General features: G+C 40.6%; 163 protein-coding genes, 2 tRNA genes, 2 rRNA genes and 1 pseudogene (2 of these 168 only partly in view). 66 read left to right on the top strand and 102 right to left on the bottom strand.

The window, feature by feature from the left end:
• The 3 genes from E2H97_RS17630 to E2H97_RS17620 form a co-directional block, all read left to right on the top strand.
• Positions 1-2,328, top strand: a 23S ribosomal RNA gene (locus E2H97_RS17630); it begins 564 nt to the left of the window's first position.
• Between the two features lie 134 nt (positions 2,329-2,462).
• Positions 2,463-2,578 (top strand): 5S ribosomal RNA (gene rrf / locus E2H97_RS17625).
• A 44-nt stretch (positions 2,579-2,622) separates the two neighbouring features.
• Positions 2,623-2,699, top strand: a tRNA-Asp gene (locus E2H97_RS17620).
• A 234-nt stretch (positions 2,700-2,933) separates the two neighbouring features.
• Here E2H97_RS17620 and E2H97_RS17615 read toward each other — a convergent pair.
• Positions 2,934-3,332: a hypothetical protein gene (locus tag E2H97_RS17615; RefSeq protein ID WP_133408347.1), complete on the bottom strand. Its 399-nt coding sequence runs from the start codon at positions 3,330-3,332 to the stop codon at positions 2,934-2,936.
• 192 nt (positions 3,333-3,524) lie between these two features.
• Between E2H97_RS17615 and E2H97_RS17610 the strand changes: the two genes are divergently transcribed.
• Positions 3,525-3,806 (top strand): HU family DNA-binding protein, encoded by a 282-nt coding sequence (locus tag E2H97_RS17610; RefSeq protein WP_133408346.1) that lies wholly within the window; start codon positions 3,525-3,527, stop codon positions 3,804-3,806.
• On the opposite strand, the gene mutT is transcribed toward E2H97_RS17610, so the two are convergent.
• The 9 genes from mutT to E2H97_RS19080 form a co-directional block, all read right to left on the bottom strand.
• Positions 3,790-4,182 (bottom strand): 8-oxo-dGTP diphosphatase MutT, encoded by a 393-nt coding sequence (gene mutT, locus E2H97_RS17605; RefSeq protein WP_133408345.1) that lies wholly within the window; start codon positions 4,180-4,182, stop codon positions 3,790-3,792. The genes E2H97_RS17610 and mutT overlap by 17 nt on opposite strands.
• Positions 4,182-4,394: a DNA gyrase inhibitor YacG gene (gene yacG, locus E2H97_RS17600; RefSeq protein WP_133408344.1), complete on the bottom strand. Its 213-nt coding sequence runs from the start codon at positions 4,392-4,394 to the stop codon at positions 4,182-4,184. Before yacG ends, mutT begins: the two co-directional genes overlap by 1 nt.
• A gap of 73 nt (positions 4,395-4,467) precedes the next feature.
• On the bottom strand, positions 4,468-5,199 hold the full coding sequence (gene zapD, locus E2H97_RS17595; protein WP_133408343.1) for a cell division protein ZapD: 732 nt from the start codon (positions 5,197-5,199) through the stop codon (positions 4,468-4,470).
• Between the two features lie 9 nt (positions 5,200-5,208).
• A complete protein-coding gene (gene coaE / locus E2H97_RS17590) occupies positions 5,209-5,814 on the bottom strand; it encodes a dephospho-CoA kinase (RefSeq protein WP_133408342.1) in 606 nt (201 codons plus the stop codon).
• Complete coding sequence (locus tag E2H97_RS17585; RefSeq protein WP_133408341.1) at positions 5,811-6,728, bottom strand: prepilin peptidase; 918 nt, start codon at positions 6,726-6,728, stop codon at positions 5,811-5,813. Before E2H97_RS17585 ends, coaE begins: the two co-directional genes overlap by 4 nt.
• Positions 6,729-6,831: 103 nt before the next feature.
• Positions 6,832-8,100 carry a type II secretion system F family protein gene (locus tag E2H97_RS17580; RefSeq protein WP_133408340.1) on the bottom strand — a complete coding sequence of 423 codons (1,269 nt, stop codon included), beginning with the start codon at positions 8,098-8,100 and terminating at the stop codon, positions 6,832-6,834.
• A 126-nt stretch (positions 8,101-8,226) separates the two neighbouring features.
• Complete coding sequence (locus tag E2H97_RS17575; protein WP_133408339.1) at positions 8,227-8,514, bottom strand: GIY-YIG nuclease family protein; 288 nt, start codon at positions 8,512-8,514, stop codon at positions 8,227-8,229.
• A gap of 101 nt (positions 8,515-8,615) precedes the next feature.
• Positions 8,616-10,322 (bottom strand): type IV-A pilus assembly ATPase PilB, encoded by a 1,707-nt coding sequence (gene pilB, locus E2H97_RS17570; protein ID WP_133408338.1) that lies wholly within the window; start codon positions 10,320-10,322, stop codon positions 8,616-8,618.
• Positions 10,323-10,451: 129 nt separating this feature from the next.
• Positions 10,452-10,871 (bottom strand): pilin, encoded by a 420-nt coding sequence (locus tag E2H97_RS19080; protein ID WP_178074608.1) that lies wholly within the window; start codon positions 10,869-10,871, stop codon positions 10,452-10,454.
• Between the two features lie 865 nt (positions 10,872-11,736).
• On the opposite strand from E2H97_RS19080, the gene E2H97_RS17560 reads away from it, so the two are divergent.
• Positions 11,737-13,167, top strand: a complete 1,431-nt coding sequence (locus E2H97_RS17560) for an ankyrin repeat domain-containing protein (RefSeq protein WP_133408336.1) — start codon at positions 11,737-11,739, stop codon at positions 13,165-13,167.
• A gap of 90 nt (positions 13,168-13,257) precedes the next feature.
• On the opposite strand, the gene nadC is transcribed toward E2H97_RS17560, so the two are convergent.
• Positions 13,258-14,151, bottom strand: a complete 894-nt coding sequence (nadC, locus tag E2H97_RS17555) for a carboxylating nicotinate-nucleotide diphosphorylase (protein WP_133408701.1) — start codon at positions 14,149-14,151, stop codon at positions 13,258-13,260.
• A 275-nt stretch (positions 14,152-14,426) separates the two neighbouring features.
• Here nadC and E2H97_RS17550 point away from each other — a divergent pair, with 275 nt between their 5' ends.
• The gene (locus E2H97_RS17550; RefSeq protein WP_133408335.1) at positions 14,427-15,539 is read left to right on the top strand and encodes a hypothetical protein; all 1,113 of its coding nucleotides are present in this window, start codon (positions 14,427-14,429) and stop codon (positions 15,537-15,539) included.
• Here E2H97_RS17550 and ampE read toward each other — a convergent pair.
• From ampE to E2H97_RS17530, 4 genes are all read right to left on the bottom strand, one after another.
• Entirely contained in the window at positions 15,514-16,365 is an 852-nt protein-coding gene (gene ampE / locus E2H97_RS17545) for a beta-lactamase regulator AmpE (RefSeq protein WP_133408334.1), read from the bottom strand. The genes E2H97_RS17550 and ampE overlap by 26 nt on opposite strands.
• Before the next feature lie 205 nt (positions 16,366-16,570).
• On the bottom strand, positions 16,571-17,116 hold the full coding sequence (gene ampD / locus E2H97_RS17540; RefSeq protein ID WP_133408333.1) for a 1,6-anhydro-N-acetylmuramyl-L-alanine amidase AmpD: 546 nt from the start codon (positions 17,114-17,116) through the stop codon (positions 16,571-16,573).
• Between the two features lie 142 nt (positions 17,117-17,258).
• Positions 17,259-17,861: a hypothetical protein gene (locus E2H97_RS17535; protein WP_133408332.1), complete on the bottom strand. Its 603-nt coding sequence runs from the start codon at positions 17,859-17,861 to the stop codon at positions 17,259-17,261.
• 10 nt (positions 17,862-17,871) lie between these two features.
• Positions 17,872-18,471: a hypothetical protein gene (locus E2H97_RS17530; protein WP_133408331.1), complete on the bottom strand. Its 600-nt coding sequence runs from the start codon at positions 18,469-18,471 to the stop codon at positions 17,872-17,874.
• Between the two features lie 309 nt (positions 18,472-18,780).
• Here E2H97_RS17530 and pdhR point away from each other — a divergent pair, with 309 nt between their 5' ends.
• The 4 genes from pdhR (at position 18,781) to lpdA (ending at position 25,479) form a co-directional block, all read left to right on the top strand.
• The gene (gene pdhR / locus E2H97_RS17525) at positions 18,781-19,533 is read left to right on the top strand and encodes a pyruvate dehydrogenase complex transcriptional repressor PdhR (RefSeq protein WP_133408330.1); all 753 of its coding nucleotides are present in this window, start codon (positions 18,781-18,783) and stop codon (positions 19,531-19,533) included.
• 46 nt (positions 19,534-19,579) lie between these two features.
• Positions 19,580-22,243 (top strand): pyruvate dehydrogenase (acetyl-transferring), homodimeric type, encoded by a 2,664-nt coding sequence (aceE, locus tag E2H97_RS17520; protein WP_133408329.1) that lies wholly within the window; start codon positions 19,580-19,582, stop codon positions 22,241-22,243.
• A gap of 13 nt (positions 22,244-22,256) precedes the next feature.
• Positions 22,257-23,918 carry a pyruvate dehydrogenase complex dihydrolipoyllysine-residue acetyltransferase gene (gene aceF / locus E2H97_RS17515; protein ID WP_133408328.1) on the top strand — a complete coding sequence of 554 codons (1,662 nt, stop codon included), beginning with the start codon at positions 22,257-22,259 and terminating at the stop codon, positions 23,916-23,918.
• 139 nt (positions 23,919-24,057) lie between these two features.
• Positions 24,058-25,479, top strand: a complete 1,422-nt coding sequence (lpdA, locus tag E2H97_RS17510; RefSeq protein WP_133408327.1) for a dihydrolipoyl dehydrogenase — start codon at positions 24,058-24,060, stop codon at positions 25,477-25,479.
• Positions 25,480-25,588: 109 nt separating this feature from the next.
• Here lpdA and E2H97_RS17505 read toward each other — a convergent pair whose 3' ends face one another.
• The 4 genes from E2H97_RS17505 to E2H97_RS17490 all read right to left on the bottom strand — a co-directional run bounded on the left by E2H97_RS17505 (position 25,589) and on the right by E2H97_RS17490 (position 33,178).
• The gene (locus tag E2H97_RS17505) at positions 25,589-28,153 is read right to left on the bottom strand and encodes an ankyrin repeat domain-containing protein (RefSeq protein WP_133408326.1); all 2,565 of its coding nucleotides are present in this window, start codon (positions 28,151-28,153) and stop codon (positions 25,589-25,591) included.
• Positions 28,154-28,300: 147 nt separating this feature from the next.
• Positions 28,301-29,404, bottom strand: a complete 1,104-nt coding sequence (gene degS / locus E2H97_RS17500) for an outer membrane-stress sensor serine endopeptidase DegS (protein WP_133408325.1) — start codon at positions 29,402-29,404, stop codon at positions 28,301-28,303.
• Between the two features lie 136 nt (positions 29,405-29,540).
• Positions 29,541-30,899 carry a DegQ family serine endoprotease gene (locus tag E2H97_RS17495; protein ID WP_133408324.1) on the bottom strand — a complete coding sequence of 453 codons (1,359 nt, stop codon included), beginning with the start codon at positions 30,897-30,899 and terminating at the stop codon, positions 29,541-29,543.
• Positions 30,900-31,111: 212 nt separating this feature from the next.
• Complete coding sequence (locus E2H97_RS17490; RefSeq protein WP_133408323.1) at positions 31,112-33,178, bottom strand: hypothetical protein; 2,067 nt, start codon at positions 33,176-33,178, stop codon at positions 31,112-31,114.
• Positions 33,179-33,408: 230 nt separating this feature from the next.
• On the opposite strand from E2H97_RS17490, the gene zapE reads away from it, so the two are divergent.
• From zapE to rpsI, 3 genes are all read left to right on the top strand, one after another.
• Positions 33,409-34,518, top strand: a complete 1,110-nt coding sequence (gene zapE, locus E2H97_RS17485) for a cell division protein ZapE (RefSeq protein WP_133408322.1) — start codon at positions 33,409-33,411, stop codon at positions 34,516-34,518.
• A gap of 205 nt (positions 34,519-34,723) precedes the next feature.
• Positions 34,724-35,152 carry a 50S ribosomal protein L13 gene (rplM, locus tag E2H97_RS17480; RefSeq protein WP_121840073.1) on the top strand — a complete coding sequence of 143 codons (429 nt, stop codon included), beginning with the start codon at positions 34,724-34,726 and terminating at the stop codon, positions 35,150-35,152.
• A gap of 14 nt (positions 35,153-35,166) precedes the next feature.
• A complete protein-coding gene (rpsI, locus tag E2H97_RS17475; RefSeq protein WP_121840074.1) occupies positions 35,167-35,559 on the top strand; it encodes a 30S ribosomal protein S9 in 393 nt (130 codons plus the stop codon).
• Between the two features lie 415 nt (positions 35,560-35,974).
• Here rpsI and acnB read toward each other — a convergent pair whose 3' ends face one another.
• Positions 35,975-38,572: a bifunctional aconitate hydratase 2/2-methylisocitrate dehydratase gene (acnB, locus tag E2H97_RS17470; RefSeq protein WP_133408321.1), complete on the bottom strand. Its 2,598-nt coding sequence runs from the start codon at positions 38,570-38,572 to the stop codon at positions 35,975-35,977.
• A 486-nt stretch (positions 38,573-39,058) separates the two neighbouring features.
• Between acnB and hxpB the strand changes: the two genes are divergently transcribed.
• A complete protein-coding gene (gene hxpB / locus E2H97_RS17465; protein ID WP_133408320.1) occupies positions 39,059-39,712 on the top strand; it encodes a hexitol phosphatase HxpB in 654 nt (217 codons plus the stop codon).
• Positions 39,713-39,814: 102 nt separating this feature from the next.
• Positions 39,815-40,942 carry a hypothetical protein gene (locus tag E2H97_RS17460; RefSeq protein WP_133408319.1) on the top strand — a complete coding sequence of 376 codons (1,128 nt, stop codon included), beginning with the start codon at positions 39,815-39,817 and terminating at the stop codon, positions 40,940-40,942.
• Positions 40,943-40,988: 46 nt separating this feature from the next.
• Here E2H97_RS17460 and E2H97_RS17455 read toward each other — a convergent pair whose 3' ends face one another.
• The 4 genes from E2H97_RS17455 to E2H97_RS17440 form a co-directional block, all read right to left on the bottom strand.
• Positions 40,989-41,963 carry a hypothetical protein gene (locus E2H97_RS17455; RefSeq protein WP_133408318.1) on the bottom strand — a complete coding sequence of 325 codons (975 nt, stop codon included), beginning with the start codon at positions 41,961-41,963 and terminating at the stop codon, positions 40,989-40,991.
• Between the two features lie 113 nt (positions 41,964-42,076).
• Entirely contained in the window at positions 42,077-44,146 is a 2,070-nt protein-coding gene (locus E2H97_RS17450; RefSeq protein ID WP_133408317.1) for a M13 family metallopeptidase, read from the bottom strand.
• A gap of 259 nt (positions 44,147-44,405) precedes the next feature.
• Complete coding sequence (locus E2H97_RS17445) at positions 44,406-45,701, bottom strand: adenylosuccinate synthase (protein ID WP_133408316.1); 1,296 nt, start codon at positions 45,699-45,701, stop codon at positions 44,406-44,408.
• A 74-nt stretch (positions 45,702-45,775) separates the two neighbouring features.
• Positions 45,776-45,964, bottom strand: a complete 189-nt coding sequence (locus tag E2H97_RS17440; RefSeq protein WP_133408315.1) for a DUF2065 domain-containing protein — start codon at positions 45,962-45,964, stop codon at positions 45,776-45,778.
• Between the two features lie 100 nt (positions 45,965-46,064).
• Here E2H97_RS17440 and E2H97_RS17435 point away from each other — a divergent pair, with 100 nt between their 5' ends.
• The 3 genes from E2H97_RS17435 to E2H97_RS17425 all read left to right on the top strand — a co-directional run bounded on the left by E2H97_RS17435 (position 46,065) and on the right by E2H97_RS17425 (position 49,118).
• Entirely contained in the window at positions 46,065-47,591 is a 1,527-nt protein-coding gene (locus tag E2H97_RS17435) for a hypothetical protein (protein ID WP_133408314.1), read from the top strand.
• Positions 47,592-47,728: 137 nt separating this feature from the next.
• Positions 47,729-47,805, top strand: a tRNA-Pro gene (locus E2H97_RS17430).
• 371 nt (positions 47,806-48,176) lie between these two features.
• Complete coding sequence (locus tag E2H97_RS17425) at positions 48,177-49,118, top strand: HNH endonuclease (protein ID WP_133408313.1); 942 nt, start codon at positions 48,177-48,179, stop codon at positions 49,116-49,118.
• Positions 49,119-49,406: 288 nt separating this feature from the next.
• Here the strand turns inward: E2H97_RS17425 and E2H97_RS17420 are convergent, their stop codons facing one another.
• The 3 genes from E2H97_RS17420 to E2H97_RS17410 are packed head-to-tail and all read right to left on the bottom strand — an operon-like array spanning position 49,407 to position 53,475.
• Positions 49,407-50,591: a site-specific integrase gene (locus E2H97_RS17420; RefSeq protein ID WP_133408312.1), complete on the bottom strand. Its 1,185-nt coding sequence runs from the start codon at positions 50,589-50,591 to the stop codon at positions 49,407-49,409.
• A complete protein-coding gene (locus tag E2H97_RS17415) occupies positions 50,591-50,800 on the bottom strand; it encodes a hypothetical protein (protein WP_121839211.1) in 210 nt (69 codons plus the stop codon). Before E2H97_RS17415 ends, E2H97_RS17420 begins: the two co-directional genes overlap by 1 nt.
• Positions 50,797-53,475 (bottom strand): toprim domain-containing protein, encoded by a 2,679-nt coding sequence (locus E2H97_RS17410; protein ID WP_133408311.1) that lies wholly within the window; start codon positions 53,473-53,475, stop codon positions 50,797-50,799. The genes E2H97_RS17415 and E2H97_RS17410 overlap by 4 nt, the downstream gene beginning before the upstream one ends.
• A gap of 541 nt (positions 53,476-54,016) precedes the next feature.
• Between E2H97_RS17410 and E2H97_RS19025 the strand changes: the two are divergent.
• The 4 genes and pseudogenes from E2H97_RS19025 to E2H97_RS17385 all read left to right on the top strand — a co-directional run.
• A pseudogene (locus E2H97_RS19025) lies at positions 54,017-55,261 on the top strand (MFS transporter); the annotation flags it as partial.
• Positions 55,262-55,327: 66 nt separating this feature from the next.
• The gene (locus E2H97_RS17395) at positions 55,328-56,254 is read left to right on the top strand and encodes a LysR family transcriptional regulator (protein WP_133408308.1); all 927 of its coding nucleotides are present in this window, start codon (positions 55,328-55,330) and stop codon (positions 56,252-56,254) included.
• Between the two features lie 8 nt (positions 56,255-56,262).
• On the top strand, positions 56,263-56,952 hold the full coding sequence (locus tag E2H97_RS17390) for an SAM-dependent methyltransferase (RefSeq protein ID WP_133408307.1): 690 nt from the start codon (positions 56,263-56,265) through the stop codon (positions 56,950-56,952).
• A gap of 5 nt (positions 56,953-56,957) precedes the next feature.
• Complete coding sequence (locus E2H97_RS17385; protein ID WP_133408306.1) at positions 56,958-57,746, top strand: alpha/beta fold hydrolase; 789 nt, start codon at positions 56,958-56,960, stop codon at positions 57,744-57,746.
• Positions 57,747-57,753: 7 nt separating this feature from the next.
• Here the strand turns inward: E2H97_RS17385 and E2H97_RS17380 are convergent, their stop codons facing one another.
• Positions 57,754-58,983, bottom strand: coding sequence for a PD-(D/E)XK nuclease family protein (locus E2H97_RS17380; protein ID WP_133408305.1), 1,230 nt, complete (start codon positions 58,981-58,983; stop codon positions 57,754-57,756).
• Between the two features lie 273 nt (positions 58,984-59,256).
• On the bottom strand, positions 59,257-60,531 hold the full coding sequence (locus tag E2H97_RS17375) for an MFS transporter (RefSeq protein WP_133408304.1): 1,275 nt from the start codon (positions 60,529-60,531) through the stop codon (positions 59,257-59,259).
• 302 nt (positions 60,532-60,833) lie between these two features.
• Between E2H97_RS17375 and E2H97_RS17370 the strand changes: the two genes are divergently transcribed.
• Together E2H97_RS17370 and E2H97_RS17365 are read left to right on the top strand one after the other, a co-directional pair.
• Positions 60,834-61,352, top strand: a complete 519-nt coding sequence (locus tag E2H97_RS17370; RefSeq protein WP_133408303.1) for a hypothetical protein — start codon at positions 60,834-60,836, stop codon at positions 61,350-61,352.
• Positions 61,353-61,421: 69 nt separating this feature from the next.
• Positions 61,422-62,360, top strand: coding sequence for a tetratricopeptide repeat protein (locus tag E2H97_RS17365; RefSeq protein ID WP_133408302.1), 939 nt, complete (start codon positions 61,422-61,424; stop codon positions 62,358-62,360).
• 89 nt (positions 62,361-62,449) lie between these two features.
• Here the strand turns inward: E2H97_RS17365 and E2H97_RS17360 are convergent, their stop codons facing one another.
• Positions 62,450-63,085, bottom strand: a complete 636-nt coding sequence (locus tag E2H97_RS17360) for a LexA family protein (RefSeq protein WP_170308353.1) — start codon at positions 63,083-63,085, stop codon at positions 62,450-62,452.
• Between the two features lie 457 nt (positions 63,086-63,542).
• Between E2H97_RS17360 and mobC the strand changes: the two genes are divergently transcribed.
• The 4 genes from mobC to E2H97_RS18895 all read left to right on the top strand — a co-directional run bounded on the left by mobC (position 63,543) and on the right by E2H97_RS18895 (position 65,828).
• On the top strand, positions 63,543-64,118 hold the full coding sequence (mobC, locus tag E2H97_RS17355; protein ID WP_170308352.1) for a plasmid mobilization relaxosome protein MobC: 576 nt from the start codon (positions 63,543-63,545) through the stop codon (positions 64,116-64,118).
• Positions 64,119-64,129: 11 nt separating this feature from the next.
• Positions 64,130-64,465, top strand: coding sequence for a phosphotyrosine protein phosphatase (locus tag E2H97_RS17350; protein WP_133408299.1), 336 nt, complete (start codon positions 64,130-64,132; stop codon positions 64,463-64,465).
• A 93-nt stretch (positions 64,466-64,558) separates the two neighbouring features.
• Positions 64,559-65,209, top strand: coding sequence for a relaxase/mobilization nuclease domain-containing protein (locus E2H97_RS17345; RefSeq protein WP_133408298.1), 651 nt, complete (start codon positions 64,559-64,561; stop codon positions 65,207-65,209).
• Positions 65,210-65,681: 472 nt separating this feature from the next.
• Positions 65,682-65,828 (top strand): hypothetical protein, encoded by a 147-nt coding sequence (locus E2H97_RS18895; protein WP_170308351.1) that lies wholly within the window; start codon positions 65,682-65,684, stop codon positions 65,826-65,828.
• Positions 65,829-66,347: 519 nt separating this feature from the next.
• Here E2H97_RS18895 and E2H97_RS17335 read toward each other — a convergent pair.
• The 16 genes from E2H97_RS17335 to E2H97_RS17265 all read right to left on the bottom strand — a co-directional run bounded on the left by E2H97_RS17335 (position 66,348) and on the right by E2H97_RS17265 (position 78,163).
• Positions 66,348-67,058: an NYN domain-containing protein gene (locus tag E2H97_RS17335; protein WP_133408297.1), complete on the bottom strand. Its 711-nt coding sequence runs from the start codon at positions 67,056-67,058 to the stop codon at positions 66,348-66,350.
• Positions 67,059-67,109: 51 nt separating this feature from the next.
• Positions 67,110-68,702 carry a hypothetical protein gene (locus E2H97_RS17330; RefSeq protein ID WP_133408296.1) on the bottom strand — a complete coding sequence of 531 codons (1,593 nt, stop codon included), beginning with the start codon at positions 68,700-68,702 and terminating at the stop codon, positions 67,110-67,112.
• A 19-nt stretch (positions 68,703-68,721) separates the two neighbouring features.
• Positions 68,722-69,330 (bottom strand): hypothetical protein, encoded by a 609-nt coding sequence (locus E2H97_RS17325; RefSeq protein WP_133408295.1) that lies wholly within the window; start codon positions 69,328-69,330, stop codon positions 68,722-68,724.
• Positions 69,331-69,520: 190 nt separating this feature from the next.
• Positions 69,521-69,955, bottom strand: a complete 435-nt coding sequence (locus E2H97_RS17320; protein WP_133408294.1) for a hypothetical protein — start codon at positions 69,953-69,955, stop codon at positions 69,521-69,523.
• An 11-nt stretch (positions 69,956-69,966) separates the two neighbouring features.
• Positions 69,967-70,413: a hypothetical protein gene (locus E2H97_RS17315; RefSeq protein ID WP_133408293.1), complete on the bottom strand. Its 447-nt coding sequence runs from the start codon at positions 70,411-70,413 to the stop codon at positions 69,967-69,969.
• Positions 70,406-71,755 (bottom strand): hypothetical protein, encoded by a 1,350-nt coding sequence (locus E2H97_RS17310; RefSeq protein ID WP_133408292.1) that lies wholly within the window; start codon positions 71,753-71,755, stop codon positions 70,406-70,408. The genes E2H97_RS17315 and E2H97_RS17310 overlap by 8 nt, the downstream gene beginning before the upstream one ends.
• A 19-nt stretch (positions 71,756-71,774) precedes the next feature.
• Complete coding sequence (locus tag E2H97_RS17305; protein ID WP_133408291.1) at positions 71,775-72,425, bottom strand: LPP20 family lipoprotein; 651 nt, start codon at positions 72,423-72,425, stop codon at positions 71,775-71,777.
• 153 nt (positions 72,426-72,578) lie between these two features.
• On the bottom strand, positions 72,579-72,974 hold the full coding sequence (locus E2H97_RS17300) for a hypothetical protein (RefSeq protein ID WP_133408290.1): 396 nt from the start codon (positions 72,972-72,974) through the stop codon (positions 72,579-72,581).
• A gap of 45 nt (positions 72,975-73,019) precedes the next feature.
• Positions 73,020-73,382, bottom strand: coding sequence for a hypothetical protein (locus tag E2H97_RS17295; protein ID WP_133408289.1), 363 nt, complete (start codon positions 73,380-73,382; stop codon positions 73,020-73,022).
• Positions 73,383-73,427: 45 nt separating this feature from the next.
• The gene (locus tag E2H97_RS18910; RefSeq protein WP_178074606.1) at positions 73,428-73,916 is read right to left on the bottom strand and encodes a hypothetical protein; all 489 of its coding nucleotides are present in this window, start codon (positions 73,914-73,916) and stop codon (positions 73,428-73,430) included.
• 102 nt (positions 73,917-74,018) lie between these two features.
• Positions 74,019-74,612, bottom strand: coding sequence for a hypothetical protein (locus tag E2H97_RS17285; RefSeq protein WP_133408288.1), 594 nt, complete (start codon positions 74,610-74,612; stop codon positions 74,019-74,021).
• Entirely contained in the window at positions 74,599-74,799 is a 201-nt protein-coding gene (locus tag E2H97_RS17280; protein WP_133408287.1) for a hypothetical protein, read from the bottom strand. The genes E2H97_RS17285 and E2H97_RS17280 overlap by 14 nt, the downstream gene beginning before the upstream one ends.
• Before the next feature lie 320 nt (positions 74,800-75,119).
• A complete protein-coding gene (locus tag E2H97_RS17275) occupies positions 75,120-76,436 on the bottom strand; it encodes a type II toxin-antitoxin system HipA family toxin (protein WP_133408286.1) in 1,317 nt (438 codons plus the stop codon).
• Positions 76,437-76,471: 35 nt separating this feature from the next.
• Entirely contained in the window at positions 76,472-76,849 is a 378-nt protein-coding gene (locus E2H97_RS18750) for a hypothetical protein (protein WP_148669342.1), read from the bottom strand.
• An 87-nt stretch (positions 76,850-76,936) separates the two neighbouring features.
• Positions 76,937-77,626 (bottom strand): hypothetical protein, encoded by a 690-nt coding sequence (locus tag E2H97_RS17270; RefSeq protein WP_133408285.1) that lies wholly within the window; start codon positions 77,624-77,626, stop codon positions 76,937-76,939.
• Positions 77,627-77,686: 60 nt separating this feature from the next.
• Positions 77,687-78,163, bottom strand: coding sequence for a hypothetical protein (locus E2H97_RS17265; RefSeq protein ID WP_133408284.1), 477 nt, complete (start codon positions 78,161-78,163; stop codon positions 77,687-77,689).
• A 202-nt stretch (positions 78,164-78,365) separates the two neighbouring features.
• Here E2H97_RS17265 and E2H97_RS17260 point away from each other — a divergent pair, with 202 nt between their 5' ends.
• A complete protein-coding gene (locus E2H97_RS17260; RefSeq protein ID WP_133408283.1) occupies positions 78,366-79,502 on the top strand; it encodes a helix-turn-helix domain-containing protein in 1,137 nt (378 codons plus the stop codon).
• Between the two features lie 89 nt (positions 79,503-79,591).
• Here E2H97_RS17260 and E2H97_RS17255 read toward each other — a convergent pair whose 3' ends face one another.
• Positions 79,592-79,870: a hypothetical protein gene (locus E2H97_RS17255; RefSeq protein ID WP_133408282.1), complete on the bottom strand. Its 279-nt coding sequence runs from the start codon at positions 79,868-79,870 to the stop codon at positions 79,592-79,594.
• Between the two features lie 247 nt (positions 79,871-80,117).
• Between E2H97_RS17255 and E2H97_RS17250 the strand changes: the two genes are divergently transcribed.
• Positions 80,118-80,495, top strand: a complete 378-nt coding sequence (locus E2H97_RS17250; RefSeq protein WP_133408281.1) for a DUF2384 domain-containing protein — start codon at positions 80,118-80,120, stop codon at positions 80,493-80,495.
• Here the strand turns inward: E2H97_RS17250 and E2H97_RS17245 are convergent.
• Positions 80,492-80,875, bottom strand: coding sequence for a hypothetical protein (locus E2H97_RS17245; protein WP_133408280.1), 384 nt, complete (start codon positions 80,873-80,875; stop codon positions 80,492-80,494). The genes E2H97_RS17250 and E2H97_RS17245 overlap by 4 nt on opposite strands.
• A 152-nt stretch (positions 80,876-81,027) precedes the next feature.
• Positions 81,028-81,591 (bottom strand): hypothetical protein, encoded by a 564-nt coding sequence (locus tag E2H97_RS17240; RefSeq protein WP_133408279.1) that lies wholly within the window; start codon positions 81,589-81,591, stop codon positions 81,028-81,030.
• Between the two features lie 295 nt (positions 81,592-81,886).
• On the opposite strand from E2H97_RS17240, the gene E2H97_RS17230 reads away from it, so the two are divergent.
• Positions 81,887-83,926: a DNA phosphorothioation-associated putative methyltransferase gene (locus tag E2H97_RS17230; RefSeq protein WP_133408277.1), complete on the top strand. Its 2,040-nt coding sequence runs from the start codon at positions 81,887-81,889 to the stop codon at positions 83,924-83,926.
• Positions 83,927-83,993: 67 nt separating this feature from the next.
• Here the strand turns inward: E2H97_RS17230 and E2H97_RS17225 are convergent, their stop codons facing one another.
• The 5 genes from E2H97_RS17225 to E2H97_RS17205 form a co-directional block, all read right to left on the bottom strand.
• A complete protein-coding gene (locus tag E2H97_RS17225) occupies positions 83,994-86,126 on the bottom strand; it encodes a DUF262 domain-containing protein (protein WP_133408276.1) in 2,133 nt (710 codons plus the stop codon).
• A 10-nt stretch (positions 86,127-86,136) separates the two neighbouring features.
• On the bottom strand, positions 86,137-87,081 hold the full coding sequence (locus E2H97_RS17220) for a phospholipase D family protein (protein WP_170308350.1): 945 nt from the start codon (positions 87,079-87,081) through the stop codon (positions 86,137-86,139).
• Between the two features lies 1 nt (position 87,082).
• Positions 87,083-87,463: a hypothetical protein gene (locus tag E2H97_RS17215; protein ID WP_133408274.1), complete on the bottom strand. Its 381-nt coding sequence runs from the start codon at positions 87,461-87,463 to the stop codon at positions 87,083-87,085.
• Between the two features lie 78 nt (positions 87,464-87,541).
• Positions 87,542-89,344, bottom strand: coding sequence for an ATP-binding protein (locus tag E2H97_RS17210; protein WP_133408273.1), 1,803 nt, complete (start codon positions 89,342-89,344; stop codon positions 87,542-87,544).
• Positions 89,345-89,346: 2 nt separating this feature from the next.
• Complete coding sequence (locus E2H97_RS17205) at positions 89,347-90,924, bottom strand: DEAD/DEAH box helicase (RefSeq protein WP_170308349.1); 1,578 nt, start codon at positions 90,922-90,924, stop codon at positions 89,347-89,349.
• 352 nt (positions 90,925-91,276) lie between these two features.
• Between E2H97_RS17205 and E2H97_RS17200 the strand changes: the two genes are divergently transcribed.
• The 3 genes from E2H97_RS17200 to E2H97_RS17190 are packed head-to-tail and all read left to right on the top strand — an operon-like array spanning position 91,277 to position 96,552.
• Positions 91,277-92,218: a DUF4007 family protein gene (locus tag E2H97_RS17200; protein ID WP_133408271.1), complete on the top strand. Its 942-nt coding sequence runs from the start codon at positions 91,277-91,279 to the stop codon at positions 92,216-92,218.
• Positions 92,208-95,669, top strand: coding sequence for an ATP-binding protein (locus E2H97_RS17195; protein ID WP_246029023.1), 3,462 nt, complete (start codon positions 92,208-92,210; stop codon positions 95,667-95,669). Before E2H97_RS17200 ends, E2H97_RS17195 begins: the two co-directional genes overlap by 11 nt.
• The gene (locus tag E2H97_RS17190) at positions 95,659-96,552 is read left to right on the top strand and encodes a phosphoadenosine phosphosulfate reductase family protein (RefSeq protein ID WP_133408270.1); all 894 of its coding nucleotides are present in this window, start codon (positions 95,659-95,661) and stop codon (positions 96,550-96,552) included. The genes E2H97_RS17195 and E2H97_RS17190 overlap by 11 nt, the downstream gene beginning before the upstream one ends.
• A gap of 31 nt (positions 96,553-96,583) precedes the next feature.
• Here the strand turns inward: E2H97_RS17190 and E2H97_RS17185 are convergent, their stop codons facing one another.
• Positions 96,584-97,744 (bottom strand): cysteine desulfurase family protein, encoded by a 1,161-nt coding sequence (locus E2H97_RS17185; RefSeq protein WP_246029022.1) that lies wholly within the window; start codon positions 97,742-97,744, stop codon positions 96,584-96,586.
• Positions 97,745-97,888: 144 nt separating this feature from the next.
• Positions 97,889-98,104, bottom strand: coding sequence for a DUF952 domain-containing protein (locus E2H97_RS18890; RefSeq protein ID WP_170308348.1), 216 nt, complete (start codon positions 98,102-98,104; stop codon positions 97,889-97,891).
• 306 nt (positions 98,105-98,410) lie between these two features.
• Here E2H97_RS18890 and E2H97_RS17175 point away from each other — a divergent pair, with 306 nt between their 5' ends.
• The 5 genes from E2H97_RS17175 to E2H97_RS18945 all read left to right on the top strand — a co-directional run bounded on the left by E2H97_RS17175 (position 98,411) and on the right by E2H97_RS18945 (position 101,092).
• Positions 98,411-99,085, top strand: a complete 675-nt coding sequence (locus tag E2H97_RS17175; protein ID WP_133408268.1) for a hypothetical protein — start codon at positions 98,411-98,413, stop codon at positions 99,083-99,085.
• On the top strand, positions 99,057-99,395 hold the full coding sequence (locus E2H97_RS17170) for a hypothetical protein (protein WP_218938226.1): 339 nt from the start codon (positions 99,057-99,059) through the stop codon (positions 99,393-99,395). The genes E2H97_RS17175 and E2H97_RS17170 overlap by 29 nt, the downstream gene beginning before the upstream one ends.
• Position 99,396: 1 nt before the next feature.
• Entirely contained in the window at positions 99,397-100,065 is a 669-nt protein-coding gene (locus E2H97_RS17165; protein WP_133408267.1) for a hypothetical protein, read from the top strand.
• 134 nt (positions 100,066-100,199) lie between these two features.
• Positions 100,200-100,343, top strand: a complete 144-nt coding sequence (locus E2H97_RS18885; protein ID WP_170308347.1) for a hypothetical protein — start codon at positions 100,200-100,202, stop codon at positions 100,341-100,343.
• The gene (locus E2H97_RS18945) at positions 100,343-101,092 is read left to right on the top strand and encodes a hypothetical protein (RefSeq protein WP_218938225.1); all 750 of its coding nucleotides are present in this window, start codon (positions 100,343-100,345) and stop codon (positions 101,090-101,092) included. The genes E2H97_RS18885 and E2H97_RS18945 overlap by 1 nt, the downstream gene beginning before the upstream one ends.
• A 51-nt stretch (positions 101,093-101,143) precedes the next feature.
• Here E2H97_RS18945 and E2H97_RS17155 read toward each other — a convergent pair whose 3' ends face one another.
• The 14 genes from E2H97_RS17155 to E2H97_RS17090 form a co-directional block, all read right to left on the bottom strand.
• Positions 101,144-102,136, bottom strand: a complete 993-nt coding sequence (locus E2H97_RS17155) for an ArdC family protein (RefSeq protein WP_133408266.1) — start codon at positions 102,134-102,136, stop codon at positions 101,144-101,146.
• 3 nt (positions 102,137-102,139) lie between these two features.
• Positions 102,140-102,313 (bottom strand): conjugal transfer protein TraD, encoded by a 174-nt coding sequence (locus E2H97_RS17150; protein WP_133408265.1) that lies wholly within the window; start codon positions 102,311-102,313, stop codon positions 102,140-102,142.
• Positions 102,291-104,168, bottom strand: a complete 1,878-nt coding sequence (locus E2H97_RS17145) for an LPD7 domain-containing protein (protein WP_133408264.1) — start codon at positions 104,166-104,168, stop codon at positions 102,291-102,293. The genes E2H97_RS17150 and E2H97_RS17145 overlap by 23 nt, the downstream gene beginning before the upstream one ends.
• Positions 104,161-106,014, bottom strand: coding sequence for a type IV secretory system conjugative DNA transfer family protein (locus tag E2H97_RS17140; RefSeq protein ID WP_133408263.1), 1,854 nt, complete (start codon positions 106,012-106,014; stop codon positions 104,161-104,163). The genes E2H97_RS17145 and E2H97_RS17140 overlap by 8 nt, the downstream gene beginning before the upstream one ends.
• Positions 106,011-107,072, bottom strand: coding sequence for a P-type DNA transfer ATPase VirB11 (gene virB11 / locus E2H97_RS17135; RefSeq protein ID WP_133408262.1), 1,062 nt, complete (start codon positions 107,070-107,072; stop codon positions 106,011-106,013). The genes E2H97_RS17140 and virB11 overlap by 4 nt, the downstream gene beginning before the upstream one ends.
• Positions 107,050-108,189 (bottom strand): type IV secretion system protein VirB10, encoded by a 1,140-nt coding sequence (gene virB10, locus E2H97_RS17130; protein ID WP_246029021.1) that lies wholly within the window; start codon positions 108,187-108,189, stop codon positions 107,050-107,052. The genes virB11 and virB10 overlap by 23 nt, the downstream gene beginning before the upstream one ends.
• On the bottom strand, positions 108,182-109,024 hold the full coding sequence (gene virB9, locus E2H97_RS17125) for a P-type conjugative transfer protein VirB9 (protein ID WP_170308345.1): 843 nt from the start codon (positions 109,022-109,024) through the stop codon (positions 108,182-108,184). The genes virB10 and virB9 overlap by 8 nt, the downstream gene beginning before the upstream one ends.
• Before the next feature lies 1 nt (position 109,025).
• Positions 109,026-109,760 (bottom strand): VirB8 family type IV secretion system protein, encoded by a 735-nt coding sequence (locus tag E2H97_RS17120; RefSeq protein WP_133408260.1) that lies wholly within the window; start codon positions 109,758-109,760, stop codon positions 109,026-109,028.
• Positions 109,761-109,901: 141 nt separating this feature from the next.
• Positions 109,902-110,918: a TrbL/VirB6 family protein gene (locus E2H97_RS17115; RefSeq protein ID WP_133408259.1), complete on the bottom strand. Its 1,017-nt coding sequence runs from the start codon at positions 110,916-110,918 to the stop codon at positions 109,902-109,904.
• Between the two features lie 5 nt (positions 110,919-110,923).
• Positions 110,924-111,202: an EexN family lipoprotein gene (locus E2H97_RS17110; protein ID WP_133408258.1), complete on the bottom strand. Its 279-nt coding sequence runs from the start codon at positions 111,200-111,202 to the stop codon at positions 110,924-110,926.
• 46 nt (positions 111,203-111,248) lie between these two features.
• A complete protein-coding gene (locus E2H97_RS17105; RefSeq protein WP_133408257.1) occupies positions 111,249-111,884 on the bottom strand; it encodes a type IV secretion system protein in 636 nt (211 codons plus the stop codon).
• Positions 111,881-114,373, bottom strand: coding sequence for a VirB4 family type IV secretion/conjugal transfer ATPase (locus E2H97_RS17100; protein WP_133408256.1), 2,493 nt, complete (start codon positions 114,371-114,373; stop codon positions 111,881-111,883). Before E2H97_RS17100 ends, E2H97_RS17105 begins: the two co-directional genes overlap by 4 nt.
• The gene (locus tag E2H97_RS17095; RefSeq protein WP_133408255.1) at positions 114,370-114,690 is read right to left on the bottom strand and encodes a VirB3 family type IV secretion system protein; all 321 of its coding nucleotides are present in this window, start codon (positions 114,688-114,690) and stop codon (positions 114,370-114,372) included. Before E2H97_RS17095 ends, E2H97_RS17100 begins: the two co-directional genes overlap by 4 nt.
• Before the next feature lie 12 nt (positions 114,691-114,702).
• Complete coding sequence (locus tag E2H97_RS17090) at positions 114,703-115,035, bottom strand: TrbC/VirB2 family protein (protein WP_133408254.1); 333 nt, start codon at positions 115,033-115,035, stop codon at positions 114,703-114,705.
• A 508-nt stretch (positions 115,036-115,543) separates the two neighbouring features.
• Here E2H97_RS17090 and E2H97_RS17085 point away from each other — a divergent pair.
• Entirely contained in the window at positions 115,544-116,029 is a 486-nt protein-coding gene (locus E2H97_RS17085; protein ID WP_133408253.1) for a hypothetical protein, read from the top strand.
• A 375-nt stretch (positions 116,030-116,404) separates the two neighbouring features.
• Positions 116,405-116,782: a hypothetical protein gene (locus tag E2H97_RS17080; RefSeq protein ID WP_133408252.1), complete on the top strand. Its 378-nt coding sequence runs from the start codon at positions 116,405-116,407 to the stop codon at positions 116,780-116,782.
• Between the two features lie 692 nt (positions 116,783-117,474).
• Here the strand turns inward: E2H97_RS17080 and E2H97_RS17075 are convergent.
• Positions 117,475-117,777 (bottom strand): type II toxin-antitoxin system RelE/ParE family toxin, encoded by a 303-nt coding sequence (locus E2H97_RS17075; RefSeq protein WP_133408251.1) that lies wholly within the window; start codon positions 117,775-117,777, stop codon positions 117,475-117,477.
• A gap of 6 nt (positions 117,778-117,783) precedes the next feature.
• The gene (locus E2H97_RS17070) at positions 117,784-118,026 is read right to left on the bottom strand and encodes a type II toxin-antitoxin system Phd/YefM family antitoxin (RefSeq protein ID WP_133408250.1); all 243 of its coding nucleotides are present in this window, start codon (positions 118,024-118,026) and stop codon (positions 117,784-117,786) included.
• 139 nt (positions 118,027-118,165) lie between these two features.
• Between E2H97_RS17070 and nadS the strand changes: the two genes are divergently transcribed.
• Complete coding sequence (nadS, locus tag E2H97_RS17065; protein ID WP_218938224.1) at positions 118,166-118,456, top strand: NadS family protein; 291 nt, start codon at positions 118,166-118,168, stop codon at positions 118,454-118,456.
• Between the two features lie 357 nt (positions 118,457-118,813).
• Here nadS and E2H97_RS17055 read toward each other — a convergent pair whose 3' ends face one another.
• A complete protein-coding gene (locus E2H97_RS17055; protein WP_133408249.1) occupies positions 118,814-120,724 on the bottom strand; it encodes a hypothetical protein in 1,911 nt (636 codons plus the stop codon).
• A 186-nt stretch (positions 120,725-120,910) separates the two neighbouring features.
• On the opposite strand from E2H97_RS17055, the gene E2H97_RS17050 reads away from it, so the two are divergent.
• The gene (locus E2H97_RS17050) at positions 120,911-121,162 is read left to right on the top strand and encodes a YkgJ family cysteine cluster protein (protein WP_133408248.1); all 252 of its coding nucleotides are present in this window, start codon (positions 120,911-120,913) and stop codon (positions 121,160-121,162) included.
• On the opposite strand, the gene E2H97_RS17045 is transcribed toward E2H97_RS17050, so the two are convergent.
• From E2H97_RS17045 to gpmM, 4 genes are all read right to left on the bottom strand, one after another.
• Positions 121,134-121,904: a divergent polysaccharide deacetylase family protein gene (locus tag E2H97_RS17045; RefSeq protein ID WP_133408247.1), complete on the bottom strand. Its 771-nt coding sequence runs from the start codon at positions 121,902-121,904 to the stop codon at positions 121,134-121,136. The genes E2H97_RS17050 and E2H97_RS17045 overlap by 29 nt on opposite strands.
• A gap of 8 nt (positions 121,905-121,912) precedes the next feature.
• Positions 121,913-123,097, bottom strand: coding sequence for a S41 family peptidase (locus tag E2H97_RS17040; protein WP_133408246.1), 1,185 nt, complete (start codon positions 123,095-123,097; stop codon positions 121,913-121,915).
• A 29-nt stretch (positions 123,098-123,126) separates the two neighbouring features.
• On the bottom strand, positions 123,127-124,239 hold the full coding sequence (locus tag E2H97_RS17035) for a murein hydrolase activator EnvC family protein (protein ID WP_133408693.1): 1,113 nt from the start codon (positions 124,237-124,239) through the stop codon (positions 123,127-123,129).
• Positions 124,240-124,350: 111 nt separating this feature from the next.
• Entirely contained in the window at positions 124,351-125,895 is a 1,545-nt protein-coding gene (gpmM, locus tag E2H97_RS17030) for a 2,3-bisphosphoglycerate-independent phosphoglycerate mutase (protein WP_133408245.1), read from the bottom strand.
• Between the two features lie 236 nt (positions 125,896-126,131).
• Between gpmM and E2H97_RS17025 the strand changes: the two genes are divergently transcribed.
• The 7 genes from E2H97_RS17025 (at position 126,132) to rlmF (ending at position 131,395) form a co-directional block, all read left to right on the top strand.
• Positions 126,132-126,566: a rhodanese-like domain-containing protein gene (locus E2H97_RS17025; protein ID WP_133408244.1), complete on the top strand. Its 435-nt coding sequence runs from the start codon at positions 126,132-126,134 to the stop codon at positions 126,564-126,566.
• Between the two features lie 207 nt (positions 126,567-126,773).
• Complete coding sequence (gene secB, locus E2H97_RS17020; protein WP_121839947.1) at positions 126,774-127,271, top strand: protein-export chaperone SecB; 498 nt, start codon at positions 126,774-126,776, stop codon at positions 127,269-127,271.
• 3 nt (positions 127,272-127,274) lie between these two features.
• On the top strand, positions 127,275-128,288 hold the full coding sequence (gpsA, locus tag E2H97_RS17015; protein ID WP_133408243.1) for an NAD(P)H-dependent glycerol-3-phosphate dehydrogenase: 1,014 nt from the start codon (positions 127,275-127,277) through the stop codon (positions 128,286-128,288).
• Between the two features lie 83 nt (positions 128,289-128,371).
• The gene (locus E2H97_RS17010) at positions 128,372-129,553 is read left to right on the top strand and encodes a BaiN/RdsA family NAD(P)/FAD-dependent oxidoreductase (protein WP_133408242.1); all 1,182 of its coding nucleotides are present in this window, start codon (positions 128,372-128,374) and stop codon (positions 129,551-129,553) included.
• Positions 129,554-129,609: 56 nt separating this feature from the next.
• Positions 129,610-129,843 carry a type II toxin-antitoxin system VapB family antitoxin gene (gene vapB / locus E2H97_RS17005; RefSeq protein ID WP_133408241.1) on the top strand — a complete coding sequence of 78 codons (234 nt, stop codon included), beginning with the start codon at positions 129,610-129,612 and terminating at the stop codon, positions 129,841-129,843.
• Positions 129,843-130,244 (top strand): type II toxin-antitoxin system tRNA(fMet)-specific endonuclease VapC, encoded by a 402-nt coding sequence (gene vapC / locus E2H97_RS17000; RefSeq protein ID WP_133408240.1) that lies wholly within the window; start codon positions 129,843-129,845, stop codon positions 130,242-130,244. The genes vapB and vapC overlap by 1 nt, the downstream gene beginning before the upstream one ends.
• A gap of 188 nt (positions 130,245-130,432) precedes the next feature.
• Positions 130,433-131,395 (top strand): 23S rRNA (adenine(1618)-N(6))-methyltransferase RlmF, encoded by a 963-nt coding sequence (rlmF, locus tag E2H97_RS16995; protein WP_133408239.1) that lies wholly within the window; start codon positions 130,433-130,435, stop codon positions 131,393-131,395.
• A 160-nt stretch (positions 131,396-131,555) separates the two neighbouring features.
• Here the strand turns inward: rlmF and E2H97_RS16990 are convergent, their stop codons facing one another.
• Positions 131,556-132,047 (bottom strand): hypothetical protein, encoded by a 492-nt coding sequence (locus E2H97_RS16990; protein WP_133408238.1) that lies wholly within the window; start codon positions 132,045-132,047, stop codon positions 131,556-131,558.
• A gap of 408 nt (positions 132,048-132,455) precedes the next feature.
• Here E2H97_RS16990 and E2H97_RS16985 point away from each other — a divergent pair, with 408 nt between their 5' ends.
• From E2H97_RS16985 to E2H97_RS16975, 3 genes are read left to right on the top strand one after another with little or no spacing between them, the layout of a single operon-like run.
• Positions 132,456-133,439, top strand: coding sequence for an HlyD family secretion protein (locus E2H97_RS16985; RefSeq protein WP_133408237.1), 984 nt, complete (start codon positions 132,456-132,458; stop codon positions 133,437-133,439).
• Positions 133,436-134,365 carry an ABC transporter ATP-binding protein gene (locus E2H97_RS16980; protein ID WP_133408236.1) on the top strand — a complete coding sequence of 310 codons (930 nt, stop codon included), beginning with the start codon at positions 133,436-133,438 and terminating at the stop codon, positions 134,363-134,365. The genes E2H97_RS16985 and E2H97_RS16980 overlap by 4 nt, the downstream gene beginning before the upstream one ends.
• Positions 134,362-135,462: an ABC transporter permease gene (locus tag E2H97_RS16975; protein WP_133408235.1), complete on the top strand. Its 1,101-nt coding sequence runs from the start codon at positions 134,362-134,364 to the stop codon at positions 135,460-135,462. Before E2H97_RS16980 ends, E2H97_RS16975 begins: the two co-directional genes overlap by 4 nt.
• A gap of 21 nt (positions 135,463-135,483) precedes the next feature.
• Here the strand turns inward: E2H97_RS16975 and E2H97_RS16970 are convergent, their stop codons facing one another.
• A complete protein-coding gene (locus E2H97_RS16970; RefSeq protein WP_133408234.1) occupies positions 135,484-136,308 on the bottom strand; it encodes a substrate-binding domain-containing protein in 825 nt (274 codons plus the stop codon).
• Positions 136,309-136,583: 275 nt separating this feature from the next.
• Between E2H97_RS16970 and E2H97_RS16965 the strand changes: the two genes are divergently transcribed.
• Both E2H97_RS16965 and E2H97_RS16960 read left to right on the top strand, forming a co-directional pair.
• On the top strand, positions 136,584-138,182 hold the full coding sequence (locus E2H97_RS16965) for a hypothetical protein (protein ID WP_133408233.1): 1,599 nt from the start codon (positions 136,584-136,586) through the stop codon (positions 138,180-138,182).
• An 89-nt stretch (positions 138,183-138,271) separates the two neighbouring features.
• Positions 138,272-139,525 (top strand): hypothetical protein, encoded by a 1,254-nt coding sequence (locus E2H97_RS16960; protein ID WP_133408232.1) that lies wholly within the window; start codon positions 138,272-138,274, stop codon positions 139,523-139,525.
• On the opposite strand, the gene trmH is transcribed toward E2H97_RS16960, so the two are convergent.
• From trmH to gmk, 5 genes are all read right to left on the bottom strand, one after another.
• A complete protein-coding gene (trmH, locus tag E2H97_RS16955; protein ID WP_133408231.1) occupies positions 139,515-140,219 on the bottom strand; it encodes a tRNA (guanosine(18)-2'-O)-methyltransferase TrmH in 705 nt (234 codons plus the stop codon). The genes E2H97_RS16960 and trmH overlap by 11 nt on opposite strands.
• An 87-nt stretch (positions 140,220-140,306) precedes the next feature.
• Positions 140,307-140,690, bottom strand: coding sequence for a RidA family protein (locus tag E2H97_RS16950; protein WP_133408230.1), 384 nt, complete (start codon positions 140,688-140,690; stop codon positions 140,307-140,309).
• A gap of 154 nt (positions 140,691-140,844) precedes the next feature.
• Positions 140,845-142,953, bottom strand: a complete 2,109-nt coding sequence (gene spoT, locus E2H97_RS16945; protein ID WP_133408229.1) for a bifunctional GTP diphosphokinase/guanosine-3',5'-bis pyrophosphate 3'-pyrophosphohydrolase — start codon at positions 142,951-142,953, stop codon at positions 140,845-140,847.
• Between the two features lie 79 nt (positions 142,954-143,032).
• Complete coding sequence (gene rpoZ / locus E2H97_RS16940; RefSeq protein WP_121839600.1) at positions 143,033-143,311, bottom strand: DNA-directed RNA polymerase subunit omega; 279 nt, start codon at positions 143,309-143,311, stop codon at positions 143,033-143,035.
• 55 nt (positions 143,312-143,366) lie between these two features.
• Positions 143,367-143,996, bottom strand: coding sequence for a guanylate kinase (gene gmk, locus E2H97_RS16935; protein WP_133408228.1), 630 nt, complete (start codon positions 143,994-143,996; stop codon positions 143,367-143,369).
• Between the two features lie 168 nt (positions 143,997-144,164).
• Here gmk and E2H97_RS16930 point away from each other — a divergent pair, with 168 nt between their 5' ends.
• Positions 144,165-145,208, top strand: a complete 1,044-nt coding sequence (locus E2H97_RS16930; RefSeq protein ID WP_133408227.1) for a hypothetical protein — start codon at positions 144,165-144,167, stop codon at positions 145,206-145,208.
• Positions 145,209-145,296: 88 nt separating this feature from the next.
• On the opposite strand, the gene E2H97_RS16925 is transcribed toward E2H97_RS16930, so the two are convergent.
• The 5 genes from E2H97_RS16925 to E2H97_RS16905 all read right to left on the bottom strand — a co-directional run bounded on the left by E2H97_RS16925 (position 145,297) and on the right by E2H97_RS16905 (position 153,376).
• A protein-coding gene (locus E2H97_RS16925; RefSeq protein ID WP_133406468.1) for an IS3 family transposase occupies positions 145,297-146,537 on the bottom strand; the annotation gives its coding sequence in 2 pieces (ribosomal slippage) (positions 145,297-146,177 and positions 146,177-146,537; 1,242 coding nt in all).
• Positions 146,538-146,633: 96 nt separating this feature from the next.
• Positions 146,634-149,063, bottom strand: a complete 2,430-nt coding sequence (locus E2H97_RS16920) for a hypothetical protein (RefSeq protein ID WP_133408226.1) — start codon at positions 149,061-149,063, stop codon at positions 146,634-146,636.
• A gap of 96 nt (positions 149,064-149,159) precedes the next feature.
• Positions 149,160-150,764: a ShlB/FhaC/HecB family hemolysin secretion/activation protein gene (locus E2H97_RS16915; protein WP_133408225.1), complete on the bottom strand. Its 1,605-nt coding sequence runs from the start codon at positions 150,762-150,764 to the stop codon at positions 149,160-149,162.
• Positions 150,765-151,028: 264 nt separating this feature from the next.
• Positions 151,029-152,249: a threonine/serine exporter family protein gene (locus tag E2H97_RS16910; RefSeq protein WP_133408224.1), complete on the bottom strand. Its 1,221-nt coding sequence runs from the start codon at positions 152,247-152,249 to the stop codon at positions 151,029-151,031.
• A gap of 182 nt (positions 152,250-152,431) precedes the next feature.
• The gene (locus E2H97_RS16905; protein WP_133408223.1) at positions 152,432-153,376 is read right to left on the bottom strand and encodes a hypothetical protein; all 945 of its coding nucleotides are present in this window, start codon (positions 153,374-153,376) and stop codon (positions 152,432-152,434) included.
• Between the two features lie 222 nt (positions 153,377-153,598).
• Here E2H97_RS16905 and E2H97_RS16900 point away from each other — a divergent pair, with 222 nt between their 5' ends.
• A complete protein-coding gene (locus E2H97_RS16900) occupies positions 153,599-154,018 on the top strand; it encodes a hypothetical protein (RefSeq protein WP_133408222.1) in 420 nt (139 codons plus the stop codon).
• 48 nt (positions 154,019-154,066) lie between these two features.
• On the opposite strand, the gene E2H97_RS16895 is transcribed toward E2H97_RS16900, so the two are convergent.
• Genes E2H97_RS16895 through E2H97_RS16885 form a run of 3 tightly spaced genes read right to left on the bottom strand, consistent with a single transcriptional unit; the run spans position 154,067 to position 157,461 of the window.
• The gene (locus E2H97_RS16895) at positions 154,067-155,200 is read right to left on the bottom strand and encodes an ABC transporter permease (RefSeq protein WP_425466812.1); all 1,134 of its coding nucleotides are present in this window, start codon (positions 155,198-155,200) and stop codon (positions 154,067-154,069) included.
• Entirely contained in the window at positions 155,200-155,934 is a 735-nt protein-coding gene (locus tag E2H97_RS16890) for an ABC transporter ATP-binding protein (RefSeq protein ID WP_133408220.1), read from the bottom strand. Before E2H97_RS16890 ends, E2H97_RS16895 begins: the two co-directional genes overlap by 1 nt.
• Positions 155,935-155,937: 3 nt before the next feature.
• Positions 155,938-157,461: an alpha/beta hydrolase gene (locus E2H97_RS16885; protein ID WP_133408219.1), complete on the bottom strand. Its 1,524-nt coding sequence runs from the start codon at positions 157,459-157,461 to the stop codon at positions 155,938-155,940.
• 499 nt (positions 157,462-157,960) lie between these two features.
• Here E2H97_RS16885 and E2H97_RS16880 point away from each other — a divergent pair, with 499 nt between their 5' ends.
• From E2H97_RS16880 to E2H97_RS16870, 3 genes are all read left to right on the top strand, one after another.
• Positions 157,961-159,748 carry an AMP-dependent synthetase/ligase gene (locus E2H97_RS16880; RefSeq protein WP_133408218.1) on the top strand — a complete coding sequence of 596 codons (1,788 nt, stop codon included), beginning with the start codon at positions 157,961-157,963 and terminating at the stop codon, positions 159,746-159,748.
• Positions 159,749-159,895: 147 nt separating this feature from the next.
• Positions 159,896-160,294, top strand: coding sequence for an acyl-CoA thioesterase (locus E2H97_RS16875; protein ID WP_133408217.1), 399 nt, complete (start codon positions 159,896-159,898; stop codon positions 160,292-160,294).
• Between the two features lie 92 nt (positions 160,295-160,386).
• Positions 160,387-161,295, top strand: coding sequence for a hypothetical protein (locus tag E2H97_RS16870; RefSeq protein WP_133408216.1), 909 nt, complete (start codon positions 160,387-160,389; stop codon positions 161,293-161,295).
• A 48-nt stretch (positions 161,296-161,343) separates the two neighbouring features.
• On the opposite strand, the gene mtnC is transcribed toward E2H97_RS16870, so the two are convergent.
• The 3 genes from mtnC to E2H97_RS16855 all read right to left on the bottom strand — a co-directional run bounded on the left by mtnC (position 161,344) and on the right by E2H97_RS16855 (position 163,562).
• Positions 161,344-162,018, bottom strand: a complete 675-nt coding sequence (gene mtnC, locus E2H97_RS16865) for an acireductone synthase (protein WP_133408692.1) — start codon at positions 162,016-162,018, stop codon at positions 161,344-161,346.
• A gap of 130 nt (positions 162,019-162,148) precedes the next feature.
• Complete coding sequence (gene yjjG / locus E2H97_RS16860; RefSeq protein WP_133408215.1) at positions 162,149-162,832, bottom strand: pyrimidine 5'-nucleotidase; 684 nt, start codon at positions 162,830-162,832, stop codon at positions 162,149-162,151.
• A 31-nt stretch (positions 162,833-162,863) separates the two neighbouring features.
• Positions 162,864-163,562, bottom strand: a complete 699-nt coding sequence (locus tag E2H97_RS16855) for an oxidative stress defense protein (protein WP_133408214.1) — start codon at positions 163,560-163,562, stop codon at positions 162,864-162,866.
• A gap of 219 nt (positions 163,563-163,781) precedes the next feature.
• Here E2H97_RS16855 and E2H97_RS16850 point away from each other — a divergent pair, with 219 nt between their 5' ends.
• Positions 163,782-165,791, top strand: a complete 2,010-nt coding sequence (locus E2H97_RS16850; RefSeq protein ID WP_133408213.1) for a hypothetical protein — start codon at positions 163,782-163,784, stop codon at positions 165,789-165,791.
• Positions 165,792-166,016: 225 nt separating this feature from the next.
• Positions 166,017-168,863 carry a DNA repair protein RecN gene (locus E2H97_RS16845; RefSeq protein WP_133408212.1) on the top strand — a complete coding sequence of 949 codons (2,847 nt, stop codon included), beginning with the start codon at positions 166,017-166,019 and terminating at the stop codon, positions 168,861-168,863.
• A gap of 52 nt (positions 168,864-168,915) precedes the next feature.
• Here the strand turns inward: E2H97_RS16845 and hutH are convergent, their stop codons facing one another.
• From hutH to hutC, 3 genes are all read right to left on the bottom strand, one after another.
• On the bottom strand, positions 168,916-170,448 hold the full coding sequence (hutH, locus tag E2H97_RS16840) for a histidine ammonia-lyase (RefSeq protein ID WP_133408211.1): 1,533 nt from the start codon (positions 170,446-170,448) through the stop codon (positions 168,916-168,918).
• 14 nt (positions 170,449-170,462) lie between these two features.
• Positions 170,463-172,130: a urocanate hydratase gene (hutU, locus tag E2H97_RS16835; protein ID WP_133408210.1), complete on the bottom strand. Its 1,668-nt coding sequence runs from the start codon at positions 172,128-172,130 to the stop codon at positions 170,463-170,465.
• 126 nt (positions 172,131-172,256) lie between these two features.
• Positions 172,257-172,958: a histidine utilization transcriptional repressor HutC gene (hutC, locus tag E2H97_RS16830; RefSeq protein WP_133408209.1), complete on the bottom strand. Its 702-nt coding sequence runs from the start codon at positions 172,956-172,958 to the stop codon at positions 172,257-172,259.
• 131 nt (positions 172,959-173,089) lie between these two features.
• On the opposite strand from hutC, the gene hutI reads away from it, so the two are divergent.
• On the top strand, positions 173,090-174,334 hold the full coding sequence (gene hutI / locus E2H97_RS16825) for an imidazolonepropionase (protein WP_133408208.1): 1,245 nt from the start codon (positions 173,090-173,092) through the stop codon (positions 174,332-174,334).
• On the opposite strand, the gene E2H97_RS16820 is transcribed toward hutI, so the two are convergent.
• Positions 174,331-177,387 carry a hypothetical protein gene (locus tag E2H97_RS16820; RefSeq protein WP_170308344.1) on the bottom strand — a complete coding sequence of 1,019 codons (3,057 nt, stop codon included), beginning with the start codon at positions 177,385-177,387 and terminating at the stop codon, positions 174,331-174,333. The two genes, hutI and E2H97_RS16820, sit on opposite strands and share 4 nt — an antisense overlap.
• 176 nt (positions 177,388-177,563) lie before the next feature.
• Between E2H97_RS16820 and E2H97_RS16815 the strand changes: the two genes are divergently transcribed.
• On the top strand, positions 177,564-178,751 hold the full coding sequence (locus E2H97_RS16815) for a tetratricopeptide repeat protein (protein ID WP_133408206.1): 1,188 nt from the start codon (positions 177,564-177,566) through the stop codon (positions 178,749-178,751).
• Positions 178,752-178,762: 11 nt separating this feature from the next.
• Here E2H97_RS16815 and E2H97_RS16810 read toward each other — a convergent pair whose 3' ends face one another.
• The 3 genes from E2H97_RS16810 to E2H97_RS16800 are packed head-to-tail and all read right to left on the bottom strand — an operon-like array spanning position 178,763 to position 182,962.
• Positions 178,763-179,959, bottom strand: a complete 1,197-nt coding sequence (locus E2H97_RS16810) for an MFS transporter (protein WP_170308343.1) — start codon at positions 179,957-179,959, stop codon at positions 178,763-178,765.
• Positions 179,960-179,964: 5 nt separating this feature from the next.
• Complete coding sequence (locus E2H97_RS16805; RefSeq protein WP_133408204.1) at positions 179,965-181,467, bottom strand: class I adenylate-forming enzyme family protein; 1,503 nt, start codon at positions 181,465-181,467, stop codon at positions 179,965-179,967.
• A 13-nt stretch (positions 181,468-181,480) separates the two neighbouring features.
• Positions 181,481-182,962 (bottom strand): citrate/2-methylcitrate synthase, encoded by a 1,482-nt coding sequence (locus E2H97_RS16800; RefSeq protein WP_133408203.1) that lies wholly within the window; start codon positions 182,960-182,962, stop codon positions 181,481-181,483.
• A 722-nt stretch (positions 182,963-183,684) separates the two neighbouring features.
• On the opposite strand from E2H97_RS16800, the gene E2H97_RS16795 reads away from it, so the two are divergent.
• Together E2H97_RS16795 and E2H97_RS16790 are read left to right on the top strand one after the other, a co-directional pair.
• Positions 183,685-184,467 carry a type IV toxin-antitoxin system AbiEi family antitoxin gene (locus E2H97_RS16795; protein WP_133408202.1) on the top strand — a complete coding sequence of 261 codons (783 nt, stop codon included), beginning with the start codon at positions 183,685-183,687 and terminating at the stop codon, positions 184,465-184,467.
• Positions 184,460-184,657, top strand: partial view of a nucleotidyl transferase AbiEii/AbiGii toxin family protein gene (locus E2H97_RS16790; RefSeq protein WP_133408201.1) — the 5' end (the start) only. It continues 726 nt past the right edge of the window; the window shows 198 of its 924 coding nt (coding positions 1-198); the start codon lies at positions 184,460-184,462; its stop codon lies off the right edge, out of view. The genes E2H97_RS16795 and E2H97_RS16790 overlap by 8 nt, the downstream gene beginning before the upstream one ends.

Below are 184,657 nucleotides of genomic sequence, written 5' to 3'. Positions count from 1 at the left end.
ATGGGTCAGCGACTTACATTTAGTAGCGAGGTTAAGCGAATAGCGGAGCCGTAGGGAAACCGAGTGTTAACTGCGCGAATAGTTGCTAGGTGTAGACCCGAAACCCGGTGATCTAGCCATGGGCAGGTTGAAGGTTGAGTAACATCAACTGGAGGACCGAACACACGTATGTTGAAAAATGCGGTGATGACTTGTGGCTGGGGGTGAAAGGCCAATCAAACCGGGAGATATCTGGTTCTCCTCGAAAGCTATTTAGGTAGCGCCTCGGACGAACACCTTTGGGGGTAGAGCACTGTTAAGGCTAGGGGGTCATCCCGACTTACCAACCCTTTGCAAACTCCGAATACCAAAGAGTGCTATCCGGGAGACACACGGCGGGTGCTAACGTCCGTCGTGGAAAGGGAAACAACCCAGACCGCCAGCTAAGGTCCCAAAGTGTATGTTAAGTGGGAAACGATGTGGGAAGGCTTAGACAGCTAGGAGGTTGGCTTAGAAGCAGCCACCCTTTAAAGAAAGCGTAATAGCTCACTAGTCGAGTCGGCCTGCGCGGAAGATGTAACGGGGCTAAACATACCACCGAAGCTGCGGGTTCAAGATTTATCTTGAGCGGTAGAGGAGCGTTCTGTAAGTGGAAGAAGCTGAAGGGGTAACCCACAGTGGACATATCAGAAGTGCGAATGCTGACATGAGTAACGATAAAGGGAGTGAAAAACTCCCTCGCCGAAAGACCAAGGGTTCCTGTCCAATGTTAATCAGGGCAGGGTGAGTCGACCCCTAAGGCGAGGCCGAAAGGCGTAGTCGATGGGAAACCGGTTAATATTCCGGTACTTCTTTTTACTGCGATGGAGGGACGGAGAAGGCTAGGCTATCCGGGCGTTGGTTGTCCCGGTTTAAGGCTGTAGGTTGGTGAATTAGGCAAATCCGGTTCGCTATAACTGAGAGCTGATGACGAGTGTCTACGGACATGAAGTAGTCGATGCCCTGCTTCCAGGAAAATCTTCTAAGCTTCAGGTAAAAAGGAATCGTACCCCAAACCGACACAGGTGGTTGGGTAGAGAATACCAAGGCGCTTGAGAGAACTCGGCTGAAGGAACTAGGCAAAATGGTACCGTAACTTCGGGAGAAGGTACGCTGCTGACGGTGATGGGACTTGCTCCCTAAGCTGTTGGCAGTCGCAGATACCAGGTGGCTGCAACTGTTTATCAAAAACACAGCACTGTGCAAAATCGCAAGATGACGTATACGGTGTGACGCCTGCCCGGTGCCGGAAGGTTAATTGATTGGGTTAGACTTAGGTCGAAGCTCATGATCGAAGCCCCGGTAAACGGCGGCCGTAACTATAACGGTCCTAAGGTAGCGAAATTCCTTGTCGGGTAAGTTCCGACCTGCACGAATGGCGTAATGATGGCCACGCTGTCTCCAGCCGAGACTCAGTGAAGTTGAAATTGCGGTGAAGATGCCGTATACCCGCGGCTAGACGGAAAGACCCCGTGAACCTTTACTATAGCTTGGCACTGAACATTGACCCTACATGTGTAGGATAGGTGGGAGGCTTTGAAGTGTTGTCGCCAGATAGCATGGAGCCATCCTTGAAATACCACCCTTGTAGTGTTGATGTTCTAACTCTGGCCCCTAATCGGGGTTGAGGACAGTGCCTGGTGGGTAGTTTGACTGGGGCGGTCTCCTCCCAAAGAGTAACGGAGGAGCACGAAGGTTAGCTAAACACGGTCGGACATCGTGTGGTTAGTGCAATGGCATAAGCTAGCTTAACTGCGAGACAGACACGTCGAGCAGGTACGAAAGTAGGTCATAGTGATCCGGTGGTTCTGAATGGAAGGGCCATCGCTCAACGGATAAAAGGTACTCCGGGGATAACAGGCTGATACCGCCCAAGAGTTCATATCGACGGCGGTGTTTGGCACCTCGATGTCGGCTCATCACATCCTGGGGCTGAAGTCGGTCCCAAGGGTATGGCTGTTCGCCATTTAAAGTGGTACGCGAGCTGGGTTCAGAACGTCGTGAGACAGTTCGGTCCCTATCTGCCGTGGGCGTTGGATGATTGAAGGGAGCTGCTCCTAGTACGAGAGGACCGGAGTGGACGAACCGCTGGTGTTCGGGTTGTATTGCCAAATGCATTGCCCGGTAGCTACGTTCGGAATCGATAACCGCTGAAAGCATCTAAGCGGGAAGCGAGCCCTGAGATGAGTCATCCCTAGACCTTAGAGGTCTCTAAAGAGCCGTCCGAGACCAGGACGTTGATAGGCAGGGTGTGTAAGCGTTGTGAGGCGTTGAGCTAACCTGTACTAATGACTCGTGAGGCTTAACCATACAACCCTAATGGGTTTTACTGAACTAAAAGTTCAGAGTAATTTGCTAAACCTTAGAAAGAATACAAAGCGCTTAATGAAGCGAGAACGTTGAGAAACACAAACAGCTTTCCGAATGTTAAATAACAGAATTTGTCTGGTGACAATAGAGCTGTGGTCCCACCTGAATCCATCCCGAACTCAGAAGTGAAACGCAGCCTCGCCGATGGTAGTGTGGGGTTTCCCCATGTGAGAGTAGGTCATTGCCAGACGCCAATTTTGAATACACTGCCAATGCGGTGATTCATAAAGAGTTGGAGCGGTAGTTCAGTTGGTTAGAATACCGGCCTGTCACGCCGGGGGTCGCGGGTTCGAGTCCCGTCCGCTCCGCCAACACAATGAAGCCTCGTCAGAAATGACGGGGCTTTTTTGTTTTTATACCATCCGTAACAATTAACTGTGCCCTAGATAAAGCCTTAGCTTTGCAACTACATCGTTGCAATTCCTCACCATAGCTAAGGCTATGATTCGTCATTGCGCCTTGTATTTCCTTCGCTAATGCTTCCCTATAACACAGTAAATTGATGTGAACGGTATAGGAAAGCTCAAATCAAACAGCCTAGCCAATTATTTCCAAGGAACACAATAGTTGCCATTACACTTTAAGCCCTGCATATGTTTGGATACATCCGAATAAATAATTTTCTGGCTTTGCAGATTAGTGACCGTAATTACCATTGAGTCTTTTGGAGTGGAATCATAAAAACCATAACTACTGTTTGGTGGAACTTTTACACCGTCTTCTCTTCCTTCTACGTGTGCAGCAAGTTTCACATTTTTATCAAAGTTAAATAATGGCATGCAGGCTTTTACCAATTTGTTCTGCTTCATTTCTATTTGGCAAAACTCTTTACCAGAATGAATTTGATTAAAATTAGAGTCACCATTGTGTGTTAACAGTGTCGCGGCTTGAGATGAAAAAATAGGACTGATAAAGGCGATTATCAACAATGCTTTTGTTTTCATTTATTCAATTCTCAGTGGTTTATAGATTCGGCTAACGTATTACTTCTAAGCGTTTTTACAAAGATTGTTATTTTCTAAACTATTCAGTTTTGTTTCTTTAGATACGAACGTTATTTTTTGTTTGGTATAACGCTAGCCATTGTGATAATTTCACGCCCTATTTTTATCAGGGCATGAAACTAGAGTTGCAGCATGAACAAATCAGAACTCGTAAAAGCTATGGCTGAACAGTCTCAGTCTTCTCAGAAAGTCTCGAAATTAGCTTTGGATGCCATTCTTTACCAATTAACCAAAGCGTTATCAGAAGGTGAAAAAGTGTATTTACCTCAGTTTGGTACTTTTGAGCTTCGTTATTGTTTACCGAAGCAAGGAAGAAATCCTAAGACGGGGGAAGTGATAGACATTGAGGGATACAATCAGCCGAGTTTAAAGTTCTCGGCTAATATGAAAAATCAAATCAACTCTGCTGAATAATCTTTTCTAGAATCGGTTGGTTGGCATCTGGAAACTGATAATCTATTAAATCACATTTGCTAACCCACTTTATCTCTTGTCCCTCTTGTCCCTTTGCTTCACCCTTGAACTCCGATACTTGGTGTATGTCTAGGAATACTTGCTTATCAGGGTAATCAAAACTGAGCTCCATGAAGGGAGTCGTGTTTTCTACATCAAGATCAACTTCTTCTTTAAGTTCTCTGATCAACGCTTCAGAGGTAGTTTCACCTTTTTCGACTTTACCACCAGGGAATTCCCACTTACCGCCTTGATGTAGATGCTTATGACGTTTAGCAATGAGGATTTGATTTTGTGAGTTAATGATAACACCCACGGCAACATGAATGCGTTTCATTAATCCTCCTTAAAGAAATTAGGTTCATCGTAACCAATTTCATCAAGAAGCTGGATATCTAAGTCAGGCTCAACAGGAATGGCGTGTTTTTCTGCTGCCCAGTCGCCGAGGTCGAGCATTTTACAGCGTTCGCTACAGAAAGGTTTGAATTGTTGTTGGGCACTCCATTCAACTTCTGTTTGGCAGGTAGGACATTGAACCTTTAACGGCATATTGAGCTCTTTCGCTATTAAATAAGGGCGATAGTAACCTAGAGAGAATGATCAGTTAAAGACTTTTTAAGCTTTAACGACAAGTGGCGAGTTCAAAGCTGACATTGCCATCAAAATGTTTTTGCAATCTGAAATCCATAAAGTGGATTGCAAAACGATTACGGTTACCGCTGATGGTTGGGTAGCTGCTAGGATTAGCCCCTAAACGAACTCTTACTAAGGATAAATTGTCGCCATTGCCTTGGTAAAATCCACTTTCGGCTGTGTGAGGCTCAAATTCGGTAGAGTTGCGGGTGAGTTCTAATAAAAGCTTAACGCCGTCAAGTAAAGGTAGGAAGTGAGCAATCCAAGCTTGATATTGTTGCTTCCTTTCTTTCCAAGGTTTAGATAGCCAAAAATGCAGTTGTGGTAAGTCGAAATTACAGCTCGCTCCCGGCATGCTGAATCTTTGTCTAATGGCTATCAGGAAGCGGTCGTGCTTCAAAGGCTCACATAATCTGAATAACTGCGAAATGTCGTGACGTTTTTCAGTGACTTGTTCAATAAGAGTGGAAATGTTTGTATTGTCGGCATCAGGTAAAGTTTGCCACTTTTGCAGTTGATTGAGGTGTCTATCGAGCTCTTTGATCACGTCGTTGCGATAATCACATCGTTCGCACAATTCCCAGAGAGAAAATAAAGGATAAAAACAAGCGTGTTGATGGTCGTGTTTAAGATTGAACTCAAGTTGCTCAGCTAAATACTCTAAGCGTAAGAAAGAGCGAATTTTTTCATTAAGTGGCTGTTCATATATGAGTTCATTCATAAGTCTGTATTAGCTTTTATCAGATAAAGTTAAGTATTTTCTGTGCAGAGCTATAACTGCTTGCTCTAGGTCGTCTTTCTCTCCCTGATTACTTATGACATCATCGGCTTTCGATAACCTGTCATCCCGTGACATTTGGCTGTTTATTATATTTTTAACTATTTCGGTATTGCTATGGTCTCTAGATGTTGTGCGCTTAATTTGTTGTTCTTCTGTAATATCAACCACTAAAGTGCGATTTACTAAACTATCCAAACCATTCTCAAATAGCAAGGGGACAACCAATAAAGTATATACACTAGAGGATTTTTTGACCAGATCTAACATACGCTGCCGGATCTTAGGATGCAGGCACTGGTTGAGCCACAGTCGCTGATCTGGATTGTTAAATATCTTTTCTCTTAATGCAGTGCGATTAAGCTCGCCATTGTCGAGTAGTACTTCTACACTGAAATGCTCGACAATTTCGGCTAAGCCTTCACTGCCTACGGCGACGACTTCTCTGGCAATGATATCGGCATCAATAATGTCGATACCTTGTGCGGCAAACAAATCCGCCACTGTCGATTTACCACTGCCGATACCGCCTGTCAGTCCTATTATGAACTGACTCATAGTGCGTTCACCAAATACCAATCCACAATTTTTTGTCCCCAAATTAAAGCAATCCATCCCGCTAAGGCAATGTAAGGGCCGAAAGGAATGGGGTTGTTAGCATGCAACTTTTTAGTGATGATCATGCTGATCCCAACAATGGCACCGACTGCAGAAGAAAGCAAAATTACCAAAGGTAACATTTGCCAGCCAAGCCAAGCGCCAAAAACGGCCATTAACTTAAAATCACCATAACCCATGCCTTCTTTACCTGTCAGAAGCTTAAACAGCCAAAATACTGACCATAGACTTAGATAACCAGCAGCAGCGCCAATTAACGCACTGTTTAAATCAATAAATACGTCATTCAGGTTTAATAAGAGTCCTAACCACAATAGAGGTAAAGTGATTTGATCAGGCAGTAGCATTTCATCTAGATCAATACCCGTTAATGCCACTAATCCTAAGGTAAGAATGGTAGCCATGACAAAATGTAGGCTAGGTCCAAAGTGCCATGCCAATGCTGTCACTAAGCTAGCAGTGACGAACTCTATGATGGGGTAACGAGCAGAGATAGACGTCTGACAACTGGCACATTTGCCTTTCAGTAATAACCAACCAATGATGGGCAGATTATGCCAAGGCTTTATTTTTCCATTGCATTTGGGGCATGCTGACGTGGGAACGATAAGGTTGTAGGTATCAGGATAGTTATCAATGGGCTTGTTGAGCGCCTTTTCACCCACCTGCTTTACAATATCAGGCTGATATTCATTGAGGTATTGATTACATTCTTGCTGCCATTCACGCTTCATTATCACGGGTAGTCGGTGGATCACCACATTTAAAAAGCTGCCTATGAGTGCTGCGAAAATAAAAGCCAGCCCGATAAATAAGGCTGGCTGTTGAGTGAATATTGTTATTAGTTCTTTCATTATTATTTAAATCCTGTAAGGAATACATTGCCCCTAAGTGACTGCTATTCAATTTCCTTAATTAAGTCACTGGATGCCTGCCTGTGCAGGCATGAAGGACTCTTTAACCTACTACTTGACCCATCTGGAAGATAGGTAAGTACATAGCCACAATTAAGGCGCCAACAATACCACCGATAACAACCATAAGGATAGGTTCAATCAAACTTGAAAGACCATCCACCGCATCGTCGACTTGCATTTCGTAGATATTAGCCAGTTTGTTTAGCATATCATCTAGCGCGCCAGATTCTTCACCAATCATCACCATTTGCACCAGCATATCAGGGAATAATTTTGTGGTTCGTAAGGCCATGTTCATTTGCATCCCTGTCATCACCTCTTGTCGCACTTGCAGTAACGCTTTGCGATAAACGGCATTGCCAGAGGCGCCAGCAGCGGATTCTAAACCTTCAATTAATGGCACGCCTGCCGCAAAGGTTGTCGCTAAAGTACGAGCAAAACGTGCCATAGCACCTTTATGTAAAATCTCGCCAATTAGCGGTATTCTTAGCAGAGCGGCATCGACTTGATCTCGAAAGTGTTGAGATTTCCTGTGAGTATTTACAAACCCGACAATCCCAACAATAATACCAATAACAAACACCCACCACCATTCTTGCAGCCAACGGGAGATGCCTAATACCATTTGGGTAAACGCAGGAAGTTCAGCACCGAACCCTCGGAAAATCTCTTCAAATTGTGGAACCACAAACAGCAGTAGACCTATGGTTACCGCAATGGCGACAAGGATCACCGCAATCGGGTAAAACATGGCCTTTTTAATTTTTGATTTTAAGGCTTCCGATTTTTCACGGTAGGTGGCAATGCGATCAAATACGGTATCGAGCGCACCTGAGTGTTCACCGGCAGCCACTAAGTCTACGTAGAGTTCGTCAAAATAACGAGTATGTGGGCGTAGGGCATCTGATAGAGGTACACCTGATTGGAGTTCATTTAAAATGGTGCCAAGTAAGGTACGCATTTTAGGTTTTTCATGGCCTTTGGCCAGCATTTCGATGGTGGTAACAAGGGGAACACCTGCCGACAGCATAGTGGCAATTTGGCGGGTGATCATGGCGATATCCATAGGTTTTATGGGCTTATCACCGCTGAATATGGATTTCGACTTTTTGCGAACGCCTTTTACCATCACCCCTTGAGTACGGAGCATCACCCGCACATCGGCAACACTGCTGGCTTGGATTTCACCTTGGGTTTTCTTACCGTCGCGATTGGTGCCTTTCCATTCAAAGGTAAACATCTTAGGCTCGGATTTGGATTTCGCCCGTTTCTTTTTTGCTCGCTTTGAAGCAACCGATGCTGTTGCCATAGTTATTGCCTCTCATATCGTCGCTCCTGCGTAGGCAGGAGCCTAGTGTCTTTTGTTTTACAGAGCTATGCATTTAAGTCACTGGATGCCTGCCTTCGCAGGCATGACGGTATAAACAATATTGAACTACAAGATTCCAGTGTACAAATCATTCCAATAAGGATTCTTTGATTCAATGAGGCTAATTTTCCAATCTCTTTTCCATTTTTTCATCTGCTTTTCTCTAGCTATTGCAGAATCCATATTTTCGTGAACTTCGTAATATACAAGGTTATGTACAGAGTATTGGTTTGAAAAGCCCTGAGTTATATCATTTTTGTGTTCCCAAATTCGCTTAATTAGATTACTGGTGACACCAATATAAAGTGTTCCATTTCTATCTGATGCCAGTATATAAACACACGGCAATTTCATTTTTCCAATCCTTGGATATAAAATCTTTAAAGTCACTAGATGACCGACATACACTTCTGTCGTTACTTAGTTTCCTGCCTTCGCAGGCATGACGTTTAGTTTTAAAAACTCGTTACTCGATTGATTTCGTTAATGCTGCTGATCCCTTGTACGACTTTACTTAAGCCTGATTGACGTAGAGTATCCATGCCTTCTTTTTTGGCGATTTCTAGAAGCTCAAGCGAATTTCCACCTTCCATAATGCATTTTGCCAGTTCTCCTGACATTTTCATCACTTCGTAAATACCGACTCGGCCTTTAAAGCCTGCGGTACATTTTTCGCAGCCGACGGGTTTGAAGACGGTAAATTTGCTGTCGATGTCTTTTTGACTGAACCCTAGGCGCTCTAATTCTGCAACGGGTACGTCTTCGGGGGCTTTGCATTTCTCACATAAGCGTCTGGCAAGACGCTGGGCGATGATTAAGGTAACCGAGCTGGCAATGTTATAGCCAGCAACGCCCATATTGGATAAACGGGTTAGAGTTTCAGCCGCTGAGTTGGTATGTAAGGTCGATAATACCAAGTGACCTGTTTGTGCCGCTTTAATGGCGATTTCAGCAGTTTCTAAATCACGGATCTCACCCACCATAACAATATCGGGATCTTGACGTAAGAAAGAGCGAAGTGCTGAAGCAAAAGTTAAGCCTGCTTTGGTATTAATATGAACTTGATTAACGCCTTCAAGGTTAATTTCCACAGGATCTTCGGCGGTGGAAATATTGCGCTCTTCGGTGTTAAGAATATTAAGACCCGTATACAAAGAAACGGTTTTACCTGAGCCTGTTGGGCCTGTCACCAAAATCATGCCTTGGGGCTGCGCTAAGGCATCGGTATACATTTTTTGCTGAGTTGGCTCATAGCCGAGTTTTTCGATACCCAGTTGCGCCGATTCTGAGTCCAAAATACGCATTACGATTTTTTCGCCCCAAATGGTGGGCAGGGTACTGACACGAAAGTCAGTAGACTTCTTACGGCTGACGCGTAATTTTATTCGACCATCTTGCGGCACACGACGCTCGGCAATGTCCAGTTTTGACATCACTTTTAAACGGGCGGCAATGCGGCTGGCGAGGGAAATCGGAGGCTCTGAAATTTGTTGGAGTACACCATCAATACGAAAACGAATACGGTAACGCTTTTCGTAAGGTTCAAAGTGTAAATCCGATGCGCCTTTTCTAATGGCATCGGTCAAAATTTTATTAATGTAGATAACAATTGGGGCATCATCTTTGCCGTCGTTATCATCATCGTCTTTACGTTCGGTTTCCGCGACTTCCACACCAGCAAGGGCTTCTTCATCCATATCGGATAAATCTAGGCTGGTTAAGTCATCCTCAAGCACTCTTTCTAAAACGTCACTGAGTTTATCGTCTTCCACCAATACCGCTTCGGTGTGCATGCCAAGGTTAAACTGAAAGTCCTCAAGAGCGCGGAAGTTGGTTGGGTCGGACGTCGCAATATAAAGACGGTTTTTCTTTTCAAACAGCGGCAAACATCGGTGTTGTTCAATCAGCTTTAAATTTAAAAAAGTTTCGGGAATACTGCTGATATCAAACTCAGCCAAGTCCATTTTAGGGGTATGGTATTCCTGATGCCCTAGCTCAACAATCTCTTTGGCGGTGAGCACTCCATCGTGAATTAAGGCTTGAATAAAGGTGAGTTTGTTTTTGTTAGCAAGCTTAATCAGCTGTTCGAGCTTTTTGTTATCAATCAGCTGTTGGCGTATCAGTAAGGTAGAAAAGGCAATATGAAGACCGGATTGAGGCATAGTAAACGCGGTCCTTTAAAAAAAAGTTGTAGTTATTATTATGGAGAAAATGGGCATTAAGTAAATCAGTCCTTTGATTGGTTTTTCTGTGAGTGTAGAAGAAAAGGCAGCAGAGCTGCCTTCAATAAACTATTTAGTAGGAGCTGCTGGAGCTTCGATTCCCGCACCTGCATAGCATTGAGATAATTCGCCATTACCTTCAGCTGTTACAGTATAAGAAATTGCACCAGCATTACTGAAATCGGCAACTAACTTACAATTATCGCCAGTATAAGTTAGCTTTTGTGCAGTATTTTGTTTTACATCAGCTGGAGCAAGTACAAGTTGGCTTACGTTTGCTACTTCAGTTTTAATCTCATCACAGCTGATACCAGTTTGAATACAAGTAGCTATTTTTTGAGAATAAGCACTGATAGATTTCATTGAAGCACTACCTTCAGCTTGCGTTACATAATCACGGTACTGTGGCAACGCCACTGCTGCCAAAATACCAATAATCGCCACTACGATCATTAATTCGATTAGGGTAAAACCCTTAGTACCTTTCATGGACTTCATACCTTTCATGGTTACTCTCCGTTTTGTCAATTTTGAGGTCCTAGGTGTCAGGTCCTAGATTCTAGAAAAGCAAAGTGCTGCTGTTCTCGAACCTGAAACCTAGGGCCTAGTGCCTGTCATTCATATTAGAGTTTAGAGCCTTAGCTCACTCTAAAGATTAATTTTTCACATTCTTGTTAATGTAATAGCTGCCGCTCGCATTCCAAATTGCGTTGTTCTTCCTTATTTGTAGCTAGGGCTTAGCGGTCAACCGTGAGTATACATAAACTTTTATGTTTCATCTATGTTACACCTATATTGCAAGATGTGGCGAGCTAAGTTAGCTGAGTAAAAAGTATTATAAATTCGGTTAAATTGAAACATTAATTTTTGAAAATTGTATGAAATTTGCCTGTTTGACGCTGTTTTTGATCAATGTACTGTTTTTAAAGATGAATTTATGCTGCGTTTTTTTGGCTTTTGTCGCAATCGCAACAAAAGATTGACGATTTAATGTTCGTGTCTGCATTTTTGACGTTGGTATAATGTTGTTATGCTTCCGAGAACTGAGTGCTCCCCAAAAAGTTCTTTTGACTGAATTTGCAGGAGAGATGGTAAGCAATAAGCTGAATGTCCGAGGCATGGATGCCGAGGTCAAGCGCCCATGGATGGGCTTGCAGCGTTTCAGCGTTTGCTTATCCTCGCTTTCCATCAAAAAATGGGGATTCGTCGGTGTCTTCACAGGTATTATGTTTTTTATCGAGTTTATATCCCACATTCGGATTAAGGAAGTTTCATCCGCGCATAGGGCTTTGCTTCATCTCTGCCATTTACACTTATAAACAGAATATTGTGTTTTTAGGCAAGAGAGGGAAGCATGGCTGAAGCTAAAGTTGCGATAGGAAGTGACGTTGTCTCTGTTTATGAGCAACTGGCTAAGCAAGTCACTGATCCAAAGGGGTTAGTTCGCATTGAATATAAAGGTGGATTTTTAGTTACCGTTAATCGAAAGTCGTTTTTGGTGTCACTGCACAAACGCTTCTTTGGCCCTCCTAGTGGTGATTTGAAAGTGCCGAAGTTCTGTCGTTTGGACTATACCGCTGAGCGTTGGACTGGAAACATCATGTCTGAACTCGATCCATACGATGATGTGGAGTGCCATGATATTGCAGGCTTTTTTAATCGACTCAATAAATATGCAGTCTGTGCTCAAAATGAAGATACTCAAGGCATTAAGGCGTATCTACAAATTGGCATACCTGTTGACTTTTCTGTACCGTTAATGCGTTCACCTTTTGAAATGGCGTTAACCCACAAGCCCAAAAAAGCTGAGGCTCTGGTCGCTGGTATGATTAAAGCCAATTTAACGCCAACACCTCGACATTTACATCATGCAATAAAAAGGAATCAAACGGGGGTGATCGATCAGTTAATTGTTGCTGGGGTTCTGCTTGATGAACCTTATCAAAACCAATTACCGTTATTATTCACTATCAAACAAGCAGAAAAGGTGGGTGTAGATCGTTTTCAAATAGAACAAACCGCATTGCACTTGATCGATAGAGGAGCTAGCACCAATTTTATAATAAGAAATGAAAAAAATACGTTATTACATTTAGCGATTACATACAGGATGTTTGAATTGGCGGCTAAGGCGCTTGAGACTTACCCTGACCATGTAAATGCCCAAAATAATGTTGGTGATACACCGCTGCATCTTGCTTTGTCAGACAGTAAGGTGAATTTAGCGTTTGTTCAACAACTGCTTGCACAGAGCGCTGATGTTAATCTACCTAATTTAAAGGGTGAGTTACCTATCGTGATAGCGGCCAAAAAAGGTCGTGCCGATATCGTTGAAGCTCTGCTTAATGCCAATGCAAAAGTGTTTGTTAATGATCAAACTGCAAAAGGTAAATCTGTTAAAGTTTATCAAACGTTACAAAGCATGTTTCCTAAGCGTAACTATAAAGGTTTGAATACTCTAATTGAGAAAAGACATCAAGAAGAGTTGAAGCAGGATCTACACGAGTTTCAAGAAATTGATGATTTCGATGATTTAGATTCAGGTTTTAAGTTACCATCTAGAAAAGAGGCTGAGGCGTTGATTAAACAGGTGAATGGTAAAAAAAGCTCAACGTCTAAACCGACTGCAACGTCGCAACCAGCTCAGCCGTCTCAACAGCCTAAGGCGAGTCAACAGGCTAAGCAGGCTCAGCAAACGAGAGCAGCTCAGCCAGTACCAGTGAAGTCTACTCAATTGACACCATCTCAAATGCAGCAGACAAACGATGAAATGTACGAGTTGTAAAACAACACCCAATAGGCACCTGCTTTCGCAGGTGCGACATGATGCGTTCTTATTTCATCTATAACTGAAGTGTGTTACCAGAAATAAGGGTTATTTCAACCTTAATGACAAATCTAAAGCTTTAACATGCTTGGTTAAGGCGCCAACGGAAATAAAGTCCACGCCCGTTTCGGCAAATTTACCAATGGTTTCTAAAGTCACATCACCTGATACTTCTAATTTTGCACCACGATCTTGTGCTAGATAGCCTTTGTTGATTTGTACGGCATCAAGCATCATGGTGACATCAAAGTTATCCAGCATGATGATATCTGCATTAGCGTCAAGGGCTTGTTTGAGCTCATCAAGCGATTCAACTTCGACTTCTACCGCTTTATCCTGATGATTACCACGCGCGGTTTCTACTGCTTGAGCAATGCCACCACAGGCTAAAATGTGGTTTTCCTTGATAAGAAAAGCATCAAACAACCCAATGCGGTGATTGTGACCACCGCCGCAAGTGACCGCATACTTTTGTGCAAGACGCATACCCGGTAAGGTTTTACGAGTATCAAGCAGTTTAGTGTTGGTTCCTGCCAGTTTATCGACATATAATTTCGTTAAAGTCGCAACGCCCGATAGCGTTTGGATAAAATTCATGGCGGTGCGCTCACCAGTAAGGATAACGTGGGCAGGACCTTCGAATTCACATAATTCTTGGTTGGCGATGACGAGATCACCGTCATCGACGTGCCAATGCAGTACGACTTCGCCACCCAATTGGTTAAAGACTTGTTCAGCCCACGCTTTACCACAAAAGACGCCATCTTCACGAGTGATCAAGTGACCTTTAGCCTGTTTATCTGTTGGGATAAGCGATGCGGTAATATCGGCTTCAAGTAACTGTTGCGCTCGCGAATGCACAGTATCATTTGCGGCTGGCGTTAAGCCAAGATCTTCGTTTAAAGCTGTGGTTACAGAAAGTCGAATGTCATTTTCGAGCATGAGTGGAAATCCTTGCAAAACCAAAGTCGTCAATGGGAATGGCATTGAACCTAAAAGCAGTTGGGCGCAAGGGTATCACATTGACGAGTTTGCATGAAGAAGGTTTAATTCGATAACCATGAAAACAAGTTTGATTGCAGAATAGCCATGAATACTGTGGAGTAGCACGATAATCATTGTTAAATAATGCTATTTTATAAATGAAAATTAACAGCGAGTTTTAGCTTACTCATTGATAATTAGTTAACCGATATATTTAGATCCGTTTTAACTGTATGACAGCAACTCTTGTTCCTATTTATGTTCCTGAACCTGAAAGGTGGGTGAGCCATGAGCTGAATCTGCCTGAACCCGCAAAAAGTAAAATCTATAATGCTGAATTTCAGCTTTATGCTAATTCGTCACTAGATAAGCACTCTGCCATTCGAGATGCCTTTAGTTGGTTGTTTCATAGTCATGATAGGCCGACTCAAGAATATTGGTTACGAGAAGTGAATCAGTCACTGTCCCCACATACTAAATCCATTTTGGCGTACTCAACGACCCAAGGAGATAACAAGGTGTGGTTAGTTCATTTGAGGCCACCAAATGGCGTTCCGTTGGCTGTGCTTGGCAGTGAGCCTTTGCCTATTACTGAGTTTGCGCCGATTGAAAAAAGTGCTCCACAGCCAACAAGAGCAGGCCACAAACGAATGGCGGAATCGAATGTTGATATAGAAGCCAAAGTACGCGCTCGTATGCCAAAAGGTTATTTAGAATCAGCATTAGCATGCCGAAATGCTCGTGCTCAGAAGAAAGCTGTTACTATGCGAGCGCAAGCGGAAAGAGGGCAATATTCGGTTGATTTATGTGATCTCCTTGTAAGTGTCGTCGCTAATGGTGACAACGGGGTAACGTATTGGCATCAGTCACTCTCTGCAAAAAGCGACTTCTATACAAGTAGCCCGCAAGAACAGATGCAGCATATTTCGGAAATACAACAAGCGATATGTGCTGAAATGAAAGAATTAGAGCAGTTAATGAAGACTGGTAAATACAGTAAATATCCGTTATTACAAACTAGAGCGTCAAAATTGACAGAATACCTTGCTGTAGCGGATAAGGTGGCAGGGTTTTATCAAACGAAGCCTCCGTTATCTAAAGATATGGATAACGAAGAGTCAAGCTTGAAACCTCAGCCTGATCAAGGTCCGTTGTGGGGGAAGTTCGAGCAAGTTTCAGATAAGCTCCGACTGTGGTATTTAACCAGAAAAGCTGACGATACTTTGATAAGTACGCCCAGAGGAGGCTTATACCCCGATACACCACCACCTTTGGATGCGAGAGCGGCCAAAGCGCTGGCAGAGTTTACAAGTGCTCAGGCTAATTCACCCAACCAAAAATCGTAAGTAGTGACAATATGGTCACCAGAAAAACAAAGGTGCGTTTAGTAAGGGCCAATAATGCGATAGTTGATTGGATACATACAGGAGCATCTGACTTTTCAGGGAGTACTTCTGCCGTTAATGCGGTTTCAGTCACTATGTCTCTAGCACAAGTAGCAGGGTTACTGGCGCGGGATAACCAAGTACTGAAGGCTGAAGAAAAATGACCGCTAAGCAGGTAACCAAAAGCAAAAATGCGGCTGGGTATCCAGTCTACAATGAAAAATAAGCTGGCTAAGATGGGCAGCTTTCTTTGTTCTTTTCTTGCTTTATCCGCATAAAAGCGAATAGTGCTGTAAAACACAATGCCAATGGGTCCGAGTAATACGAGATAAATAGCGATGGCACCATAATGGCGGTAATTGAGCCATGCGACACTTTGGCCGACTTTTTTACCTAATTCGTTTTCTCCAGTGGCATCCAGTTGTTGATGGCAGTCGAGCTGATCGGCAAAACGAAAACATCCTTGTACGTCACCGTTAATGGCTGCTTGCATAAATTGCTTGAATATATTGCGAAGCTCAGTGTGACTAAAACAAATGGAAGCGGTGATCACCCAAAGTAATAGGCTGAAACTTCCCCAAAATATACCCTGAACTAACCACAGCAATACGGCGGTGACAATGGTCGGCAAGGTCAAACCCAAGAGTAAAAATAACGGAGATCTAAGCGAGTTATCACCAATGAACAGTCGATGAAATCGTTCGAGAAGCGCATCAATTTGAAACGACGTTGATACCCATTTCATACGTTCTACAAAAATTGCTATTAATAGTGAAAATAACGCCATTTTTAATCCAACCTTAGTTCGTCCTTGGCCTCTTAGGGAATACCTATTTTGGATAGAACTTACACAAATATGCTAATTTTTGTCATACCTGTGAAGGCAGGTATCCAGTGCCTTTAAATTGGAGCATTGAAGTCACTAGACTCCTGCCTTTGCAGGAGTGACGATGAAATATAACGATAGAAAGATAGTTGTCGTTGTTTATTTTCTAGCTTAAATGAGATAAATAATAATTCCAATCAAAATAAGGACCTGGATCTGTTTTTCTGTGAGGTGCGATGTCACTATGGCCTGTAATTCTATTTGAGGTGATTTGGGGGTAGGCTTGCATGATGTCTTGGGTCAATGAAACTAAGCATTGGTATTGTTGCTCAGTAAATGGCTGGTGGTCACTGCCTTCGAGCTCAATACCAATCGCAAAGTCATTGCAGTTTTCACGGCCTTCAAACTCTGAAACTCCAGCATGCCATGCTCTGTCATTACAACTGACGTATTGGTGCAACGTTCCATCACGGAAAATGACGAAGTGAGCTGACACTCTTATACCTTTTAATTCGGAAAAACTGTTATGGGCTTTGCAATCTAAACAACCCATAAATAAATCATCAACATAAGGCGTTCCAAATTGCTCAGCAGGCAAACTGATATTGTGGATCACTAATAAGCTGACTTCGTTGTTAGGACGGTCATTAAAGTGAGTGGAATGCCGATGGGTGGCGTTCTGGTGCCAGCCTTCGCAAATAGAATGTATCATGGGAATTTAGATTACTGATTTTTAAATACTATAGCAAAGACCTTGATTTAATAAATAGCGCGCATTTTATGTATGTGCTGCCGCATTTGTTTCTGCTGAGTAATGTCAAAACAATATTGCGCTCACTTAGACAAGTTTTTAGTTAAGGAATTTCTGCACTTTCTACAATTTTATTTAAAAGCTGCATTGCCTTTTGGGTATCATCAAAAGCTTGCATTTCACGTTGACGTTGCTCAGCCATTTTCTGATGTACTTCTTGAGTACCTTCAAATAACTCATTTCTTACAGGAGCATCCTCTGCTAGCCCAGCTCCTCGCTCGACTTGTTGGTTAACTACCCATGACGCCTCTTCCACGAATCCTTGGTATCGCTCGTCAGACTGAACGGCTGCCCCAGTTAGTTGGTTTTTACCTTTTTGAATGAGGTTTGCGAAAGTGGTTGCTTGCACTTTGATGAAACCGATGATTTCTTGACGCTTCTCATTATGCAAACAAAGCATAATATTGGTTTCTATTCTTTTAAATTCAGCATCTTCTAGGTGATTAGGAGTGTTCAGTAAAGTGAGCTGTGTAAAGAATTGATTGACTTTAATTTCGGGAACCGCGCTAGCCAATGCCTCTGCGGCTTGCTGTAACACTGGACTTAGATCCTCGTAACGAGGGTGTGTTTGTACTCGTTGTAAATTATCTAGAGCTGCTTGTGGAATTTGTTGAGCTGCATGTGCTGCTGAGGGAGGAAAAGCCATGAGAGTACTCCTAATGGTTTGGTACAGAGTCAGTGGGTTGGGAATTCTCATCAGTGCAATTGGCATCACGTATTATGTCAGCCAGCAATTCAACAAAGTCGGTGAGTTGTTGATATAAGTTATTTGCAGATTGTTGTTGGACAGTGCTGATAGCTCCTACTATTTGTTCTAATTCATCAAATGCTTCATCTGTTTTAGGCTTTTTTTCGTATGTAGAGGTGCTTTTGTGCAGTTCGGTTATAAATTGGTCTTTGTTCAGTTCATGTGGTTGTTCAATACTGTTAGCAATGTAATGAAAATATGATGCTGATGAAGATAGACACCGAATAAAGGGAAGCATATCAGCACGTAATAACTTGATGATGTCTTGGCAAGTGTTTGACTTTACATCACTCGAGATTTCATTGGGTGTGTCCAATATAAGAAGTAAATCTAGTATTTCTGACGTTTTTCCTTCATTGGCAATCGAAACAAGAAATTCAGCGAGCAGTTGATATCTCTGAGAGAGTTGCTGGAATTGGGACATTTCTTGCAATTGCTCATGAACTTCAAGGCCATTATAAAGATAATCAGACCATGATAATTCAGATGGAGCAGGAGCGGCGGCCATAGCTATGTTCCCGTGATATCCCGAGGTGATATTCACATTGTATTTCTTTGAAATTAGAAACAAAGTTAATTTTGTTTCATTATCGGCTTTCTCATTGGTCAGACCCCTTACCTTAATTACCCTTAAACTGACAGTGCAAAGGGATTTGCGCTTTGGATCACATCTCGCTGTTTTTTCATTGTGTAGACTTTAACACTTCCATTTGCTAAAGTGCTGCAACTCAAAAAAATTGGTAAGACCAATTTACATATTAACAGCTATGCTTATATGTACTGGTTAAAAGCACATATAAACAACTAGGAAGAGAACGTGGCATACAGCAAGGTCAGCCAGCCGAAAATTTCTGATGTCATCATGGGTCAACTGGAACAAATGATCCTTGAAGGCAGTTTACAGCCGGGACAAAAACTTCCGCCAGAGCGTGAGCTTGCGGCGCAATTTGATGTGTCGCGTCCATCACTGCGTGAAGCGATTCAGAAATTAGAAGTCAAAGGCTTACTGACTCGTCGTCAAGGTGGAGGCACTTTTGTCAAAGCTCAGCTTTGGCAAAGTATGGCGGATCCTATTGTTGAGCTGATGCAAAGCGACTCCGAAAGTCAGTATGACCTTTTGGAGTTTCGTCATGCCACAGAAGGCATGATGGCTTACTTTGCCGCGCTTCGTGGTACTGATGCTGATTTGCAATCCATTAAACGTTGTATTGTAGAAGTAGAGCAAGCGACTGAAATTGAACAAAAAGCTACGGCAATTGTGAATTTTTATCGCTCGATTGCCGAAGCCTCCCATAACGTCGCCATGTTGCATCTCGTCCTGAGCTTAGAGCCCGTTTTACATAAAAACGTAGCTGAAAATTTAGTGTTACTGCATCGTCGTCCAGAAGCCGCGCAAATGGCTAATGACCACAGACGTGGTTTGCTGGCAGCGATTGTAGATAGAAACCCCCATGCGGCACGTGAAGCTTCCAATAAGCACCTTAGCTATATTGAAGAAGTCATGCTGTCGACACGGGAAGAAGACAGCAGATTGCAACGCAGTCTGCGCCGTTTAAAGAGCAATGACTAAGCGCGGGCTTTGTCGTCGTAATTAAAATAGAAAGAAGGACAGTGTCATGTCTGAAGATTTACTACAAGACGTAGATCCATTAGAAACTCAGGAATGGCTTGAAGCCATGCAAGCAGTATTGGAGCAAGAAGGTCCAGAACGTGCGCATTACTTACTAGAAAAAATGATCGACAAGGCGCGTCGTAACGGAACTTACTTGCCTTACAAGTCTACTACTGCTTACTTAAATACCATTCCTGCTGGTCAAGAGCCACAGATGCCGGGCAACCAAGAAATGGAACACCGCATTCGCGCCTTAGTCCGTTGGAATGCATTGGCCATGGTATTGCGTGGATCGGCAAAAGATTTAGAACTTGGTGGTCACATTTCAAGTTTCGCATCAAGTGCAACCATTTATGATGTGTGTTTTAACCACTTCTTCCGTGGTCCAAACGAAAAAGACGGCGGTGACTTAGTTTACTTCCAAGGTCACATTGCTCCGGGTATCTATTCTCGTTCTTTCCTTGAAGGTCGTTTAACTGAAGATCAATTAGGTAACTTCCGTCAAGAAGTGGATGGTGAAGGTCTATCTTCATATCCACACCCGAAATTAATGGGTGATTACTGGCAGTTCCCAACGGTATCTATGGGTCTTGGTCCTATCCAAGCGATTTACCAAGCACGTTTCCTAAAATACCTGACTGACCGTGGTATCAAAGATTGTTCAGAGCAAACCGTATACTGCTTCTTAGGTGACGGTGAGTGTGATGAACCAGAAGCATTAGGTGCAATTGGTCTTGCTGCTCGCGAAGAGCTAGATAACCTAGTGTTCATCATCAACTGTAACTTGCAGCGCTTAGACGGTCCTGTACGTGGTAACGGTAAGATCATTCAAGAGCTTGAAGGTACCTTTGCTGGCGCTGGCTGGGAAGTGGTTAAGCTGATTTGGGGTCGTTACTGGGATCCACTATTAGCATCAGACACCAGTGGTAAGCTATTACAATTGATGGAAGAAACCGTAGACGGTGAATACCAAAACTGTAAGGCCAAAGGTGGCGCGTATACTCGTGAACACTTCTTTGGTAAGTACCCAGAAACCGCAGCTATGGTTGCGAATATGTCTGATGATGACATCTGGCGTCTAAACCGTGGTGGTCATGATCCTGTTAAGATTTACGCTGCACTAGACAAAGCCAAGAAGACCAAAGGTCGCCCAACGGTAATTCTTGCGAAAACCGTAAAAGGTTATGGTCTAGGTGATGCGGGTGAAGGTAAAAACATCGCCCACAACGTGAAGAAGATGGCGGTAGATTCAATCCGTGAATTCCGTGATCGCTTCAATATTCCGGTACCGGATGACAAGCTAGAAGAAATCCCATTCTATCACCCAGGTATGGACTCACCTGAAGTGAAGTACATGCTTGAGCGTCGTCAAGCGTTGCACGGTTTTGTACCACAGCGTTTAGAGAAGTTCTCTGAAGAGATGCAAGTTCCAGCGTTAAGCACCTTTGACAATGTACTGAAAGGGTCAAACGGTCGTGAAATTTCATCGACCATGGCATTTGGTCGTATCCTGACGTCACTGCTTAAAGATAAGCAAATTGGTAAGAACATTGTTCCTATCATTCCTGATGAAGCGCGTACTTTCGGTATGGAAGGTCTATTCCGTCAAGTTGGTATCTACGCTCACGAAGGTCAAAAGTACGTTCCACAAGATAAAGATCAAGTGGCTTACTACCGTGAAGACAAGAAAGGTCAGGTACTGCAAGAAGGCATTAACGAGCTAGGTGCAATGTCATCTTGGGTTTCTGCGGCAACCAGTTACTCAGTGAACGACAAGCCAATGATCCCATTCTACATCTACTACTCAATGTTTGGTTTCCAACGTATTGGTGACTTAGCGTGGGCAGCAGGTGACATGAAAGCCCGTGGTTTCCTAGTGGGTGGTACCTCAGGTCGTACAACCCTTAACGGTGAAGGTCTACAACACCAAGATGGTCACAGCCACATTTTGGCGAACACTATCCCGAACTGTGTGACTTACGATCCAACTTACGGTTATGAGATTGCGGTCATCGTTCAAGATGGTATTCGTCGTATGTATGGTAACCAAGAAGATATCTTCTACTACATCACTACTATGAACGAAAACTACGTTCAGCCTGCAATGCCAGAAGGTGCGGAAGAAGGCATCAAGAAAGGTATCTACAAACTAGAAACCCTTGAAGGTTCTGGTAAAGGTAAAGTACAGCTAATGGGCTCAGGTACGATTCTTGAGCAAGTTCGCAACGCGGCTGAAGCCTTATCGAAAGATTTCGGTATCACCACTGACGTATTCTCAGTAACCAGCTTCAACGAGCTAACGCGTGATGGACAAGACGTTGAGCGTTACAACATGCTTAACCCAACGGCTATTCCGAAGAAGCCTTACATCAGCGAAGTGATCTCAGCAGACAGCCCTGCCATTGCCGCAACTGACTACATGAAGATTTACGGCGAGCAGCTGCGCAACTACATGCCAACCGACTACAAAGTATTAGGTACTGACGGTTTCGGTCGCTCTGACAGTCGTGCGAACCTACGTCACCACTTCGAAGTTGACGCTAAGTTCATCGTAGTAGCGGCACTTAAGAGCCTAGTTGACCGTGACGAGCTACCCGTAGATGTATTGACTGACACTATCAAGCAATACGGCATCGACACTGATAAAGTTAACCCACAACACGCGTAAGAGGGATTAAGACATGGCTGAATTAAAAGACGTTCTTGTTCCTGATATCGGTGGGGACGAAGTACAAGTTATCGAAATTTGTGCCGCAATCGGTGACAGCTTAGGTGAAGATGATGCGATCCTAACGGTTGAAAGCGATAAAGCGACCATGGACATTCCAGCGCCTTTCGCTGGTGTACTTAAAGAATTGACGGTTGCCGTTGGCGATAGTATTTCTGAAGGTGCTCTTATTGCTAAGCTTGAGTCTGGAGACGCTGCGGCGACTCCAGCGCCAGCAGCTGAAGCGCCAGCGCCTGTAGCTGAGGCACCAAAGGTTGAAGAAGCTCCAGCTCCTGTGGCTGAAGCGGCTCCAGTAGCACCTGCAGCATCTGAAGTGATCAACGTAACCGTACCAGACATTGGTGGCGATACTGACGTACCCGTGATTGAAATTCTGGTGAGCGTGGGTGACGAAATTGACGTTGATGCGGGTCTTGTGACTCTTGAAACGGACAAAGCCACCATGGACGTACCCTCGCCAAAAGCGGGTATCGTTAAGTCGGTTGAGCTTAAAGAAGGTGACAAGGTGTCGGAAGGTACTTTGGTTATCACCCTTGAGACACAAGGTGAAGCACCTGCTGCGGCTCCTGCTCCAAAACCAGTAGAAGCGCCAAAAGCAGTAGAAGCGCCAAAAGCAGCAGCGCCTGCACCAGCGGCGAAGCCACCTGTACCACATCACCCAAGTGCCAATGCGCCAGCGGTAAGCGGTAAAGTGGTTCATGCTTCACCAGCGGTTCGTCGTCTTGCTCGTGAGTTCGGTGTTGATCTGACTCAAGTGACAGGCTCTGGTCGTAAAGGTCGTATCGTTAAAGAAGACGTCCAAGCTTATGTGAAGTATGAGCTGTCTCGTCCTAAAGCAACCGCAGCACCAAGTGCTGGTGGCGAAGGTGGTTTACATGTGATTGCCGCGCCTAAGGTGGACTTTGCCAAGTTCGGTGAAGTGGAAGAAATTCCATTAAGCCGTATTCAGAAGATCTCTGGTCCAAACTTGCACCGCAACTGGGTAACTATCCCACACGTAACTCAATTTGATGAAGCTGACATCACTGAGCTAGAAGCTTTCCGTAAGCAGCAAAATGAGCTGTTAGCGAAGCAAAAGCTGGGCGTTAAGATCACCCCGCTTGTGTTTATGATGAAAGCGGCGGCGAATGCTCTGCTGCAATTCCCTGTGTTTAACTCTAGCTTAAGCCCAGATGGTGAGTCGCTTATTCAGAAGAAATACGTTCATATCGGTATCGCGGTAGATACGCCAAATGGTCTTGTGGTTCCGGTTATTCGTGACGTTGACCAAAAAGGCGTGATTGAGCTGTCTAAAGAGCTAACAGAAGTCTCTGTTAAAGCCCGTGAAGGCAAGCTAAAAGCGGCGGATATGCAAGGCAGCTGTTTCACTATTTCAAGCCTAGGTGGCATTGGTGGTACAGCGTTTACGCCAATCGTGAACTACCCTGATGTGGCGATCCTTGGTGTATCTAAATCTGAAATGAAGCCTAAGTGGAACGGTAAGGACTTTGAGCCTCGCCTGATGTTACCACTGTCATTGTCTTACGATCACCGTGTGATTGACGGTGCGATGGCAGCCCGCTTTGCGGTAACGCTATCGGGTGTATTGTCAGATATACGCAAGTTAGTTCTGTAATTGAAAAAAAGGCTACCAAAACGGTAGCCTTTTTATTGGTATAAATCACATTCCCACGTTAAAATGCGAACCATCTTGATGTTGCTGATGAAGAGTGGCATCGTCCCTACGGGAATGAATGATAATAATTGAGGAAGACATGAGCGAAATCAAAACTCAGGTTGTCGTATTAGGTGCTGGCCCTGCTGGTTATTCTGCGGCATTCCGCGCAGCGGATTTAGGTTTAGAAACCGTTATCGTTGAGCGTTATAGCACTCTTGGTGGTGTTTGTCTTAACGTAGGTTGTATCCCTTCAAAAGCGCTACTTCACGTTGCTAAAGTAATTGAAGAAGCTAAAACGGTAAGCAACCACGGTGTTGTATTTGGCGAGCCACAAATCGATCTTGATAAGCTACGTAGCTACAAAGAAGAAGTGATCGGTAAGCTAACTGGCGGTCTAGGCGGCATGTCTAAGATGCGTAAAGTTAAAGTGGTTAACGGTCTAGGCAAATTCACGGGACCTAACTCTATCGAAGTTGAAGGCGAAGACGGCAAAACTGTTGTTAACTTCGACAACGCTATTATCGCTGCGGGTTCTCGTCCAATTGAGCTTCCATTCATTCCTCATGAAGATCCACGTATTTGGGATTCGACTGATGCGCTAGAGCTTAAAGAAGTTCCAGGCAAGCTACTTGTTATGGGTGGCGGTATCATTGGTCTTGAAATGGGTACGGTTTACTCGTCACTAGGCAGTGAAATCGACGTGGTTGAAATGTTCGACCAAGTTATTCCAGCCGCTGATAAAGATGTGGCTAAGGTATTCACTAAGCAAATCAAGAAGAAATTCAACTTGATGCTTGAAACCAAAGTTACGGCTGTTGAAGCTAAAGAAGACGGCATTTATGTAACGATGGAAGGCAAGAAAGCACCGGCTGAGCCTACGCGTTACGATGCGGTATTAGTTGCTATTGGTCGTACACCAAACGGTAAGCTAATCGATGCTGACAAAGCGGGCGTGAACATCGACGAGCGTGGCTTCATCAATGTAGATAAGCAATTACGTACTAACGTGCCAAACATCTTCGCTATCGGTGACATCGTTGGTCAACCAATGTTGGCGCACAAAGGTGTGCATGAAGGTCACGTAGCCGCTGAAGTGATTTCTGGAATGAAGCATTACTTCGATCCTAAAGTGATCCCTTCAATCGCTTACACAGATCCAGAAGTCGCATGGGTTGGTCTAACTGAGAAAGAAGCCAAAGAGCAAGGCATTGCTTACGAGACGGCGACGTTCCCATGGGCAGCAAGCGGTCGTGCAATTGCTTCTGATTGTTCAGAAGGTATGACCAAGCTTATCTTTGATAAAGAGACTCACCGTGTAATTGGTGGCGCTATCGTAGGTGTTAATGGTGGTGAACTATTAGGTGAAATCGGTCTTGCGATTGAAATGGGTTGTGATGCAGAAGATATCGCACTAACTATCCATGCTCACCCAACACTGCATGAGTCTGTTGGTCTAGCGGCTGAAATCTACGAAGGTTCTATTACTGACTTGCCAAATCCAAAGGCAAAGAAAAAGTAAGTTGATGACTGCTTAGAAGAATTGAGAAAACCTCGGCAACTGTCGGGGTTTTTTGTTTTTAGTATTTGCTCGTTGTTAGAAAAATTTCTGTGATCATTATGGAAGGCTCTCAGATAATGGTAAAAGGCTCTATATTACCCATTGCCTCTTCAATTACTCTGGCTATCTCTGATAACTGTAAAGCGTTTGCCATTTCTAACGCTGTTTTTCTCTTCCAAAAATAATCGCCATTGGTTTCATTTAATCGCGATTTTGGCCATCTGGCTAAAACCGCTTTTACCGTCGCTAACGATTTGGATTTAACCGCTTGGTGCAGAATGTTGTCGCCGTTTTCATCGACCTCAAAGATATCAGAGTCAAACTTTAGTAAGCATGGAACGATAGGCGCATTACCTATACCGACGGCATAGTGAAGCGCTTTTTGGTTTTTTATCGGGAGCTTTGCTAGAACACGGCATTGAGTTAACAATTTCTGGCAAATTATCGGAGCATTGGGATTCCCAGAGTCAATTAGCGTATGGAGGATGTTTCGGCGAGCTGAACTTCTAAGTGTTGTGAGTGGTGGAAATAGGGTTCGATGCTTTTCTTGCAGAAGAACCTCTACGGCTTCGATGTTTCCTAATTGACAGGCTTTGAATAAGGCTTTGGCACGAGCTTGTTGAGATAATTGGCAATGCAAAATCGCTTTCATAGCGGGAGTATTCTGGGTATATATCGCTTCAATCAGCAATTTATCTCTAGCATAAACACCAATATGGCCGATGTTTCCAGCCGTAGCTTGGGTTAACCAGAATGAAGTAGGATCTGAACCGTGGGTTGGGGTTTTTTCTGCTTCTGAAATAATGGATAGCATTCGCTGTTGGTTAGGAATTTGATGATCTTGGCAAAAACGCTTTAATTTACAGCCAGTGAAGCTAGGTGGATTAAGCAAATTGGTAAATGGCAGGGACAATAAATATTCAAGTATTTTAGGTTGGTTGTTTTGGACGGCTAAAATCGCTAGTGAAACGGCATATAGGTGTTGCAGATTGACACCCTGAGTATTTTGCATGTCGACGCTATAGGTATTAAGCAAAAGTATGAGCGTTTCTAAACTTCCTGATGAAACTGCTGCCCTAAATGGATTACAAGCAGTTCTTTTTATCAACATGATTTCTTTATCGCAATCATCTGGGTACTGGGTGAATATTTTTTCTAGCACTTCGACTTTGTTGAGTTCACTGGCGAGTAAAATAGGATCCATGAGCGCTGGAGTTTCATTGGATTCAGAGCAAAAACAAAGTTGATAACACTTTAAAAAACGCTCCGTTGCTAAAAGTTTGTCGATAAGGGCATGTTGATTTTGCACGCATGCTTGATTGAACAAACTAATGAATTGCTCTGGTGTTAGGTGTCTGGATGAAAACAGGTTTGGTGGTAAATAAACGGCCACAAATTGATCACAAATTCTTTTGTCATCGTCGAGTCGTCTTAGTTGATGGCATTGAATTAAACACTCAGCTTGCAACTCTGGACAAAGGTGTGGGTATATGTTGTCCAGCTGCTGACAGTTAGCTTGATGTTTTATCCAATTTAAGATGTCGTCTTTATTTTCAGCTTTCTCCAAAACGCGTTTACATTGGCAAATGATCTCAAGGTAAATATTAGGTACTTCAATTCCGAAATGGGATAAAAATTTAATATGTTCAATACAATTACGAGCATTATTAAGACTTGCTCTATAAATCAATAACCTCAAAATTGGGTGGCAGTTATAAAGAGGTAGGTGGAGTAAATCAGCCAGCAAAATTGGATCGGGGATGGGGGCTAAACCTTCCAGGTGGAATGTAAGGTAGTTGGGGGTAGTAATGTGTAAAGGTGAAGCTTGGTTGCGTTGTGAAGGGACGGTTAATATCGTGATATCTGGATAAACCGCTTTTGGTAAGGCAAATACATGCTCTATGCCTTGTGGCCTTCCAGCTACAGATTCTTCATAAAGTTGCATTGCATGAAAGTATAATTCATGCCAAAACTTAACGAGAACAGATTCAAAAATGAGGGCTTCTGATTCGGTTTGTGTGATCCCCGTACTGTTAATATCTCGTTGACTGTGGGCACATACCGCTGCTAATAAATTTTGCTGGGTTGCCTCCCTAAATTGATGTCGCTTGCTAAAAGATTCGACTTGGGTTTTGAGTAGGCTTTGTAAATGATCCAAGGTTTGATTTTTGGCTGCTCTAAGTAAACATAAACTTGGATAGGCAAACAGTTCATTAGCCAGCTCTGGCGTCTGTATTTTCGATGAAGGTAGCCATTTTATGGCTGTGCGCTTGTGCGTTTCGTCAATATTTGGTTCGGCCAGCAATTGGGTTAATTCCATAAGCTGCTGTTTTACAGATCCAAAGAAGACTTCCCCGCCATTCGTAAAGGCACTTGAATGAAGCAGGCTATCAGCGAGTTGAGCAAAACCTAGGACATGAATACCAATTTCTAATTGTGATGATTCGGGGGAGGGAGCGCATCTAGGTTCATAATGCTCATGGCAAGATTTATAGCCAAGTTTTTCACACTGGGTTAAAAATGCCTCAACTTCATCAGCTGTGTGCTTGCTTGATACATTATAAGTCTGCAATTCAATTAGATCGCAGTTTTGATCAAATTCTGGAAGAGAAGATATTGAATTACCTTGGATCATTACCTTGAAGACGATAACGTATTATCCGCACAATATAGTGTAAATGAAGCAACGGTGGAAGTGCGTGTAAATTAATCTTTGATTAACATTTATTGTAAAGCAACACTATGTGAATACTTGGTTTCATATAGTGTTGATATGGGGTTACTACTTTTCTACGGGTTGTTGCTTTTCAACAATATCAGAGGTTATTGTGATGGTGCGGCCATTTCTGATCAAAGTGATATTGGCTTGAGTGCCTGGTTTACTCTCGGCAATCAAATCTTTAAGGCTCCAGACACCATTCATACTTGCAGGAATGTGGTGTCCATTAAATTGAGTGATGACATCGTACATTTGAAACCCTGCCCTTTCTGCGGGTGAGTTCGGAGCAACATGGGTGACAATCACGCCATCAAAGTTAGGTAATTTAAGAAGTTGCGCTGCACGTGGATTAACTGGCTCACCACTAAAGCCGATTGCCCCACGGATCACTCGGCCATACTGAATAAGCTTTTCCATAATACTGTGAGCTAACTTGATCGGAATGGCAAAATTGATCCCTCGGCCACTTTCACCACCTACTTGATAAGCGGCCGTATTAATGCCGATCAAATTGCCTTCAGTATCAATAAGTGCGCCACCAGAGTTGCCCGCATTAATAGCGGCATCGGTTTGTAAGAAATCTTGAAAATTAGAGCTTAACCCATTTCGTCCAGTAGCGCTGATAATGCCTTGAGTGATGGTTTGTCCAATATTGTATGGGTTACCAATGGCTAACGCGACATCTCCCACTTGTGCAATATGATGCAGATCCACAGAAGCGGTTGGTAGCTCTACCGCATTAATACGTAACACCGCCAAATCCGTTTCAGGATCCATACCGATGACTTCGGCATCAAATTGACGACCGTCTTGTAAGACAACATAGATTTCGTCGGCTTTTTTGATCACATGGTAATTGGTCAGTATGTAGCCCTTTTTGTTCATGATCACGCCAGAGCCTAGTCCTTGCAACGTTTGTCGCGAGGCTAAGGTGTTTTCGCCATTAGTGCGAGTGGGGACGAAATTATAGTTATAGATATTAACCACAGCAGGAGCGGCTTTTCTTACCGCAGGAGCAAATGAAAGGTGAGAAGCGGTGTTATTGCTCCACTGACTAAAATTCAATAGCTTCCCAGAATTGGAGTTCATCAATAAGAAAATTACCGCCATAAACAAGCCTAAAACAATGGCTTTGGCAACGTATAGAGCGATATTTTTAACAAGCATGATGAACCTAATGCAAAACTAACTGAACGAGGAATACTATCAAAGAAGTAGGCGGTTGCAAAATGGGCAACAAATTGATCTGGCAATAAAAAAGGGAAGCGAGGCTTCCCTTTAACAAGACAAGTTAATATTTTTCTTAGCGAAGCACTAAGAATAGGTAAGCATCACCACGGCGTACCTTTAATGCCACTGAGCCTTGGTTATTTTTTAGAGCTTTACGCAGTGCTTTTAGGCTGCGAACTTTCATGCGATTGATACCGACAATGACATCACCTTTTTCTAAATCAATCATTGCAGCTGGTGAGTTTGCCGCAACGTCAGTGACTTCTACTCCACCCTTAGTATCTTTAAGTGCAGCACCAGCCAACATTGGGTGCAATTCCGCTGCGCCTTTTTCTGCCACTTGGCTCGCTTCACCTAAGGTGACATTCAAGGTTTTTCTATCGCCATCACGGATGATCCCAAGCTTGATTTTCGCTCCTGCACCTAGGCTAGCAACGCGAGCGGCAAGCTCTGTGAATGAGCGAATATTTTTACCATTGATACTGACAATAATATCACCGGCTTTCATGCCTGCTTTGGCTGCAGCGCTATCAGGCGTAACTTCACGAACAAACCCACCGTGTTTGGTATTGAGTCCAAACCCTTTCGCAAGATCTGGTGTTAAGTCACCACCCGTTACGCCTAATACGCCACGTCGTACTTCACCGTGTTCAATGATTTGGTTAGCAAGGTTACGAACCATATTGATGGGGATCGCAAAGCCAATACCAACGTTACCGCCACTTGGGGCAACAATGGCGGTGTTGATACCAATCAGTTCACCCCGTAAGTTAACCAGTGCACCACCTGAGTTACCACTGTTAATCGCAGCATCAGTTTGAATGAAGTTTTCTAATTGCTCGATACCTAAACCGCTACGCCCTAACGCACTGACGATACCTGAGGTGACGGTTTGACCTAGACCGAATGGGTTACCAATAGCCACAGCATAATCACCAACATGGAGTTGATCAGAATCAGCGACTTTAATTTGAGTCAGGTTTTTCGCTTTGATTTGTAAAAGCGCAACATCGGCATTGGCATCACTGCCAATCAGTTTGGCTGGCACTTCACGGCCGTCAAGTAACCCAACCGTAATGTCATCAGCGTTATCAATGACATGATGGTTAGTGATGATGTAGCCTTTTTTAGCATCAATAATGACGCCTGATCCTAAACCTCTAAATGGACGTTTTTGCACTTGTTCTTGTGGTGCGTTAGGACCGAAGAAAAAACGAAACATGTCAGGCACACGTTGCTTTGATACTTGAACACCAGAAACATTCACCGAGACAACAGCTGGAGTGACCTTTTGCAACATTGGCGCTAAGCTCGGCATAGCTTGTCCATCTTGCACAACGGGTGCAGGGATCCCTGCTTGAGAGATAGCAGGAGTTAATGATAGAGCCGCACTTAATAGTGCAGCAGAAAGTACTGAATGTTTCATCTTCATCTATTTTGCTCCAAATACGTCAATGTTGATTGAATCAGATAATAATCCGACTGTCTTGATAGGCCAAAGTTCATCAAACGATTAAAATCACTATGTTTTTGATTGAATTTTCAGCTAAATATCAGTTGAATGATCAATAAATAGGTGTGGTTACTCAAAATATCAAGAAATCACATTAATTTATTTTGCTAGCAGGGTGTATTAAAATATTTTTAATACCGAGCAGGCCATAAATTAATGAGTAAGCATTCTCCCCTCATATAACATTTTGCAACTTTTCTGAGTTCGGGGAGGTGCTCCATCAAGTAGGTTTGGGTATTAGTTGAGATGTCTTTGATGTTTAGAGCAAACTCAATTTGAGTGACATTTTGAAATTCTGAACGCCTATCTTCTATTTTATCTATCCAATGTTTAATAATGACAAAAACCAGTTCAGGGGGAAGTGTAAAAGCTTGATCCCACTTTGTGCTAATTTCGCCATTGGGGGCTTCACTTTTATTGAGTACACTCGATTCTTTAAAATCTAAATATAAGATCGTTTGATCATCGTTGGTCATCAAAAGAGCGGGAGAGAATTGAATTGCACCTACCTGCATGGCTTGAGTTAAAAGGTCTTGGGCTAAGTGAAGATAATTCATTCTAACGAGTTCCCTAAATCCTACATAGAATGCAGAAATAAAGGGGGTTTTTAATTCTTTTAGTGATTGCCAAAAAGGTTCGAAATATTCTGATTTGTTCAAGTCTAAACATGACAAGGCTTTTAAGGCCGAACCAATGCAAATACCGTTTTTAGATAAGAGTAATTTGTCGACACTATTAAAAAGAGGCTTGAGATATTTAGAGTTTGAACTGGCTGCGGAACCAAGTGCTACAGTGCTGGAACATAGGAGGTAATTGTCAAGTTGTCCTGAGTCTTCGGAATAAAACTCTTCAGGAATTTTAGTTATGGTGGAGGGATACAAACGAGTTAAGGCCGTAACATAACAAGTAAAGGACGTTTTCACGGAAAGCTCATCAGGAAGAGCGGACATGAGCCTATCGATCAACATATCAGAGCGAATGATTATTTGTGCAGCTTGAGAACCTTTATCGAGTTGAAGGTCTGGATCATTGAGCCTTCGGCTAATTTTTTTGTCTGATTTGGGTGAAAAGTGATCCTCTATTGTACGGAGTACGATTTCTCTATCTCTTCCTCTGAAATGAAAGTGCACACGTTCCACATATTTTGCGAATAAAGTGATTAAAGAGGTGGCTGCATAGGAAACTTTATAGTCATCGGTCAGCCGAGTTTCCCAAAAGTTGATCAAATAAGGCAATATCTTAGGTTCATCGCGAAAAATTTCAGAGGCGCATTGGGTGGCGGATGGGAATACTCTTAAGAAACTATCACAGTCAAAATTTTCATAAATGACCGTGAGCAACTCCACCCATTGTTCTGAAACGCTCACTCTTTGCTCTGATGCGCATTTCAATAAGTCGAACATCATGTTGCATGCACCAATATCTTTCCATTCGGTATGGTTGAATAAATTCCAGCCTTTTATTGTCCAGAACGTATCATCAACTACGGCATCGCTATAGGTTTTTAGAGCAGCCGTACAAAGGGGGGCATCGACTTGAATGCCGAGCATTTGCAGTTCGATCAAAATAATGAGCACTAGGCGAGGGGATTGAGTTTTGTTTACACAAGCCGTCGCAGAACGAATGATTTCAATATGACGCTCACGGTTTGGGTAACAGTTATATACAACATCTGGAAAATTAATGCCTGAAGGGAGCTTATGCCAAGGAATTGGAGCGTTGGGGATCCAAGCCGTATAGGTATGATCATCCATAATGTCCTCTTTTGAAGCTTTAGAAGCAAACATTATGGGAACTTCAGAGTTAATGGCTTTTTGGATCGAAGAAACACAATAATTATAGGTGGCTAGATTGTTGATACCTTGAAGTTCATTGTGATATTTCGTTTGAATGGCTTGAATTTGCTCCTTGTCTGGTAGTCGTTTTATAGCGCTTAGGGATATTAACCCTGAACCTTGTGAGTGTGGGTGAGATCTTGAATGGGTTCGAGCTTTGGAGCGATGACGATATGGCCGCTCTGTACTTAGGCTTGAGCTAGAGGCCGATTGGTCATGATAATATTTGGGTACTTTACTGGGAGTTTCCTTTGTAGCGTAAGCTTTCCCTTCTCTGTTTGTCATCGTGCGTTTAAACGTAATTGGCTCTTTATTCTCTTGTATTTGCGGTGAACTGTGTATCGACGGTGGGGGAGTAGCCATTGCTCAGTTACCAAGACTATCGAATAGTTGAGAATATACTGTTTTGCAGAAATGATGCACAGAAAAAGTAGGCGGTTAGACAGTTTTTGTTAAGGGCTTATATACTGAAAAGTATAAAAAAATTGAGTGTGACCCTATGAGTAGTACTTTAGTCACATTGACGATGTTTTCACTTGCAAGAATCTACTTGATGAGTATCATGCATTTTTTCTATGGAAAGAGGTTCGCTTTTGTCTGCTCTAACTCCCCTACAACACTACCAACAAGACTTAACTCGTGAGGGTTTTTCACATGATCCTGCACAAGAGCAAGCGGTTAACGCTTTGCAACGTGTATATGATGATCTGTTGGCAGCAGAGCAACCCGCATCAGTCTGGCAGAATATAGGTAAATTGTTTGGGCGTTCAGCCAATTCGAAGGTGATGGGGCTTTATTTATGGGGCGGGGTCGGGCGAGGTAAAACTTATTTAATGGATACCTTCTTTGATGCCTTACCGTTTGAGCAAAAACTGAGAGCACATTTCCACCGCTTTATGCATCAAGTGCATCATGATTTAGAGCAACTTAAAGGTACCCAAGATCCTTTATTAGTGATTGCTGATCAAATGGCTCAGCAATACCGCGTTATCTGCTTTGATGAATTCTTTGTATCGGATATTACCGATGCCATGATTTTGGGTACCTTATTTCAAGCGCTATTTAAGCGTGGTGTGGTGCTGGTGGCGACCTCCAATATTATTCCTGATGATTTGTATAAAAACGGCTTACAAAGAGCACGTTTTTTACCGGCCATTGCCGAGCTTAACGCCAATTGCCAAGTGTTGAATGTAGACTCGGGGATTGACTATCGACTCAGAACATTAGAACAAGCTGAAATTTACCACTACCCGCTGGATGAGCAAGCGGAAACCAATTTAGCTCAATATTTCGCAAGCCTTAAACAAAACAGTGAAGTATCAACGGCTCCGATAGAGATTGAAGCTCGTGAAATTGCTATCCGTCAGCAAGCTAATGGTGTGTTATTGGCTGATTTTATTGCGCTATGCGACGGCCCACGAAGTCAACGCGATTATATGGAACTCGCTCGTTGCTATCACACCGTGATGATAAGTGGTGTTAAGCAAATGGGCGCGCAACAAACGGGTGATGATATTGCTCGTCGTTTCCTAGCCTTGGTGGATGAATTTTATGAGCGCCACGTTAAATTGATCATTTCTGCCGAAGTTGCATTGGAAGACATTTATACCGATGGTTTATTGAGCTTTGAATTCCGCCGTTGTCGCTCAAGATTGATAGAGATGCAATCAAAAGATTATTTAGCCTTAGAGCACCTACCTTAAACTGGGAGGTGGTAAGAAAAAACAGATGATTTTTAATTCAATTATCTGTATAATCTGCCGCCTGCCCACGTTACTTCGCACGTAAGGTGCGGATTTTGATAGCCATTTCGTTTGCTCGAAGGGGCAAGTGAAGGCAAAATTTACGTTACTTATCGCTTGATAGGTAATTTGTAAACAACGTAATTAACTTTGGGTTTTTGTAATAATGAAGACTTTTACTGCTAAGCCAGAAACTGTAACTCGTGACTGGTATGTTGTTGACGCTGAAGGTAAAACTTTAGGTCGCATCGCAACTGAAATCGCAGCTCGCCTACGTGGCAAGCACAAGCCAGAATACACTCCTCACGTTGACACTGGTGATTACATCATCGTAGTTAACGCTGAAAAAGTGACTGTAACTGGTAACAAAGCGAAAGGCAAAACATACTACTCGCATTCAGGCTTCCCAGGCGGAATTAAGCAAATCAGCTTTGAAAAGCTGCAAGCTTGTAAGCCAGAAATGATCATCGAGAAAGCGGTTAAGGGTATGTTACCAAAAGGTCCTTTGGGCCGCGCTATGTTCCGTAAACTTAAAGTTTACACAGGCGCAGAACATAACCACGCTGCACAACAACCTCAAGTTCTTGATATCTAAACGGGATTAAGCAAATGGCTGCAACTCAGTACTACGGCACTGGCCGTCGCAAAACTTCAACCGCTCGTGTATTCGCGAAAACTGGTAGCGGTAACATCGTAGTGAACAAGCGTCCATTGGACGAGTATTTCGGTCGTGAAACTGCTCGCATGGTAGTTCGTCAACCACTAGAATTGGTTGAGATGCTAGAAAAGCTAGACCTAAACATCACTGTTAAAGGTGGTGGTACTACTGGTCAAGCTGGTGCAATCCGTCACGGTATCACTCGTGCATTGATGCAACTTGATGAAGCTCTACGTCCTACTCTTCGTGCTGCTGGTTTCGTTACCCGTGATGCTCGTGAAGTTGAACGTAAGAAAGTTGGCTTCCGTAAAGCACGTCGTAAGAGACAATTCTCTAAGCGTTAATTTTCTGCTCGGTATCGAGAACAAGAAAAGCAACGTTACGAAGCTTTACCAAAAAACCCAGCCTTGGCTGGGTTTTTTTATGGGCGTTTGGAAATAGAAGTCTGACCGATAATAGAAAATGAAGATGAGTAAATGCTGAAACGATGCAAGTCCATCCATGGGGGCTTAGCCTATATATTTACTTGTTGGTTAGCGGGTATTTCTTGTGTGAATGAGTTTGGTAACATCTAAAGAGTAATAGTGTGAACACCAACAGAAGCGCACATCCATGTGCTGACGACCGTGACATCCTGTCACGGACGGTTGTTTTATCACACTATTACTCTTACCTCTTGATTTGTAAGATCAGGAACATTTTTAAAGCCAAAAAAAATCCTCCCGAAGGAGGATTTAATCAGAACAATCAGAGTTTAGATTAAACCGCTGATTGGAAAATCACTTCACCCGCTTTTTGAGTGTAACTTTCGATCTGGTCGAAGTTTAAGTAACGGTACGTATCGGCTGCGGTTGCATCAATTTCTTTGGCATACTCTTGATACTCAGCAGGCGATGGCAGGCGACCTAGGATAGCCGCTACAGCTGCAAGCTCAGCAGACGCTAGGTAAACATTTGCACCTGTACCTAGACGGTTCGGGAAGTTACGAGTAGAGGTTGAAACTACAGTAGACTTCTCTGCAACACGTGCTTGGTTACCCATACACAGTGAACACCCAGGAGTTTCGATACGTGCACCAACGCGACCAAAGATACCGTAGTAACCTTCTTCGGTAAGCTGATCACGATCCATCTTAGTTGGTGGAGCAACCCATAGGCGAGTTGGTAGTGCAGTCGCGAACTTGTCTAGCATCTTACCCGTTGCACGGAAGTGACCGATGTTGGTCATACAAGAACCAACGAACACTTCGTCGATTTTCGTTTCAGCAACTTCTGATAGCAATACTGCATCATCAGGATCGTTTGGCGCACAAAGAATTGGCTCTTTGATGTCGTTTAGATCGATTTCGATGATTTCAGCATATTCCGCATCGCTATCGGCTTCCATTAACTCAGGGTTCGCTAGCCACTCTTCCATCGCTTTAATACGACGCTCGATGGTACGACGGTCGCCGTAACCTTCAGAGATCATCCACTTAAGCATCACGATGTTTGAGTTCAAGTACTCGATGATTGGTTCTTTATCTAGCTTGATAGTACAACCCGCGGCACTACGCTCCGCTGATGCATCAGAAAGTTCGAACGCTTGCTCAACTTTAAGGTGCTCAAGACCTTCAATCTCTAATACGCGACCCGAGAAGGCATTGATCTTACCCGCTTTCTCAACAGTCAGTAGACCCATTTGGATGGCTTTGTGTGGAATCGCATGTACAAGATCACGTAGCGTGATACCTGGCTGCATTTCACCTTTAAAGCGAACCAAGATAGATTCAGGCATATCCAGTGGCATAACACCAGTCGCAGCTGCGAACGCAACCAGACCAGAACCTGCTGGGAATGAAATACCTAATGGGAAACGAGTATGCGAGTCACCACCTGTACCTACAGTATCAGGTAGAAGCATACGGTTTAACCACGAGTGAATAACACCGTCACCTGGACGTAGTGATACACCGCCACGGTTCATGATGAAATCAGGTAAAGTGTGGTGCGTGTTCACATCAACTGGCTTAGGATACGCCGAAGTGTGACAGAACGACTGCATGGTTAGGTCGGCACTGAAACCAAGACATGCTAAGTCTTTTAGCTCGTCACGAGTCATAGGACCTGTGGTGTCTTGAGAGCCTACAGAAGTCATCTTAGGCTCACAGTATTGGCCTGGGCGAACACCAGTCACGCCACACGCTTTACCTACCATCTTCTGGGCAAGAGTAAAGCCTTTGCCTGTGTCAGCCACGTCAGCAGGACGTACGAATACGTCAGACGCATCAAGACCTAAAGTTTCACGAGCGCGATCCGTTAGGCCACGACCGATGATTAATGGGATACGACCGCCAGCGCGAACTTCATCCATTAATACGTCAGTTTTCAGTGCGAACTCAGAGATCACTTCTTCTGAATCGTGACGACGAACTTTACCTTGGTATGGGTAAACGTCAATTACATCACCCATGTTCATTTGGCTTACGTCTAGTTCGATTGGTAGAGCGCCAGCATCTTCCATGGTGTTGAAGAAGATAGGTGCAATCTTACCGCCGAAGCAGAAACCGCCGGCACGCTTGTTTGGTACGTTCGGGATATCATCACCCATGAACCAAAGCACAGAGTTAGTTGCAGACTTACGAGAAGAACCGGTACCGACTACGTCACCAACGTAAACTAGTGGGAAGCCTTCTTCTTTCATGGCTTCAATCTTCTTGATTGGGCCAGTTACGCCAGCTTCATCAGGCTCAATACCTTCACGGGCGTTTTTCAGCATCGCGAGTGCGTGTAGTGGGATATCTGGACGAGACCATGCATCAGGAGCCGGAGATAAGTCATCAGTGTTGGTTTCGCCTAGTACTTTGAATACGCGTAGGCTGATTTTTTCATCCAGTTTTGGCTTAGAAGTGAACCATTCTGCGTTCGCCCATGATTCAACAACTTGCTTAGCGAAAGCGTTACCCGCTTCCATTTTCTCAACGACATCGTGGTATGCGTCAAACATCAATAGCGTGTGAGAAAGCGCAGTTACGGCTAGTGGTGCTAGCTCTTTATTATCTAACTGAGCGATCAAAGGTTCGATGTTGTAACCACCTTGCATGGTGCCAAGTAACTTAACAGCGTGAGCAGCAGAAATAAGCGGTGAGTTGGCTTCACCTTTGGCTACTGCATCTAAGAAACCAGCTTTAACGTAGGCTGCTTCATCGACGCCAGGTGGAATACGGTTTTCAAACAGATCAAGAATGAACTCATCTTCACCTGCTGGTGGGTTTTTCAGCAGCTCGATTAAATCAGCAACTTGTTGAGCGTCAAGGGGTTTTGGTACAACTCCCTCTGCGGCACGCTCTTCAACGTGTTTGCGGTAAGCTTCTAGCACGGCAACATTCCTCTATTGATTGCACCCAAAAGTGCTTGGACAACAGCATGGCTTTAATTACGTCTGCATAAACAACAGAGAATAAGCTCAAGTACTGCTTTTATTTTTTGGATTTTATCCTAGAAAAAGTAGTTGGAAATGGTTTTATACGCAGAAAAAATGGCAGGTAGCCAAGCTTGAATTGCAACGGGTAATGGTGTTTACCTGTTGTAATTCGTAACGAAGCTAACGGCGATTTTAGCCAGTATAAAACCGTTTTGTATTCGCCTGAAAAAGGCGAGATGTTCAACTTTACTTCTTAGGTATTTCTTATAGCAGTTTGATCAAATTTCAGTACGTCTTACTGCTTTTTGTAGGATTATACACCAGCTTTAAAAAAGTATGAATCAAGTCACACTCTTATCGACTCAACTTCAAGCAAATTTAACAATTTTTTGTCAACAAATCGTTATACTTGCAGAAATTTTATGTATTTAAGCAATTAATATGTCATTAAATGAAGTAAAAGCGGTCATCTTTGATATGGATGGCGTTTTGATCGATTCTGAACCTGTATGGCAAAGAGCGCAATTGGAAGTATTTCCTAAGTACGGTGTCCCTATTACTTATGAAGACACTTTGAAGACGACCGGAATGAGAGTCGATTTGTTGATTGAACATTGGTATCTACGTTATCCATGGGCGGATTATGATAATGCAAAGGTATGTCAGCAGATAGTATCGACAGTCATTGATTTTATTCATCGTGATGGCAAGCCGATGGTCGGAGTCATGGATGCACTTAAGTTTTGTCAGCAGCAAGAATTTAAAATTGGATTAGCGACGTCATCGCCAATGATTTTGGTGGATGCTGTGCTAGATACACTGAATATTCGCCACTATTTTGAAGCCATTGAGTCCGCTGAAACACTGCCTTATGGAAAGCCGCACCCAGAAGTGTATTTAAACTGCGCCAAAGCGTTAGGTATTGAGCCTAGCCGATGTTTAGCAATTGAGGATTCATTTAATGGGTTAATTGCAGCAAGAGCAGCGAGTATGCAAACGGTTGCGATCCCTGCTGAAGACCAACAACAGCAATCTCGCTGGGTTGTCGCTCATCATCAATTGTGTAATTTAACTGAGTTATCTTCGTTTATTTAAAATGGCTTGATTGTGCCTTCTTGCTGACTTGTTACTTTTGTTAAGAATTAATTCAACAACAGTTATGTAGAATGACCAAGGTGGCACTAAAAAAGTAATGAAATGGTTATAGCAACCCAAACACAGATTGATGTTAGAAGTAATGGGGATTTCCCTGAAGATGATGAAGAGTGTCTTGTTCAACTGACGACTGTAGCGACTGGAAAAGATACTTGTTATAACGTTGGTTCAGTAGATAGCCGAGTAGAGGTTAAGGGCGAAAGTACTCAAGACCAACAAACAAAAAGATTGGCTTCTTTTTTGGCAAGCTCATCTGCGGTAGTACCGTATTCTTCTTTCTATGCTAGCGATCAATCAGTTAGAAAAATGATACCAAAGGTTGTGAAAATTCAAGCTGCTTGGAGAGGAATAGCGGTTCGAAATAGACTCATTAAACCTCAATCTATAGAAATGGGCATAGAATCTAAAGTATTTGTTCAGTCCAACGAGCCTCAAATCGATAGTTTTAGTTTCATTGATACAAGATCATCATACATCTACCTATGTTGTGGGGGGGTAAGTATCTTAGAGCATTTAATGCAATGGATGCATACGGGGAAGCTCCCACTGGTGTTTATCGTGGATCACAATAGCAAAGTAAAATTATTTTGGGAGTGTCTTAAAGGGCTTTTCTATTGCAGTAACTCAATTGAACAAGTAGTAAAAGCATTAAAAAGTACTGGTCAGCAAGCACTCTATAAGCCTATACCAGCAGCAGAACAATGTGAGAAAGTGGGATTGCAACAGCAGTTTTACAATTTTAAATCCTTACCTTTATTTCTTTGGAAGATCACAGATAAAGGGGATGACAGTAAATTTCAATTTTTACGTACTATAGTCTTAGAAAGGGTGCAGTTTATTTTGCAAGCATGGGAAAATAGCCGGACTTTTCGCTTTATTCATGAGCTTGCTAGGATTGGAAATCGACGAGTCTGTGTATTTACCTCGAATATTCCAGAGTGCATGATTTCATTTCCACAGCGGGTTAGTTTGATCAGAGAAAACATTCGATTACTTTCCCCCGACTTGGAAATTGAAACAGATAATGCTCGTTATACGGGATATCCGAGCATGGTTTATATCAGGGAGAAAGGGAAACCAAACAGGTGGATTAATACTTCAAAGAGATTCTATAGTGAACGGCAATTGAAAAATCGTCAGCAAAATTTCACAGCGTTTTTTAATTTTTGAGCCAGATGTGCTGTTTTAGTAATCAACTCCTATGTGGTTTGATTATCTATGTATCAGGCATCGCGAATTGAGTAACGAAAGCCGCTTTATCACTTGCAAATATTTGGTCCAGTAAAGGCTCTGTATGAAATAGAGGATGATCAATATGCTCTATTAATGTGACTCGACCATCGTCATGAACCTTTAGTCCTCTGTGCATTGCCCCATCCTCTGTGGCTGAATCAGGCCAAATAACAAAATGACTCGCTTCGGGAGCATTAATGATCACACAACGAATGTTTGAATGATGTGCTGCCAGTGCTTGGTTAATAGTGATACTGGCTTGCACTGCTTGCTGATGAGTACAGTCTGTTTTTGATAATTGAGTCAACGCCTTATTCATTTCTGCCATTCGTTGGATTCGCTCATTTAGATGTTGCTCTGTTATTTGCTCAAAGGGTTGTTGATCTTCCGTCGCTTCAGGCAGTTCGTTAAGTAGCTGCTTTTTTTCTTGTTGATCTGCTAATGCTTGAAGCAATCTCTTGTTGTCTTGTTCAATTAACAGGAATGCTTGATATCTTTGATCAGAAAGTTGCTCATAATCATCCACAGGTTTCCATTTTGCTCGCCTAACCTCTTCCATAGTATCAGGATCACTTAGGTTAACGACTTCGAGTCTTCTCAGTGGAACTGAGTTAGAGCGTTTTTCTTCTGAATCGAAATAATAGGTATACGAACTAGTTTCAACGCCACACACATGATCAACTTTGATTGGGTTATGGTTAGGGCCACATAGTTCATTAAGTTGTTCCATTGCGTTATTGGTTTCAGATGGCTCTTCAGATTCGAACAGGGTCTTTAGTAGCTGAGCTGCTTGGCTTTTGTTGGTCTGACAAATCCAGTCCATCAGTTTGTTGAAGGTAGAGTTGTATTTTTTTTGTATTTGTTCAGGGGTAGAGTTTCGAATGTCCTCTAGCTCTGATGAAGAAAAACTGCGTGATAACTGAATGGCCCTTTGACCTTGAATTTCAATCCCTGGCATGGCTACAAGTGCTTAGTGAATAATACGTTAAGTGTAGACCAATCGATAAGATTGTAAGCACAAAAAAGCCGAGTAGAAGTTCCACTCGGCTATGTGTTAGATTCGAGCTAGGGTTACCAGATCTTCACACGCTTATCTTCAGGAAGGTACATCTTATCAGTGTCTTTAACCTCAAAGGCTTTATAAAACTCAGGGATGTTACGTGGCGTACCCATAGCACGGAAGTGGCTTGGTGAGTGGCTGTCTGTCAATAGACGTTTTGCTAGCTCTTCATCGCGATAGTTACGACGCCATACTTGTGACCAACCAATGAATACACGTTGTTCACCAGTAAAGCCATCAATTACAGGTGAAGGCTTACCATTTAGGCTCATTAGATAAGAGCGGTATGCTACCGTTAGACCACCTAAGTCACCGATGTTTTCACCTAGAGTTAAGTCACCGTTAACGAATTTACCCGGTAGCGCTTCGTACTTAGAGTATTGCTCAGACAGTGCTTTACCACGCTTTTGGAACTCTTCTTTATCTTTAGCCGTCCACCAGTCACGTAGGTTACCGTCACCGTCGTATTTAGCACCTTGGTCATCAAAGCCGTGGCTGATCTCATGACCAATAACCGCACCAATACCACCATAATTGACGGCATCATCCGCTTCCATATTAAAGAATGGAGGCTGCAAGATAGCGGCTGGGAATACGATTTCGTTCATTACTGGGTTGTAATAAGCGTTCACGGTTTGTGGTGTCATAAACCATTGAGTTTTATCGATAGGCTGACCAAGCTTGCCTAGCATATCTTTGTACTCAAACTGGGTGTAACGTAAGTAGTTACCTACTAAGTCGTCACCTTTGATGGTTAAATCCGTGTAGTCTTTCCACTTGTCTGGGTAACCAATCTTATAGGTGAACTTAGACAGTTTTTCTTGCGCCGCTTTCTTGGTTTCAGGCGTCATCCACTCAAGTTCATTGATGCTCACTTCAAAGCCTTTGATCAAGTTTTTAATCAAACCTTCCATACGCTCTTTCGCTTCAGGTTTGAAGTGCTCTTTAACGTATTGCTGACCAACCAGTTCACCGATCACGTTATTCGCGGCATCAACCGCTTGCTTCCAACGTGGCTTTTGCTCTTGAATACCTTGAAGGGCTTTATCGTGGAATTCAAAGCTTAAGTTAGCAAATTCAGGGGTAAGCAATTTCGCGTAGTTATCCACTAGGTGGAAGCTTAGGTAATCTTTCCAAGCGTCAACGGAGAATTTATTAAACTGCTTACCTAATGCTTCAAAGTATGATGGTTGACTGACAATCACTTCTTTAACATTGCTGCCAATGCCGACGTTTTTAGCGAAGGCTTCGAAATCAACATTGCCAAATAGACTGTTCAGTTGTTTGCGGTCCATCTTGTTGTAACGGGCGTTAGCGTCACGAGATTGAACTCGACTCCACTGATTCTTCGCAATGAAGGTTTCCATTTTCATTACGTTGTCAGCGGCTTTGCTAGCGCCTTTAACGCCTGCTTGCGTTAATAAATCAGTGATGTATTGCTGCATTTGCTTGCGGTTGTTAGCAAACTTTTCATCATCTTTTAGGTAGTAATCTCTATCAGGTAGCGTTAGACCTGATTGATAGAAGTACACCGCGTACTGATCGGATTTTTTAGCATCATTGTTAACGTAGAAGCCAAACGGAATACCACCACCGTTGATCATCAGCTTACCCATTACCGCAGCAATGTCTTTATGGGTTTTGGCCGATTTGATTTCAGATAATAGACCATTAAGTGGGGTAATGCCTAGCTCTTTGATTTTGTCGGTGTCCATGTAACTGGCATAAAAATCACCGACTTTTTGCGCACTTGAGCCATCCACTTTGTTCGGCTGTTTTGCGGTTTCTTCGATGATTTTCTTAAGCGCGTCTTGGCTTTTTTCATACAATACCGAGAAAGCACCGTAGTTTGACTTATCACCAGGAATTGGCGTGTTCTTTAACCAGTGACCATTTACGCTGTAGTAAAAGTCGTCTTGGAAACGAACGTGAGTATCAAAGTTTTCTTTTTCGATACCTGATTGAACTACAGGCTTAGGAGCTTCTGTTTTTACGGTTGCTTGTGGTGCTTCTTGTTTACCACAACCTGCAAGACCTAGGCTGATGGCAACACTAAGTGCCAGAGCGCTGACTTTTTTCATGTTAATTCCTTTCGTTCTCGTGACCCTCAAAGAGGGAAATGGTTCTTGAGTAGAACTGAAAAAACAACTGGAAATAGATGTTCAACATAGTGGGTTGTGACGCTTTCCAATGGCCTTTTCTTTATGATTTTGTTGTTATCGACCCAGCAACATAACAAAAGGGGAATCAAAGGAACAGTAGGAGATGTAACAAGATGTAAAAAAATACCGCTCATTATGAACGGTATTTTTTACAGTAAGCGTAGCTTGGTATGCTGGCTTAGTTAAATGGGTTAACTAAGATCATGGTTTCGTTACGATCAGGACCTGTAGAAATGATGTCTACTGGTGTCTCTAGTAACTCTTCAATACGCTTGATGTAATTGATCGCCGCTTGAGGTAGCTGCTCAATAGACGTCGCACCAAAGGTGGTTTCTTCCCAACCTGGCATGGTTTCAAGTACTGGAGTGACGTTTTCATAACCTTCAGCGGCAAGAGGCGTTTGGTGAGAAATGCTGCCATCTGGCATTTGATAACCCACACACAACTTCACTTCTTTAAGACCGTCTAATACGTCTAGTTTGGTTAAGCAGAAACCGCTGATAGAGTTAATTTGTACTGCGCGCTTCATCGCTACGATGTCTAACCAACCTGGACGACGTTTACGACCTGTGGTTGCACCAAATTCATGACCTTTCACCCCTAAGTGATCGCCAATTTCGCATTCAAGCTCAGTTGGGAAAGGACCTGCACCAACACGAGTGGTGTAAGCTTTGATGATACCTAGAACATAATCTAAGTGACGCGGACCAAAACCACTACCTGTAGCAACACCACCAGCAGTGGTATTTGAAGAGGTAACAAATGGGTAAGTACCGTGGTCGATATCAAGAAGGGTACCTTGAGCACCTTCAAATAGGATTGGTTGACCGTTCTTACGAGCTTGATCAAGCAGCTCAGTTACGTCAACGCACATCGACTTCAAGTAGTCAGCCAGTTCAAGCGCATCGGCTAAGGTCTTATCGAAATCAACCGCTTCAACCTTGTAGTATTCAGTCAGCATGAAGTTGTGGTAATCCATCACTTCTTTAAGCTTTTTAGCGAACAGTTCTTTATCGAATAAGTCACCCACGCGTAAACCACGGCGAGAAACCTTATCTTCGTAAGCTGGACCAATACCACGACCCGTTGTACCAATGGCGTTGTTGCCACGTGCTTTTTCACGTGCCATGTCTAGAGCACAGTGGATTGGCAAGATCAGTGGACACGCTTCTGAGATCATCAGACGCTCTTCTACTGGAATGCCACGCTCTTTAAGCATGTGGATTTCTTTCATTAGCGCATCAGGTGCGAGAACAACACCGTTACCGATAATGCATTTCACATTGTCGCGTAAGATACCTGATGGAATAAGATGAAGTACGGTTTTTTCACCGTCGATGACTAAGGTGTGACCAGCGTTATGTCCGCCTTGATAACGCACTACATAACTTGCCTGTTCTGTCAGAAGGTCGACAATTTTACCTTTTCCCTCGTCACCCCATTGAGTGCCGAGAACAACAACATTTTTACCCATTTTTCGCAGTCGGTTGTGGTTAAAACGGGATTTTAACAGATTTTCGCATTAAAACTAGCCACTTTACGTTTGCGTTACAGAAAAATGAATATTAAAACAATGCCTACTGTAACGAGAGCACCGCCAAGACGTTGCAATGATTGAGGTGTCTGTTCTGATATCGAGGCTAATACTTGTTTCCACTTGTTTGGGATAAGTAAAGGACCTAAGCCTTCAAACACTAATACAACCCCTAAAGCGAGCATAATGGTGGCGAATGTCATTGTTGTTTCTTGTTGGCTGTATGTTGATAAATTATTATTAATTTTACACTGACATGCAGGTTTGTGAGTATAACGAATTGATATAAATTGTAGTGTTCAGATGTCTCAAGAGAAATTATCCCCCTCCCTTTCTGTAATTAGCCCCTCACTGGATGCCCATTCATTACAATATCCAATTAAAACCTGCTTTAGTGGACATCAAGTGGGTCGAGTCGGCAAGAATTCAGAAACGATAGTTGTACATAAGACGACTTCTCCTTCTTGTTTTAAGTGTGGTTGGGGAATGACGTCAACCTCTAAAGTATATGATTTAACGCAGATCCCTTTAGAGCATTTGATATTAAAAAGCAGTGAACAAGCCATTACTAAAGATACGCAACAAGCATTGAAAGGATTTTTAGATCAAATGCTGAAAGAGACTCACTCTATAAAAGGGTCTCCACAATGGGACAGAACCTGTCATCGATATTTGACTTCAGGGTGTAAAATTCAGTCCATGTTTCCAACCTTATTTTCCATTGGTTTGGATCTTCATCAACAGATAAGTACAGAAGCTAAGCAACAATTGTTGGCTAAGCATAAAGCGTGTTCCATGGTGAATTATCATGATGCTCGATTTTGTGATGATAAATTCAGTGAGTGTGGTTCTCTCCCTGAGCCCATACGTCGACAACAAGTATTGACTGTACCAGATTTCACTGCTTGGGTTGGTTCTGAACCGATCGACAAGGGAAGAGTTCTTGATAAGATCATCGCTCAGCACCTGAAGAAAAAAGGGCTAACACTGGCTAATCCATTTGTGTTCAGAGGTTTTATTGCCCACGAATATGCTGAAAAAATTGCCAAGAGGACGATGTTTCAAGATGCATCGGACTCTCCAATTATTTTTCATGGGCCAAGAACGCATTGTTTACAAGTTTGTTCGTTGCTTGATCAAAAAGAGATGTCTACCAGTGACTTGAACTTAATTCTAATTTTTCGTGCTTGGATGTTCTTTTTTGATTCTCAGGAGGCAAAGATTCCTACTCACTATGAGCGTTCAAATCGGAGCTATTTTCATGGCTTACCACAACGTTTGACTAGTACGACACCAGGCGGGGTTCATCTCTTATTGTTACAAAAACAACTTTCTGGTTGTGTTAGTCGGGTACTATCTCAGGGGACGATGCTTCAAAAAAGGGAGTTATTGGCGTTATTTTCAATTCCAAGTGAGCATTCAACACACGATGTAGACAAAGATCTGGCGTTTATTCACGAAGTATTATGCGTATTCGAGGCATATATTATTGATTCATACTACAGAGGATTTTCAAAAGCAGGTTATAAGGATTTACCAATGGACTCTGTAGACAGTTATAAAATTAACAGTTTGGAAGCGTTAAATAGAAAGTGTGATTATGAAAAGATCTGTGCGCAACTTAAGAAAGGTTACACTGTCGCAGCCATTTTTCGTCGCACTCACTCTTCACAACCAGAGCATAGAGTGTTTGACAGTGTTGAAGACTACCAATCATTTTACCGCAAAATGAGAAGGTTTAATTCTTTTGGTTATATCACTGATAAACACCTTTCATCTGATGAAGGTGCGAGTCTAAAATCCTTGTTAGCCAGAATTCATGAATTATGATCAAATATCGCTAGCGATATCCAATTTTTACTCTCTGAGCATTTATTACGTGTGTTGATAATCTGCGCAACTATCTGGTTTTAACTATAAATTTACTTGAAGCTCAAGCAGTGAGTCGCTATAGTTCCAATCAGTGTCGGAATGTAGCGCAGCCCGGTAGCGCACTGTCATGGGGTGTCAGGGGTCGGAGGTTCGAATCCTCTCATTCCGACCATTTTTCTTCTTGTTTTATAAGCAAAAAATCCATCATGCCGTACTCGTGATTTTTAAAATGCGCGAGATTTGCGCGAGATTCGCGCGACGCCTCATCGAGTTTTAGCCCTTTTTTACTTACCTAAATATACTGATTTATCAAAGTCTACAGAAATTTATAGTTGTTCATTTTGATTATTTATTCTGTGATCAATAACAATCATCACTGTTGGATGTTGGCATTTTGGGTTTGTATCAATACCAATTAGCTGCGTCTCTTAACACCATTCCTAGAAAGTTATTAAGTTGAATTTTATAGCCTGCTAGATCCAAAGTACGTTTCTAATAACTTTAAGGTATATTGAGCAAGTACCTTGAATATTGGAATAAATAATGAATAGCTATTTTGCACTACATAAAGATTATGAGTATGGTCAGGAATTCAAAACCAGTATGGGTTACGGGTTTAAGCCTGAAAGCTCTCAAAATTGGTTTAAAGAAAGCCTAAAAGGTACAAGAGTTCATCCTACAGAGGGGAGCTTTGTGTACGTAATTCAGCGGGAAAAAGGATCTAAATTCTATCAGCTAGTAGGGAAATACCGGATTGTTAGGTTTAGTAAAAATGATGTTTCATGGGGCAATGAGAAGACTCATAGAGCCAAACTAGAAGAATTGATGGTTCCTAATGCACCAGTTTTTTTAAATGATGCTGCGCTGGAAGAAATTGGCAAGCAAGGTTATCAACTTTTTTATGATGATCTTGTCCAAGAATTAAGAAAACAAAACTCATCGTTTAGACAGCCATTAAAAAAGAACGTAGGCAACATGCTTGATTGGTTGTTAAAAATAGCCATTGATGAACCTCAAAATATGGAAGAACCCTTTGATGAAAGTTATCCAAACCCTGAAGATGCTTATAAGGTGGCGGAAATGAAAGTTCGCAAGGGGCAAGAACGGTTCCGTAAGAATGTGGAAAATGTATGGAAAGGTAAGAAATGTGCAGTCACAGGAATCAATTTTGAGCCGTTATTAATTGCGTCACATATAGTCAGGTTTAGTGACTGTAAAAATGGTGAGCACTGGGATGGTGCAAATGGAATGTTTTTGACTGCTCACATTGATGCTCTTTTCGACAAGCATTTGATTACTTTTGTTAAAAAAGCAGGGAAGTACCAGATAAAATTCTCGAAAAATGTTGAAAGGGAAGCTTTGAGTGCCCTAAAAGTAAATGAATGTGATGAACTGAAAATTGCCGATTTAGAATCTAAAGAATATTCGCGATTTGAAAAATACATGCTGGAACATAATAAAATCTTTGATACTAAAAATAGATAACTTAGAGTAAACAGATGGAAATATTTAATAAAATAAAGCAGATGCCTTATATTCGATACTAAGTTACTCAGGGTTGATAAAAATGACTGAACTAAATGCTCTAGTGACTCAACAGTACCAATCACCATACCACCATCGGAAAAAGGTAACCTTGGTTTCAGTAGTTTCAATTTAGCTTTAACTCATTGAGCTGACATCTAAAATCTCAAACACCAAAAAGTAACTTTTCAGGTAACCAATAAGGAACCAAGTTACTTTTTGTCTTCGCGTCCAGTACCAGTTAAAACATCACTTCACCTTGATTTCGGCAAATGGCACTTCAACCCATTGCACATGATTTTCGGTGTAGATTTTGGTGCTCTTGGCATCGGTGTGTGCCATACGTGATTGTGGATCGATACCTTGCTTATCAAACAAGTGTGCGGCTAATGCTCTGATCTCATGGAATGTTGGTCGTTGCGATAGCGTGAGGTGATCACAACAGCCAACTTGGTCACGTACTTTTGAAAAAGAGCGACTTATGTAGTCTGGGGCAACTTGGGTTAAATGGGAGACTTCTTTACTGAGTGTGTTACTGCAGCGCTCAGGTAAACGGTGAACAACGAAATTGCTGATCAAGCTGTCACGGCTACGGTCAATAATTTGCTTTAACGTATCACCAATGGGTATGGCGACATGTGCCGCTTCTTTATGTTGTACTTTTTGCCTGTGAATATAGAGCTTGCCATAGACCAAACCGCTGGCGGTTAGTTCTGGCTTTTTAAACCAATAGCAGCCGCAGGTTTTGCAGTCAGGTGTTTTCAGGTTGTAGCGTATGCGTGAGATCTCTAGTCTTGCATGAGTAGTTTGCAAGCTTAAATCCATGGCGGTCTGTAGCCATAAAGGTGCTGCAGCATGGATCTCGTGATACCAATCTAACTTTAACCGTTGGCGCTTTTTCTCATTGAGACGTTTACGTTTTTTAAATGAAGCGGGATTCACCGTCATTAAGCTTTCGTCAATGGCATAAGAAAACAGCTTTTTAAGCCATGCTACCTTGCGGTTCTGAACATTGGGACTGGCTTCAGGGTGATATTCAGCAAGGTAGTCGTTAACGTGTTGCAGGCTGATCTCAGACGCTGGCACATTGATGAAGAACTCTTTAACTCTAAGTGCATCTTTTTCCATGGTACGTTTAAAGTCATCAGATGGCTGTTCTTCTTTAAAAATCCGTTTTAGTAGTCCATCCACATGATGACCAAAGTAGCTTTCCGTTTCACTGTCAGCATTAAGCAATTTATCAACCGTGATGCCCACTTTAGGTCGAGCAATACGGTTGTATTCTTTAGCAACAGAAATGGCAACTTCTCTGTCTTTTCCTAACTGCTTGTAGCGACCGTCAACTAATTTAATGCGATAACTACCACGTCGAGCATCATAGTACACATGCTCTGGTAAATGTTTAGTTAGTTTACGTTTGCGAACATCAGCCATTACGCCCTCAACAATGCACTCACATCATCTGAAACTTTAGACATCATTCCGGCTCTTTCGTTGGCAAAGACGTAAGCTTTGCCATCAATAAAGCGCCCCTCAATAATGCCAGATTTTATCCAGCTACGGATAGTTTTTGCTGTTGGCATAGAGCCTTGGTCAAATTCTCGTTTTGCCCATGCAGAAGCACGCATAAGTTTATGGTTCATAGTAAATCTCCTCGTTGAAATACCCAACATTTCACACAGTTCGATTTTTTCATGGTTGGGAATGATTGATTTAAGCGATGGTTCACCGCACTGTTTACTGTTTTTTGCCCTACAAAGGAATGAATACGGCTTATTTTGAGTAGCCGTTTTAGCTCACTGAGCAGAGGGATATGTTGTTTTCTTGCCGCTGCGGCTTCGGCAAATTGGTTCAGATTAATGGCGATAAGCTGCGGATCTCTTGCGTGATTAACAGAGTTAACTTGCTCTGATTCTAAAAATTCATAAACGTCCCAAAACAATTGCAGTTGGGGGTGATCACGACTGGTCGCTTGCTGTCTTTCTTTGGCTATGGCTTCAAGTAACTGTTGAGTTTCTTCTACTTGCCATTGAGGGAGCTGAAATATGCTTGCCATGGCTTCCATTAGTGAGCAGAGTTGAGCATGATTTTTAGCGATGCGATTACTGCGAATATTGCACTCTTGTTTAAGCCGCTTTCGATGTAAAGGCATTCTTTCTTTAACAATAGAAAGAACCTGATCTTCATTCAAAATGGCTTTGAGCATAAATCCTGATACCTGCTCGATTTCAGCTGACTCTAACCACTCAGCTGCTTCAAGGCTTTCAGAAGTTTGGCTTTTGCCATCAACAGGTAGTTTTACAATCCGCTGCAATATGGCTTTGTCGGCTTGCACATCAAAGTTTTGCTCAATAAGAATGGCACCACGAAATTTAGGGTTACGAGTTTCATTGTCGTTACTTTTTATTCCACGAGTGCATGTAGGTCGCCCGTTGTACAACATCTTGAACTCTTCCCAATCAAAGCGAGCAAACTTGGAATCTTTACTGGGATCTCTTTCGGCTTCACTGATCACCAAAGGAAGATTCCCCACTTGTGCTAATGTCCTCGCTCTACCTGATGGTGTAGCATTATTGGGATCAAAGCCCTCATAGTCTGAGCGACCACAACACTTCCATAAAAACTCAATAAGAGTGGTTTTACCGCCACCGGGTTCACCCGATAACTCGAAAAAGCAGTAAGTTTTTTGTAGCTTGCGGATCTGCTCAGCAAATAGACTTCCAAACCAAAATACCAGAGTGACAAATGCCTTTGCTCCAAAGGCTTGCCATAGCTTGTTAAAACAGTCGGAATTGAACTGCTCAAGGTCGATATTAATATTTAGTTGTAGTGAGTAAATGGATTTAACGGTGAGTGGTGGAATGTCGAAGTATTCATCTTCATTGAGGTGATAAATCCGTCCTTTCTTAACGGCAATGTCATTAAAAATATAGGACTCGTGCTCAACGCTGTAGCCCATGTAATCCAGAGCTTGAACTTGCTTGATATCATAAAGCTGCTTTTCTACTAAGTGATCGAGCTGATGCGTATTCCCACGAAAAATCGCACCTGATGCTACTGTTAATAAGCGCCTTTTAAACTCATAGCTTGAGCTGAGTTGGCAGCCTGTAAACGTCGTTTTTATCGAGTAGTTTTGGTGAGGAAAGTCAATTCGAAAAGCATAGCGAACTTCTTTGGTATCATTAACTTGGTATGAGTAAAGTGCTTTTGGAAAGCACTTGGATAGCAGCTTTATTTTGCTGGACTCTCTCATTGCCTGAGCTTTAATTTCAGCTTGATTGCTTTTATTCAAATCATTTTCTGCAAGTTGTTCTTCTACCTTACGGCAGTTTTTCACATCAATGGTGAACCAGTACAAAGAGCAGTTAAAATCAAAAGTAAATTCGGTATAACCCTGCTTTTGATAGATCAATAAAGCCTTATCCATAGCTGATCTTGTGACCAGTAATTTGCCAAGGTGTCGGTAATGCTCAAGATGTTCAGCTGTCATCTTTTCCCTTAAAAGCAGTTCATTCCAATCCAGTTTTATTTTGGCTGTGTAGGGTTGAGCAGCTGTGGCTTGCCAACCCAGTTTTCTTGCTTTATCAACAAACTTTTGAGTAAAGGATTCGCCAGCATTACCCGTATCAAAGGCGAAGACTAAAGTAGGTTTGGGCTTACCAGCTAGTAACACCTCAAGGTGTTGGAGTGCTTTTTCAGGAAAGTTATTACAGCTCATGGTACTAACGGCAGTTACGCCAGAATGGATCAGGGCAATGGCATCAAATATTCCCTCAGTTAGCCATAACTCTTGAGGCAGGGTATCGACGCAAAAATTGGGAGCTTGCCACCACTCCCCTTGGTACTTGCCTTTGAATACCGCTTTTTTACTGCCAAAACACTCAGGTTTATCAATTAACCTTTCCCAAGTGGTGCCATTGGTTAACGTGAATTTGACCGTCGAACTACTAAAGCCAGTAGTTTTATCAGTATAAGAGCCCTGTTGATACCAATCTTTGATAAGGCTGAGTGTGAAACCTCGTCCGTATTTTAAGTAAGCATCAGCGGTATCGGTTGAACCCTGATTTTCATCATTGACAGGAAAGCGTTCGCTCCAAGAGTTAAATAGATCAGGGTAAAGTTGTTTGATATGCAGCTCATGTCCGCATTTGTTTAATCGTCCACAGCGAAGTAACCAAGGTTCATTTTTAGAAGTATAGAATTCTCTTTTACCGCAGTTAGGGCAAATGCCTTGTTGTAAAAAGTCGGTACTTTGCTTTTTGAAATCAAAGTCTCTCGGTAATCGGCGTAACACTTCTTGATATAACTCTGGATACATCTCAATACTCCACAGCTAACGATAAATGGAAATTACAATTTTGATTGTAAAAATAATTCGACTTTGCGGACATCGTATCTAACAAGTCCAATATACTTTCCCTCGGGGCGAGGAAACTTTCTGTGTCTTTTCCATCGCCAGAGCGTTGCTCTATGGATGCCAAAGTGATCACATAGCTGAGAATTAGTAAACCAAATTTGCCTGACGATAATTGTTGGTTTTGCTCTCATAAAAACACCTTTATACAATTTAAGTTGTATTTAATGGTTGGTATGAGTACATGATGACCAATTACTTGTAAAGTCCACTTTTACCTAAAACGACCTCATTTACCCCAAAGTGCGCTAACTACTTGATTTACCGTGTAGAGAATGAGTTTTAGACAGCTTCTATTAAGCTTGTAGAAATTAGCCTTAATACCATCAATGAACGGTAGGTAAGGTGTTAAAGCTATTAATCTTTTTGCGTTATATAGGCTAGGTGTTCGATTTAAACCTCACTTTGTCAGGGGCATAATTCGTTTTGTCTTGGCGGTGTTGCCATGACGACATTATCTAAGTTAAAACCGTCAGAGTTGAAGGTTGTAGGCATTGCTGCACTGGGTGGTGCATTAGAGTTTTACGACTTTATGATCTTTGTTTTTCTTGCCAATACCATCAGCCCACAATTCTTCCCAGCCACACAACACATCAACTCACTATTAGGGCTCTTTAGTGCCTTTACAGTTGGGTATCTTGCAAGACCAATAGGTGGCTTGGTATTCAGTCATTACGGAGATTTACGAGGTCGAAAAAAAGCATTTTATGTCTCCATTCTATTAATGGCTGTTCCGTCTTTACTGATAGCAACCCTACCTAGTTATCAACATATTGGATTCATAGCACCTGTCGTTCTTGTTTTACTGCGAATAATACAAGGGCTAGCTGTGGGCGGTGAAATTCCCGGAGCGATAACCTTTACGTTTGAGCATGTAGATGCAAGCAAACGAGGTCGAGCTATCGTTATTGTGTTCTTTGCTCTCAGCCTAGCGGTCTTGTTCGCTCAAAGTGTCACAGCTTTGCTGCATTCATTGTTAACCCAAGCGCAATTTTACCTTTGGGGCTGGCGCATAGCCTTTCTAATCGGTGCGATTTTGGGTGTTGTGGGTGGATATATGAGGAAGAACGTATCAGAAACACCTTTTTTAACTCAATCAAAAGTCAGCGAAAAGAAAGCTATATCCCTGCTTTACATCTAATCAAAAATCATTCCTCACAATTGTTACAGGGCTTGTCGATCTTATGCTTGGATGCTGTCAGCATGTTCATACTGTTCCTTTACATGCCCACCTATTTAGTGAATTTTAAAGTGCATCAGCCAATTGCGGCTGATGAGGTGCATCTAATAAACAGTATCAGCTTAGGTGTATTCTCAGTATTTATGCTGCTATTTGGCTACCTTTCAGATCATCTTGGCAGAAAAAAGCTGATCCTTATTGGCTCGATGCTGTTAATTCTTTTACCTTATCCAATGTTTAATATCTTGCTTAGTAGTTCGACTAAAGCGGTATTGGTTTCACTCATTATTTTTGGTGTTTCTTTTTCTTTAGTGGCATCAAGTTACGGTGCAATGTTAGCCGAACTCTTTCCTGCAAAAGTAAGATATACAGGCGTTGGTCTTGCTTACAATCTTGCTTTTGCTGCGTTTGGTGGAACTACGCCACTCATTGTCACTTACTTGATAAAAGTCACCAAGAACCCTTTAATGCCAGCATATTACTTGATGCTACTTGCAGTGCTAGGTTTGTTAGGAACATTAACGATAAAGCCAAACAAGCTTTATTGAACCATCTTTTTTGAGCCGTGGAGTCAACATGCTTCCAGTAAACGATATGATGCTGTTTGTCGATGTGGTTAAGTACAAAAGCTTCACCGCAGCGGCAGAGAAAAATGACAAAACGGCAGCAGCTGTCAGTAAACGCATCTCACAGTTAGAAGCTTCTCTAGGTGTTGAGCTGTTAAAGCGCACAACTCGAAATTTAGCACCGACAGAAGCAGGTGAAATTCTCTATCGGCAGTGTGCGAATATTCAGTTGGAACTTGGCTCTGTATGTGATCAAGTTATTGACGTTCATAACAACCCTAAAGGCAAGATCAAGATATCAGCGTTACAAAATTTTAGTAACCTAGTGCTATCAGACATACTGGAAAAGTTCTTAGCTAAGTACAGTGATGTTGAACTTGAAATCACACTCGATGGCGCACTCGGACCTCTACCACCCATAGGTGAATATGATATTGCCTTTAGATGTGGGCGCTTAGAAGATTCATCAGCGATATCAAGATTGGTGTTTACACACGGCTATACCGTTTGTGCCAGTAAGTCATACTTGCAGCGAAATGGCACACCGAAAACCCTCAATGAGCTTACAAAGCACAACTGCCTCGATTGTCATCATGGTATTCAACTGAAAGAAAGAGTTTGGACATTTTTTGATGGTGATGAAGCCTATAATATTCCAGTCAAAACCAATGTGTTCACCAATAATGCGCTCTTTGTAAAACACCTTGCTTTGAGTGGCGTGGCTTTGACTTATGCTCCGACCTTTATTGTTGCCGATGCCATTAATGCTGGCTTGTTAGTTCCATTACTGAGCCAGTATAAAACAATCACAAACTCAATTTATCTGATCCACCCTCATACCAACAAGAACTTACCCAAACGAATACGATGCTTTATTGATTTTGTATTCGAGAACTTATCAGTGCCATCAATACAGCTTGAACAACAAGGACGATAGAGAAGTTTATGCCTTTTTTACTGGATCATGTATTAATTTGGAGTCGCTCATTTAATGAGTACCAAAAGATATTTTCACTCACTAATGATGACTTAGGCAAAAAAATCTTAGGTTGTGCTGATGGCGCGGCGTCATTCAATGTTACAGCAACATCATTAGGATTTAATGTTACTTCTTGCGATCCCTTGTACGGCTTAGAGCCGAAAGAAGTAGCTAACAAAATCAAGACATCTTGCGAGTTAATCTATCCCAAAATTGTCAGCTGTGCCGATGATTTCAATTGGAACTACTTTAAAGATCCCCAAGAGTTAAAAGCCAGACGGCTATTGGCATCAAAGACCTTCTTAGATGATTTTTCGAAAAGTGGAGATAGTGGAAGATTCATTAATGCAAAGCTGCCAAGACTACCGTTCAAAGACAATAGCTTTGACCTAGCACTATGTGGCAATTTCTTATTTTTATACTCAGAGATTTTGTCGACAGACCTCCATATCAAATCAATACTTGAGTTGGTAAGAGTCGCAAAAGAAGTACGGATTTTTCCGTTGATTGGTAATGATAGAAAAACACCGATGCAGTTAAATCATGTTCTTAAAGCACTTGATAAGCTACCCGTTGAATATCGAATTGTTAAGGTCAATTATCACTTTACCAAAGGCGCAAATCAGATGTTGCAAATCAAGAAAAGACTAAGGTGATCCAAATGCCACAAGAAATGCTCGATGAAGGCACAGGCATTAATATTGTCTACCAACAAAATCAGAACGCCGTTGCTGATATGTGGTTGATACATGGCTTCACTGAATGCAGTGATAGCTTATTGGGAGTATTCGAAACATCAATCACTGAACAACTGAACATATTCATTCCCGATCTCCCTGGATTTGGTAAAAGCCGATTTGAAGAACAATATCGAGATTTAAGCAATGTGATAGCTTTACTTGAACAGCTAATATCAAGGCACTCAGCAGACAGACAACTCATCATTCTTGGTCACTCATTGGGAGCCACCTTAGCCACCATTCTCACATCTAAATTAGATAATGTAGTGTTATTTTTAAATGTTGAAGGGATGCTGGTCGAAGACAAAATTAACGCCCGTTCTCTAACTAAAGCTTGTGAGTTCGAACGCCCAAATGAATTTGTTGAATATATGTGTTCTCGATTAAAAATAGGTGCTGAGTTAGATAGGTTTATCAAACGTTATCTGGAAAATGTTAAAAAAGCTGATCCTGAGATTATTCATGCATGGGCAAAGTCCTCTACAGAGTTGTTAGCCGGAAATGTTGTTGATTTAATCTATCGAAATTTGAAGTGTGAAAAGCTATATGTTTATGGTGAACATAGCATGTCTAGGCTTGAGCTTGAACGTGTAGAAAAAGCTAAGTATGAGAGAGTTAGGATAAAAGAGGTAGGGCACTGGCCGATGCGGGAACAGCCTGATGAATTTTGGCTACTCATCAGTGAAGTTGTAGCCAATATTCTTAATTAAAAAAGATTTATAGAGCCTTTAGCTTGTCATTGATCTTATTAATACATTCCAAAATATTATTAGTTTCTTTCTCAATAACATCTTCGTTGACATTTGTAATTATTTTTTCTCTATTAGCTTTTGGAACACTGTAAGGATAATATCTGGTTTTATTTTTATCGCCACCAATGGATTTCCATAGTTCAGGACAGTAACTCTTATCACTCCGAATAACCCATACTTTCATATCTGATTTGATATTATAAATTCCAAAATATATTAGGGGCTTATCGTTATACTTTTTATGGCTTCTATTTAAGTGAAACTCTTTCCAGTTAAGAGTATCTAGTCTTCTATCTGACTGAGTGCCGTTATAATCAGTGAATTTTTCTAATTTTAATGTATTACAGTTTTCAATCTTAGAAAATAAATTTTCTTTGAATAATTGTAATCCAGATGGCTGATGGTCTATCAGTATTTGTAGAGCTTCACTATGATTCTTCCAAATTTTTTCACATAAGTCAGATAATTTCTCATTTGGCACAATGTTCTTCCTTACTAACATGTCAAGGTAATGTTCTAATATAAATTTCTCTTCACTTGTTAAGTTTGAGTCCGCTTCTTTTCTGTTTAAAATTTTTGCTATTGAATTTGAAACAGCTGAATAACTAGAAAGAAGATATTGTTTATTATTTTCTTCTCCACCTTTAAAGTCATTTGAAGGCCATGACTCATCTTTTGTCAAAAATATAAAATAGTTACTGTAACTTTTATATGTTCTGTCTACATATTTTCTATACTTTTTAAGCTGACCATTACTTTCTATATGATTAATTTTGTTTTCTATCGCAAATACGAACTTATTACTTTTATCTATAATCAATAAGTCAATATCATTTTTCTCTCTTAATATTTCTATGTCTCTATCTTGTTCAGGGAGATATATGTATTTTTGTAACTTTGTAATCAGGTTTTCATTTTCAAATGCATATCCATGTCTGCTATTATTTTTAGTTATATTTATTGTTTCTTTTAAAAAGCTTTCAAAAAAATATTTTGACAATACTTCATTTGAGTTATTAAATAACCATGACAATGTATTTGAATGTTTGGTTTCATAATGTGAAATCCCAACAATTTCAAAAACATTTGTATTTTTAACTGAATTTAGCAGTTCAGTTAGAGAGTCTTGAACTAAATCGTTGTAGATAAACTCTTCAACCTTAGCAAGTTTAGCATCCGTTTGAACATTGCTCATTTTTATTCTCAATCACAATTTATACAGAAGTAATAATTTGTTACTTGTTTTAATCAGGTGTTCAATAGTACTACACATCGCTGTTTTCTCAACCAAATAAAGTTTTCATAAAGACAATCCACGTCTTCACTCTAAAACTCACTTCGAGCTGTCTCACGTAAAAAAGGCTTTTTTGGCAAAATATTTTGAGCTATAACTTGGTGGAATATTGAGACGTTTGGAGTGGAGTTACTATTGAAAAAGGCAGATGTATTTTTACATTGGAGACTTATCTTAAGTAATCTTAATACAAGCCTTACAAGTATCCTTTTTACGCAAAACCCAAAACAAACCAAGGCAAACGACCTGAATTACAACGGGCAGCATAAAACTCACTTTATAGCTGTTAGCTAAAGAAAGGTACTGATTTGATAGAGTGACAATTAACCCAATCAGGAACTGGATTAGAAAAACCGAAGTAAACACTACAACATTCAATGCCGTATTTGCCCTGCCAGAATGTGTCTTTTGGAAATGTTTAGTCATTGCTGCATAGGACAAATTAAAAATTTGTGATACCAAACTTAACAACACCCACCATATCCACTCGTATTGACCATGAACAGTGATGATCATCAGCTCAATAACGATATAAATGATCACCAGACCAGCCAAAATATTCTCAAGTGGTTTTTCATAATAGCGTGCAATTTTAGCTATAAAGCCAGTCGATAATAGGCTAACAGTCATTGCTATGCCCATTAGCATTAGATAATCATCAATTGTGCTTTGTTTAGCATTTGAAACTGTCTGTAGCCAGTTCTCAACCCAAAGCCCATGAATCGCCATAAAGCTAGGTAAAACACCTGTGGTAATTATCGCAATCGTCCAAAAGTATTTAGATTTAAAAATTACGGCAATGCCTTTTAGTTGGCTAGCAACGCTGGATTTCTCAGTAGCGATTTTGCTCTCTGGCACAATGAGAATGATAAGTAAGGCAACACCGAACGCCAATAAACTAAAGCCGACGTTTAAAGCTTGCCATCCCAAATGCGTTACCAGATAATCAGTAGGAGTGGCTGATAAAAGGATGCCAACACCACCAAAAGTCATCATGATCCCATTCAGCATCGGGATCTTTTCACTTGGAAACCACTGCACGATCATTTTAAATGCTGCCATTAACCCACCTGACATTCCAATGCCTAGCAAAGCGTGACCGATAGCGATTATCTCAATGCGATTTGTGATCCCGGATATCAACAACCCAAGCCCTCCGATAACGAATAGGCAAGACTGAACTTTCTTAGAACCATAGTTATCAAGCAATGTTCCGAGTGGGATCTGAAATAGGGCGTAAGCAAGAAAATAGGTGGCATTTAATAACCCAAGTTCAGACGGAGTAGCTTTAGTTAATTGCAGTAGAGTAGGCACTAAAACCGCATTCATTGTTCGAAACAAGCAGCTGAGGATAAAGGCGAGAGCAAACGGTAAAAAAACGATAGCAAAGGCTTTTTTGAAAGTGATGTTTTTAGACTCGTAAGCAGCGTTTAACTTCAATGCTGTCATAACTATTACCTTGTTTTTGTTAAGAGTCTTATTCCGTCAATCACCTTAATCTTGATAACAAATTTAACTAACATAGTTTTCAATGGCTTATAAAATAGTTGGTTTCGTTAACTAAATTCATTCAACGAATTAATAGGTTATGAATTAAATCTAGCCATTGTTAGTGAAATTCAGTCAGCTTAAAAGTTAGCGTTCCTTTTAGTCAATGAGCTAGAAATTAATCTTTGGTTAACTTTGATTGTGAAGTGGTAAGAAAAGGGTTAACAGCAGAAACAGAATGGACTCACTATACGAGGTGGTCTATGACTCAAATAATCCAGTTAGTACCATCAACCTGCAGCGTTGATGAAATGCTAGAGCAATGGCGAACAACATATCCAAATCTATCGTCCACACTAACCCTATTTTTAATCGAATTCCCAGAAGCCAAAATCCCTCTAAAACTGTTTGCCTATTACCTTTCTGATGCTCTCAGAGTGTTCGATGAATCACTGTTTGGGATCTGTTTAGCACAAGCCATCAAAAGTGATGAGGGTTCAGAGCTGCAAGGCGATGAATGTGTGTGCGATAGATTTTTTGAAGCCTTAACCTACATAGCCGCAGATCTCTTACACAATATCAAAATAGAAGATCAGCAAGGCTCTGAATGGCGAATAGCTGATGGCATTTACTTCACCGATTGGTTTGTACTGAACCCAACAAGGTTAAAGCAGCAAGAATTAAAACAGCTGAGTATTGAACCTTTGTACTCAGAAAAACAGACCGTCAGGCGTGCTCAGCAGGTATTGAAAAGTAAGATGTATTTAGCGGCTTATCCTTAAAAGATTACATAAAGATAAAAATTCTTTATTATTAAGAAACTTAATTACTAGCATTTTTATGGACGAACAATGCTTAAAATTACACCGATATTAATCTTATTCTTTGTTTTTACTAATACCGTATTAGCAGATACTGTACAAAAATCATCTAAAGCGGACTTTAAAATAGGCTTAGAAAATTATAAATCACAAAACTATGAAATAGCCTTAGAGTGGTTTACCAAAGCTGCTAATAAGGGTGATGCAGATGCTCAACACAATTTAGGTATTATGAATGAAAGTGGGCAAGGTACGCCCAAAAATAATCTTGTTGCTTTTAAATGGTTTACTCGCGCCGCTAATCAAGGTCTTTCAGTTGCTCAATATAATCTAGGAGTGATGTATCAAAAAGGTAAAGGTATACCAATAAATGAAACTAAAGCTATCCATTGGTACACCAAAGCAGCGTATCAAGGTGATGTTTTAGCACAATTTAATCTTGGTGTAATATATGAGAACTCCGAACCTTTAATTGAAAATTATAAAATAGCGAGACGGTGGTATACCAAGGCCGCAAATCAAGGTTATTCTAATGCTCAACATAATCTAGCACTGATATATCAAAAGGGTATAGGTACACCTAAAAACTATAGAATTTCTCTTCAATGGTTCACCAAGGCGGCAAATCAAGGAAATTTAGCGTCTCAAAACAATTTAGGGTTGATGTACGAAAGAGGTCAAGGCACGCCGCAAAGCTACAAAATAGCATTAAAGTGGTATACCAAGTCTGCTAAACAAGGCTTTGCTATGGCTCAACATAATATAGGTGTGATGTATTACAAAGGTAAAGGTATGCCTAAGAATTACATTAAAGCTAAACAGTGGTTTATTCTTGCTATTGCTAATGGATATAGTGAGTCCGAAAAAGCAGTATTAAGTCTTGAAAGGAAGATGTCTCCTACTCAAATAGAGAAAAGCCAAGAACTGGCTAGTCAATGCTATGAATCTGATTATAAAAAATGCAATTAGAGTTGCAAGGTACAAACAATTAACTTTGAATTAGCATGTTCACGTAAAGTTAAAACCCATTAGGTTAATATAAATTAGCCTTCAGTAACTTAGTAATACTCATAAATAGCCTGCTTAACGACACCCAGCACTTGTCCATCTTCAAACTTGATCAATGGGTAGTTTGGATTAAAAGACTTCAAATAAGTGGCATCAGCTTCATCGACAATTTGCTTAAAACAAGCAGATGATGAAGTTGGTAGTTTAGCGATAACCAAGTCACCCGATTCGTATTCTGATGTGGACTCAACAATGAGAATACAGCCCTCAGAAATACAGCGATGTCCTTGACCTTCCATTCCGTCACCACGAACTTTAATCGCGTAGCCATCTTCACCGACATTTGTGCTGGATACTTCCCACCAAGCATCAATCATATCATCTGTGATTTCATCTCTGTTTCGTGGCCAATTAATCACTTGCTTGAGCGTTAATAATGGAACACGACGGATAACTGCATTGGTTTTGAGATCTCTTGAATAAGTATCACCAATGCCTTCCATCAACCATTTAGGACTAACGCTTAGTTCATTACATATAGGCAAGAAGTAACGAGAATTTTTAGTAATGCCAGTGAGCATACGACTGATTGCTTGTTGCCTGATCCCAATACGAGATGCAAGTTCAGACTGATTAATACCAGCCTCTTTCATGACAAAATCAAGCCGTTCTGCAAGTGTATTCATACTCAAACCTAAAATCATCTAAACAAGTGAAAGTGTAGAAAAATGGATAGCTACTCAAAAAATAGTAAAGATTAAACTTTTGTTTTCCCGAATCGAGATAAATTATCACAGAACGTGGTAATTCACACATTTAAGAGTCTTAATCTTGGTTTAAGAAAGCTCATCTCACTTACAGTTTTTACTTGCTGGTGGATTGTTTATGTTCTTCACCCTAAAAGAGATGAATACGGTAAAAGTGAAAAGTCCTCTCTAAAAACTAGTGCAGGATTCGCAAACTGATGGCGTTTGCCGTAGCTTCTGCCAGCAAATGCCGTAACCTTTGCCAGCATTTGCCGTACAAGTAAATTTAATCGTTTGAAAACCCTAAAAGACTGACTTTTAACTGTACAAATATCCATCATGGCGATAATCTCAGACTTACAATGTGCGGTTGTTCTTCACTATGTTGGAGGTCGTAATGGCGAGGGTTGAAATTCGTTTAACGGACGATGAAAAATCTAACTGGAAATCATACTGTAAAAGCCAAGGTGTTTCTGAATCTGGCATGATGCGACAACTCATCAAACACTCTGTTCCTGACATTGCTTATAATGAACCTTTCAAACAAGCCAAAACCAATAAAATCACCATTCGGCTATCCAGCCATGAATTTGTAAAGCTGGAATCCCAAGCCAAAGCTGAGGGCTATATAAATCCAACAAGTTGGGTAAAGGCTTCGGTTACTGCAAGTCTTCAGCGCAATCCAATCATCACTGACTCAGAAGTAAATGCACTCAGAGAATCAAACCGTCAACTGGCTGCTATTGGGCGTAACCTGAATCAAATCGCCAGAGTGCTCAATATCGAATTTAGGGAAAGCAACAAAGTCACCAAAGACATGATAGAAATGCTAACCAAACGTCTTAATGGCCACAGAACGAAAGTGAACAAGCTTATTCATCAAAGCTATCACCGTTGGCAACTTGAGAGCGAAGAAATATATACTATCAATGACTATCGAATAGCTAATAACGAGAGTGTTATAGCTGAATAACAAATGGACTTATGAAAAAAATACTCTTTCTTTGCACTGCGAACATACAAAGAAGTAAGACCGCTGAGGTTTACTTTACCGAAACAAAACCGAATAACACTTATAAGTCAGCAGGGTTAAGCTTTAAATTGTGTGAGAAGTACAATAGCCAAATTTGCAGTGAAGAAATGCTCGATTGGGCAGATATTGTGTTTGTGATGGAGCCTGAACATATCAAACGCATACAGCAATATACTAACGATAAATACCTGCATAAGATCATTAATCTAGAAATTGAAGATAAATATCAATTTATGTCGGATAGCTTAGTCGCTGAGCTGGATAGAAAAGTGAGTTGTTTTTTATAACCAGTGTGCATTGAGTTCGTACCGTAATTTGCTAACTATCAAAAAGAAAGCCGATACAGACAGCTATAATGTGCAGAAAGAGAGGTAACTGCAATGAGTAGCCTAACTAACGACACTATCTCAGGGCTATTATCAGGTGATGTTAGATACAAATCCAACCGCATCAAGTCACTTTCTCGATACAGCAAAAAGCCGCCAGAAGTCATGGTGAAAATAAGCGGTTATTGCTACACAGCAGCTCATACCCAAAGCCATTTTGATTACATCAGTCGTAATGGAAAGCTGGAAATTGAAGATGAATGTGGTCAGGTCTACCAAGATAAACAGTCACTCCATCTTTTAGCTAAAGACTGGGAAGAACCGCAGAGCGAAACCAAAAGACACACTCGTCATAGTACTCACATTGTTCTATCCATGCCTGATGGTACCGAACCCAAAGCCGTAAAAAAAGCCGTAAGAGAGTTCGCAAAAAAGACATTCGCCAACAATCACCAATACGTTATGGCGCTGCACACTGATACCGACAGTCCACACGTTCACCTAACCGTTAAGAATCTTGGGTTTGATGGTAAACGCTTACATGTTCGCAAAGGGTTGCCGCAGATATGGCGTGAACGTTTTGCTAAAGAAATGGAAAGGCAAGGCATAGCAGCTGAGGCTACGCCTAGTTTAAGAGCCGCAAAATTAATAAATACACCAATTAAAGCCCAAACCCACGATATGCAGGTTTTAGATTGCCATTAAGAGCCATCTCAATCAGCATTCGTTGATATGATTAACCAAGAGATATACCACGTCATTATAGTCAACACCTTTGATTACCATTCGGCAAAACTTTTTATTTATCCCTTTTCTGAGTTGAGTTAATGCACAAATTTCTCCACTATTTGGTGGAGTCTTATTCCCAATTTGATAGGCCAAATGGAAAAATATCCAGTTAGTTTAGGCGGGATTTTCCGCCTCTTGATAGTTATAAGTACGACAAATACTAGAGTTATAGATATGGCTCTGAGCCAACTTTGTATATCTAAAATATATTTAAAATCAAGTTGTTGTGCCGCCAGGTATATTCAGTATTCTGGTAGAAACAATGAATTATTGGAAGGATTATGAGCCATCAAAGCCATACGCTTTCTAGCGGTGTGGTTATTAAAGTCCGACTGTAATCCGTAATGTTCAAGAACTGGAATCTTTAACTGATTTATTGGCCGATATAATGTCTACTAAAGAAGATAATGTTCGTAACGGTCGTATCGTTGAATTGATTGCAAATACAATAAGTGCTTATGAAGATCAATTGCCTGAAATTATAGAATTCATCAATGACGTATCTGCTTCCGCAGAAAAACCTACTTCCGTTTAGATCTGTATACTCAAGGTAATAGGCTCATTGAATGTTCAAAAAAACTCATACAGCACAAAACTACAGGTTTAACTTATTGCATTTGAGATCACATCCCTGATAAACCCAGTGCAACAACTATAACCAACTCAAACTGACGTGGTTTAATGGATATGAAAAGAAGCAGATAATGAAAACGCATTAGCTCGTATCGAATATTTAATGACAGTTGCTGAGCCGGATACAAAAGAGGGTGAGGAATTAGAAGCTTTGCTTACGCTTGTTGAAGACTTTGAACAAAAAGCTTATCCAATTGAAGCTCCAGATCCTGTTTAAGCGATTAAATTTCGTATGGAGCAGCAAGGTCTACAGGTGTAGACCTTGTGCCATCTTTGGGACAGCGCAACGGTGCGACTGAAATCCTAAAATATCAAAGAGGCTTGATATTAAGATGCTCCACAAATTACACGAAGGGTTAAAGACCCCTCTTGAATGCCTGATTCATGGATGCCTTCTTGTCTGGATTAATACAGATTATTTTTAACATGATTTATTCTTTTCTCTCACCCAATAAGCTGTACCATTGGTTTTTTTCATTTCAAAAAGGTCAATAGCCATCAGTAAGTCGCTTAACTTTTTAAAGCCATAATTACGTTGATCGAATGAAGCATGATTTGATATGTGACTTCCAATTCCTCCAAGCTGTGCCCAGCCGTCTTCTTCCTCAACCGCTTCTATTGCTTGTCGCAATAAATTGATGAGCTTTGTTTCACGCTTTAAATCATCACCATTGAGTAATTTTACTTCTTCCTCTTGTTCAACTTCAGCATCAAGATACAAAAACCTTGAACAAGAATTCACAAAAGCTGGCGGTGCTTTGCGTTCACCAAAGCCGATGACAAATTTACCGTCAGCCAAAGCTCTGGTAACAAGTGGGGTAAAATCACAATCTGACGAAACTAGGCAAATAGTGTCTACGTTTTTGGTATACAGCACGTCCATTGCGTCTATTACAAGAGCAATGTCAGTGGCGTTTTTTCCTTTGGTTAAGTCAAACTGTTGAATTGGCTGAATGGCAAACTCATGTAGTACCTCTTCCCAGCCTTTAAGGTTCGCACTTTTCCAGTTGCCATAGGCTTTACGAATGTTCACAACGCCAAACTTGGCGAGTTCAGATAGCACTACATCAATTTTTTTGGCTGGCGCATTGTCTGCGTCGATAAAAAGCGCAATTTTTTCCTTGTCTTTCATTTTTCATCCTGAAACTGTTGATAAATTACTATTGATACTTTACTGCTAACACTACCTAATAATCTTAATATTTTCTTTCTTTATATTTAATACATAAGGCCTTCGGGGCTTACTTGAATTACTGATTACTTTAGCTTTACTGCTCTTATCACTTATTGGCTCTAAACAATCGATTAAAGTTTTTGGCATATTAATTTCCTTCAGGTATGCTTTAAACATAAATTTATCTTTACTCTCGCTTTGCCCCCCAAGTACTCCACCTTTTTCAGTATTACCAAATAGGATTTCAACTGCCTTAGGGCATAGATTATCAATTTCGCCTTTCAATTGATCACTAATTGATTTTTCATTTTTAGCAGCATCTAATTTTTCACCCGTGAAAAGGTAATATAAGTTTGTGGCCTTCAATTTGCCTAATTCAATATTGTCTTTGAGAAAAAATGGCTTTCCTACGTTATCAAGCCAAGTGTACAAATACATAGCAGACCTTAGATTTAACATTCCTTCGAATAGCTTTTTACTCTTTTCGTATATTTTAAATTGATATTTTGGCTTTAAGTCGCTTGCACCTTCGCTTACACCTTTGATAGCTCGGCAATAAAATTTGATTGATATATCGTCTTTTTTTAATTCACTATCAAATTTATTGCCTTTTTTTAATTTTATATCAAATGTATTGGATTCTTTTAAAACAGGTATTTGATTAAAGTCTCGCACCTGATTTGTATGGTTTAATTTTTTTGGTAATCGTTCATATTTTAAATATTCACCTGCAAAAAAGTTACTTTCTAGTTGTAAGCAGCCAATCATCAAAATAATTTCATCTAGTTCAGACTTTACTGGCTCTACAAGGTTATAGTCATGTAATTTTTTACAGCCTGCGTCAGCAAAATCACAAAAACTAGTTTTATATATTTCATTACCAAAATCAAATAAGGAGATACGATCGTGATAACGTGAATATCTTCCCATCAGTAGTTTTAAATTCGACTTGAACTCTTTATTTTTACGATGTAACCGCTTTGATTTAGACGTATTATCATTTACCGATTTATCGCAAGAAAAAGATAGGATAATAGAGTACTCATCATAAAACACAATATATTTATTAGGTTTCTCTTGTGATTTAATAGCCTTGTTAAAGAATGGCTCCTCCTCCATTAATAGGTGTGCACTTGCTGGATTTGAAAAGCGAGGGTTATTAGGGTACATTTTTGAGTTTATAATATGTTCTTTTTTAATATCGGTCACATCGAGGAGTTCACTACCCTTTTCAGCTTTAATCGAAAAATCAAAGAGATGCACATTTAGAACTTCATACAAATCCTTTTCTTGTACTTTCAAAGTATTACCTTTTACAAAATTGACATGTATAGAAGATGTATTTAAACATGAAAAAATATGACTAATATTTTCGTATTTTTTATATTGAGAAAAAATCTTAACCCATTTTTTTAAGTCTCTTATGAACTTATCTTCAGAAACACTACCTTCTAATAAAATAACAATTAGCTCAATATATTTAACATCATACCAATCACAATCATTTAATATTAAATGTTGGCAAACTTCATAAGCTTCATACCCTTTAGTAAAAGCATTGCAGATTAAAAGTTTCTTGGGTTGATATTCAGGGGCTAACATTTTAAATACATACTCCGTTTTAAGCAGCGACTAGCTCGCCTACTATTCTATTGTGATTCGTGTTTGTTCTATTCACTTTCAAAAGCGACAAAAGCGATAATGCGTCAACACCAAAAACTTCATTCGCTTTGGAATAAAAGCGAGTGTCTAATGTAGTACGCCCAAAACTAAGGTAGATGGCGGCGCTGCAACCATGTTCATTTTTTTGAAGAATCAACTCATCGATATCTTCTCTAGTGATGCCATCTGCACTTTTATATAGAAGCGAATCAATATAAGGTAGAACTCGCACATAGGCTTTTACGCCGTCCCTTTTGGCAATAAAGTCACCGTTAAATAGCGGCTTAATCGTATAACCTTTTTTCATGCTAGCCATTGCTGTTGCACATTCAATGGCTAGGTCCAGTTTGATGTCTTTTGCATAACTCATTCTATACGCAAGACGCTTTAGCTCTTCTATTGGATCTTCGCCAAACTCCCTTTGCAACTGGTTATCTGCTATTGATTTCTTGGTCAAGCAAATCAGTGGGTAAACGGCTTTCACATAGTCGCTCACTTCTGGTGCAGACGCTTCTTTTTGGTTACTAAACAGGTTTGAGATAGTTTCTATTGCTTTTAAAATTTTCATGGTTAAGTCCTCTATCTTTTGTGTATCTCGTTAAGTTGATAAAGAATATTAATGATAATTTTACCTTTTTATTTTTTTAGAATCTTCTGAAAGTTATATTTTTATACTGTAAATTCAGCAATGTAAATGTCAAAGTAATTCTTATGCGTTAAGTTGGATACTCAATTTCGTGTTAGTTTCGATTTTGGTTTTACAAATACTCTGCGCACAGTTTCATCATCGAAGAATGAGTGTATTTATATTCAAGTTTACATCCGCTTAACTTCCCTACAGGCACAAACCACACCTCAGTATTAGCTGCAACTACCTCACAGTGGCAATTGTTGTAATATATTCCAAAATGCAGCTCACTAGCAGATGCTGAAATGCTATACCCAAGCCATTCAAGTACGGTTGGCAATAATGGGAGGTAATAACATTCTTTAGGTGTATCATTGCCTTCCACAGAAGCCATTGCTTTTTCTAGTGGTTCAAAAAACTGTTGGGTTAATGACTCGACCTCGGCTTTTTCCGAAGGTGGCTCAATATTTTTAACTTCATTATTTGAGCTTGAGTTTTGCTTCTTTGCTTTTTGAGTATTACTAACTCTTCCAAATCGGAATATTTTTGAAAATAGATCTAACATTTTATTTGTCCTTAAATAAGAGCAATCTCAACACAGTAGTTGTTAACACCATTCAACCTATAAATGCCTTCGTTTAGCGTTCGGTTTTTGCCAATCTCACCTGCTGATTTATGGGTGATAATTGCTGAGTACTGCGCTTTGCTTCCTTTAATTTCCATTCCTTCGACGGCTGAAATTTCTTGCTTGCCGCCCAACTTTTTGAATAGATTTAATCTTGCACCATTTTTTGCCACTTCGATTGCATTCAATTTATCCTGATAGCCCTTTCCTCGGATTTCTGCACAAGACACACCTGTTGGATAAAGATGTGAATGTTCAGCGTTTAAAACCCAACTGGGAATTTCTGGTGTTGTATGGTTTTTCTTTGTTACAACACCTTTGTGTTCTATACCTTCTTTATTGGTCGCACAACCAGTAATTAAGCATGACAGGATTATTAATGATAAGAGCTTATCCATTGGTCTTAGTGAATACCTTTTTGCCACTTTTCACTTCCCTAATTTCAAATCTACTTTTTACATCAACATCTTCATCTATAGGAAATTCTAATTTAAAAGATGATTTATTTAGGTATTCATCAAAGGCAATTGCACTTCTATCTTCAATTGCAGACGAGTTAAAGCTGTAATTGAAACATAAGAACTTCCACTTTTTTCGAGAGCCTAGATTATCCGCATAAGAACATTGTTCGTTGTATGCCAAGTCTTCGTGATGCTCAACAGGAAGTAAAACTGGAATTTCGATTTTTTCATCGTTAACGTTGACGACATAAAAGATGGCGTACTTGAGGTGCAGTAGATCCTGCGCTTTTGAGCCTAACCACTTCGAATTAATTTTAACGTGAGTACTCCTCCACTTATATCTATTCCTAAATTTTTCATCAATTTTGCCACCATTGAATGGCATTTGAGCCATATTTTCAGGCACCTTCCAATAGGGAGAGATAGATACAGTAATGGTTTCTTCAGTTACATCTTCTGTAACCCAAACATAGATATCATGTTCGAATTTGCTAATGATTGATTTCAAAGTCTCGATGTAAGCAGGTTCCATTCTAAGAGCTTCTTGTTTTCTTTTTTCAAGCTTGCTCATTCTTTCTGAGCCACTATTAGTAAAATGCGTTTTGGCGAAAACCATGACCTTGTCGTCAAATAAACTCGCTGATGATGCAATTTGCTTTCGCTTTTCAGACAGTTTGATCTTCAAGCGGTTGATTTCTCGATCTCGGCTTCTTACTTTGGTATTGGCTTTGTGTATTTCACTCGCTTTGTCGTTTTGCAATTTCGTCAATTTAGCTACGAGATCATCACGTTCTTTGAGCTTGGCGCTCAGCCTTTTAAACTGAGCATTTATTCTCTTCAATTCGTTTTTTGTACGCTCATTATTCTGAAAACGTTTCATTGCTGATTTTAATTTTGCAGGTTCAGGAAAAGCCTTGATTGTTACCTGTACCACCAACTCATCATCTACCAGAATTTTTTTCTTGCTAATCACTTCGTATTTTAAGACCGAAGCACTAATACTTGCGTGATACTGCTTTAGGCTATTTGTTTTACTGTTAGTAATGCTAACGGTTTCAAAATACTCGCCCATTTTTTTAACGACTTTGGCCTTAGCGACTTTTTCCGCTATGACATAAGCTTCTTCTAGCGTGTGTTTTTCTCCAAGCACTTGTTCACCAGTGCTAATGACCGCTTTTATTTTTTGAGATTGTGTTTTTGTTGTACCTACAGCCTGAGCCTGCGCAGTAAAACTACAAGCCACAAAGATCAGTAGTAAATTTATAATTGTATTTTTCATATTAGTGTTCTTGTCTACTTTATTTATTTGTAGGGGTTTGATTAACTTGTGACTGAAGCTTCTTAGCTTGATGTACACGATTCATTAATTCGCGCTGTGCTTCTGCTGACGCTAAATCTAGATCTTTTGCAAAATCTAATTTTTGTTTTGCTCGTTGGATTTCTTTTACTGGTAGGTAGGCACGAACGTAAACAATAAATTCATTACCAATTTGCGCGATTACCTTTTTGTCGAATTCTGTTCCGGCAACATTTTGCTCTTGAATAAAGCTATCAATCGCAGATTGTAGAGTATCCCCTTCATCGACTGCGGTAGACTTATTAAACAACTTCTCTTGTGCAGAGATTAGCTGACTTATATTCCCTGCTAGGCTTGTTTGCGCTCTTAATTCAGCTTTTCTAATTGCAGAGTTTAAGGATTTTGCTTGGCCAGAAGCAACAGCATAGAAGCCATTTTCATCTGACTTTAAAGGTGTTAAAAACCAATCAGGGATGGTGTTAAGTGTTTGCTGCTGTAACTCAACCTCACGTTCGAATTGCTCTGCTTTTTGTTTTCTATAATCTTCACCAACGCCGCTCGTATTGCTGCACGCAGATAAAATAAATGGTGCTAAAACCAATAGTGCTTTCTTGATGTTTGTTAGGTTAATGTGTGAATTTTGAATTTTCATTTAACTACTCCTTATTAAGTTGGGAGCAAATTTAATGAAAAAAAAACGATTGTATTTTTTTAGAAGTTTCTAAAAATAGATGGGTAATTCTATATTTTCAGCATATAGCAAAGCTAGCTTTATCTGTTTTAAGGACAGTTACTTACAACCAACTCAATCCGAACCATCACTATTAGTGTCATTGCTACTACTATTTGATGAATATGAAATTCCTGAGCTATTTGAACTCATGTCTGATGTAATAGAGTTGATGTTGATGCCTTCTACAGAATTGAATTCATCTTGCATATGAAACATAATTTCAATTATGATTTTTTCATCAGATGTACAATCTGATTTAACCAACTCCCATAAAAGCCACTGATTGATGCTTAGATCATAGACCTCTCGCTGACCATTTTGTTTCCTAACTTTTGTATAAGCTGACTTGTTTGTAAGCTCGATTTCTTCACTTTGATCCTCACTATCTGGACTTCGCTTCAAATAAAATGTAGTGAGAAAACTTGCAGCTAATAAAATTAAACCAATGATAAATCCTTCAGCAGTCATTGTGATCCAACCATTAAATAATAAAATTTATAGTTAAGTGAATTACTAACAACCTGAATCATAGCTACTACCGCTTGATGAGTTCGACATTCCTGAGCTATTTGAACTCATGTCTGATGTAATAGAGTTGATGTTGATGCCTTCTACAGAATTGAATTCATCTTGCATATGAAACATAATTTCAATTATGATTTTTTCATCAGATGTACAATCTGATTTAACCAACTCCCATAAAAGCCACTGATTGATGCTTAGATCATAGACCTCTCGCTGACCATTTTGTTTCCTAACTTTTGTATAAACTGATTTGTTTTTAGCGAGGACATTTGTACTTCGACTCATATAATATGTAAAGAGAATACCCATAGCAGTAAAAATTAAACCAATAATAAATGCTTCAGCAGTCATTTTGATCCAACCATTAAATAATAAAGTCTATAGTTCAGTTACTTACTAATAACCACCTGAATCCGAACCACTATCACCTGAATCATAGCTGCTACTACCTGAATCATAGCTGCTACTACCTGAATCATAGCTGCTACTACCTGAATCATAACTACTACCTGTGTCATGACTACTGATGCTTGATGAGTCTGGCATTTCTGAGCTATTTGAACTCACATCTGGTGAAATAGAGTTGATATTGATGCCTTCTTCAGAATTGATGTCGTCTTCCATATTAAACATGTCTTCAATGATTGCTTTTTCATCTGGTTTACAATCAGGCATAGCCAACTTCCATAAGAGCCACTGATTGATGTTAGAGTCATAGACCTCACGATTACCTTTATGATCCCTAACTTTTGTATAAACTAATTTGTTTTTTTGCTTGATTTCCGAACATTGAGTCCGTGCCTTTGCACGTATATATAGTGCGTATAAATAGATACCCGTTGCAATAATTGCCATTAGAATGCAGAAAAGAAGCATATTAGTCATTTCAATCCCCACCATATAACGAATGATTTTTATTTAAACTTACCACTTATGGTTATTCAAAAGCAGTCAGGCTAGCCTACATGTGACTAAAAAATATATTTTTTAAAAGTCACCCTTCAACCAATTCAAAAACTTATTAGAAAAACGTTCTCTTCCCTTATCATCTCGAAATTGCTCCTTCTTTACCTCTGCGTCATCTATTTCCTTAAAATGCAAACGTAGAATATCTGTTCTAGCCTTGTTTCGGAGATTTAATAAGAATTTGATTAGAATTAAAAAAAGTAATTGTGAACACAATATAAATAACAAACTAATTTGAGCAAGGTGACGATTTTCTGTTATATAAATAATTGAGAGGGTTATTGCGACAGTAAACACCACTGAGCAATAGCAAATAAAAGCGTGTAGACTGGCTTCTAATCCGATCAATCTTCTTAGCTTTGATAGTTTTTCTTTTGAATAGTAAGACCAACATCTTTTAGCTTCTGACACATGATTGTTGCTATAGCTCATGGCTGTAATGCAAGAAGAAATACCTGCTAAAAAGAAGACAAGACCACCGATAGAGTAAAGTTCATCAGCATTGTTGGAATAAATGCCAATTAATTGAATACCTATAAACCCCACAAGCAGAGCGATAGTAATTGTCAGTAGCAAAGCAAATATGCTGGTGTCATGACTTTTAAACTTTATCATTTTTAATCTCCACTTCTTTAGACTTTTCTTCTAATGCAGTTATTCTTTTTTCTAACTCTCTCATTTTGGCTAATTGTTCTTCTTTTCCTTTACAGTCGTTCTCTTTCTGCTGCGTTCCTCTTTTGACCATCCACAAACTTCCGCCCACCAAGACTGCCATGGGTAACAAAAATACCAAGAATCCCATTTAAATAACCTTATCAACTCTAATAATTAAAATTTTAACTTAAATGAACAGTGATTTTTATTTTCAGAAACTTCTTAAATAGCTATCACCGCGCATAGTTAGAGGAACAGAAATAGTTATTAAATCAAATGCTATTTATTTTTCTTTAATATCCAAATCAGTCCAATCGTCATGATTAAGGCAGGAATAACCCAGAGTATTTTTTCGTTCATTGTTTACCTTATTTTTAGCTATAAGAGACTCTGATTATAACGAAGTATCTGCCGATTGTTTTTTACGGAAGTTTCTGAAAATATGTGGTTTTAGACTGTCATTAAGTTTTAAATATATAGACGAAGATTACTGTTAATTTCAGCTGTTAATTCATTCGGCACTTCCCACTCTTTAGCGAGTTGACGCCAGCACGATACATGCTCAATCGTTTCATCAATAATGCAATCGATTTTTGTTTTATCAAATACTGGAATGAGCTTTTCAATGGAGTAAAAATCAGCCCGATTAAAGCGGTCTCTTTTGCCATTTAAGCTCATCCAATGGCTATTAACCCATATACTGTTGGGCTTATAGCTATAAGCTAAATCATAGGCGGGTGCTAATGCCCATTTGTTATTGTTCAACATAAAGGCAAAGTTTTTAGAATGATCGTCATGGTTACGGGCGACGATATTAAAGATCATTCGTCTTAATAATTGTTCGAGTTCAACATAAGAAAGCTCTAGCTTCTTGGCTATATCGAATAATTCATTGTAAGAAAATGATCCTGGTTTTTTGTAATCCACATGTGCAATAGCATTGAGGCTTTGAACGTGTATTTTATGATTATGGTCACGGTCAAAGCGTTGAGTGATAAAGTGCCTTCGACTGCCCTCTTCAAATAGTGAACATGGCATCATGTCTATCCCACATCTTGTGGCCATTAAATGATAAACGTACTCCATAGCACCAAAGCCAAGAGGATCACCATAGGTTTCTTGATTTTTATTGTGCTCAGTAACACCATCAAATTTCATTAAGTAATGAGTAAACCCATCTGGAATGTCTGCGTGACCAGAACAAACTTGGGTCAAATCATTATTGAAAGCGACGATAGCTTTAGGTCTTGCGCCACCTGCGCTGATACCAACAGAGAGTAATGATGCTATGGCCTCTTGTTTCACTTTGCGCTGAGGGTTTAGATCTATTTCAAATAAAGCAGTTGAATTCAATACTTGTTGTGTGGCTGAAATTAGCGATGAGAAATCTATGTGTTCTATTGAATTGTCGCTTGCCAGCTTTAATTCAGGCGTGTATTCCAAAGCGCCCATGCCTATGGTTCCAATATATTTCAGTCTTTGTATTGGAGTAATATCTTGTAAAGACAGATTTTGGGTTAGTAGCCATGAGTTGAGTACCTTGTTACCAAAATCGTCAGGGAAAGAGTCAGACAGCAAGCCCGGTAATCCTTTATAGGTATCAAAATTTAACCTAGAGAAGCTATAATGGCGCTCAGATAATGGCATTTCAATTGGTGAAAGTTCAATTCCTGCTCCTATAAAGTCATGGTCATACTCAAAGGTGCTGGCATATTTATCAGTATCAAAACTTATAGTGCCGACATCAGTATTTTGATATTTAACGGTAACAACTTCCTTCACCATTCTGATTTATCCTTTTTAAGTTTGTTTGGGATACATCAATGAATATTCCAAAAATCTCTAGCTTGGTTTTTGATCTCATATAGCGAGCCATGAAAAGCATGCCAGCATGAATTTGGGCATACGTCGTACTCCGGTATATTTCTGTCGTAAATGCTTGTGCACTGAAACCAGATCTTAAAAATAAAACAAGACACATCATGCTTTTCATATTCCGCTACAGGAACACAATCTTCAATTTCTCCAACTCTATTAATTTCACCAATTAACATACTTTGCTCCGGGTTATTCTGATTATCAATGAAGAATTGTATTTGAAGATCACAAATACAGTCAGGACAGCCAATAGAATTATCAATCGAATATAGCTCTTTAATTAAGAGTCTAATCAACTCTAAATTTTTTATCTTATACATTGGAGCATTACCTGAATGAAAGAATAAGCACTTTTATATCAATGGAACAAAAGTGTCTTATAGAAAATCATATGGTTTTTTTTATCTTTAAAAAAAGCTGATTAAAAATTCCCACCAATGTATATGAGCTTTAGTCCAATAAAATGTACGGTAGTTTGCTTGATAATGGCTCGCTAATATCATTGTTGGTATAAAAGCTAACCATAAGACTAAAAATAAATAAGTAAAAGGTTTGATAAGTAATCTAATTAAGCAATGAACAATAAAACCTATTAATCCAAAGATAACGTAGATGCCGAATTCTTCCCATCCTAGTGCATATTTGATTTTTGTAATCAAAGTAGAACCTAGAAACCCGAAAACAACCATAATGATTAAAAAAAGAACATAGTACCAATACTTAAGTAGCCATGGATCCATATTGTTATGCGTAGGTGCCCCCATTATTCCCAAGGTTGCAGAGAGAAGAAAGACGACATAAGTAACAATTATGCCAACAAACAAAGTTACGCCAGTATTTTCTGAAGTGAAAAAACCTATAAGCAGCCCTGCGAAAAAGTATGATAGAGCTAAGCCAGACAGATGAATATAAAAATCGAAATAAACACCTTTTATTCCACTTGATAATTGGGTTATGTCAAACCATTTTTCAAGATATAGTTCAGCATATAGTGAACAAAGCCCTGAAAACCCATAGCCTATGAATAAAAGAATGATTATTGAGATACCGAAAGTATTTAAACCGCTTTTATCATCATTTACTTCATTACTTCCCATGATTAAACCCTTAATTGTTTTTTATTTGTATTTTTGATTTTGTAGCTAATGCAGTGCTGTTTAGGCTGCAAGTTCGTTACCATAAAAAATAACGTCCTTACTTCTTTCTTTGCATGGTTTCACTTGCCTTATGATGGAATTTAATTGATCATTTGGTTTACACATTTCTATTTTTTTCACTATTTTTTCGGCACTTTTAAAATAATCACTTAATTCTGAAGTTACATGAGATGGAAAGGTTTCATTTACACTGTCAGCGTAAAAGCTGAGCACAAATGCTAACTCTTTAGGCATATTAATCGTTTGTGAAACTACTTTAGCGTAAAACTTGGTTCTACCTTCTGCTCGTATAACTTTAGCTTTTAACTCAAGCTCTAATCGACTGATATCTCTTTCTGTGGTTTTACGACTTACATAAAAACCATTAGATTCGCATTTAGATTGAATTTCAGTGACTGAAAGTCCTTTTGATTTCTCACTAGGTAGAATAGATTCAATAAACTCAATACGTGCAGTTTTATCAGTAATTAATGCCATCTTTATTCCCTTTAAAAAACGTTAAAGCAAGGTGGATGCTGTGTTCCTGTTGATGAGCGCAAATATACTTACTGTTATTCTCATTATCAATATTTGGTCATAATTATGCGTAATATGATAATTCGGATTGATCGTTTGGCAGTGTTAGTTTTATTATGCGTGAATTGATAGTCTTTATGCTTAATATGAAAGGATTTAAAGTATGTCGTTAGCATCCTGGATCTACAACCTTATAGATAAAAATAAAAAGAATGTAGAGCATCAGTTACCTCATAGTGTTGAAAGCTTATCTAAAATGTCAGGTGTGTCAGTAGCGACTCTCTACCGCTTACTTTCAGAAGACAATACAGCACTTCCGAGACAATCAACCATTGAAAAGCTTGAGAAAGCATTTAAAGTTAAATACATGTCTAGTAAAGACAAATTGGTGAATGAATCACTTGCATTCTCATATCTATCTTCTGATCCAGATTCTGAAATACCTCAGGATTATTCAGAGCAATCGGCACGGAATATTGCTTCTGGTGGCAGTTGTCAAATATGTTTAAGTAAACAACCGAACACATCATTCCATATCAATCCTCATGTATCGAAACTGTACATCGAGAGTCCTACATATGATCTTAATAGCTTCTCTCAGATATATACCTGCGATGATTGCTGTGATGCCGTAGTGAGTGCGTTGAAAAAGTCCTATCCAGTGATGATTACAACACTGCTTCATAAAGATGATTGTCAATTACATCTCACAAAATTAGTTAGAGAAGCGGAAGTTGGAACTCCAATCACAAATCAGTCCTTATTAGCCTTAGAACTTGGTGTCGAACAATCCACTATATCCAGAATAAAGAATGAAAAAATTGAATACATTCAACAAGAGCTTGCTCATCAGTTACATTGCCTTTGCGCTAGGAAGTTACTGCAAAATCAATTTACTCTACCCGCATTTGTAGAGAAAAAAGACGCTATTAATGAATTATTGAATCTACTATCCAATGAACTGGATTACTCACCAACTTTTATTAAAGAAGATGTGCAACTGCAAATTACCTCGGAGCAAAATATCAGCTGTGACATTATGGTTTACGATGTTACAGGTGACCCTCTTATCGCTTGCTTTGTCATGGGTAAAGACACTGATAGCCAAAAGGCACGTCACAAATACACTGGTCTTGGATTAGCACTTGGAGCTAAATTTGTCCTATTAACAGAAACAGATTTGGGCGTGCAGGAAAGCATTCGTTGTCAAGTCGCCTATGCGCTTTATGAAAGCAGCAATGATATTTCTATTAGAGGAATTCCATTAGAGCAATTACCTGTTTTCGAACCCAATTTCTGATATTGCTTTTACCTTGCCAAGAACAATTAATGTTAAATAAGGCATTCAATTTTCTTGGTAAGCCAGCATTTGCTTTAGAATCGCCAAAGTTAATATGATTCTCTTTCGTTTTTTTTACGTACTCGATCTGCCAAGAACAAAGATACAAGGAAAGGTGTTGCATAGAAGAACATGAAATATACGAACTCACCAAGTAGGAATGTGACTAAGGCAGTAGAGAATGTCCACAGCACCCAGTTACGTTCCAAGTGATTGCTTCTTGTCGCGACTAATATCAAACAGACAATTGGAATTGGTGCAAACAATATAGCCAGTGTCTCAGCCAGCCATTCACCAACACCATCAGCAGAACTATAACCTAGAAACATCTTTACCTCTCACTTCAATTCGAATCTCATTTGCACAAATTAATGTGCTTAATTAGGGGGAAAATCCGTATTTTGAACAGCGCCTCTGTTTGTTGACGAGCATAATAGGGGAGGGAGTAGACATCATATGTCTCATTGAGGAATTATTTTGAAAAAGACAAAAAAGTCTTCAGTAATAAAGGCTGATTATTGATTCAAATGTGAACCAGTGATTAGCCTAAATGCTCTGATAAGTAAGGGAGATGTTATGGCGGGAAAAGACTATGTTGCAATCAAGGTCTGCTCAAATATTTTAAAAAGGTGGGGCTGCTCGAATAGTGGAATACAAACGATAATCGGTATAAGTGAACCAACTGATACCTTATTGCATAGCCAGCCCGAAGCTATTGTGCTTTCTAGCGAGCAGCTGGTTAGAGTCAGCTACATACTCAATATTCATGCTTTACTAAGAAGCACATTTGAAAACCCAGAAAACATCAAAGGGTTTATGACCTTTAAAAATCATAGTGCTTTCTTTGCTGGTAGGGCGCCTATTGAGTTGATTCGCTCTGGTAGGGTGGTGGACTTGAAGACGGTTTTTGAAGTGTTGAAAAATCACTTTTCGCTGAAGGAAGCGGCCGTTTAAGCCGCTTTTTGTAAAACTTGATTGTCCAGTTGTTGAGGCTGTTTTGAATTTTTTGTTAGATCGATGATATCGGAATACTCACCGCCGTACAGACGAATAATTTTTTGTTGAATCTCTCTTTGAGCTGGGCGTAATTTCTTGTTGATCACACATGCAATTTTTTTGATTTTATCCCAGTCTGCTTTACTTTTCGCTTTTTCATCACTGATGATTTTTTCACGAAATTCGATCTCACTTTTTATTGCATCAAGCGTTGCTTTAAGTTTATCTAGCTCGTTACTGCTTTCTTCCAGCTCGTTACCTTTCTTGAGTTCTACGCGTTGAAGGTGTAGTTGCAAACTCGCTATCAATAAAGCCAAAACGCCAATGATTGTTCCCATTATGTTCCTCTTAGGACATCCAATAAAATGTTCATGAAGATGGCTTGCTAAGCCACCTTGTTTCGATGAGAGAAATAATAAGGTAGAGGACAGACACTAGATGTCTAATAGATGAAAATATTTAAGAAATTAATTAAGCAAAGAAATGGAATTTAACAAACGCTTGTTTTCAGCACCCATTTCTTTTTGTTATTGTGCGCTCTGACAATAAGCCCTTTTCTAATGAACTCATTTAAAACTCTGTTGAAGTCAGGTTTTTCGAACTGCACCATAGCCCTAACGGATTCTGCTAACCTTGGTCTTTTGAAATAATTAAGAATTTTTGCATCAGAACCAGTTGCTTTTTCGATCACAACTGAGATTTTTGTTATTTCTTTTGAAGGTAAAGTAACGAAACAGGTAGCTTTGTGAAGCCTGCATTGGAACTTAAAAGCCATGACCAACGCGTTATCTTGGCTCCATAATACAAATTCGCAGCTTTGCTTTTGAGTTGTATCTAATGATGCCAATACTCCGACGAGATTTCCTATGATATGAAAATCAGCTTGATTGGATCCAGTAGGGTAACAAGAAAAGACTTGAAATAACTTACGTTCACATAATTCAATCACAGACTCATGTTTACTAAAAACAAACACTTTATCTGTTAACGTAGCTTCAATCTCAGAAACTTTTTGCAGACCAATGTTCTCTGCATCAACAAAAATAAACTTCAAATGACGATCCTTGTATACGTTCATTTTTTACGAATTGAGGTTTTATCATATCAGACGTAATATTTGAAACTACATTCAAAGTGCAATTTGGCTGAAATTTATACTTAAATTTATATGGATAAAACAACTACTCAGAGTGAAACTCAGTGGCTTACAAGCAAAGAGGCCAAGTCCGTGTTAAAGGTGAGTGATTGTCAGTTGATGCATTTGAGAGAATCTGGCAAATTAACTTTCAAGAAAGTTGGTAGGGCTTATTACTACTTACTCAATAAAAATTTTAAAAAGTAACAACAAAATGGACGCAGCTACCTTTAAGCAACTTACTTCATTAGTTAAAGCTGGAAAGCATTTACCCGATGCCATATACATCCATAAAGATGCATTTTCAGCTATTCCTAAGCAATTACAAGACTTTATTCCTGCAGTTGCAAAAGCGTTATCTGTTCATGAAGAGCAATGGGACTTAGTAAAGCTCTTTAAGAAAGAATTCCGGGTCTCTCTGCTCTCTTATCCGACTTTCTATACAGACTCCTATCCTTCTCTGCAACAAAGCATCAACGTCGACCTTGTTAAACTCCAGCATAAAATAACGTCTTACGATGGTTCTGAAAACCCTCCGATATTACACCGTAAAGAAACGATGGTTTTACCTAACAGTGAGCACTATCAGCACTTTGTTGATATTACCCAAGAAGGCGAGAACGCAGGTTTGTATGAGAACACGAGGATCATCGGATTTAAACGAACGTGGCAAAACTTGATCCAAAGTAAAGGCTATGAGCTTATTGATGGCAGGTTGTTTAGAAGCTCTTCTATTATAACGGATGATGATAACTCAGAAAAAATAGATAGACATAAAACCGCCATTGTCCGTCATGAGCTTTCCGCGCCAATGAAGTTATTGGCAAAACATGGCTTTTTAAGTGGTGATTATTCTATTTTTGATTATGGTTGCGGTAGAGGTGATGATTTACGAGAGCTTCAAGCTCATGGCCTAGATGCTCTAGGTTGGGATCCAAACTATCAACCTGATAATGAAAAAATTAACTCTGATATTGTAAATCTAGGGTTTGTCCTAAATGTTATTGAAGACCAAGATGAACGCATAGAGGCATTAATCAATGCATGGGAACTTACTGATAAATTTTTAGTTGTTTCCGTCATGTTGGCAGCGAATTCTTATATTGCACAGTTCACGCCATATAAGGATGGCGTGATCACCTCAAGAAATACGTTCCAAAAATATTATGCGCAGTCAGAAATCAAGGCTTATATAGAGAGAATCCTCCAAGAAAATGTAGTAACACTAGCGCCGGGTATTTTCATTATCTTCAAAGACAAAATAGAAGAGCAAAATTACCTGATTGCTAAATACAGCCGTCACCATCAATGGCAACAACTCACTTCTCCCGAGCCAATACAAGCGAAAGATAAAGCCAAACTCATTATTACCCAGAATTCAGATTTATTCACTGATTTTTGGAACGTGTGCCTTGAGCTTGGCCGTATACCTGTAAATGAAGAGTTTTCAAAGTCTGAAGAGATCAGACAATTAATTGGCTCTCACAAAAAAGTCTTCAGCTTATTGTGTGAAATGTATGACACTCAAGCATTCACAGAAGCACAGCAATCAAGGAAAGAAGACTTACTTTTGTTGTTTGCTATGGGGTTGTTCGAAAAAAGAAAACCTTATACTAAGCAGCCAGAGAACCTAAAGCGTGACATCAAAGCCTTTTTCGACAACTACAATATCTGTATCAATGAGGCTAAAGAAATACTATTTAAGATTGCAGAGCCGAGCCTGATCGAAGAGCTATGTATTGATAGCCACAAGTCACTCCCAGCTGGCCTCATTAACTACGAACATGCTCAACCTCACTCTTTTACCTTCCATAAAAAATTTGTAGATGATTTGCCATTGCTGCTTCGAGTATATGTTGGTGCAGCACTTCAAATGTATGGAGAACTAGAGACTGTCCAGCTAATTAAAATCCACATTCATTCAGGTAAAGTTACTTTGTTGAGTTATAAAGGCTTTGATGATTCACCTTTACCTCAACTTGAAGAGCGAATCAAAATCAAAATGGCGGATCAAGAAGTCGACTTTTTTGACTATTTGATCCCAGAAAAGCGACCTTTGTTACTGAACAAATGCGAGTTTATTGATGATTCCTTTGCTGATTTCAAAAAGCAAAAGGCGTTTAATAAACGCCTTTTAGTAGAGTTAGCAAAGTATGAGCTCTTACCTGAGCCTAACCTTACGAAGCCTGCGCTAGGGCTCGTACTGGCTAATGAGGGTTTGGCTGTTAAAGGGTATAGGTTTAGTAAAAGTTGATGTCTGAGATTTACTAAAGTTTTTTCTCAGACATCGTGCTCTCTATGCTACATAGATGTAGAACATATCAAATTAAACCACGAACATGATTATTGATTGCGTTTTGTAGTAATGAAAACCTATCTTCAAGATTTTGAATGCATCCCTCTGCTTTATTACAGTTTTCGAAACTAACAAGCTCAGGCTTTATGAAGTGACTTGATAATTCTGTTTGTTTAATTTCTTGGAAATAAACATCAGGCGCATAACTGGAGATTTTCCTATTAGCATCCTTTGATATATAACTCAAATTAAGAGTACTATTCAGTACATTCTGTGAATCTTTACGCAATTTAGAAGAGGTTTCTCCAATTTTTTTGACATTAGCAAGTGGGATTAAATGGTGTAATTCTAATAATAATCCATTGAAAGCCACATCCCAGGCATTTAAAGTACTTGTCTTACCTTGCTCAGGAAATAGATCAAGTGGGCTCTTAGATAGAACAAATTGTAGAATAGTGTTTCTAACTGATTTAGATTCTTTATCCGTTGCATCATCTCTTCTCAAGAGAATATCTTTTGTAACATAGTCAGGTACATTTAGCATCCTATCTTGATATACTTCATATAAGTTTTTACCTGACAACAGCCTTTCAACATCAGTGATATCCTTTATGCATCGAGTGTTCTGAGCTTTTGCATATCCGCCTCCAAAAACAATAACCCAGTACCAATATTCAAGCTTGTTTAACTTTGACTTATCTGTCCATACGTCATCATCAGAAAGAAAATAACCTAATACTACAAGCATCAACTTATATTGAACATCTTTACAGCTCACAACACCGCATCTTATGTTTAAGAAGGCTAATGCTCTATTTATAGCTGTAATTGTTATTTCAATATGAGCATTAACTTGATCTGCTGTGAGTCTAAGTGCTTTCTCACGTTTTATATGTTCGATATCAACGGGCTCTTTGCTGGACTTCGTATATGCTAAGAGTGTTAGAAGATTGACGAACCAATCTTTAACGATTTTCGTTGGTTCATTACCTTTTACAGCACCAAACTCTACAGAGTTCCATGTTAAGCTGTCACTTTTGTCTTTTATGAGGTTCGTAGAGCAAATTAATTCATCATGTAGTTTAATTTCTTCTGACAAGCCATTTAATAACATTTGAGTCAGATTATGCTGCTCTCTGTTGCGTGCAGACTTTGCAACAATTAAATCGTAAACACTTAAAGGTTCACCGCCTCTATTGATTGCTTCAAAAATTGAAACTGCTCTATCAATTTCGCCTCTTTTTAATTGAACAATAGGAACTTTTCTTTTGACCAAATTATTCAATTCAGTAGTAAATGCTTTGACCCAAGCTGCTCTAAGATCAGAAAACTCTTTTTGGAACATTGAGCTGCCATCTTTCTCTTTGTTCTCTTGAAATATTTCATTCAAATCATCATCATCAATTTCTAATGGAGCAAACATACATTTAACATTATCAAGTGTTAAATTATCTATTAATTCATCTTTTAATTCGATACATCTTTGTTCTGCAATTTTATCAATAATCCGTTTATGAATTCCTTTATCGCCTTCGTAAACTTCCCATAATGGAACTAAGAATTGATCTGCAAACTTTGAAGCTAGCTGAGATTTAGTATATTTATCGCTTGCTTTGCCCCTAAAGACTTTAGTATTAGCAGGATGATGTAACTCCTCAGTTTTGGTTTTATGTACTGCTTTAAACTCGATATGAGGTTCTATTTCAGAATCTGTAAACTTACTTAGACTCCTGAAATTCAAGTTGTTATAGCCAAAAATATCACTACCATTTACTTTCAAACTTAAGAACCAGCGTGTTCTAAGTGAGCCAAACATATTATTCCAATTGGACTCCCAATTTGAACCAGAAAAGAGATCAAAGAGTATAGCTCTCAAAGTTGTAAGGCGTTGTTGTCCATCTAAAACGTACTCACAATACTTTATCGTTAATTCTAAGTCATCAGGGAAACAAAGTTTCCGCTTACAAAAGTCACTACTTTCACCTTCTAAAGTCAACAAACTTCCTATGGGTAAGTCTACTAAAGTTGAAGCAAGTAACTTCTTTTGCATATCACGAGTCCAAACGAAACTTCTTTGAAAGTTAGGTAGAACTAACTTGTCGTTATCAATTTCGTTGTAAATTACCCCTAGTTCGCGTTCTAGGTTTTCAATAGCCATAAATATCCCTTTAAATTCGGTTTGCTAACTTTATTCTTGTAGAATAACTTGGTGTATCAATAGTTAAAATACCCATAGAAAAAACCTTACAATAAATGAGTAAATTAAAAACAAGTTGTTTTATATCTGAACGATATGGCATGGGTTCATCAACAAGCAAATCATGAACTTTTGATGTTAGTTCCCCAAAGTAAAGTTCTTTATTTTCTTTAGAACTTAACTCTCTTGTTAAAAATTGATAAATCTTACTTTTTTGGAAGTTCAATGCTCTAGCATTACCATTTTTGTCGACTTCTAAACCAAAGACATCAACATCATGCAAAAAATTTTCTGATGACTCATCAAGAGATGACAAATCTTGTTCTAGGTTCACCCAAGGTAAATCAGAAATATACAGTCTATCGCAAGTATATGAAGCCTCTGGAGCAATCAATTCATTCCACCATCCCTTGGTAGAGCTGTCTAGTTCAGGTGTAGCAGAGCTACTTGATACAAACCCTTCTAGAGTCTCTATTACTCGCTTAGTAACCATAATCGAATCATTAAAAACTTCTCTAATGAGCCCATTATCTTTATCGGTTAGCTTTGTTTTTGTCGATAGTTCAAAATTGCCATAACCAGAGAGCTTTAAGCCGTTAGAAGTAAAGTTTGCACTGCCTATAAAACCGTATTTATTATCGATTACGTACAATTTCGCATGTAAGGTTCTATGAATATGGCACCTTACTCCATTTTTGAATAAAAGCTTAATTGCATCAATATCCGTGGCACCTGATATGAGATCCTGCGGCCTCGCTCTTACAATCAATTGAACTGTTGTCTCGTCACTGATTGAGTTCAGCAAAAACTCTGCTGCAGATAGCGTTAAATAACCGGTAATAATTTTTATTGATTGTGCACTAGAAAACTGTGCTTCTAATTCATTACTCAGGTGATCCGCAGTGATTAAATTCACTTTATTTTTCCTTAGAATACATTGGTAAAGAAGATAATGTCTTACCAACCCTCAACCTAAAGCGCTCAAGAACCTCTTGTTCATAATCTGAGCTTTTTTGTTCAATATTCGCCATCGAGTAAATAAGAGTAAACACAGTATTCTTAGTCTCTTGTGAAGCATCTTTTAACTGTTCAATAAATGAGGATTTGATGTTCAAAATGATTATGGTTAACCCGCTAAGCCTTTCAATTTCGAACAAAGTGTTTCCTTTAAGCTCGCGAAACTCAAATTTGACATCAAATTCAGAGAAGTCTATAGGGAGTACTTCATTCTTAACCTGAGGCTCTAATTCTGATTTTGTCTTAAAAAAAGTTCTAATATTTTTTAGAAAACTAAACATATGAAACCCAACAATAACATGCGTTGTTAAGTAAAAAAGAGCTCGAAAGCCCTTTTAAATTATGGTGCTGAGCGAAAGTTAGTTATTGAGTTCAAAAAGATATTTTTTAACTTCTTTGCCCCAACGACTTCGGATATCTTCCATATCAGATCTTTCTGTTTCTGAACTGTTATCCTCGACCTGAGCCCAAGCAATCAAAACTAACTTTAGAAGCTCTTTTTTATCATCATCAACAGAATCATAAAACTGGTAGAATTCGTGGTTTGAATTGAGCAAAACAATAATCGTGCCTGCCTCTCTAGCAACATCGAACAAAATATTACCTTTTAGAGGTTGCTCCATAAATTTGACGTTACAATCACTTGTAACCAAGGTCCTTGCAACTGTCTCTGCTTCTACAACATCTACCCCTTCTCTAGAAAGAGTTTCTTTAATCTTATCAATTTTTTCCTTCGCAGGAGTTTCTGGATCATGAAACTTTCGATCTGAATTTGTAGGTCTTTTTTCCGCAATCCTTTTTTCAGCTATTTTCTTCGCAGTATGCTCTGCTTTGCTTAAAGTTGGTTGCTCATCAGGGTTGTTGTTCTGAGGTTTTGATTCGGCTAATGTTTTGACGTAACTTTTGAGGTCTTTTAAGTTAGCTTGAATTTCTTTACCAATGAAATAAATCCAATAGCGATCCGACTTCTCTCTCTCAAATATATCAACAAATTCTGAGTATTCTTTTGAGTTTTCAGAATCATAGCCTTCATTCTCTGCTTCAACTTTTAAGTCAATTCTTTCAAAGTTAACAACATCTTGCTTATCAAACGTTACACCGAATAGCTCGTCTAGTTCTGGAGAAAATGAAACCTCAACACCAAACCATCTTTCACGAGGCTCTGATACTGACGAAAAAATTTCCGTTACTTTTAGTTCTCGACCAGATCTTACTATGGAAACGCCTTGGTTCTCAGCAGCTATCTTACCCCATTTAGTCGAGCCTACGGCTACAGAAGCAACTCTCTGTAACTCTTGATGAATACTTCTTTGAACGCGAGAATACTTAATTTTGACAACACCCCTTAGTCCAGAGGAGCTTTCAACGTGAATAACTTGTTCTTCCCCAAAAGGTTCAAAAAAAGTTTCATTAATATAATTACCGGGAAGATCTGGTAAGACAGTATTTTTCATTAAAAATAAAGGATCGTTCGCTTTAAAAAGCTTATTATCAGTTCGTGTTAGACTGATTTCATTGGTAAATGATTTGAAACGAATTTTGACTCGATTATCATTAATGAAATATCGATACATTCTCCCAATGAGTTTTTCAGAATGAATGTATAAAGATTTACTCGTTTTCCAAGAAATTCTATCAAGATCACTCCAAATAGCTATGGTACCGTGCTCTGGGTTGTAATCTTCACCAATTGCTTCTCGCCAAACCTCTGGCACTGGCTTTTCAATAGGCTCTGGAACATTTTCTAAATTACCAGCTTCAATTTCATTCACATCTAAATATGTATAGTGGCAAATGCCATTTTGCCAACTATAAACATCTAATCTCCTGCACTGGGAAATAGTTGCACTTGGTAAGCCCATGCCAAACTTCCCAATCCCTGAGGAATCTTCTCTATGTAAGCCTCCGCCGAATTGAAGCGCTTGTTGTAAAACATGCTTTGCCATACCTTTACCATCATCGAATATAGCTACTTGGTCAACATGCTTAACTGCTCGTAGGCCACCTTGTTTTGATTTATCAATACACAACAATTGAACATTTGTAGCTGTTGCTTGAATACTATTATCAATTAATTCAGCAATTGCATGAGCAGCTGTTTTATAACCACTATCTCTCATCGAAGTGATAGCAAGGGATGCTGGGATGATGTTATTTTTCATATTTACTCTACTTCGTTCCAGTTATCATTCCAATGACCAAAAGCTTTACATAGACTTGTGAATTCTGGAATGTTATCTAATACCGTATAAATTTTGCATGATTCGTTACCACCGCTTTTTTTCCCTCTCATAGCTCTACCAGCCATCTGAGAATATAAAACTAACGACATCGTTGGTCTTGCAATAATCGCCACGTTCGTACATGGTGCATCAAAGCCTGTGGTTAGGATTCCAAAATTTATTAATATTCTTAGCTTTCTGTGCTTAAACTGTTGAATTTTAAACCGCCTCGACTGCACTGTATCTTCTGAAGATGTGACCGAGGCAGAAGGATAACCTAAGCAATTAAGTGTTTCAGATAGTGCTATAGCATGCTCAACGTTACATGCAAAAATAATAATTGAAGCCTCATTTTCATATTCTAGAATTGCTTGTTTGATAATCGCTGAGTTTCTAGATTCAACCGTAGAAAGATTTTTCAATAGCTGATTGAGCTCTTCCTTCACTTGTTTTGTTGTAAACTCTAAATTAGTACTTCCCTCGTAATCGATGGGTAAATACTGAGGCTCAGCAAGATACCTCTCATCTATCAAATATTGTATAGGTGATCTGTAACCTTCAACTGCCATAGTAATTTTATTTTCTGAGAAAAATTTTGACAGCTGCCTATCTTCCGTTTCATCGTCTAATGAGAACTTTCTCCCGGGGGTTGCTGATAAACCTATTAAAAACTTTTCTCTACCATTATTCAGTAATTCATTGACGGTTTCTTTATAAGTTTTAGCTATAGCCTTATGAGCCTCATCAAAAATAATCAATGAGACTTTATCTAAAAGTTTTTGAAAATAAGCCTTTTCGCTTCCATTTCTTCTTGAATTTAACCGCTGCAATCCTGCTGAAATGAAACCGGATTCTACAGAGCTCAAAGTTTTATTGGAGTCAGAATAATATGAATATACACTTACACCTCGATTACCGAGTGCACTCCAAGATTTATGAAACTCTATAGTCGCTTGCGCACATAGCTCTTCTGTATCGGCCAACCAAAGCACTAATCCGTCTTCTCGATTTGACAAGTGTGCTGAAGCAATACTCATAGCTGTTCTTGTTTTTCCTGCTCCTGTGGGTAAATGAATCAGAAGGCGGTCTTTCTCAGGGTCAGATATTAATGTATTTACTTTTCTAACAATATCTCTTTGATAAGGGTAAAGTGAATAGCTAGGCTGCGAATACAAAGTATCGACAGTTTTTTGTGATGATTGATTTGCTGCTGAATACTCGTCTTTGAGCCCTAAAAATTCAGCCCATTCAGTCAAAGTATTTGGAATATATTCCTGTAGGAAAGTCCAGTAATCTTCTTTTTTTAATCCTAACTTTTCGAGACCAAGTTTATTATCAATAAGATTTCGTGCTTCATTTTCACTCAAGCTTTTTATGATCAGATTTCTGAGCTTATTGTTTTCTATAAAATTGATAGCATCTTTATTGATCAAGGAGTCTACAATTTCTTTTTTCGTTAACTCTCTGTTCAAATAAGATTCAGCAATTTTTATTGCATTTTCTGATAGTAAAGGTATCAATGAATGTTCCGGACACCTATAAACTAAAGTTCTTAGCACAAACGTTACTCACTATTAAGTTCAAAAATAATACTTATAATAATTAGATCTAAGTAATTTCTTATGATAATTATGATAACATCTAGGATGTATAAAAAAAACGCTATTTATCACATATTTAGCTGTACGAAAACATAACAACTTCGCATCAAATTATTAATTTTTTTATACATTAAATTAGTGCATATAATTCAAGTCATTCAAAATATGGACTCACTGTATAAATATCCATAAATATGATGTTCATACTTTTATCTCAGTGAAAACCCGTATACACTTCATTTCTGGACAAATCCTCCAAAACAGCAGAAGCATGAAAGCAAAATTTACGGGACACGATACCTTCCCTCTTAGATATGGTTGGCTTTATAAAGCTGTTAACCACTTGAATTTAGGTGGAAAAATTCAGACTTCTAATGAAGAGTCAGTAAGAAAAGCCATTGTAAACCTCGGTGTTGGTAAAAACATGGTTAATGCCATTCGTTATTGGGCTGAAGCTTGTAACGTAATGTCTACTAATACTAAGTCTGAGCAATCCGTCACATTGCTAGGGAACTACCTTTTTGAAGATAAAGACCACGAAGGTAACGGAAGAGATCCTTACCTTGAACAAATTGGTTCGGTTTGGCTGATTCATTTTTGGTTGAATTTTAACTTCGAAACACTTACAAGTTATCGCTACTTTTTTAACTTTTCAAATGTACAGCATTTTGAAAAATCAAAATTAATTTCGGATGCAATTGACGATTGCAGCTTGATGGTTACAAACGATATTGGTAATCCGAATACCATCAAAAAAGATGTAGATTGTTTTCTAAATACATACTGTAAAAAGATTAAAAACACCTCTTCTAAAAAGAAAGAAACTGTTAACGAAGATCATTTTACCTCTCCTTTAGCGGAACTTGATTTAGTTCAAGAACTGGGTGGTGGTTTTTACATCAGTAAGTTAGATGAACGTGAGAGTTTACCTATTGAAATTTTTATCTACTCATTGCTCCATTTTATGAGAGTAGAGACTGCTGAATCTAAGATAAATACCATCGACTTTGATTCTTTACTGACAAAGCCATGTTCTCCCGGACGAATTTTTAGATTATCGGAAACGGGCTTAGGTCAAAAACTGGATGAAGCTCAAGAGATTACCAATAGCGATATATCTTGGATTGACTCACTCGGCTTAAGACAGGTGAAAATCTCAGATTCATTACTTAAAGAACCTCAAGCATTTTTAAATAAGTACTATGGCAACTGATCGCATGGCACAAGAACTCATTACAATTAACCAGAGATACAAAAGTTCAACAAGGATTGATAGCGAAGCACATGATTATCAAGAATTTGTTGATAGCTTTATCGTTCACGGTACAGCGATAAATGTTCTTGATACTATCAGTCGAGATATCTCTGGAAGTGCTCAAAGAACTTATACTTTAACTGGTCCTTATGGCTCTGGTAAATCTACTATTGCGCTATTTCTATCTTCACTTCTATCAAAAAATGTAGATGAGCGCCAATATGCACAATCAAAGTTAAATCAACACAGTGAAGCTTTGAAAGACTTTCAATCAAGATTGAACGTTAAAAAAGGCTGGCATATAGTCAAGCATGTATGTGGCTTAGAGTCGCCTGCGCACTCAATTCTAGTAAGTGTTAGTGAGTCTTTAAGCATTGAATACGATGTAAAACAGATTGCTCAACTAAATGACGAAGAGTGTCTAGAGCAAATTAAATCAGCCTTCACATTTAATGCTAAGCAGCATGATGGAATTGTTGTTCTGCTTGACGAGATGGGCAAGGCTTTAGATTTTCAATCCCGAGCCAATAAAGACCTGCATTTGTTTCAGTCTTTAGCCGACATATGCCAACAATCTTCCACACCAGTAGTATTAATAGGTTTTTTGCATCAGGCATTTATCGATTACGCCAAAAACAAAGATACAAAAGCACAACAAGAGTGGGCAAAGGTACAAGGTCGATATCGTGATCTAAGCTTCAATCCATCTATTGATGAGTCTTTAGTTCTAGTCGGTGATTCAATTAAGAAAGACGAAGCGACGGCTACCACATTAGAAGATAACTACTCTTCATTAGTTGAAAATGTGGCATGTCACTTTTCTAATCAGAATCGTAATGTAAGAGCATTAATAAAAACATTACCAATTGATCCGTTAGTGAGCTTGCTACTTGGCCCAATCTCAAGAAGACGTTTTTCTCAGAATGAAAGGAGTTTATTCGGCTTCCTTGCATCACATGAAAAGTATGGATTTAGAGAGTTTTTATCAGAGAATTACAGTGAGTCAGTATCGACCAATGCTTTATATTCTCCTGAACAATTCTGGGATTACTTACATCATAATTTACACCATCTCATTGTTACCTCTCATGATAGTAAAGCTTGGCTTGAAGGATGTGATGCGATTCATAGAGCAAGCCAGAAAGGCACAGATCTTCATGATTCGATAACTAAGGTCATCGCCTTATTAACTATTTTTGGGTTCCACCATCATTTGCATGCAAGTAAAGAGTTCCTCGTTGCGTACTTTAAAGCTAGAGGTGTGTCTGTAAATGAAATTAAAAAGGCTATTGATGATTTAGAAGCTTGGTCTGTAGTCATTTTCAGAAACAAGCACAATGCCTTGTTTATCTTTCAAGGCAGTGATGTCGATATTCACAACCTCATACTTGAAAAAATTGAGTCAATAAGTGATGGCGTAGATTGGACATCTGTTTGTGATATGCCACAAAACATTTTAGCGACAGCGCATTATCACCAAACAGGCACTATGCGATGGGCTAAAACGCAGTTGGTGAGCAAAGTCGATGCAGCTTTTATTAACGCTTTTAAAAACGAACCGACATCAAGTGAGTCATTTTTGACGTTTTTAATGCCAATTGACTCAACAATCGAAAAAGCTTTAAAAGATAGTGAGATTACTGAAGAAAAGCATATTGCCATTGCTGGCTTTAAGTCTGTTAATAATCTTAAAGAAGCCGCTATTGAATTGATTGCTTTACAAAAAGTCACCAAAGAAGAAGTTAAGATTAAACATGATCTCATTGCTCAAAAAGAGCTTGAAACAAGAATAATCACAGCTTCTCGAAATGTAGAGTCAGAGCTTAATAAACTGTTTGCTTTTGCAGATTGGGAGCATCAAGGTAACCCTGTTCGTCAATCAAGTTTGTCATTTGCAACTTCTAGTATTGCAGACACCGTATTTAATTTAAATCATAAAGAATACGGTATAAAAGGTTTACCTCTTAAAAGCGAAGAGAAATTGCATCTTAAAGTCATCAACGAACTTGTAAATCGAACGAAACCTTCTGGCAGTGCAAACAGTGCAATTCGCAAATTGATGAATGCAATGCTTAATGATGGAGATGAGGAGGATCTAGGTTTTGACAATGACTCATTTCCTCCTGAAAAGGGCGTTTACTTATCATGCTTAAAGAATAAAGGTTGGCACTGCAAAACTGATGAGGGCTTTGGTTTCCCTGGTGCTTGGTCTGATGAAGAACAAAAACGTAACCCAGATATGTATGCCTTATGGCTAGATGGTTTTAACTTCATCAAAGACAGCAATACGATGGTGACTATTGCAGATTTGTATGACAGATGGATGAAACCGCCATTTGGCTTAACAACAGGTCTTTGCCGACTTTACGCATTAGCTCTGCTTAAGTCACTTGAAGGGAAAATAGCGTTCTATGATTATGATTCGAGTCAGCAGTTCATTTTCATTCCTGAGCTGGACGAAGAGTTAGTCAATAAGATTTATAAGCACCCAAAAGAAGCCGGTGTACGTTATTTTGAAATGTCTGAAATTCAGACCCATTTGCTCAGTACATTAGCTCAAGCAACAATCGGTTCGCTGAAAAATAATGATGACATACTTGGAATTGCCAAACACATAGTCAGGATCGTGCATGGTTTGCCCGCTTGGGTTAAGAAAACCAGTGGTGAGAGCTTTACCGATAATGGTCAAAAATCAGGATTAACCAGAGAAGCAAAAGCATTCAGAAACAAGGTTATTGCAGCTAATGATCCATACAAACTGATTTTAGAAGATCTGCCTGCAATTTTTGATATATCTAAAGATCAAGATGATGCTGACTCTAAACTTGCAAGTCGATTAAAAACAGCAATTGAAGACTTATCGGCTCAACACGATATGTTACTGACAGGATTTAAAGAATTAATTAAAGCCAATTTGTCAGCTGAGTTTGATGAAGAGTTAAAAGCACGCTGTGAGCGAGTAGCGAAAGCTGCGCAAAGACCGAATGTAAAAGAATTAGCACTTAGACTTATTAAGTTTATAGAGAATAAGGCTAAATTTGAGCAAATTATTAACTTAGCAGCGGGTACACCTGAAAGAAACTGGACGGATAAGCATTTAAGAAATGGTTTTGATGAACTATTAAACTTATGTGTGCAGTTTAGAAGAATTGAATCCTTCAGTAACTTCGAAAACAACTCTGGTTCGAAGCCTTTGGCATTCATCACAACTGATAGCAAAGGCAACTACAAAGAGTATTCCGCTTACATGAAGCTATCTTCTGAAAGTGAGCAACGTGTCACAAACAAGATTGAAGAGTTGAAAAAGGAATTAGCTACAATGTCTAAAGATGAAAAGTTGAATGTTGCAACTAATCTTTTGACAGAATTAATGGATGAAACAGGAGGCACTGAAAGCAATGACAGATAAAGTTAAACATGTCTTAGGCTTGTCTGGGGGAAAAGACAGTAGTGCTCTTGCTCTGTATGTAAAGGAAACCCGACCAGATTTGGATATCGAGTATTTCTTTACTGATACAGGTTATGAATTACCAGAAACCAATGATTTTATTGATCAGCTTGAGGAAAAGCTTGGCTTCATACATCGCTTAAATTCAAGGTCTCTCAATGGTATTGAAGGTCGTGGAGAGAAAGAGTTTTCTAGCCTTCTCAAAGAGCATGGCAACTACTTACCTTCACAACGAGATCGCTGGTGTACCGTTCAAATGAAACTAAAACCTTTTGAACGTTGGGTTGATGGCTTTATTGCTGATGGCTATAAAATCATGAACTATGTTGGTATAAGAGCTGATGAACCTGAACGTACTGGTTACATGACCATTGAGAAGCCAATTACTTCTGTGTTTCCATTTCGTGAAGGTGGCATTGTAAAAAGCGACATTGAAAACATCCTACAAAGGAATGGCCTTGAGCTTCCTGCTTACTATGAGTGGCGTTCTCGTTCGGGTTGTACTTTCTGTTTTTATCAACGCAAAATTGAGTGGATTCGATTAAAAGAAAAGCACCCTCAACTTTTTGAAGAAGCAAAAGCCTTTGAAAAAGGGGATGATAATACTGTTGTCGGTGAAAAATTCTATTGGATGGGGCAGGGACAACCTTTAGAAACTTTGGAAGACCCCGAAGTTAAGCAAAGAATTATTCTTAACCATGAAAAACAAGTCGCTCGTTTTTACAAGAAAAAGCGCCGCAATGCTTTACTTGGTGATTTTGGGGGCACTTGTGAATTTGGTGATCTCGATGATATCTACGATGAAGTTGAAGGTGGCGGCGCTTGCGTAACTTGCTACAAATAAGCTTCAACAAAGCCTATTACTTGAAAAGCGACTAAATTGTCGCTTTTTTTATGGCCTCAACAAAAGTAGAAATCTCATCACGGGTAATATCTAGAGGAAAACTTACTCTAAACGTTTTATCTGCCTGCTCCCTCGGCATACCTAGTGCAGTTAATACATGAGAAGGTTCAATCGTTTTAGAAGTACAAGCAGAACCTTGGGCAATACAAAATTGATCATCTTGTTGTCTGATCAACAGGGAAGTGTTTGTGTCATGAAGAGTGAGTGACATACAGCTTGGCAATGTGGTCGAGTTACCATTAACAGAAAAACGAATGTCATTTGAATCTAGCTTATTAATTAAATAGTCTTTTGCTTCAGTCTTTTTAAAATCGCTATAGTATCGTGGGAATAACTCAACCGCCTTACCAAACCCAATGATTAATGGCGCAGCAACGGTTCCACCTCTCAGGCCATCTTCTTGCCCTGCACCATGAATTACAGGTTGTAAGTGTTTCTTTCGTAAATCACGAATGTAGACAGCTCCAATTCCTTTTGGTCCAGCAATTTTGTGTGCCGACAACGAAAGAACATCAATATTCATATCATCGACATCAATCTCTTCTTTCATAAAACTCTGAGCACAATCACTATGAAACAAAACTCCTTTTGAAAAACAAAGCTCACCAATTTCGGTAATCGGATTGATTGTTCCTAGCTCATTATTCGCATGCATGATTGAAACTATAGCGGTATCCTCACGTAGTGATTCAGAAACAGCTTCTGCAGTAATGATCCCATTCTCATTTGGCTTGATATAAGTAATTTCAAATCCTTGAGTTTCGAGATACGAACAAATTGCAAAGATACATTTATGCTCAATTTGTGAGGTAACAATGTGCTTTTTATTGCTTGGAACACTTCCACCAAACAACAAGCTTTTAAACGCTATGTTATTTGATTCTGTCGCACCACTGGTAAACACTATCTCACTTGGATACGCCCCGATTTCATCTGCAATTAGCTCTCTAACACGCTGTATTTCATCCGAGACTTCAACTCCCAATTTGTGACTAGATGCTGAGTTAGCAAAAGAAAACTTAAAAGCATCAAAAAGTGCTTGTTGAACTTCAGGTAAAACAGGATAAGAAGCTGCTGTATCTAGATAAATCATAAACGGGAGTGGTAATTGATTATCAGAAGATACTAACATGCATTCACATCCTTGATTAAAGAAATTTTATGTTTAATAATTCTGATATTTTAGTTCTAGATACTCAATATTTCTAACAGCACTTTTAGGTAGTGCTTGGTACAAATTTGGATATTTATCTGTATCCTCAATGCCATCAGGTGCCTAATCTTTGATACTATTTCGAACCAAATCTTTTTCAATTTCCAGTAGATAGACCTCTCTAGAGTCTTTAAAGAAGGATGTAATAATTTTTTGTAGCTGACGCTCGTATGCTAAGTGAATAAAGCCCTTTGTTTTCAGTGAACTGGGTTGATAATGGTCTTGAATATTGAATTGATAAAGCTCTTCGGCTTTTAAGATGTGATACAGCTTGTTCACATACACTCCTTTACGTTGTAATCCATTACTTTTGCAGCATTCTCCTTGGCTGCAACGACTTTCCAGTTTTGAAAATCTTACTTTACCATATGAAGTTCTTTTTATGTGAAAAATACTAAAACAGTATCGTTCATTGAGGGTTATTTTAGTGACTGAAAAAGTTATAAAGGTTTGAAGACATAATCTTAATAATTGTCATCTATTGTGACTTCAACAACAAAAATAATGAGTTGGCTAAATAGCAAACAGACGTTACGTATCTCCGCATATATAATATACGCCTTGTTGTAATTAGGGATCTTTTCTATGGAAGGTAATTCAAATCAATCCTCAAAAGATAATTTATCTTGGGGAATGCTCATCAAAGGTGTATTCGTTCAGCTTGACTGGGGGCTTAGCCGAATTCTAGCTAAATCAATTCAATTCTTATTAATGGCGATAATTGCAATAGTGAGTTTTTTACTAGTGCGAAAAGGGCTGATTGGGATTAGTGAATACGGAGAAGGCTTGGCTGAACTTTCTAATGCTGAAATTGGCTTTATTGTGTTAGCAGTGATCTTAGTTTGCCGATTATTGATTTACTCATCAATTACCAGTGTTTCTAGTTGGAGAACTTATGCAACCCCATTCTTTTGGTTTGGAATATTCGTTTTATTGGGGTGGTCAATGATGAGCCTCATCTTGCTGAGTGAAATTCAAGGTGCAAAAGAAAAGCTAGAGCTCTACCTTCAAACACAAGAGCACCATCTTCAACTGATTTTGATGGTTACGTTTTTATTCAGCCTTTATATCTCAGTACCAAGTCAAAAACTTATTATTGATGATGAGGTTAACAATGAAGAGGTTGAAGGTTCAGCAAACGTAGCCAAGATGCAAAACACTTCTGAGTCCCAATCTAAACAAAACACAGAATCAAAAGATACAAACGAACATACTGCCAAGGAAGAAGTAAATGAAACTGCTAAAAACTCTGCTGTTTAGTGCAATAGTGACTAACATGTTTATTGCTAACGTTCAGGCAAAGGAGCCCAAAATGTCTCTGATTGAAGGCTGTCATGAACTAGTGAATATTCAGAAAAACAAAAATGAAAGACGATTACTTGCAGCACAAACAACTTCTTTATCCGAGTCTCTCCGAGCAGGTTATTGTTTAGGGGTTATTGCAGAGTATGCTAGAACTAAAGATTGTCACTCTGACTGGTTCGATAGGGCTAAATTCATTGCAAAATTTTATGATGAAAGGGATCGTCTTTCTGAGACAACTATCCTGAAGCAATCTTGCAAAATCTGACATGGATTATCTATCGCTACCGCAAGCAATAAAAAAGCTATTCGGTGTTGAGCTGTCGGAAAATAAGGCATTAAAAGATCTTGTTTATCCGTTAGCTCGATTTCCGAAGTCGAGTCCAGCAAAGAACTTTTTAAATGTTGTTCGAGAAAAAATCGAGTACAGTGATAAATACAATATCCTAGTACCTCATGCTAGTTTGATAAAACTGCATAATGCAATGATTCTGCAGTGTATCTTCGCAGACACAAAAAAAGTGAAAGATATTTTTGTCGAGAGAAAAAAGCGCACACTGGCAGCAGAGTTTATTCAAATGCTCTTGATTGATAGGCAATCAGTTATTGGTATTAGTTTATCTGCAGACAAAAGTTGCCGATTGGTTGAAATACTATTCTCTAATAATCCGCTAGATGAAGTAAAGCTTCCAAATCCATTTGAACAATTACCTATATTGTCTGGTTCAAGTTTGGTACAGGGCATACTTGTGCAAAGCGCTGCAATTTCTCAGGGAGAAAAAATGATGATGCATTACCTTAATGGTGATTTGGAGCTTGCTTATCAAACCTCTCTTTCAATCCGTTCGACAAACGAAGTTATCAATAAGTATCAATTGCTTATTGCTTCTGAGTATCAAGAGGCTGTAGATTTTGATCATCTTTTAGAAAATATTTAATTTTTTGGGGTTGTGAGTGCAGTGCACTCATTCAATCTGTATCGCGTTCGAACAAAGGTAACTTTAGAGAACAACTTTAACTCTTGATAACCAATCATGTTGATTGGCCGAGAAATAATTTAAGGGATATAGAAATGAATACACTTACTATCAAGCCTCAAGATAATAGCTCAAACATGAAAAATGGAAACAAAGGTTCTTCTGGTACTAATCGCCAATATGACCAAGTTCATGGTAATCGTGGTAAGCAACAAAACCCTAACCAAAAGGGGAAATAATGAGTTTTGTAAAGCTTAGACCATGGAAGTGTCGCACTATCTTTTTTGATCTTGAGTTTTATGTTCCTGAATGTAATCGAAAAGATGTAGGTTTAAATTACAATCCTTGGGATAAAAAAAATACACTTATTGGGGGCTCGTTTTTGTCTGTAAACCCTCAAGTAAACTTTGCTCAAACTGATCACAAAAATAGAAGCGAGGTTAAGTCCTTTTTGATTTGGAATTATAATTCTGAAAGAGAACTATTAGTTGATATTTTTAGGTTTATTAAAAGAGAATCAGAGCTAGTTAGGAAATCTCATCAAGGTAGGCATTCATCAGTGTTATGTGGTATTGGAATTACATCTTCAGATGTTCCTGTCCTTTTTGAGCTTTTCAAACGTTATAATATTCTTTCAAATTCGGATGCTTTTATTTTTCAAAATGAACTCAGGGTACTAGATTTGTCGCAATTAGCATTAGTATCGTTCAATTGTAAGAGTGACTATTTATACCCAAAAGCAAAAAATGACATATTGAACAAATATCAACCGGGTAAAAGGTTTGAATGTGGCTCTAGTGTATGGGGGCTTTATGAAGATAAAAAATATACAGATATCGAAGACAGAGTTGTAGATGAAGTTATGTGTACATTTTTTTCTTATAAATCAATATTAAAAGATATCCGAAACTTTAAAGCTCTTGAGGCTGAAGATAAAAAAAGAGCTAAATTAAAGTTAGTTGAAAAACAGGAGTGTCACGCTAACTAAATGTTATGATTTAGAAAGCAACGTGGTCTGGTTTATTGAACAGGCCACCTTTCAGCGCTCACACTCCATATCCTGAGGTAATCTTGAGCTTCTTACTTGAGGCTTCGTCTTTTTCTTATCACTTGAGACTACCGTTTTATCAGAGATATTTTCATATTCCAATCCCATCACAAACTGCTGAATCTTCTCTGCATCTCTGGATGCCCTTAAAATTTCTTTGGGGTCGTCTTGGAGTACCTGTATCCATGCACCAACATAGGCGGCATGTTGCCCGAAGTCGTGGCCTATTTGCAGTTCATCACCGATCATTAGCGAGGCGATTTCGGCTCTGAGTTCTTCTTTGGCGTAGGACTCATCACCGAAGCGGCCTGACAGATCTCGATCTAATCGGCTTGAATGGCCTGTGCTGTGGGCTGTCTCATGAAAAATGGTCGCCAGATAACGGTCTGCGGTTTCGAATTGGGATTTGGCGGGTAAATGAATGCTATCAGAAGAAGGGCTGTAGTAGGCATTATCGTGTTGGTCATGATGAACGCTAACACCAAGATTATTGATGATTTTCTCAGCTCGTTCATGTCGTTGCCAGTCGGGTTCTTTTTTGATTTTCAGCTCTGGTAAACCTTCAATTTGTGCGGCATTAAAAACAACAGCACTGAATACTCTTGGTTTTTCTAGCTTGATGGTTTCTTTTATAGGTTTACCGTCCGCACCTAAGATTTTTTTACCATTACTGTCAGTCTTGTCTACCTTATCGAACAGCTTCCAATATTGGACTATGGTGCCGTGTTGCCCTTTCATCACCTTGGCATCTAAGCTATTGGCTTGTTTAAAAGTCATCCACCTTGGATCTTCTCGGCCTTGCATAGCTAACCATATCGCATTGGAACCTTTATATTTAGTGCCACTGACTGGATTGTGAGGCATTCTTGGTTCGCCCGGCTTCCACGGAAGTTGCCAAGGTGCAGTGCCTTGTTTTAATTGTTCAATAAGCTTGTTGGCGATTTGCTCATGGTATGGGACTTTGTTCTTTTGATTCGTTTGCATGGTTTAGTCCTCATCAGTATCAACTTCTACTGCTCCCCATGCGTCTTGTTCAGATAGCGCATCTTCCTCAAATGCGCCTAGTTCATCGGCTTCTGCTTTCGTTACTTCTACAATATTTTGTGGTGTGTTGAGTAGAGCTAACTTTTCATCGAGCTTAGTGTTCAAGTTGGTGTTCATAATGGGTTTCCTTATTTGGTGCAAAACGGGATTTGGTAATTGAGTTTTGTGGGGTAAATCTTTCCTTAAATCGTTCTAATGCGGATTGTGGTTTGGCTTGTATGGTAGCTTGCTGCATTGGTGGTGAAGTGGTTGATTGAGTTTGGGTCTTTATCGCTTTAGTTTGTTGAGATTGCTTGTCTACTTTGATCCCTTGCTGTGCCAAACGTTGATAGTCCAGTGGTTGCGGTTTGTAGCCTGTGACTTCCATTCCTTTGATTTTGGCTTGAAGCCATGCTTCACGTTTAAAGTTCTGACTGCCTTTTAGCTTAATTTGTTGCCAGCCACGATGTTCGGCAATGGCCAATAAATCCATAATGATTTTGCTGTGTTCAAGCCGTGTTTGGAGCTTGTTGCCTTTGTCGATAAAGGCAAGTGCTGCTGAGTTCCGATTGGGGAAATAGCTTTTGCCATTGGCAGAGGTATAGCGCATATACAGATGCTTGGGCATCGGCATTTTTGATGCTTCTTGCTCAGGTTGTTCCTTGTTTGGTTTCGTAGGCTGTGTCGGATTGTCTGGCTTTGTCTCTAATTCAGTTTCTGGTGCTTTTACGCGTTCAAACGCAGTTTTTTGCGGCTGCGTAGCTATGGTTTTGAGTGTGGGACTGACAGGCATAATGCTATTAAGCGCTGGCTGTAATCGTTCTGGTTTTTGATATTTAAGCTCTGGCCAACAGCGTTCAATATAGCCTTCGATTTGCTTTTTTACTCTGAATACGCTGTTACTCATATGTAAGTCATTAAAGTCGGTTAAGCCATGTTGAATTTGTTCGGTAGAAAATTTAGGGGTTAGCCAATGCCCACCGACTAAATTGGCTGACTCTCTAGCTTTTTGTATGCCTTTGTTGATTTGGTTTTTATGGTCATTGTCGGCAAGAAACAGATGTTTTGCATTGGGATACTTGGCACTGATTTTTTCGGCAACCTTGGGCATATTACCCGCATCTACCGTCATCACTACGCTGCGGCCTGTGGCTTCGGCAATACTCGCTGCTGTTGAGTAGCCTTCAGCGTAGAGAATAGGTTCATTGGCATTCAGTGGTCTATCGCCAACCACGAAGAAGTGTCCTGATTTTTGCGCGCCTTTTTTAAGGCATTTAAAACCATTAGGGCTGATCCTATGGAGGCTATGGGTATTTTGTTCAGTATCATAAAGCGGGATCACCAATCGGCCTTTTTTATCCTGACATACCCCGGGATAAGCTTGTACGCCTTTGCGACTTGAATAGCCTTGACCTGAATATGCCATAGGCAGTTGTCGATACAACTGAGCACAGCGTTTGGCGTGATGTTGCTGCTTTTGATTAAGGCTTTGTTCCCGTTGATAACGAATATTGGCCATGTGTGCTTTTTGATGGAGACGTGCGGTTGGATCGGCTTGTTCAAAGCTAGCATGCCATTTTTGCGGTTCGCTGTGATTCCGGTGATCTTGATACCAGCCAACTGGATGGCCATCATTAAACACCGCATAGACACCACTCTTTTGACCTCGTTTGTCATCTTGTGTCGCAACACGATGAATTTGACCGTCCATCAGCGGTGGCTCTTTAAGTAAAAAGCCTGCGGTTTCCAGCACATTATTAAATTCAAGCAGGGGATCTTTATCACTGTGCTGTTTCATCATATTGGGATCGGGCAGCCAAGGTTCTACTCTGCGTTTTTCGGTTCCAGCTTTGGCATACCACAAGCCTTGTTCACCATCAAAGCTGATGGCAGCAACACCATTGTTGAGTCTGCCTATTTCTTCTTGGGCTTGCGCTCTATCGTCATAACCCACGGCCAAATAGGTTTTGTGCTTCAATTGCTCATTACTCATAGTTTTCATCTCCAACTACATTTTTGAAATCAGTAACCAAGTCGTTCATTGGTGTTTTTTGAGATATAGGTTTGGGTTCTGTTTGGCTCGGTTGCTTTGCAACACTATTGTCAGGTTCAGATTGCTCAACACTTGTTGTATCGCCATCCTCAGCGCAGCGAATTTGAGTGATAGTGATTGAGTGCTGCTTGGGTTTAACTTTTGGGATGTCTGGTATTGAGAAATGATTTCTATCTGGATGATTGCCACGAACAGTTAGCTGTTTATCTTGATACCAACGCAGCTTTTGGCATTTCACAGGAGGGCAGTTTTCAAGGAGTAAGATGGCATTATCAGCACCCATTTGCATCAGCTCTTGTGGCAGCATTAAAGCTCTGCCGTGATCACTAATACTTTCACTTTTACCGCCTTTGCCTGATAACTGACGACTACGACTGCGGTTATTGATGGTAGAAGTACCAAGGCTATCGGAGATCTCTCTCGCCACTTTGGGATTTTTCGGTGCAAACACAATTTGCAGCGCATGGTTATCCGCAAGCGTTTCAGCACCATCATGACCGTAGATTTCTCTTAGCTGTGCTGGCGATTGAATAATAGTGAGTAGACGCAAGCCATAACCTGCCACATAGCTGATCCCCTTGCATAAAATGCCAACTTTGCCAATGGCAGCAAACTCGTCCATTAGCAATAGGACTTGATATTTGAGTTGTGGATTTTGCTCTGGCAGCTCACGAGTGTTGAGGTCAATCAGCTGTTGAAAGAACAAGTTAATTAGTGGTGATAAACGACTTAAATCATCGGGTGTCACACCGACATAAATCGACATCTTTTGCTGGCGTATTTGTCGTAAATCAAAGTCATTACCTGCGGTGACGGCATCAATTACTGGGTTATAAAACAGCTCTAAAGCCGAAGTAAAACTTTTCCGCACAGAGCCACGAGTACGCTCTGGTGTGTCGAGGTATTCTTTAAGAGCTAACAGGCATTGGCTAGATAAACTGACGTTTGAATCTAGTCTCAACTCTAACTGCTGAGCCAGATATTCATCGCCTTGAGTAAGCAGTCTTAATACTTCTCCCATGGTTACAGGTAAAGGCGGCGATTCAATCAAATACAAGACTAATCCCAACCATAAAGACCGGGCTGAGGCTTGCCACACCGGAGCTTCATTATCGATATTGGGAAATAGCATTTGACCAATTTTCTGAATATCGTTGATTCGAAAACTGGGGTCATTAGATATGTAAAACAACGGATTCCAACGATGGCTTTGATAGTTTCTTGGAGCAAGATTAAGCAGAAAACATTGCTGGCCATGAGCCTTTCGAAAGCCGGAGCTGATGTGCCAGTTCTCTTGTTTAATATCCAGCACTACAGCGGAATCTTGCCAACTAAGTAGATTAGGAATGACCACACCGACGCCTTTACCACTTCGAGTCGGCGCAGACATTAATACATGCTGCTGACCTGAAAACAGTAGGTATTGCTCTGACAATCCAAAGCGTTTTTTTCCCACGACGATGCCAGATTTGGCCAGTAACCCAGCTTGTTTGATTTGTTTGGTATCGGCAAATTTAGCGTCGCCATAAAGTGGCTGCTTTTTTGTTTTAAGCTTTTTAGCAACAAAGGCGATAACAGGCGCAAAGCCAATGGGAACGGATAGAATGAGATAAAACTGAGTGATTTTTTGATTGCCAAAGTAGTAAGCGTACTTGAAAATGGTTAAGGGACTGGATTGTTTTACATCGAGGTTAGCGAACCATAAGAACAAGGCGCCACTGAGCCACAGGCTTGCGATTAACACGCCAATGATGCTTGATAAAATAATCCAGCCACGTTTGCTCATTCTGCTTCCACCGTCTTTGGATTAAACAAGACTTCACTGACAAAGCGCCTGCCGTTGACCACTTGCAGCTGCACAATCACATCGACACACAGATTCAGAAGCTGTTTAATGTCTTCTCTGGATAATGACGAACCTGCTTGGCTTTCTTTTAGTAGCAACATCAACTGCTCTAAAGCCAACTTAGGGCTGCCAGCATGCATGGTGGTAATACTGCCCGGATGCCCTGAGTTGATATTGCGCAGAAAATAAAAGGCTTCATCACCACGGATAAGCTCTGCAACAAATACTCTGTCAGGTTTCATTCGAAGACTGGCTTCTAACAGTTGCTTTTGGGTGATATTGGCGATGCCTTGGTTACCTGCGGAGTAGAACAAACTTACGGTATTAGAATGGGTGTTATAAAGCTGAAGCTCATCGACATTTTCTATGGAGATCAATCGCTCTGAATCTGGGACTTGTTGAAGTAATGAACGCAGAAACGTTGTTTTGCCTGAGCCAGTCGCACCTGAAACAATGATGTTTTTTCGAAGCTTGATAGCAAGCTTTAGGAAAGCGGAAATATCTTCTTGTTGTTTCAGTTCTATCAGTTGTTTTTCACTCTGATGTTGGTTATTTGCTTCAATATGCTGAGTACTGAAATAGCCCTGCTGTTGATAATCATCCAAGCTAAATACTACACTTGATGGTTTGCGAATCGTTAGGCTGATTTTGCCAATCAAAGTCACAGGCGGAATGGCGATTTGGACTCGCTCACCATGAGGTAAAGTAGCCGATAAAATCGGATGCGTACTATCCAGTTTTTGTCCTGAATAGGTCGCAATCAACTTGCTTAGTCGTTGGCAGTATTCCAGTGAAATGGCATTGGATTTATGTTTTTTCCAACCTTTATTGGATTCCGTTAATACTTGCTTAGGCTGATTAATCACAATTTCGGTAATACTGGGCTGAACCAAATAAGCATTCAGTAATTTCAAATGTTCTAGCAAAGCCAAAGAACGGCAATCTTCGATATTGATATCAGATCTAGGACTTTGGTTAGTGGCTAAGTTTAAGCTCATACACACTCCTAAAATCTAAATCTCGTGCCACAAAAACATTGATGTGTTCCCCTTGGTTTTTATACAAAGTCGGTTTGATATGAATCGAGTCTTGCAGAGCTATGGAAGCGAGATCTTTAGTGCCGCCAATGGTGTCTCCGAATTGGATTTTATTGCTATTGCCTTTGGACTTATTGGCGTAATAAGTGCCGACATCACCAATCAGGCTGAGTAACATGGCACTACCAAAACGCTGCCCAAAATGACCATCGACATAGCCGCTGTGACCACTACGCCCTAAACTATCGGTTCCCGGTGACGCCAAATCCATGATCACACCAGTGGGCGTTTCAATCCGATCCCACAATACGAAAATCCGTGCTTGCCCTTGTTCAATGCCAGCCTGATATTCACCCACGATATGACTGCCTTTTTCCACTAACAGCACCTTGCCATTAGTGGAGTAAATATCCCGACTTAACTGGCAACGAGTCATACCAGCCACATCACTGCTGATGGCTGTTTCTAAAATGCAGTCGAGAAACGCCCCTTTAGTGATAAACAAGTTAGGATCAATGATTCGACTGGCGATACTTCCCTGAATTTTAGTGGCTTGTAATTGTTGGTTTAGTGAGTGGCTATTAGGCTGTTCTTGGTTTATGTCCGGCAAGGAGTCTTGTTGTTGAATGTTTCTTGGAACAGCCTGTTGCGAGCTGTTACTGAGTACCAATAAGCCATCTAACTGTTTGCGTTGTTGTGGAGTGAGTGTTTTTTTCTGGCCACTTAAACGAGCTAAATGACCAAACTGCGGTGAGTTGGGTTCGTCCAATTTCCCTGTATGAATCATTGAACTTTTATCTGCGGTTGATGTTGTTGGCTTAGTGGGGGTTGAGTGCTTATCTAGCTCAGGTGGCGCACCGAGATGATCGGCAATGGTGTAATGATGTTGGGTTGGGTTGATATCAGACTTTGCGTGACTAAAACCACCGTTAATCGCTACTAACAACACAATTATTAATCCAGCGATAACAAACATCACCGCTTTGGTCAGCCATGTATTGTTTTGAACTCGATTACCTAACTCTGGAACGGGGTTATTGGAAAGCTCTGGTTCTTGGTTAGTGTGTTGCTCAGCCATGCAAACCTCCATGCCTTTTAGCAATTCGCTTCACTTGTGGGATCTGTGTTTTTTGATAGCTTGCTGGCTGTTCTGCATCAAAGGACTGATTAAACAGGCATAGAACTAAATTGCCTTGCCTTAGTACCAGTCTTCTAACCACTCGCCTGATCACTATGGTGTTAGGAAAGTCAGGATTGATATGGCTATTCACTAAGCTTTCACTGTCATCACTATTGACGGTATACACCGCAGGTAAGTCTTGTTTAGGGTTGAATTTAAGGTAAGTAAAACGACCATCATCAAAGGCTGTTATAGGTAACAAGGCTTTATTACCTTTGTAGAAATAGTTTTGGTTGTTCACCTGTGGCGTGGTGTGACGGTTAAGTTGATCATCAAGTAACTGCTGTTGATTGTGTTGATGTAGCTGATTTTTAAGATCATCGGGATAGATAAAATCTATCGCAAACATCATATTGCGGCTTGTGGCTTGGTTAGTGTTTTTCAGCTGTGAGGCATTTAACTCAAATTGGTACACATGGCGATTAGTCAGTACCGTCATATTGGTGATGGCTTGCTGGGCTTTGGGTTTGATAAAGATGTGATTGTCTACTGGCGTTACACTCCAAGCGGCACTGTCACCCATCGCAATTTGTTTGATGGCTTCTCCACTGGCAAAGGCTATGTCGGTGGCAAAACCATAATGACCGACTAGCTTCACTACTTGCTGAGGATTAAAATTGATATGGCGTACACGTCTATCAAAATGACCAATGTGAGGCGTTTCCAGTGCCAATGCGTTTTGACTAATAGCCAATAAGACGAGCAACCTATTCATCCAAGAAAGTCGATTCATATTAATCCCCTCCTGTGGCTTGATCATTGCGATAGCTCAGCACTTGAAAACCAAGAGGATTTAACTGTCTGTCAGCAACCAACATTGGTGCATTGCGATAAGTGAAGGTGATGGTGGCGACCCAATGGGTTCGCGAATGGTTTTCACCGATTTGTTTAACTTGCTTGGTATAACGCACTAACGCCGTAGTGGTTTTCTCACCATTATTTTTGTCGTGTCCAATAAAACTGATGGCATTTACTTTGATCAACACTTGTGCAGATTGACCATACAAATTGATTGGTGCATTGTGATTGGATTTAGGATTGGTTTGTAAGCTGTAATCTTGTTGGACGTTTTCATCGGACATTAGGCCGATAAGCTTTCGGTCATAACTGCGAGTTTGCCACTGGTAGCCTTCTCGAAGGCGTAGGTATTGTGCTAAGAAATATTTATCTAATACCTCTTGAGCTTGTTGTTTGACTTGTCCTTTGCCGGCTAAGGTTGAAACCACATCCACAAAGCCTGTGTTGTTATCCACTCGAATCACAAAAGGCTCTATGGACTTCAGTGGCATTAAAGTAATAAGGCTGATAGCCAAAAGTGAGGCAAGTAAAGCGAGTAACAAACAGCATTTCCAAGCTCGTTGCTCAGATTGTTTGATTTTGACATTCAGCTCAGCATCCCAACCTCTGGCTTCGACAAAGTATTTTTGAAGTAACTGCTTATCGGTCAATTGCTGCTCAAGTTCAGCCATGACGTACCTCAATAGGCTTGATAACAATAGGCAGAGTGTTCACAGGTTTTAGTCCTTTGCCATCGTCTTTACAGTGCGGTGGTTTGGGCATGCTTGAGCAGTGAGTGAGCAATAGGATGAAGCATATTGATAGGCATTTTTTCATTGGTCGCTTTCTCCTGAAATGCTGTTACCACCAAAGCGTTGTTGATAAGCACGATAGCCTGAACCTACAGGCTTTATTGGTGCCGATAGCGCTTGACCTGTGTAGTTCAAATCTCGTCTTAGCGTTCGGTATTGATGGCGTAATGTCGTAGGGCGCATAGCATGAAGACTGTTTGAAATCGCCCCGTGCGCGGCAATCGCCACACCGCCACCAAGAGCTGAGGCCATTGCGGGTATTTGCTTCATCACTAAAATGCACAACCCCATTACTATGCACAGCATGGAGCTGTCGCTTAACGTGGTTAATGCCGCATGGTTGTGAGAAATTTGTGCGAGATATTTAGACGCCACTGTGGTCATCAGTTGTCCTGACGACACACCCAGCAGCAAGATAAAACCGAAGTTGAGTACCATGCCTAGCCAGCTTTCAAAAAAGCGTTGAGTGGCTTGAAATAGAAGTAGAACAAAGAAGGCCGGACCGATAGCCAACAGCACACTGACCATGACTTTGCTGAGTAAAATAAAGAAGGCTACCAACAAAGTCAGGCAGCCACCAATGGTTAATATCCCCATCGCCAAAATGTACATGCCGAAGTTGCCGTTCATGACGCCACCTTGTCGCCATGCATTATCGGCAAGGATGAGGATTTGGCCGAATAGGTGATCTAATAGCTGCGCTGCATTTTGGGTTTTGGTGCCAGACACAACTGCCGCTAAAAACTGTGGTGTTTCACTTAAAAAGCGCACCACGGTGTGGTTGTAATGGCCAACGGTTAATCCCAAAGTCAAAATGAAACCAATCCGAATGATGCGAAAAAATCCCTCCTGTAATGGCTCCTGACTGCGACCAAACATCATTGAATAGCCCCAAATCACTACCCATAAAATCATCATGCTGGTAAATACGGGGATCAGGTATTGGATCAGCCTTGCAGAGCCTTGTTGCACGTAGTTGTGCAAGGCTTGATCTACTAAGCTAAAAATACTTCGATACAGATTACTGGTAGCCGCCATTTTGATTACTCTTTGGGATGAGCCATATCAGCAGGTAGCGGCACAGGATCGCCAGTCACAATGTCATTTGCCGCTTGTTGAACATTGATACATTCAGGATGATTGCGATACTTCGCAGGATTGTTGCTGCATTGGGTTAAGGTTTGCATCAAGATTTTCTGATGCTGTTTAAACCAAGCCACATCATGAGCTTGGCTTTGTTGGCTATGGCGACTACTCATTTTTGAGCAGCCTGTCATCACACAAAACAGGCTTGAAATAACTAAGATATTGATAAGTTTCATGCAGAGTCCTCATTGGAGATTTAATGGGTTCTGCCGTCCTTGGTGGCTAGTTCCAATTCACATTAATCGGGTGTAATTCGCCAGCGGATTCTATCGCCATTTGAGTAATACGTTGCTGCGCTAATGCATCACTGGCTTGTGCTTGAGCTTTTATTAGCTGCAATTTGGCTTGTTCGTTGGCAAGCATGGCGTTTTCCGCCTGAATTCGGGCTTGTAAGTCTTGAATGTCTTTTTGTTTTGGCGCTTGAGTGATCTTATTGATGAGCCTTGTCAGTTGGTCATATCTCACTTGAGTTTCTTGCAAAGATAATTGGGTTTGCCCTAACCAACGTCCACGATAACGATTGATGTCATCAAACAAACTTGCGCTGTCACCACCAAGCTTGAGCCATTCGCTATTGTGTAGCCCTTGTTGTTTGAGTGTGAGATTGGGATCGACTTTGACCGCCACATCGTAAACAGAATCAATGGCATCACTCATTCCAGTGATACCGTTGATGCTACTGAGCTGGCGTTTCGCAGTATCAAGCTGTTGTTTGAGCGTGTCGATTTCTTCCAATAAATGACGTATTTCAATGATTTTTTGATGTAAGTTAGCAATATCTATCACTGGAAAAGCCAAGCTGGGTAATGGCAGTGATAGTGTCATCAGTAGCGCTATCATTAAAGAAAGGCGTTTCATGCTTCACCTCGTTGCTCATGCAAGGCATTGAAGTATTCAGGGAGCCAGTCTTTAGGATCACTGCCAGCGGTTTCCACTATCTGGTACATCAGGTTCACTTTGTCTGTGGTGCCAGAGATCACCGCCAGTTCATCATCAAAACCGTTCAAGTCTAATTTAGCGACAACACTTTCATGGCCTTGCTTGATGATGAATTGTCGAGAGTTGGGTTGCAGCTCAGTGCTAATAAGCTCAAATTCACGTTCTGTAAGATGTAAACCATCCATATAATCATCACGTCGAGTTTTGGAGTTGGGCATTAAAATTAGAGTGGCACATTGCTCAATCAGGGTATGAGCTATGGGTGAATTAAGGACATCCCTGACCGATTGAGTGCCATACACCATAATGCCGTTTTGTTTACGAATGACTTTCTGTTTGTTTTGAGCCAAATCTTCAAAGTATTCGTCAGCTAATAGCTTCCAAAACTCATCCATAAAAATTTGCAGCTTTCGACCATCAATCAGTTTTTCGATGCGATAAAACAGATACATCACAATAGGCGTACGGATTTCTTCAATATCTAAAAACTCTGTGACATCAAAGCCAAACAAAGTTTGATTAGTGATAGATAGTTCATCAATTTCGTTATCCAAAACCCAGGATAGTTCACCGCCACGACACCACTTTTGTAGTCTTGAGCTACAACCATTTGGGTCTACTGGGTCAAGAAATTCCAAACAGCGACTTAAACGGCGTTGCGGCTTAGGTAAACTCATTACGCCTTTTACGGCATCAGCCAAGTCTTGTTGATGTTGGTGAGGTAACTCGCCACCGCAAAGCTTGGTAATCAAAGCGGTGATAAACAGTATATTGTCGGCTGTGGGTTCAAGCTGAAAGGGATTAAAACCAGTGGGCTTACCCATTTGCAGTGGTAGATATAACCCTTGAGTAGCACGAACATAGATCTCTAAACCACGGTCTTTATCGAAGATGATTTGTGTTGGCACATATTTCTTACTTTGGGAAATCAAAAAGCCTTGTAGTACCGTTTTACCAGAGCCAGAAGCACCGATGATTAAGGTATTACCTAAAGCGTGATACTCATCCCTGAGCAAGTCTTCCTTAGCTTCACGACTTTCATGAACTAGGACTTGGTTTAACCGCAGCTCTTGTGGATGAGAGTGGGGTTCATGAAAGTTGAAGTAGTATGGCGCACCAGACGCCGTTTGCAATACCGTTACTGCATCGCCCCATTGATTGCCGCAAACTTGTCCAGAGGGATAATTATGAAAACTGCAAAAACCAGCAAAGTTACGAGAAGATATTCGGGCTGGGCGAGGACGATAGCGACTGTTGGCTGGCAGCTGTGAGTAGAACGCTGATTGAATCGACAAATCATCTCTAGTGAGAATTATGGCTTGGTCGGCGAGCTCGGATTTTAGTGCTGAAAGATGCTTATCAAGGGTTTCTGTCGTGTCCGTCAATACGGTTAACACCAAATGATGTTCGCCATAAACCATGCGTCCAGCGGTTAAATCATCTAATCCAATATCAATGGCATCCACTTGGGAATGAGCAAAATCCCCTGTGGCGGTCAGCCTTTTTTGTTGGCGCAATAAAATCTCAGTAGCCACAGGCTTTGATAGAAACTGAAAACTTTGAGTTAGCACAAACTCAAACGGTGCCGATAAAAGTGCATTAAGCAAACCCGCTTCGGTGTGTTCAGGGTACTCCTTAATGCTTAAACACGCGCCCAAACGGGTTTGCGTAATGCCTTTCAGGGCAAAGGTGTTATCAGAAAATAATGGTCTTGCTCTGGGCAATGACTTTGAAATATCAGCAGTGGTAATGGCTCTGGGTTGCCACTCGCCATTGGTCAGATAATCTAAAAGCGTTAGTAAGTCGCTGTAGAATACTTTCCCTTTCACTTTTTCTTTGTCGATAACATCTTTGGTGTAGATACCTAACCGTTTAGGCTGATAACTTTCCAATGATGATAAAACCGTACTAACAACGTCATTTAATGCTGATATGGCTTGTTTTTGCTCGGCAAGTAACTGTTCTACAGTGGGAGATTTTATCTTTAGCTTTGATTTAAGCGGTACATTGGTATCACGATAGATAACGGTTAGGTAAAGCTCATTGACCATTAACTGGCTTTGGCAAATTTTATCAATATATTTCTGATTTAACTGCTTATCAAACTCAGAATGAAACTCGCCTTTTGGAACAATCTTGGATTCACGACGAATAAGATGCGTCCATAAACACACATGAGGGCTGGCGATATTTCGCAGCATCAAATTGAACTGCTCTTTCCATAAGTTCACTTGCTCAGGTTCAGCCGACTCATGTGCTACACCTTGCAGCTTGATGATCTGCAAATAATCGCCGCTATGAGTTTTGATGGTGTGTTCGTCTACGTGTGCTTGGTAAGGAATAAATTCATCAACGGAGTTTTCTCGTTGCCACTGCTCTTTGAGTTTCTCTATGGCAACAGCACTCATAGCATTCTCTCCTTATTGCGGGTATTAACAATAGGACAGGCACTAGCGTAACCCAAGCATCGCCTACAAACAGATTTAGCTTTGGTACTCATCCAGAGTTTGAGCAAACGAAACATCGCAGGATCACGTAAACACAACGAATACATGAGTGCATGTAAAGGAAAGTACAGCAATAAAACGAAGGGATTTTTAGTGGCTATCATCAGGACAGTTATAACAGCTGCCGCAATGATAATGCCATCCAAGGTCACGCCCCATTTCATCGCAGGACGAGTGACAGCCACGAACAAGGGATCACGAAAATCAGTAGAGGACATAATGACTATCCTCTATTTAACAGCAGAAATGATCAGATCAACAATGGTTGAGCCACCAAAGACCAGCACAATCCCCGCAATATACTTACCGCAAGTCTCACCAGTAATGCGCCCAAACCATGCCAAATAACCTAAAATGGCAATCCCAATAATGGCGGCACTGCGAGCAATGCCATTGGTAAGTAATTGCATCACCCAATCCACACCTTCAGAGATAGGATCGGCAAAGGCAAGTTCAGGAACCAGTAGTAAAAAGCAAATCAGAAAAAGATGGGCGACCAGCGCCCGAGATCTGCTTGATTGAATCGAATTTGTGGCAGCGATATTGAGTGAATTTACTTTCATTATCTACTCCAAACATATGCCCAAATTTAGGGCTAGAGTTGTTTATGAAAGACACCTCATATCCTTGAAGCATCGAGATAAAAATGGCGTGCTAGAAAGATTACATGGCAAGGCAAGGCTGTAAATGCTTTAAAGAATAAACACTTCGAAATGCAACCTAATGCAACATAACAAAATGACATATCAAACTTGTTGAGTTGAAAAAAAGCTAAAAAGGTAATTTTTCAGCAAAAATTTGTCAGAAATGTAACCATTTCCATTTTCTTCAAAATTGTTGGAATAACAGCAAGTAACAGAAAGAATAGTGAACTTGATAACTGAGGTTACCTTTTTCCGAAACGGCTCCGAGATTTAGTCACTACGAACAGTCAAATGAAGTATGGCTTTACGGAACGTTCACAATAAGAAGTCTTGTTCCATAAAAAAATTTGATATCGACAAATACTGTCGTTTGCATCCGTATAATCAATAACAGCTTGATATCTTAATATTACTTGGAGTAAGAACGATGCTATCAGAATCACTTAAGAAAAAGATTTTAAGCACTTATTTTGCTTGTAATTCAAAACTAAAAAATGAAGATTATTTGGAAAATATTATAGCGTTGCCTTTACTGCACGCCACTGAGTATTTATGTGAAAGTGAAACTGCTAAGCTCAAGTTTTTTTTCGATGCAAATAAGCCCATAAAAATTGCTGTTGATATTAAAAGTAACATTAATCAAAAGGATCTGTTCGCTGCATTAGATAATGCTATGTCTAATGATCGGCTGTTCATGCGAGAGATGAACATCACTGAGATAATTTATAATATAGATAGAACCTTTAGTTTTGTTTTCTCAAGACTCCCAGAGTCAGAACTCATGAAAAAAGATGAAATTGAAAGAGTTATTGACCCAGTTGAATTTTTGAAATTAATTTCTAATTTCTCTTTAGACTATTATTTATCTGGGGCTGATATAGAGCATATCGATTTAAAGTGGTTCATACGATAAATCCATGACGGCTTTCGTATTAGTGTTGAATAACTCATATTACTCACTAGTCTCAGGTTTAGTGCAAAACCTGAGGCATAAACGAATTACGAAGCAGGGCAGACAAAAGCGACTCACTTAGCAAAATGGTAATTGAGAAATTTGGGTTCTTTACATATGTTCAGCTAGAAATTAGTTAAAGAAAAGTTCTTAAATTCTAGGTAAATGAACGAGCTTGTTGACTCTATTTCTCAAGACACTGAATTCGGTATGGTGAGCTAAGTTAAGAGCAATAGCCTCTTTTTAGATAAACATAAACTATCAACATGAATCTATAGTCTTTTACATTGTGTAGATGTCGTTTGGTTCTGTTGGCTTTCAATTTAAGGTGTCAACTTGAACCATATGAATGTGCAGTGTATTGAACTAGCGAATAAAATTGTAAATCTAGAAAAAAATGATTACTTAGGCTTGGCTTTTTTCTCATCAGTTGGTTTGGGTGTTTGCTCTTTACTAGACCAACTTGTTAGCGCCGACAAAGTGGAGTTGTATATTTATTTTCTTTCGATGTACCTGCTGGCTTTTATTGTTTCCCTTATCATCTATATTCATTTAATTGATTATGTAACTTACAGAAAGATTAAGTCGATGCTGTGTGCCCACAAACCGCCAATATCAGCTGCTCAAAAGCTTTTGGGTGCTGTGGACTTACTTGATATAACTGAACCCTCATCTAAGGCACTAGGTGAATATGTTAGAGGTCGTGGGGGATAAGGATAAACTTGCTATGTACAAGGCTTATACTTTTATTGATTAAGGCTGGATTTGATAACAGATTTTGAATAAGTATTCTTATGCTCTACGACACTGTCAGAAATGTCAGTGAGCAGGCTCGAAATACTCAAAAGTGCGCGAGATATCCATTTAACTCATTGTATCTAAAAGGACTCAAATTACTCAAAATCCCTGATTTACCTCGCGGGTTAAACCAAGGTTTTTTGTTTATATACAGTAAGATAGGTATGACAGTGAGCGAGTGATGGGGTGTCAGGGGTCGGAGGTTCGAATCCTCTCATTCCGACCATTTTTCTTAAACTTTACAGTGAGTTAGTTTTCTTAGCCCCGCTGACATATTTTCTGAAATCTCGTGCAAATCTCGCGCATCAATTCAATTAACTATTTTAAAACAGTGTCTTACGAGCTTGAACGCTGACACAAAAAAATCTCGCGCACTTTTTCACGGTCATTTTTCTAATTTGGTTTTCATCAATTGGAACCAAATGACCGAAGAGTGCAAAGGAAAAGTAATCGAATAACCTTAAATCACCGCAAAGGGTTACGTTTAAAATAATGATGTTTATCTTTTAACATCAATTGATTACATAACTGAATAGCTGAGCGTAACCAAGATTACCGTTTTCCGAAGGTGTGTGTATTTTGTGCCTACTATGAGGTGAAGTGAATCATTATTTTTTCAGATGCTTTTGAGGCAGCTGCGATTGTCCTAATACGGCAGCTACTAAAATAAAACCATCTTCTTTGGTGAAGTATGCCATGTGTTTACCGATAGGAAATCGAAAGCCGCCGGAATATATCTCGTCACAATTGATACCAAGATCGGGGTTGTCTGCGAGCATCTGAAAGCCTGATAAAAGCATTTCTTTATAACTGTGCCATTGAGGTTCAGAGAAGTGTTCAATGGTATAGTTTTTTATTTTTTGTAAGTGCATCTGAGCTAACTTACTCAGTTTAAATTTTTGATCTTTCATTTGATGTTATAACGCATTTAGGAAGCTTTTACCGTCAACAATATTGCCTTTAGCTAAATCTTCTTTAGCCGATTCAAAGCAGTGTTTAAGATATTCAGCTTTCATCGTTTCAAGCTCTTCGTAGTCTTTAATAGACATAACAACAACGGTATCTTTACTGTTTTTGCTGATCTTTATAGGTTCACGCTGTGCGCTTAGCAGTAATTCACCAAAATTACGCTTAGCATCATTGGCTGTTAATGTGTGCATGTTTATTATCCAATTTGAAAATTCAGTATGATTATAGCGCTACACACAAAACAATCAAATTAATTAAATCGTACGATTTTATTGATGATGAGAAGCAAACAATGAAGAAACTCGCCGAAAAAATTAAAGAGGTGTATCGATGAGTGATAGCATTTTTAAGGAGTTAGAAACATCAATGAATCAGGCGTTAGAAATAGCGCAAGGCAGACAGAAGGCTGCTAGGGTAACTAAATATGAAGTTGCTGATGTGAAAGCTATTCGATCAAAACTGAACGTCAGTCAAAAGGACTTGGCGTTAACAATGAATGTCAGTATTGATACTGTTAAAAGCTGGGAAAAAGGCAGAAGGAATCCAACGGGATTGGCCAGTAAAGTGCTGCACCTTATTGAGAATGAACCTGAGCTATACACCAAGCTTACACTCTCATAGATTAACGCCGAATTTGAAACCTGTTTTTGAATAAGTATTCTTATGCTTTATGGCACTGTCAGAAATGTCAGTGAGCAGGCTCGAAATACCCAAGAATGCGCGAGATACCTATTTAACTCATTGTATCTAAAAGGACTCAAATTACCCCAAATCCCTAAATTACCTTGCGAGTCAAACCAAGGTTTTTTGTTTATATACAGTAAGATAGGTATGACAGTGAGCGAGTGATGGGGTGTCAGGGGTCGGAGGTTCGAATCCTCTCATTCCGACCATTTTTTCTTTTCCCAGTTCGATACCATATCAAATCACCATTTCTACCACTGAATCCTCTACTTGGTAGAAATGGTTATTCAAGAATTAAACCTCTAACTTAGTATCGTCTTTTTCATCTTGCTGTTTTTCGTCTTCATGCCTAATAAACCCTGCGGCTTCATCATCCGTTTTAGTGAGCTGACTTTGCCCTTGCATCGGGATGGCGCGAGATTGTTGGTTTATCTCATGTATTTGTGAAGCGTTTTGCAAGTCACGGTTTGATGTGATGGAAGCAATGGATTCTCTGTCTTTTAGGAATGAAATGATATCACTGCGAATGCCAGCAAGCTCTTGCTCATTTTTGTGCATTTCTAAAATCAGTCTTGGGTGTTCTAGGTTTTGCATTCCGGTTGCGGCAAAAGTGCTGGAAACGATACGACAAACAATCACCCACGGAGTAATGCTTGAACGCACGAGAACATTTTCAGAGCGTGTTGAGTCGTGAATACTATTTCCCGTTGAGATTTTTGACTCGGTAAACGTGCCTTCAACTTTCAGATAAATCAAGTCACTTTCGAACAAGATCTCAGAATAAAAGAGGTGAGCTGTATTCGCTTGAATTCGAGCCAGTGCGCGGAGTAACAGCCCGCTTAAAAAGATGTGTACTATGGTTGATGCAGAATCCGCAAGTGCTTGAAGTTGCGGAGCCGCTAAATTGCCATTGATGTTATCAAAGCCAATAGTACGAGCCAGTGTCGCTAAGTCTACAACTTGGTAAGCCAAGATCATTGTGAGGATCGCGCTTACTACGAATAATACATTACCAGAAATCAAACTGATGATGCGTGCTTTGTCAAATACGCTACCCAAATCCATAGCCTTAACTTTAGGCTGGATTTCTTGGATCATCTCCCCGAAAAAGTTGCCTTTGCCTTCGACCTGCTGATTTAGCTTGGGCTCCAGTTCTTGATAAACTCGATTGGGTACTTCTTTATAACGACGATTAGCCATTACTAAGTTGTCGAGATTAATAAAAATTTCATTCGGATGAATGGATTCTTGCCAATTTTCACGGAGCTCAGAAACTTCTACTTTAGGATCGGAATAGTTCAAACGCTTTTTCAGCATAATGAAGGCAATAGCACTGGCGATGGTGGCACCGAGCAATAACCCGAGTAAGAGCAGCGTTGAATGGAAAGTAGGAAAGTTTGCGCTTATTTGTTGTAGTTCACTAATGCTGGTATTCGTCATTGAAAGGGAATATTGCAGGCCTAACCCGACAATAACAGGCAGTAGAATGGCGCCTGCAATCACACGAACTAATTCCATATTTCCCATGCTTGGAATGGTTCTGTCGGCGCTGCGGTTAATGGTATTACCTGCGCTACGCCATACGTTTAATAAGTAAAGAGTAAGGAGTGCGGTATAGAAAGGAAACGCAAATTCTCCTAACTCACCCGCAAATCCTGCAAGCGAAACAAAAGCGACAAACGCAAAAGCGATAAGAGCCACAGCGGTTTTTACCCATGCACCAAACAGGCGTTGTGCCATATTGCGGATGGGGTAGGGCATGTAAGTAAGCCTTGGGAAAATACTGTGGACAAAGCGGGCAAGGATGCCAATAGGCTCTACAAAAGTGGAGTTTTTACGGCCAACCAGCATTTCAATCAGTTTTTGCTTGGTATAAGCCACATAAGATCGTTCATTTTGGGCGGTACTGGATTCAGAGCGACTGTGATTATAGGCCAGAGACGTTGGATGATTTCGGCCAACAAAATAACGTAGCATGGCGAGGATACCACTGGACGCTGATGCGATGCCACCACCTAACAATAGCAGCCCAAAGCCAACCAATAGCCAACCGCCAATCGCTTGTGTTTTCACTGTGGCGGCAGCATCAAACAGAAGATATATCCCTAAAATGGCAATGATCACGCCTCTAACTGTAGTGGCTGCACCTTCTTTTTTAAATGGATTTCGTAGTCCAAGGTCTATCGACCCATAATCAAACGCCATTGTTATTCTCCCTAATTAACCACGTCTTATCTATTCAATTCTTATGATTTGTTCAAATGGTTATGTGATATAACCAGATGATTTTATGTGACTTCCATCATGATGAACGAAATTATATGGCGATAAATTCTCCAAGGGAAGTCATCATGCTAAAATACGGCTTTGTTTGATGGTTGAGAATTTACTATGAATTGCCGCTTAGGGTGTGGTGCTTGTTGCATCGCACCATCCATTACCAGCCCGATCCCGGGTATGCCCCAAGGTAAAAAAGCGGGCGTTCGATGTGTGCAGCTTTCTGACGAAAACCTGTGTCAACTCTTTGGTCAGCCCCAGCGCCCTGCGGTGTGTCATCAGTTTTCTGCAACGGTTGATGTGTGTGGCGAAACCAATGAAGAAGCCTTGTGGTTAATTACTTCGTTAGAGGCGCAGACGAGCTAGCGGTAATATTCCCTTCTGTATTTTTATATCGTGCAGCGAGCAGCTGCGTCACCGGAATGACTTGAACATTGTAGTGTTTTAATCGGCCCAAGTTTTCTTTTAAGTACTCGATCGTTTCTAGGTGAGGGTGAGCAATTACAATAAAGTGATCATGGGTTTTGCTCAATTTGATGATGTGTTGAAATTGATGTTCGAGCCCTTGAGGTGAAGTATCATTATCTAAAAATACCGTACGTCTCAAATTAGGCACATGCGCTTTGTCTGCTTCGCTTCTGGCTTTGGTGTAACGGGTGGTAATGCTGTCGACAAAAAACATATTGCGTTGTTTTAATTCTGCCATCAGCCATTTCATCGGCTGCTCTAGCTGAGTGACAAAACTGCCCATATGGTTATTTACCCCTTTGGCATAGGGTATGTCTTTTATCGCTTTATCGAGAATGTTGTTGATGGCTCTTTGGTTCATATCACTGTTGATACCACCGATCCCCATGGCTTTACCGTTTAGGGCTTGCATGGGTAAGTGCAGCATGATCTCATGGCCTTGTTGATAGGCTTGTTTGGATAGCTCATGGCTGAGCGGTGTAAAAGGCAAGAAAGAGAGTGTGATTTGTGGTGGTAATTGCAGGACTTGTTTATCCGATTGACGGTAACCAACATCATCAATAATGATGGCAACTTGCGCTGCATGCAGATGTGAAGAAACGAAAAAAAGAAGCAGTAGCGCAAGTCGTGTTAGTGTCATAGGTTTTGTTATGTACCCGTTTTAAACCATGAGATAGCCGATTTTAAAGCATTATCATCAGTATGCATTTGTGTGTCATTGATTATAGGTGCTTTATCACTTTGATTGCCACTCATACTCGGCAGATTTATATCTGGTGTGATCCCCGATTGATGAATGTTATCGCCTTTAGGGGTAAGGTAATGGGCTATCGTCAGTTTTACTCGACTATTTTGAAAAATTGTCGGGATCATGCCTTGAATACTGCCCTTACCATAACTGCGTTCTCCCATTAAAATAGCGCGTTGATTTTGCTGTAAAGCGGCAGCCAACACCTCAGCGGCAGAAGCCGAATTTTTATCAATTAATACCAGCATAGGCACGTCTTTTAATAAATTGATATCGGTGGCATTGTAATTACTGTTGGCCTGTTTGAATCGGCCTTTGGTGGATACGATAGTCCCTTTACTGATAAACAGATCTGCCACTTTTACCGCTTGCTCAAACAGACCACCAGGATTACGCCTTAAATCAATGATCAACCCATTGAGTTGCTGCTGTTTCCATGTAGTGAGTTGCGTTTTGATAGAGTCGAAGGTGTCATTTTGAAAGCCATTTATTCGAATGTAACCGAGGTTATTGCCTAATAACTGAGATTCAATGGCTGCAACTTGAATCACCTTGGGCATAATATTCAACTGCCACCTTTTTCCTTGGCTATCAGTGACATTAACATCAATGGCCTTGTTTTCTTTGGCGGCTTGTTTGATTTGTTTGAGGATGCTTTCTTGATTGTCGGTCGTGATCACTTGCTTGCTCAAGTGGGTAATGGTGTCACCCAAATCAATGCCAGCTTTTTGAGCGGGAGATCCGGTAAAAACATTGATCACTTCAAGACCTTTTTGGGTTCCATTCACTTCAAAGCCGAAACCTTTATACTGACCTTGGTTATTTTCTTCCTGCTTGGCAATATCTTCTTCGTCTAAAAACTCTGAATAACCATCGAGTTTATGAAAAATACCTTGAATGGCGGCTTCAATCAGCTCTTCACGGGTGAGGGGAGTAACATAAAAACGCTCAATGCTATCAATAACATCAGCGAGTAGTGGAAATCCATAATAAGAAGGGGGAACTTCGCGTCCTGCAATGCTTACACTAATCCCAAATAGCGCACCACAAAAAAACAAAACAACCCGTCGAGCATACTTGATCATACAGCCTCCATTGATCCAGGAGGCGGCGATTATCGTTTGCAGTAAAGCGACGGATTAATGGCTTTCCCCTTATGACGTATTTCGAAGTATAGACCAGGTTCGGCTTGTCCACCTGAGCGACCCACTAAGGCTAATGTTTCGTCTTGTTTGACACGATCTCCAGAGGATTTTAATAGCGCTTGAGCATGACCGTATAGGCTCATATAGCCTTTGCCATGATCTACAACGATCACCATACCAAAGCCTTTCAACCAGTCGGCAAAAATGACTTTTCCTGGTGCAATGGCTTTCACACTTTGGCCTTCAGGGGCACTGAGCAATACTCCCCTCCAGCGTAACTGTCCGCCTCGCTGGCTACCAAATGTGTGAGTTAATCGCCCGACGGTAGGCCAGTGTAATTTCCCACGCTGGGCTCGCAGTCCAATTAGAGCCGTTTGTTGCTTAGATTCTTTAATCGCTTGTTCGATGGCTTGTTTGAGGCTGGCTTCTTCAATTTGTAATTGTTCTAAACGAGCTCCGCGATTATTCAACACTTTTTGTAGCTGTACCAATGTGCGTTGGCGTTGCTCACTTTCTTTTTCAAGTTGCTGGGCTTGTTGCCGTTGTTGTTCGGTAACAGTGACTAATTGCTGTTTTTGCTCGGTGATTTGGTTTTGGGTTTGCTTTAGCTCTGACAGCGTCGTTTTTAGCTCTGCAATGGCTTTGACTCTGGCTTTATTTAAATATTGATAATAAGTCAGTAGTCGCTCTACCGTTGCAGGATCTTGCTGGCTCAGTAACATCTTAGTGTAATCATGATTACCACTGAGATAAGCACTTTTAAGCTGTTTAGCTAGAGTTTGCTGCTGTGTTTGCTGTTGGTGTTGTAATTGTGATTGTCTGTTAGATAACTCAGCAAGGCTAGCGTTAAGCTGGCTTTGTTGTTGCTGACTTTGGTTGATCTCCGTTGCGACTTTAGCAATGGCTTGTTCGTCACTTCTCAGTAATTGTAATAGTTGCTGGTGCTGTTTTTGGGTATCGCTGACTTGCAAATGTTGGCGATCGATTTGTGTTTGTAATGATTTAAGCTGAGATTGGCGCTCTTTAATGGTTGTAGCCGATACGGAAACCGATAATCCTAAACCAAAGATCATCATAAACATGACTGAAAATGGACGAACACAATCGCGCACAGATGCTTCCTTTTAATTTGGCAAATTGAGTAGATGAAAAAAATGCCGCTTAGTGCGGCATTTCATTGTATCGACCCAAGGTTATTGTGCAAGGGTGATCAGTGGCTGCCCTGACATTTCTTCAGGGATGCTTTCACCCATTAATGACAGCATAGTGGGGGCTAAATCACTTAGGCGACCGCCTTCTTTGATTTCACCGTCACGACCAACATAAATCAGTGGCACAAGTTCACTGGTGTGAGCAGTGTGGGCTTGACCAGACTGTTCGTCCACCATTTGCTCAGCGTTACCGTGATCGGCGGTGATTAACGCTTCACCACCAACTTTTTCTAGCGCTTCAACAACACGACCAATACAAGCATCTACCGCTTCACACGCCTGAACGGCGGCATCGAAGTTACCCGTATGACCCACCATGTCACCATTCGGGTAGTTACATACGATCACGTCATACTTATCAGACTCAATCGCGCCGACCAGTTTGTCAGTGAGTTCTGTTGAGCTCATTTCTGGTTGTAAGTCGTACGTCGCGACTTTTGGTGATTCAATCAAAATGCGATCTTCACCTTCAAATGGCTGTTCTTTACCGCCATTGAAGAAGAAAGTGACGTGAGCGTATTTTTCAGTTTCAGAAATACGAAGCTGAGTTTTACCACGGTTTTGCAGTACTTCACCTAAGGTGTTCACAAGATCTGTTTTTGGGAAAGCCACTGGAACTTTAATATCGGCCGCGTATTCAGTTAGCATCACAAAATTAAGCTTTGGCGTGGCTTTGCGGGTAAAGCCATCAAAATCCGCGTTTACAAAGCTGCGAGTTATTTGACGAGCACGGTCAGCACGGAAGTTCATAAAGATCAGTGCATCGTTGTCCTGCATTGTTGCTACGTTGCCTTCGCCATCAATAATGGCCGAAGCCGCAACAAACTCATCGTTTTCGTCACGCTCATAAGCTGCTTCGAGAGCTGCTTGAGCATTATCATATTGGTGCACTGCTTGACCTTGGGTTAATAGGTCGTATGCATTTTCAACGCGATCCCAACGGTTGTCACGATCCATCGCATAGTAACGCCCCACTATTGAGGCAATACGACCATGCCCTAGACGCTCAAATAAAGCATCAAAATGCACCAAGCTTTGCTTTGCACTACGAGGTGGCGTGTCACGACCATCAAGGAAAGCGTGTAAATAGACTTTCGTTGCACCACGTCTTACTGCCATTTTACAAGCCGCTTCAATATGCTCTTCATGGCTGTGAACACCGCCAGCAGATAGCAATCCCATGATGTGTACAGCGCCGTCAGCGGCAATAGCCTTGTCAATCGCATTACACATGGCAACGTTTTTATTGAAATCGCCATCAGCAATAGATTTACTAATACGGGTTAATTCTTGATAAACAATACGACCAGAGCCTAGGTTAATGTGACCGACTTCTGAGTTCCCCATTTGACCATGAGGTAAGCCAACGTCGTCACCAGAACCAGAGATCAAGCTGTTTGGGTAGTGGGCGTATAATTTATCTAAAACAGGGGTTTTAGCATGATAAATGGCGTTCATGTGGGTATCTTCTCGGTTACCCCAACCATCTAAAATCAGCAGTGCCAATGGGCGCTTAGCAGTAGTCATTAATTGTACCTTTACTAAATTTAAAAACAGGTTTATACCCATGACACCTACTTGCGATGACAACGGGTAGCATGGGTATAAAGCCGTGAAAATAGGAAAAGTAACTGAGAGTGTACTCGAACTGAGACATGAGAAAAAGTTAACATCTAAAAATGAGTGCGAATGATCGCAATTTGTGAACCGAAACAGTTATAATCTTTGGTTCGACGTTAAATTTAAGTCAGTGAAGAGAACACATGCAAGAATACATTCAGTTTTTTCAAGCTAACCCTATCCTTTCTTTAGCCTGGGTGGGTCTGTTTATTGGTGTCATCGTCACCACAGTTAAAGCTTCAACGCTAAAATACAAAAACGTGACCCCTCAAGAGCTTACTCAACTTATCAATCGTGAAAATGCAAAAGTGGTTGATGTTCGCTCAAAAGATGAGTTTAAAAAAGGTCACATTGTTAACGCGATGAATGTCCCGTTAGCGCAAATTAAAAATAATCAAGCCACGAGTCTTGAAAAGCATAAAAGCAGCCCCATTATTCTAGTATGCAATGCTGGCATGACATCTTCGCAAGCGGCTCAGTTGTTGGTAGCACAAGGATTTGAAAACGTGCATAACCTCAAAGGTGGTATGGGCGAATGGACAACGGCAAATATGCCGGTTTCCAAAAGCAAAAGATAATCGTGTCTAACAGAGTGTTTTATGGTCAATCTAAGGTTGACGTGCACGTTAAAGTGTCATAAAACTCTGACAAGCTGATCCAGCGGTCAACATGGTCCTTAACGATTTGTTAAGGTTGTACGACTGATTAGATCGAATTAAAAATAAGACCCAGAAGGGGTAATAAAGCCCCTCCACAGTCGAGACAAATTACATAGGTAGGAAATTATGGCTGAAGCAGCAACTCAAGAACAACAAGCTCCACAATTCAACATCCAACGCGTTTACACTAAAGATCTTTCTTTCGAAACGCCTAACAGCCCAGCTATCTTCCAAAAAGAATGGAACCCAGAAGTTAAGCTAGATCTTGATACTCGCAGCGAAAAATTGGCTGATGACGTATACGAAGTGATCCTATCTCTAACCGTTACTGCAAAAATCGGTGAAGAGACAGCATTCCTATGTGAAGTACAGCAAGCGGGTATCTTCACTATCGAAGGTCTAACTGAACCACAACTTGCTCATTCACTAGGTGCTTACTGCCCGAACATTCTTTTCCCATACGCTCGTGAAACCGTTGCTAGCCTAGTAGGTCGTGGTACTTTCCCACAACTTAACCTAGCTCCAGTTAACTTCGACGCACTATTTGCTCAATACGTTCAACAACGTCAGCAAGAAGAAGGCGCTGAGCAAGTTGAAGAAAAAGCAGAAGAAGCTACTGCATAATTCATGAACAATACAGCCGATATTACGGTATTAGGGGCGGGCTCTTATGGCACCGCCCTTGCCATTTCTTTAGCCCGTGGTGGTCATAAAACACTGCTGTGGGGACACGAACCTGAGCACATTGCCAAGCTGCAACACGATCGCAGTAACGAGCAGTTTTTGCCGGGTATTCCCTTTCCAGAAAGCCTCATCCCCGAAGCGGATTTAGCGACGGCATTAGCCGCTAGCCGTAATGTGTTGGTGGTCGTACCCAGTCATGTATTTGGTTTAGTGCTGAAGCAAGCCAAGCCATTATTGCGCGATGATGCGCGCGTTGTTTGGGCGACTAAAGGCTTAGAGCCAGAAACGGGGCGACTACTGCAAGATGTCGCTCGTGACATCTTAGGTGATGATATCTCACTGGCAGTCGTTTCAGGTCCAACCTTTGCTAAAGAACTTGCTGCAGGTATGCCGACGGCTATTTCTGTTGCTGGTACTTGTGAGCAATTTAGCAATGAATTGGTTGAACTGCTTCATTGTCCATCGCGACTGCGCGTGTACGCCAACCCAGACTTTATCGGTCTGCAATTAGGTGGTGCGGTGAAAAACGTGATTGCCATTGGCGCAGGTATGTCAGATGGTATTGGTTTTGGTGCTAACGCGCGAACCGCCTTGATCACGCGTGGATTGGTCGAGCTAACCCGTTTAGGTGAAGCCCTTGGTGCACAAGCGGCTACTTTTATGGGAATGGCAGGTTTAGGTGACTTAGTACTGACTTGTACCGATAACCAATCTCGTAACCGTCGTTTTGGCTTGGCGTTAGGTCAAGGTAAAGACTTTGAAACGGCACAAACTGAAATTGGTCAAGTGGTTGAAGGCTATCGAAATACTAAAGAAGTGTTTACATTAGCTAAGCGTTTAGGCGTTGAAATGCCGATCACCGAGCAGATCTACCAAGTCTTATATCAAGGCAAAGCGGCGAAAGAAGCAGCTAAAGATTTGTTAGGGCGTGATAGAAAAGCCGAAGCAATATCGTAACTTTTGCTGATTGATTTTGAGTCAAGGGCGCTATTTGTATAGAATAGCGCCCTTTTTATTTGTACTAATTGTAGAGGTTTTCAGTGCAACATTACGATGTGATCATTATTGGCGCCGGCGCCGCAGGACTTATGTGCGCAGCCACCGCAGGGTATCGAGGTCGTAATGTCTTAGTGCTAGATCACGCCAAACAAGCGGGTAAAAAAATTCTTATCAGTGGCGGCGGTCGCTGCAACTTCACCAATCGAAAGGTAGAGCCCAATAACTATGTGTGTGGAAACCCACACTTTGTAAAATCAGCCCTAGCTCGTTATCCCTCCAGTGCCTTTATTGAACTGGTGGAACGCCACGGAGTCGACTATCACGAGCGTGATCATGGTCAGCTATTTTGTGACGATTCTGCCAAAGACATCGTTAACATTTTGATGACCGAATGCGATTGGGCTGGAGTCAAAGTACAACTTCGTACAGAAATTTTATCGGTCATCAAAAAAGGCACGGGTTTTGAACTTTCGACCAGTAATGGTGATTTCAGCTGTAAAAGTCTTGTGATTGCCACAGGTGGTTTATCGATGCCCAAACTGGGTGCAACACCTTTTGGCTATAAAGTTGCTGAGCAGTTCGAGCTAAAAGTATTGCCAACCAGTGCGGGTTTAGTGCCTTTCACTTGGCATAGCGATGATAAACAAAAATTCGAACCGTTATCCGGCATAGCAGTACCGAGTACCATCACAGCTAAAAATGGCGTGCAGTTTAGTGAAGCTTTACTGTTTACGCATCGTGGTATTTCAGGTCCAGCCGTACTACAGATCTCCAGCTATTGGAAACCGGGTGAAACCATCGAAATTAACCTGTTGCCCAATATGGATGCTGAACAAGCACTATTTCAACAACGAGAAAAGCACCCCAAGCAAAGTCTGCGTAACACCCTTAGCCAGTGGTTACCTAAGCGCTTAGTGGAAACCTTATTCGACGAAGTCTTGCTGGATAAAGCACTAAATCAACTTATTCATGCTGAAATAGATCAACTCGTCAAAGACTTGCATCAATGGCAATTATTGATGAACGGCACTGAAGGCTATCGAACGGCGGAAGTCACTCTTGGTGGTGTTGACACTAATGAGTTGTCATCCAAAACTATGGAAAGCAAAAAAGTCGAAGGACTGTATTTTATCGGGGAAGTCATGGATGTCAGCGGCTGGCTCGGAGGGTTCAATTTCCAATGGGCATGGGCGTCAGGGGTGGCTTGCGGTATGGATTGTTGATTGTTTTTTGAACCAAGTATATAGTTTGAGTATCTAGTTTTTAATTAGGTGCAATTATGTCTAGTGGAACCGTATTTAAAAATAATAATACTCAAGCAGTACGCTTGCCGAAAGACGCTCGTTTTGATGACGATGTTAAAAAGGTCAATGTTCGTGTTGTCGGGAGTGAACGGATCTTAACGCCAGTGGAAAAAACATGGGACAGCTTTTTCCTTTCTGAAGAAACGGTAAGTGAAGATTTTATGGTAGAGCGTGCCGATCAAGCCCAAGATGACAGGGAGTCATTTTAATGTTTCGATATTTGCTCGATACTAACATTGTTATCTACGTCATAAAGCGCCGTCCGATTGAAGTACTTGATACTTTTAATGCCAATGCTGGGCTTATGTGTATTAATAGCATCACCTATGCTGAACTGATGCATGGTGTTGAAAAAAGTACTAAGCCAGTTGAGAATCGCAGACTTGTTCAAGACTTTGTTTCTCGATTATCGGTGCTCGATTACGGTATGAAGGCGGCAGAGCATTATGGTGATATCAGAGCTCATTTAGAAAAGCAGGGTAAAACCATAGGCATAAATGATCTACACATTGCAGCTAGTGCCAGAAGTGAAGGTTTGATAGTCGTTACAAATAATGAATGTGAATTCAGTCGAGTTGATGGCTTACGTGTTGAGAACTGGGTGAAATAACTGGTAACTCTATGTACTCAGTCACTTTTAAAGTTGATAACACCACTCGCCGCCGTAGTTATAAAACTGAAGCAGGTGCATTAAAGGCTATGCCACTTTAATTTGCGCCTTCTTCTCATCATAAATAAAAGTACTTCACTGTTGTTGTGATAAAATCACTCTTCATATTGCATTAAATTCTAAGTCTTATGCCTTCAAGCGTTCCGAGTTCATCGTCTTCTAAAGGAAAGCTTCACCCTAGAAATCGCCATAATAAGTCGTATGATTTTGAAGCGTTGGTGACAGTTTTCCCTGAGCTAAAAGCTAAACTGATCACCACGCCTCGGGGTGAGATGTCGATAAACTTCTCTGATCCAATCTCAGTCAAATTACTCAATAAAGCGTTATTAATATCTGATTATGGTATTCAATTTTGGGAGCTTGCGGAAGGTTATTTGTGTCCTCCGATTCCTGGGCGCGTGGATATGCTGCATTATATTGCGGATCTGTTGGCGCAGACTTATCAATTGCCAGTGAAGAAGCTCAAGCAAAGAGCAATCAAAGGTTTGGATATTGGCTGTGGGGCAAATTTGATTTATCCACTATTGGGGCAGAGTGTCTATGGCTGGCAGTTTGTCGGTAGTGATATTCACAAGCCGTCGATTAAAGCTTCTGACATGCTGATCAAAGCCAATGGGTTAGGAAAGCAGATTGAATGTCGTTGGCAGCCAAAATCTCAGCATATTTTTCATGGGATCATCAAAGAAGGTGAGTTTTACGATTTTACTCTGTGTAATCCACCGTTTCATAAAAGTGCTGAAGAGGCGCAAGCGGGCAGTTTGCGTAAACAAGCCAATCTGAATAAAAGTAAGCAAGTTAGGGGCAGTCAACTTAAACCCGACAACAACCCACTCAACTTTGCTGGTCAACATAATGAGTTGTGGTGTGATGGCGGCGAGTCAGCGTTTATCAGGCGTATGATTAATGAAAGCCGCCACTACGCCGAGCAATGCCGTTGGTTTACATCGCTGGTTGCTAAGAAAGAAAACTTACCCGTTATCAAAAAAGCATTGAAAAAAGCACAAGTGGTTGAGTACAAAGTGATTAATATGAGCCAAGGTCAAAAGATAAGTCGTATGGTGTGTTGGAGTTTTAAGAAACCATCAGCTTAAGTACCTGACGATAAGTTCTTTGAAAATTATTGTGTTCAGGTTTAGTGCAATACAAGACGCAAAGAAGGGCGCATAGCCGTAGCTATATAACCGAAATTGCAACGCCGTAGAGTACTGAAGCTGAGCACAAGAAAATCTTAAGAAACCTATGGTCAGGTACTTATATCAATGAACCTAATAGATAACCTAGGAGTGGACTTGCAGTAGTATTGATGGCTAAGTTTATGGTTGAATCTTTTTCTTCGCCGACAGATTGAGCAAGATTATTGACCTTTTCTTGAGTGGAGTGAGTAACCAATGTGCTAAGTAAAGCTTTTCCAATGGCTAGACCTTGGTTACTTAGTGAATAATTTGATAATAACGTCAGAACGGCTTGAGTCCCGAGTTTTGCCTTGCTTTCCGGTATGCCTAGATATGCAGAATGGTGCTCAGCCATCGCCGCCGCTAAGCCAATTGTCGGAGCCATCACTAAGGTATAAACGCCAGTGGTGAGTGCTAAGCTTGAAGCACTCGATGCGGTATTTGAGGCAAATTTATAAAAAAAACTTGAAGAAGAAGCTTCAGGTAATTCAACTTCTTCATCACATCCATATAACCATTTTAAGCCACGTTGTGATAATAATGCTGAACTAAAAAAAGGGCTAAACCCCATGAGTTTTCCTAAGTTACAAATAGATTAATAACAGATGAATAATGTTAATCAAAAATGGCTGAACATAGGCTTAACTCGAAAGTAACAGCTAAAAAAATGCAAGCCACTAGGGCTTGCAAACACACCTGACTTAATAAAGTTTGCATCAGGTAGAAGGACAAGGAGATGACCTACCTATGTAAGCCACCTTACTTTAAAGACCCGACGTTGCATAAAAAACATTCAAATAAATGAAAGTTTTTTCATCAACCACCCGTTATCCTTTAATTTTTTATTATCTAAGTCCAGATTGCCCTGAATAGCATTGTTGATCACTCTTTGAAGTTCTTGACTAGACTGTAGGGAAACCTATCAATGACGCTTGCTCATTAATCATGATCTTGAGCTAAGAGTATGTTGGAGTTCGTTATGAGACGTTACTTTTTCGTTGCTGTGTTAACCCTTTGGATATGCGGTTGTCAGCCGACTACAGAGCAGGCTTTGGGAACGATTGAGCGTGATCGTGTGACGTTAGCCGCTACGGCTAATGAAATCATTCGACAATTACCCAAGCATGAAGGCCAGCCTGTAAAGATTGGGGACGTGTTAGTGCAATTAGACACCAAAAACCAACAGGCATTATTGGCTCAAGCCGAGGCACAAGTGGCAAAAGCGAATGCCGCCTTGTTAAGGTTAACTAACGGAGAAAGACCTGAAGACATTGCGGTAGCCAGTGCGAAAGTGCAACAAGCGCAAGCCAGAGATACTCAAACGGAAAAGACCTTTATTCGAATTCGTGACTTGTTTACTCAAAAGCTGGTGAGTCAGTCAGACTTAGATAAAGCCAGAGCGGACAGAGATACGGCAAGGGCAAATTTACACTCAGCGAATGAAGCTTTTTTAAAGCTTACTGCTGGTGCCAGAATCGAGGATATCGAGCAAGCTAAAGCCGAGTTAGCTGCGGCTAAGGCGCAAGCTTCTTTGCAACAACAGCGGTTAAAAGAGCTAACCATAACTGCGACTCGAAATGGCATACTGGATAACCTTCCTTATAATTTGGGTGAGCGCCCACCTTTAGGCGGTATTGTTGCCATTATTCAAGCCAATAGTGTGCCTTACGCACGAGTGTATGTGCCCGCTTCACATCGAGTGCAAATGGTCATTGGGGCTCAAGTTACTGTGCATGTCGATGGAGTCAAACACGGCTTTACGGGGACGGTTCGGCGCATTGCTACTGAACCTTCATTTTCTCCTTATTATGCTCTGACAGAGAGTGAACGCTCTCATTTAATGTATCTTGCCGAGATCAATTTACCACTTAATGCTGCCTCATTACCTTCAGGAGTGCCAGCCCAGGCCGATCTCAATCATATTGTTCAACCCGCTGACGATGGCAAGAGGGAGACAAAATGACACCCACTCCTGCGATTATTGCAAAAGGCGTCAGTAAACGGTTTGGACATTTTACTGCGGTTAAGCAGTTACATTTGAGTATTCCACAAGGTCAAATTTATGGTTTTTTGGGGCCAAATGGTTGCGGAAAATCCACTTCTATTCGTTTATTAACTGGTTTACTCGCGCCTAGCGAAGGCGACATTCAAGTTCTGGGTTATCAGGTGCCAGAGCAGGCGGAAGCGTTAAAAACACAAATTGGCTATATGACTCAAAAGTTTTCCCTTTACGACGACTTAACGGTAAAAGAAAACTTAGCGTTTATTGGGCGGATATACGGTCTAGAGCCTACGCAGCTAGCAAAGCGCATTGAGCAACAATTGGCAACGTATGAATTACAGCCAATCCAACATCAGCGAGTAGAAGGCATGAGTGGAGGACAAAAGCAGCGTTTATCGTTAGCCGCAGCCACCATTCATCACCCTAAATTATTATTTTTAGACGAACCCACGTCAGCCGTTGATCCTGAAAACCGACGAGAGTTTTGGGAGCAATTGTTCGACCTTTGCGATAAAGGCACCACGATTTTGATCTCAACTCATTATATGGATGAAGCCGAGCGTTGCCATCAACTGGCGATCATGGAGGCGGGTGAGATCAGAGCTCATGGTGAGCCAGAGCAATTGATGCAACAAATGGGCGTCAATGTCGTGGAAATTCTTTGTCCTGATTTACGCCGCTTAAAATCGCAGTTGTTGGCTTTAGAGGACGTTCATTCAGCAGCTCAACTTGGGGTTAGGCTCCGGGTGCTGATCAATAAATGTATCGATGATCCCATAGAATGGTTGGTTTCGCGGTTTCCTGAGTTATCGCAAGCCGAGCTTGAAATTGCTCGACCGAGTCTCGAAGACGTGTTTGTGTCGGTAACTGGAGAGGGGCGCGCATGAAGTCACGGCAACGCATTGTTGCGATGATCATCAAAGAGTTTCGGCAATTACTGCGCGACCGCATTACCTTAACCATGGCGGTATTGATCCCTCTGTTTCAATTAATGCTGTATGGTTACGCCATTAATACTCAGGTAAGGCATATTCCTATCGGTGTTGTCGACCAAAGTGGTTCGGCATTTGGGCGCTTGTTGGTGGAATCGGTTAAAGCAACACAAATACCAAGGCTGGAAGCGGCTTACCCAACGGTAACACAAGCAAAAGAAGCCCTAAAGCAAGGGCGAGTGCAGGCGGTGCTGGTATTGCCTAAAGATCTGACTCAACGTGCGGCACAAGGTCGAATACTAGGGCAATGGCTGGTGGATGGCAGCGATACTTTGGTCAGTGGTGCCATTAAAAGCTTACAAACCATGCCGCTCACGGATTTTGATATTCCAATTCGCAAAGAGCCGCCAGCAAAGACCTTTGAAGTCGCCATTTTGTATAATCCTGCTCAGCGAAGTGCTGTGAGTATTGTGCCGGGGATTTCAGGGATCATCCTTACGATGACGATGATCATGTTCACCAGCTCAGCCATTGTTCGAGAGCGTGAGCGTGGGAATTTAGAGTTGCTGATCACTACGCCTATCCATCCATTAGAGTTAATGGTGGCAAAGATCATTCCTTATATTGTGATTGGCTTAATGCAAGTCTCTATCATCTTAGGTGTGGGTCATGTGCTGTTTAATGTCCCCATTAATGGCTCGTTATTGCAAATTTTATTAGTCACCCTGTGTTTTATTTCTGCCAGTTTAACTTTGGGGCTATTGCTTTCCACCATTGCCAAAACCCAAATGCAAGCGATGCAAATGACGGTATTTATTTTACTGCCGTCGATTTTATTATCAGGGTTTGTGTTTTCTTACGATGCCATGCCTGTGGTTGCACAGTGGATTGCGGAGGTATTACCCGCAACCCACTTTATGCGAATGATCCGCGGTGTGATCCTACGTGGTGCCGATATGGTCGATATGTGGCCAGATACTTTATGGATGCTAGGCTTTACGGTCATCGGTATTTGCGTAGCCGCGAAGCGCTTTAGTAAGTCTTTGGATTAATTACTGTAATAGGTATAAGTCTTAGTTATTGGTCGCTTCAGCCCAAAATAGTTGTAGTGTGCTACCGTTAATACGAAATTTGTGGATAGTGGCTTGGACACTGGGTTGTAATAAATAGTCCTCAAGTGCTTGAGCACCCTGAACATTAACACCCGGGATTTTATCCGAGTTTACAAGCGAGATTGACATGATACGTTGAAGATGTGGATCAGTTGCTACAAGAATCGATTGTGAAGTATGGGTTTGTTGCTTGTAAGCTAAAAATGGGTAAGCGCCCCAAATGTAATAGCCATCTAATACATCGGCAAGTTCAGCGGCTAAATCTTTCTTCAAATTGTCATGAACAAACCAGCCTTCTTTTTTGGGTGCTCCAGCTTGTAACCAAAACAGCTCAGTCAGTTTACTCACTTCGTCTAATTCATTATCAACGAAATACTGTTTGGTGTTGGCAATCCGATACATAGCATCACTCATGCTGTTTTCGCTTTGAACGTCAGCAGGGTTGGATTGTGGGCCTATTAACACCGACTGAGTCGCAAACACCATTTTCGGCCAACTGCCATAACCATTCAGAACAAAGGCAGGTAATTCTTGCTTTCCAAAGTGGGAAATGACGGCGTCAGCCTTGCCAGTTTGTGCCAGTTGGTAAGGGGTAGTTGAGCTAATAATTTGCAGTTGATAGCCGGTTTGCTTTTGAAAGTCGTGGGTTAGAAACCGGATAAAGCCACTTTCGGCTGGAGCTATGACAATGGCCAGACGTACCAAGTGATTATCGGCTTCTGCAGCATGGCACATGCCTGAAATGAACAGTACCATCATTGTTATTACTTTTAGTATGGCTTTCATTGATGTTTCTCGTGATAATTACGAAACACCACTGTACTGCTAATTTTTTGAGATAAGATGAATTTTTAATTCGATTATTAGCTAATTGATAAAGTTTACTTGTAAAAAATAAGTATGTTTTTAAACACGTGTAACGTTGAGTTCGTGTGTTAACAATAAAGAATTGCTTTTACTTGGCAGTACAAAAAATTAACAAAATATCATTCAACTTTAAGCATCTCCGTCGCTCACTTTGCTTATCCTAATAGGTAAGATTCACTGATTATGGTTTTTCTATGTCCTGCTTAACAGGCGTCTCTGTTTGTTCTCCTATCCCCTTTGGTTATGCTACGGGTGAAGAATATGAAAAAGAATTTTTAGAAATAGGCAAGTTGAAAGATGTGTATACACGGATCACACAATATCGTCGCTTACTCGCAGATGAAGGGTTTGGTAAAAAAAATACCTATGAAATGCACGGTAATACGCGTTGGAACTTAGCTTTAGAGCACATTGAATTAGCCGAAAAAGCTGAAGCTGATAATAAGGGACGTGCACTAGAGCTGTATGGTGAGGCGAAACGTTGGTTTCAAGAATCGTTAATGGATTACCAGAATATTGTTAAAGGAGCGCCTAAGAGTCACCGTAGTGAACGTAAAAGACTGGGTGAAATTTCAAGAGACTTTGTTGAGCAGGCAAAAAAAGAAATTCGTTCTTTGGAAAAGAAGATTAAAAAGCTCGAGTCTCAACAAGAACAGCTGCACTTGCCAAAAATGGAATATGTAGAACAAGTACCATGTGTCGAGGTTGAGTTGAGAGTGAAAGCAGTAGTGCCTATTTCTCGTTTAAGGTCAAGAATGCAGCTTACTTTTGTTCCTATAGATGCTGAACCTAAGGCAAAGCATGATGCCTTATGTGATCGAATTGAAGCCATAGCCAAACTACCTTCATATTCTGAGAAGAGGCTTGCATTTGATCAGTTACCCGTAAAAGCAGAGGCTACTGAAGAAGAAACGTCTGATCTGGCTACAAGTTATTGGAATTTAGGCCTGAATATAGAACTCTCTTGTAATGACCGCTTTGGGGCTCTGGTTCTGGAAAGCCTAAAACAAAAACGTAAAGGCAAGTTGGCTGATAAGAAAAAAGCACTCATTGATATTGCTCGACATTATCAACTTGCAGTCAGTGCATTAATAAAAGCACAACATTTATATACGGATACTTCTGATAAGAATACTTGTAGAAACTGGGAGCGACACTGTGAAAATAAAGTCCAAGAGCTGATGCAACTTCTGCAGAGCGATGTCCTTGAAGAGATAGCTAAATCAATTGAAGAAGAGATTGAACAGGCGCTTTTAGAAAGTATTGATTCCAGTATTCAGAAAGAAGAGTTACCCTCACCTTCTTTGGATAGTGGCCAATGTGCTAGCTCAACAGCACCATATCCAATTGCTATATATCGCTCAGACCCTTACGACAGATATTCGGATGAAGATGTAAAGCTGACATACTCTTCACCATTACCGTTAAGTTTTTCAGATGAAGTGCCGGATAAAAAGAGAGCGCAGAAGAGGTTTTATGATGATTTGGAGCAACAAGTTTATCAAGACCTACCTGATGAGGCCAAGTGGGGGTTTCCTTCTACCATGAATGCACGTAAATTACGTAAAGAAATGATTGATGAGTTCAGACAAATCAAACACCTATATGGCCAGTCACCACATTCGAATAAGTTGCAAAGAGTGAAAGCACTTATGGAAAAAAAGGGTGAATTGAAGTTTCTAAACGCTTTAGCCGATGATGCTAAAGAAAAGCCGAGAAGTCCTAAGTCATCTCATGCCGATAGAGCTAAACCATTGATGCAAAGTAAGGTCCGTAGGCATACGGTATCTTAATCAGGTTAACGCTTTATCATCTTTTTTTCACCTTGAGTTTAACGTCACTCTATTAAGCTATTAACACTTTTATTTAGCTTGATTTCAAAATGGCTTTAGATTCGTTTCCTCAAACACCGACTGGCTACTTAGCCGCACTAACGGCTTACAATAAGTTGCCTTCACGCGAGCAAAAAGTGACAGCGCTTTGTAAGTTACTTAAAGATCCTAACTATAGAAAAAGCGTGGGTAAAGTGTCATTCGGTAATACCCATTGGCAAGTGGCGTGTGAGCAAAAGTCCATTGCTCAAGATATGATAGGGGCTTTAGGTTGTTTTTTTGATGATTGGCAGCCTAATCACAATCAACCTAACGAACTTCGCCATATTTATGAAGCAGAACCATTAGCGAAAAGTGCGCTTGCTGGCTTCAGAAAAGCGCTAAAAAGCTACGAGCTAGAAGAGGAAGAATTTAGTGATCCTGAGTATCTTTTAAATCGAGAACAAGAAGAACATTTACAACAATGTCGAAAATTGATCGAAGACGCTGAAAAAGAAGTAAAGAATACTGGGCGTCTGGTGGAGTTAATTGACAAAATGATGGGGCAAATCAATCAAGAGCCAGAGATAAAGGCGGCATCTAAAGTAATGCCAACAGTAGATGAACAAGAAAGAATAACCGCATTTGAACAACAACTAGAGCAGCTAGAAGCCATTGCGAGAGTTAGGCAATTAGCTCGCCAGCTGGAGAAATTTGTTAAGACAATGGATAAAGACGCCATTGATATCAGCTACAATCGCTCAGACTATGGGGTTGGTTTTTGGAATTTAGCTAAAAAGTTAAAAAAGAAAGCCAAACGAGATTACTACGATGAATTTCCTTATTTGGAAGCCGCAAAGCAGGCGTACGAATTAGCCGAATATTGTTACACCTCTCCGTTGAGTAAACAGCAATGCCAAAGAAAAGTAGGGAAGATTAAATTGCGGCTAGCTAAACTGGATCAGGAATTAACTCAAGAAGAAGTACAGCGTGAACGAGAGGCTGAAGCAATGAAGCTTGTAACTCCCACGCCTGATATACAATTGGCTTCGACATTAGCCAATGATGACGAAGAAGGGAGTATGGACAGTGACTCAATATTCAGCCACTCGGGTAGTGAGTTAGAAGTGGCAGCCAACGAAGAGGTGCAAAGTGCTGTGTGCCAAAAGGAACAGCTAAACTCAATATCTCAATTGTCTGATGAAAGTGGTGATAAAACTGCTTCTAGAAAACGTCCACTTGAACTGACGGCATTGGTCGAAGCGGACAGCACTACCCCAATAGATACCTACTATATACGGCCAAATAAGAAGTTTAATCAATAAACTCGTCTAGATCAGGCGTAGTACGTAGGGCTTCAAACCATGTATCAGGGGCGTCAATCTGACCATTTTCATCAATGTTTGGGTAAGGAATCCCTTTTTTACGGCACGCTTTAGCGTAAATTGGGTGGCCTTGTTCAAACAGTAACTTTTGACAATAGTCATACGGTAGTTGGTTGGTACCATAAAGCCCAGCTTGTTCTCGTTGATGTTTGGCTTCAAACAGCATCAGGGCGGCAGCAACAGAGACATTAAGCGATTGCACCATGCCCACCATAGGAATGATCACTTGTTTGTCGGCTAATGCCAAGGCTTCAGCACTGACCCCATCTTTTTCATGCCCAAGCACAATCGCAGTGGGTTTGGTGTAATCAATCTCGCGATAATCTACCGCCTGATCGCTAAAGTTAGTGACGATGATTTGCATGCCTTGTGCTCGGCAGACATCAAAGGCTTCTTTTACCTGATAATGTTTTTTTACATTCACCCATTGCTGGCTGCCTGAAGCGGTGTTTCCAGAAACACGCATATCAGGATCGGGCCAAATCGCATGAACCTCATGTATTCCAACCGCGTCAGCAGTACGAACCACAGCTGAAATATTATTGGGTTTATGGACTTGATCTAAACAAACAGTTAAATCAGGCTGTCGATGGTTGAGCATATCATTGATGCGAGCAAAACGTTCTGGAGTCATGGCTTTTAACAGTCAATCAAAAATAAAAAAGGCGCTATCGCGCCTTAAATCAATGATGCAAATTATAGCATGAAATAATACCGGAACTTACAACACCATAATGGCGTCCATTTCAACTTGTGATCCTTTTGGCAGCTCATTAACACCGATAGCGGCACGAGCAGGATAAGGCTGGCTAAAATAGCGACCCATGATTTCGTTCACTACGGCAAAGTGAGATAGATCGGTTAAAAAGATATTAAGCTTGGTTATATCAGAAAGCTCACCACCAGCAGCGTTACAAACCGCTTTTAGGTTTTCAAACACTTGTACCGTTTGTTCAGCAAAGTCATCACTTACCATTTCCATCGTGCTTGGAACCAGTGGAATTTGTCCTGATACATACACTGTATTGCCCGCTTTTACAGCTTGCGAATAAGTGCCAATAGCGGCAGGTGCATTGTCGGTAGCGATAATTTGTTTTTCGGCCATGTTGAGTTCTCTTTAAAGTAGGTGTCATGTAGAGGATGACAGTTTAACTAAAGAGAAATGGGGATAACAAGAGAGTTTTTGGGAACGCTTATTTTGTCTGATTTAACAATTTTTGATAAATAAGGCTAACTAGATCCGTTAGCCTATAAATCGATTATTTGTTACGAGATATCCGTAATACTTCCGCCAATACACGTATACGGCGCATCACGTTAGCTAGGTGAATACGATCAGTGACCGAGATACGCAGGTTGATCAAATAGACACGGCCATCGCGCTCTTCGGTACTTAAATTATGAATATTCGAGTTTTCAGCGGAAACAATCGCGGTAATTTTGGCTAATGCACCTTGGTGGTTAACAATTTCAACACGTAAGTTGGCTTCAAATTCAGCGCCATCAGCGTTATCCCATTGAACAGGAATGTACTTATCAGGCTCTGTTTGATAACCACGAATGTTGGCGCAGTTTTCCATGTGAACCACTAAGCCTTTTCCTGGGCTGACGTGGGCAATAACTGCATCACCCGGAATAGGACGACAGCAATTGGCGAACGTCACCAGCATACCTTCCGCACCACGGATTGGCATTAGGTGTGAGTCATGATCTTCATTATCTTCGACAGGTCGATCACCAATCAGCCTTTGGGCAATTACAATACTCATAGCATTGCCTAAACCAATATCAGCTAATAGAGATTCAATGTTGTCGTGCTTGGTATCAGTCAGTACTTTATCAATGTTCTCTTGAGGAATGGTATCGAGTTTATGCTCTCCCAAGGCGTGATTAAGCAAACGTCGACCAAGGGCAATGGCATCACTACCTTTCACATTTTTCAGTACTTGACGGATCTTAGAACGTGCTTTGGCGGTTACTACAAAGTTGAGCCATGCCGCATTTGGGCGAGCACCGTCAGCGGTGATCACTTCTACGGTTTGACCGGATTGCAGTGGTAAACTTAACGGGTAAGCATGGCGATCGACTCTCGCGCCCACACAAGTATTACCCACATCAGTATGAACTTCGTACGCAAAGTCGACCGCAGTGGCACCTAACGGTAATTCAAGAATACGACCGTCAGGCGTGAAAACATAAATTTCGTCCGGGAATAAGTCGGTTTTTACGTTTTCGACGAATTCAAATGAGCTACTGGCACTTTGTTGAAGTTCCATCAAGCTTTGCATCCATTTACGGGCGCGTACTTGGCTGGTGGTGCCTGTAGAGCCTTTATCATTAGACTTATAAGCCCAATGCGCCGCGACCCCCCTGTCAGCCATTTGTTCCATGTCTTCAGTACGAATTTGCACTTCAACAGGAACGCCGTGTGGGCCAATCAATGAGGTGTGTAAAGACTGATAACCATTGGCTTTAGGGATGGCGATGTAATCTTTAAAGCGACCAGGCCGAGGCTTGTATAGTCCATGCATTGCACCAAGAATACGATAGCAGGTATCGACAGAATCGACGATGATCCGAAAGGCATAGATGTCCATTACTTCTTGGAATTGTAACTCTTTACTGCGCATCTTTTTGTAGATGGAATAAAGATTCTTCTCTCGACCTTTAACGGTGCCTACGATGCCATTATCGTTTAAGCGAGTGGTAATGGCGTCTTTGATCCCTTGGATCAATTCTTTGCGATTGCCACGAGCTGCTTTTAACACTTTTTGCAAAACATGAGCACGGTTAGGATAGTAAGCTTTAAAGCCTAACTCTTCTAACTCGGTCTTGATGTTATGAATACCAAGGCGATTTGCGATAGGGGCGTAAATTTCTAGGGTTTCAAGGGCAATGCGGCGACGTTTATCTGGGCGTAATGACCCTAACGTTCGCATATTGTGGGTACGATCGGCAAGCTTGATCAGAATGACTCGAATGTCTTGAGTCATTGCCAACATCATTTTGCGGAAGTTTTCTGCCTGTGCTTCTTTTTTATCGCGAAATTTAAGCTTGTCGAGTTTAGAAACACCTTCTACCAAAGCCGCAACATCTTCACCAAATAGCTCAGTGAGTTGCTCTTGAGTAATGGGGGTGTCTTCAATGGTATCGTGCAGAAGGGCGGCCATCACAGTTTCGTGATCAAGGCGCATTTCTGCCGCTATGGTCGCAACGGCAACCGGGTGAGTGATATAAGGCTCACCACTGCTGCGCATTTGCCCTTCGTGGGCGTCTTTGGCAACAAGGTAAGCCTGTTTAAGGAGAGAAATTTGTTCTGCCGTGAGATAACTCGAGGCTACTTCATTAAGACCTTCAAACAGATACAAGTTTCACTACTCCTCTCATCAATCCTTGTAAGAGCTTAGCATTGGCTAAGCTCAAATTAGCTGCATTAGGAACAGCTAATTACAGTTGACGACCTTCAGCAATGGCAGCAACTGCAGCAATCTCAGCCGCTTCACGCTCACGTACTGATTGACGTTCTGCTGCATCTAGAGTACCGGCATTAACAAGACCAAGCTCGATTTCTCTAAGTGCAATTACGGTTGGTTTGTCGTTCTGCTCTTCAACCATAGGATCCTTGCCTTGTACTGCAATTTGGCGAGCACGGCGGGCAGCAACCAAAATCATGTCAAAACGGTTGCCAATTTGTTCAACGGCATCTTCTACTGTTACGCGAGCCATGTACGGGAACTCCAATCCAAAGTTTTTCGAAAAAATGACGCAAAATTCTACATGATTATAGAGATTCTGCCAATAGACCCTTAAGCATATCATTATGTCTATGGGTCTGACTAGTGAGGGTTAAGCGTTGGGCGCGAACTATTCCTCTAAGATCTGCCAAAGCCATATCAAAGTCATCGTTCACGATGACGTAATCATATTCATTGTAGTGGGAAATTTCAGACACCGCCTGAGCCATACGACCAGCAATGACTTCGGCACTGTCTTGGTCGCGACCCGTTAATCGACGTTCTAGTTCCGATTTTGATGGCGGTAAAATAAATATTCCCACTGCATCAGGCATAAGTTCTTTTACTTGCTGTGCGCCTTGCCAGTCGATATCAAGAAACACATCAATACCTTGCTTTAAGGTGTTTTCGATGACGGCTTTAGAGGTGCCGTAATAATTGCCAAAGACTTCGGCCCACTCTACAAACTGGCCTTCTGCAATCAATGCTTTGAAATTTTCTTGATTAACAAAGTGATAATGAACGCCATTTTCCTCACCGGGGCGCGGATCACGAGTTGTGTGAGAAACGGATATTTGCATATCCTGTGGCTTATCTTGCAACAAAGCACTAAGCAGTGACGATTTTCCGGCTCCACTAGGGGCTGAAATGATATAAAGAGTTCCTTGGGCGCTCATGGGCATCTGATCCGACTTTTCATTAATGTTCTTGAAATTAACACTGATTTTCATAACCTTAGAAGGTACAATTTCAAGTGTAATATTGTTGGGACGTGTTTATCGGGTTGTGGATAAACATTTTCTGAATTATAACGCATCTTTATACAGCCTAAATAGGGTTATTACGTGTTACTGAATTCTTTATTTTGTTTTCGTGGTAAAGATTCTGGGTTGCGAACACTCGCAATTGTCTCTGCCAGTTATTTTTTTGCCTTTATTTGGATGGCCTTATTTGGCCTAAATGCCAGCATCGTGCTTCCAGCTTTAGCCGTTGCCCCTGTTATATGGTTGAGTGGACAACGTCGTGCTCGTGATGCTCAAAAACCAGAATGGTGGAGTTATGCCTTAGTCGTCGCTTGGTGTTTATGGGCTGTCATCGTCTATTTCAGTCAAAACTGGAGTGTGAGCTTGATTGTTGGCCTACTCATGTTATTGCTATCAGCATTAACCGCAGTACCAGTGAGTCAAGGGACTGGACGCTACCAGCAAGGCTATCAGGGGCCGGCTATAGCGAATAGAGCGATGAATCGTACCAGTCAAAGAGTTGAGCCTAGCCTTGATGGTGTTTCTGGATCAGAGGTGTTTGAAGAGATTAGTGAGCAGGCGCAAGGGACATCTTCACCTTCTTATCAGGCTACTCAGGTTTCGTTGTTGGATAGATTGCCTTGCTCAAGACAGCAACTGATCATGGCCGTGATCGGGGCGATTGCTCTTTTGATATTGACTTTGTTGCTGACGTTTTTCTTTGCTGCTGATCCTGATAGTGAAGCTAAGCCCGAACAAGCCGTGAAGCCGATTGAGCCTGTTATCGAGCGTACTTCGGTTGAATTTAAAGACGGTTTTACTCTGTCATTAGAAGACAATAAATTGTTTATGTCATGGAAAGGTGATACTGGTGAACCGCAAGGTTTATGGAGTTTGGCTACGGCTAAAGGGGACAGAAGTTGCCAAAACTTAACCTTCAATAATGGTTCTAAGTACCGTCCTATTCAGGTGAATCTGTTGGCCGATACCCGTACAGAAGCACAGTTTTCTCCATTAGATACGGCTGCAATCATTAAAGGTATCGCCAAGAAAAGTAAAGCCAGTTTGTGTGGCTACTCCTTCAGTTTAAAGGGGACACAAGCCATTCTATCGAGAAATAAGCAATTTAGAGCTTATATTGAATAATTCTAAAAACATTAGTTGGGCGCTCAACACTTGAGAACGTAGCCAACTGTTGTTTTTAGGTGTCTCGTCCTAAAATACGTTGACGGTTTTAATGTAAATCCAAGAGCATTTGCTCTTGGATTTTTTTATGCACTTGGTTCGGTGTTTTCATCTCTAAACTTAAATGCGGTCTCATATCGTTGTATATCGCTATTGATTCATCGATGAGCAACTTTAATTCATCAATATTTTTACATTGATATACAAGGAACTCCTGCTTCAGTATACCATTCACCCTCTCTGCGAGTGCATTTTGATAGCAGTCATAACCATCAGTCATTGAGGGTATTATATTATTTTGCTTAAGTTTATTCTGATAAATAGCAGAGCAATATTGTAACCCTCTGTCTGAGTGATGAATTGCGTTACGTCTATAACACCTATGGCTAACAGCCATATCTAGCGCTTTAACCACGTCTGTCGCTTTCATTCCATCACTTAATTCATAGCCCATTATTTTTCGACTATAAGCGTCAGTGACAAGCGAGAGATAATGCACACCATCATCACTTTCCACATAAGTGATATCACTTACCAAGACTTCTTCAGCTCTTTGTGGCGTGTAATCCTTTAACAAATTCGGATGCTTTTTCATCCAATGCTTACTGTTAGTCGTTTTCCTATAACTACGCTTGGGTTGAATTAGCAGGTGTTCTTCCCTCAGATAGTCGAATAGGCCATCTCGCCCGAGCTTTATGCCTTCCTCCATAAGTTGAGGCTTCAGAAGATAGTACAGTTTCCTACCGCCTAATCGTGGCATAAATCGCCGTAACGCTAGCACCATATTTTTTACTGGAGCTAACATGATAGCCCGTTTTTTATCTCTATATTCCCTTTGATAAATTGATTGCCTCGTCATGCCAAGAAGCTTACAAGCCTTGCTTAAACTTACTTGCTTTTGTACCTGAAGGTTTCTTGCTCCTTGGCTATAAGCTTTTTTCGCAACCCTATACCATGTTCAGCATCAATAATATCGACGACTTCATTAAGTAATAGGTTACGTAACTTTTCATCCTTCAACTCTCGCTCTAAGCGCTTAATCTTTTGAGCTGGTGTTTCTTTGGCTTTAGGTGATTTAGACATGGTTATTTTCGGTGGTTGACACCAATCTAGCTTACCGTGTTTTCTCAACCATGTAAGTACTGTTGAGCGACCTTGGATACCATAGATTTTTTGAGCTTGCTTATAGGTCATATCACCTTTTTCAACAGCTGCAACAACCTGCAATTTAAAGCCTAATGAATAATCACGTTGTGTACGTTTTATATAGGTAGGATCTGGGTTTGTCATAATAAGTCCTAAATGTGTAAACACATTTCAGGACGGGACAAGGGTAATAAAAAAGCCGCTAAATTAAGCGGCTTTTTCTTGAGGTACGCTTCACGATTAGTCAGGTGCGACAATGTATAACTTATTGTCGATGAGTCCTTTGCTACCATCAAACGGTACTGTTTTTTCGTGAAAAATCTTGGTTGAAAGCACAATGCCATCTCTTTCAAGTAAGGTGATGGTTTTGCGCTCAGTCACTTCACTGTTTGTACCAAGGGTTTCGATGATTAACTGGCCTTTATCATTGATTTGCCAGCGAATAGATAGAGGTGTTGCTAACGGTGTAGGCTTAAACTCTCCTAATTTCCACGATGCATCTTCAGCTGGATTTTCACTCAGTACAGTCAAACTTTGAAAATCACCTTTGCCGTCATAGAACGCTAGAGGAGTATCTGTAGGTTCAAAAGATGGAGTACCGAGTATCTCTGCAAGTACGCCCATGGGCATACAGTTTTGTACTGCTATCTCATAATCTTCAATGGCCGATAGTGCGCCATTGACGCTATTGCCATGTGCGCATGGAGTAACAGTATTCTCTAAACGTAAAGCTAATGCCTCTATTGCAGAGTTACTGAGTTTACTTAGCTCCAAGCTGCTAATGATATTATCTTTTGCGGTATTATTTACCACAACGCCACCCATAGGGAGCGAAAACCCTTTATGACCTTGTCTCACTTTGCCATCAACTTGGGTATAGAACATATCTTTTTTGGTGTTCCCTGTAGTATCAAAGTTTAGTACGTTATTTGGCACGGTAAGATCGGCAAAAGTTAACTCAGAAATGAGTGGGCTTGGCTTTGGGGTCCAGCTACCTGTTGCGAATAACGATGCTTGTTTAGTTGTGCTGTCCCCACTTTTTACCGATTGAACAAGATAGTAGTTAGCGACACCATCAGTTGAATCTCCAGTAGGCGTTAAGAGTTCAGCGACGATGTAGCGGCTACTATCAGATGCGACTACAGCCCCATTAAGTTTGCTTAAATCCCCATTAGATGGCTCCGAAGAAGTAATTTCACTTAGGTCTATAGGGTTTAGTACGACATCGTTATCTTTATGTGAAAAAACGAGCACATGACAATCCTCACGTGTTTTTGTTTCATCATTTTCACATTGTAATTTATTATCAACCATAAGAACGTCTTTGTTGACAGAAGACGTAACTTGCATCGCTTTAGCGCCTTCGTCAAAGTCAGTATTTCCATCCATTAGGTTCAAATAGGGTTTCAGGTTCAAATTATTTGAAAATGGAGTATCGGTTGAGAGATCTTTTAAATTGTACTCTTTAGCCGTTAATGTGGTCGTCATGTCAGGGTTGGTTTGATTGACCAAATCTAACTTGGTGTTATCAGCGTTAGGTTTAACTTGATAAGCATTATTAGGTCGAACCCAATCACCATTAGTATCCTGTACTAAAAAGTCATGTTTAGCTGCTTTATCAGCGATTTCTAGGGCTGGATTTTCTTTATCCGCTTTTCGCTGTGTTGCATTCAACATTTGATTTGCAATATTAAATGAATTCACTTTTATATTTGGTGAAAGCATACCCATGTCGAGCGTAAACTGGTTGGCATTATCATTACTGAGTGCTGATTGCATATCTGCTGACTTTTTATCCAGTGAAGCTATTAAGGCTGATAGCTGTTCAATGAGATTGGTTATGGGCAATTGCATATCGGCGAGAAGAGATTGGTCAATATTGGCAAAGTCAGTATCTTGGCTTACACCACTGGCGGCATGTTGATGCGCAACCTTGTTAATAGTGGGCATACTATCCATTTGCTTTTGTGCAACGAGCTGCATAAATTGCTTGGCGTTTACCTTACTGCCTTCGGGAATTGACACGCCATTGATTGCTGAAGCGTTACTGCCGTTTTTTTGGACTGCTTCATAGGCGTTGCCCATATTGTGTACCATAACTAATGACATATTTTTAATATGCATCGCCATTTCTTTAATCTTGGGATCAGAAGACTTGGCTGCTTCTTGGTAATTTTTATACTTTTCTTCTAACTTCTTAGATATTTCGGCGTCGACTTGCATCAAAGCCATAACGATCCGCAAGGCTTCTTCTCTAGGAACGCCTTGGGCAATTAAATTTTGCACTTGAGTCGACAGAGTTGTTAGTGCTTTGGAATTTGCAGGAGCGGCCATGACATAAGCCTTTCCCACAGGCTTATTAGTGTCAGAATTAATGGCTTCTTTGCCAATTTCAGCGATAAGTGGTGTTTTATTTAACACTTCATCGGTTAGACCTTCAAATTGATATTCACCATTTTCACCAGTTAAAACGTGTTTTTCTGAATCATCACACTTGGCATTTTTAATGGTATCCATACAAACTTTGGCGTTTTGTATATAGCCCGCACCACCAATAACATTACCGGAGAGAGTATTAAGCTGTGGTTCGCTTGTTTTATTACTGCTATCGCCACAGCCTGTGATGATTCCTATCATCACGGTGGCTAACATGGAAAGTTTTAGACGCATTGAGTGACTCCTTATACTCATAAAACACTTTCATAGTAGGGTAACTGTAGACGAGCTGGAGAAATAAAAGATTAATTCTTTCTGAAATTGAGGGTGTTAGAACGACTTTTTTAAGGCAAATCGTATTTCTGCACCATCAATAGCAATACCTGAGGTTATAGGGTAAGCCAAATCGATATGGGCCACGCTGCCATTACTCGACTTAGAGGCATAAATACGTAACCCCACCCCAACACTTGCAAGTGTTTTTCGATTTTCGTTATCAAAGGTACCTGAGCCAAAGGTATGTCCTACATCAGCAAACCCCACCAAAGCTAATTCAGCCAATTGAAACAAGTTGACGTTAGGGATGTGGCGAATTTCCCCTGTGATCAACCATGACTTATCTCCATGTTGATACTGATCTGGGTAGCCTCTAAGCCCTGTGTCATCACCTAAAGAATTCAACATGTCTAAAGGTAAATGCTCACTAAAGGTGAATTTTATTCTAGAGAATAACACCCACTTAGGATGGGCCAAATTATAGTATTCTCCAGTTACGTCAACGCGGTAGAAATCATCTTGTGAGGTTTCAAACGTTCCTGAACCCTGCATATTAAATAGCCATAGATTACCGTCGTAGGTATAGCCTTTTGAGGTATTAAAATTGAGGTGATAGCCAGGTTTGCCTTTTGTTCTAGTATCGTTAAGCTCCGCACCTAATTGGATATTATGATTCCAGCCTAAATTAATGTCTTCATCTTGGTTGATTAAGTGAACGTTACGAAATTCTCTAAAGTCTTCAGAAAGATATTCATATTTGACCCATGGATAGGAGTACAAGCGCTCTTTAGGTACTTCTTTTTTCATCAGGGAATGGAAATGCTCTTCGCTTTCGGTAAAGCCGAGAGTAATACGAGAAAGATTGTTATCGTTACGATTGTAAAGCCAACCAAATTCTCCTTTATAAAAATGTGAGTGATGAGTAAAGGAGTTATCTACTTCGCCATTTAATTCAATTTCATCAATGAGGATAAAATCACTATGGCTTAGAGAAAAGGCTGTTTTTGTCCTTTTAGAGTAGAATGGCTTATCAAATGAAAAACCAAAAATATGACCATCACTGTTTTTTTCATAATTTAAGCTGGCATTGCCATGGTCAACCCAATTTACTGGTGCTGATATGTTAGCTAAATAGCCATCACGTTTAGGATCTTGCTTGTACTTCAGTCGGGTTCGGATACCGTATCCAAGAAAGTTGTCGTCTTTGAGCCCCAAAGATAACTTGTTACCTTCTTCGGTACGGTTAAAGCCTGCTGTAGGCAGCAGTGTCCAGTTATCCCAGGTTTCAACAATAATGGTTCGACCATTTCCATTACTGCTTTCACCCGGTTGGAGATCGGCGATGTAAACTTCGGCATCACGAAGGTATCGTTGGCTACGTAAAATACGCTGTGCTTCATATAAATCGTCTGGATTAATCGTATCCCCAGTTTTGAATGTCAGATGATTACGGATCACCGATTTTCGTGTGTTGGTGTGTAAGCGGTTGGCCCAATCGTGAAATCGGATGGTATTTTTTTTAGATTGGTCGAAAATCGAGTGATTGATAATGACAATTTTATCTACTTTTATCCCTTTTGAATTAGGGACTAAGGAGTTTAAAACGTTGGTAAAGCTGTCGTCAGCAAGTGATGTTGTAGCCATGAGGCTTAACATCATGATAAAAGAAAAACATCCTTGTTTAAGACCGACCATTACTGCTCTCCGATACCACTGGTTCGCAGGTCGAATCTTTCAACCTGTTCCATAGTCAACTTCTAGTATAGACGCCAAAAAATAAATCGTATGATTTCAGGCGTTCACAAAGTGTAGTCGAGAAAAATAAGGAGGAGAGGTTTTTATTTGTAGAGCAGGGGAGAAAGGCTCTCCCCGTGTTTATTTAACCTGAGCTGTAGAGGTTTGCTTATGCAGAGCTCAGGTTATTTATAGCGCACGACGAGGTGGTACTGCGACATTGGCGAAGATCAGCCCTGCAATGAGTGACATAAAAATCAAAAACACTTGTGTACCAATATGAGATTGATTGAGCATGGTTTCGCCTGCGATTAACGAATTTAATCCAATGTAGGTTTTACTTCCTGGAACCAAGATCACTATGCCTTGAAGCAAAGCAATAGAGGCAGGTGCTTTCATCCAACGAGCAAATAAGTTGGAGTATATTCCTACTGCCATAGCACCAAAGAAGATCCCAATAGAGTCACCAATGTATTTACCACCGAGCATGGCGAACGAAAAGGCAATAATCCCAGCTAGAATTCCCCATGGTGCATCTTTTGGGCGGGCCTTAAACATAATGGCCAACGAAATAGATAGTAAAGGAACGGCAGCCCAAACAGAGCCACTGGGAAGTGGAATGGATGTTGTTGGCGAGACAGTACCAAATACGGCATGACCGATGGCTAACCCAAGAAATGCGCCAAAGTACAACTTAAACAGCAACATTAAGGCATCCATGATCCTTGCGGTACCAGAGATCAAGTCTCGTGACGCTACTTCAGCCAAACCTATGGTTAAGGCTAAACCGGGTACAAAGGCTATCACACCAGATAAAATCACCACCGGAATGTTCACACTCGAGTCAATGAGCGCAACACCACACATGGCAAAGCCACCAACCAAAGTGGAAAGGGGCTCCAGCATTTCAGCCATTTTGGAAGATCGTTCTGAAATATAAACAAACCCAAAGACAATAAAGCCTAACACACCAGACCAAAACACATCGTTCCAGCTGGTATTCATCAGCATGGCAAACGCTGCTGACGATAAAGTGAACGCTATCCAAGTCAGCACTGTGCCATAAGGGTTGGGTTTATTTGCGATGTCGTCGAGTCGCTCAAGTGCTTCATCAAGGTTACGTTGGCCTGAAATGAGCTCATCGACTAACTCATCAGTACGAGCTAATGCACCTAAGTCCAACTCCCCTGGCTTTACTCGTGCAAGGTGGTTGTATTCTTGATCTTCATTGTGGTGTAGCACGAAGGTCATGGACGTGGGTGAAATAACGAAATTACCTTCAAGTCCTAAGCTACGGGAAACTTTAGTTAAATGGGCTTCAAGTCGGTATGCAGGTGTACCAAACTTGTGTAAAGCTTTACCTAACTTGATGATAAACTTGCGTTTAATTCGAAATTCGTAGTCGTTCACTCTATTACGCCCAATAAATACAATAAAGTTATACAGCTATTAATAAAATCAATAGATTGCCAATATCAAAATCGAGTGAATTATACTCAATATTTGGTGGTTTTATCTAATAAAAAATGACATTTTTACTGTGATTTTTGTCAAAGTAATTTCAGCTCGGTATTTTTAACTGTTTAGGGAAATCATTCTGCAGATTGTAAACTACTGAGAAGTGGAAATTCAGACATTCTAGGTGGGGAGCTTGGGGTATCCTCTGCATATTCTGGGCCGTTGTCTTCCATATCGGCATCATAACCGTTATCAATGTCATCATCAGTCGCACTAGCGGTGCATTTTTCTTTAAAAGCAAGTTCTTCTTCGTAAGCCTTAGCATCAGTACTGTATGAATTTGAAAGGTGATTCGCTACATCAGATACCACTTCGCTTAAAAACTGCCCATTATCAAGCTGGAGATCGTCAAGTAAAATAGTTACATCTTGTAATCGCATTGTCGTTTCTATTTGTTCCATCAAAAACTGTTCGATAAAGTACTGAACATAGTATTTTTGAGTGAAGTCAAACTTCTTACCCATTGCCTGAGCTTTCGCGAATTGTCGGTAGACTTGGTTAAGATTACAGGCCAATGCAAATGAAACACACTTTAAATAGCATATGTACTCAAGATTGTCTGGACTGGCATCGTAGGGATGGGTGACATAGGCTTCGTTGATAAGCTCTCCATTATGGTATATACGAAGAGCATAATCTTGACCATGTCTAGATTCGCCTTGACGTTCGAGTTCCACTTTGAATTCATGAGGACTGTCGGCAATTTTCTCCTGCAACTGCCAGAGCTTTTGTACTTGTTGATGAAATGAAAAACCATGAAGAGGTGGGGTGGGGTTGTTACGGTACTTTGGATGAAAGTACAGCGGATCAAAATGTTGATCTTGACTAACGCCCTTATTCACTTCGTCATAAAGCTGACCCAAAGCCTTTTGTTTTTGACCATGACGTACAAATAGATCTATCAATCTATCAATCAAGCCCAACTTTATGGCCTCTGATTTCGTTTTTGCATCCATGACTTTATACAAGCGAGATGCTGAAATCTGAGAAACATCATAATGTAATGCAAGAGAAGACATAATGTATGCCTCCAAGGTTTATCAAATGTGATTTATAAACACTTAACAAATAGCAGAGGCAATCAAAGGGGGCAATTTACTTAAACAAGGTTTAATTCCTTGGAAAGGTGTTGAATACCAATAAGGATTCAAGTAGCTTAAAAAATATACGGACGATAACAAGAAAGGAGAGGGTTAACTGATGCCAATTTCAGTCATTGGTATTTATTCAAAGAGGTATTAATGATGCACATCTCAAAAGTTATAAAGCAAGCCAGTTTTTTTCTTATTACTTTTCCTTTCATTGCCTTTGCTCACTCAAGTCTCGACACGTCTACTCAAGCCAATAATTTCGATCCAAGCTGTCAAGGTGCGAAAAGCGGTAAAGTGTTTTGTAAAACCGCATCTGAAGGTTCTAAAATCAAAAGCTGTTATCCGATTTTTAATCAGTCTCCTAAAATCCAACTGTACTATGTATTAGATACTAAACCCTACCCTAGAGGTGTCGTACAGCCTTGCAAGACTAAAAATGAACATTTTGGTAAGGGAGTCCAAAACGTAGAAGTGGTTAATTTATCCAATGATCACATTATTTATAACGGTGAAATAAATAATAATGTTGGCTTGAAATGTGATGAGAGCCAATGTGAGACTTGGAAGTAAATGTGCCATAAGTCCGCTTGAATAAAATCAAGCGGACTGACTTAATGGTTATAACCCAAAGATGGTTTTTTCACTTTTCAGTGCTTTTTCCATTCCTAGAATAAGGCCTATCGCCAACAAAAGCGTCATGGCGCTAGACACTAATAATGGTGTCATGTCGATACTCTTACCTTTGATAAATTGCATCAAAGCTTGTTGCTGACCTGAAACTGGCAGCCAATGTAAGGTATCAGGGGCAATATCATAAGTGATAGCTATGGATAACATCATCGGGACAAACAAAGTAAACGAAATATAGGTTTGCGCCTCTTTAAAGCTTTTGGCAAAGAATGATGCAAATAGTTGCAGTGAGGAAGCCATAATCGAGATTGGCAACGCCAGCAAACAGCTGAAAAGAATAAAGTCAAAACTGACTTTGATAGTAAAGCCCAATTCATGCCATGGCACTAGCGTATAGGCCGCTTTAGATACCAATAAAGTTAATAGTAGACCTGTCATTGCCAATGTGGTCACGGCTAAGACTTTTGATAGAACAATTTGACGGGTTGACAGTGGGTGACTAAGTAGCAGAGTCAGTGAGTTGCGTTCACGCTCGCCGGCACTAGTATCAATCGCATGGTTCATACCACAAATAAATACCGCATAAATGATACTTAAAATGGCGAGACCAAAAATAAAGCTCCCTTTAGATTCTTTAGTGGCTTGATCTTCCATTACCACTTTAATGGGTTGCACTACTGTGGGATTAATACCGCGAGCAATCAATCTCAAGCTAGCCATTTCACTGCTATATACCTGTAAGGCTCGTTGAAGACGGCTAATTGAACTTCGAAGGTTTTGTTCTGAGTTATCAGCAATGAGCGTCACCGTAGCGGGCTGGCCTTTATTCATTTCCTTAGCAAAATCATCACTTATTTTTAAAGTAATGGCCTTAAGGTCTTTACCTGTACCGTGTGTTATATCTTGGTTTTCGAGATAACGGATTAAATCGGGAGCACCCTGTGGGTTCGTGATGGTTATTTGGAGATCGCTCGGGCTTGCCAGTTTGTTTATCAGCAAGAAAAATAAGCCGCACATCAATAATGGCGAGCCGATGGCGTACCACATTACGGCCATGACTGAACGTTTGTCTCGAATTGCATCTATCAATTCTTTTTTTATCAAAATATTCAGAAGCTTGATCATGCTGCAATTCCTTCGTCGGTGCCAATTAACTGAATAAAGGCTTCTTCTAGCGAGGTTTCGCCCGCCATTTCACATAATTCCTCTGGGCTGCCCACAGCAACGACTTTACCTCTTGCCATCACTATCACTTGATCACATAAGGCGGCCACTTCTTGCATCACATGACTAGAAAACAGCACGCAATGACCTTGCTCTTTCAGCATTTGTAAGTTGCTACGCAGTAAGCGAGTACTCATTACATCTAAGCCGCGAGTGGGCTCATCTAAAATCACATTGGTAGGCTGGTGGACAATGGCTTGTGCCAAGGCCGTTTTCATACGTTGACCTTGCGAAAAGCCTTTACAGCGGCGGTCGGCAATCTCTTCCAGTTTTAACATTTCAATCGTGCGAGTAGTTGCAGCGCTTGCCTTTTCTGCTGGTAACCCACTGAGCTTTGCAAAATATTGAATGTACTCTCTGGGCGTAAGACGCTCATACAGACCAAAAGGATCAGGAAATAATCCTAGCTGTTGTTTAGCGGCAATGGGGTTTTCACGTACATTGATGCCATCAATTTCAGCGATACCTTCATCGGGCTGCAGTAAGCCAAATAAAGTGCGAAGACAAGTGGTTTTCCCTGCACCATTAGGGCCGAGAAGCCCAGTAATCTGTCCGTCTAAGGCTTTAAAGCTCAAGTCATTCAACGCTTGTACATCACCAATACGTTTCGATAAATTTTTTACTTCAATCATGGCTTACTCCTTAGCCTTAGTTTGAGTTGGCTGTGGTTCAATACTGCTGGCATTAAGAAAAAAGCCACGGCGAACGTCTTTTTTAAGGCATTTATCGTCAAGGTTGTCGACACTGCCATCATTAACCAATTGTGCGATTAATTTATTTCCGCAAGACTGAAAGGCGATACCGTGAGTGGCGTATGGTGCAATAAAGTGCTTGGCATGGCTGAGTTTTTCGTCGGCTAACTCTCCCCAAGACGGTGGGGTAGCAGGATCAAGTTCGCCTGATAATAGTAATGTGGGAATATCGCTGTCGATGGCATCAGCAAATGAAGTATTCACTGCTGGCACTTTCCAAACATCACAAATTTGTTCAGTGCTGCTCAGTAAAGTACGGCCAAAATAGCTGGCCTCTAGCCGAGTTTTTTGTTGGGGCGTCAATCTTGGTAAATCCTCCCCGCACACCACTGAAGCATTCATACCTGTTGCGATATCAACACCTGACTGAGTGAGGGAGTATAAGCCTAATATGGCTTGGTAATTTCCTTTGTTGGCTTGGTGAATAGCATAAGGCAGTAATGCACGCATTTTGCCATCATATAATCCAATGCGAATGGTGCTCAGGAACTTGCTTTGGGTCAGCAGTAACTGAGTCGGTTCTCCCGTTGAGGGATCATTTACGGTACCTTGATAAGCTTTTGTTTTTAATCGTTTCGAGGTGTTTTGATAATCTTGTTTTAACTTAGGAAACGCATGCTTGCATGATGTTGATTGCTGACAGTCTTTGAATAGTAACTCAATGGCACGATCAATCGCTTCACCTTGAGTGAGTACACTTTGCTGCATAGGGACAACGCCATCAAGAGTAACGGTAAGAAGCGAGTTTGGGTAATGGCGCATATACAGTTGTGCTACACGACTGCCATAGGAAACACCGTACAGATGGAATTTTTGATATCCCAAGGCTTTACGCACCGCTTCAAAATCACTGACGGCAATATCACTTCCGTATTGAGTTACGTCAGCTTTGTTGGATAACTTGATTAAACACTTTTTCGCTTCTTGTTTTATATCAATAGATTCATCATCAGCGCTTAGTGCGTTGATATGATCAAACCCACAACTCAGAATATTAGAGCGCCCAGTGCCGCGCTGATCGATCAGTAGGATGTCTCTGGTTTCTCTAATTTTGGAAAAGGTACGCTCAAAGCCTGCGGCATTATCAATGGCCGATTGACCTGGGCCTCCGGCAATGGCGACAAACGCTTCGTTGGGATATTGGTTTTTTATCGCGGGCAATAGGGCATAATGAATATCAATATGGCGGCCTTCCGGCTGTTGTGGATTTTCAGCAACCGTTACTTTCCCGCAAACCACTTTTTCACTTAAGCCATTGAGATAGCATGATGATTGTTTGCCTGATGTCGATATTGATTCTGCTTGGGCATGCACTGAAAACAGCGGTTGCGTTAACCCTGAGAGCAATAGTGCTGCCCAGAAAGATTTCCTCACTGAGCGAGTGCAATTAAGCCTCCATAGCATCATGAAACTTCCCTTATTCTGATGAAATAAACGCTTTAGCCTAATGAGTCATTGTTAGAAAATCAAACGCCACTACTGTCAAAATTGTAATGGAGTGTGAGGGTATCGTTTTCCCTATAATCACGCTTTCTTAGCTTTGCAGTATGGCGTTCTGCATTTTTTGAGTAAAAACTCTCTGGCTTTCCAATACAGTTTCGTTACAATGCCGAAAAAGCGGAACAGTTGTAAGCTATACTCGTAATACCTGAAGATGCAGGATTTCAGTGAGAATTAATTGCCATTTAGACAAGGCACTTATCCGTAGCAATAGTTATTCTATTTCAAGGGTAAGTAACGAAGTATAAATGGCAATTAAACTCACACAGAGTGGGCTTTTCAGCGTTGATTCTCCTTTGTTGTAAAAGCTTAAATTAGCCCGCTAGTTCTGCGCTTTCACGCCTCGAACAATGCAACGCTGAACAAGCCCTGAAAGTTGCATCTTCAAGTATCACGAGTATTTATCATGTCATTAGAGCAGTATCATTTAATTTCATTACTTCGTCATCAAACTCGTCGTCAACCCAATGCCATTGCCCTTGAAGGTTATGATGCAATGGACAATTGGCGTAGCGTTAATTGGCAGCGATTTGAAGATGTAACTCAACAACTGGCGCAATGGCTGATCCATAATGGCATTCAAATTCAGGACAGATGTGCCATTATGTCGAAAAACTGCCCGCAGTGGACGTGTGCCGATGTAGCGATTTTAAAAAGTCGCGGTGTCGTTGTGCCTTTGTATCCAACGTTAACCACAGAGCAAGCAGCGTTCATTGTTAATGACTCAGAAGCCAAGATTTTATTTGTGGACGATAAGGATGCTTATCAACAAGCGTGTGAACTTAAGCCTCTGTGTCCAAGTCTTGAAAAAATCGTAGTGTTTGATGAAAACGTCACTTTAGCCTCTGCTAATGACGACTATTTTGATGTGATCCTGCAAGACCGCAGTTACTTGTGTGAAGGTGAGCTTAAAGCACGTTTAACCAGTAGTCATCTGGATGACCTATTAACCTTGATTTATACCTCTGGTACAACCGGTCAACCTAAAGGGGTGATGCTAGATCATCGCAATTTAGCATCGACGATCCGCCAGCACGATCGAAAATTAAAAGTACAATCGGGTGAAGTGTCATTGGCATTACTGCCACTGAGCCATATTTTCGAACGTGCATGGAGTTTTTACGCGTTATGCCGTGGCGTGAAGAATGTGTATCTTACTGAAACGATAAAAGCCAAAGAGGCGTTGGCTGACATTAAGCCACATACCTTATGTGTTGTACCGCGCTTTTTAGAAAAAATATATGGTGCCATTCAAGATAAAGTGGGTAAGTCATCTAAAGCTAAGCAAAAGCTGTTTGCATGGGCGCTTAAAGTAGGCGAGCAACATTTTGAAGTACAACAAGGTCGAGCCAAAGCCAACCCTCTGTTAACGCTAAAACGAAAACTGTCTAACAAACTCGTGTTTAGCAAACTTCAAGAGGCCCTTGGTGGTAACATCAAGTTTATGCCTTGTGGTGGCGCAGCGCTTGAAGCCAAAATTGAGCGTTTTTTCCAAGCCATTGATGTACCTGTACTCTGCGGCTATGGCATGACAGAAACTACAGCAACCGTTACCTGTAATACCCTTGATAACCGCGTTCCAGGTTCAAATGGTCAGCCTTTGGATGAAACGCAAATCAAAATTGGTGATAACAACGAAATTATGGTGCGTGGTGATACCGTAATGCGTGGTTATTACAATCGCCCTGAAGAAAATGAAACCGTATTTGAGGATGGTTGGTTAAAAACCGGAGATGCTGGAAGGTTTGATTCTGAAGGTAATCTGATCATCACCGATCGTATTAAAGAGTTGATGAAAACCTCAAACGGCAAATACATTGCGCCGCAACGAGTGGAAGGAAAAGTCGGTTGTTGCCCTTACATTGAACAAGTGGCGGTAATTGCGGAATCGAAAAATTATGTGACTGCCTTAATTGTACCTGCATTTGAAACACTAGAAGCATGGGCGAAAGAGCAAGGACTTAAATACGCCTCTCCAATCGATTTAGTACGCCACAGCAAAGTCATTGAATTATTCGAGCAGCGTTTGAAGGAAGTGCAGCAGGAGCTGGCTAACTTTGAACAAGTAAAGAAATTCACATTATTGTCGGATGCATTTTCAATGGAAGCAGGGCTGATCACCCCGACCTTGAAGCTACGTCGTAAGATGATTTACCATAAATACGACAGCGAAATTCGTGCTATGTATCAGTAATTATCGATAGCGTATAAGCCCTTAATGTGATTGATTGTAAAAGGCCTATTACTCTTATCTGCGTTGATTGATTTCTTCAATTGGGTACAAAAATATAAACAAGCCGCTGCTGTTAACGTTGCGGCTTTTTAGTAAGGGAACAAAAATATGAATCAAGGATACACCACATACTTCTCTCCTCGCTTTAGCGAAACCGATGGATTAGGACACATTAATAACACCGTCATTCCCGTTTGGTTTGAATCCGCAAGAGACCCGATTTTTAAAATTTTTGTTCCTTCCCTTGAAATTGCACACTGGAACTTAATTTTGGCAAAGATCTCAGTCGATTTTAAAGCGCCGACCTTTTACGGAAGTGAGGTTAAAGTGATCACGAGTGTTAGTCGTATTGGAAATTCGAGTTTTGAGGTGCATCAAAAATGCTATCAAAATGATGAACTAACGGCAGAAGGTCGAACCCAAATGGTGCATTTTGATTATGAAACCAATCGCAGCCAGCCAATTTCAAAGGAAATTCGTGCTCAACTTGAGCAACTAGCAGATTAATCTTTGATTAATCTGTTTTTAAGTTTGAAAAACAGTTTGGTTTATCAGGTAAAGTGGCTTTATTTAATAAGGATTTAATAAGGTCATTGTTTATGGCTGCAAAAGTAACTCCTGATGAGTCATTAAAAGCTGATTATCAGGCAGTAAAGCAAGAAGATCAGATTCAGGGAGCACAAACAGTTGGTCGCTTTATGATGACTGCGCAATTTGTTGATGCGAATACCGAATCAAAAACAGTTGACGTTAATAGTAAAGTTACTGAATTTTTCTCTGAAAAATCTTCAGATTGTCGGGATCAGAAAACGCAAACTGAGCAACAGACAAGGGGAGTTTGTTCGGAGATTGAGCATAAAAATGTGGGTGATGAGCTTAATGTAACGCCCATTGTTGATGAACAAATTATTGATTTCACTGCGGTAAGCAATTTAATACGTACCTACCAGCATAGCTCTGTGTTGGTTGTACTTGAAATGGAGCATGTTTTGGTCAATGTTGATCTGAGCGATCCAAATCCAGAATATACTACCTATACTCCGATTTCTACTCAGTTGTTTGATCAAATTGACCAGTGGAGTCAGTTACATTCGGCACTAACATGTGTCGTTTTTTCGTCGCTTCCCAGACAAAAATTAGTGAGGGCGATGTCACAATCAAGCAAATTTGAACGATTTCCTACTAAGGCTATAACTTATTGGATTAGCACAGCAAATAGAGAAGGATATTCTAAAATCAATCGGCTGGAAACTTTGATCGATAAAAAAATGCAAGGGGTTGGGAAAATCATTGTCGTGGACGTTGATACTTCATCATTCGTTGAGGCTAAGAAAACATTCAAAGATAAAGTGAAGACCTTTCAATTTATGGCAGGTATTCCAAATCGCTTGCAATGGTGTAAAAAACTGGAAGGCATTGATGATGAGTCCAGTGAAGAATTTAAATTAATGTGCCCTGAGATGCATCAAGCGTGGAGAGACTATTTAGCGTTTAAACAAACCCAATAAAGCCAACCTGTAAGTAATTGAACTTACAGGTTGGCTTTAAATTGTGTATTACAGTGAAAGATCTTTAAAGCTAGTGATCTGCTGGTATTGAGAGCTCACTTCAGTATCACGAGACATCAGACAAACATTAATACCAGCCGCTTGTGCTGCTTTTAATTCTTCTTGACGATCAGAAATAAACAACACTTGCTTAGGCGATAAGCTGGTGGTGTTCAGAATATTCAAATACGCCTGAGGATCGGTTTTGTTACCGGTACGGGTGTCAAAATGACCACTGAATAAGGGCGTTAAATCACCGCCATCACTGTGTGCGAACAGCAATTTTTGCGCATCCACTGAGCCAGAAGAAAAGCTATACACTCTCATATTGTTTTCAGTGTAATGCTTAATGGCCTCAATAAAGTCGGGGAAGATGTGCCCAGTAAATTCTTGCTCATCATAGCCTTGCTTCCAAATCAAACCTTGAAGTGTTTTTAATGGCGTGGCTTTGCGGTCGTCTTTGATCCACTGTTGTAAAATGGCGGCAATACGAGCGATATCGGCATCAGGTTCAAGTGCCATGTCGCGAACATCACAGATACAACTGTCCACGAGAACATCATTTTGGTGTTGCTCTAAAAAAGTGGGCAGTTTTTCTAATGAATAAGAAAAAAGGGTGTCTTCAATAAACGATAAATCGGTCGTTGTTCCTGCTGTATCAACAACTATGGCTCGGATCCCCATAATGCGAACTGGCTCCATTTTCAACAAATTTGAGTGCGAGATTGATCCTAAATTGAAATCAGGGTTTTGACCAGAGATTTCAGTGTGCTTTAGACATTAATTCATCATGTTTTGAGTTAAGACAAGACTCCTAACTTAAAAGCCATAGTTTAAAGTCATCATGAGAATGAACTTCAAGTGTTGGAGCGATTTCCGTTTCGTTGTGCTTTTTGTGGCGGTTATACCAACAGGTATCGATACCAAAGCGATTTCCGCCTATCACATCAGTGTGCAGGTTATCCCCCACCATCAGTACGTTCGATTTTTCAGGATGTTCCATTTTTTCAAAGGCATACTCAAAAATTTCAGGACTAGGCTTTCCTACACCCACTATCTCTGAAATCACCAATAAATCTAAATATTGATCCAAGCCAGTGTTGTGCAAGCGTCGTTGCTGTAACTCTGCAAGTCCGTTAGTGATAATGCCAATTTTTACTTGGGACTTAATGGCGTCAAGCATTTCTATCGCACCGGGCAGCGGCTGACATATTTCTGCCATGGACAATAGGAAGTTAGAGTTTAGGGTGGTGGCGGGCACATTTAAGCGTTGCGACCACAGTTGAAAACGCTGCTCTTGTAATGTTTGCGTGTCAATTTCGTGGGCTTGATAGCGATCCCACAATGCCTGATTGGTTTGCTGATATTGCGCATAATCTTGCTCAGTAAACTCTACACCATATTGAACTAATGCACGTTTAAGACCGGCAAAAGCATCAAAGTCAAAAAGGGTTTCATCGGCATCAAATAACAGCCATTGGTAACGAGAAAGATTCAATGTTTACAGCCTTAATAACGACAAAGGATGATTATTTTAGAGTATAAGTGACTTCGACTCTATCACTGATGGTGATCATCTTATTTTCATACGTTTGTCCTGTCGATTTTTCAGAATACATCATGGCTTGGCGAGCCATAGGTTGTTGATAACTATCGGATGAATAATTAATCTCCCAAACCTTCCCTAATTTTTCCCCAAAGCCTTTTGCCAATGATTTGGCTTTTATTTGAGCATCACGAATAGCAGCTAAACGGGCTTGTTCTCGGTATTTTTTTATTTCACTACTACCAAATTGTATATAGTCAATTCGGTTCATGCCTGATGCAATACTGCTGTCCAATAGTGTGTTGAGTGTATTGAGGTTATGTACTGTAACCGAGACGGTTCTTGTGGCCTTGTACCCAATCATTTCTGGCGCTTGGTTGTGTGGATAATGATATTGAGGTTGTACATACACATTAGCACTATCGATATCTTTGGTTTTTATACCCGCTTGTTTAAGCTTTTGGGTGAGCTTAACCACCGCCTTATCAGACACCGCTTTTGCTTGTTTTGCCGTAGCCTGATTGACTGAAACCGAAACGTACATGGTGGCCATATCCGCTTTAACTTCAATTTGGCTTACGCCAACTGTGTTGATATGAGGTTGATCAATTGGTGCCGATAAAGCGGTGTTAGATAGAAGCAATGATGCCAAACCGGTAATGACAATAGGTAATTTTTTCATAGTATGCCCGAGGTTAAAATCGACAGAAACTCAGCCAGTGTAACTAACCCATAGTTTTATTTAAATGCTTAATTTTTGAACCAGACACATCTCTGAGAATTAACATATACCTCGCCATTTAATTAACAAAGATTAACATGTGTTCAACATGATGTTCGGTTAGGATGTGGCCAATAAAGAAGCAATGGCTTTGGCATAATTTAAGTAAGCGAGGTAATTATGGCCGCTGGAACATGTTCTACAACAGCACAACCATTAAACATTGAGTGGGGGACAGCTTCATCGACAACACCTGCAAAAGTAACGGCAACCGAGGCTGAGTATTTGCAAGAAAAGCAAGAAGCGGCGGCTAATTTTCGACACTTTAAATCTAAGGTTGTACCAAGCTATTACCCTAAAAGTGGGTTTACAGAACAATATCAACAGTTTGCCAAAACCTGTCTTGAAAAGATGAGCGCTAAGGACTGTAGTCCTGAAGACTTTTTTAAGAATTTAATCGATTTGCGAGAATTTGAAACGCATGCTGCTTGCAGGCCAAATATCGCCGTTCAGTATCGATCGACACCTTCTGGTGATTGGAGCCTGTCTTTATATGCCGAAGGTCAGTGTATCGGCTATTTTCAACAAGATAGAGAGCACCCCCAGCTTGCTGAAACAACACAGGCAGTGGGGCTACTCGCATTCAAAGAGGTGCTTTTTCAGCAATTGAAAGTCTCGCGTCAACAACAAAAAGGTCGACTCAAACTGTTACCAAATGATGAACATGATTTGTATAACGATACTTGTACTCAAGTTCAACAAATAGTAGATGCGTCAAACCCTCTGGATTTGATTGGAGTTTTTGAACGATTTGTGAATGCGTTACCTAGACAAGCAAGAATGCCGCTGAATATTCAAATTAATAGTCTTTCTGGTAACCGAACTCAATTTTGCATCATGGCGGGTGAATGCACGCTAAAACAATTTACGGGGCCTACAGTTCCTAAATATACTATTAAGTTCAAAGCTATGCAAAAAGCTTTGGTAATCATGCAAATGAGCGATAAGTACCAATGTTATGAAGAGTTCCAAGAGCATGTGAAAACAATGACTAATAGCGTTTTAGGTGTGTCAAAACGTGTGAGAGTTTGGCTTACGTTACGCAAAGACTTTATTTGTGATGAGTGTACAGGCTGCAGTTGGATAACTATGGAAGAAGGGGATGAAGATCCTGTAACAGTGCATTTTTATATGGGCAAACAGGGGGAGCTTCCCGTTATGACATTCGGTGCCAATAAAGGTACGGAATCCTACGACTCTTTTAAAACAATGGAGCAAAATGTCGCTAAGACTAATGCCGATGCAATGGCAGAATACCAGCTTCCGAGGTTGAAAGAATTGGAAGGACAATTACATGGCATGGTGCCATCAGCTATCCCTACTGCAATTCAACAGGCCAAACTCGATTTTGCTAAGGTGATGCCTAATAAGGAGTTTGCTCAAAAATTTAACAGTATTACCGACAAAGCGATGGATCGATGTGTCGCTGACAGAATGACACAAGATAAAAATAATCTGCATATGTTTCGAATAGCGGAGTTGGAAGAAGAAGATATTACTATTTTGATTGCTCGGGTTGATGACACTAAATTAGCCGCTCATGATCGGGCATCCGCTTTTGTTAAATTAACGGAAGCCTTACAGCAATTGCCCAGACAGCAACTTGAGATGAGAATGAATGAGGATTTCGAGTTTGAGCTTGTAATTAACAACCAAGTATGGGTCAAGCTTAATGGAAGTGAGCAAGAATTAAGTTATCTTGATGAGAATATGGAAGCTTTCACTAAAGTTAAAGCTAAAGAGCATGACGCTCAAGAAAGTGCGACGACTGTTAAAGACTATCTTGATGGAATCAAAGTAGCAAAAGACAGGGCTGCAGCGGCCAAGGCTCCGTCAAATGGCCGCTTTGGAATCTTTACAGGTGTTGTAAGTTGGCTTTCTACATCAGCAAGTAATTTGGAAACAGTGGAATCTTATGTAAAAAGGTTAGCGGCAGTTGATGAAAAGGAGTTCTTGAGATTGTGTGATTCTAATCAACCAGAGTATAAGCAGCTATTCGCGATTGTAGGTGATAAGGCGCAATTAAGAACTATTGCTGAAGGCTTGAAGAGAAAGACAGTGAGAGTAACGTCTATGGATAATCAGCTCTTTAAATACAATCAACTACTCGAATTTGCTGGTTTAATTTAGAATCAAGAAATACGTTTTAGAAAGCTAGCCTTTGGGTTGGCTTTTTCTTTTTGCCTTTTTCTTCTCTTACTCATCTCAACCAGTCTCCAAGTGAACAGACTGTTAATGTTGATTAATAATTGTTCTTCCTGATGTGAAAATCCGATATAAATAGTGCCTAATTTATCTTCAAGATCCTGAGGTTACGGGATCGAACACACTGCTTTAACATGAAAGGGGCAAGTTATGACGGGTGAAGTACAAGCAGCTTGGAATCAGCAGGTCAGTTCTCAATATGGTGCTGGTGCTAATTATGAACAGCCAAATCGGCTTCCCCGTTTGAGTCTTAGTGAGCTTAAAGCAAATATGGCTCAATGGCGTGACCCAAGTTCAACGCTTTCCGAGAGTGACATTTCAATTCGCCTAGATAAATTAGCAATCCGCAAGGATATCTTACCTTCTCAACAATTGAATGAGTTTATTGAGTTAAGGGAAGCCATGAAACCCGAGCTCAGAGCAAAATTTGAGTATCAAATTGACGGCTATAACCCAAATGCTTGGTCATTAACCTTGAGAGTTAAGGATGATCAATCTGATACCCCGCTTTACTCTTTCAATTATGATCCCAGTAATGGTTTTGCCTATCAAGATTTACCACCATTGCATGCAGTGCAGGAAAAAGATCACTTTTATTTTGCAATTCGAGCCACTGAACAAGGGCGTCATTTAACACATGCAAAAGTGAGTCAACATCTCTCAATATTATTTGATGATAAGCAGCTATCTGAAGACCGAATTGAGGCTTTTACTGAATTATTTAATGCATTGCCGCAGGATTGTAAATGTAACTTGCAATTATACCCATTGATGCCTGTGCAAGTACCAGATCAACCATATGTTCAGCTTCAAGCAACCAACCGACAAGTCGGTATTTCGTTTAATGGAAGAGCTGTGGGTTGGTTATTGGTACCTGAAAGCTATCCCTCAATTCACCATCTTACTGGCCCCGTATTAATGGCCTGTCAAAGCCGAAGTGAAGGTCGACCTTTGCACTCTTTTGAAATGAAGTTAAAAGCGTTTGCGAATGAAAAAGATGTATTCAAAGCCGTTGCAGCTTGTGAACAAATGATAGAGTTATCGACTTTACTTCCCAATGCACCATCACCTTTTTTTGTATCATTTGGTAAGGAGTGGTTTACAAATACCAGTGTAACGATCACCGCTTATAACTTGGTTTGTCATATAGATTCTATTCCAATGTACGATCAAAGTTGTGGGGGAGAGTCAGCAGAAATGCAGGCGTGTACTCAATTGGAGAATAAGGTAACTCAGACTCAAGATCGAAATTACCTTCGCGATGTTCGTCGACACTTTAATACCATAAAACAGCAATTAGAAGGAATGAGAGGCCAAGAGTTTGTTCAACAACGTCAGGCGATGTTGCAAGTGTTTGAGAGTGGTTACCGATGGGCGCTTGAAAATGATGCAGGTCTTAAAAGCGACTTTGATAGTGTGAAATTAACTTACCAGCTTTCAGATCAACTTGCGGTACAAAAGGCCAAAGCTGAGCAAGCTTACGCTGACCTTTTAACGCAGTTAGATGAATTTAATGGCCAACAACTAGTCGAGTCAGCAAAATCATTACTTGAGACTTTTGCTCAGGAACACAGTCGTATTATGACTGATGACGCTGACCTAAAAGGACGGTTTAATAAGTTAAATGCAGAAACAGAAGCTAAGATTGACGAGGCCCAACAGGCTTATTCCGCGGCTAAAGCCGCATTGTCAGAGCTAGATACTCAGCTTACTAAAATGCCGCCTCACCAAATAGCGGCAGACTCAGAGGCATTACTTGAACAATTTAAGCAGAAACATCAACAAGTACTAGATTGTCATGAAGAGGTAAGTCAATACTTTGAAAGAATATCTCAAGAGGCGGATGAACGAAGTACTCAGTATAAGCTAGATGAGACTGTGGCTCTCGGTGCTATCCGCACAATGAGACAATCACTTGATCAGTTAAAAGGCGATGAATTGGTTGAGCAATACGAAGAGTTATTACGACAGTTTAAAGGCCAGTATGATCACTGTATGCAAGGTACCAATGCGTTATGGAACAATTTTCAAACGGCTAAAAACCTTACTGAGGATAGAAAAAAGGTGTTTACCGAACTCAAACAGCAAGCGAATAAGGAGTTATCGGATATTAAAGCTAAAATGGAATTAGCGGAATTGCAAGTAGCCGTTGATGAAGCTCCTGCTCAAATTGAAGCTTTTAGAAGTAAGTATGAGGAACTTTTACTCGAAAGCTATGTTTTAGTAAGTGAATTGGCGGATGTAGAAGAGCACCTTGAAACGAAGAAAGTGCATTTACAGGTAGCCATCAATGATCAGCAAGATCAAGAAATGAGTTCAGCATTTTATGACATGTCTCAATTTTTATTAGTGACGGCACACCCTGATGAAGTTTGTGTCGTATACGAGCAGAAATTTAAGGATTTTGAGAAAGACCATCAAAAGCCAATGGAGCGCGATGCGAGTATGGTGGGTAAGCTCGTAAACTTGAAAGAGCAAGTGCAAACTCGTATCCATGCACACAACATGGCACAAGTTGCTTTAGAAGCTGAGAAGCAACGACAAGTTCAACAGCGGCGTGAAAATTTATTAAGAGTAAAAACTGAAGTGACTTCATTTAAAGCTGAGACGATGCCTCAAGAGCATTCCAATCTACTTATGGACGGGCTGCTAGCTGAGGAGTTAGCCTTAGATCTGAGAGCAAAATGTTTTGTGCATCTAATGGCGACTTCTAATGGAGATATCAAACCGCACTTTAAGTTTGAATTTACTGCCCCTAAAGCAGATTCAGACGAGGGAAAAGTGGTGATGAGTTACGATGGAATTGAAATCATTAATCAAGCATTGACCACAGAATACGATAGTAGAGATATGGTGAGCCATATGAATGCTCAAAGTAAAAGTTTTATTAATTCCGTATCCAAAGAAGTTCAAACGCTGGTCGAGTGGGCGGGGGACTTTTGTCAAAGCGAATACTTTACTGAACCGTTAAAACAAGCGACAGATAAAGCTAATTAAGAAGCGATAAAAAGCCAGCGTTAGAGCTGGCTTTAATATCTATTCTAGATTACTAGAAACTACACAGTTTCTCTGTCGCTGCATCAAAATTTAATGCCGCTTGCTCAAGTAGAGCAGTGGCATTTTCTATATCAGGGCCAAAGTAACGATCTTTGTCGTAGTAAGCGACTTTCTCACGTAACACCGCTTTCGCCTCAGCTACAGGTGCACTTGGCTGTAACGGTCTACGGAAATCCAATCCTTGAGCTGCCGCTAACCATTCTACCGCCAAAATACCACGAGTGTTTTCCGACATATCACGCAAACGACGAGCGGCAAAGGTAGCCATGGATACATGATCTTCTTGGTTGGCTGACGTTGGTAAACTGTCAACTGAACCCGGATGCGCAAAGGTTTTATTCTCAGAAGCTAAAGCTGCTGCGGTAACTTGAGCAATCATAAACCCTGAGTTCACGCCGCCGTTTTCCACAAGGAAAGGTGGAAGTTTTGACAAGTTAGAATCGATCAGTAATGCGATACGACGCTCAGAAAGCGAGCCCATTTCTGCAATCGCCAGTGCTAAATTATCAGCAGCCATGGCAACTGGCTCTGCGTGGAAATTACCGCCTGAGATAATATCGCCATTATCAAAGAACACCAGTGGATTATCCGTTACGCCATTGGCTTCAGTGGCTAATACTTCAGCCGCTTGACGAATTTGAGTTAAACACGCGCCTAATACCTGTGGCTGACAGCGAAGGGAGTAGGGATCTTGTACCTTTTCGCAATTTAAGTGATCTTCGCAAATTTCTGATGTTTCAGTTAACAATGCACGGAAGATGGCCGCTGAATCGATTTGGCCTTTTTGAGCACGTACTTCATGAATCCGTGGATCAAACGGACTGCGACTGCCCATGGCCGCTTCAACACTCATTGCCCCAATGACAGAGCCTTGAGCGAATAAATCTTCAGCGTGGAACAAGCCTTCAAGGGCTAATGCGGTTGACGCTTGTGTGCCGTTAAGTAAAGCCAACCCTTCTTTTGCTGCAAGCGTGATAGGCTCAATGCCCGCTTTTGCAAGGCCTTCTTTCGATGACATGACTTGGCCTTGATAGCGAACTTCACCTTCACCAATGATTGGCAAACACATATGGGAAAGCGGTGCTAAGTCTCCCGATGCGCCTACAGAGCCTTTTTCTGGCACACAGGGATAGACCTCAGCATTAAGCATGGCAATCAAATATTCAATCACACATAAACGAATGCCTGAAAAACCACGGCTTAATGAGTTCACTTTTAGTAGCATCATCAAACGTACCGTGGCATCGCTCATTAATTTACCTGTACCCGCCGCATGAGAGAGTACGATTGAGCGTTGAAGCAGTTCTAAATCTTCAGCCGCAATTTTGGTGTTGGCAAGCAAACCAAAGCCAGTGTTAATGCCGTAAACGGTGCGACCTTCATCCAATACGTGTTGAACCGTTGCCGCGCTGGTAGCGATGGCATCAACAGCGGTTTGTGATAGCTCAACTTGAACAGGATGACGGCTGACATGGCGCAATGTTTTAAGAGACAGTTTACCCGGCTCTAATACGAATTTTTCCATTTGAACCGTCTCCCTTATTTGTTCATCGGCAAGTCTAGACCTTGCTCTTTGGCGCAGTTTTTCGCAATGTCATAACCCGCATCAGCGTGACGCATAACGCCAGTGGCTGGGTCATTCCAAAGAACTCGACCGACACGTTTCGCGGCATCATCCGTACCATCACACACAATTACGACACCAGAGTGTTGGCTAAAGCCCATACCGACACCACCACCGTGATGCAGTGAAACCCATGTTGCACCGCTTGCGGTGTTAAGTAGCGCATTCAGCAATGGCCAATCCGATACTGCATCTGAGCCGTCCATCATGGATTCGGTTTCACGGTTCGGGCTGGCAACAGAGCCTGAGTCTAAGTGATCACGACCAATGACGACTGGCGCTGAAAGCTCACCGTTTTTCACCATTTCGTTAAACGCTAAAGCAAGGCGTGCACGATCTTTTAGACCTACCCAACAAATACGTGCCGGCAGACCTTGGAAAGCAATACGCTCTTTCGCCATATCTAACCAGTTGTGTAGGTGTGGATCGTCAGGGATCAGCTCTTTTACTTTGGCATCGGTTTTGTAGATATCTTCTGGGTCGCCAGAAAGGGCTGCCCAGCGGAATGGTCCCACGCCTTCACAGAACAATGGGCGAATGTAAGCAGGAACAAAGCCCGGGAAGTCGAAGGCATTTTCAACGCCCACTTCTAATGCCATTTGACGAATATTGTTACCGTAATCTAGGGTTGCAGCACCACGATTTTGCAGCTCGAGCATGGCTTTAACTTGCACGGCCATGGACTCTTTAGCGGCTTTAACAACAGCTGCTTCGTCTTTTAGACGCATATCAGCCGCATTTTCTAAGGTCCAACCTTGTGGTAAATAACCATTAAGAGGATCGTGGGCTGAAGTTTGATCGGTCACTACATCAGGCGTGATATTACGCTCAACCAGTTCAGCAAAAACATCCGCCGCATTAGCAAGAAGACCGACAGATACTGGTTTACCTTCGGCGTCCGCTTGCTTCACCATCTCAAGGGCTTCGTCTAAGGTTTTCGCTTTCTTATCCACATAGCGAGTACGCAGACGGAAATCGATACGGGTTTCATCCACTTCACAAGCGATGACAGAGAAACCTGCCATAGTACCAGCAAGTGGTTGAGCCCCCCCCATTCCGCCTAGACCACCGGTTAAGATCCAACGACCTTTGGCTTCACCGTCAAAGTGTTTTTTAGCAACGGCAACAAAAGTTTCGTAAGTCCCTTGAACAATGCCTTGGGTACCAATGTAAATCCAAGAGCCTGCGGTCATTTGACCGTACATAGCCAAGCCTTTTTTATCCAGCTCGTTAAAATGTTCCCAATTCGCCCAGTGTGGCACTAGGTTAGAGTTGGCAATCAGTACTCGTGGTGCATCTTTGTGAGTTTGGAAAACCCCAACAGGTTTGCCTGATTGAACCAATAATGTTTGGTCATCTTCAAGTCGTTGTAGGGTTTCTACGATTTTGTCGTAGCATTCCCAATCACGTGCTGCACGGCCAATACCGCCATACACCACAAGATCTTCAGGGCGCTCAGCCACATCAGGGTGTAGGTTGTTCATTAGCATGCGCATTGGCGCTTCGGTTAACCAGCTTTTACAGCTAAGTTCAGTGCCGTGAGGGGCTTTGATGACTCTTGTTGGGTCGTGTCGTTTATTCATGATGTCTACCTTTGTATTGTTATTGTCATTTTTGTCATACCTGCGAAGGCAGGTATCCAGTGACTTTTTATCATAGAGTTAAAGGCACTAGACTCCTGCCTTCGCAGGAGTGACGTATCCAGAAAATCAAAACGTTAAATGTCCACCGAGGTGGAACTGATTGCCTGGGTGAACCAAGCGGGCAAAACTCACCACTCCCTTTCTAGACCAGGTTCGACGCAAGATCTGTAAGCAAGCGGTATTGTCTTCTAGCTTTAATTGCTGCTTTTGGACGTCATTAGCAATAATGGCTTGCACCTTGTGATGCGCTTCTGTCAGTGGTGCCACTTCAGATAAATACTCGTGAGGGGTGATGGTTAAAAAGTCTTGTTGAAGATAATTCGGTGCGATTTTTGGGTTAATGTATCGATATTCCAATTGCAACGGTTTTTGCTGTTCAAAATGGATCAACATCGAGTAGTACACTTCACTGCCCGTTTCGATTTCTAATGCGGCAGCGACTTCGGGTAAAGCGGGTTCTTTACGGAGCACGATTTGACGAACAGAATACTCATGGCCGCGCTCGCGAATTTCATCGGCAATGTTGCGGATCACCAACATTGAAGATTGCGCATTTACGCCAGCAACAAAAGTGCCTAGCCCTTGACTGCGCTCAAGAACGCCTTGCTCAGTAAGCTCTGTCACCGCACGTCTTGCGGTCATCCGACTACAGCAAAATTGTTCAGCCAGCTGATTTTCTGACGGTAATTTACTACCACGAGCCCAAGTACCGTCCTCAATCGCATCAAGAATGTGCTGTTTAATTTCTGAAAATTTTGCTCGTGCCATTGGGCTTCTGCTCCCATACCAATTACTTTAATTGGTATTTCAGTTACAATTTTGCTTGATTTGTATAAAATACTAGCTTGTATATACAAGTAAATACAAGTCATAAAATCAATAAAAATGGGAGATTTGTCATGCCGCAGTGGGATCAACTTTGGATAGACGTCAATATTGCTACCATGAATCCTGAGAATAATCAGTCTTATGGAGCGATCCATCAAGCGGCCATTGCCGTGAAAGATGGCAAGATTGCTTGGGTGGGAAAACAAGATGATCTACCAGAATTCGATGCTCTAGAGACGCCGATTTATAAAGGTCATGGCAAATGGATCACTCCCGGATTGATTGATGCCCATACTCACTTAGTGTTTGCGGGTAGCCGTGCCAATGAATTTGAACAACGCCTTAACGGAGTGAGCTATGAAGACATTGCTCAACAAGGTGGCGGGATCATATCGACCGTCAATGCGACTCGTCAGGCGAGTGAAGCGGATTTATTCGAACGAGGGCGGAAGCGTTTAAATGCTCTCGCCAAAGAAGGGGTGACAACTGTTGAGATAAAGTCAGGTTATGGACTTGATTTAGATACTGAAACCAAAATGCTTAACGTGGCACGTGAGCTTGGCAAGCATCACCATGTTGACGTGCAAACTACATTTTTAGGCGCACACGCCATTCCGCCTGAATATAAAGAAAAAGACAATGGCGCAGATTTATACGTTGAGCATATTATCAATGACATGCTGCCATCGGTGGCCGAGCAAGGGCTCGCAGATGCGGTTGATGTGTTTTGTGAGTCTATTGCTTTTAATCTCGAGCAAACGGAAAAAGTCCTGACCGCCGCCAAACAACATGGCTTGAAAATTAAACTTCATGCTGAGCAGTTAACCAATCAAGGAGGCTCTGAATTGGCAGCGAAGCTTGGTGCGTTATCGGTTGAACACATCGAATATCTTGATGAAGCTGGTGTTAAAGCGATTGCTGAAAGTGGTACTTGCGCAACAGTATTGCCGGGAGCGTTTTACTTTTTACGCGAGACTCAGCTTCCTCCAATCGATCTTCTTAGGAAACATAAGGTTCCTATGGTGGTGGCGAGTGACTTTAACCCCGGCTCATCGCCAATATGCTCAACCCTTTTGATGCTCAATATGGCGTGTACTTTGTTTAAAATGACACCAGAAGAAGCGTTAAAAGGCACAACCGTAAATGCTGCAAAAGCATTAGGTATTGCCGATAAAGTGGGCTCTATCGAAGTAGGAAAACAAGCGGACTTTTGCTTGTGGGATATTCAAAGCCCAGCTGAGCTTAGTTACAGCTATGGGGTAAACCCTTGTCTTCAGGTGGTTAAGAATGGCCAGCTTATTTCGATGAACGCTTAGAATGAAAGTCCCTCCCGTTGCTTGATGGCTTGATAAAGGCTTTGGATCCGATCTTTTAAAGGTTTTCTTGAATCAAGAAACTTGTCTAGCCGCATGCCTGCGGCTCTAAACATCAATTTGAGCTCGCAGATCTGTGCTTTATACAAATCATCTTCCGTTAGGCCTTTTTCATAGCCGAGAGCAACGGTTTCGAGCAATTCAGTCAAAACTTGGATTTGATAGCAACGTGCTTCATGTTTACTGTCTTTAGATTTATCGTCTTTTAGACAATCGTGGAATAGCTGTTTGCCTGCCCTAGTGGTAAGTTGCGTGGTTTTCAAGGCGGCTGTTGTGGCTGAAAGTCCCAGACCAACCTCACTAGCAACTCCAGTTAACTTCAATATATCGCTACTGATTTGAAGAATATCGAAGGAGATTCCGATCACTTCTCTGATGATTCGTTTTTGATTGATACGTTTAAACCCCCGTGCTAGGTAATAGCGTTTGGCATCAAAAATATCATTAGGTAGAACATCATCTCGTTCTGCTTCAGCTTTAAATGCTAGCCATTTTAATACCTTACTGTCTGTTTTACCGTTTTCAGTTATCACTTCACAGAGGGCTTCAGAATCGGGGAAATCCAGTTTGAGACAGGCTTTAATTTCAGCCATATCACAAAAACAGCGAATATGCTGACCCGTTGCGACAATGCGCCCTACCATATCAAATACAGAAACAATAATCCCTAAGATTGGAATAACCGTTGATACACTCGATACTTGCTTTAACACCTCAAGAATTTTATTGGCGGCAGATGCTAGAGATTTGGCGGTGAAGGTAATGGTTCTTGCGAATGCCAATCCTTTGGTCAAATAAGAGGTGACTGAATTGATATCAAATTGATGATGTTCAATATCCTCAATGAGGTTGGACTCTTTGAGTCTTTTAAAAATATCAAGAAGCTGACTCAGTGCTGTTTGAATATTACTAAAGCTGGTTGCGCACTTGGAAACAATCCCGAGAACATGGTGGTCACTGGAAAAGTGCGTGGCAATTTCAGTCGCGATAGATGCCAACCCAGATACCGCCGCGAATGCATTGGTAGTTGCTCGTAAAACACCGAAAATCTCCTTCCCTTGAGTCATTTCCCGCCAAGCTTCATAAAATGCTAGCAGCTCACCAACGAGTTCCAAAGAATGAAAAGCAATGGCTGGTTGTTCTCCTGCGCAGATCTCAAAGTCGTATTGCTCGAAGCGAAGAGATAAGTTATTTACGATTTCGCTATACTGACCACTAACATGCTCTCGGTCTTTCAAGTCTTTTGTGGCTGAACGTATTTCAGCTAACGTTGCACTAGCTTCTGGTGTTGGTTCAACCAGCTTTTGATAGGATGATTGAGTAAAAGCTGGAACCAAAACATTAAGGTGAGAATGATCTTCTTCTAATTGATGGATTTTATCTAACGTCTTACCCAGCGGCGTCGTTGCCTCCTGTTGAGCTTCGTCAATAGAAAGCGTCCTTGTTAGTGAATCTGGAAGCATGACCAAAGGACGATGTGAATTCAATGAATCTTCATCAAAGGAAAAAATACTGCTTCTTCTATCGGTGAAACAGCTACTCAATGTACTGTTTGGTGAAAGGGATGGGGAAGGGAGAAGTGTTCGCATGGAAGCTCTTCGCTTTTCATGTCTTAATATGCTGGCTCTCCGATAGACATTAGTTTTTTTTAAAAATTCTTGCCGTTGTTTTCTGTCTTCATCCTTAGGTTTATTGGTCGTTTGTATACTACGAGAAACCGGTTTATAACGGACTGGAATATACCTTACATATGTTTCATCCAGCATTGCCCCAGGAAGGTAAGATTGAGCAATTGGCGCTCGATGAGCAATTAACTCAAGCTTGTCTTCTGGAATATTGTGAGGCTTGAGCTTTTCAATAAGTTTGGCAAATCGAACTCGAACCATTAACACATCTCTGCTAACGCATGATCTTGGTTCTTTTTGCAATTTGGGCTTATGAGTAACCACCAGATCAGAGTGTTCTTTTTCCTTTTTCTGGCTTAGATGAAGATCATTCGTACTTCGAGATAAGCGTCGTGTTAGAGGTCGCGTTAAAGCGGCTAAGTCGTCATTCGGAGATTGAGGTGAAAATATGGCGTCCCATTGCGTTGGGTCAGCGTCTTGGCGCATTTTTTCCTCTTTTAGAGGATCTCCTGAATAAGGAGCGTATTGTTCAGGTGCGACATAAACCTGTACAGAAGTGTAGGGACTTAAATGTGATGATTGGGGTGAGCTTTTCAGGTCTTCATCTGGGTGAGTTTCCTTTGGAAGTTGAACAATTTCATACTCATCAAGATAATGTGGAAACTTACGTTCATGTTCAAACAGTTGCAAAATATAGCGTGTGAAAGCTTGGTCAACGTCTTTTTGTAAAATACTCACTACACTTTCAAAGTCTAAAGTGTAGGCATCAAGGCTAATACCGAGTCCGAATAACCATAAATACGCTTGTTCTGAAAAATCTGAAATATTTTGAGCAAGGTGAACCAATAAAGGCTCATGCTTTACGCGTGCGTCATCTAGCAGTTTTGGTGTGATGAAAGGTTTAACGGCTTGTCGGTAATTCGGGTACTGCACCTTGCGGTAAACGTTTTGATCATAACGTTTATCGAGCAAAAAAATCAGAGGGATCATATCCTCGTCATCGACTTGAAATAAATCAGCTCCCTTATTCATTGCGCCAACAACAAGATCTACATCTGTAACTTGAGAAAAATGAGTATTGGTAAACAAATGGTGAAGTAAGTTTTTGCCTTGCATATCGATGAAGTTGGGTCGTTGGCATCGAGTTAGCAGAACTTCAACAATGTGCATGTCAGCACCTTTGGCTGCTATATAGATGAGTGGCAAGCCATCATAGATAATGTCGGCAGATAGGCCTTTATACATTAAAATCAGCGAATTAACTTGGTTGAATTTCCCTTTTTTCACCGCCTCAAACAGCCTTTGTTGTGGATCAGATACCACTTCCGGTGACAAGCTCACTGATGTGATTGCAAAAGGTTCTGATGACATAGGCGCGGAAGAGAAAGATAAAAGGAATCTTTATATTAAGTATTGGCTTGTATTTGGGTGAAAGAGAGTGTGATACGTTCAGTCGACATTCAACGTTAGCGTTCTAAATCAGAGCTGGTTCATGGTACTTTTTTTATGCTATGTTGGATTAAAGCAAATGGATTTAGGGGCTTAGTATGCTTGAAAGAAAGACGTGTTTTTCATTAATAGCACTTACTACTTTATGGATTTGTGGTTGTAGCAGTGCTCCTAAGCCTGCATTAAAGGTAGATGATAACGCTGCTTTAGCTGTCGAGATTAAGATAAATCGCGCACTATTCAAGCTAAATCAGCAATTACTTGTAATTGATGATGTTTTTGCACTCACCAAAGGACAACAGCAGGATTTTTTAAGCTATTATCATGCTGCCTTAAGTGAAGGACAGCGGCCTGACAAGATAGTCTCCGAATACCTTGAACGAAAACTCAATAATTTTACCTTTTATGGTGAAACCTATGATGCATCTACGGCACTGATGCTCAACAAAGGCAACTGTATGAGCTTAGCGGTCTTAACCACTGCTTTAGCAAAGCTGGTTAATGTCGAAATGGATTATATTGAGGTAAATACTCCGCCCATTTTTGAAAAGCAAAATGGCGTAATTGCATCTTCCACCCATGTTCAAAGCCGACTCTATGCGCCAATAAAAGAGGGAGACGTTTCGCCGAAATTTAAGTGGATGAGAGCCAGTTCGATTATTGACTATTTTCCAAGTGTTTCAAATTATGCCGGGCGCTTGGTAAGTCAAAAGGAGTTCATTGCCAAGTATTATAATAATTTAGCGGCTAATGCACTGATTGGAAATAAACTCGATGACGCCTTTTCTTATGTCATGCTCGCTTACCAGCAAGCCCCGCATTACAGTGAAACGCTCAATTTGTTGGCGGTATTGCATAACCGAAAAGGTGACCACCAAACCGCAGAACAGATTTATTTAGCAGCATTAAAAGTCGATCATAATAATTTGAGGGTTCTGTCAAATTATATAGGGTTACTGACAGAGCTTGGCCGTACAGAGCAAGCCTTACAATATGAAAAAACTCTGGCCAAAATCGACGATCCCAATCCTTATGCATGGTTAGAACAAGCATATTATGCAAAGCAACAAGGAAACGACCGTAAAGCCATCCGTTATTTTACTAAAGTCATTGAAAAAGCCCCTTATGTTCAAGACGCTTATCTTGGGTTGTATCGAATTTATCTGAAGCAGAATAAGAAACTTAAGGCTAGAAAAATAATGAACAGAGTGATGGATTGGACATACGATCCTAAGCTTCGGGAAAAATACAATAAGAAGCTCTATTTATTAACAAAAAGCCGCTGAGTTACAATTGGCTATTGTCTTATGCACTTGTAAAAAAGATACAAAGATAATATCCCTGTTAAAAAATAGAAAAGTCCTAAAACTGAAGAACCAGAAAATTTAAAGCTAAGTGCAACACTAGCAAGAATAGAGGATATCAACATTTGCAATGAACCAAACAAGGCACCTGCTGAGCCACGATGATGTTTTTGAGGGCTGAGTGCTAATACTAATGTTATTCCACCGATAAATATCGCCCCTGACATAGCCGTAACTGAAGCGCCTAAAATACTATAAAGGCTTTGCCTGTCGAAAATTAACAATGCAAGTGTCACTCCGCCACTGATAATGAGGAGTTGAGATCCAAATTCAAGTGCTTTATGTAAACTGAATAACGCGATCAGTTTTGCTAATACAAGCCGTGCAATTAAACTGATTATGCCTACAGACGCTGTCAACCAACCAAATTCTAGAGCCGAAAAGTGAAATTCATTTTGAAATATGAACGCACTCAATGTGATATATACAATATTCACAGAACGGGCAATCCCCGTAAGTAAGCAGCACCCTATAAATGTCTTCTGTTTTAAAAGAGATTGATAAACGTTTAAGAAGTTAAAGCTTACATTCTCTTTAATGATGTGGGTATTTGTTTCTTCAAAAACAAAGATAATGACAACCAATGTCATCAATAAAATTAAGCCCAAGAGGAAAAAGTTAGACTGCCAACCATAGGTTGTTTGCATATAACTGCCAATAATAGGCGCCAATATTGTTGAAAGACTCAGTAACGTACTAAAGTAGATCCCAGTAGCCGCCAGTTTTTCTTTAGGCATAATATCGGCTGCAATGATCCGGCCCATACCTACACAGGCACCACAACCTATGCCTTGTGCAAATCTAAATAAAAGAAAGCTTGAAATAGAGCAGGTGGTCGTCGATAAAAAGTTACTCATTGAAGCAACGAAAACGCCGAAGATGATGACAGGTTTTCTTCCTACGTGATCTGAAATGGGACCATAAAAAAGAATACTAATCGCTGAACCCAATAGAAAGATGGTTGAAGATTGCTGAATACTCTGCTGATCAGTATGTAAAAAATTCATTATCGCCGGTAAAGATGGAAGGTGTATTGATAGACCTAAAGGTCCACAGATAACCAGCAGAAGGGTTATTAATATCTGCTTTCTTTCTTTACTAGTGAGCTTTTGAGAAAGATTATTACCCAAAATGATTAAGCCGAAAGCGTTTTTTTGAGTTTTACTTTATCTATTTTTCCCGTTGAGGTTAGTGGAAATTCAGCAGTAAAGCATATCTCCTCAGGTAGCTTAAAAAAGCTTATTTTTGATTTCAAATAATCAATGACTTCTGTTTTAGAGAGCGTATTTGGGGTATTAAGGACAATGAAGGCAACGACTTTTTCCCAATGGTTATCTGAAGTTATGCCGATAACCGCCGCCGCTTTTATTGCAGGGTGATCAGTTAATGCATTTTCTACTTCTTCTGGGATGATATTTTGCCCAATTTCAGAAACAATGATGTTTTTCTTTCTACCTGTAAACCAATAAAATCCGTCTTCGTCTTGGTAAGCTAGATCTCCAGATTTATACCATCCATCTACAAATGCATTTTCAGTGTTAATGCTATCATTGAAATAACCATTCATCATCCTTTCGGTTTTACAATAAATTTCCCCAATTTCATTAATTGCAGCCTGCTGTCCACTTGAAGTTATTAACTTAATTTGTGTCCCATTTACTGCTTCTCCCAAAGCTCCTAGTTTATCTTGTTTTTGTGCAGCGTTGAGGATGCATGGACCAGTTTCAGTTTGACCATAAATTGAAAGCAAAGGTATACCAAATTTTTTACGAAAATTATGTTTTATTTCTGCGGGAGTGTTGGCGCCGATAGCAATACATAGTTGTAATTGTGGCTTAATTTGCTTAAGAACCCTGTCAGGAAGATGAAGTAATTCATTAAAAATATAAGGGCTGGCTTTTAAGTGTGTTGCTTTATAGTGAAGAAGATCGGAAGCCAAGTTATTAATGCCCATACCAACACTTAATACAATTTGAGCTCCGAAATAAAAAAAGTTAAACAGTAAATTAATCGAACCAGAAAATTGCAAAGGATTATCTAAAATGGTAATAGAAGATTGGTTAATAGGAAATGAGCTCGAAATGGGTTTAAAAATATTTTTGTAAGGGATTTCTACGCATTTGGGAGTCCCTGTTGAACCTGTTGTTGAAGTGATGATGGCCGTTTTTTCTAGGTCAACATTGACTTCATTGAAGAGATCGGGAGACATGTAAAGAAAAGCGGTAGTGCTATATCTTTCCTGTTTTTCGTGACCTTCTTCAACACTAATGAATACTTTTTCAAAAGCCTCTAATGTTTGAGAATCCATACTCTTAGCTTTTTCATCAGAAACGATAATGTTTGTTGCTCGAGTTGTTTTTATCAAGCGAGAAAATTCATCATTTGTCACTGTATGTGCAACTGGTATGGCTAATACTCCAGTGTTGATACAGGCATAGAGAAAGAAAACAAACTCGGGATCATTAGGAAGACATATAATGAGAGGCTCATTTATTTCGAAATTAAGCTGAAGCCCAGCAGATAAAGATTTTATCTTATCAATGGTGAATTGATAACTGTATGATTTATCTTTATGCATCAGTGCAATGCAATCTTGCTTGTTTAAGCAGTTTGGAGCGATGAGTGATTCTACATTCATAGTCAGTTTCCAATTAAATATAAGGAATTACATGTGCGAATGGAGGTCTTCTAGAATTACCTTTAACGGACAGCTCATTAATGATTTGTGAGCATGCTCCAGGGGTTCTAAATACAGTAAAAAAGCCTCTTGCGACTTCCGGCGGGAACTCAAGACAATGAAAGAGTACTGAAGCCGCAAAATCGGTATTTGCTCCTAATGTTGGGTTCTGCTTTCTTGCTTCACGAGCGTAGAGGTATAATTTTTCAATCACATCCGCCTTGTTTGGAAAAGCTTGCCTACATGCATCAAAATAAATATGAACTCGGGGATCGCTGGCAATTATCTCTGGTGGGGTTTCCGCCGTTATTTTGTGGATACGATGTCCGAAACCATAAATTAATTGGTTAGCATTAATTAACTCTTGCACATATTTTTCTGGGAGCTGATCGCTGTTAAGGAATGAAGTGGTTTGCCTCATACACGCCTCAATCGCACCACCATGTAACATTCCGCTACCAACATTTAAGCCTGCAATTAGAGCTCTAGGAAAAGTCGTTCTTACAGAACTTGAGATTAAGCAAACAAATTCAGCTGAATTCAAACCATGGCTAACATGTGCTAAAGCACATTTCCTTAATGCTGAAATTTGATCTTTACTTATCTCTCTTCCAGCTGCTTGGAAAAACATTTCAATGGGGTCAATGGATGTGAAGTCTTCCGTATATTTGTATGTTTTGGATTCATTATAAAATAAGGCAACGGTTGAGAGAATTTTTCCAAATAGAAACATCGCTTCTTTTAAAGCTTCAACTCGCCGTTGATGATTGATGCTGTTAGGAGCGGAAGGAATGTATTCATACTGCAATATACTCTTAAATTTTCTGCTTACTTGCTGTTGTAAAAGTTGATGGTTCAAAAGAGACACAATATCCATTTGTGTATTTTTAGCGTTATCAACAATTTTTATTTCTTCTTCGTTTAATTTAAAACCTTCAACAAAAGAGTCTTCAATTATATTTTTACAACTACAATCAAATCCAATGAATAAATCAATAATCGCTTCGAAGTAATCTTCATTTTGTGAAAATATTGATAAGTCTTTGTTGGAAATTTTAATGTTTCCATTTTCAATGTGAATGTTTGAATGGGAGTTCAAAGGCGTAAAATATGAGTCAGGAATAACATTATTTTCAATTTTCAATAAACTGTCCTGTAATGTATTAAACAAGCTATCAATGTGCTCTTTTAAAGAGTGATTATTCGATTGAGTTAACAGAGTGGTAACTTGACTGAAGATTTTTTCTAATTTAATTCGAAATAAATTCAAGGAAGCGTTACTGTTGAACGCGGATATGATTTTTGCTTTTGTTGCGAGTGCTAATTCTTTTTCTTGCTGGGGTAATTTGGTGAAGTGTTTATCTAAATCATAGATTAGGTAGGCGAATCTATTCTTCCAAAAAAATTCTTTTGGGTCATGATAAATGTCATGTTTTTTCTGAATGTATTCTTTCATTTTTTTAGTGCCTATTTAATTTAGGGAACATTTGATAAAGCAATATCTTCGTGGTGGAGTGATTATGATTTTCCACTTCACTCTATGACGGTGTGGTATTAAATTAATTCCTTGAATTTACTTAATTTATTATTAATTTAATTTAATGTTAGAGGTGCAGCTAACAGTGAGTTTATTTAGTGAGTTAAGGACGGCGGGTATATAAAAAATTGTTCCAGTAATAAATGGCTTATTATGATAAAACAATGGACTTTGTCGGTATGTTTTTTAAATCTTTTGGGTATAAAAAACCGCTTTAAATCAGCGGCTTTTTATCAAATGTGGAGGTATATGTTACCTACTCCACGTTCTGGATCTGCTCGTCGAGTGAAAATGTTAACTTGTTATATATTAAGAGAAAAATATCTGAGTGAAAGAGCTGAGTTTATTGATCTGTCACCTTTTCTGTCACCAATGATCAAAAACGTGGCAGATGTAAGATTGAGATCGATTTACTGCGAATTCTGAATTAATGGTCAGTTTATTCTCATCGATGAGTAATGTCTATGTCATCGACATGGATTTCCAATGTGTCGATAAAATGCGATTACTTCGACATTTCAATACTCATAATTCAATTAAAGTTTAAAAAAATACTTATCTTTACACTATTAGTATTAAGATCTACACTATTTTAAACCTAAGTTTAAAATTTTGCTTAAAACAATACTAAAAGTATTAATATGTCATCAAAAATAAACTGGCTAATACAAAATACCATCCCCGGTAGTGTTGTTCTTCAAATGTGGCTCACTCAGAATGGGATCAATCACTCTCTGACACAACGCTATGTGGCGAGCGGTTGGCTGAAAAAAATCAGTTCAGGGGTGTACTTTAGACCCTTGAGTAACCCTGATCAGTTACCTGAATGGACTAATGCTTTACAGGCGTTGCAAAAGCAGACAAATGTTCATGTGCATCTTGCTGGATTATCGAGCTTGAACTATCAGGGGTTGAGTCACTATCTACAACTCAGTGAACAGAAAATATGGTTAGGCGGTGCTTCTAAAAGTTCAGTACCTAAATGGCTTGCACAATACCCTAATCAAACTTGGCTCTACTGCACTAACAGTAAACTAATGGAACTCTCAGAGAGAGATTTTATCAAAGTGACAGTTAATGGTGTGGACTTGAATGCCAGCAATACTGAGCTTGCTGCCTATGAAGTCGTAGAGGCAATAGGGAAGCATATAACCTTTCAGCATGCCGCAGAATTATTTCAAGGTCTAACCAATCTAAGTCCACGGAAAGTTCAATCATTACTAGAGCGAAGCAATGCTGTTCAAACCAATCGAATATTTTTGTATTTGAGCCATTACTACGCCCATCAGTGGGCTGTTCGGTTAAATGAATCAAAGATCAATTTAGGCACAGGGAAGCGTCAGGTCGTAGCAAAAGGGAAGTTTGATGAACACTATCAAATAACGGTACCAGAAACATTATTCCATCGAGGTGAGAATGGATAAGCAATCTGTTTATTATCGACAAGTTACACTGCTCATGAGAGTTCTACCTGTTGTTGCAAAAGAATCTATTTTTGCGCTCAAGGGAGGAACTGCGATAAATCTCTTTGTTAGAGATTTCCCTCGATTATCTGTAGATATCGATTTGTCCTACTTACCGCTTGAACCAAGAGATGTGGCATTATCGAACGCT

It is taken from the genome of Parashewanella tropica, from assembly GCF_004358445.1.
GTDB lineage: Bacteria > Pseudomonadota > Gammaproteobacteria > Enterobacterales > Shewanellaceae > Parashewanella > Parashewanella tropica.
The sequence above is the reverse complement of the archived record's forward strand: the minus strand, read 5'-3'. Positions and strand labels throughout refer to the sequence as shown.

Bases quoted from the DNA above. Each gene is read 5' to 3' on its own strand.
- E2H97_RS17615 (WP_133408347.1), bottom strand. From the start codon at position 3,332: ATGAAAACAAAAGCATTGTTGATAATCGCCTTTATCAGTCCTATTTTT.
- E2H97_RS17610 (WP_133408346.1), top strand. From the start codon at position 3,525: ATGAACAAATCAGAACTCGTAAAAGCTATGGCTGAACAGTCTCAGTCT.
- mutT (WP_133408345.1), bottom strand. From the start codon at position 4,182: ATGAAACGCATTCATGTTGCCGTGGGTGTTATCATTAACTCACAAAAT.
- yacG (WP_133408344.1), bottom strand. From the start codon at position 4,394: ATGCCGTTAAAGGTTCAATGTCCTACCTGCCAAACAGAAGTTGAATGG.
- zapD (WP_133408343.1), bottom strand. From the start codon at position 5,199: ATGAATGAACTCATATATGAACAGCCACTTAATGAAAAAATTCGCTCT.
- coaE (WP_133408342.1), bottom strand. From the start codon at position 5,814: ATGAGTCAGTTCATAATAGGACTGACAGGCGGTATCGGCAGTGGTAAA.
- E2H97_RS17585 (WP_133408341.1), bottom strand. From the start codon at position 6,728: ATGAAAGAACTAATAACAATATTCACTCAACAGCCAGCCTTATTTATC.
- E2H97_RS17580 (WP_133408340.1), bottom strand. From the start codon at position 8,100: ATGGCAACAGCATCGGTTGCTTCAAAGCGAGCAAAAAAGAAACGGGCG.
- E2H97_RS17575 (WP_133408339.1), bottom strand. From the start codon at position 8,514: ATGAAATTGCCGTGTGTTTATATACTGGCATCAGATAGAAATGGAACA.
- pilB (WP_133408338.1), bottom strand. From the start codon at position 10,322: ATGCCTCAATCCGGTCTTCATATTGCCTTTTCTACCTTACTGATACGC.
- E2H97_RS19080 (WP_178074608.1), bottom strand. From the start codon at position 10,871: ATGAAAGGTACTAAGGGTTTTACCCTAATCGAATTAATGATCGTAGTG.
- E2H97_RS17560 (WP_133408336.1), top strand. From the start codon at position 11,737: ATGGCTGAAGCTAAAGTTGCGATAGGAAGTGACGTTGTCTCTGTTTAT.
- nadC (WP_133408701.1), bottom strand. From the start codon at position 14,151: ATGCTCGAAAATGACATTCGACTTTCTGTAACCACAGCTTTAAACGAA.
- E2H97_RS17550 (WP_133408335.1), top strand. From the start codon at position 14,427: ATGACAGCAACTCTTGTTCCTATTTATGTTCCTGAACCTGAAAGGTGG.
- ampE (WP_133408334.1), bottom strand. From the start codon at position 16,365: ATGGCGTTATTTTCACTATTAATAGCAATTTTTGTAGAACGTATGAAA.
- ampD (WP_133408333.1), bottom strand. From the start codon at position 17,116: ATGATACATTCTATTTGCGAAGGCTGGCACCAGAACGCCACCCATCGG.
- E2H97_RS17535 (WP_133408332.1), bottom strand. From the start codon at position 17,861: ATGGCTTTTCCTCCCTCAGCAGCACATGCAGCTCAACAAATTCCACAA.
- E2H97_RS17530 (WP_133408331.1), bottom strand. From the start codon at position 18,471: ATGGCCGCCGCTCCTGCTCCATCTGAATTATCATGGTCTGATTATCTT.
- aceE (WP_133408329.1), top strand. From the start codon at position 19,580: ATGTCTGAAGATTTACTACAAGACGTAGATCCATTAGAAACTCAGGAA.
- aceF (WP_133408328.1), top strand. From the start codon at position 22,257: ATGGCTGAATTAAAAGACGTTCTTGTTCCTGATATCGGTGGGGACGAA.
- lpdA (WP_133408327.1), top strand. From the start codon at position 24,058: ATGAGCGAAATCAAAACTCAGGTTGTCGTATTAGGTGCTGGCCCTGCT.
- E2H97_RS17505 (WP_133408326.1), bottom strand. From the start codon at position 28,153: ATGATCCAAGGTAATTCAATATCTTCTCTTCCAGAATTTGATCAAAAC.
- degS (WP_133408325.1), bottom strand. From the start codon at position 29,404: ATGCTTGTTAAAAATATCGCTCTATACGTTGCCAAAGCCATTGTTTTA.
- E2H97_RS17495 (WP_133408324.1), bottom strand. From the start codon at position 30,899: ATGAAGATGAAACATTCAGTACTTTCTGCTGCACTATTAAGTGCGGCT.
- E2H97_RS17490 (WP_133408323.1), bottom strand. From the start codon at position 33,178: ATGGCTACTCCCCCACCGTCGATACACAGTTCACCGCAAATACAAGAG.
- rplM (WP_121840073.1), top strand. From the start codon at position 34,724: ATGAAGACTTTTACTGCTAAGCCAGAAACTGTAACTCGTGACTGGTAT.
- rpsI (WP_121840074.1), top strand. From the start codon at position 35,167: ATGGCTGCAACTCAGTACTACGGCACTGGCCGTCGCAAAACTTCAACC.
- hxpB (WP_133408320.1), top strand. From the start codon at position 39,059: ATGTCATTAAATGAAGTAAAAGCGGTCATCTTTGATATGGATGGCGTT.
- E2H97_RS17460 (WP_133408319.1), top strand. From the start codon at position 39,815: ATGGTTATAGCAACCCAAACACAGATTGATGTTAGAAGTAATGGGGAT.
- E2H97_RS17455 (WP_133408318.1), bottom strand. From the start codon at position 41,963: ATGCCAGGGATTGAAATTCAAGGTCAAAGGGCCATTCAGTTATCACGC.
- E2H97_RS17450 (WP_133408317.1), bottom strand. From the start codon at position 44,146: ATGAAAAAAGTCAGCGCTCTGGCACTTAGTGTTGCCATCAGCCTAGGT.
- E2H97_RS17445 (WP_133408316.1), bottom strand. From the start codon at position 45,701: ATGGGTAAAAATGTTGTTGTTCTCGGCACTCAATGGGGTGACGAGGGA.
- E2H97_RS17440 (WP_133408315.1), bottom strand. From the start codon at position 45,964: ATGACATTCGCCACCATTATGCTCGCTTTAGGGGTTGTATTAGTGTTT.
- E2H97_RS17435 (WP_133408314.1), top strand. From the start codon at position 46,065: ATGTCTCAAGAGAAATTATCCCCCTCCCTTTCTGTAATTAGCCCCTCA.
- E2H97_RS17425 (WP_133408313.1), top strand. From the start codon at position 48,177: ATGAATAGCTATTTTGCACTACATAAAGATTATGAGTATGGTCAGGAA.
- E2H97_RS17420 (WP_133408312.1), bottom strand. From the start codon at position 50,591: ATGGCTGATGTTCGCAAACGTAAACTAACTAAACATTTACCAGAGCAT.
- E2H97_RS17415 (WP_121839211.1), bottom strand. From the start codon at position 50,800: ATGAACCATAAACTTATGCGTGCTTCTGCATGGGCAAAACGAGAATTT.
- E2H97_RS17410 (WP_133408311.1), bottom strand. From the start codon at position 53,475: ATGTATCCAGAGTTATATCAAGAAGTGTTACGCCGATTACCGAGAGAC.
- E2H97_RS17395 (WP_133408308.1), top strand. From the start codon at position 55,328: ATGCTTCCAGTAAACGATATGATGCTGTTTGTCGATGTGGTTAAGTAC.
- E2H97_RS17390 (WP_133408307.1), top strand. From the start codon at position 56,263: ATGCCTTTTTTACTGGATCATGTATTAATTTGGAGTCGCTCATTTAAT.
- E2H97_RS17385 (WP_133408306.1), top strand. From the start codon at position 56,958: ATGCCACAAGAAATGCTCGATGAAGGCACAGGCATTAATATTGTCTAC.
- E2H97_RS17380 (WP_133408305.1), bottom strand. From the start codon at position 58,983: ATGAGCAATGTTCAAACGGATGCTAAACTTGCTAAGGTTGAAGAGTTT.
- E2H97_RS17375 (WP_133408304.1), bottom strand. From the start codon at position 60,531: ATGACAGCATTGAAGTTAAACGCTGCTTACGAGTCTAAAAACATCACT.
- E2H97_RS17370 (WP_133408303.1), top strand. From the start codon at position 60,834: ATGACTCAAATAATCCAGTTAGTACCATCAACCTGCAGCGTTGATGAA.
- E2H97_RS17365 (WP_133408302.1), top strand. From the start codon at position 61,422: ATGCTTAAAATTACACCGATATTAATCTTATTCTTTGTTTTTACTAAT.
- E2H97_RS17360 (WP_170308353.1), bottom strand. From the start codon at position 63,085: ATGAATACACTTGCAGAACGGCTTGATTTTGTCATGAAAGAGGCTGGT.
- mobC (WP_170308352.1), top strand. From the start codon at position 63,543: ATGGCGAGGGTTGAAATTCGTTTAACGGACGATGAAAAATCTAACTGG.
- E2H97_RS17350 (WP_133408299.1), top strand. From the start codon at position 64,130: ATGAAAAAAATACTCTTTCTTTGCACTGCGAACATACAAAGAAGTAAG.
- E2H97_RS17345 (WP_133408298.1), top strand. From the start codon at position 64,559: ATGAGTAGCCTAACTAACGACACTATCTCAGGGCTATTATCAGGTGAT.
- E2H97_RS18895 (WP_170308351.1), top strand. From the start codon at position 65,682: ATGTCTACTAAAGAAGATAATGTTCGTAACGGTCGTATCGTTGAATTG.
- E2H97_RS17335 (WP_133408297.1), bottom strand. From the start codon at position 67,058: ATGAAAGACAAGGAAAAAATTGCGCTTTTTATCGACGCAGACAATGCG.
- E2H97_RS17330 (WP_133408296.1), bottom strand. From the start codon at position 68,702: ATGTTAGCCCCTGAATATCAACCCAAGAAACTTTTAATCTGCAATGCT.
- E2H97_RS17325 (WP_133408295.1), bottom strand. From the start codon at position 69,330: ATGAAAATTTTAAAAGCAATAGAAACTATCTCAAACCTGTTTAGTAAC.
- E2H97_RS17320 (WP_133408294.1), bottom strand. From the start codon at position 69,955: ATGTTAGATCTATTTTCAAAAATATTCCGATTTGGAAGAGTTAGTAAT.
- E2H97_RS17315 (WP_133408293.1), bottom strand. From the start codon at position 70,413: ATGGATAAGCTCTTATCATTAATAATCCTGTCATGCTTAATTACTGGT.
- E2H97_RS17310 (WP_133408292.1), bottom strand. From the start codon at position 71,755: ATGAAAAATACAATTATAAATTTACTACTGATCTTTGTGGCTTGTAGT.
- E2H97_RS17305 (WP_133408291.1), bottom strand. From the start codon at position 72,425: ATGAAAATTCAAAATTCACACATTAACCTAACAAACATCAAGAAAGCA.
- E2H97_RS17300 (WP_133408290.1), bottom strand. From the start codon at position 72,974: ATGACTGCTGAAGGATTTATCATTGGTTTAATTTTATTAGCTGCAAGT.
- E2H97_RS17295 (WP_133408289.1), bottom strand. From the start codon at position 73,382: ATGACTGCTGAAGCATTTATTATTGGTTTAATTTTTACTGCTATGGGT.
- E2H97_RS18910 (WP_178074606.1), bottom strand. From the start codon at position 73,916: ATGACTAATATGCTTCTTTTCTGCATTCTAATGGCAATTATTGCAACG.
- E2H97_RS17285 (WP_133408288.1), bottom strand. From the start codon at position 74,612: ATGATAAAGTTTAAAAGTCATGACACCAGCATATTTGCTTTGCTACTG.
- E2H97_RS17280 (WP_133408287.1), bottom strand. From the start codon at position 74,799: ATGGGATTCTTGGTATTTTTGTTACCCATGGCAGTCTTGGTGGGCGGA.
- E2H97_RS17275 (WP_133408286.1), bottom strand. From the start codon at position 76,436: ATGGTGAAGGAAGTTGTTACCGTTAAATATCAAAATACTGATGTCGGC.
- E2H97_RS18750 (WP_148669342.1), bottom strand. From the start codon at position 76,849: ATGTATAAGATAAAAAATTTAGAGTTGATTAGACTCTTAATTAAAGAG.
- E2H97_RS17270 (WP_133408285.1), bottom strand. From the start codon at position 77,626: ATGGGAAGTAATGAAGTAAATGATGATAAAAGCGGTTTAAATACTTTC.
- E2H97_RS17265 (WP_133408284.1), bottom strand. From the start codon at position 78,163: ATGGCATTAATTACTGATAAAACTGCACGTATTGAGTTTATTGAATCT.
- E2H97_RS17260 (WP_133408283.1), top strand. From the start codon at position 78,366: ATGTCGTTAGCATCCTGGATCTACAACCTTATAGATAAAAATAAAAAG.
- E2H97_RS17255 (WP_133408282.1), bottom strand. From the start codon at position 79,870: ATGTTTCTAGGTTATAGTTCTGCTGATGGTGTTGGTGAATGGCTGGCT.
- E2H97_RS17250 (WP_133408281.1), top strand. From the start codon at position 80,118: ATGGCGGGAAAAGACTATGTTGCAATCAAGGTCTGCTCAAATATTTTA.
- E2H97_RS17245 (WP_133408280.1), bottom strand. From the start codon at position 80,875: ATGGGAACAATCATTGGCGTTTTGGCTTTATTGATAGCGAGTTTGCAA.
- E2H97_RS17230 (WP_133408277.1), top strand. From the start codon at position 81,887: ATGGACGCAGCTACCTTTAAGCAACTTACTTCATTAGTTAAAGCTGGA.
- E2H97_RS17225 (WP_133408276.1), bottom strand. From the start codon at position 86,126: ATGGCTATTGAAAACCTAGAACGCGAACTAGGGGTAATTTACAACGAA.
- E2H97_RS17215 (WP_133408274.1), bottom strand. From the start codon at position 87,463: ATGTTTAGTTTTCTAAAAAATATTAGAACTTTTTTTAAGACAAAATCA.
- E2H97_RS17210 (WP_133408273.1), bottom strand. From the start codon at position 89,344: ATGAAAAATAACATCATCCCAGCATCCCTTGCTATCACTTCGATGAGA.
- E2H97_RS17200 (WP_133408271.1), top strand. From the start codon at position 91,277: ATGAAAGCAAAATTTACGGGACACGATACCTTCCCTCTTAGATATGGT.
- E2H97_RS17195 (WP_246029023.1), top strand. From the start codon at position 92,208: ATGGCAACTGATCGCATGGCACAAGAACTCATTACAATTAACCAGAGA.
- E2H97_RS17190 (WP_133408270.1), top strand. From the start codon at position 95,659: ATGACAGATAAAGTTAAACATGTCTTAGGCTTGTCTGGGGGAAAAGAC.
- E2H97_RS17185 (WP_246029022.1), bottom strand. From the start codon at position 97,744: ATGTTAGTATCTTCTGATAATCAATTACCACTCCCGTTTATGATTTAT.
- E2H97_RS17175 (WP_133408268.1), top strand. From the start codon at position 98,411: ATGGAAGGTAATTCAAATCAATCCTCAAAAGATAATTTATCTTGGGGA.
- E2H97_RS17170 (WP_218938226.1), top strand. From the start codon at position 99,057: ATGAAACTGCTAAAAACTCTGCTGTTTAGTGCAATAGTGACTAACATG.
- E2H97_RS17165 (WP_133408267.1), top strand. From the start codon at position 99,397: ATGGATTATCTATCGCTACCGCAAGCAATAAAAAAGCTATTCGGTGTT.
- E2H97_RS18885 (WP_170308347.1), top strand. From the start codon at position 100,200: ATGAATACACTTACTATCAAGCCTCAAGATAATAGCTCAAACATGAAA.
- E2H97_RS18945 (WP_218938225.1), top strand. From the start codon at position 100,343: ATGAGTTTTGTAAAGCTTAGACCATGGAAGTGTCGCACTATCTTTTTT.
- E2H97_RS17155 (WP_133408266.1), bottom strand. From the start codon at position 102,136: ATGCAAACGAATCAAAAGAACAAAGTCCCATACCATGAGCAAATCGCC.
- E2H97_RS17150 (WP_133408265.1), bottom strand. From the start codon at position 102,313: ATGAACACCAACTTGAACACTAAGCTCGATGAAAAGTTAGCTCTACTC.
- E2H97_RS17145 (WP_133408264.1), bottom strand. From the start codon at position 104,168: ATGAGTAATGAGCAATTGAAGCACAAAACCTATTTGGCCGTGGGTTAT.
- E2H97_RS17140 (WP_133408263.1), bottom strand. From the start codon at position 106,014: ATGAGCAAACGTGGCTGGATTATTTTATCAAGCATCATTGGCGTGTTA.
- virB11 (WP_133408262.1), bottom strand. From the start codon at position 107,072: ATGAGCTTAAACTTAGCCACTAACCAAAGTCCTAGATCTGATATCAAT.
- virB10 (WP_246029021.1), bottom strand. From the start codon at position 108,189: ATGGCTGAGCAACACACTAACCAAGAACCAGAGCTTTCCAATAACCCC.
- virB9 (WP_170308345.1), bottom strand. From the start codon at position 109,024: ATGAATCGACTTTCTTGGATGAATAGGTTGCTCGTCTTATTGGCTATT.
- E2H97_RS17120 (WP_133408260.1), bottom strand. From the start codon at position 109,760: ATGGCTGAACTTGAGCAGCAATTGACCGATAAGCAGTTACTTCAAAAA.
- E2H97_RS17115 (WP_133408259.1), bottom strand. From the start codon at position 110,918: ATGGCGGCTACCAGTAATCTGTATCGAAGTATTTTTAGCTTAGTAGAT.
- E2H97_RS17110 (WP_133408258.1), bottom strand. From the start codon at position 111,202: ATGAAACTTATCAATATCTTAGTTATTTCAAGCCTGTTTTGTGTGATG.
- E2H97_RS17105 (WP_133408257.1), bottom strand. From the start codon at position 111,884: ATGAAACGCCTTTCTTTAATGATAGCGCTACTGATGACACTATCACTG.
- E2H97_RS17100 (WP_133408256.1), bottom strand. From the start codon at position 114,373: ATGAGTGCTGTTGCCATAGAGAAACTCAAAGAGCAGTGGCAACGAGAA.
- E2H97_RS17095 (WP_133408255.1), bottom strand. From the start codon at position 114,690: ATGTCCTCTACTGATTTTCGTGATCCCTTGTTCGTGGCTGTCACTCGT.
- E2H97_RS17090 (WP_133408254.1), bottom strand. From the start codon at position 115,035: ATGAAAGTAAATTCACTCAATATCGCTGCCACAAATTCGATTCAATCA.
- E2H97_RS17085 (WP_133408253.1), top strand. From the start codon at position 115,544: ATGCTATCAGAATCACTTAAGAAAAAGATTTTAAGCACTTATTTTGCT.
- E2H97_RS17075 (WP_133408251.1), bottom strand. From the start codon at position 117,777: ATGAAAGATCAAAAATTTAAACTGAGTAAGTTAGCTCAGATGCACTTA.
- E2H97_RS17070 (WP_133408250.1), bottom strand. From the start codon at position 118,026: ATGCACACATTAACAGCCAATGATGCTAAGCGTAATTTTGGTGAATTA.
- nadS (WP_218938224.1), top strand. From the start codon at position 118,166: ATGAGTGATAGCATTTTTAAGGAGTTAGAAACATCAATGAATCAGGCG.
- E2H97_RS17055 (WP_133408249.1), bottom strand. From the start codon at position 120,724: ATGGCGTTTGATTATGGGTCGATAGACCTTGGACTACGAAATCCATTT.
- E2H97_RS17050 (WP_133408248.1), top strand. From the start codon at position 120,911: ATGAATTGCCGCTTAGGGTGTGGTGCTTGTTGCATCGCACCATCCATT.
- E2H97_RS17045 (WP_133408247.1), bottom strand. From the start codon at position 121,904: ATGACACTAACACGACTTGCGCTACTGCTTCTTTTTTTCGTTTCTTCA.
- E2H97_RS17040 (WP_133408246.1), bottom strand. From the start codon at position 123,097: ATGATCAAGTATGCTCGACGGGTTGTTTTGTTTTTTTGTGGTGCGCTA.
- E2H97_RS17035 (WP_133408693.1), bottom strand. From the start codon at position 124,239: ATGTTTATGATGATCTTTGGTTTAGGATTATCGGTTTCCGTATCGGCT.
- gpmM (WP_133408245.1), bottom strand. From the start codon at position 125,895: ATGACTACTGCTAAGCGCCCATTGGCACTGCTGATTTTAGATGGTTGG.
- E2H97_RS17025 (WP_133408244.1), top strand. From the start codon at position 126,132: ATGCAAGAATACATTCAGTTTTTTCAAGCTAACCCTATCCTTTCTTTA.
- secB (WP_121839947.1), top strand. From the start codon at position 126,774: ATGGCTGAAGCAGCAACTCAAGAACAACAAGCTCCACAATTCAACATC.
- gpsA (WP_133408243.1), top strand. From the start codon at position 127,275: ATGAACAATACAGCCGATATTACGGTATTAGGGGCGGGCTCTTATGGC.
- vapB (WP_133408241.1), top strand. From the start codon at position 129,610: ATGTCTAGTGGAACCGTATTTAAAAATAATAATACTCAAGCAGTACGC.
- vapC (WP_133408240.1), top strand. From the start codon at position 129,843: ATGTTTCGATATTTGCTCGATACTAACATTGTTATCTACGTCATAAAG.
- rlmF (WP_133408239.1), top strand. From the start codon at position 130,433: ATGCCTTCAAGCGTTCCGAGTTCATCGTCTTCTAAAGGAAAGCTTCAC.
- E2H97_RS16990 (WP_133408238.1), bottom strand. From the start codon at position 132,047: ATGGGGTTTAGCCCTTTTTTTAGTTCAGCATTATTATCACAACGTGGC.
- E2H97_RS16985 (WP_133408237.1), top strand. From the start codon at position 132,456: ATGAGACGTTACTTTTTCGTTGCTGTGTTAACCCTTTGGATATGCGGT.
- E2H97_RS16980 (WP_133408236.1), top strand. From the start codon at position 133,436: ATGACACCCACTCCTGCGATTATTGCAAAAGGCGTCAGTAAACGGTTT.
- E2H97_RS16975 (WP_133408235.1), top strand. From the start codon at position 134,362: ATGAAGTCACGGCAACGCATTGTTGCGATGATCATCAAAGAGTTTCGG.
- E2H97_RS16970 (WP_133408234.1), bottom strand. From the start codon at position 136,308: ATGAAAGCCATACTAAAAGTAATAACAATGATGGTACTGTTCATTTCA.
- E2H97_RS16965 (WP_133408233.1), top strand. From the start codon at position 136,584: ATGTCCTGCTTAACAGGCGTCTCTGTTTGTTCTCCTATCCCCTTTGGT.
- E2H97_RS16960 (WP_133408232.1), top strand. From the start codon at position 138,272: ATGGCTTTAGATTCGTTTCCTCAAACACCGACTGGCTACTTAGCCGCA.
- trmH (WP_133408231.1), bottom strand. From the start codon at position 140,219: ATGACTCCAGAACGTTTTGCTCGCATCAATGATATGCTCAACCATCGA.
- E2H97_RS16950 (WP_133408230.1), bottom strand. From the start codon at position 140,690: ATGGCCGAAAAACAAATTATCGCTACCGACAATGCACCTGCCGCTATT.
- rpoZ (WP_121839600.1), bottom strand. From the start codon at position 143,311: ATGGCTCGCGTAACAGTAGAAGATGCCGTTGAACAAATTGGCAACCGT.
- gmk (WP_133408228.1), bottom strand. From the start codon at position 143,996: ATGAGCGCCCAAGGAACTCTTTATATCATTTCAGCCCCTAGTGGAGCC.
- E2H97_RS16920 (WP_133408226.1), bottom strand. From the start codon at position 149,063: ATGCGTCTAAAACTTTCCATGTTAGCCACCGTGATGATAGGAATCATC.
- E2H97_RS16915 (WP_133408225.1), bottom strand. From the start codon at position 150,764: ATGATGTTAAGCCTCATGGCTACAACATCACTTGCTGACGACAGCTTT.
- E2H97_RS16905 (WP_133408223.1), bottom strand. From the start codon at position 153,376: ATGTCTTCTCTTGCATTACATTATGATGTTTCTCAGATTTCAGCATCT.
- E2H97_RS16900 (WP_133408222.1), top strand. From the start codon at position 153,599: ATGATGCACATCTCAAAAGTTATAAAGCAAGCCAGTTTTTTTCTTATT.
- E2H97_RS16890 (WP_133408220.1), bottom strand. From the start codon at position 155,934: ATGATTGAAGTAAAAAATTTATCGAAACGTATTGGTGATGTACAAGCG.
- E2H97_RS16885 (WP_133408219.1), bottom strand. From the start codon at position 157,461: ATGATGCTATGGAGGCTTAATTGCACTCGCTCAGTGAGGAAATCTTTC.
- E2H97_RS16880 (WP_133408218.1), top strand. From the start codon at position 157,961: ATGTCATTAGAGCAGTATCATTTAATTTCATTACTTCGTCATCAAACT.
- E2H97_RS16875 (WP_133408217.1), top strand. From the start codon at position 159,896: ATGAATCAAGGATACACCACATACTTCTCTCCTCGCTTTAGCGAAACC.
- E2H97_RS16870 (WP_133408216.1), top strand. From the start codon at position 160,387: ATGGCTGCAAAAGTAACTCCTGATGAGTCATTAAAAGCTGATTATCAG.
- mtnC (WP_133408692.1), bottom strand. From the start codon at position 162,018: ATGGGGATCCGAGCCATAGTTGTTGATACAGCAGGAACAACGACCGAT.
- E2H97_RS16855 (WP_133408214.1), bottom strand. From the start codon at position 163,562: ATGAAAAAATTACCTATTGTCATTACCGGTTTGGCATCATTGCTTCTA.
- E2H97_RS16850 (WP_133408213.1), top strand. From the start codon at position 163,782: ATGGCCGCTGGAACATGTTCTACAACAGCACAACCATTAAACATTGAG.
- E2H97_RS16845 (WP_133408212.1), top strand. From the start codon at position 166,017: ATGACGGGTGAAGTACAAGCAGCTTGGAATCAGCAGGTCAGTTCTCAA.
- hutH (WP_133408211.1), bottom strand. From the start codon at position 170,448: ATGGAAAAATTCGTATTAGAGCCGGGTAAACTGTCTCTTAAAACATTG.
- hutU (WP_133408210.1), bottom strand. From the start codon at position 172,130: ATGAATAAACGACACGACCCAACAAGAGTCATCAAAGCCCCTCACGGC.
- hutC (WP_133408209.1), bottom strand. From the start codon at position 172,958: ATGGCACGAGCAAAATTTTCAGAAATTAAACAGCACATTCTTGATGCG.
- hutI (WP_133408208.1), top strand. From the start codon at position 173,090: ATGCCGCAGTGGGATCAACTTTGGATAGACGTCAATATTGCTACCATG.
- E2H97_RS16820 (WP_170308344.1), bottom strand. From the start codon at position 177,387: ATGTCATCAGAACCTTTTGCAATCACATCAGTGAGCTTGTCACCGGAA.
- E2H97_RS16815 (WP_133408206.1), top strand. From the start codon at position 177,564: ATGCTTGAAAGAAAGACGTGTTTTTCATTAATAGCACTTACTACTTTA.
- E2H97_RS16805 (WP_133408204.1), bottom strand. From the start codon at position 181,467: ATGAATGTAGAATCACTCATCGCTCCAAACTGCTTAAACAAGCAAGAT.
- E2H97_RS16800 (WP_133408203.1), bottom strand. From the start codon at position 182,962: ATGAAAGAATACATTCAGAAAAAACATGACATTTATCATGACCCAAAA.
- E2H97_RS16795 (WP_133408202.1), top strand. From the start codon at position 183,685: ATGTCATCAAAAATAAACTGGCTAATACAAAATACCATCCCCGGTAGT.